General features: G+C 69.5%; 217 protein-coding genes, 1 pseudogene and 1 riboswitch (2 of these 219 cut by a window edge). Of the genes and pseudogenes, 69 read left to right on the plus strand and 149 right to left on the minus strand.

Annotated features, from left to right (window positions below):
• Positions 1-455 carry the 5' portion of an SDR family NAD(P)-dependent oxidoreductase gene (locus ABTW65_RS04540; protein ID WP_350658750.1) on the minus strand. The gene continues 337 nt to the left of window position 1, outside the view, so 455 of the gene's 792 nt are visible here — the first part of the coding sequence; its start codon is at positions 453-455; the stop codon falls past the left edge of the window.
• 125 nt (positions 456-580) lie between these two features.
• On the opposite strand from ABTW65_RS04540, the gene ABTW65_RS04545 reads away from it, so the two are divergent.
• Positions 581-949, plus strand: a complete 369-nt coding sequence (locus tag ABTW65_RS04545; protein ID WP_350658751.1) for a nuclear transport factor 2 family protein — start codon at positions 581-583, stop codon at positions 947-949.
• 27 nt (positions 950-976) lie between these two features.
• The gene (locus ABTW65_RS04550) at positions 977-1,366 is read left to right on the plus strand and encodes a hypothetical protein (RefSeq protein ID WP_350658753.1); all 390 of its coding nucleotides are present in this window, start codon (positions 977-979) and stop codon (positions 1,364-1,366) included.
• Here the strand turns inward: ABTW65_RS04550 and ABTW65_RS04555 are convergent.
• From ABTW65_RS04555 to ABTW65_RS04615, 13 genes are all read right to left on the minus strand, one after another.
• The gene (locus ABTW65_RS04555; RefSeq protein ID WP_350658754.1) at positions 1,356-2,381 is read right to left on the minus strand and encodes an MBL fold metallo-hydrolase; all 1,026 of its coding nucleotides are present in this window, start codon (positions 2,379-2,381) and stop codon (positions 1,356-1,358) included. The genes ABTW65_RS04550 and ABTW65_RS04555 overlap by 11 nt on opposite strands.
• Positions 2,381-2,698 (minus strand): EthD domain-containing protein, encoded by a 318-nt coding sequence (locus tag ABTW65_RS04560; protein WP_350658755.1) that lies wholly within the window; start codon positions 2,696-2,698, stop codon positions 2,381-2,383. Before ABTW65_RS04560 ends, ABTW65_RS04555 begins: the two co-directional genes overlap by 1 nt.
• A 69-nt stretch (positions 2,699-2,767) precedes the next feature.
• The gene (locus ABTW65_RS04565; RefSeq protein ID WP_350658756.1) at positions 2,768-3,388 is read right to left on the minus strand and encodes a TetR/AcrR family transcriptional regulator; all 621 of its coding nucleotides are present in this window, start codon (positions 3,386-3,388) and stop codon (positions 2,768-2,770) included.
• A 54-nt stretch (positions 3,389-3,442) separates the two neighbouring features.
• Positions 3,443-4,942 carry a class I adenylate-forming enzyme family protein gene (locus tag ABTW65_RS04570; protein WP_350658757.1) on the minus strand — a complete coding sequence of 500 codons (1,500 nt, stop codon included), beginning with the start codon at positions 4,940-4,942 and terminating at the stop codon, positions 3,443-3,445.
• A 54-nt stretch (positions 4,943-4,996) separates the two neighbouring features.
• The gene (locus tag ABTW65_RS04575; protein ID WP_350658758.1) at positions 4,997-6,052 is read right to left on the minus strand and encodes an NAD(P)-dependent alcohol dehydrogenase; all 1,056 of its coding nucleotides are present in this window, start codon (positions 6,050-6,052) and stop codon (positions 4,997-4,999) included.
• Positions 6,049-6,807, minus strand: a complete 759-nt coding sequence (locus ABTW65_RS04580) for an SDR family NAD(P)-dependent oxidoreductase (RefSeq protein ID WP_350658759.1) — start codon at positions 6,805-6,807, stop codon at positions 6,049-6,051. Before ABTW65_RS04580 ends, ABTW65_RS04575 begins: the two co-directional genes overlap by 4 nt.
• A 37-nt stretch (positions 6,808-6,844) precedes the next feature.
• Positions 6,845-7,600: an SDR family NAD(P)-dependent oxidoreductase gene (locus ABTW65_RS04585; RefSeq protein ID WP_350658760.1), complete on the minus strand. Its 756-nt coding sequence runs from the start codon at positions 7,598-7,600 to the stop codon at positions 6,845-6,847.
• Positions 7,597-8,808, minus strand: a complete 1,212-nt coding sequence (locus tag ABTW65_RS04590; RefSeq protein WP_350658761.1) for an acyl-CoA dehydrogenase family protein — start codon at positions 8,806-8,808, stop codon at positions 7,597-7,599. Before ABTW65_RS04590 ends, ABTW65_RS04585 begins: the two co-directional genes overlap by 4 nt.
• A gap of 20 nt (positions 8,809-8,828) precedes the next feature.
• A complete protein-coding gene (locus tag ABTW65_RS04595) occupies positions 8,829-9,812 on the minus strand; it encodes a phosphotransferase family protein (RefSeq protein WP_350658762.1) in 984 nt (327 codons plus the stop codon).
• Positions 9,809-11,002, minus strand: a complete 1,194-nt coding sequence (locus tag ABTW65_RS04600) for an acyl-CoA dehydrogenase family protein (RefSeq protein WP_350658763.1) — start codon at positions 11,000-11,002, stop codon at positions 9,809-9,811. Before ABTW65_RS04600 ends, ABTW65_RS04595 begins: the two co-directional genes overlap by 4 nt.
• 2 nt (positions 11,003-11,004) lie before the next feature.
• Positions 11,005-12,153 (minus strand): thiolase family protein, encoded by a 1,149-nt coding sequence (locus ABTW65_RS04605; protein WP_350658764.1) that lies wholly within the window; start codon positions 12,151-12,153, stop codon positions 11,005-11,007.
• On the minus strand, positions 12,153-12,533 hold the full coding sequence (locus tag ABTW65_RS04610) for a Zn-ribbon domain-containing OB-fold protein (protein WP_350658765.1): 381 nt from the start codon (positions 12,531-12,533) through the stop codon (positions 12,153-12,155). Before ABTW65_RS04610 ends, ABTW65_RS04605 begins: the two co-directional genes overlap by 1 nt.
• 47 nt (positions 12,534-12,580) lie before the next feature.
• Positions 12,581-13,372 (minus strand): enoyl-CoA hydratase/isomerase family protein, encoded by a 792-nt coding sequence (locus ABTW65_RS04615; RefSeq protein ID WP_350658766.1) that lies wholly within the window; start codon positions 13,370-13,372, stop codon positions 12,581-12,583.
• Positions 13,373-13,533: 161 nt separating this feature from the next.
• On the opposite strand from ABTW65_RS04615, the gene ABTW65_RS04620 reads away from it, so the two are divergent.
• Positions 13,534-14,856, plus strand: a complete 1,323-nt coding sequence (locus tag ABTW65_RS04620; protein ID WP_350658767.1) for an FAD-dependent oxidoreductase — start codon at positions 13,534-13,536, stop codon at positions 14,854-14,856.
• A gap of 53 nt (positions 14,857-14,909) precedes the next feature.
• Here the strand turns inward: ABTW65_RS04620 and ABTW65_RS04625 are convergent, their stop codons facing one another.
• On the minus strand, positions 14,910-16,007 hold the full coding sequence (locus ABTW65_RS04625; protein ID WP_350658768.1) for an acyl-CoA dehydrogenase family protein: 1,098 nt from the start codon (positions 16,005-16,007) through the stop codon (positions 14,910-14,912).
• A gap of 99 nt (positions 16,008-16,106) precedes the next feature.
• On the opposite strand from ABTW65_RS04625, the gene ABTW65_RS04630 reads away from it, so the two are divergent.
• Complete coding sequence (locus ABTW65_RS04630; protein ID WP_350658769.1) at positions 16,107-17,144, plus strand: phosphotransferase family protein; 1,038 nt, start codon at positions 16,107-16,109, stop codon at positions 17,142-17,144.
• 17 nt (positions 17,145-17,161) lie between these two features.
• Positions 17,162-18,367, plus strand: a complete 1,206-nt coding sequence (locus ABTW65_RS04635) for an acyl-CoA dehydrogenase family protein (protein WP_350658770.1) — start codon at positions 17,162-17,164, stop codon at positions 18,365-18,367.
• Between the two features lie 61 nt (positions 18,368-18,428).
• On the opposite strand, the gene ABTW65_RS04640 is transcribed toward ABTW65_RS04635, so the two are convergent.
• A complete protein-coding gene (locus ABTW65_RS04640) occupies positions 18,429-19,184 on the minus strand; it encodes an SDR family NAD(P)-dependent oxidoreductase (RefSeq protein WP_350658771.1) in 756 nt (251 codons plus the stop codon).
• Between the two features lie 89 nt (positions 19,185-19,273).
• Here ABTW65_RS04640 and ABTW65_RS04645 point away from each other — a divergent pair, with 89 nt between their 5' ends.
• Complete coding sequence (locus ABTW65_RS04645) at positions 19,274-19,549, plus strand: MaoC/PaaZ C-terminal domain-containing protein (protein ID WP_350658772.1); 276 nt, start codon at positions 19,274-19,276, stop codon at positions 19,547-19,549.
• A gap of 94 nt (positions 19,550-19,643) precedes the next feature.
• Here ABTW65_RS04645 and arc read toward each other — a convergent pair whose 3' ends face one another.
• From arc to ABTW65_RS04660, 3 genes are all read right to left on the minus strand, one after another.
• Complete coding sequence (gene arc, locus ABTW65_RS04650; RefSeq protein ID WP_141804875.1) at positions 19,644-21,407, minus strand: proteasome ATPase; 1,764 nt, start codon at positions 21,405-21,407, stop codon at positions 19,644-19,646.
• A gap of 136 nt (positions 21,408-21,543) precedes the next feature.
• On the minus strand, positions 21,544-22,533 hold the full coding sequence (locus ABTW65_RS04655) for a tRNA (adenine-N1)-methyltransferase (RefSeq protein ID WP_350658773.1): 990 nt from the start codon (positions 22,531-22,533) through the stop codon (positions 21,544-21,546).
• 55 nt (positions 22,534-22,588) lie between these two features.
• A complete protein-coding gene (locus tag ABTW65_RS04660) occupies positions 22,589-23,761 on the minus strand; it encodes a site-2 protease family protein (RefSeq protein WP_350658774.1) in 1,173 nt (390 codons plus the stop codon).
• A gap of 76 nt (positions 23,762-23,837) precedes the next feature.
• On the opposite strand from ABTW65_RS04660, the gene ABTW65_RS04665 reads away from it, so the two are divergent.
• Both ABTW65_RS04665 and ABTW65_RS04670 read left to right on the plus strand, forming a co-directional pair.
• Complete coding sequence (locus ABTW65_RS04665) at positions 23,838-24,719, plus strand: RecB family exonuclease (RefSeq protein WP_350658775.1); 882 nt, start codon at positions 23,838-23,840, stop codon at positions 24,717-24,719.
• Between the two features lie 64 nt (positions 24,720-24,783).
• Positions 24,784-27,057 carry an acyltransferase family protein gene (locus tag ABTW65_RS04670; protein ID WP_350658776.1) on the plus strand — a complete coding sequence of 758 codons (2,274 nt, stop codon included), beginning with the start codon at positions 24,784-24,786 and terminating at the stop codon, positions 27,055-27,057.
• Positions 27,058-27,060: 3 nt separating this feature from the next.
• Here the strand turns inward: ABTW65_RS04670 and ligD are convergent, their stop codons facing one another.
• Positions 27,061-28,029: a non-homologous end-joining DNA ligase gene (ligD, locus tag ABTW65_RS04675; protein WP_350658777.1), complete on the minus strand. Its 969-nt coding sequence runs from the start codon at positions 28,027-28,029 to the stop codon at positions 27,061-27,063.
• Positions 28,030-28,132: 103 nt separating this feature from the next.
• Here ligD and ABTW65_RS04680 point away from each other — a divergent pair, with 103 nt between their 5' ends.
• Positions 28,133-28,648, plus strand: coding sequence for a SigE family RNA polymerase sigma factor (locus tag ABTW65_RS04680; protein WP_350658779.1), 516 nt, complete (start codon positions 28,133-28,135; stop codon positions 28,646-28,648).
• Complete coding sequence (locus tag ABTW65_RS04685) at positions 28,645-29,451, plus strand: hypothetical protein (protein WP_350658780.1); 807 nt, start codon at positions 28,645-28,647, stop codon at positions 29,449-29,451. The genes ABTW65_RS04680 and ABTW65_RS04685 overlap by 4 nt, the downstream gene beginning before the upstream one ends.
• Before the next feature lie 4 nt (positions 29,452-29,455).
• Here ABTW65_RS04685 and ABTW65_RS04690 read toward each other — a convergent pair whose 3' ends face one another.
• The 15 genes from ABTW65_RS04690 to ABTW65_RS04760 form a co-directional block, all read right to left on the minus strand.
• The gene (locus ABTW65_RS04690) at positions 29,456-30,766 is read right to left on the minus strand and encodes an RsmB/NOP family class I SAM-dependent RNA methyltransferase (RefSeq protein WP_502890545.1); all 1,311 of its coding nucleotides are present in this window, start codon (positions 30,764-30,766) and stop codon (positions 29,456-29,458) included.
• 124 nt (positions 30,767-30,890) lie between these two features.
• The gene (gene fmt, locus ABTW65_RS04695; protein WP_350658782.1) at positions 30,891-31,811 is read right to left on the minus strand and encodes a methionyl-tRNA formyltransferase; all 921 of its coding nucleotides are present in this window, start codon (positions 31,809-31,811) and stop codon (positions 30,891-30,893) included.
• Positions 31,811-32,356 carry a peptide deformylase gene (gene def / locus ABTW65_RS04700; protein ID WP_350658783.1) on the minus strand — a complete coding sequence of 182 codons (546 nt, stop codon included), beginning with the start codon at positions 32,354-32,356 and terminating at the stop codon, positions 31,811-31,813. Before def (ABTW65_RS04700) ends, fmt begins: the two co-directional genes overlap by 1 nt.
• 55 nt (positions 32,357-32,411) lie before the next feature.
• Positions 32,412-34,481, minus strand: coding sequence for a primosomal protein N' (locus ABTW65_RS04705; protein WP_350658784.1), 2,070 nt, complete (start codon positions 34,479-34,481; stop codon positions 32,412-32,414).
• Positions 34,482-34,657: 176 nt separating this feature from the next.
• Positions 34,658-35,857 (minus strand): methionine adenosyltransferase, encoded by a 1,200-nt coding sequence (gene metK, locus ABTW65_RS04710; protein ID WP_350658785.1) that lies wholly within the window; start codon positions 35,855-35,857, stop codon positions 34,658-34,660.
• Positions 35,858-35,986: 129 nt separating this feature from the next.
• A complete protein-coding gene (coaBC, locus tag ABTW65_RS04715) occupies positions 35,987-37,252 on the minus strand; it encodes a bifunctional phosphopantothenoylcysteine decarboxylase/phosphopantothenate--cysteine ligase CoaBC (RefSeq protein WP_502890550.1) in 1,266 nt (421 codons plus the stop codon).
• A 16-nt stretch (positions 37,253-37,268) separates the two neighbouring features.
• Positions 37,269-37,595: a DNA-directed RNA polymerase subunit omega gene (gene rpoZ / locus ABTW65_RS04720; RefSeq protein ID WP_091041322.1), complete on the minus strand. Its 327-nt coding sequence runs from the start codon at positions 37,593-37,595 to the stop codon at positions 37,269-37,271.
• A gap of 7 nt (positions 37,596-37,602) precedes the next feature.
• Entirely contained in the window at positions 37,603-38,238 is a 636-nt protein-coding gene (gene gmk, locus ABTW65_RS04725; protein WP_350658787.1) for a guanylate kinase, read from the minus strand.
• A complete protein-coding gene (gene mihF / locus ABTW65_RS04730; protein WP_168381123.1) occupies positions 38,235-38,555 on the minus strand; it encodes an integration host factor, actinobacterial type in 321 nt (106 codons plus the stop codon). The genes gmk and mihF overlap by 4 nt, the downstream gene beginning before the upstream one ends.
• 322 nt (positions 38,556-38,877) lie before the next feature.
• The gene (locus ABTW65_RS04735; RefSeq protein ID WP_350658788.1) at positions 38,878-39,327 is read right to left on the minus strand and encodes a hypothetical protein; all 450 of its coding nucleotides are present in this window, start codon (positions 39,325-39,327) and stop codon (positions 38,878-38,880) included.
• Positions 39,328-39,339: 12 nt separating this feature from the next.
• A complete protein-coding gene (gene pyrF / locus ABTW65_RS04740) occupies positions 39,340-40,167 on the minus strand; it encodes an orotidine-5'-phosphate decarboxylase (protein ID WP_350658789.1) in 828 nt (275 codons plus the stop codon).
• Positions 40,164-41,204 (minus strand): quinone-dependent dihydroorotate dehydrogenase, encoded by a 1,041-nt coding sequence (locus ABTW65_RS04745; RefSeq protein WP_350658790.1) that lies wholly within the window; start codon positions 41,202-41,204, stop codon positions 40,164-40,166. The genes pyrF and ABTW65_RS04745 overlap by 4 nt, the downstream gene beginning before the upstream one ends.
• Complete coding sequence (gene carB / locus ABTW65_RS04750) at positions 41,201-44,536, minus strand: carbamoyl-phosphate synthase large subunit (RefSeq protein ID WP_350658792.1); 3,336 nt, start codon at positions 44,534-44,536, stop codon at positions 41,201-41,203. Before carB ends, ABTW65_RS04745 begins: the two co-directional genes overlap by 4 nt.
• A 3-nt stretch (positions 44,537-44,539) precedes the next feature.
• Positions 44,540-45,676, minus strand: a complete 1,137-nt coding sequence (gene carA, locus ABTW65_RS04755; RefSeq protein ID WP_350658793.1) for a glutamine-hydrolyzing carbamoyl-phosphate synthase small subunit — start codon at positions 45,674-45,676, stop codon at positions 44,540-44,542.
• Positions 45,677-45,832: 156 nt separating this feature from the next.
• Positions 45,833-46,810 (minus strand): AIM24 family protein, encoded by a 978-nt coding sequence (locus ABTW65_RS04760; protein ID WP_350658794.1) that lies wholly within the window; start codon positions 46,808-46,810, stop codon positions 45,833-45,835.
• A 109-nt stretch (positions 46,811-46,919) separates the two neighbouring features.
• Here ABTW65_RS04760 and ABTW65_RS04765 point away from each other — a divergent pair, with 109 nt between their 5' ends.
• Both ABTW65_RS04765 and ABTW65_RS04770 read left to right on the plus strand, forming a co-directional pair.
• On the plus strand, positions 46,920-47,453 hold the full coding sequence (locus ABTW65_RS04765) for an endonuclease V (RefSeq protein WP_350658795.1): 534 nt from the start codon (positions 46,920-46,922) through the stop codon (positions 47,451-47,453).
• A gap of 167 nt (positions 47,454-47,620) precedes the next feature.
• Positions 47,621-48,646 (plus strand): PDDEXK nuclease domain-containing protein, encoded by a 1,026-nt coding sequence (locus ABTW65_RS04770; protein ID WP_350658796.1) that lies wholly within the window; start codon positions 47,621-47,623, stop codon positions 48,644-48,646.
• Between the two features lie 3 nt (positions 48,647-48,649).
• Here ABTW65_RS04770 and ABTW65_RS04775 read toward each other — a convergent pair whose 3' ends face one another.
• Positions 48,650-49,237, minus strand: coding sequence for an NUDIX hydrolase (locus ABTW65_RS04775; protein WP_350658797.1), 588 nt, complete (start codon positions 49,235-49,237; stop codon positions 48,650-48,652).
• 156 nt (positions 49,238-49,393) lie between these two features.
• On the opposite strand from ABTW65_RS04775, the gene ABTW65_RS04780 reads away from it, so the two are divergent.
• Positions 49,394-49,585 (plus strand): type II toxin-antitoxin system VapB family antitoxin, encoded by a 192-nt coding sequence (locus ABTW65_RS04780; RefSeq protein ID WP_350658798.1) that lies wholly within the window; start codon positions 49,394-49,396, stop codon positions 49,583-49,585.
• Here ABTW65_RS04780 and ABTW65_RS04785 read toward each other — a convergent pair.
• The 13 genes from ABTW65_RS04785 to ABTW65_RS04845 all read right to left on the minus strand — a co-directional run bounded on the left by ABTW65_RS04785 (position 49,569) and on the right by ABTW65_RS04845 (position 60,489).
• Entirely contained in the window at positions 49,569-50,003 is a 435-nt protein-coding gene (locus ABTW65_RS04785; RefSeq protein WP_350658799.1) for a hypothetical protein, read from the minus strand. The two genes, ABTW65_RS04780 and ABTW65_RS04785, sit on opposite strands and share 17 nt — an antisense overlap.
• Before the next feature lie 109 nt (positions 50,004-50,112).
• Positions 50,113-51,735 carry an ABC-F family ATP-binding cassette domain-containing protein gene (locus ABTW65_RS04790; RefSeq protein WP_350658800.1) on the minus strand — a complete coding sequence of 541 codons (1,623 nt, stop codon included), beginning with the start codon at positions 51,733-51,735 and terminating at the stop codon, positions 50,113-50,115.
• Positions 51,736-51,861: 126 nt separating this feature from the next.
• On the minus strand, positions 51,862-52,212 hold the full coding sequence (locus tag ABTW65_RS04795) for a DUF2200 domain-containing protein (protein ID WP_256328404.1): 351 nt from the start codon (positions 52,210-52,212) through the stop codon (positions 51,862-51,864).
• Positions 52,213-52,222: 10 nt separating this feature from the next.
• Positions 52,223-52,984, minus strand: a complete 762-nt coding sequence (locus ABTW65_RS04800; RefSeq protein ID WP_350658802.1) for a class I SAM-dependent methyltransferase — start codon at positions 52,982-52,984, stop codon at positions 52,223-52,225.
• An 11-nt stretch (positions 52,985-52,995) separates the two neighbouring features.
• Positions 52,996-54,285, minus strand: coding sequence for a dihydroorotase (locus tag ABTW65_RS04805; protein WP_350658803.1), 1,290 nt, complete (start codon positions 54,283-54,285; stop codon positions 52,996-52,998).
• Entirely contained in the window at positions 54,282-55,223 is a 942-nt protein-coding gene (locus tag ABTW65_RS04810) for an aspartate carbamoyltransferase catalytic subunit (RefSeq protein ID WP_350658804.1), read from the minus strand. The genes ABTW65_RS04805 and ABTW65_RS04810 overlap by 4 nt, the downstream gene beginning before the upstream one ends.
• On the minus strand, positions 55,220-55,795 hold the full coding sequence (gene pyrR / locus ABTW65_RS04815; RefSeq protein WP_350658805.1) for a bifunctional pyr operon transcriptional regulator/uracil phosphoribosyltransferase PyrR: 576 nt from the start codon (positions 55,793-55,795) through the stop codon (positions 55,220-55,222). The genes ABTW65_RS04810 and pyrR overlap by 4 nt, the downstream gene beginning before the upstream one ends.
• Before the next feature lie 62 nt (positions 55,796-55,857).
• Positions 55,858-56,868 carry an NADPH:quinone reductase gene (locus tag ABTW65_RS04820; protein WP_350658806.1) on the minus strand — a complete coding sequence of 337 codons (1,011 nt, stop codon included), beginning with the start codon at positions 56,866-56,868 and terminating at the stop codon, positions 55,858-55,860.
• A gap of 24 nt (positions 56,869-56,892) precedes the next feature.
• A complete protein-coding gene (locus ABTW65_RS04825) occupies positions 56,893-58,074 on the minus strand; it encodes a MinD/ParA family ATP-binding protein (protein WP_350658807.1) in 1,182 nt (393 codons plus the stop codon).
• A gap of 174 nt (positions 58,075-58,248) precedes the next feature.
• Positions 58,249-58,662: a transcription antitermination factor NusB gene (nusB, locus tag ABTW65_RS04830; protein ID WP_350658808.1), complete on the minus strand. Its 414-nt coding sequence runs from the start codon at positions 58,660-58,662 to the stop codon at positions 58,249-58,251.
• A gap of 3 nt (positions 58,663-58,665) precedes the next feature.
• The gene (efp, locus tag ABTW65_RS04835; protein ID WP_141804907.1) at positions 58,666-59,232 is read right to left on the minus strand and encodes an elongation factor P; all 567 of its coding nucleotides are present in this window, start codon (positions 59,230-59,232) and stop codon (positions 58,666-58,668) included.
• A gap of 127 nt (positions 59,233-59,359) precedes the next feature.
• Positions 59,360-59,947, minus strand: coding sequence for a hypothetical protein (locus ABTW65_RS04840; protein WP_350658809.1), 588 nt, complete (start codon positions 59,945-59,947; stop codon positions 59,360-59,362).
• 86 nt (positions 59,948-60,033) lie between these two features.
• Positions 60,034-60,489 carry a type II 3-dehydroquinate dehydratase gene (locus ABTW65_RS04845; RefSeq protein ID WP_350658810.1) on the minus strand — a complete coding sequence of 152 codons (456 nt, stop codon included), beginning with the start codon at positions 60,487-60,489 and terminating at the stop codon, positions 60,034-60,036.
• A 135-nt stretch (positions 60,490-60,624) separates the two neighbouring features.
• Here ABTW65_RS04845 and ABTW65_RS04850 point away from each other — a divergent pair, with 135 nt between their 5' ends.
• The 4 genes from ABTW65_RS04850 (at position 60,625) to ABTW65_RS04865 (ending at position 63,384) form a co-directional block, all read left to right on the plus strand.
• Positions 60,625-61,230, plus strand: coding sequence for a TetR/AcrR family transcriptional regulator (locus ABTW65_RS04850; RefSeq protein WP_350658811.1), 606 nt, complete (start codon positions 60,625-60,627; stop codon positions 61,228-61,230).
• 35 nt (positions 61,231-61,265) lie between these two features.
• Positions 61,266-62,423, plus strand: coding sequence for an acyl-CoA dehydrogenase family protein (locus ABTW65_RS04855; protein WP_350658812.1), 1,158 nt, complete (start codon positions 61,266-61,268; stop codon positions 62,421-62,423).
• Positions 62,424-62,485: 62 nt separating this feature from the next.
• Positions 62,486-62,875, plus strand: a complete 390-nt coding sequence (locus ABTW65_RS04860) for a helix-turn-helix domain-containing protein (protein ID WP_350658813.1) — start codon at positions 62,486-62,488, stop codon at positions 62,873-62,875.
• Between the two features lie 47 nt (positions 62,876-62,922).
• Complete coding sequence (locus ABTW65_RS04865; RefSeq protein WP_350658814.1) at positions 62,923-63,384, plus strand: VOC family protein; 462 nt, start codon at positions 62,923-62,925, stop codon at positions 63,382-63,384.
• Between the two features lie 44 nt (positions 63,385-63,428).
• Here the strand turns inward: ABTW65_RS04865 and ABTW65_RS04870 are convergent, their stop codons facing one another.
• From ABTW65_RS04870 to ABTW65_RS04980, 23 genes are all read right to left on the minus strand, one after another.
• Positions 63,429-63,953, minus strand: a complete 525-nt coding sequence (locus ABTW65_RS04870) for a hypothetical protein (RefSeq protein WP_350658815.1) — start codon at positions 63,951-63,953, stop codon at positions 63,429-63,431.
• 90 nt (positions 63,954-64,043) lie between these two features.
• Entirely contained in the window at positions 64,044-65,150 is a 1,107-nt protein-coding gene (gene aroB / locus ABTW65_RS04875; RefSeq protein ID WP_350658816.1) for a 3-dehydroquinate synthase, read from the minus strand.
• Between the two features lie 2 nt (positions 65,151-65,152).
• Positions 65,153-65,668 (minus strand): shikimate kinase, encoded by a 516-nt coding sequence (locus ABTW65_RS04880; RefSeq protein WP_350658817.1) that lies wholly within the window; start codon positions 65,666-65,668, stop codon positions 65,153-65,155.
• Entirely contained in the window at positions 65,668-66,846 is a 1,179-nt protein-coding gene (gene aroC, locus ABTW65_RS04885) for a chorismate synthase (RefSeq protein WP_350658818.1), read from the minus strand. Before aroC ends, ABTW65_RS04880 begins: the two co-directional genes overlap by 1 nt.
• A gap of 45 nt (positions 66,847-66,891) precedes the next feature.
• Complete coding sequence (locus tag ABTW65_RS04890) at positions 66,892-67,569, minus strand: prepilin peptidase (protein WP_350658819.1); 678 nt, start codon at positions 67,567-67,569, stop codon at positions 66,892-66,894.
• Positions 67,566-68,414, minus strand: coding sequence for a shikimate dehydrogenase (locus tag ABTW65_RS04895; protein ID WP_350658821.1), 849 nt, complete (start codon positions 68,412-68,414; stop codon positions 67,566-67,568). The genes ABTW65_RS04890 and ABTW65_RS04895 overlap by 4 nt, the downstream gene beginning before the upstream one ends.
• A gap of 16 nt (positions 68,415-68,430) precedes the next feature.
• Entirely contained in the window at positions 68,431-69,729 is a 1,299-nt protein-coding gene (gene mltG, locus ABTW65_RS04900; RefSeq protein ID WP_350658822.1) for an endolytic transglycosylase MltG, read from the minus strand.
• Positions 69,730-69,893: 164 nt separating this feature from the next.
• The gene (ruvX, locus tag ABTW65_RS04905) at positions 69,894-70,364 is read right to left on the minus strand and encodes a Holliday junction resolvase RuvX (RefSeq protein ID WP_350658823.1); all 471 of its coding nucleotides are present in this window, start codon (positions 70,362-70,364) and stop codon (positions 69,894-69,896) included.
• Positions 70,364-73,039, minus strand: coding sequence for an alanine--tRNA ligase (gene alaS / locus ABTW65_RS04910; RefSeq protein WP_502890551.1), 2,676 nt, complete (start codon positions 73,037-73,039; stop codon positions 70,364-70,366). Before alaS ends, ruvX begins: the two co-directional genes overlap by 1 nt.
• Positions 73,040-73,047: 8 nt before the next feature.
• Complete coding sequence (locus tag ABTW65_RS04915; RefSeq protein ID WP_350658825.1) at positions 73,048-73,377, minus strand: DUF6167 family protein; 330 nt, start codon at positions 73,375-73,377, stop codon at positions 73,048-73,050.
• Positions 73,374-73,931 (minus strand): hypothetical protein, encoded by a 558-nt coding sequence (locus ABTW65_RS04920; RefSeq protein WP_350658826.1) that lies wholly within the window; start codon positions 73,929-73,931, stop codon positions 73,374-73,376. Before ABTW65_RS04920 ends, ABTW65_RS04915 begins: the two co-directional genes overlap by 4 nt.
• 12 nt (positions 73,932-73,943) lie before the next feature.
• The gene (locus ABTW65_RS04925) at positions 73,944-75,275 is read right to left on the minus strand and encodes a replication-associated recombination protein A (RefSeq protein WP_350659263.1); all 1,332 of its coding nucleotides are present in this window, start codon (positions 75,273-75,275) and stop codon (positions 73,944-73,946) included.
• A 69-nt stretch (positions 75,276-75,344) separates the two neighbouring features.
• The gene (locus ABTW65_RS04930; protein WP_350658827.1) at positions 75,345-76,337 is read right to left on the minus strand and encodes an ABC transporter permease; all 993 of its coding nucleotides are present in this window, start codon (positions 76,335-76,337) and stop codon (positions 75,345-75,347) included.
• A 111-nt stretch (positions 76,338-76,448) separates the two neighbouring features.
• Positions 76,449-78,260, minus strand: coding sequence for an ABC transporter substrate-binding protein (locus ABTW65_RS04935; protein WP_350658828.1), 1,812 nt, complete (start codon positions 78,258-78,260; stop codon positions 76,449-76,451).
• 47 nt (positions 78,261-78,307) lie between these two features.
• Complete coding sequence (locus tag ABTW65_RS04940; protein ID WP_350658829.1) at positions 78,308-79,306, minus strand: ABC transporter permease; 999 nt, start codon at positions 79,304-79,306, stop codon at positions 78,308-78,310.
• Between the two features lie 231 nt (positions 79,307-79,537).
• Positions 79,538-80,725, minus strand: coding sequence for an ABC transporter ATP-binding protein (locus ABTW65_RS04945; protein ID WP_350658831.1), 1,188 nt, complete (start codon positions 80,723-80,725; stop codon positions 79,538-79,540).
• Positions 80,725-81,810, minus strand: a complete 1,086-nt coding sequence (locus ABTW65_RS04950) for an ABC transporter ATP-binding protein (RefSeq protein WP_350658832.1) — start codon at positions 81,808-81,810, stop codon at positions 80,725-80,727. Before ABTW65_RS04950 ends, ABTW65_RS04945 begins: the two co-directional genes overlap by 1 nt.
• Positions 81,811-81,825: 15 nt before the next feature.
• Complete coding sequence (locus ABTW65_RS04955) at positions 81,826-82,842, minus strand: ABC transporter permease (RefSeq protein ID WP_350658833.1); 1,017 nt, start codon at positions 82,840-82,842, stop codon at positions 81,826-81,828.
• A 165-nt stretch (positions 82,843-83,007) separates the two neighbouring features.
• Positions 83,008-84,714, minus strand: coding sequence for an ABC transporter substrate-binding protein (locus ABTW65_RS04960; protein ID WP_350658834.1), 1,707 nt, complete (start codon positions 84,712-84,714; stop codon positions 83,008-83,010).
• 96 nt (positions 84,715-84,810) lie between these two features.
• On the minus strand, positions 84,811-85,824 hold the full coding sequence (locus ABTW65_RS04965; protein WP_350658835.1) for an ABC transporter permease: 1,014 nt from the start codon (positions 85,822-85,824) through the stop codon (positions 84,811-84,813).
• Positions 85,825-86,068: 244 nt separating this feature from the next.
• Positions 86,069-87,853 carry an aspartate--tRNA ligase gene (gene aspS / locus ABTW65_RS04970; RefSeq protein WP_350658836.1) on the minus strand — a complete coding sequence of 595 codons (1,785 nt, stop codon included), beginning with the start codon at positions 87,851-87,853 and terminating at the stop codon, positions 86,069-86,071.
• A complete protein-coding gene (gene hisS, locus ABTW65_RS04975) occupies positions 87,850-89,199 on the minus strand; it encodes a histidine--tRNA ligase (RefSeq protein WP_350658837.1) in 1,350 nt (449 codons plus the stop codon). The genes aspS and hisS overlap by 4 nt, the downstream gene beginning before the upstream one ends.
• Positions 89,196-89,891: an MBL fold metallo-hydrolase gene (locus ABTW65_RS04980; RefSeq protein WP_350658838.1), complete on the minus strand. Its 696-nt coding sequence runs from the start codon at positions 89,889-89,891 to the stop codon at positions 89,196-89,198. The genes hisS and ABTW65_RS04980 overlap by 4 nt, the downstream gene beginning before the upstream one ends.
• Positions 89,892-90,079: 188 nt before the next feature.
• Here ABTW65_RS04980 and ABTW65_RS04985 point away from each other — a divergent pair, with 188 nt between their 5' ends.
• Positions 90,080-91,318 (plus strand): DUF349 domain-containing protein, encoded by a 1,239-nt coding sequence (locus ABTW65_RS04985; RefSeq protein ID WP_350658839.1) that lies wholly within the window; start codon positions 90,080-90,082, stop codon positions 91,316-91,318.
• 147 nt (positions 91,319-91,465) lie between these two features.
• Here the strand turns inward: ABTW65_RS04985 and ABTW65_RS04990 are convergent, their stop codons facing one another.
• From ABTW65_RS04990 to xylA, 18 genes are all read right to left on the minus strand, one after another.
• The gene (locus tag ABTW65_RS04990) at positions 91,466-91,627 is read right to left on the minus strand and encodes a hypothetical protein (protein WP_350658840.1); all 162 of its coding nucleotides are present in this window, start codon (positions 91,625-91,627) and stop codon (positions 91,466-91,468) included.
• A 47-nt stretch (positions 91,628-91,674) separates the two neighbouring features.
• Positions 91,675-91,953, minus strand: a complete 279-nt coding sequence (locus ABTW65_RS04995) for a hypothetical protein (RefSeq protein ID WP_350658841.1) — start codon at positions 91,951-91,953, stop codon at positions 91,675-91,677.
• 15 nt (positions 91,954-91,968) lie between these two features.
• Positions 91,969-94,284 carry a RelA/SpoT family protein gene (locus tag ABTW65_RS05000; RefSeq protein ID WP_350658842.1) on the minus strand — a complete coding sequence of 772 codons (2,316 nt, stop codon included), beginning with the start codon at positions 94,282-94,284 and terminating at the stop codon, positions 91,969-91,971.
• 75 nt (positions 94,285-94,359) lie between these two features.
• Positions 94,360-94,926 carry an adenine phosphoribosyltransferase gene (locus tag ABTW65_RS05005; protein ID WP_350658843.1) on the minus strand — a complete coding sequence of 189 codons (567 nt, stop codon included), beginning with the start codon at positions 94,924-94,926 and terminating at the stop codon, positions 94,360-94,362.
• Positions 94,923-96,164, minus strand: coding sequence for a protein translocase subunit SecF (gene secF, locus ABTW65_RS05010; RefSeq protein ID WP_350658844.1), 1,242 nt, complete (start codon positions 96,162-96,164; stop codon positions 94,923-94,925). Before secF ends, ABTW65_RS05005 begins: the two co-directional genes overlap by 4 nt.
• Positions 96,164-97,882 carry a protein translocase subunit SecD gene (secD, locus tag ABTW65_RS05015; protein ID WP_350658845.1) on the minus strand — a complete coding sequence of 573 codons (1,719 nt, stop codon included), beginning with the start codon at positions 97,880-97,882 and terminating at the stop codon, positions 96,164-96,166. Before secD ends, secF begins: the two co-directional genes overlap by 1 nt.
• Before the next feature lie 7 nt (positions 97,883-97,889).
• Entirely contained in the window at positions 97,890-98,270 is a 381-nt protein-coding gene (yajC, locus tag ABTW65_RS05020) for a preprotein translocase subunit YajC (RefSeq protein WP_350658846.1), read from the minus strand.
• A gap of 87 nt (positions 98,271-98,357) precedes the next feature.
• On the minus strand, positions 98,358-99,440 hold the full coding sequence (gene ruvB, locus ABTW65_RS05025; protein WP_350658847.1) for a Holliday junction branch migration DNA helicase RuvB: 1,083 nt from the start codon (positions 99,438-99,440) through the stop codon (positions 98,358-98,360).
• 6 nt (positions 99,441-99,446) lie between these two features.
• On the minus strand, positions 99,447-100,046 hold the full coding sequence (gene ruvA / locus ABTW65_RS05030; RefSeq protein WP_350658849.1) for a Holliday junction branch migration protein RuvA: 600 nt from the start codon (positions 100,044-100,046) through the stop codon (positions 99,447-99,449).
• Positions 100,043-100,567 carry a crossover junction endodeoxyribonuclease RuvC gene (gene ruvC, locus ABTW65_RS05035; protein WP_350658850.1) on the minus strand — a complete coding sequence of 175 codons (525 nt, stop codon included), beginning with the start codon at positions 100,565-100,567 and terminating at the stop codon, positions 100,043-100,045. The genes ruvA and ruvC overlap by 4 nt, the downstream gene beginning before the upstream one ends.
• 155 nt (positions 100,568-100,722) lie before the next feature.
• Positions 100,723-100,965 (minus strand): DUF6458 family protein, encoded by a 243-nt coding sequence (locus ABTW65_RS05040; RefSeq protein ID WP_350658851.1) that lies wholly within the window; start codon positions 100,963-100,965, stop codon positions 100,723-100,725.
• Positions 100,966-101,089: 124 nt separating this feature from the next.
• Positions 101,090-101,857, minus strand: coding sequence for a YebC/PmpR family DNA-binding transcriptional regulator (locus ABTW65_RS05045; RefSeq protein ID WP_350658852.1), 768 nt, complete (start codon positions 101,855-101,857; stop codon positions 101,090-101,092).
• Positions 101,858-101,964: 107 nt separating this feature from the next.
• Entirely contained in the window at positions 101,965-102,537 is a 573-nt protein-coding gene (gene pdxT, locus ABTW65_RS05050; RefSeq protein ID WP_350658853.1) for a pyridoxal 5'-phosphate synthase glutaminase subunit PdxT, read from the minus strand.
• Complete coding sequence (pdxS, locus tag ABTW65_RS05055) at positions 102,534-103,430, minus strand: pyridoxal 5'-phosphate synthase lyase subunit PdxS (RefSeq protein WP_350658854.1); 897 nt, start codon at positions 103,428-103,430, stop codon at positions 102,534-102,536. Before pdxS ends, pdxT begins: the two co-directional genes overlap by 4 nt.
• Positions 103,431-103,522: 92 nt before the next feature.
• On the minus strand, positions 103,523-104,296 hold the full coding sequence (locus ABTW65_RS05060; protein ID WP_350658855.1) for an inositol monophosphatase family protein: 774 nt from the start codon (positions 104,294-104,296) through the stop codon (positions 103,523-103,525).
• The gene (pgsA, locus tag ABTW65_RS05065) at positions 104,293-104,913 is read right to left on the minus strand and encodes a phosphatidylinositol phosphate synthase (RefSeq protein WP_350658856.1); all 621 of its coding nucleotides are present in this window, start codon (positions 104,911-104,913) and stop codon (positions 104,293-104,295) included. Before pgsA ends, ABTW65_RS05060 begins: the two co-directional genes overlap by 4 nt.
• Positions 104,914-105,134: 221 nt before the next feature.
• Positions 105,135-106,529, minus strand: a complete 1,395-nt coding sequence (gene xylB, locus ABTW65_RS05070) for a xylulokinase (RefSeq protein ID WP_350658857.1) — start codon at positions 106,527-106,529, stop codon at positions 105,135-105,137.
• Positions 106,530-106,539: 10 nt separating this feature from the next.
• A complete protein-coding gene (gene xylA, locus ABTW65_RS05075; protein ID WP_350658858.1) occupies positions 106,540-107,694 on the minus strand; it encodes a xylose isomerase in 1,155 nt (384 codons plus the stop codon).
• 139 nt (positions 107,695-107,833) lie between these two features.
• Between xylA and ABTW65_RS05080 the strand changes: the two genes are divergently transcribed.
• Positions 107,834-109,030: an ROK family transcriptional regulator gene (locus ABTW65_RS05080; RefSeq protein ID WP_350658859.1), complete on the plus strand. Its 1,197-nt coding sequence runs from the start codon at positions 107,834-107,836 to the stop codon at positions 109,028-109,030.
• On the opposite strand, the gene ABTW65_RS05085 is transcribed toward ABTW65_RS05080, so the two are convergent.
• Genes ABTW65_RS05085 through ABTW65_RS05100 form a run of 4 tightly spaced genes read right to left on the minus strand, consistent with a single transcriptional unit; the run spans position 109,027 to position 114,709 of the window.
• Positions 109,027-111,432 carry a beta-xylosidase/alpha-l-arabinosidase gene (locus ABTW65_RS05085; RefSeq protein WP_350658860.1) on the minus strand — a complete coding sequence of 802 codons (2,406 nt, stop codon included), beginning with the start codon at positions 111,430-111,432 and terminating at the stop codon, positions 109,027-109,029. The genes ABTW65_RS05080 and ABTW65_RS05085 overlap by 4 nt on opposite strands.
• 11 nt (positions 111,433-111,443) lie before the next feature.
• On the minus strand, positions 111,444-112,340 hold the full coding sequence (locus ABTW65_RS05090; RefSeq protein ID WP_350658861.1) for a carbohydrate ABC transporter permease: 897 nt from the start codon (positions 112,338-112,340) through the stop codon (positions 111,444-111,446).
• Positions 112,340-113,407 (minus strand): carbohydrate ABC transporter permease, encoded by a 1,068-nt coding sequence (locus ABTW65_RS05095; RefSeq protein ID WP_350658862.1) that lies wholly within the window; start codon positions 113,405-113,407, stop codon positions 112,340-112,342. Before ABTW65_RS05095 ends, ABTW65_RS05090 begins: the two co-directional genes overlap by 1 nt.
• A 9-nt stretch (positions 113,408-113,416) precedes the next feature.
• On the minus strand, positions 113,417-114,709 hold the full coding sequence (locus ABTW65_RS05100; RefSeq protein ID WP_350658863.1) for an ABC transporter substrate-binding protein: 1,293 nt from the start codon (positions 114,707-114,709) through the stop codon (positions 113,417-113,419).
• Positions 114,710-114,869: 160 nt separating this feature from the next.
• Here ABTW65_RS05100 and ABTW65_RS05105 point away from each other — a divergent pair, with 160 nt between their 5' ends.
• Positions 114,870-115,898: a LacI family DNA-binding transcriptional regulator gene (locus ABTW65_RS05105; protein WP_350658864.1), complete on the plus strand. Its 1,029-nt coding sequence runs from the start codon at positions 114,870-114,872 to the stop codon at positions 115,896-115,898.
• Positions 115,899-116,021: 123 nt separating this feature from the next.
• Here the strand turns inward: ABTW65_RS05105 and ABTW65_RS05110 are convergent, their stop codons facing one another.
• The 3 genes from ABTW65_RS05110 to ABTW65_RS05120 are packed head-to-tail and all read right to left on the minus strand — an operon-like array spanning position 116,022 to position 119,151.
• On the minus strand, positions 116,022-117,290 hold the full coding sequence (locus ABTW65_RS05110; protein WP_350658865.1) for a sugar ABC transporter permease: 1,269 nt from the start codon (positions 117,288-117,290) through the stop codon (positions 116,022-116,024).
• Positions 117,287-118,036 carry an ATP-binding cassette domain-containing protein gene (locus ABTW65_RS05115; protein ID WP_350658866.1) on the minus strand — a complete coding sequence of 250 codons (750 nt, stop codon included), beginning with the start codon at positions 118,034-118,036 and terminating at the stop codon, positions 117,287-117,289. The genes ABTW65_RS05110 and ABTW65_RS05115 overlap by 4 nt, the downstream gene beginning before the upstream one ends.
• The gene (locus tag ABTW65_RS05120) at positions 118,033-119,151 is read right to left on the minus strand and encodes a sugar ABC transporter substrate-binding protein (RefSeq protein WP_350658868.1); all 1,119 of its coding nucleotides are present in this window, start codon (positions 119,149-119,151) and stop codon (positions 118,033-118,035) included. Before ABTW65_RS05120 ends, ABTW65_RS05115 begins: the two co-directional genes overlap by 4 nt.
• Positions 119,152-119,342: 191 nt before the next feature.
• Between ABTW65_RS05120 and ABTW65_RS05125 the strand changes: the two genes are divergently transcribed.
• A complete protein-coding gene (locus ABTW65_RS05125) occupies positions 119,343-121,532 on the plus strand; it encodes an acyltransferase family protein (RefSeq protein WP_350658869.1) in 2,190 nt (729 codons plus the stop codon).
• A gap of 1 nt (position 121,533) precedes the next feature.
• Here ABTW65_RS05125 and ABTW65_RS05130 read toward each other — a convergent pair whose 3' ends face one another.
• Genes ABTW65_RS05130 through ABTW65_RS05140 form a run of 3 tightly spaced genes read right to left on the minus strand, consistent with a single transcriptional unit; the run spans position 121,534 to position 123,730 of the window.
• Positions 121,534-121,938 (minus strand): RidA family protein, encoded by a 405-nt coding sequence (locus ABTW65_RS05130; protein WP_350658870.1) that lies wholly within the window; start codon positions 121,936-121,938, stop codon positions 121,534-121,536.
• 26 nt (positions 121,939-121,964) lie between these two features.
• A complete protein-coding gene (locus tag ABTW65_RS05135; protein WP_350658871.1) occupies positions 121,965-122,714 on the minus strand; it encodes an IclR family transcriptional regulator in 750 nt (249 codons plus the stop codon).
• Complete coding sequence (locus tag ABTW65_RS05140) at positions 122,711-123,730, minus strand: sugar kinase (RefSeq protein WP_350658872.1); 1,020 nt, start codon at positions 123,728-123,730, stop codon at positions 122,711-122,713. The genes ABTW65_RS05135 and ABTW65_RS05140 overlap by 4 nt, the downstream gene beginning before the upstream one ends.
• A 126-nt stretch (positions 123,731-123,856) precedes the next feature.
• On the opposite strand from ABTW65_RS05140, the gene ABTW65_RS05145 reads away from it, so the two are divergent.
• Genes ABTW65_RS05145 through ABTW65_RS05160 form a run of 4 tightly spaced genes read left to right on the plus strand, consistent with a single transcriptional unit; the run spans position 123,857 to position 128,876 of the window.
• The gene (locus ABTW65_RS05145) at positions 123,857-125,188 is read left to right on the plus strand and encodes a type III PLP-dependent enzyme domain-containing protein (protein ID WP_350658873.1); all 1,332 of its coding nucleotides are present in this window, start codon (positions 123,857-123,859) and stop codon (positions 125,186-125,188) included.
• An 11-nt stretch (positions 125,189-125,199) separates the two neighbouring features.
• Entirely contained in the window at positions 125,200-126,804 is a 1,605-nt protein-coding gene (locus tag ABTW65_RS05150) for an N-acyl-D-amino-acid deacylase family protein (protein ID WP_350658874.1), read from the plus strand.
• Positions 126,801-127,439 carry a bifunctional 4-hydroxy-2-oxoglutarate aldolase/2-dehydro-3-deoxy-phosphogluconate aldolase gene (locus ABTW65_RS05155; RefSeq protein WP_350658875.1) on the plus strand — a complete coding sequence of 213 codons (639 nt, stop codon included), beginning with the start codon at positions 126,801-126,803 and terminating at the stop codon, positions 127,437-127,439. Before ABTW65_RS05150 ends, ABTW65_RS05155 begins: the two co-directional genes overlap by 4 nt.
• Before the next feature lie 48 nt (positions 127,440-127,487).
• The gene (locus tag ABTW65_RS05160; RefSeq protein WP_350658876.1) at positions 127,488-128,876 is read left to right on the plus strand and encodes a GntP family permease; all 1,389 of its coding nucleotides are present in this window, start codon (positions 127,488-127,490) and stop codon (positions 128,874-128,876) included.
• 16 nt (positions 128,877-128,892) lie between these two features.
• Here the strand turns inward: ABTW65_RS05160 and ABTW65_RS05165 are convergent, their stop codons facing one another.
• From ABTW65_RS05165 to ABTW65_RS05175, 3 genes are read right to left on the minus strand one after another with little or no spacing between them, the layout of a single operon-like run.
• Positions 128,893-129,435, minus strand: a complete 543-nt coding sequence (locus tag ABTW65_RS05165) for an HIT family protein (protein WP_350659264.1) — start codon at positions 129,433-129,435, stop codon at positions 128,893-128,895.
• A gap of 54 nt (positions 129,436-129,489) precedes the next feature.
• Positions 129,490-131,373, minus strand: coding sequence for an FtsX-like permease family protein (locus ABTW65_RS05170; protein ID WP_350658877.1), 1,884 nt, complete (start codon positions 131,371-131,373; stop codon positions 129,490-129,492).
• A complete protein-coding gene (locus ABTW65_RS05175; protein WP_350658878.1) occupies positions 131,370-132,161 on the minus strand; it encodes an ABC transporter ATP-binding protein in 792 nt (263 codons plus the stop codon). Before ABTW65_RS05175 ends, ABTW65_RS05170 begins: the two co-directional genes overlap by 4 nt.
• A 110-nt stretch (positions 132,162-132,271) precedes the next feature.
• Between ABTW65_RS05175 and ABTW65_RS05180 the strand changes: the two genes are divergently transcribed.
• From ABTW65_RS05180 to ABTW65_RS05190, 3 genes are all read left to right on the plus strand, one after another.
• Positions 132,272-133,546 (plus strand): sensor histidine kinase, encoded by a 1,275-nt coding sequence (locus ABTW65_RS05180; RefSeq protein WP_350658879.1) that lies wholly within the window; start codon positions 132,272-132,274, stop codon positions 133,544-133,546.
• Entirely contained in the window at positions 133,525-134,187 is a 663-nt protein-coding gene (locus tag ABTW65_RS05185) for a response regulator transcription factor (RefSeq protein WP_045552031.1), read from the plus strand. Before ABTW65_RS05180 ends, ABTW65_RS05185 begins: the two co-directional genes overlap by 22 nt.
• A 111-nt stretch (positions 134,188-134,298) precedes the next feature.
• On the plus strand, positions 134,299-135,816 hold the full coding sequence (locus ABTW65_RS05190) for a hypothetical protein (protein ID WP_350658880.1): 1,518 nt from the start codon (positions 134,299-134,301) through the stop codon (positions 135,814-135,816).
• 3 nt (positions 135,817-135,819) lie between these two features.
• Here the strand turns inward: ABTW65_RS05190 and ABTW65_RS05195 are convergent, their stop codons facing one another.
• The 5 genes from ABTW65_RS05195 to thrS form a co-directional block, all read right to left on the minus strand.
• A complete protein-coding gene (locus tag ABTW65_RS05195) occupies positions 135,820-136,872 on the minus strand; it encodes a M36 family metallopeptidase (protein ID WP_350658881.1) in 1,053 nt (350 codons plus the stop codon).
• Between the two features lie 57 nt (positions 136,873-136,929).
• Positions 136,930-137,637: a TetR/AcrR family transcriptional regulator gene (locus tag ABTW65_RS05200; RefSeq protein ID WP_350658882.1), complete on the minus strand. Its 708-nt coding sequence runs from the start codon at positions 137,635-137,637 to the stop codon at positions 136,930-136,932.
• A gap of 55 nt (positions 137,638-137,692) precedes the next feature.
• Positions 137,693-139,375: an FAD-dependent oxidoreductase gene (locus tag ABTW65_RS05205; protein ID WP_350658883.1), complete on the minus strand. Its 1,683-nt coding sequence runs from the start codon at positions 139,373-139,375 to the stop codon at positions 137,693-137,695.
• 38 nt (positions 139,376-139,413) lie between these two features.
• A complete protein-coding gene (locus tag ABTW65_RS05210) occupies positions 139,414-140,406 on the minus strand; it encodes an AurF N-oxygenase family protein (RefSeq protein ID WP_350658884.1) in 993 nt (330 codons plus the stop codon).
• A gap of 194 nt (positions 140,407-140,600) precedes the next feature.
• The gene (gene thrS, locus ABTW65_RS05215; protein WP_350658885.1) at positions 140,601-142,589 is read right to left on the minus strand and encodes a threonine--tRNA ligase; all 1,989 of its coding nucleotides are present in this window, start codon (positions 142,587-142,589) and stop codon (positions 140,601-140,603) included.
• A gap of 237 nt (positions 142,590-142,826) precedes the next feature.
• Between thrS and ABTW65_RS05220 the strand changes: the two genes are divergently transcribed.
• The 9 genes from ABTW65_RS05220 to ABTW65_RS05260 all read left to right on the plus strand — a co-directional run bounded on the left by ABTW65_RS05220 (position 142,827) and on the right by ABTW65_RS05260 (position 153,513).
• A complete protein-coding gene (locus ABTW65_RS05220; RefSeq protein WP_350658886.1) occupies positions 142,827-143,822 on the plus strand; it encodes a hypothetical protein in 996 nt (331 codons plus the stop codon).
• 27 nt (positions 143,823-143,849) lie between these two features.
• Positions 143,850-145,004 (plus strand): zinc-binding dehydrogenase, encoded by a 1,155-nt coding sequence (locus tag ABTW65_RS05225; protein ID WP_350658887.1) that lies wholly within the window; start codon positions 143,850-143,852, stop codon positions 145,002-145,004.
• Between the two features lie 157 nt (positions 145,005-145,161).
• On the plus strand, positions 145,162-146,460 hold the full coding sequence (locus ABTW65_RS05230) for a DEAD/DEAH box helicase (RefSeq protein ID WP_350658888.1): 1,299 nt from the start codon (positions 145,162-145,164) through the stop codon (positions 146,458-146,460).
• 129 nt (positions 146,461-146,589) lie between these two features.
• Positions 146,590-148,209, plus strand: a complete 1,620-nt coding sequence (locus ABTW65_RS05235) for a penicillin-binding transpeptidase domain-containing protein (RefSeq protein WP_350658890.1) — start codon at positions 146,590-146,592, stop codon at positions 148,207-148,209.
• Positions 148,210-148,282: 73 nt separating this feature from the next.
• A complete protein-coding gene (locus ABTW65_RS05240; RefSeq protein ID WP_350658891.1) occupies positions 148,283-149,653 on the plus strand; it encodes a sensor histidine kinase in 1,371 nt (456 codons plus the stop codon).
• The gene (locus ABTW65_RS05245; RefSeq protein WP_350658892.1) at positions 149,650-150,321 is read left to right on the plus strand and encodes a response regulator; all 672 of its coding nucleotides are present in this window, start codon (positions 149,650-149,652) and stop codon (positions 150,319-150,321) included. Before ABTW65_RS05240 ends, ABTW65_RS05245 begins: the two co-directional genes overlap by 4 nt.
• A gap of 86 nt (positions 150,322-150,407) precedes the next feature.
• Positions 150,408-151,289, plus strand: coding sequence for an ABC transporter ATP-binding protein (locus ABTW65_RS05250; protein ID WP_350658893.1), 882 nt, complete (start codon positions 150,408-150,410; stop codon positions 151,287-151,289).
• Positions 151,286-152,473, plus strand: coding sequence for an ABC transporter permease (locus ABTW65_RS05255; protein WP_350658894.1), 1,188 nt, complete (start codon positions 151,286-151,288; stop codon positions 152,471-152,473). Before ABTW65_RS05250 ends, ABTW65_RS05255 begins: the two co-directional genes overlap by 4 nt.
• 146 nt (positions 152,474-152,619) lie before the next feature.
• The gene (locus ABTW65_RS05260) at positions 152,620-153,513 is read left to right on the plus strand and encodes an SMP-30/gluconolactonase/LRE family protein (protein ID WP_350658895.1); all 894 of its coding nucleotides are present in this window, start codon (positions 152,620-152,622) and stop codon (positions 153,511-153,513) included.
• Here ABTW65_RS05260 and ABTW65_RS05265 read toward each other — a convergent pair.
• The 3 genes from ABTW65_RS05265 to ABTW65_RS05275 all read right to left on the minus strand — a co-directional run bounded on the left by ABTW65_RS05265 (position 153,510) and on the right by ABTW65_RS05275 (position 156,105).
• On the minus strand, positions 153,510-154,469 hold the full coding sequence (locus ABTW65_RS05265) for a lipid kinase (RefSeq protein ID WP_350659265.1): 960 nt from the start codon (positions 154,467-154,469) through the stop codon (positions 153,510-153,512). The genes ABTW65_RS05260 and ABTW65_RS05265 overlap by 4 nt on opposite strands.
• Before the next feature lie 74 nt (positions 154,470-154,543).
• Positions 154,544-155,305 carry an MOSC domain-containing protein gene (locus ABTW65_RS05270; RefSeq protein WP_350658896.1) on the minus strand — a complete coding sequence of 254 codons (762 nt, stop codon included), beginning with the start codon at positions 155,303-155,305 and terminating at the stop codon, positions 154,544-154,546.
• 8 nt (positions 155,306-155,313) lie between these two features.
• A complete protein-coding gene (locus tag ABTW65_RS05275) occupies positions 155,314-156,105 on the minus strand; it encodes an isocitrate lyase/PEP mutase family protein (protein WP_350658897.1) in 792 nt (263 codons plus the stop codon).
• A gap of 144 nt (positions 156,106-156,249) precedes the next feature.
• On the opposite strand from ABTW65_RS05275, the gene ABTW65_RS05280 reads away from it, so the two are divergent.
• The gene (locus tag ABTW65_RS05280; RefSeq protein WP_350659267.1) at positions 156,250-157,074 is read left to right on the plus strand and encodes a cation diffusion facilitator family transporter; all 825 of its coding nucleotides are present in this window, start codon (positions 156,250-156,252) and stop codon (positions 157,072-157,074) included.
• Positions 157,075-157,089: 15 nt separating this feature from the next.
• Here ABTW65_RS05280 and ABTW65_RS05285 read toward each other — a convergent pair whose 3' ends face one another.
• Both ABTW65_RS05285 and ABTW65_RS05290 read right to left on the minus strand, forming a co-directional pair.
• A complete protein-coding gene (locus ABTW65_RS05285) occupies positions 157,090-157,773 on the minus strand; it encodes a TetR/AcrR family transcriptional regulator (protein ID WP_350658899.1) in 684 nt (227 codons plus the stop codon).
• A gap of 108 nt (positions 157,774-157,881) precedes the next feature.
• Positions 157,882-158,196 carry a DMT family transporter gene (locus ABTW65_RS05290; RefSeq protein ID WP_350658900.1) on the minus strand — a complete coding sequence of 105 codons (315 nt, stop codon included), beginning with the start codon at positions 158,194-158,196 and terminating at the stop codon, positions 157,882-157,884.
• A gap of 10 nt (positions 158,197-158,206) precedes the next feature.
• A riboswitch (guanidine-III (ykkC-III) riboswitch) is annotated at positions 158,207-158,270 on the minus strand.
• A gap of 104 nt (positions 158,271-158,374) precedes the next feature.
• Between ABTW65_RS05290 and ABTW65_RS05295 the strand changes: the two genes are divergently transcribed.
• From ABTW65_RS05295 to galK, 4 genes are all read left to right on the plus strand, one after another.
• On the plus strand, positions 158,375-158,950 hold the full coding sequence (locus tag ABTW65_RS05295) for a LysR family substrate-binding domain-containing protein (RefSeq protein ID WP_350658901.1): 576 nt from the start codon (positions 158,375-158,377) through the stop codon (positions 158,948-158,950).
• 125 nt (positions 158,951-159,075) lie between these two features.
• Positions 159,076-160,758 (plus strand): VWA domain-containing protein, encoded by a 1,683-nt coding sequence (locus ABTW65_RS05300; protein WP_350658902.1) that lies wholly within the window; start codon positions 159,076-159,078, stop codon positions 160,756-160,758.
• Complete coding sequence (locus tag ABTW65_RS05305) at positions 160,745-161,581, plus strand: hypothetical protein (RefSeq protein ID WP_350658903.1); 837 nt, start codon at positions 160,745-160,747, stop codon at positions 161,579-161,581. Before ABTW65_RS05300 ends, ABTW65_RS05305 begins: the two co-directional genes overlap by 14 nt.
• 47 nt (positions 161,582-161,628) lie before the next feature.
• Entirely contained in the window at positions 161,629-162,789 is a 1,161-nt protein-coding gene (galK, locus tag ABTW65_RS05310; RefSeq protein WP_350658904.1) for a galactokinase, read from the plus strand.
• 108 nt (positions 162,790-162,897) lie between these two features.
• Here galK and ABTW65_RS05315 read toward each other — a convergent pair whose 3' ends face one another.
• From ABTW65_RS05315 to ABTW65_RS05330, 4 genes are all read right to left on the minus strand, one after another.
• Positions 162,898-163,818 (minus strand): patatin-like phospholipase family protein, encoded by a 921-nt coding sequence (locus tag ABTW65_RS05315; RefSeq protein ID WP_350658905.1) that lies wholly within the window; start codon positions 163,816-163,818, stop codon positions 162,898-162,900.
• A gap of 74 nt (positions 163,819-163,892) precedes the next feature.
• Positions 163,893-164,429, minus strand: a complete 537-nt coding sequence (locus tag ABTW65_RS05320; RefSeq protein WP_350658906.1) for a nucleosidase — start codon at positions 164,427-164,429, stop codon at positions 163,893-163,895.
• A 19-nt stretch (positions 164,430-164,448) separates the two neighbouring features.
• Positions 164,449-165,663, minus strand: a complete 1,215-nt coding sequence (locus ABTW65_RS05325; RefSeq protein ID WP_350658907.1) for an acyl-CoA dehydrogenase family protein — start codon at positions 165,661-165,663, stop codon at positions 164,449-164,451.
• On the minus strand, positions 165,663-167,027 hold the full coding sequence (locus tag ABTW65_RS05330; protein WP_350658908.1) for an acyl-CoA dehydrogenase family protein: 1,365 nt from the start codon (positions 167,025-167,027) through the stop codon (positions 165,663-165,665). Before ABTW65_RS05330 ends, ABTW65_RS05325 begins: the two co-directional genes overlap by 1 nt.
• 95 nt (positions 167,028-167,122) lie before the next feature.
• Here ABTW65_RS05330 and def (ABTW65_RS05335) point away from each other — a divergent pair, with 95 nt between their 5' ends.
• A complete protein-coding gene (def, locus tag ABTW65_RS05335) occupies positions 167,123-167,740 on the plus strand; it encodes a peptide deformylase (RefSeq protein ID WP_350658909.1) in 618 nt (205 codons plus the stop codon).
• Here the strand turns inward: def (ABTW65_RS05335) and lhgD are convergent.
• The 3 genes from lhgD to ABTW65_RS05350 all read right to left on the minus strand — a co-directional run bounded on the left by lhgD (position 167,737) and on the right by ABTW65_RS05350 (position 170,268).
• Positions 167,737-168,921 carry an L-2-hydroxyglutarate dehydrogenase gene (lhgD, locus tag ABTW65_RS05340; protein ID WP_350658910.1) on the minus strand — a complete coding sequence of 395 codons (1,185 nt, stop codon included), beginning with the start codon at positions 168,919-168,921 and terminating at the stop codon, positions 167,737-167,739. The two genes, def (ABTW65_RS05335) and lhgD, sit on opposite strands and share 4 nt — an antisense overlap.
• Entirely contained in the window at positions 168,918-169,265 is a 348-nt protein-coding gene (locus tag ABTW65_RS05345) for a YciI family protein (protein ID WP_350658911.1), read from the minus strand. Before ABTW65_RS05345 ends, lhgD begins: the two co-directional genes overlap by 4 nt.
• Before the next feature lie 109 nt (positions 169,266-169,374).
• Positions 169,375-170,268, minus strand: a complete 894-nt coding sequence (locus ABTW65_RS05350) for a patatin-like phospholipase family protein (protein WP_350658912.1) — start codon at positions 170,266-170,268, stop codon at positions 169,375-169,377.
• Between the two features lie 228 nt (positions 170,269-170,496).
• Between ABTW65_RS05350 and ABTW65_RS05355 the strand changes: the two genes are divergently transcribed.
• On the plus strand, positions 170,497-171,195 hold the full coding sequence (locus ABTW65_RS05355; protein ID WP_350659268.1) for a Pr6Pr family membrane protein: 699 nt from the start codon (positions 170,497-170,499) through the stop codon (positions 171,193-171,195).
• Here the strand turns inward: ABTW65_RS05355 and ABTW65_RS05360 are convergent.
• Complete coding sequence (locus tag ABTW65_RS05360; protein WP_350658913.1) at positions 171,182-172,153, minus strand: GNAT family N-acetyltransferase; 972 nt, start codon at positions 172,151-172,153, stop codon at positions 171,182-171,184. The two genes, ABTW65_RS05355 and ABTW65_RS05360, sit on opposite strands and share 14 nt — an antisense overlap.
• 239 nt (positions 172,154-172,392) lie before the next feature.
• Between ABTW65_RS05360 and ABTW65_RS05365 the strand changes: the two genes are divergently transcribed.
• The gene (locus tag ABTW65_RS05365) at positions 172,393-173,313 is read left to right on the plus strand and encodes a DUF559 domain-containing protein (protein WP_350658915.1); all 921 of its coding nucleotides are present in this window, start codon (positions 172,393-172,395) and stop codon (positions 173,311-173,313) included.
• A 99-nt stretch (positions 173,314-173,412) separates the two neighbouring features.
• Here ABTW65_RS05365 and ABTW65_RS05370 read toward each other — a convergent pair whose 3' ends face one another.
• Positions 173,413-174,402, minus strand: a complete 990-nt coding sequence (locus tag ABTW65_RS05370; protein WP_502890546.1) for a LacI family DNA-binding transcriptional regulator — start codon at positions 174,400-174,402, stop codon at positions 173,413-173,415.
• Positions 174,403-174,610: 208 nt separating this feature from the next.
• Here ABTW65_RS05370 and ABTW65_RS05375 point away from each other — a divergent pair, with 208 nt between their 5' ends.
• Genes ABTW65_RS05375 through ABTW65_RS05390 form a run of 4 tightly spaced genes read left to right on the plus strand, consistent with a single transcriptional unit; the run spans position 174,611 to position 179,396 of the window.
• The gene (locus ABTW65_RS05375) at positions 174,611-175,879 is read left to right on the plus strand and encodes an extracellular solute-binding protein (protein WP_350658917.1); all 1,269 of its coding nucleotides are present in this window, start codon (positions 174,611-174,613) and stop codon (positions 175,877-175,879) included.
• A gap of 28 nt (positions 175,880-175,907) precedes the next feature.
• Positions 175,908-176,906 carry a carbohydrate ABC transporter permease gene (locus ABTW65_RS05380; RefSeq protein WP_350658918.1) on the plus strand — a complete coding sequence of 333 codons (999 nt, stop codon included), beginning with the start codon at positions 175,908-175,910 and terminating at the stop codon, positions 176,904-176,906.
• Complete coding sequence (locus ABTW65_RS05385; protein WP_350658919.1) at positions 176,890-177,768, plus strand: sugar ABC transporter permease; 879 nt, start codon at positions 176,890-176,892, stop codon at positions 177,766-177,768. Before ABTW65_RS05380 ends, ABTW65_RS05385 begins: the two co-directional genes overlap by 17 nt.
• A 14-nt stretch (positions 177,769-177,782) precedes the next feature.
• A complete protein-coding gene (locus ABTW65_RS05390) occupies positions 177,783-179,396 on the plus strand; it encodes a glycoside hydrolase family 13 protein (protein WP_350658920.1) in 1,614 nt (537 codons plus the stop codon).
• Positions 179,397-179,567: 171 nt separating this feature from the next.
• Here ABTW65_RS05390 and ABTW65_RS05395 read toward each other — a convergent pair whose 3' ends face one another.
• From ABTW65_RS05395 to cobA, 4 genes are all read right to left on the minus strand, one after another.
• Positions 179,568-180,371: a TrmH family RNA methyltransferase gene (locus ABTW65_RS05395; RefSeq protein WP_350658921.1), complete on the minus strand. Its 804-nt coding sequence runs from the start codon at positions 180,369-180,371 to the stop codon at positions 179,568-179,570.
• A gap of 2 nt (positions 180,372-180,373) precedes the next feature.
• Entirely contained in the window at positions 180,374-180,694 is a 321-nt protein-coding gene (locus ABTW65_RS05400) for a helix-turn-helix domain-containing protein (protein WP_350658922.1), read from the minus strand.
• A gap of 10 nt (positions 180,695-180,704) precedes the next feature.
• Complete coding sequence (locus tag ABTW65_RS05405; RefSeq protein ID WP_350658924.1) at positions 180,705-181,031, minus strand: type II toxin-antitoxin system RelE/ParE family toxin; 327 nt, start codon at positions 181,029-181,031, stop codon at positions 180,705-180,707.
• Between the two features lie 137 nt (positions 181,032-181,168).
• On the minus strand, positions 181,169-182,395 hold the full coding sequence (gene cobA, locus ABTW65_RS05410) for a uroporphyrinogen-III C-methyltransferase (RefSeq protein WP_350658925.1): 1,227 nt from the start codon (positions 182,393-182,395) through the stop codon (positions 181,169-181,171).
• A 69-nt stretch (positions 182,396-182,464) separates the two neighbouring features.
• Between cobA and ABTW65_RS05415 the strand changes: the two genes are divergently transcribed.
• Complete coding sequence (locus tag ABTW65_RS05415) at positions 182,465-182,992, plus strand: YbhB/YbcL family Raf kinase inhibitor-like protein (protein ID WP_350658926.1); 528 nt, start codon at positions 182,465-182,467, stop codon at positions 182,990-182,992.
• Positions 182,993-183,026: 34 nt separating this feature from the next.
• Here ABTW65_RS05415 and ABTW65_RS05420 read toward each other — a convergent pair whose 3' ends face one another.
• The 3 genes from ABTW65_RS05420 to ABTW65_RS05430 form a co-directional block, all read right to left on the minus strand.
• Positions 183,027-183,689, minus strand: coding sequence for a response regulator (locus ABTW65_RS05420; protein ID WP_350658927.1), 663 nt, complete (start codon positions 183,687-183,689; stop codon positions 183,027-183,029).
• A gap of 117 nt (positions 183,690-183,806) precedes the next feature.
• Positions 183,807-184,451, minus strand: coding sequence for an FMN reductase (locus tag ABTW65_RS05425; protein ID WP_350658928.1), 645 nt, complete (start codon positions 184,449-184,451; stop codon positions 183,807-183,809).
• The gene (locus ABTW65_RS05430) at positions 184,448-185,623 is read right to left on the minus strand and encodes an LLM class flavin-dependent oxidoreductase (RefSeq protein ID WP_350659269.1); all 1,176 of its coding nucleotides are present in this window, start codon (positions 185,621-185,623) and stop codon (positions 184,448-184,450) included. The genes ABTW65_RS05425 and ABTW65_RS05430 overlap by 4 nt, the downstream gene beginning before the upstream one ends.
• A 162-nt stretch (positions 185,624-185,785) precedes the next feature.
• On the opposite strand from ABTW65_RS05430, the gene ABTW65_RS05435 reads away from it, so the two are divergent.
• From ABTW65_RS05435 to ABTW65_RS05445, 3 genes are read left to right on the plus strand one after another with little or no spacing between them, the layout of a single operon-like run.
• Positions 185,786-186,583 (plus strand): ABC transporter permease, encoded by a 798-nt coding sequence (locus ABTW65_RS05435; RefSeq protein ID WP_350658929.1) that lies wholly within the window; start codon positions 185,786-185,788, stop codon positions 186,581-186,583.
• Entirely contained in the window at positions 186,576-187,385 is an 810-nt protein-coding gene (locus tag ABTW65_RS05440) for an ABC transporter permease (RefSeq protein WP_350658930.1), read from the plus strand. The genes ABTW65_RS05435 and ABTW65_RS05440 overlap by 8 nt, the downstream gene beginning before the upstream one ends.
• A 1-nt stretch (position 187,386) precedes the next feature.
• On the plus strand, positions 187,387-188,334 hold the full coding sequence (locus ABTW65_RS05445; RefSeq protein WP_350658931.1) for an ABC transporter ATP-binding protein: 948 nt from the start codon (positions 187,387-187,389) through the stop codon (positions 188,332-188,334).
• 12 nt (positions 188,335-188,346) lie between these two features.
• Here the strand turns inward: ABTW65_RS05445 and ABTW65_RS05450 are convergent, their stop codons facing one another.
• Genes ABTW65_RS05450 through ABTW65_RS05460 form a run of 3 tightly spaced genes read right to left on the minus strand, consistent with a single transcriptional unit; the run spans position 188,347 to position 192,543 of the window.
• Positions 188,347-189,720 carry a condensation domain-containing protein gene (locus tag ABTW65_RS05450; protein ID WP_350658933.1) on the minus strand — a complete coding sequence of 458 codons (1,374 nt, stop codon included), beginning with the start codon at positions 189,718-189,720 and terminating at the stop codon, positions 188,347-188,349.
• Positions 189,701-191,161, minus strand: a complete 1,461-nt coding sequence (locus ABTW65_RS05455; protein WP_350658934.1) for a condensation domain-containing protein — start codon at positions 191,159-191,161, stop codon at positions 189,701-189,703. Before ABTW65_RS05455 ends, ABTW65_RS05450 begins: the two co-directional genes overlap by 20 nt.
• Positions 191,158-192,543, minus strand: coding sequence for a condensation domain-containing protein (locus ABTW65_RS05460; protein WP_350658935.1), 1,386 nt, complete (start codon positions 192,541-192,543; stop codon positions 191,158-191,160). The genes ABTW65_RS05455 and ABTW65_RS05460 overlap by 4 nt, the downstream gene beginning before the upstream one ends.
• Positions 192,544-192,870: 327 nt before the next feature.
• Here ABTW65_RS05460 and ABTW65_RS05465 point away from each other — a divergent pair, with 327 nt between their 5' ends.
• On the plus strand, positions 192,871-194,220 hold the full coding sequence (locus ABTW65_RS05465) for a hypothetical protein (RefSeq protein ID WP_350658936.1): 1,350 nt from the start codon (positions 192,871-192,873) through the stop codon (positions 194,218-194,220).
• A 2-nt stretch (positions 194,221-194,222) separates the two neighbouring features.
• Here the strand turns inward: ABTW65_RS05465 and ABTW65_RS05470 are convergent, their stop codons facing one another.
• On the minus strand, positions 194,223-195,035 hold the full coding sequence (locus ABTW65_RS05470) for a glycosyltransferase (RefSeq protein ID WP_350658937.1): 813 nt from the start codon (positions 195,033-195,035) through the stop codon (positions 194,223-194,225).
• 166 nt (positions 195,036-195,201) lie between these two features.
• Positions 195,202-195,477, minus strand: a pseudogene (locus tag ABTW65_RS05475) (glycosyltransferase); the annotation flags it as partial.
• Between the two features lie 37 nt (positions 195,478-195,514).
• On the opposite strand from ABTW65_RS05475, the gene ABTW65_RS05480 reads away from it, so the two are divergent.
• Both ABTW65_RS05480 and ABTW65_RS05485 read left to right on the plus strand, forming a co-directional pair.
• Positions 195,515-196,933 (plus strand): hypothetical protein, encoded by a 1,419-nt coding sequence (locus ABTW65_RS05480; RefSeq protein ID WP_350658938.1) that lies wholly within the window; start codon positions 195,515-195,517, stop codon positions 196,931-196,933.
• Positions 196,934-196,963: 30 nt separating this feature from the next.
• Complete coding sequence (locus ABTW65_RS05485) at positions 196,964-197,905, plus strand: alpha/beta hydrolase (protein WP_350658939.1); 942 nt, start codon at positions 196,964-196,966, stop codon at positions 197,903-197,905.
• Positions 197,906-197,911: 6 nt separating this feature from the next.
• On the opposite strand, the gene ABTW65_RS05490 is transcribed toward ABTW65_RS05485, so the two are convergent.
• Genes ABTW65_RS05490 through ABTW65_RS05500 form a run of 3 tightly spaced genes read right to left on the minus strand, consistent with a single transcriptional unit; the run spans position 197,912 to position 201,637 of the window.
• Positions 197,912-199,441, minus strand: a complete 1,530-nt coding sequence (locus ABTW65_RS05490; protein ID WP_350658940.1) for an amino acid permease — start codon at positions 199,439-199,441, stop codon at positions 197,912-197,914.
• A gap of 40 nt (positions 199,442-199,481) precedes the next feature.
• On the minus strand, positions 199,482-200,240 hold the full coding sequence (gene eutC / locus ABTW65_RS05495) for an ethanolamine ammonia-lyase subunit EutC (RefSeq protein ID WP_350658941.1): 759 nt from the start codon (positions 200,238-200,240) through the stop codon (positions 199,482-199,484).
• Positions 200,237-201,637 (minus strand): ethanolamine ammonia-lyase subunit EutB, encoded by a 1,401-nt coding sequence (locus tag ABTW65_RS05500; protein WP_350658942.1) that lies wholly within the window; start codon positions 201,635-201,637, stop codon positions 200,237-200,239. Before ABTW65_RS05500 ends, eutC begins: the two co-directional genes overlap by 4 nt.
• A 216-nt stretch (positions 201,638-201,853) precedes the next feature.
• On the opposite strand from ABTW65_RS05500, the gene ABTW65_RS05505 reads away from it, so the two are divergent.
• Entirely contained in the window at positions 201,854-203,656 is a 1,803-nt protein-coding gene (locus ABTW65_RS05505; protein ID WP_350658943.1) for a BCCT family transporter, read from the plus strand.
• A 46-nt stretch (positions 203,657-203,702) separates the two neighbouring features.
• Here ABTW65_RS05505 and ABTW65_RS05510 read toward each other — a convergent pair whose 3' ends face one another.
• The 5 genes from ABTW65_RS05510 to ABTW65_RS05530 form a co-directional block, all read right to left on the minus strand.
• The gene (locus ABTW65_RS05510) at positions 203,703-204,371 is read right to left on the minus strand and encodes a nitroreductase family protein (RefSeq protein WP_350658944.1); all 669 of its coding nucleotides are present in this window, start codon (positions 204,369-204,371) and stop codon (positions 203,703-203,705) included.
• Between the two features lie 32 nt (positions 204,372-204,403).
• Positions 204,404-205,165, minus strand: coding sequence for a sulfite exporter TauE/SafE family protein (locus tag ABTW65_RS05515; protein WP_350658945.1), 762 nt, complete (start codon positions 205,163-205,165; stop codon positions 204,404-204,406).
• Entirely contained in the window at positions 205,166-206,254 is a 1,089-nt protein-coding gene (locus tag ABTW65_RS05520; protein ID WP_350658946.1) for an SPFH domain-containing protein, read from the minus strand.
• Positions 206,255-206,302: 48 nt separating this feature from the next.
• Complete coding sequence (locus tag ABTW65_RS05525; protein ID WP_350658947.1) at positions 206,303-206,764, minus strand: NfeD family protein; 462 nt, start codon at positions 206,762-206,764, stop codon at positions 206,303-206,305.
• Positions 206,765-206,833: 69 nt separating this feature from the next.
• Positions 206,834-207,631, minus strand: a complete 798-nt coding sequence (locus tag ABTW65_RS05530; protein ID WP_350658948.1) for an ABC transporter ATP-binding protein — start codon at positions 207,629-207,631, stop codon at positions 206,834-206,836.
• Positions 207,632-207,684: 53 nt separating this feature from the next.
• Between ABTW65_RS05530 and ABTW65_RS05535 the strand changes: the two genes are divergently transcribed.
• Together ABTW65_RS05535 and serB are read left to right on the plus strand one after the other, a co-directional pair.
• Positions 207,685-208,467 (plus strand): Rv1486c family protein, encoded by a 783-nt coding sequence (locus tag ABTW65_RS05535; protein ID WP_350658949.1) that lies wholly within the window; start codon positions 207,685-207,687, stop codon positions 208,465-208,467.
• Between the two features lie 34 nt (positions 208,468-208,501).
• Entirely contained in the window at positions 208,502-209,746 is a 1,245-nt protein-coding gene (gene serB / locus ABTW65_RS05540; protein ID WP_141805032.1) for a phosphoserine phosphatase SerB, read from the plus strand.
• A 108-nt stretch (positions 209,747-209,854) separates the two neighbouring features.
• On the opposite strand, the gene ABTW65_RS05545 is transcribed toward serB, so the two are convergent.
• From ABTW65_RS05545 to fabG, 3 genes are read right to left on the minus strand one after another with little or no spacing between them, the layout of a single operon-like run.
• On the minus strand, positions 209,855-210,361 hold the full coding sequence (locus ABTW65_RS05545; RefSeq protein ID WP_350658950.1) for a SixA phosphatase family protein: 507 nt from the start codon (positions 210,359-210,361) through the stop codon (positions 209,855-209,857).
• A 17-nt stretch (positions 210,362-210,378) separates the two neighbouring features.
• Positions 210,379-211,152: an enoyl-ACP reductase FabI gene (gene fabI / locus ABTW65_RS05550; RefSeq protein WP_350658951.1), complete on the minus strand. Its 774-nt coding sequence runs from the start codon at positions 211,150-211,152 to the stop codon at positions 210,379-210,381.
• A 2-nt stretch (positions 211,153-211,154) separates the two neighbouring features.
• The gene (fabG, locus tag ABTW65_RS05555) at positions 211,155-211,895 is read right to left on the minus strand and encodes a 3-oxoacyl-ACP reductase FabG (RefSeq protein WP_350658952.1); all 741 of its coding nucleotides are present in this window, start codon (positions 211,893-211,895) and stop codon (positions 211,155-211,157) included.
• A 140-nt stretch (positions 211,896-212,035) separates the two neighbouring features.
• On the opposite strand from fabG, the gene ABTW65_RS05560 reads away from it, so the two are divergent.
• From ABTW65_RS05560 to ABTW65_RS05570, 3 genes are read left to right on the plus strand one after another with little or no spacing between them, the layout of a single operon-like run.
• The gene (locus ABTW65_RS05560; RefSeq protein WP_350658953.1) at positions 212,036-212,359 is read left to right on the plus strand and encodes a DUF3099 domain-containing protein; all 324 of its coding nucleotides are present in this window, start codon (positions 212,036-212,038) and stop codon (positions 212,357-212,359) included.
• Positions 212,359-212,553, plus strand: a complete 195-nt coding sequence (locus ABTW65_RS05565; RefSeq protein WP_141805036.1) for an acetone carboxylase — start codon at positions 212,359-212,361, stop codon at positions 212,551-212,553. The genes ABTW65_RS05560 and ABTW65_RS05565 overlap by 1 nt, the downstream gene beginning before the upstream one ends.
• A 24-nt stretch (positions 212,554-212,577) precedes the next feature.
• A complete protein-coding gene (locus ABTW65_RS05570) occupies positions 212,578-213,516 on the plus strand; it encodes a nucleoside hydrolase (RefSeq protein ID WP_350658954.1) in 939 nt (312 codons plus the stop codon).
• Between the two features lie 100 nt (positions 213,517-213,616).
• On the opposite strand, the gene moaA is transcribed toward ABTW65_RS05570, so the two are convergent.
• Positions 213,617-214,636 (minus strand): GTP 3',8-cyclase MoaA, encoded by a 1,020-nt coding sequence (gene moaA, locus ABTW65_RS05575; protein ID WP_350658955.1) that lies wholly within the window; start codon positions 214,634-214,636, stop codon positions 213,617-213,619.
• A 66-nt stretch (positions 214,637-214,702) separates the two neighbouring features.
• On the opposite strand from moaA, the gene ABTW65_RS05580 reads away from it, so the two are divergent.
• A complete protein-coding gene (locus ABTW65_RS05580) occupies positions 214,703-215,590 on the plus strand; it encodes an SURF1 family cytochrome oxidase biogenesis protein (protein WP_350658956.1) in 888 nt (295 codons plus the stop codon).
• Between the two features lie 4 nt (positions 215,591-215,594).
• Here the strand turns inward: ABTW65_RS05580 and ABTW65_RS05585 are convergent, their stop codons facing one another.
• Positions 215,595-217,478 (minus strand): ABC transporter ATP-binding protein, encoded by a 1,884-nt coding sequence (locus tag ABTW65_RS05585; protein ID WP_350659270.1) that lies wholly within the window; start codon positions 217,476-217,478, stop codon positions 215,595-215,597.
• A gap of 229 nt (positions 217,479-217,707) precedes the next feature.
• On the opposite strand from ABTW65_RS05585, the gene ABTW65_RS05590 reads away from it, so the two are divergent.
• From ABTW65_RS05590 to ABTW65_RS05610, 5 genes are read left to right on the plus strand one after another with little or no spacing between them, the layout of a single operon-like run.
• A complete protein-coding gene (locus ABTW65_RS05590) occupies positions 217,708-219,243 on the plus strand; it encodes an ATP-binding protein (protein ID WP_350658957.1) in 1,536 nt (511 codons plus the stop codon).
• Positions 219,233-219,619 carry a roadblock/LC7 domain-containing protein gene (locus tag ABTW65_RS05595; protein ID WP_160022665.1) on the plus strand — a complete coding sequence of 129 codons (387 nt, stop codon included), beginning with the start codon at positions 219,233-219,235 and terminating at the stop codon, positions 219,617-219,619. Before ABTW65_RS05590 ends, ABTW65_RS05595 begins: the two co-directional genes overlap by 11 nt.
• Before the next feature lie 14 nt (positions 219,620-219,633).
• Positions 219,634-219,993, plus strand: coding sequence for a DUF742 domain-containing protein (locus tag ABTW65_RS05600; protein ID WP_350658958.1), 360 nt, complete (start codon positions 219,634-219,636; stop codon positions 219,991-219,993).
• Positions 219,974-220,591: a GTP-binding protein gene (locus ABTW65_RS05605; RefSeq protein ID WP_350658959.1), complete on the plus strand. Its 618-nt coding sequence runs from the start codon at positions 219,974-219,976 to the stop codon at positions 220,589-220,591. The genes ABTW65_RS05600 and ABTW65_RS05605 overlap by 20 nt, the downstream gene beginning before the upstream one ends.
• 32 nt (positions 220,592-220,623) lie before the next feature.
• On the plus strand, positions 220,624-221,856 hold the full coding sequence (locus ABTW65_RS05610; protein WP_350658960.1) for a cytochrome P450 family protein: 1,233 nt from the start codon (positions 220,624-220,626) through the stop codon (positions 221,854-221,856).
• A gap of 7 nt (positions 221,857-221,863) precedes the next feature.
• Here ABTW65_RS05610 and ABTW65_RS05615 read toward each other — a convergent pair whose 3' ends face one another.
• The gene (locus ABTW65_RS05615; protein ID WP_350658962.1) at positions 221,864-223,462 is read right to left on the minus strand and encodes an ABC-F family ATP-binding cassette domain-containing protein; all 1,599 of its coding nucleotides are present in this window, start codon (positions 223,460-223,462) and stop codon (positions 221,864-221,866) included.
• A 63-nt stretch (positions 223,463-223,525) separates the two neighbouring features.
• Between ABTW65_RS05615 and ypfJ the strand changes: the two genes are divergently transcribed.
• The gene (gene ypfJ, locus ABTW65_RS05620) at positions 223,526-224,482 is read left to right on the plus strand and encodes a KPN_02809 family neutral zinc metallopeptidase (protein ID WP_350658963.1); all 957 of its coding nucleotides are present in this window, start codon (positions 223,526-223,528) and stop codon (positions 224,480-224,482) included.
• A 121-nt stretch (positions 224,483-224,603) separates the two neighbouring features.
• On the opposite strand, the gene ABTW65_RS05625 is transcribed toward ypfJ, so the two are convergent.
• A protein-coding gene (locus ABTW65_RS05625) for a phosphotransferase (protein ID WP_350658964.1) crosses the window boundary here: on the minus strand, positions 224,604-225,151 show its 3' portion. 370 nt of this gene lie beyond the right edge of the window; only the last 548 of its 918 coding nucleotides appear in the window; its start codon lies beyond the right edge, outside the window; its stop codon occupies positions 224,604-224,606.

The raw sequence follows: 225,151 nt of genomic DNA on the forward strand, positions 1-225,151 counted from the left end.
GCTCCCCCACCGCGCGGACGCATCGCCCGTACGGCCGCGCGGAGCACGTGGAACGTACCGTCGAGGTTGATCGACATGACCCGGTACCAGCCGTCGTCGAGCTCGCACAGCACGTCGACGGGCTCACCCGACTCCTGGGCCGCGAGGATCCGCGCCTTGGCCGCCGGGTCGTCCACGCCGGCGGCGTGGACGACGACATCCAGCCGGTCCTCCGCCCCTGTGACCGTGGCGACGAGGTCATCGACCGCCTGCGGGTCCGCGACATCGACCACATGAACGCTGCCGCCCACCGAATCCGCGACCGCGGTCGCATTGTCTGCGTCGATGTCCGCGACATGCACCCGCGCACAGCCTTCCGCGGCGAGCCGCCTCGCCACCGCGGCACCGATGCCGGAACCACCTCCGGTCACGAGGGCCACCTGCCCGTCGAATCGCGCGGCCAGTTGCCCGCTCATGCGCTGCTCCTTCGTCTCGTCCGGTCCGGTGAACCGACCACGAAGTCAAACTGAAGTCGGTTAGATAGTAACTCCTATCACACGAATCCCTGGACAACCCCAAGTTACTGAACTAAGTTCAACTCATGTCGATCGAGACCCCTCCCTCGCTGGTCCGTTACTACGCCGCAGTCGACGCGAGCGACTTCGACACCGGCATGGCACTCGTGACACCCGACGTGGAGTTCGCGATCCTGCTGCCCAACCGCGCTGTCCGCGGGATCGGCCGCGAGGACCTCGTGGCCTACCTGTCGGGCCGTGGCGATGTCGTACGCCGCCATGTGCCGCAGCGCTCGTCGGTCGCGGGCAACCTCGAGTTCGTCTACGGCGCCGTCCTCGAGGACGAGACGACCGTGACTGGCCACTTCCTCGCCGCCGCCCGGCTCGGCGACGACGGCCTCATCTCCGCGTACCAGGTGGCCTTCGACCCCAAGCTCGGCCTGCTGCCCGACTGATACCGATCCACGAAGGAGACATCCCGCATGTCACAGACGACGAGTTCCAGCTCGACCCCGCTGCTGCACGACTGGTTCGAGATCATGGACTCGACCACCCCTGAGCGGGTCCTCGACATGATCACCGACGACTTCCAGCTCTCGATCCTCTTCTCCAAGGGCAACAGTCAGGCCGCCGAGTTCCAGGGCGACCGGGCCGGGCTGGTCGCCTACCTGGAGCAGCGTGAGGTCAGCGTGCTCACCCACCATCTGCTGGCGGGCTCGCGGGTGGACGACTCCGAGCTGGCCCTCGGCGAGACCCGTCGCGACGGCGCCTTTGAGGCGTCCTTCAACGCGAGCGCCCAGCTCGACCCAGCCAGCGGCCGCGTGCGGCGGTTGCTGATCTGCCGTACGCCTCAGGTGCAGTTCACCGACTGAAGCGGTCGACCCCGTCCTCCTGGTCGACCTCGACATCGACGCGATCGACCAGGACGTCGAGGTGGGCGGCCGTCTCGCAGATCGCGATCATCCGGTTGAAGTCGTTGAGATCGGCATACGGCACGTCGCGACGGGTCCACGGAAGCTGCTCGGCGACCTCGGCGGCCGTCATCGACCGCGCACGGGCATCGAGGACGGCGACCACCTGACCGAACCGGTGCTCGTGGTGCGCGAGCAGAGCGCGCACCCGATCGTGGACACTGTCGGTCGGATGCCCATGGGCGGGGATCAGCCGGGCGTCGACTCGGTCCAGCAGCAGCGCGAGCGACTCCAGGTAGTGCTTGAGCGGCAGATCCCACTCGCCGAGCTCGAAGCCGATCGACGGTGTGATCGTCGGGAGCACGTGGTCGCCCGAGAAGAGCAGCCCACGCTCCTCGTCGTGGAAGACCAGATGACCCTTCGTGTGGCCCGGCGTGTGCACGACCTCCACCTGCCAACCGGCGATCCCGAGCGGGCCGGCGTCGAGCCAGCCGTCGGGGTCTGCCCAGTCGGCGACGTCGTACGGCTCGAGCTCGGACTCCTTCTCGATCATCCGGCCGAGATCATCCGCGCCCGATCGGCGGAGCTCGCGCAGCGAGCTGACCGGGACGTTGCTACCCAGCTCCTGGATCGCGGCGAGACCAGGGCCTTCGAGCCGGCCGAGGTGGACGCGGGGGCCGTACCTCTCCCTCAGCCGTACGGCGAAGGTGTAGTGGTCGCGATGGATGTGGGTGACCAGCACGTCACTGATCTCCTGCGGCAAGCGCCCGATCGCCCCCAGCGCCGCCTCGAGCTCGTCCAAAGCGGACGGCACCGCCCAGCCGCCGTCGACGAGGAGCAGCCCCTCGTCGGTCTCGACTGCGTACACGTTGACGGCGCGCAGCCCGTCGTTCGGCATGCTCAACGGGATCCGATGGATACCGTCGACGACCTGGTAGCAGCCGGGCACGCCCCACCAGGCGTCCGAGGCGGGCATCAGCCCACCATCGCCCGCTCCTCGCCCATGACGGCGATCCGATGGCCACGCATGCGGCCCACGTGCTTGATCGCGGCGGCCCACTCCTCGCTCGCGAGCGCCTGGTCGAGGGCTTCCTTGCTGTCGAAGCTCAGGATCGACACACCGTCCCAGCCCTCCGACCGCTCCTCGAGAGCGACCTGGACATCGGTGTGCAGCCACCGGCGCAGGCCGGGAAGCGGGTACGTCACCTCGGCATGCTCGCCACGCCACCACTCGATGAACTGCTCATGAGACCAGTCCTCGGGACGAGAGGCCATCAATATGAGGTTGTACATGTCTCTCCTGATCTGAATTCTGTTTGGGTTCTGCGGACAGAGGTCCGCGCGGACCTGGAACGGGATGGGTCAGGGGCCGACGAGCCGCAGGACGGCGTCGGATACGAAGTCGCGGGTCTCCTCGAGCGTCGTCGGTCCGCCGGTGCGGTACCAACGCCAGACGCTCACGACGAGGGCAAGCACCGCACGACTGGTCTGCTGGGGGTCGCGGTCGGCGAAGTCGCCCGACTCGATGCCACGCTTGACCAGGCCGGTCCAGTTCTCCTCGACCTTGCGGACGAGCTCGCGAGCATGCTGCCGCTCGGCCTCCTCGCGCTCGGACTGTCGCGGGGTCGCCAGCAGGTCCATGTGGCTCTGCAGGATGCGCATCTGCAGCACCTCCTGCGGCGTCACGTCGTACGCCGCGCGGACCGCCGCACGCAGCTGGTCGATCGGCGCGTCCTCGAGGGAGACGACTCGCTCGAAGCGGCTGGCGCTGCGCTCGAGCTCGGTGCTCATGATCGTCAGCAGGCAGTGCACCTTCGACTCGAAGTAGTGGTAGAGCGCTGTCTGCCCGATGCCGACCTTGTCGGCCACGGAGGCCCACTTGGTGAGCTCGAACCCGTCGTCACCGAAGCTTTCGACTGCAGCGCTGAGGATCAGCCCCCGCTTCGAACGGGGGCTCTCTGTTACGGTCGCCTGACGCACCATGGCGAACCTTTCTCTCCTGGGATTCTCTTCGAGAATACCCGACTTGAGGTCAATTCAGTGGGCCATTGACCGTACCAGGTCGGCGGCCAATCGAGTCGCATCCTTGCGGGCGAGCTTCCCCACGCGGTTCTGCGGAAGGTCATCGACGACGAAGACGTACTCCGGCCACTGATGCTTCGGTGTGCCTTGTGGCTCCAGGTGCGCGCGTACGGCCCCGAGGTCCAGGGACGGGTTCGGCGTGACGACCAGCGCGGCCGCACGCTCCCCCAGCACCGGGTCCGGGACCGGGACGACGCAGACCTGGATCACATCGGGTACGGAGGCCACGGCTGCCTCGACCTCGTTGATGTCGATGTTGCGGCCGCCGCGGATGATGATCTGCTTCTCGCGACCGACGATGTTGATCGTGCCGTCATCGTTGATGCGAGCGAGATCCCCGGTGAACAAGAACCCGTCCTCGGTCAGCTCCGGCGGCACCGGAGCACCTTCGCGGGCGTAGCCGGTGAAGAGGGAGGGCCCCTTGACCTGGGCACGGCCGACCTCACCACGGGGAAGCGGCGCACCTCGATCGTCGACGACGCGCACCTCGATGCCGGGGAACGGGCGACCGTCGCGGCTGAGGCGTACCTCTGCGGGGTCGGACGGAAGCGGGGTGGTGTGACCGAGGCATTCCGACATCCCGAACACACGAAGGAACTTGGTGCCGAGCAGGTCCTCGGCACGACCGAGCGCGCCGGCGTCCATCGGACCACCGCCGACGGTCATCGCCGCCAGGGAGGACAGGCCGCCGGCGGCACCGTCGACCATGGCGAACTGGAGCGCCATCGTGGGCACCAGCATCGTCCAGCGCACCTGCTCCTCGCGGATCAGGTCGAGCGCGTCCGCAGGGTTCCACTTCGGCAGGCAGACCATGGTGCCGCCGAGCATGGCAGGCAGGTAGAGGCCGAAGCAGAGGGCCGCGACCGACGAGAGAGGTACGAAGGCACCGACCCGGTCGCCGGCCTTCAGCCCGACGGCGTCGATGGTCGCCTGGCCGGCGAAACGCAGTGCTTCCTCGGACTGGATGACGCACTTCGGCCGGCCGGTCGACCCCGAGGTCATGGCGACCGCGGCGCCACCGTTCCACCGGTCGGTCCCCCGCGTCGCCCCAGGAACAGCGCGAACGGCCCAGCCGTCGAGATCGGAGGCCTCCGCGTCGAAGCCCTTCCGGGCGACGCCCCAGGTCGCCACGCAGCCGTCGGAGGCGACGACCACGTCGGGACGTACGTCCTCGAGCGCCAGGTCGAACTCGTCGGCGGTCGCGTGGCTGCTGAACACGACGACGAAGCCGCCGAGGCGACCGGTGGCCAGCACGGTGGCCAGGGTGCGCCACGAGTTGTCGGCCTGGACGAGGACCGTCGGTGCACCCTCGACCAGGCCCGCGATGGTCGCGCCGAGCGCCTCTGCTGCGTGCCACACCTCGGCGGTGGTGTGCACGCCGTCGGCGTCGATCACTGCCGCCCGGTCCGGTTCCGTCGCCACCCGGCCAGCGAACTCCTCGGCCAACATCCGCATCAGATCATCTCCTGAAGTGCACTTGATTCATGGTTCGCCACCTGTGGTCCTGAGTTACGTACCCGAGGTCATTGTGGCGGGGATCACGACCGCGCGACCGCGGATCTCTCCGGATCGGAGCCGGTCGTACGCCTCGATCGCGTCGGCGAGCGGAAACGTCTCTGTATGGGCGTGCAGCCGTCCGTCACGGGCGAGCGCGACGACATCCGCCAGATCGGGCTTGGGCCCCCAGAAGGGCGCCGAGACCGACCAGCCCTGCGCGAAGCCGAGGTCCTTGCCGACGGGCAGGACACCACCGGCGCCGCCGACGACCCGTACCGAGCCGCCGGCGGCGAGGAGCGAGACGGCGGCAGCCATGGTCGACTCGGCAGCGACGAAGTCGAAGACCGCGTCGAAACGGCTGGTCGGCGTCGTGGCCGTGCGGGCCGCCGCGTCCAGGTCGGGCAGCGTCTCGTGTGCGCCGAGCTCGGAGGCCAGCTCGCGGGCCGCCTGCTTCGGGTCGACCACGACGATCCTGGCCGCCGTCTGCGCCAGCAGCTGGACCGCGAAGTGGCCGAGGCCGCCGGATCCGATGACGAGCACGCGTGACTCCGCGTCGAGCTCGGGCAGGAAAGGCTTGAGAGCGTGGTACGCCGTGAGTGCCGCATCCGTGAGCGGCGCCGCCTGCACGGGGTCGAGGCCGTCCGCCGGCACCAGATATCGGGTCGACGGGACAACCATGAACTCCGCCAGGCCGCCGTCGTACCCGAGACCGTTGCCGATCGCAGGCGGTCGCTCGAGGCAGTAGTTCTCACGCCCGGCGCGGCACCGGCGGCAGCTGCCGCAGCCCCAGACGCCGTGGACGACCACGGCACGGCCGATCCAGCCCGGGTCGGCGTTCTCACCGACGGCGACGACGGTGCCGGCGACCTCGTGCCCGAGCGTGAACGGGAGCGAGAACGGCAGCCGGCCCGGCGGCGATTCCTCGACGTGCAGGTCGGAGTGGCAGATTCCAGCGGCCGTCACCTCGAGGAGCACCCCGTCGGGGCCGGGCTCGGGGATCGGGACCTCGCGCAGGCGGGCGCGTTCGCCCCAGGCCTCGAAACGTACGGCGAGCATCGTGTCGGTCATTTCGCGGTCCATCCGCCGTCGACGACGAGGACCTGTCCGGTCACGTACGAGGCGGCATCCGAGGCCAGGAAGAGGACGGCGCCGTCGACCTCGCCGTCGCGGCCACCACGGTTGAGCATGGTGCCGCGGCGTACCCAGGTCGCAGACTTGTCGTTGGTGAAAAGACCGTCGGTCATCTCCGTATCGAACCAGCCCGGCACCACCGCGTTGACCCGAATCCCGCGACGGCCCCACTGACCGGCAAGCTCGCGGGTCATCCCGATCACCGCGGCCTTGGACGCGGCGTACCCGGCTCCACCGATGGGCGCCGTGGAGCCGAGGCCGACGACGGAAGAGATGTTGATGATCGACGAGGGGTGCTCGGGAGGCAGCGACCTGACGACCTCGGCGGAGAGGGCGAAGCCGGCGACGACGTTGAGCTGCAGCAGGGTCTCGAACTCCGGGACCGTCTCCGCCAACGCGTCGGGGCCACCGGCTCGGCCGGCGTTGTTGACCAGGAGGTCGATCGGCCCGTGGGCGGACGCGGTGGTGACGAGGGCACGGCGGTCCTCGTCATCGGTGACGTCGCAACGGACCGGAACGACGTTCGCCACCTCGGCCGCGAGCCGCTCGAGGCGGTCGACCCGGCGCGCGGCCGCGAACACCGTGGCGCCGGCGGACGCGAGTGCCCGGGCGAAGCCGTCCCCCAGCCCGGACGACGCGCCGCTCACGATGGCGACGCGACCGCTCAGGTCAAAGGCATGTGGCAGGTCCATGGTGTCCTTCCAGGGGAGAGATCGGGTGCGGGCGGGGTCAGTAGACAGCGGTACGGCCGCCGTCGACGGCGATGAGGGCGCCGGTGGTGTATCCCGACCGGTCGCCGGCGAGATGGACGACCATGCTCGCGACCTCGTCGGGCCTGCCGAGCCGACCGGCCGGCAGGTTGCGGGTGACGAGGCCGATGAACTCCTCGTCCCAGCCGGCGGCCATGTCGGTCTCGAACGCACCCGGCAGCACGCAGTTGACCCGCACCTGCGGGGCGTACTCCTGGGCGAAGGCCTGGGTGAGTGCGTTGAGCCCGTTCTTGGCGGCGGCGTACATCGCCTCGGCCGGGCTCGGACGTACGGCACCGATGCTGGAGATGTTGATGATCGAGCCCGCTCCGCGCTCGCGCATATGGGCGCCGGCGACGGCCATCAGCCGGAACGGACCCTTGAGATTGATCTCCATCGTCTTCTCGAGGAGCGCCTCGGTGACCTCGAGCAACGACGGCGCGAGCGGGGCGATCCCGGCGTTGTTGACCAGGATGTCGAGGTGCCCGAAGCGTTCGACGACCGTCGCGACGGCCGGCTCGATCTCGTCCCAGTGGCCGACGTGCAGCGGCAGGGCGAGCGTCTCGACGCCGTGCGTCGCGGCGATCTTCTCGGCGACCTCGCGGCAGGCGTCATCCTTGCGGCTCGACACGACGATCGCGGCACCTTCGGCCGCGAGCGCCTGCGCGATCGCGAGGCCGAGGCCACGGGTGGCCCCGGTGACCAGAGCGACCTTGCCGGCGAGCTCCCCGCTCATGCACCGACCTCGTGCTTCTTCAGTTCCAGGCGGGCCATGGTGCGCAGGTGCACCTCGTTGGGGCCATCAGCGATCTGGAGGGCACGGGTGATGGCGAACAGGCGACCGAGGATGGTGTCGTCGCTGACCCCGGCGGCGCCATGGACCTGTACGGCACGGTCGACGACCCGGTGCGCGGTCTCCATCGCGGCGACCTTGATCGCAGCCACGTCGGAGCGGGCGGACTTGTTGCCCTGGGTGTCCATCAGCCAGGCGGCGCGGAAGGTGAGCAGCCGGATCTGGTCGATCTCCATCCGGCTTCGCGCGATCCACTCGCGTACGACCCCACGCTCGGCGAGCGGCTCCTTGAAGGCGACTCGAGAGACTGCCCGCCGGCACATCAGGTCCAGCGCCCGCTCGGCGAACCCGATGGCCCGCATCGCGTAGTGCATCCGGCCCGGGCCGAGTCGCCCCTGGGCGATCTTGAAGCCGTCGCCCTCCTCGCCGAGCATGTTGGCTGCCGGCACACGTACGTCGGTGAACTGCACCTCGCCGTGGCCGAGCCGGTCGCGGTACCCGAACATCGGCAGGTCGCGCAGCACCTCGATGCCGGGGGCGTCTGCCGGCACCAGGATCATGCTCTGCTGGCGGTACGTCGGGCCGCCCGGATCCGATTTGCCCATGAAGATCACGAGCTTGCAGTCCGGATCGAGGATGCCGGAGGTGTACCACTTGCGGCCATTGAGGACGTACTCGTCCCCGTCACGGGTGATCGTCGAGGTGATGTTGGTGGCGTCCGAGCTGGCCACCTCGGGCTCGGTCATCGCGAAGGCGGACCGGATCTCGCAGGCGAGCAGAGGGTCGAGCCACTGCCGCTGCTGGTCCGGGGTGGCGTACATCGCCAGGATCTCCATGTTGCCGGTGTCCGGGGCGGAGCAATTGATCGCCTCGTTGCCGATGATGGAGCGGCCGACGATCTCGGCGAGCGGGGCGTACTCCAGGTTGGTGAGCCCGGCGCCACGGTCGCCGTGGGTCATGAAGAGGTTCCAGAGCCCGCGGTCGCGAGCGATCTTCTGCAGGTCGCGCATGATCTGAGGCTGCTCGTGGGGGTTGTCGTTCTCGGCGATCTGCGCGTCGTAGACCGCTTCGGCCGGGTAGACGTGCTCGCTCATGAACCGTTCGAGCTCGACCTTGAGCTCCTCGGTCCGCGGCGACAGTGCGAAGTCCATGGTTGTCCTCCTGGCGCGGCTCAGCCGAGCCGCTCGAGTCCGCTGCTGATGAGCCGGACGATGGTGTCGGGCAGGCGCTCCTGGTCCGGGTCGTGATGCCTGCCCTCGCGGTGCCGCCGCAGGTTGTGGCCCATGATCGCGGCCATCTTGAACCGGCCCAGGGCGTTGAACCAGTCCATCGCCTCGGGGACGCGGCCGCCTGCTGCGTACACCTCGAGCAGTGCCTCCTCGCTGGGCAGACCCGGGACCTCGCGACCGACCCCGGGGAAGTTCGAGCCGTCGGCGAAGACGAGAACCCAGCCGAGCTCGACGCGGGGGTCGCCGATGCTCCAGATCTCCCAGTCGATGATCGCGGCGGGCTCGTTGCCGATGCAGATGATGTTGCCGAGCCGGAAGTCGCCGTGCACGAGCGTGAGGTCAACGGCATCCGGTACGCGGCGGGCGAGCCGCTCCTCGAGGTCGACGGCACCCGGGACGAGCTCGGCGGATACCGCTCCCATCGTCTTGGACCAGCGGGCGAGCTCTTCCTGCGGGGTCAGTGGATCCCCGCCGGCCGGCAGGCTCGCAACCGGCACCCGGTGGAGCCGCGGCAGGATCTCTGCAGCACGCAGCATCCGGGCGGCGGCGACCTCGGGGTCGATCGGCGGGTCGTCGAGGGTCGGCTCGATCGACTCGCCGTGGATGAAGTCGACGGCGAACCAGGCCGGCTCGGTCTCGTCGACAGCACGCACCGGCGGCACCGGAACGTCGGTCTCGGCCAGGGCGCTCATGATCCGCGCCTGCTTCAGCATGTCGTGGCGGCCGATGGACCGCTGACCGCGAGGGACGGCCTTGACCACGAGGTCGCGGCCCTCCCCCACCGGAAGCCGGTAGGTGAGGCCGGAGTGGCCACCGGGGAGAACGGCGAGGTCGCCGATCCCGGCCGGCCCGGTCAGGTCGGTCCGGTCCCGCAGGACCTCAGCGATGCGTGGGCCGAGCTCGAGCTCGTACGGCTGCTCGGTCATGGACGCGGCTCCCGGGGTAGGCCGAGCACACGCTCGGCGATGATGTTGTGCTGGATCTCGTCGGTGCCGCCCGCGATCCGGTAGCCGGGAGCGCCCAGGACGTGCTCGGTCCACGCCCACGTGCCCCAGCGCTCGGAGTTCGCGCTGAGCTCGGAACCGAGCAGGGCACGTACGACCTCCGAGGTACGCGCCATGGTGTCGGTGGCGAGGAGCTTGCCGACCGACGCCTCGGGGCCCGGGTCCTGACCCGAGACCACTGCCGCGGCGACGCGCATCCCGGTGACCCGTTGCACGTAGCTGCGGGTGATCAGGTCGGCGACCTGGTCTCGCTCGAGCGCGTCGAGCGGACGGCCGAGGTTGCGGGCGAGCTCGACGGCCTGGTCGGCGTTCTCCAGACCGAGGGACCCGGAATCGAGCCGCTCGGCGGCGAGCACGGTGAGGGCGACCTTCCAGCCCTGGCCCGCGGGACCGAGCCGCAGCGCGTCGTCGAGGACGACCCCGTCGAGATAGACCTCGTTGAACGAGGTCCCGCCCGTCATCTGCCGGATCGGACGTACCGTCACGCCCTCGGCGTCCATCGGCACGAGGAAGACGGTGAGACCGGCGTGCTTGGCAGTCGTGGCATCGGTTCGGGTGACCGCGACCCCGTAGTCGGCGACCCGGGCACCCGACGTCCAGACCTTGTGCCCGTCGAGCAGCCAACGGCCGTCGTCCAGGCGGGTCGCCTTGGCGCGTACCGCCGCGAGATCGGAGCCCGCCTCGGTCTCGGAGAAGAGCTGACAGGCGATCAGATCCGTACGCAGCATGGCGCGCACGTAGGTCGCCCGCTGCTCCTCGGTCCCCCATTGCGCGATGGTCGGCGCGATGAGCTGCTGGGTGACCGGGAACATCTCGGTGCGCCGCGGTACGTCGTACTCACCCTCGAGACGCCGGAAGGCGAGCAGGTACGCGACCGGGAGGTCGCGTCCTCCGTACTCCGGCGACCAGGTGATCGCACCGAACCCGGCGTCGAACTTGGCCTGCTCGTACGCCCGGATGCGATCGGTCTCGGCACGCTCCTGCTCGGCGGTCCAGTTCTCGAAGACCGCGACGGAGTCCGAGCCCTCGCCCCAGGCGCGGGTGGTGCGTACGTCGGCGACTGAGGCCAGCCAGGAGCGGGCCTCGGCCAGGAATTCCTCCAGTCCGATCATGCTCACACCCCCAGGACGGTGCACGCGCTGATGCCGGGTGCGCCATAGACGTGGGTGAAGCCGAGCTTCGGGCTGCCGGGGACCTGCCGGTCGCCGGCCTCGCCGCGCAGCTGAGTGACGATCTCATGCACCTGGCGCAGACCGGAGGCACCGATCGGCTCCCCGTTGGCGATGCAGCCACCATCGGTGTTGATCGGCAGCTGACCTCCGATCTCGGTGGCGCCCGAGGCGATCAGGTCCTCCTGCTCGCCGTCCTTGCAGAAGCCGCACTCGGCCAGGTGCATCACCTCGGCCCCGCTCTCGGTGTCCTGGACCTGCGCGACATCGATCTGGTCGGGGGTGACTCCCGCCATGGCGAACGCTGCCGCGGCCGCATCCGCGCTGACGCTCGAGGGACGACCGTGCCCCTGGACGGCTGGGCTGAAGACCTCGAAGGAGCCGAACTGCCGGGTGCGCGCAGCCACCGACAGCAGTTGTACGGGACGTGCGCCTGCCTTCCTCGCGGCTGACTCACTTGCGACGATGATCGCCGCACCGCCCTCACCCGGCGAGCAGAACATGAGCCGGGTCAGCGGGTCGTTGACCATGTCGGCGGAGCGGATCTCCTCCTCGCTGATCGGGTCGCGACGCCACGCGTTGGGATTGAGCGAGCCGTTGCGGTAGGCCTTGGCTGCGACGCGGCCGAGCGTGGCGTCGGTGATCCCGTACTCCCGCATGTAACGGGCGATCTTGATGCCGAAGAACTGCGTGGTGACCATCAGCCCGGCCTCGCCGTAGCCGAGGTCGAGACCCCAGTCCTCCGGGCGTGGGTCGAAGGCGCCCCGCGGGTGCTTGTCGAAGCCGACCGCGAGAGCCACCTCGGCCTGTCCCGAGCGGATGGCGTTGACGGCGGAGACCAGGGCGCTGCCACCGGTGGCGCAGCCGTTCTTGACGTTGGTGAACGGGATCCCAGTGAGGCCTAGGTCGGCAACGAGGGTGTCGGCGAGGCCGGCACCGTCGCTGCCACCGAAGGCGACCTGGATGTCCGACCACTCGAGCTGGGCGTCGGCGAGCGCGGCATGGATCGCCGTCACAGCCATCTCACGGCCCGTCACCCCGTTCTGGCGACCGAACTTCGAGAGTCCGGCGCCGATGATGGAAACGTTCGACATCAGCTCTCCTCCGTCGCGGCGCCGCCACCGGTAGCGGCGAACCGCGGAACCGGAGTGGTGGCGACCAACTCGACCTGCGCCTGCTCCTCGAGGTCGGCGAAGTCGGAGCAGTCCAGGACCGCCTCCACCTTCACTCCTTCGGGCAGCTCGACGTAGCCGACCGCGAAGGGTCGGAAGCCGTCCGCCGGAGGAACGTACGGCGGCGCCTTCGGGGCGAACCGCTGGATGGTGAAACCCCACACCGTGCCACGCCGTCCGAGGTCCAGCGGCTCCATCGCTACCGCACCACAGCGCTGGCAGCCCCGCGCCACGGGAAAGGCCACGTTGCCGCAGTCGGCACACCGGCTCCCCTCGAGCGCAGGGGTCTGCACGTCCGTCACTTCGCACTCCTCACCAGGGATGACTCGTCGGTCGGGTCAGCTGCGGATCAGCGGCCGACCCACTTGGGCTCACGCTTGCCGAGGAAGGCCTCGACACCCTCCTTGGCGTCCTCCGACTGGAGGGCGTTGCCGACGGCGAGGTGCTCCATGACCATCAGCGAGCGAACGTCCGCGTCGAGGCCCTGGTTGATCGCCATCTTGGTCAGCCGCATCGCGAACGGGCTCTTGTCGATGATCGGTGCGACGAAGTCCTCGACGAGCTGGTCGAGCTGCTCGGCCGGGGCCGAGTCGTTGATCAGGTCGAAGTCCTTGGCCTCCTGGCCGGAGAGGAGCTTGCCGGTGAGCATGAGCTCCTTGGTCTTGCGCAGACCGATCATGCGGGGCAGGCGGTAGATCGGGCCGGCGCCGCCGAAGAGGGCGCGACGGATGTGGAAGTCGCCGATCTTGGCGTCGTCCGAGGAGACCGCGAAGTCACAGGAGATCATCAACTCGAAACCGCCGGCGGTGACGTACCCCTCGAGGACGGCAACGGACGGCGTGTTCATCTGGTAGAGCCGGTCGCAGACCTGGGCAGAGAGCACGGCGACCTCCATGGCCATCGTGTTGCCCACGTAGTTCTCCAGGAGCTCGTCGAGGTCGAAGCCCGAGCAGAAGGTGTTGCCGCGGCCTCGGAGCACCAGCACCTTCAGGTCGGGGTCCTCGTCGACCTCCTTGATGATCTCGTCGAGGCGGTGGAGCAGCTCGACGGTGACCGCGTTCTTCTTGTGCGGACGGTTGAGCCAGACGCGGGCGACGCCGCCGTCCTTCTCGAGAACGACGTGGTCGGTGTTGACAACCATGGCCGGTGCCTTTCGGTTCGTGGCAATATGAAGTGGATTCACTTCAGTATGCGACGTCCGTCACTCGCCGTCAATCGTTGAACTGAAGTTAGTTTGGTTGATACGGTCGCGAGGACACCACCACGAGCCCGGGCGGGTGCCGGGCAGGACGAAAGGCACTCATGGACCTCTCCCCCGACCTCCTGGTCATCGGCGGCGGCATGGCTGGACTCACCGCCGCCGCTCGCGCATCGCGCGACGGACAGCGCGTCACGGTCGTCGAGGTCTCCTCCGACGTCGGTGGCTCCGGCCGGTTCGCCGGCTACATCTGGACCGCTCCGTCGGACGCGGTCATGGACGAGCAGAATCCCGACGGCGACGATGCCCTCAAGCGTGCTCTTGTCGAGCGGTTCGACGCGGCGGTGGACTGGATCCGCAGCACCGGAGTCGAAGCCGGCCCGTCCCAGCGGATCCTCTCCTTCGGTCAGGGGCACGGCTTCGACACCAACCAGTACGTCGACACCTGCCGTCGCATCGTGACCGAATCAGGCGGTCAGGTGCTGCTGTCGACCACGACCGAGGAGCTCCTCGTCGACCACGGCGCTGTTGCCGGGGCGCGCCTGCGGCTGCCCACGGACGAGGTCGTGGAGGTCCGGGCACGCAACACGGTCCTCGCCACCGGTGGCTTCCAGGCCGACCCCACGATGCGCGAGGAACTGGTCGGCGCCGGCGCCGGCGCACTACCCCTGCGGTCCAACCCGAACAGCAAGGGGGACGGACTGCGTCTGGCTACGGCGGTGGGGGCCGCGGCGGGTCTCGAGCGCGCCGGGTTCTACGGCCACCTGGTGCCCAGCGGCGTACCTTTCAAAGACTCCGGCGACTTCGTCGACCTCTCGCTCTACTACAGCGAGCATGCACTGCTCTTCAACCTCGACAACGAGCGGTTCGTCGACGAGACGCTCGGTGACCACCTCACATCGGTCGCGCTGAGCGAGCAACCGGAGGCCCGCGGGCTGCTCATCGCCGATGCGCGTGTCCGTCGCGACTGGATGGTGCCGGCGTACGTCGAGGGGGCGGTGAGCGTCGACAAGTTCGCCATTGCCTCGAAGCGAGGCGGACGTACGGGCCTGGCGGAGTCGCTCGAGGAGCTCGAGTATCTGCCCGAGGAGTGGGGGTACGACGGGGCTGCCATCCGCTCGGCGATCGAGCGCTTCAACACGGAGGTCACCGCGGGGACGACGCCGGGCAGGAAGCTCGATGCCACGCCGCTCGACGAGCCGCCGTACTACGTCGTCGAGACCACTCCCGCGATCACATTCCCGTTCACCGGGCTGCTGATCGACGACCGTTCGCGCGTCATGGCGGTCGACGGCGCGCCGATCCCCGGCCTCCTGGCGGCTGGAGCCGACACGGGCGGCCTGTGGAACCGGGCGTACGCCGGCGGGCTTGCCGCGGCGATCGTGTTCGGGCTGACCGCGGCGCGTACGCATCTAGAGACCAGCTGACCTGCTGAGCCGAGCGGGGCGTGGGGCACCCGCCCCCACGCCCCGCTCCCGACTTAGATCCCGGCGAGATCGGCGATGCGGGTGCGGTGCTCCCTGGCACTGCCGAATAGGCCCTCGTCACCCAGGGCCCGCCGCACGTAGAAGTGGGCCGGATGCTCCCAGGTGAATCCGATCCCGCCGTGCAGCTGCACGGCCTCGTGAACCGTACGGATCACCGCATCGGTGGCCACGGCCCCGGCGACCTCGGCAGCAAGAGCCGCATCCGGGGCCTCGTCGTAGAGCGCCGCCGCGTAGACGACGGCGGAGCGCGCACGCTGCAGATCGGTGAGTACGTCGGCGAGGCGATGCTTGATCGCCTGGAAGGAACCGATCGGCCGGCCGAACTGCTCGCGCTGACCGACGTACTCGACCACGGCATCGAGCTGATGGCGGACGATGCCGACATGCTCGGCCGCGACAGCAACGGTGGCGGCCCGACGTACCTGTGCCAGGACCTGCTCGGCCCGCTCGGGGCCGACGACGCCGATGACCTCTGCCCCGCTGAGCACGACGTCGGCCTGGCGCCGGGTCGTGTCGAGGACCTCGAGCCGGCGGGTCTCGACGCCGGGGTCGGTTCGGCGTACGACGAAGACCCCGTCCTCACCACCGAACAGGACGAGGTCACTGTCGGCACCGGCGACCACTCGGGCGAGAGTGCCGGTGGCCCTGCCGTCGGTCACCTGGACCGATCCAGAGAGCGCGACTGTGCCGACGAGGTCGCCCACCGCGACGGCGGCCAGCAGCTCACGGACAGCCGCGGTGTCGTCCGCGAGCGAGAGCGTCAGCGCAGTCAGTACAGACGACTCGAGGACGGGCTCGGGAAGCAGAGCCGCGCCCGCCTCCTCCAGCACGACTACGACGTCGCGCAGGCCGAAGCCGGCTCCCCCGCGCTCCTCGGGGACGATCATCGAGCCGATGTCCAGCTCCTTGTTCAGTCTCAGCCACAGGTCGTCGGACCAACCTCGCGGGGAGTCGGCGGCATGACGTACGGCCTGGTGGTCGGCGTCGCGATCGAGCAGATGACGAACCACGTCGCGCAGCTCCTCGTGCTCTGCGAGCGGCGCAACGATGGACGGGGCGGCTTCTGGCCAGACGGCCAAGCTCTGGGTCACGGGCTTCTCCTAGGACCGGGTATCCGCTATCGTCATAACACTACTTGAATTCACTTCAATTACAAGGGCGCACGGCCCACACGAGCGACAGGAGGCGTGATGACCGGGATCGCAACGGCGTCGGCGGCCGAGCTGGCGGGACTGCAACGACTCGCGCCGGCACTGGTCGAGGAGACCGGCAAGACCGGGTGGAGCGAGGTCGGAGCCGAGCTGATCAGCGGCGGCAAGTCGAATCTGACCTTCCTGCTCTCCTCCCCCGCCGGCGAGCTCGTGCTGCGCCGCCCACCGACCGGCGAGCTGCTGCCGAGCGCTCACGACATGCTCCGCGAGGCCCGCGTGCAGTCGGCGCTGGCGGGCTCGCCCGTACCGGTGCCGCGGATCGTCAAGGCCGACGCCGGCGAGCTGATCGGGATCCGCTGCTACGTGATCGAGCGCATCCCCGGTCACATCATCCGCGAGGCCCTCCCCGCCGGGTACGCAGCGACCGCCGACGAGCGGCAGCGGCTCGGCTTCGCCTTCATCGACACCCTCGCCGCTCTCCACTCCGTCGACCCGGACCAGGTCGGCCTGGCCGACTACGGCCGCCCAGCCGGTTACGCCGAGCGACAGGTACGCCGCTGGACCAGGCAGTGGGAGAGCTCGCGCACCCACGACGTACCCGAGGTCGACGAGCTCGCCGACCGTCTCTCCGGCCATATACCCGCGCAGCAGGCCACCTCGATCGTCCACGGCGACTACCGCATCGACAACTGCGTCTTCGACCTCGACGACCCGGGCAAGATCAACGCGGTCCTCGACTGGGAGCTGTCCACGCTCGGCGACCCGCTCACCGACCTGGGCTATGCGTTGATGTTCTGGCGCCACCCGGGCGAACCGCCGATCTCCTCGCTGACTCCGACCGTCACCGACCAGCCCGGTTTCCCGACCCGGTCGGAACTGCTGGAGCGCTACGCCCATGCGACCGGGCTGACGCTGGACGACCTGGACTTCCACATCGCGCTGGCCCACTTCAAGTTCGCAGTCATCGCCCAGGGCGTCGCCAACAGATCCCGCGAGGGAGCGATGGGCGGCCAGGACTTCGGCAACCTCGACGACGAGATCCTCGCGCTCGCCCGCGCCGGCCTCGACCTGATCTGATCCCAAGGAGCACCGAGATGGACTTCGCACCGTCGGCCAGGGCCCAGGAGGCCTGCGAGAACATGTGGGACTTCATGCGTACGCATGTCTTCCCCGCCGAACCGGTCTGGCACGCCCACCTGCGCGAGCACGGCGAGCACACGCATCCGCCGGTCATGGAGGACCTGAAGCACGAGGCGCGCAGACGCGGACTGTGGAACCTTTTCCTTCCCCGGCACTCCGGCCTGACCAACGCCGACTACGCGTCGGTCGCCGAGATCTCCGGCTGGTCGCCCGTGATCGCGCCCGAGGCGATCAACTGCCAGGCGCCGGACACCGGCAACATGGAGACGCTCGAGCTGTTCGCCACCGACGAGCAGCGCAAACAGTGGCTCGAACCGCTCCTGGCCGGCGAGATCCGGTCGGCCTTCGCGATGACCGAGCCGGAGGTCGCCTCCTCCGACGCCACCAACATCACCACCCTCATCACCCGTGACGGCGACGACTACGTCATCAACGGCCGCAAGTGGTTCATCACAGGCGTCGCCGACGAGCGCTGCCAGATCTTCATCGTCATGGGGAAGACGGATCCTGACGCCGAGACCCACCGGCAGCAGTCGATGGTGCTGGTGCCTCGAGATGCCCCAGGCCTCGAGATCGAACGGCACCTGCCGATCTTCGGCTACCAGGACCAGCACGGACACTCGGAGATCGTCTTCCGTGACGTACGCGTCCCGGCCGGCAACCTCCTCGCCGACGAGGGCGACGGGTTCCTCATCTCCCAGGCGCGACTCGGGCCGGGGCGGATCCATCACGCGATGCGAGCCATCGGCATGGCCGAGCGCGCCCTCGCCCTCATGGTCGAACGCGCACGGAGCCGGGTCGCGTTCGGGCAGCCGTTGTCCGAGTACGCCAACGTGCAGGACTACATCGCGCAGTCACGTATCGAGATCGATCAGGCCCGACTCCATGTCCTCGACGCGGCCTGGAAGATCGACACGTACGGCGCCAAGCACGCCCGTAGCGAGGTCAGCGCGATCAAGGTGTCGGCGCCGGCGATGGCGACCGCGGTCATCGACCGCGCGATCGAGGTGTTCGGCGGTGCCGGCGTCTCCGACGACACCCCGCTGGCGTACTTCTACGCGTGGGCGCGTGTCCTGCGCATCGTCGACGGCCCCGACGCCGTCCATCGCCGGACGGTGGCGCGGATGGAGATGCGGAAGACCCCGCCGTACGTCGGCTGATCCTGCCCCCTGCAGTCGGACCTAGCGGCCCGTCCACCGGGAGCAGCGCGTTCGGCCCGGGTCAGAGCTTGCCGCCGCCGTCGACGTACAGCGTCTGACCGGTGATGTAGGAACCCTCGTCGCTCGCCAGGAAGGCCGCGGTGGCAGCGATGTCCTCCGGCATACCGACCCGCCTGACCGGGTTGGCCTCCGCGTTGAGCCGGCGGAACTCATCCGGCGCGAGACCCAGACGCGCCGCGGTCTGGTCGGTCATCTCGGTGGCGATGAACCCAGGAGCGATGGCGTTGACATTGACGCCGTAGGGACCGAGCTCGATCGCCAGCGTGCGTGTGAAGCCCTGGATGCCCATCTTGGCGGCCGAGTAGTTGGCCTGGCCGCGGTTGCCGAGCGCGGAGGTCGAGGAGACGTTGACGATCTTGCCGTAGCGCTGCTTCACGAAGTGTTTCTGCGCTGCCTGCGACATCAGGAACGCACCCTTGAGGTGCACATTGACGACCTGGTCCCAGTCGGCCTCCGACATCTTGAAGAGCAGGTTGTCGCGGGTGATGCCTGCGTTGTTCATCAGCACATGCAGCCCACCGAACTCGGCGACCACGCGTCCGATCGCTTCGTCGACGCTCGCCGACGCAGACACGTCGGCTCCGATGCCCAGGTGGTCGCTGCCCGGAAGCGTTGCGGCCGCCTCCTTGGCAGCCGTGTCATCGAGGTCGAGCACCGCGATCTGACCGCCCTCCTCCGCGAAACGCTGGGCGCAGGCGTACCCGATGCCGCGCGCGGCCCCGGTCACGACGACGACGCGACCCTTGAATCGACCCATCTCTTCACTCCGTTCACTCGGTGGATGTTCATCACGACTGGCTCTTCAAGTCGTACGATACCTGAACCGAATTCAATCCAGGAAGAATCATGACGTTGACCCTGTCGTTGGTCCCCCGCCTGAGCAACGACGTGTTCACGTTCGCCAACATCGGCCGCGCCCTCAACTACGGGCTCGACAAGGTCCGGTTCCTCTCGCCTGTGCGCCCCGGCGATCGCGTACGAGCCCGCGCGACGACGGTCTCAGCCGACGACTCCGGCCCCGGCGTCCTCGCCCGGGTGCGCTACACGATCGAGATCGAGGACCAAGAGCGGCCGGCATGTGTCGTCGAGGCGCTGATGCTGGTTCTTCCTGCGGCGGACTGAGGCCAACCCTCCACGTCGCCTCATGCAACCCAAGACAACAATCGGCCCGCCACCCTTTTCGCAGGTGGCGGGCCGATTATGCGGTCGGCACAGGTTACAGATACTGACCCGTGTTGGAGACCTGCTCGATGGAACGGCCGGGCTCGGTGCCCTGCTTTCCGGTGATGAGCGTGCGGATGAAGACGATCCGCTCGCCCTTCTTGCCGGAGATGCGGGCCCAGTCGTCGGGGTTGGTGGTGTTGGGGAGGTCCTCGTTCTCCTTGAACTCGTCCACGCAGGCCTGGAGCAGGTGCTGCACCCGCAGGCCCTTCTGGCCGGAGTCCTCGCCGGAGTCCAGGAACGACTTGATGGCCATCTTCTTGGCCCGGTCGACGATGTTCTGGATCATCGCGCCGGAGTTGAAGTCCTTGAAGTAGAGGATCTCCTTGTCGCCGTTGGCGTAGGTGACCTCGAGGAAACGGTTCTCCTCGGACTCCGTGTACATCCGCTCGACGACGGTGCGGATCAGCTCGTCGACGGTGGCCTGCTTGTCGCCGTGGAACTCGCCCACGTCGGTCGGGTGCAGCGGCAGGTCGGGGACCAGGTACTTCGAGAAGATGTCACGGGCACCCTCGGCATCGGGACGCTCGATCTTGATCTTCACGTCCAGACGGCCCGGGCGAAGGATCGCCGGGTCGATCATGTCCTCACGGTTGGAGGCACCGATGACCAGCACGTTCTCCAGAGCCTCGACACCGTCGATCTCGGAGAGGAGCTGCGGGACGATGGTGTTCTCCACGTCGGAGGAGACACCGGTGCCACGCGTACGGAACAGCGAGTCCATCTCGTCGAAGAAGACGATCACCGGGGTGCCGGCGGCGGCCTTCTCACGAGCCCGCTGGAAGACCAGGCGGATGTGGCGCTCGGTCTCACCGACGTACTTGTTGAGGAGCTCGGGGCCCTTGATGTTGAGGAAGTAGGACTTGCCGTCCGCCCCCGTCTTCGCGGCGACCTTCTTCGCGAGGCTGTTGGCGACAGCCTTCGCGATTAGGGTCTTGCCGCAGCCCGGAGGACCGTAGAGCAGCACACCCTTGGGCGGCTTGAGCTGGTGCTCGATGAAGAGGTCGGGGTAGAGGTACGGCAGCTCGACCGCGTCCTGGATCTGCTCGATCTGGCCGGCGAGGCCACCGATCGACTCGTAGGAGATGTCGGGCACCTCCTCCAGGACGAGCTCCTCGACCTCGGACTTCGGCACCTTCTCGTAGACATAGCCCGATCGTGGTTCGAGCAGCAACGAGTCACCCGCGCGGATGGCGTCCTGCAGGAGCGGCTCAGCGAGACGTACGACCCGTTCCTCGTCGGCGTTGGCGATCACCAGGGCGCGCTCACCGTCGGCGAGCAGCTCCTTGAACATCACCACTTCGCCGACCTTCTCGAACTCCATCGCGGCCACGACGTTCAGCGCCTCGTTGAGCATGACCTCCTGGCCATAGCGCAGCTCGTCGAGGTCCACGTTGGGCGATGCGGTCACCCGGAGCTTGCGCCCACCGGTGAAGACATCGATCGAGTCGTCCTCGTTGCGCTCGATGAAGGTGCCGAAGCCTGCTGGCGGCTGTGCCAGCCGGTCGACCTCCTCCTTGAGCTTGATGATCTGGTCTCGGGCATCCCGAAGCGTCACGGTGAGTCGCTCGTTCTGCGACGTCACGGCGGCCAGGGAGCGCTGCGCGTCAGCGAGCCGCGCCTCCAGGCCACGCGAAGATCCGGGCATCTCGGTCAGTCTGTGCCGCAGGTCGGTCACCTCAGCTTCGAGGAAACGGACATGACTCTCGAGCTCCTCGGGGCTGCGCCCCTCGGAACGGAATCCATCGGATGTCGACATCAGCACACCTCCTCTACTCCCTCGACCCTACAAGGGTCAGGGGCAGGAGCGGAGAAGGATTTACCGGTGTTGGACACTATTCGTCGACAACGGCCAAGTTCGTGTCAACCCGTGGCACGGGTTCTGCAGAGCGGACTCAGTCCGCCTGGGCGTCATCCTCGGGCAGGACGTCCGCGACGGGCTCGGGAGCCGGCATGTCGGCGGGGCGCGGACCGGTGTAGTCAGATCCGTACGCACCGGGGGCAGGTCGGCGTGTCTTGCGCGGCGCGCGCTCGCCCGGCGCCAGCTTTCGCGCCGTCACCAGGAAGGCGGTGTGGCCGATCATCTTGTGACCCGGCCGGACCGCGAGACCCTCGACGTGCCAGTCGCGAACGAGCGACTCCCACGCCTGCGGCTCGGTGAACCCGCCGTGGGCGCGGACCGTCTCGACGAAGCGGGACAGCTGGGTGGTGGTCGCGACGTACGCGCAGACCATGCCGCCGGGGTAGAGCGCCTCGGCGGCCGCGTCGACGCACTCCCACGGTGCGAGCATGTCGAGGATCAGCCGGTCGCAGCGGATCTGCTGGCGCGGCAGCTCCTCCTGGAGATCGCCCAAGTTGAGCGACCAGCTCGGGTGGGACTCCCCCGCCGGGGTGCCGAAGAACTGGTCGACGTTCTTGCGGGCGACCTCGGCGAACTCCTCGCGGCGCTCGAAGGAGGTGACCTTGCCGAACGGGCCCACGGCGCGCAGGAGCGAGCAGGTGAGGGCGCCGGAGCCGACCCCGGCCTCCACGACGGAGGCACCCGGGAAGATGTCGGCCATCGCGACGATCTGGGCGGCGTCCTTGGGGTAGACCACGGCGGCGCCGCGCGGCATCGAGACCACGAACTCCGACAGGAGCGGGCGGAAGACCAGGTACTCACCGCCCGTCGAGGCGGTGACGGTGAAGCCCTCCTCGCGGCCGATCAGCTCGTCGTGGTCGATGTGGCCCTTGTTGGAGAAGAAGCGCTTGCCGGCCACGAGCTCGAAGTTGTGGCGGCGACCCTTGGTGTCGGTCAGCCGCACCCACTCGCCCTCGCGAAGCGGCCCGCGGTGTACGCCCGCTCGGGCCTCGGCCGGAATGTCTGGAATATCAGCGCTTGACACCCGCCGAGGCTACCCGTTTTCCTGGCCAACCCGGCAAACCGCGGCTCGGTCCGGCTCAGGCTCCCGCGCGGAAGGCGGCGTCGACGTCGGAGGTGACCAGTACGCCGTAGATCGAGCCGTCGGACTCGACCAGGAGGTATTCGGGTGCCGGGGTCTTCGAGATCGCCTGGATCAGGGACTCCCCGTCGATGTCGGCCGGGAGGGTGAGGCCGTCCTCGAGCTGACGGGTGACCGTCGAGGTGGCCATCCAGGGACGACGGTCCTCGGGGGTCGCCAGCAGCGCGCCCTCGTGGACCAGACCGATCGGCTCGCCGCCGCTGCTCACGGTGACGATACTGCCGGCCTCGGCCTCCTGGGCGCGGCGTACGGCCTCGGCGAGCGGGAGGTCGGCGGGCACCGCCAGGGTGCGGCGGGCGAGGTCGCGGGCGACGAGCAGCGGGAGCCGCATGCGCGCCCTCCCCGACATGATCGCCGCGGAGGCACCGCTCCAGAGGAAGACACCGATGATGACAGCGAAGACGTAGTGCCTGAGCTGCGGCTCGTTGCCGATGATCTGCCCCTGGATGAAGGGCCACAGCAGCACGAGCACCGCAAGGACCCGGCCGGCCCAGCCAGCGACGATGCTTCCGCGGTTGATGTTGCCGGTCGCAGCCCACACGCCCGCCTTGAGCAACCTGCCGCCGTCGAGGGGCAGGCCGGGGACGAGGTTGAGCACGCCGACGAAGAGGTTGGTGAACCACAGGCCGGTGACGAACAACCCGACCAGGCCGCCGGAGGTGAGGAAGGAGACGCCGAAGGCAACGGCGGCGACGGCCAGCGAGGCCAGCGGGCCCACGACAGCGATCCAGAACTCGTCGCGGGGCCGTTTCGCCTCCTTCTCCACGGCGGTCGCGCCGCCGAGGAAGTGGAGCATGATCACGCCCACGGGGTAGCCAAGCCGCTTGGCGACAATCGCGTGGGCCGCCTCGTGGAGCAGCACCGCGCCGTAGAGGACGATCGCGAACGCGAAGCCCGCGACGTACGTCAACCAGCCCAGGCCCGGCTCCACGACATCAATCTGGGGCGCCATCACCCAGGCGATCACCGCGGCGATGAGGAACCAGGACGGCGTCACCAGGACGTCGCTGCCGGCGATGGAGCCGACCTTGATCGTGCCGGGAACTCGGGAGGTGGGCGCCGCCTCTTCGACCGGCTTGTCGCCGCCGGGGCGTGGGTCAGGGTCTGCCACATTCCGAGCGTACTTGAGCGGCGGTTGTCAGGTGGTGTCGACCCGGTTGTCGGTGCTGACGAATAGTGTCGGTCACATGAGCACCTCACCTGCCGAATCGCTGTCGACCCAGGTCGACGGCGTCAACGTGCTGGGGTCGCTCTCACCGAGCCGCGCGAGCGACTTCACCTCGTGCCCGCTGCTGTACCGATTCCGCACGATCGACCAGCTGCCCGAGCCGCCTTCGGAGGCGGCCGCGCGCGGGACCGTGGTGCACAAGGTGCTCGAGGATCTCTTCGACCTGCCCGCGCCCGAGCGCACGCCCCGGCAGGCGAGGTCGATGGTGGAGCAGGCGTGGGAGGACGTACGCAGCCTCGACCCGGCGCTGGCGGCGCTGTTCACCTCGGAGGCCGAGGGTGCGGAGGAGGGCTGGCTGGAGTCGTGCCGGCAGGTGCTGCGGCGCTACTTCGACCTGGAGGACCCGCGGCGTCTGGAGCCCGCCGAGCGCGAGCACTACGTCGAGGCGCTACTGGACTCCAAGCTGCTGCTGCGCGGCTTCATCGACCGCGTCGACGTCGCCGCCGACGGCCGGATCCGCGTCGTGGACTACAAGAGTGGACGCGTGCCCAGCGAGGCGTACGAGGCGAAGGCGCTGTTCCAGCTCAAGTTCTACGCCCTGGTGATCTGGCGCACCCGGGGCGTGGTGCCCGCGATGCTGCAGCTGATCTACCTCGGTTCGGGCGACATCCTGCGCTACGTGCCCGACGAGGCCGACCTGCTGGCGACCGAACGGAAGGCCGAGGCGATCTGGCGGGCCATCCGCACCGCTCAGGAGACCGGTGAGTGGCAGCCGAACCCGGGGCGGCTGTGCGGATGGTGCGCCCACAAGTCGCTGTGCCCCGCCTTCGGCGGCACTCCTCCCCCGCTCCCGGCGACCGCAGGCCCCGTCGCCGCTGGTGACGACGTCGATCTCGACTAGGGCCCTAGGCGCGTCTACCAGGATCGGCCGGTTACGAGAGTTATCGTCGCGACGAATGTGACGGATGCGCTTGGCTGAGGAGGTGCGGCTGCTCGTGGGCTCGACGGACTCGACCAGCGGGAGCGCGACCTCGTCTCGGCATCGTCCCGATATCCAGGGGCTCCGCGCGATCGCGGTGCTCGCGGTCGTCGCGCTGCACGTCGGGTTCGGATCGCTGACCGGCGGATTCGTCGGCGTCGACGTCTTCTTCGCGATCTCGGGCTTCCTGATCACCCAGCAGCTCATGCGGCAGGTACGCACCGAAGGCCGGGTCAGCCTGCTCGGCTTCTACGCGCGGCGGGCCCGCAGGATCCTGCCAGCGGCGACCGTGGTGCTGCTCGCGACCGTCGTCTACGCAGCCCTCTTCCTCGGCTTCGTACGCACCCGGGAGATCGCCCTCGACGCGCTGTGGTCGGCGGCGTTCGCCGCCAACTTCCGGTTCGCGTCGCTGGAGACCGACTACTTCTCGGCAGCGCTGCCGCCCTCGCCGCTGCAGCACTTCTGGTCGCTCGCGGTGGAGGAGCAGTTCTACCTGGTCTGGCCGCTGATGATCCTGGGCTGCCTGTGGGCGATCAAGCGGCGTAGCGAGAAGGCCGCGACGGACGGTCCCGCCACGACCGACCCCCGCGGGCGCAGGCGCGTGCTGGTCATCGCTCTAGGCGCCGTCATCGTGGCCTCGCTGCTGGCCTCGGCGGTGCTGACCCGGACCAGCCCCGAGGCGGCGTACTTCTCGCCCTTCACCCGCGCCTGGGAGCTCGGCCTGGGGGCGATCGCGGCGATCGCGTTCCGTGACGACGGGCCGCAGGACGCCACCGCGCGCTGGCGGGCACAGGTGCTCTCGGCGTTCGGGATGTTCTTCATCATCTGCGCCTGCCTGCAGTTCAACGACGCGACCCCATTCCCCGGCACCCCAGCGCTGGTGCCGGTCCTCGGCAGCGTCTTCATCATCGTGGCTGGCACGCTGTGGCACGGCCCAACGGTGGTCGGCCGGCTGCTGTCGGTGCGGCCACTCCAGGTCGTCGGCAACTGGTCCTACTCGCTCTACCTGTGGCACTTCCCGGTGCTTGTCCTCGCCGAGCTGCAGCTGGGCCGCGAGCTGCGCTGGTGGGAGCAGGTGCTCCTCGTCGCGCTCGCGTTCGGTCTGGCGGGACTCTCCTACCACTACGTCGAGGAGCCGTTCCGGCGCGGCATCCTGTGGCGCCGGCCGGTGCTCAGCCGGGCCGGCTCGCTGGGTCCGGTCGCGCTCTACCCGCTGAGCATCACCCTGGTCGCGGTGACCTGCTTCGGCGCCAACACCTACGCCACCGGGACCGCGCGCGACGGCTACCAGCCGGCGATCACGCTGGCCGAGGCCGATGCCTCCGAGTCCTCCGGGTCTTCCGGCCAGTCCAAGCAGCCCGACCGGCCGGCGTCGAGCGCCGCACCGCCCGCCGCCAAGGCGCAGGAGCCCGACCCACTACCCGCGCTGCTGAAGGCCTCGGTGCTCGCGGCCCGCAAGAACCAGGCGATCCCCACCAACCTGAAGCCGGGTCTCACCAACCTCTCCGACGACGTGGAGTCGGTCGGCGAGTGCAACTACTACTCGACCAACGTACGCAAGCTTTGCCCGCGCGGTGACGCCGACGCCGAGAAGACGATCGTCGTCATCGGCGACTCCCACGCCCGCCACTGGACGCCCGCCGTTGAGGAGATCGCCGAGCGCTCCGGCTACCGCGCCTACATGCTGGCGATGCCGCAGTGCACCGTCTCGCTGGTCACGCCCGACAAGATCGACAGCACCGACCCGATGACGTCGTGCGACGACTTCCACGCCTTCATGCTCTCCTCGGTCAAGAAGCTCCGCCCCGACCTGCTGCTGATCTCCTCCCGCCCGATCAGCGCCGCCTACCACGACTCCTCGGGCCGCCACACCGACCGCGCAGACGTACGCCGCGCCGTCTACCGCGGCTACCAGCGCCTCCTGGACCAGGTGAAGCCCGTCGCCAAGCGCACCGTGTGGCTGCGCGACGTACCGGCGCTCGAGTTCGACCCGGCCACGTGCCTGAGCAGCAACAAGACGCTCTCGCCCTGCACCTACAAGCCGCTCGAGAGCCAGCAGGACGGCGCCGACCTGCAGATGCAGGCAGCCAAGTCGGCTCGCGTCGAGACCGTCGACCTCGACGACATGTTCTGCGACAGCGTCGGCATCTGCACCACCGTCGTCGGCGACACCATCACCCATCGCGACGGCCACCACCTCACCGCGACCTACTCCAAGGAGCTCGGTCGCACCCTGGGCGAGCGCCTCAAGGTCTGGTGACGCTCACTCGGCATCGTCGGGCTCGGGTGGCGTCTCGGCGCCGTCGCGCTCGTCGCGGTCGGCCCATTCGAGCAGCGGCTCGATCGAGAACGGATGGTCGTCGATGTCGGCGTGCAGGTCACCGATCTCCGCGAACCGTGCCGGCACCGTACGCATCGTGAACTCACGCGGGTCGACGTCCTTGGTCTCCTCCCAGGTGATCGGGGTGGAGACCCGGCCGTCGGCGACGCCGCGGATCGAGTAGGCGCACGCGATCGTGTGATCCCTCGTGTTTTGATTGAAGTCGACGAACAGCTGCGCCGGGTGGCGGTCCTTGCGCCACCAGGCGGTGGTGACCAGCTTCGGTGCTCGGCGCTCGACCTCGCGGGCGAAGGCGTGCGCGGCGCGGCGTACGTCCTGGAATCCGTGCTCAGCCGGGATCCGGACGTAGACGTGCATCCCGGAGCCACCGCTCGTCTTCGGGTAGCCGACCGCGCCCAGCTCGTCGAGGAGCTCGCGTACGACGCCCGCCACCGTCTGCACGGTGGAGAACGGGCACTCCGGACCGGGATCGAGGTCGATGCGCCATTCGTCGGGCTTCTCGGTGTCCTCGCGGCGGCTGTTCCAGGGGTGGAACTCGACGGTCGACATCTGGACGGCCCAGATCACCGCACCGAGCTCGGTCACGCAGAGCTCGTCGGCGGTGCGGCCCCAGCGCGGGAAGTAGAGGCGTACGGTCTCGACCCAGTCGGGCGCCCCTTGCGGCAGCCGTTTCTGGTGCACCTTCGGCCCCGCCAAACCCTTGGGGAACCGGTGCAGCATGCACGGCCGCTCCCACAGCGCGTTGACGATCCCTGGCCCGACGGCGAGGTAGTACTGCGCCACGTCGAGTTTGGTCGCACCTGTCTCAGGGAAGTAGACCCGATCGGGGTTGGAGATCCTGACGACGCGGTTGTCGACCTCTATCTCCACCGACGGCGATGCCTTGGCCATGCTCGCCAGCGTAGGCGCTGAGATGATGCGGTGAAACGAAACTCGCTCATCTCGATCCTCATGGGGGTGTCACGTGGACCTCATGCCGAGGCGTCGAAGGGATGTGAGCACATCGACCGCGAGGACCTCCGCCGAGGAGTTCGCCGACTTCGTCCATGCGACGGGTGGCGCGCTCTACCGCACCGCGCTGCTGCTGACGGGTGACCATCACCTGGCCGAGGACCTGACCCAGACGACGTACGCCCGGGTCTTCGCTTCCTGGCGGCGGGTCAGCAGGGCGGACAACCCGACGGCCTACGCGCGACGTGTGCTCCTCAACGGATTCATCTCCCACCGACGGCTCCGGCGCAATGCCGAGACGCCGACCTCGACGCTGCCGGACGATCCGGGCAGCGATGCCGACCCCAGCGCCCGGATCGACCTGCTTGCCGCCCTCCAGCGGCTGTCGCCGACCGACCGGGCCGTGCTCGTCGCGCGCTATTGGGAAGACCGATCCGTATCCCAGACAGCTGCCGACCTCGGACTGACCGAGACGGCGGTCCGCACCCGCTCGAAGCGTGCCCTGGAACGGCTGCGCCCGTTGGTTGCGGACATCTTCCCGGAGAGGACCACCCGATGAACGACCCAGAGACCAGCTTCCGTACGGCACTGCAGGAGCGGGTCGCCGACCAGCACCCTGACTATGCCAGGATCTCGGCCGGCGCGATCAGCGCGGGCTCTCGCATCCGGCGCCGCCGGCGTATCACCGTGACCGTGGGCGCCGCTGCGGCTGTTGGGGCGTTCGCCGCGGGCGGGCTCGGGCTCTCCCAACTCCTGAGCACGACCGCGGTCGACCGGGCTCCTCTCGGTGCTGCCGGCGCACCGTCCGCGTCGGCCTCGCCGTCTGTGGCGCCGCTCGTCTCCGGGCAGCGTCTTGACCTCGGCGACGGGGTCACGGGAGTGGTCGTCACCAACGACGAGGCGAAGACGATGGAGATCACGGTGCAGGCAGTCAGCGGTCTTGCGGGCAACGGGACCGGCTTCACGATCGTCCTGTCCGGACCGGCCGGCGCGGTCGAGCAGAAATGGAGCAACGACACGCTCCTCGAGGACTATCCCGGCGTCAGGATCGCCACCGAAGGCGCGCGCAAAGGGCTCGTCGACAAGGTTCCCGTCGAGCAGCCGCCCGGTTGGACGTGTGAGTGGTCGCTGATCGACGACAAGGCCTCCTGCACGTCCGAGGACGGTGGCGTGGCCGGCCTGGTGATCCGCCCGGCGAAGGACTACCAGGCGTGGAGCACGAGCCCCGACAAGGCAGGGCCCGGCTCGGGCGCCTACCTCACCGAGGTCCACGGCGACATCTTCATCAGCGTCCAGAGCGGGGAGGGCACCACCGACGCCGAGCTCGAGACGCTCGCGAGCTCGCTCAGGTGGACCGACTGAGCCGCTACGGAGTACGCCGCAGCAGCGCCAGGAACATCGCGTCGGTGCCGTGGCGGTGTGGCCACAGCTGCATGGTGCCTGCCATCGGCCCGGCGCTGTCGGGCACCGTGGCGCCGATCGGCTCGAGGGTGACATCGGATCGGTCCTCGAGCACGCTCTGCACCACGCCCTTGGTCTCGGCCAGGACCGGCGAGCAGGTGGCGTAGAGCACGACACCGCCCGGTCGGGTCAGGTCGATCGCCCGGTCGAGCAGGGAGCGCTGGAGGTCGACGAGTACGTCGAGGTCGGCCGTCGCCCTTCGCCACCGTGCCTCCGGACGGCGGCGCAGCGCTCCCAGGCCGGTGCACGGGGCGTCGACGAGGACCCGGTCGAACGTCGCGTCCTTGAACGGCGGCCTGGTCCCGTCGCCGGCCACGACGCCGGCCGTGCCCGCCACCTGGGTGCCGGCTGCGCGGTCGGTCAGGTTGGCGAGCACGAGTCCGGCACGGTGCGGCTGGCGCTCGTTGGCGAGCAGCACAGCGCTCTGTTGCGCGGCCAGGGCGGCGAGCAGCGCCGACTTGCCGCCGGGCCCGGCGCACAGGTCCAGCCACGACTCGGTCCCGGAGTCCTGCCGGTCGAGGTCGGCCTCGGCCAGAGCGATGGCCACGAGCTGTGACCCTTCGTCCTGCACCCCGGCGCGCCCCTCCGCGACCGCGGCGATGCCGGCCGGTGAGCCGGAGTCGAGCGTGACGCCGAAGGGCGAGTAGGGCGTCGGCGTGCCGCCGAGCTCGTCGACCGTCGCCCGCCCTGGACGGGCGACCAGCGTGACCGACGGCGGTACGTTGTCGGCCTCGAGCAGGGCGTCGATCTGGTCGCGACCGACGGCCTCGGCGAGCCGCTGAATGACCCAGCGCGGGTGGCTGAAGGCGACCGCGGCCCAGCCGTCGTGGTCCTTCTCGCGCGCGGGCGCCACCTCGGCGACCCACTCCTCGAGGGACTTGCGGGTGACCTTGCGCAGCACGGCGTTGACGAATCCCGCCGGTCCTTGGCCGACCTTCGACCGGGTCAGGTCGACGCTGGTCGAGATCGCGGCGTGGTCGGGCACCCGCATGGACAGCACCTGGTGTGCGCCCAGCCGCAGCACGTCGAGCACCTTCGCCTCGACCTTGGCCAGCGGCCGGTCGATGCAGGCGGCGAGCACTGCGTCGTAGGTGCCCTGCTGCCGAAGCGTTCCCGAGGCGAGCTCGGTGGCGAAGGCCGCGTCCCGGCCCTCCAACCCGAGGCGACCGAGGACGTGGGGCAGCACCAGGTTGGCGTACGCCTCATCGACCCGCACCGCCTTGAGCACCTCGAACGCGGCGAGCCGAGCCGGATCGGCGGGCTTCGTGCTGCCCCGCGGCCCCGATCGAGGCGGTCCCTGCGGCCTCCGGCCGGAGCCCGAGCGCCTGCCCGGCTGTGCTCTATTCGAAGGAGACACCGGACTCCAGACGTACGCCGCGGGCCCAGTCAGCCGCCGGCATCTCCTTCTTGCCGAAGGCCTTCACGCGGCCGAGCCGGACCGCCGTGGTGCCGGTGCCGACGAGGACCTCGTTCTTGCGGACGACCAGCTCCCCGGGAGCCACCGCGTCGTCGGCCATCGTGACCGGTCCGACCTTGAACCGCTCGCCGTCGAGCAGGGTCCAGGCTCCCGGCGCGGGCGTGCAGGCGCGGATCTGCCGGTCGATGGCCACGGCGTTCTGCGTCCAGTCGATCTGGGCATCCTCGACGGTGATCTTGTCGGCGTAGGTGACGCCTTCGGTCGGCTGCTCGCGCGCCTCCAGGGAGCCGTCCTCGATCCCGTCGAGCGTGGACACCAGCAGCTTGGCCCCGCCTTCGGTGAGCTTCTCGAAGAGCGACCCAGAGGTCTCGTCGGGCGCCAGCGACTGCGTCATGGTGCCGAAGACCGGGCCGGCGTCCATCGCCTTCACGATCCGGAACGTGGTGGCACCGGAGATCTCCTCGCCGGCCCAGACCGCACGCTGCACCGGGGCGGCGCCGCGGTAGGCGGGCAGGAGGGAGAAGTGGAGGTTGACCCAGCCGTGGGCCGGGATGTCCAAGGCCGACTGCGGCAGCATCGCGCCGTAGGCGACCACCGGGCAGCAGTCGGGCTCCAGCGCCTTCAGCTCGGCCTGGAACTCGGGCTCGCGGGGATGCTCCGGCTTGAGCACCGGCACCCCCAGCTCCTCGGCCCGCTGGGCCACCGGCGAGGGCACCAGCCGCTTGCTGCGGCCTTGCGCGGCATCGGGGCGGGTGACGACACCGACGAGCTCGTGGCGTGAGGCCGCGATCGCGTCGAGCGAGGGGACGGCCACCTCGGGCGTACCTGCGAAGACGACCCTCATCAGAACCCGAACCCGTTCGTCGCGTGCGGCGAGACCTTCACCGTGGGCTTCTCCAGGCCGAACCACTCCGACTCCCGGATCTCCTTCATCGCCGCCTTCCGCGCGGCCTCGTCGAGCCGGTCGATGAAGAGGATGCCGTCGAGGTGGTCGGTCTCGTGCTGGATGGCCCGGGCGAGCAGCTCGGAGCCCTCGATGGTGACCGGCTCACCGTGCATGTTGAATCCCTTCGCCACGACCGACCGCGCTCGGCGGCAGTCGAAGGTGATGTCGGGAAGCGACAAGCAGCCCTCTCCCCCGTCCTGCGTCTCCTCCGACAGGGTCAGATCCGGGTTGATCAGGTGACCCACCTCGCCGTCGACGTACCAGGTGAAGACCCGCAGGCTCACTCCGATCTGGGGAGCGGCCAGTCCGGCGCCGGGCGCCTCGAGCATGGTGTCGGTCAGGTCGGCAACGAGCTTGCGCAGCTCCTTGTCGAAGTCGACGACCTCGATCGCTGGCTTGCGCAGCACGGGGTCGCCGAAGAGTCGGATGGGCTGGACTGCCACTGTTCTCCTAGATGGTCGAGCGTGTCAGGACCACAATACGTGGGCTGAGCGCCGGTCAGAGCGTCGGCGGATCCACCTGGATCCGCACCGGGTGGAGCTTGCGCGCCGACCGCACCCGCTGCAGCTCTCCGAGCGCCTCGGTCAGCCTCACTCCGAGGGATCGCGGCACCCGTACGACCGCGCGCAGCCGTGGCTCTCCGGTCGACGTGGGCTCGGCGGGGACCGGCCCGAGCACCTCCGCGCCCGGCGGCAGCGCCAGCAGGGTGAGCGCGTCGTCGAGCGCTCCGGGAGTGCCCGTGATGGTGGCCAGCCGCGACGCCGGCGGGAGGTGGGCCTCCTGCCGCGTAGCCGCCTCGCGCTCGGCGAACCCGGGCTGGTCCCAGCGCACGAGGGCCTGGAGCACCGACAGCGCCGGGTCGCCGACGACCAGCACCCGCCCGCCCGGCCGCACCAGTCCTGCGGCGTTGCTCCAGCGGCGCAGCGCCTCCTCGTCCGTACGCAGATCCGGCCGCCCCAGCAGCAGCCAGGTGTCGAGCAGCAGCACCGCGGCATAGCCGCCGTCGGCGACCGGCTCGGCGCCGATGGTCGCGACCACGATCGCCGGTGTGCCCGGCACCGTCTGCTTGACCGCCCCCGCCGAGGAGGTCACCACCCGCACCCCGGCGAAGGAGCGGCCCATCTCCTCGGCCGTACGCGCCTCGCCGATGATCGGCGCCCGCAGCCCGAACCCGCCGCAGGCTCCGCACGCCCACGCGGCCTCGACGTGACCGCACCAGCCACACGTCGGTGGCGCGGCCGGTCCGCCGAGCTGCAGCGGCCCCTGGCAGGCCGTGCACCTGGCCGGCGTACGGCACCGGTCGCAGGCCAGCGAGGCCGCATACCCGCGCCGGGGCGTCTGCAGCAGCACGGGTCCGGTGGCGAGCGCGGCCCGGATGATCTCGTGTGCCTCGCGAGGCACCCGCGAGGCGCGGGTGAGCGGGTCCTTCTCGAGGTCGAAGTCGGTGTCGCCGGTGATCTCGATGCTCGCCCGCTCACGGGCCAGCGCTCGGGTGGGTCGGATCTCCTGCGCCCAGCCGGTCTCGGCCAGGAACCCGGCCTCCACCGTCCGCGCGAAGCCACCCACGAGCGCGGCCGCCTGCTCCTGCTCGGCGCGCAGCAGCAGTACGTCGCGCGCGTGCGGATAGGGCGAGCGCTGCTCGGCGAGGAGGTCGTCACCGTCGTCCCAGACGACCACCAGCCCGAGGTCGTGCACCGGCGCGAAGGCGGCCGCGCGGGTGCCGATCGCCACCTTCACCGCGCCCCGAGCGACCCGCAGGAACTCCCGGTAGCGCGACGCGGGCCCGGCGTCTGCGGCCAGCACGGCATGCTGCCCCTCTCCCAGCACCTTCGTCATCGCCGTGTCGAGACGGGCGAGGTCCTTCCAGTCCGGGACCACGACCAACGCACCGCGACCGGAGGCCAGCGTCGCGGCGGTGGCGTGGGCGATCAGGTCGGCGTGGTCGGTGCCGGCCGCGGCGTGCCAGACCGCACGCGGGCCGCCGCCGGAGGTCAGATGGCGTAGGAACGCGGCTGCCGGCTCATGCCCGGCCCAGGCCGCTGCCGCGGCAGCGGCGTCGAACGGCCTCCCGGCCGGGGCGAGCGCGGAGGGCTCCTTCTCGGTCGATGCGTGCCGTGGCGGAATGGCCAGCCGAAGTACGTCGGCCCGGGCACCCGCGTAGCGCCGGGCGACCGACTCGCTCAGCGCGGCCACCTGCGGCGTGAGCACCGCCTCGGAACTGACGACCCGCTTGAGCGGCTGCAGGTTCGCGTGCTCGGAGGCCTCCGCCCGCGCCACCACGAACCCGTCGACGTCCTTGGGCCCGAACCGCACCTTCACCCGGACGCCGGGCTGCGCCTCCTCGGCCATCGAGGCCGGGACCGCATAGTCGAAGGGCCGGTCCAGGTGGGCCATCGGCAGGTCGACCAGGACCTTGGCGACAGGATCGACCTCGGCGATCGACGCCTCAGCGGCCTTCCGCGCCCGCGTCGCCGCGGCCTTCGCCCGCCCCTCCTTCACCCGGTCACGAACCAGCCCGGGCAGCTCCAGCTCGGCTGCCCCGGCTGCCTCCTGCGGTCCCCGGCTCACAGGGGTCATTTCTACCAGCCGCCGCCGACACCCCAACGGCGCCGACCCCTCAAAAACGCCGCTGGCGCCCGTCCCTGGTGAGACGGGCGCCAGACTTCTCAGGCTTTTCCTGCACTTCTCGGGTGTTGCAACGACAGAGAAGTGCAGGAATACCCGGTTAACCGGGTATTCCTACCTCAGGCTCCGGCAGCAGCCTTGAGGGCATCGGCGCGGTCGGTGCGCTCCCAGGTGAACTCGGGGAGCTCGCGGCCGAAGTGACCGTACGCAGCGGTCTTGGCGTAGATCGGGCGGAGCAGGTCGAGGTCGCGCAGGATCGCGGCCGGGCGGAGGTCGAAGACCTCCAGGACGGCCTTCTGGATGTTGGCTTCGGGCACGGTGTGGGTGCCGAAGGTCTCCACGAAGACGCCGACGGGCTGGGCCTTGCCGATGGCGTAGGCGACCTGAACCTCGGCGCGACGGGCCAGGCCCGCGGCGACGATGTTCTTGGCCACCCAGCGCATGGCGTACGCAGCCGACCGGTCGACCTTCGACGGGTCCTTGCCCGAGAAGGCGCCGCCGCCGTGGCGGGCCATGCCGCCGTAGGTGTCGACGATGATCTTGCGGCCGGTCAGACCGGCGTCACCCATCGGGCCGCCGACGACGAAGCGGCCGGTCGGGTTGATGTGGAGCTTGTAGCCGTCGAAGGGAACCGACGCCTTGAACTGCTCGAGCACCGGCTCGATGACGTACTTCTTGATGTCGGCGTGCAGCTGCTCCTGGGTGGTCTCCTCGGCGTGCTGCGTCGAGAGGACGACGGTGTCCACACGCACGGCGCGGCCCTCGTCGTCGTATTCGATGGTGACCTGGGTCTTGCCGTCGGGACGCAGGTAGTCCAGCGTGCCGTCCTTGCGGACCGCGGTCAGCTTCTCGGCCAGCGTCTGCGCCATCTTGATGGGCAGCGGGAACAGCTCGGGCGTGTCGTCGCAGGCGTAGCCGAACATCAGGCCCTGGTCGCCGGCACCCTGCAGGTCGAGCTCGTCGACCGAGCTGTCCAGGCGGTGCTCCTCGGCGGTGTCGACGCCCTGGGCGATGTCCTGGCTCTGGGCGCCGATGGCGACCTGGACACCGCAGGAGTGGCCGTCGAAGCCCTTGAGGGAGGAGTCGTAGCCGATGTCGAGGATCTTCTGGCGTACGAGCTGGGCGACCGGCGCGTAGGCGTCGGTGGTCACCTCGCCGGCGACGACGACCAGGCCGGTGGTGAGCAGGGTCTCGACAGCCACCCGGCTCTTGGGGTCGTGCTCGAGCAGGTAGTCGAGCACGGTGTCGCTGATCTGGTCGGCGATCTTGTCCGGGTGCCCCTCGGTCACCGACTCCGACGTGAAGAGACGTCCGGTCACGTGTAGCTCCGTTTCAAAGGTTCGTGTGGGTTGTTCAGGTAGGCAAACGTCAATCGTTCTGGTCGACAAACATAGACCCCGAACCCCAGGACCGCAGGGGTGGTCCTCATCGTGGCGCGTGGCGTGTCGTCAGTTTGTACGTTGTTCATCCAGGCGTAAGGCGATCTGGTCCCAGATCACCGCTGCGAGGGCGGATTTCGCCCCTTCCTGCACGTCGACGTGGCCTCCGTCGGCGCCCAGGATGACGGCCTTGTTGACCTCGCTGCCGAAGACCGCACCGCCGCTGACGTCGTTGACGACGAGCAGGTCGCAGCCCTTCCGCTTCAACTTGGCCGCGGCGAGCTCGAGCACCGAGCCCGTCTCATCGCCGGTCTCGGCCGCGAACCCCACGACGACCTGACCGGGCTTGGTCCGGTGGTGGGAGATCTCGGCGAGGATGTCGGGGTTCTGCATCAGCTCGATCGTCGGCGCCGACCCGTCGGCGGCCTTCTTGATCTTGGCCTCGCTCACCCCGGTCGGCCGGAAGTCGGCGGGGGCGGCGGCCATGACGACCGCGTCCGCACCGGTGGCCGCGGAGACCACGGCGTCACGCAGCTCGGCGGTGGTGCCGACACGTACGACCTTCAGGCCGGCCGGGTCGGGCAGGGTCACGTTGGCGGCGACCAGGGTCACCTCGGCACCGCGAGCGGCCGCGGCCCGGGCGATGGCATAGCCCTGGAGTCCGGACGAGCGGTTGCCGAGGAAGCGAACCGGGTCCAGATACTCCCGGGTGCCGCCGGCCGAGACGACGACGCGACGACCGACGAGGTCGGCACGCCCACCATGGGTGAGCACGGCACGGGAGAGCTCGAAGATCTCGGCCGGCTCAGGCAGGCGGCCCTTGCCGGTGTCCTTGCCGGTCAGCCGGCCCTCGGCGGGCTCGATGACGATGTTGCCGCGCTCGCGCAGGGTGGCGACGTTGGCCTGGGTCGCCGGGTGCTCCCACATCTCGGTGTGCATCGCCGGGGCGAACACGACCGGGCAGCGCGCGGTGAGCAGTACGTTGCTGAGCAGATCGTCCGCGAGGCCGTGGGCCGCGCGGGCAAGCGTGTTGGCGGTCGCGGGCGCGACCACGACGAGGTCGGCCTGCTGCCCGATGCGTACGTGCGGGACCTCGGTGATGTTCTCGAAGACGCCGGTGGCGATCTCCTTGCCCGACAGCGCCGCCCACGTGGGGGCGCCGACGAACTCGAGGGCGGCGGCCGTGGGGACCACGGTGACGTCATGGCCGGACTCGGTGAACCGGCGCAGCAGCTCGGCCGCTTTGTAGGCGGCGATGCCGCCGGCGACCCCTAAGACCACGCGCGGCCGCTCCCCCTCGAGGGGAGCGGCCGAAGTGGTGCTGTTGGTGGACAGCGGAAGACCTGGACTATCAGGCGTCGGCGGCCGGCGCCTCGGCGGCGGCAGCCTGAGCCGCAGCCTGGGCGGCCAGCTCGGCCGGGTCGATGTCCTCGCAGGTCAGCAGGTCCTCGTTGATCTCGCGCAGCGCGATCGAGAGGGGCTTCTCCTGAACGTGGGTGTCGACCAGGGGGCCGACGTACTCGAGGAGGCCTTCGCCGAGCTGGGAGTAGTAGGCGTTGATCTGGCGAGCCCGCTGGGCGCTGTAGAGAACCAGCTTGTACTTGCTGTCGGTCTTCGTCAGCAGGTCGTCGATCGAGGGGTTGGTCACGCCCTGGGCGTCGATCTGAGGGGCAGCCACGTGAGCCTCACTTGTCGGCTTGGTCGGATTTCTTGCTCGGAAGCCCGAGCGTCATCAAGGTTACCAACTCATCGGCTGCCTGATGAACTTCGTGGTTCACGATCGTGACGTCGAACTCCTTCTCCGCCGCCAGTTCGACCCGCGCGGTCTGCAGGCGGCGCTCCCGCTCGGCCTCGGTCTCGGTGCCTCGACCGACCAGCCGGCGGACGAGCTCGTCCCAGCTCGGCGGGGCCAGGAAGACGAAGATCGCCTCGGGCATGGTCTCGCGCACGAGCCGGGCGCCCTGCAGGTCGATCTCGAGCATCGCCGGGCGTCCCTCGGCCAGCGCCTTGTCGACGGGACCACGAGGGGTGCCGTAGCGCGCCATGTTGTGGACCGTGGCCCACTCCAGGAGCTCGCCATCGGCGATCATCGCGTCGAACTCCTCGTCGGAGACGAACAGGTAGTGCACACCGTGGACCTCGCCCGCGCGCGGCTTGCGGGTCGTCGCCGAGACGGACAAGAAGACCTCGGGGTGGTCGTCGCGCACCGCCGCGGAGACGGTGCCCTTGCCGACCGCGGTCGGACCGGCCAGGACGACCAGTCGCTTCTCGTGGCCTTCGCCGGGACCGGCCGGGGTCTTCTCGTCCGCCATCAGACTCATCGGCGAGCGAACTCCTCGACCAGCGCGGCCACCTGCTTGGGGCCGAGGCCCTGCACACGGCGGCTCATCGCGATGCCGAGACGCTCCATCATCTGGGTTGCCCGCACCTCACCGAGGCCGGGGTGGGAGGTCAGCAGGTCGATGACCTTCATCTTGCCGACGACCTCGTTCTTCTTCCCTTCCTCGATGACCTCGAGGACGGACATGCCGCCAGTGCGGACCTTGTTCTTGACAGCAGCCCTCTCCTGGCGCGAGGCCGCGGCTTTGACGAGCGCGGCAGCGCGCTGTTCAGGGGTGATGTCCGGAGGCAGAGCCACGAAGACTCCCTTTCACGATCAATGTGTGTCGACAGGGCAACCGGGTCGCGCGGTACAGGGATCGTGCCCCCCGGCTGAGCGCTGAAAGTAAGCGCTCGCGCCAATCTAGCCATTACGTTGCCGGGGCGGCAATCGGGGTCGACTAAGAGATTGCGCGGCGGGGGCGCCGTCGCGAGCGTCGCGAGACGGGTGTGATGGCAAGGCGCCGCCTCGAAAGCGGTCTGGTTGCACCGTTGAGAGGCGGCAACGCCGCCAGCGCGCCCGTATCGCGGCGCGTAGCAGGCGGCCCCGGCCGCGAAATCTCTTTCGATCTCCATTCGGTTCACAGGGTCAGGGACGTGTGACAGACGTCCCGGGCCTGCTGCTGGACGCGTACGGACGCCTCCTGCGTCTTCTTGCTGCTCACCTTCGTAGCCGCGTCGGCGATCTTCTTCGCCTCGGCGTCGCTGACGCCCCCGGGCGGCTCGCCGTTCTCGAAGTCGTCGGCCGAGACGCCGGCGTCCTCCAAGGCCGTGCTGAGCCCCGAGATCGCACCCGTGAGCGTCTTCCAGTCCTTCTCGATGTCGTCGGGCGCGTTGCGCTCGAGGTCCTCGAAGATCGGCAGGGCGGCGATCAGCCCGCTGGTGCCGCCCTCCCCCAGGGTGTTCGTCAGCTCCTCCTGGTGCCCCTCGAGGGACTCGCAGTAGTCGTCGATCGGATCACCGCACGAGCTCAGGCTCGTGGCGAGGATCGGCAGGACGAGGAGCTGGGCGGCCATCCGGAGACTGGTCATGGCGCCAGTGTGTCAGCCGAGCTCGTCTCGCAGCCTCAGGGCCTCGTCGCGCAGCGCGGCCACGTCCGGGCCCTTGCGCAGCAGTCCGCGGCTGGTGCTGGCGACCACGTTGGCGTTGGCGGGACCGAAGATCCGGGCGAGGTCGCCAGGGGTGCCGCCCTGCTCACCGAAGCCCGGCGCCAGGATGGGGCCGTTGAACCCGAAGTCGTACGCCACTCCGGCACCGTCCGCGCCGTCGATCGTCGCACCGACGACCGCGCCGAAGGAGCCCAGCGGCGTCTCGGACTCGTTCAGCCGGCGCAGGTGGTCGAGCATGACCCGGCCGACGCTGCGGCCGTCCTCGACCGTCGCGTGCTGCACCTCGGGTCCCTCCTTGTTGGAGGTCAGGGCGAGCACGAACAGCCCGGCGTCGAACTTCGTGGCCGTCTCGACGAACGGCGTCAGCGAGCCGAAGCCCAGATAGGGGCTCACCGTCACCGCGTCGCTGCCGAGCGGGCTCGCGGGATCGAGGTAGGCGGCGGCGTACGCCTGGCTGGTGGAGCCGATGTCGCCGCGCTTGATGTCGAGGAGCACCAGCGCCCCGGCGGCCTTCGACTCCGCGATGACCCGCTCCAGCACCGCGACACCACGCGAGCCGAACCGCTCGTAGAAGGCGCTCTGCGGCTTGACCACGGGGACATGGGGCGCCAGGCCCTCGACCGCGGTCAGGGCGAACCTCTCCAAGCCGGCGAGGTCGTCGTTCAGGCCCCAGTCGAGGAGCAGCGAGGCGTGCGGGTCGATCCCGGCGCACAGCCTCCCCCGCTCGGCGAGGGCGGCGGCGTAGCGAGCACCAAAGCTCATCGAGCCACCCCGTTCGCGATCCGGCGGGCGTAGCCGGGCCCTTCGTAGATGAACCCGGTGTATCCCTGGAGCAGGTCGGCACCGGCGTCGAGGCGCTCGCGGGCGTCCTCGACGGTGGCGATGCCACCGACCCCGATGAGCGTCATCTCGGGGCTGACCCGGCTGCGGAGCAACTGCAGGACGTCGAGAGCGCGCGACTTGAGCGGGGCGCCGGAGAGACCGCCGGCACCGGCCGCGGTGATCTCGGCGGGCGCCGAGGCGAGGTGCTCGCGGCCGATGGTGGTGTTGGTCGCGATGATCCCGTCCAGGCCGATCGCGCCGGCCAGGTCGGCGACCTCGACGACGTCGGAGTCGGCCAGGTCGGGGGCGATCTTGACCAGCAGCGGGACCCGGTGCTTGGTGACCTGGTCGGCGATGGAGCGGACGTGCTCCAGCAGCGGCTGCAGCTTCTCGACCGACTGCAGGCTGCGCAGGCCGGGCGTGTTGGGCGAGGAGACGTTGACCACCAGGTAGTCGGCGTAGGGAGCCAGCAGCCGCGCCGACTTGGCGTAGTCGGCCTCGACGGCCGCCTGGTCGTCCTCCGAGACGAGCTTGGTCTTGCCGATGTTGATGCCCAGGATCGGCCCGCCGGCAGCCGTGCCACGACGCTCCAGACGGCTCGCCAGCCGGGCGGCGACCGCCTCGGCGCCTTCGTTGTTGAAGCCCATCCGGTTGATCACGGCGCGGTCGGCGGGCAGCCGGAACAGGCGCGGCGCGGGGTTGCCCGGCTGCCCCTCCCCGGTGACCGTGCCGATCTCGACGTGCCCGAAGCCGAGCCCGCCCAGCGCGTCGATTCCGACCGCGTTCTTGTCGAAGCCCGCGGCCAGGCCGATCACGTTCGGGAAGGTGAGCCCCATCGTGTGCACCGGGGATCCCGGCGTACGTGTCCTGGCCAGCGCCGGCCCAGCAGCCCGGATCGCGGCGAAAGCCTGCTGGTGGGCACGCTCCGGATCCGTCTTCGTCAGTACCTTGTCGAACAGGGCCCGGTAAGCCTTCACTTCGACGACACCCCACCGTCGTGGTGGCCGACGACGTCACGCCACTCCTGCAGGCTGCGTACGTCGATCTCACCGCGCCGCAGCGCCTCGATGCCCTGCACGGCGGCGCCGAGACCCTGGACCGTGGTGATGCAGGCGATGTTCGCCATCACCGCGGCGGTGCGGATCTCGTAGCCGTCCATCCGGGCGGACTTGGCGTTGGAGGTGCCGTTGGGCGTGTTGATGACGAGGTCGACCTCGCCGTCGAGGATCCGCTGCACGGTGGTCTTCTCGCCATCGGGACCGGTGCCCTCGGAGTGCTTGCGCATCAGCCGCGAGGGCACGCCGTTGCGGCGCAGCACCTCGGCGGTCCCCTCGGTCGCGAAGATCTCGAAGCCGTGGTCGGCGAGCACCTTGATCGGGAAGATCATGGTGCGCTTGTCGCGGTTGGCCATCGAGACGAAGATCCGGCCCTGGGTCGGCAGCGGGCCGAAAGCGCCGGCCTGGCTCTTGGCGAAGGCGCGGCCGAAGTCGGAGTCGAGCCCCATCACCTCGCCGGTCGACTTCATCTCCGGGCCGAGCACAGTGTCGACCTGCTGACCCTCCGGGGTGCGGAACCGGTTGAACGGCATGACCGCTTCCTTGACCGCGATCGGCTGGTTGGGCGGCAGCGCTCCACCGTCGCCGGTCGCCGGGAGCACGCCGGCCGTGCGCAGCTCCGCGATCGACTCGCCGAGCATCACCCGCGCCGCGGCCTTTGCCAGCGGGGTCGCGGTCGCCTTGGAGACGAATGGGACGGTGCGGGAGGCACGCGGGTTGGCCTCGATAACGTAGAGCACGTCGGAGCCGAGGGCGTACTGGATGTTGAGCAGGCCGCGTACGCCGACGCCTTCTGCGATCGCCAGGGTGGCCACGCGGATGCGCTCGACCTCGGCGGCGCCGAGGGTGATCGGCGGCAGTGCGCAGGAGGAGTCACCGGAGTGGATCCCGGCCTCCTCGATGTGCTCCATGACGCCGCCCAGGAACAGCTCGGTGCCGTCGTAGAGGGCGTCGACGTCGATCTCGACGGCGTCGTCGACGAACTTGTCGACCATCACCGGCTTGTCCGGGGTGACCTCGGTCGCGGCCTCGATGTAGGAGCGCAGCGCGTCGTCGTCGTAGACGATCTGCATGCCGCGTCCGCCGAGGACGTAGGAGGGACGCACCAGGACCGGGTAGCCGATCTCCGCGGCGATCTCGCGGGCCTCGTTGAACGTGGTGGCCATGCCGTGCTTCGGCGCGACCAGGCCGGCCTTGTGGAGCACCCGCCCGAAGGCGCCGCGCTCCTCGGCGAGGTGGATGGCCTCGGGGCTGGTCCCGACGATCGGCACGCCGTTGTCCTTGAGCGCCTGCGCGAGCCCGAGCGGGGTCTGGCCGCCGAGCTGGCAGATGACGCCGACGACCGGTCCGGCCTGCTGCTCGGCGTGAACGATCTCGAGCACGTCCTCCAGGGTGAGCGGCTCGAAGTAGAGCCGGTCGGAGGTGTCGTAGTCGGTGCTCACCGTCTCGGGGTTGCAGTTGACCATGACGGTCTCGTAGCCGGCCTCGCTCAGCGCGAGGGAGGCGTGCACGCAGGAGTAGTCGAACTCGATCCCCTGCCCGATCCGGTTGGGTCCGGAGCCGAGGATGATCACGGCTTCCTTCTCCCGGGGCGCGACCTCGGTCTCCTCGTCGTAGGAGGAGTAGTGGTAGGGCGTACGCGCCTCGAACTCGGCCGCACAGGTGTCGACCGTCTTGTAGACCGGGCGGATGTTCAGCGCGTGGCGTACCCCTCGGACCACGTCCGCGGTCATGCCGCGCATCTTGCCGAGCTGATAGTCGGAGAAGCCGTGGCGCTTGGCGTAGCGGAGCACGTCGGCGGTCAGCTCGGGCGCCGCGATGATCTCCTGGGCGATCTCGTTGATCAGGAAGAGCTGGTCGACGAACCAGGGGTCGATCTTGGTGCTCTCGAAGATCTCCTCCGGCGTCGCACCGGAGCGGATCGCGTCCATGACCCGCTTGAGCCGGCCGTCGGTGGGGACCTTGATCTCCTCCAGCAGCGCGGGCTTGTCGAGCTCGATGACCTCCTGAGTCCAGTCGAAGACCGCCTCGGGCTTCTCCAGGCTTCGCAGCGCCTTCTGGAGGGCCTCCGTGAAGTTGCGGCCGATCGCCATCGCCTCGCCCACGCTCTTCATGTGGGTGGTCAGGGTCGTGTCGGCGCCCGGGAACTTCTCGAAGGCGAAGCGCGGGACCTTGACGACGACGTAGTCGAGGGTCGGCTCGAACGACGCGGCGGTCGAGCCGTTCGGCCCGGCGGTGATGTCGTTCTCGATCTCGTCGAGGGTGTAGCCGATCGCGACCTTCGCGGCGATCTTGGCGATCGGGTAGCCGGTCGCCTTCGAGGCCAGCGCCGAGGAGCGCGAGACGCGGGGGTTCATCTCGATGACGATGATCCGGCCGTCGGCCGGGTTGACGGCGTACTGGATGTTGCAGCCGCCGGTGTCCACGCCGACGGCGCGGATGATGCCGATCGCCAGGTCGCGGAGCTTCTGGTACTCGCGGTCGGTCAGCGTCAACGCCGGAGCGACGGTGATCGAGTCGCCGGTGTGCACGCCCATCGGGTCCAGGTTCTCGATCGAGCAGACGATGACCGAGTTGTCCTTGCGGTCGCGCATGACCTCGAGCTCGTACTCCTTCCAGCCGAGGATGGACTCCTCCAAGAGCACCTCGGTGGTGGGGCTGGCCGCGAGACCGGCGCCGCCCAGGCGGCGCAGCTCGGTCTCGTTGTACGCGAAGCCCGAGCCCGAGCCACCCATGGTGAAGCTGGGCCGGATGACCACCGGGTAGCCGAGCACCTCGGCGCCGGCGAGCAGGTCGTCGATGCTGTGGCAGATGACCGACTTGGCGCTCTCGCCGCCGAGCTCGGCGACGATCTTCTTGAACTCCTCGCGGTTCTCACCGCGCTGGATGGCGTCGATGCTGGCGCCGATCAGCTCGACGTCGTACTTCTCCAGGATCCCGCGCTCGTCCAGGGCCACCGCGCAGTTGAGCGCGGTCTGGCCGCCGAGGGTGGCCAGGAGGGCGTCGGGGCGCTCCTTGGCGATGACCTTCTCGACGAACTCGGGGGTGATCGGCTCGACGTAGGTCGCGTCGGCGAACTCCGGGTCGGTCATGATCGTGGCGGGGTTGGAGTTGACCAGGACGACCCGGATCCCCTCCTCGCGCAGCACGCGACAGGCCTGGGTGCCGGAGTAGTCGAACTCGCAGGCCTGGCCGATGACGATCGGCCCAGAGCCGATCACGAGCACGGACTTGATGTCCTCGCGCTTGGGCATCGCTCAGACCTCCTTCGCCATGAGAGAGATGAACCGGTCGAAGAGGTAGGCGGCATCGTGCGGGCCGGCCGCTGCCTCCGGGTGGTACTGGACCGAGAAGCCCTTGAGCTTCCCCGTCTCGGCGTCCTTGAGCTCGAGGCCCTCGACGCAGTCGTCGTTGAGGTTGACGTGGGAGACGGACGCGATCCCGTATTCGGTCTTCGTCTCCTCCCCGATCGGAGCGTCGACGGCGAAACCGTGGTTGTGGGCGGTCACCTCGACCTTGCGGGTGGTGAGGTCCATGACCGGCTGGTTGATCCCGCGGTGACCGTACTTCAGCTTGTACGTCCCGAAACCGAGCGCGCGGCCGAAGAGCTGGTTGCCGAAGCAGATGCCGAAGTAGGGGATGTTCTCGGCCAGCGCTGCCTTGAGCAGCTCGACCTGGCCGGTGGTCGCGGCCGGGTCGCCGGGGCCGTTGGAGTAGAAGAGCCCGTCGGGCTTCGTGGCGAGGACGTCCTCGAGGGACGCGGTCGCCGGGAGGACGTGGACCTCGATGCCGCGCTCGGCCATCCGCTCCGGGGTCATCTCCTTGATGCCCAGGTCGAGGGCCGCGACGGTGAACCGCTTCTCGCCCTTGGCGGGGACGACGTACGCCTCCTGGGTGCTGACCGCGTCAGAGAGGTTCGCACCGCTCATCTCGGCGCTGGCGAGCACCTTCTTCAGCAGGGCCTCGGGGTCGGTCTCGATCGTGGAGATCCCGACGCGCATCGCGCCGCGCTCACGCAGGTGGCGGGTCAGGGCACGGGTGTCGATCCCGCTGATGCCGACCACGGACTGGTCACGCAGGTCGTCATCGAGGCTGCGCTGGGCGCGCCAGTTGGAGGGGACCCGGGCTGGGTCGCGTACGACGTATCCGGCCACCCAGATCCGGCGGGACTCGGGGTCCTCGTCGTTCACGCCGGTGTTGCCGACGTGCGGGGCGGTCATCACGACCACCTGCTGGTGGTAGCTCGGGTCGGTCAGCGTCTCCTGGTAGCCCGTCATACCGGTGGAGAAGACCGCCTCGCCGAAGGTCTCACCCTCGGCACCGAACGACTCCCCCCGGAACGATCGACCATCCTCGAGTACGAGGAGTGCTTCTTTGTGGGCATGCAGCGGCACGCCGTACCTCCTTCTCCGCCTCACAGGACGGTGCTTAAAGGATGTCGGTCAACTTGCTGGTGACAGTATCAAGCAGATGCCGGTTGACGGCAGTTGGCGTCCGCCGCGTACGCCAGCAATGTGACGTACGCGGCAGTCGGCCGGCTGGGGTCGGGCTCAGCTGTGCGAGTGGGGCGGGACGACCCCGCCCTCGGACGGCTGCACGATGACGAAGCCGGCGCCGTGGAAGGCGACCTGGAACGCCTCGCCGCTGCCACGGCCGATGAGGGCACCGGCGGTGAACGACTTCTGCAGGCTGGTCTGCAGGCCGAGCGACCAGCCGACGACCGCGTTGGTGTCGGTGAAGGTCGGCGACTCGCCGGCGTTGAGCACCACCGGGTCACCCTCGGTGGTGACGGCGATCCAGCCGGTGCCGCGCAGCGTGGTGTTGAAGAGACCGCCGGTGAGCATGCCGGCGCCCTGGACCCGCTCGATGTTCCACTGCAGGCCGCCCGAGAAGGCGAGCACGTGGTCCCCGTTGATCGAGATGCCGGAGTTGTTCAGCTGGAGGATGTGGACCTCCTTGGCCGCGTCGGCCAGGAAGACATCGCCCTGGCCCTCGACGCCCATCAGGCTGAGGCCCTCACCGGTGACGGCCTTCTTGAGGAACTTCCCCACGCCGCCGCCCTGGTACTTGAACTGCACGTTGCCCTGGTAGGCCACCATCGAGCCCTGGCGCGCCTGGAACGGCTCCCCGACGCGTACGCGCAGGAGCCTCTTGTTCTGCAGCACCGCGCCCTCGCCCTGGATCTCGGCGAAACGGCCGTCGATCAGGTCACCCGAGATCCCGGCGAACGGGTCGCCGGTGGGCTGGGCCTGCGCGGGCTGCTGCCCGTACTGGGCGGCCTGCTGACCATACTGGGCGGACGCGGCCTGGGCCGGCTGCGCCTGGGCGCTCTCACCGTACGCAGCCTGCACCGCCTGCGCCGACCCGACCTGGGTCGGCGCCTCCTGCTCCACAGTGGCCTGAGGCGGCGTCAGGGGCGCCGTCGACTGCTGCCCGCCCGTGGACACGTGCTCGGTCCACTGGCTCCCGTCGTAGTAGCGAAGCTCGGCCTGTCCGGTCGGGTCCGGGTACCACGCTGCGTCCGTCATCTCTAACCCTTGCGTTCACGGACCCACATCGGTCCTTCTCGCCTCCATCCTGGCATGTGCCGTATGCGCGACTCGCCGGTGTTCCACTCGGTCGCCCTATTCTGTGATCGTGACGACCAGGTTCGGTGCGACCGACGTCCACTACCCGCCATCCGGTGGGGGGCATGCAGCCTTGGTGGTGAGCACCGAGCGGGAGTTCACCTCGATCAGCGAGGAACGTACGGCCTGGCTCGATACCGTCGCCGACTACGCCCCTGGCAGGTTCTACGAACGAGAGCTGCCCGCCTTGACGGCCCTCCTCGCTGACGCCGATCCGCTCGACGTACTCATGGTCGACGGCTACGTCGACCTCGACCCGACCGGACGGCCCGGGCTGGGGTGGCATGTCTGGGACGCTGGGCTCGCCCCAGCGGTCATCGGCGTCGCCAAGACCAGCTTCCGCGCCGCCACCCACGCCGAGCCCGTCCTACGCGGAACCTCGACAAGGCCGTTGTACGTCACGGCCGCCGGAATGCCGCTGGCAGATGCCGCTCACCTGGTCCGCACCATGGCCGGCTCCGCCCGCCTACCTGATGCGCTGCGAATCGTCGACCGCCTCGCCCGAGCCGCGCCTCCTGTCTCCGGCGACGAACAGATGATCTAATCAAGGCAACTCAGGCGATCACTCCGAAGTACCGGGCCAGCCAGGTCTGCGAGAAGGGGCCGCCAGTCGCGAGGGTAAGTAATAGCGCCACAGGCGCCTCCAGGAGCGGCGAACGTACCGCCTGCAATCGCAGGCGGTGATTCGTACGCCTCCAAGGAGTAACGACCATGACCGACGACCTTTCCCTGCCCGACGGCTACGCCAAGTGGCTCGGGGACCTCAAGGACCGGATCCGCTCTGCGCGACAGCGGGCCGCGCTCGCCGTCAACACCGAACTTCTGCGTCTCTACTGGCAGATCGGCCGAGAGATCGCCGATCGCCAGGAAGCCCAGGGCTGGGGAGCAAAGGTAATCGCCAGGATCTCCCAAGACCTGCGTCTCGCCTTCCCCGATATGACTGGACTGTCCAAGCGCAACCTCGCCTATATGCGCGCGTTCGCACTGGCTTGGCCGGATCCGGAATTTGTGCAGCAGCCTGCTGCACAAATTCCGTGGACTCACCACCAGGTGCTTCTCGACAAGTTCGACGATGCCCAGCCACGGTTGGCCTACGCCGCGGCAGCTGTCGAACACGGCTGGTCGCGCAACGCCATGTCGATTCACATCGACGCCCGCACTCTGGAACGTTCCGGGCGTGGGATCACGAACTTCGAACGTACGCTCCCGCCCGCAACCTCTGACCTTGTTCGAGAGATCGTCAAGGACCCCTACAACTTCGAGTTCCCTTCGACAAGCTCAGGACATCGCCTCGGCGTCGGCGGCGAAGCCATGGAGCGTGAGATCGAGAAGGCCCTGGTCGACCACGTCACCGAGTTCTTGGTGGAGCTCGGGGTCGGGTTCGCGTACGTCGGGCGTCAGGTTTCCCTTGAGGTCGGCGGGGAGGACTTCTTCATCGACCTGCTCTTCTATCACCTCAGGCTGCGCTGCTACGTCGTCATCGAGCTCAAGGCCGGGAAGTTCAGGCCCGAGCACCTGGGGCAGCTCAACTTCTATCTGGCGGCGGTCGACGGGGAGATGGCGCATCCCGACGATGCCCCGACGATCGGGATCCTGCTGTGCCAGAGCCGCAACCAGGTTGTCGCGGAGTACTCGCTGCGCGGTTCAACACAGCCGCTCGGAGTAGCCGAGTATCAGTTGCGGGCCAGCCTGCCGAGTGTCGAGCGACTACAGCAGGAGCTGAGCGGTCCTGAGTGAGCCTCAGGCGCCGAGGGTCTTCATCTTGTCGAGCATCCGACCCATGTGCGGGTCGAACAGCCTCGGGTCGGCGGCGCGGATCTCGGAGGGTGTCCACCAGCGCACGCCGGCGTACTCCCGTTCGTCGGGCACCAAAGGCTCACGGTGGTCGTGGGCGAGGACGAACCAGAGACTGACGTCGGTGTGCGGGTCCGGGCGGTCGCGCCGGGTCGCGGTGACGGTGATGAAGAACGGGCGTGGCCCGAGATCAGGATGGAACCGCGCCTCGACGCCCAGCTCTTCGAGGCACTCGCGACGCACGGTGTCGGCGGGATTCTCACCGGGATCGACGTGACCTCCTGATGGCAGCCACAGCCCCGACTTGCGGTGGTCGCCCAGCAGGATGTGACCACTGACCGGGTCTACGAGCAGGAAGTAGGAGACCAGGTGCTTGGCCGGCTCGGTCGGCGCCGTGGTGCGCCGGAACACGTCGTTCGTCACGCACAACCACGCCGACGCGTCGCCGATGTGGCCGCTCTCCACGTCGTCTAGCGGCTCGATCGAGTCCACCATGATCGTGATGTCGGTCAGCATTCGGTCCTCCGGGCTCATGGTCGTGCACCGTAGCGGCGAGCACCGACATCCCGACCTGGCGCGGCTCCAGGTGAGTGCGACACGATGTGACGGTTGTCGCAGGTCATTGCGTTGCATGGTTGTGCACCGCTAGCGTTTCGATGTTTCATCCAGATTTCCGTGCGGGGGTACGCAATGACCGAGACGTCGATCAGCATCGACAAAGAGCTGTTGGCCGAGGCGAGAAAGATCGCCGGGACGACGACCAACCAGGCTGCGATCGACCACGCACTGCGTGATCTGGTCGAGCGTGAGGCCGCCTCGGCGGAGTTCGACCGCATCGTCTCGCGCGAGCTCGGCGACACGAAGGTCACGCTGGAGTTCTGAGCTCACCGAGCTCGTCCAACGGGACCGGCCAGAAGTCTTGGTCGGTCGCGAGGTGGATGACGTCGACCGGCACCGCCGCCACCGCACACGCCCCGTAGAGATGGGCGGCGTTCTTCCGGTCCGACAGGCTCGGTGGTCCTCCGCCCGGCCGGCACAGCAGGAGCTCGACCCGGTCGAGGCCCAGCTCATCGACCAGGTCGTGCAGCATCGTGGCGACGTTGGCAGCGCCGTCGTCGCCGATCTCGACAGGCACCTTCTCGATCTGGCACAGCTGTGGGAACGGGACGCCGTCTGCGCCGACGAGCATGAACCACAGCCGCGGCTCGGGCCAGCCGAGTGGGTTGATCAGGTGTCGCCAGGCGGCCTCGACGTCGGCCTGGGTGCGGAGGACTGGAGCGTACGGAATCTTGTCGGTCATGGGTCAAAGGCACCACGGCCCGTCGAGGAGGACAACGACGATCTCGTCGCTTGTGGATAACTCTGCTCATCCACAGGGTTTCGCCCGTAAGTGGCCCGTCGGCGACGCCTCAGGGCACGAGTCTGTGCTCGGGTCCCGACCAGCGCCGCCGCAGCCAGCGGTCGTGGGAGGCGACGACGATGGTGCCCGGGGTGATTCCGATCGCTTCCTCCAGCTCGCCTGCCAGGGTGAGCGAGATGTGGTTGGTCGGCTCATCGAGAAGCAGCAGGTCGGGGCCGGTGGCGATGGCGATCGCCAGGTCGAGCCGGCGACGCTGGCCGACGCTCAGCGCGCCGACCGGCCGGTTGAGGTCGCGCGGGTGGACCAGGCCCAGATCACGTAGCGGCACCTGGGTCGCCAGCATCTCCCCCACCGACTCCAGGTAGACGTCGGCGACCTTGCGGCGCAGGTCCCCGAACTGAGGATCCTGGGTGAGCTCCTCGACGTGTCGGGCGCTGACCTGGACCTCCCCCGAGGTCGGTTTCACCCGGCCGGAGATCACTCCGAGCAGCGTGGACTTGCCGCTGCCGTTGGGCCCGGTGATCAGCAGGTGCTCCCCCGCCATGACGTCCAGGACCGGCAGGCTGACCCGCTCCTCGACCACCAGGTCGCGCACGACGACCATCCTCCCGCTCGTGCCTGCAGCCGACAGCGCGGCATTGAGACGCAGGGGCGGCGGTGGCTTGCGTACCTGTGCCTCCTCGGCCTCCTCCAGCCGCCGGTTGGCGTCCTTCTTGCGGCGGGCGACGGTGCGCTCGACGTTGCTGCCCTTGAACTTGTAGATGAACTTGTCGTTGTCGGTCGGGCCGCGGTTGTGGGCGATCGCGTCGTTGCCGATCTTGGTCGCGGTGCGGAGGCGCTTGAGCTCGTCCTGCTGCTCGGCGTACGTCTGCTCCCACCGCTCGCGAGCGGCCTGCCGTGCCTCCTCGTAGGCGCTCCACCCGCCTCCGAAGAGGCGGCCGCCGGCACCGTCGGTGCCGAAGGCGGTCGGGTCCAGGTCGAAGAGGCCGGTGGCGACCTCGTCGAGGAAGACACGGTCATGGGAGGCCATCAGCACGACGCCGGGGAGGTCGCGCAGGAACTCCCCCAGCACCGCGACCGCCTCGTCGTCGAGGTGATTCGTGGGCTCGTCGAGCAGCAGCGCGTCGGGACGGCGGGTGATCGCAGTCGCCAGCGCCAGCCTGGTCCGCTGGCCGCCGGAGAGCGTGCTGATCGGACGCTCCCGATCCAGGCCGCTGAGGCCGAGACGCTCGGCGGCCAGGATGGCCCGCCGGTCGGCGTCCCACGCGTCGTGGGCCACCGCAAAGTCGAGCGCGCTCGCGTACGTCTCGGCGACCTCGGGGTCGTCGAGTCGGTCAGCGAGCGTCTCGACCGTGGCGACGGCCTCGCGGAGCGGGCGCAGGGTGGTGGCGAGTACGTCCTCGATGCTCGCCGCATCGCGGAACGGCGGCTCCTGCGGCAGCCAGACGAGGTCGTCGGGCGCCTCGAGCGTGCCTGTGCGTTGGGCGGTGCGCGGCAGCCGGTGTGCGATAGCGCGGAGCAACGTGGACTTGCCGGCACCGTTCTCCCCCACGAGCGCGATCCGCTCGCCCGGGGAGACGGTGAGGTCTATCCCGGCGAGGACGGAGCCGCTGCGGAAGGAGACGGAGAGGTCGCGGACGACGATCGGTCCGGAAACGATGGAAGATGACATGCAGCGCTGGCCTTCGGGTTCGAGGACGACCCGCCGGGCATATGCCTCGGGCGCGAGTCGGAGGTCAGCGCAAGATCTTCATGATGAGTAAAGAGTACGCGGCCGACGGCCGCGCCGTCCAACCGATTAACCGCGCAGGATCTTCTCCATCGCCTTGCCCTTGGCCAGCTCGTCGACCAGCTTGTCGAGGTAGCGCACCTGGCGCATCACCGGGTCCTCGATCTCCTGGACGCGCACGCCACAGACCACGCCGGTGATCAGTTCCGAGCTCGGATTGAGGTCGGCGGCGGCGAAGAACTCCTCGAAGCTCGTCCCCGCCTCGATGTGCTTGGCGATCGCGTCGTCGTCGAAGCCGGTGAGCCAGGTGATCACCTGGTGCAGCTCGGCCGTGGTGCGGCCCTTCTTCTCGACCTTCGTCACATAGTGCGGGTAGACGGAGCCGAAGGGCATCTTGTAGACGCGCTCGAGGTTATCCACGCTCCCGAGCCTAACCCGGACGCTCCGCGACGAGCTGGTACATCCCGGCGATACGTACGAACGGCTCCTGGTCGCACAGCTCGCGCTCGAGCTCGAGGAGGCGGTCGAAGTAGGCGGGGTCGTTCTTGGCGTCGTTGTCGGTGAGCAGGTCGTTGGCGATCCTGGTGCCGAAGCGGCCGGTGAGCTCCAACCCCGCGGCGGCGAGCTCGGCCTCGAGGTCGGCCATCGAGACCTTGCGTACGTCATGGTCGAAGGTCACGGCGTGCTTGGTGTCCGCGCGCAGCTCGGTGAGCGCGGGCTCGGGACCACCCGTGACCAGCTGGCGCAGCACCATGCTGGCCGGGTTGGGGACCATCACCGAGAGCCGGCCGCCCGGGCGCAGAGCGGCCGCCAGGCGGCGTACGTCTCCGGCGGCGGCCGAACGATAGTGCAGCACGAAGTGGCACAGGACCAGGTCCCACTCGCCCGCCGGCAGGTCGTCGAGGCCGCCGACGAGCGTGGTCAGCGACGTGCCCGCCTCAACTGCCCGGCGCTTCGCCTCGGCCAGCCAGGACTCCGACGGGTCGAGGATCGTGACGTCGTGCCCGGCCAGCGCCAGCGGCAGCGCGTCCATCCCGTCCCCACCACCGACGTCGAGGATCCGCAGCCCCTCACCCAGCTCCGCACACTGGCGCCGGAGGATCTCCTCGACCACGGTGTAGCGGATCCGGCCCCACGGAGTCGCGGTGTAGGCGCGCCACTGCGCGAGCTTGTCGGAGAAGACGTCGGTCATGGCGGTGGAGCCTAACCGGCGTACGTCTGCTTTCCGCGCAGGAAGGTGGCGACGACGCGACCGGTGAGCTTGCGGTCGTGCCAGGGGTTGTTGCGCGAGAGCGAGAGCGAACGGTCGCGATCCACGACGTAGGTCGCGGCCGGGTCGACCAGGGCAAGGTTGGCCGGCTCACCGACCTCGATCGGGCGCCCGTGCTCCTCGAGGCCGGCGATCCGGGCCGGGGTCGTGGACATGACCCGGGCGACGCCGGCCCAGTCCAGCAGCCCCGAGGAGACCATGACGGTCGAGACGACCGAGAGCGCCTCCTCCAGCCCGAGCATCCCGAAGGCGGCGTCGACGAAGGCGTGCTCCTTGTCCTGGCGCGCGTGCGGGGCGTGGTCGGTCGCGACCGCGTCGATGGTGCCGTCGGCCAGCGCCGCGCGCAAGGCCTCGACGTCCTCGGCGGGGCGCAGGGGCGGGTTGACCTTGAAGGTCGGGTCGTAGCCGGCGAGCAGGTCGGTGGTCAGCAGCAGGTGGTGCGGGGTGACCTCCGCGGTGACGGCCCAGCTGCCGTCCTTCTCCGCCTGCGCCTTCGCCCAGCGCAGCACCTCGACGGTGCCGGCGGTGGAGGCGTGGGCGACGTGGACGCGCGAGCCGGTGTGGCGGGCGAGCATCACGTCGCGGGCGACGATGACCTCCTCCGCGACTCCGGGCCAGCCGGGCAGGCCGAGGCGTCCGGAGAGCTCACCCTCGTGGCAGCAGGCCGAGCCGTAGGGCGCCAGCGAGGGGTCCTGGGAGTGCTGGGAGATCACGCCGCCGAACGCCTTGACGTACTCCAGCGCCCGCCGCATGACGCGCGGGTCCGAGACACAGCGGCCGTCGTCGGAGAAGACCTTGACGCCTGCCCGGGAACGGTTCATCAGGGACAGCTCGGCGAGCTCCTCACCGGCCAGGCCCTTGGTCACCGCGCCGACCGGGAAGACGTCGGCGAGTCCGGCGTCGCGGCCGAGGTCCCACACCGAGACCGCGGCTTCGGCCGTGTCGGTGACCGGCGAGGTGTTGGCCATCGCCAGCACGGCGGTGTAGCCGCCGGCGGCGGCCGCCGCAGCACCGGAGGCGACCGTCTCGGCGTCCTCGCGGCCCGGCTGGCGCAGGTGGGTGTGCAGGTCGACAAGACCCGGGAGGAGGACGAGGCCGGAGGCGTCGACCACCTCATCGACGGTCGCGGACAGCGTGCCGATCTCTCGGATCACTCCCCCGTCGACGTGGACATCGGTCGGCTCGGCCCCGAGGACGGAGACTCCCTTGATCAACAGACTCATGCGGACTCCTCGCCGGCAAGCAGGTGGTAGAGGACGGACATGCGGATCGCGACCCCGGCCGAGACCTGGTCGAGGATCCGCGAGGAGGCGGCGTCGGCGGCCTCGGGGGAGATCTCCAGGCCACGGTTCATCGGCCCGGGGTGCAGGATCGGCGCGCCCTCGCGCAGCATTCCGAGGCGCTGGCGGGTGAGCCCGTAGCCGACGGTGTACTCCCGTGAGGTCGGGAAGTAGCCACCGCTCATCCGCTCCCGCTGGACGCGGAGCATCATCACCGCGTCGACCTCCGGCAGCACGTCGTCCAGCGAGTAGGAGGTGGCGAAGCCGTCGGCCTTGGCCCACTCGGTGATGCCCGAGGGCATCAGCGTGGGCGGGGCGACGGCGATCACGGAGGCCCCGAGCTTGCTCAGCGACTTCACGTTGGACCGGAACACCCGCGAGTGGGTCAGATCGCCGACGATCGCGATCCGCTTGCCCTCCAGCGAGCCGGGTCCGCCGAGCTGGCGTTGGAGCGTGTAGCCGTCGAGCAGTGCCTGGGTCGGGTGCTCGTGCATCCCGTCGCCGGCGTTGATCACGGGGATGTCGAGCCAGCCCGCGACCTGATGGGCCGCGCCGGAGGCGGAGTGACGCATCACCAGGCCGTCGACGCCCATCGCGGTCACGGTGAGCACGGTGTCGCGCAGCGACTCGCCCTTGGAGGCCGAGGAGCCCTTGGCCGACAGGTTGATCACGTCTGCCGAGAGCCACTTCCCGGCGATCTCGAAGGAGGACCGGGTGCGGGTCGAGTCCTCGAAGAAGAGGTTGATCACCGTACGCCCGCGCAGCGCCGGGAGCTTCTTGACCTCGCGCTTCTGTACGTCGTGCATCTCGGCGGCGGTCGCGAAGAGCTGTTGGATCTCCTCTGCGCTCACGTCGTCGATGGACAGCAGATGCTTCGTCATGCCGGAACCCCCTCGAGCTCCACGATGCGTACCTCGTCGATGCCGTCGATCTCCTCCAGGCGCAGCCCGACCCGCTCGGAGCGAGCTGTCGGGAGGTTCTTGCCGACGTGGTCGGCCCGGATCGGCAGCTGGCGGTGGCCGCGGTCGACGAGAACGGCCAGACGTACGACGGCGGGGCGGCCGTAGTCGGCCAGGGCGTCGAGCGCGGCTCGGACCGTGCGGCCCGAGAAGAGCACGTCGTCGACCAGCACCACGGTCTTGCCGTCGATGCCGCCGGGCGGGATCTCGGTGTGGTGCGGGGCCCGCGTGGGATGGGTGCGCAGGTCGTCGCGGTACATCGTCACGTCGAGCGCGCCGTGCGCGACCGGATGACCCTCGGCGGCCTCGATCCGCGTGGCGATCCGCTTGGCCAGCGGCACCCCGCGGGTGTGCAGACCCAGCAGCACCAGGTCTTCGGCATCGCGGTTGCGCTCCAGGATCTCGTGGGAGATCCGGGTCAGCGCCCGGGAGATGTCACGGGCATCGAGCACGACGCGGCCTTCGGCCGCAGGCTCTTGGACAACACCAGACAAGGTTGTGGTCTCCTTCTCCGCCTCACGGGACGGCTCGTTAAAGGATCGGCCCAACCCTATCCTCACTCCAGGTCGATGAGCACTTTCCCGACGGCACCCGCCTTGACCGCGTCGTGGGCGGCGGCGGTCTCCTCGAGCGAGTAGTGGTGAAGAGGTACGCCACCCTCGGCTCCCACGCGCAGCGCCCCCGCCGCCACGGCGGCGGCGACGTCCTCGGCCGCGGCCTGGATCTGCGCCGGCTCGATGCGGTAGAGTTGGAGGAACTGGTAGCGCAAATTGAGCGAGAACGTCGCCCGCACGGGCAGGGTGAGCTCGTCGCCGCCGTTGTTGGCGTAGATCGCGATCGTGCCGCGATTGGCGATGACCGCGAGGTCGAGGTCGTTGTTGACCGCCGGGGCCACCTCGACGATCTGGTCGACGCCGTCGGGCGCGATCTCGCGGATCTCGGCGGCCGGATCGCCCTCGCGGTAGTTGACGATGTGGTGCGCCCCGGCGGCCTTCGCCAGTGCCGCCTTCTCTGCGGAGCTGACCGTGGTGATCACCGTCGCGCCCGCCCATACGGCGAGCTGGATCGCGGCGTTGCCGACCGCTCCGGCACCGCCGTGGACGAGGATGGTGAGGCCGCTGAACGACTCCGGGGCCACCCGCTCCACCGCGCCGGAGGTGAGCGCCCGGTGGGCGGTCATCGCCGGGACCCCGAGCGAGGCGCCGAGGTCGTAGGAGGCGTCCGCGGCCAGCTCGACGGCCTTGTGGGCCGGTACGGTGACGTACTCCGCTGCGGTCCCCCAGGCCTGCCCGTGCTGGACCATGTAGAGCCAGACGGGCTGACCCACGATGTGGGTGGTGACGCCCTCGCCGATCTCCTCGACCACGCCCGCGCCGTCCTGGCCCGGGGTCGCCTCGGGAGTCGTGAGCGTCGCGCTCACACCGGCGCGTACCTTCCAGTCGGTCGGGTTGACACCCGCCCGCACCAGCCTGACCAGAACCTCACCGGGGCCGGGCTTCGGCACCGGGCGCTCGGTCAGGCGCATGACGGAGGAGGGACCGTTCTCGGAGTAGACGACTGCTCGCATGACTCCGACGTTAGCGGTCGACGGCTAGAGCGCGTGGGCCATCCCAGCGCAGGCCTTCAGCCACGACATCTTGGTCCCCTCCGAGAGCTGGGAGTACTGCACCGTGGACCCCGCGACGAGCACCGGGTCGAACGGGACCCGGTAGACCCCGCGGGTGCGCTGCGTGTAGACCTCGGTGAGGTCGCGCGCCAGGTTGGTGTCGACCTTCGGGGACGGGTCGGAGAGCACGGTGATCGTCTTCAGCTTGAGGTCGGCATAACCCGACTCCTGGAGCGCGTCGAGCATCCACAGGCCGCTGTAGCCGGTGTCCTCGCGGACCGTAGAGGTGACCACGAGCAGGTCGGCGGTGTCGGCGGCGGCCAGCCAGTTCTCGGCGCGCATGTTGTTGCCGGTGTCGACCAGGATCACCTTGTAGAAGCGTTCCAGCAGCTGGTGCACCTGCCCGAAGTCGTCGGCATGGATCTGGCCGGTGACATCGGGCCGCTCGTCGGAGGCGAGCACGTCGAAGTGGGCGTCGCCCTGGGAGCGTACGAAGGCACCGAGGTCGCCGATGCGGGACTGGTAGACGTTGTTGAACGCGGCCAGGTTGTCGAGCAGCTCGCGGGTGGTGTTGCGGTGGGTGCTCCGCATACCGCGGATGCCGAGGGTGCCGCGGGTCTCGTTGTTGTCCCAGGCCACGATCCCGCCACCGCGCACGGTGCCGAAGGTGTAGCCCGCCGCGAGAACACCGGTGGTCTTGGCGGCACCGCCCTTGGGGTTGATGAAGACGATCGTGCGCGGTCCGTCGAAGTCGCGCTGGATCATCGCCCGGTCCTGCTCGTAGGCGACCTCGTCCTGCCCCATCTTCGGGCTGATCAGCCCGCCGGACATCCTGCGGATCGCGCCTCGCCAGCCCCAGGTCGCGGGGCCGAACCCTGCCGACTCCGCGCGCCGGTCGAGAAAGTCGGTCGCGCTGGGGACCTCCTGGCCATGGACGGCCGGAGGTGGCGGCGTCACCGCCGCCGGAGGGGGCGGGGCGGGTGTCGTGGTGACCTGTGGGTTGGTGATGCGAGTCGCCTCCTGACTCGGGTCCGGATGGGGCTGGGTCGGGGGCGTCGGCGGCCGTCCCGCCGTGTTCGGCGGGGGCGGCGTCACCCAGTGCGAGGGGGTGCCGGCCGGCCGGGTGCGCGAGTCCGGCTCGTCGTAGGGGTTGTTCTCCTGCGTCATGCGCTCTCCGAATACGGGTGCTTGTTTACGGCCTCCATCACAGCCTTGGGTCCAAACATACGGTCCCGACCGAAGCAATCGTCGATAACCGGAAAACACACGCGTCGCGCCGCACCCCGAAATGACGCTACGCCTGCCCGGAACGGTCCCGGGCAGGCGTACGTCTCCTGCTGATCAGGCCTTGGCGAGGTCCTTCGCGACCGCGGCGAGCACGCCGTTGACGAAGGACGGCGAGTCGTCGGTGGACAGCTCGGTCACCAGGGCGGTGGCCTCGCTGATCGCGACCTCGGCGGCGACATCGCCGTCGAGGAGCTCCCAGACGCCGAGACGGAGGACGTTGCGGTCGACCGCGGGCATCCGGGCCAGCGACCAGTCCTTGGCGAAGGCGGCGATCAAAGCGTCGATGCGCTCGGACTCCGCGACCACGCCACGGACGAGCTTGACCGTGAACGGGTTGTTGGGCACCTGACCCTCGCGGATCTGCTGGTCGAGCAGATCACCCGCGGACAGTCCACGGGCTTCGGCGGCGAAGAGCAGGTCGAGCGCGCGCTTACGGGCCTTGGTGCGGGCGGTGGCGACGTGAGCCACAGGTCAGCCCTTGACGCGGGAGAGGTAGGAACCGCCCTCGCGGGTGTCGACCTTGATCTTCTCGCCCTGCTCGATGAAGAGCGGCACCTGGATCTCGGCGCCGGTCTCCAGGGTGGCGGGCTTGGTGCGGCCGGTGGCCGAGTCACCCATCACACCGGGCTCGGTGTAGGAGATCACGAGCTCGACCGACGGCGGGAGCTCGACGAAGAGCACGCGACCCTCGTTGGTGGCCAGGATGACCTCCTGGTTCTCCAGGAGGAATCCGGCGCCGTCGCCGATGATCTCCGGGCCCACCTCGACCTGGTCGAAGTCCGCGACGTCCATGAAGACGAAGTTGTTGCCGTCGTTGTAGAGGTACTGGAACGAGCGTCGGTCGACCGTGGCGGTCTCGACCTTGGTGCCGGCGTTGAAGGTCTTGTCGACGTTCTTGCCCGACTCGACGTTCTTCAGCTTGGTGCGGACGAAGGCCGGACCCTTGCCGGGCTTCACGTGCTGGAACTCGACCACCTGCCAGAGCTGGCCCTCGATCTTCAGCACCATGCCGTTCTTGAGGTCGTTCGTCGTCGCCATAACCGTCCGTCAGCCTTCGTCTCTTTGACCTGCACCGATGCAGGCTTCAATTGTCAATGTTCGTCAGGGTTCGCAGGGCCACCAAGGGCCTCGGAGAATCCTATCCGCGAGTCCGCACAGGGCCGAATCAAGCGAGGATCGCGACCTTCCCGGCGAGATCCACCAGTGACAGTACGCCGACGACCAGCGCCAGCGCGCGCAGGACCCACAGCGTGGCGCTCCCGGCGGTCCCCGTCCGCGGCGGGACCGGCCATGCGGCCAGGATCCACCGCTCGGCGACCACCGTCAGCGCAGCACCGTACGCCGCGGGGACCGCCACGAACGCCAGCACCGAGACGAGGGCCGGCTCGAGCAGCGTGAAGTCGACGCCGTCGGTGTGCACGAGGAGGTTGCCCACCCCCACGCCGGCGGCGAGGGTGACGCTGAGGACCCGGAACCACCAGGGCCCGAACAGCAGCCACCGGATCACCAGGTAGAGCACCGCACCGACGACGCCGAGGATCGTGGCGATGGCGACGAGGTTGAGCGAGCCGCTCAGCGTGAACCGCCCCATCTCGAACCCGTCGTCGCTGGTCACGCCGTCGGCCGCAGGGGTGAGCCGGATGAGCAGATACATCACGATCCGCCCGCCGACGCCGCCGATCAGGGCACCGAGCACCCCGCCGGCGACCAGCACGCCAAGCACCCGCGCGAGACCTGCCGCCAGCCCACCCATGGGCTCACGGTGGCCCTGGGACCGGCGTGCGCCCGGAACCCGGGGCGGCGGTCGCCAATATGGGTCAGGGATGGGCCAGGCGTCGATCAGGCGTCGCCGAGCTTCGCGGCGATGACCGAGAGCGCCTCGTGGTAGCCGTCGATGCCCTTGCCGGCGACGACCGCGACCGCGTGGTCGGTGACGACGCTGGTGTGCCGGAACACCTCGGGACGCTTGGTCGGGTCGGAGATGTGCACCTCGACCAGCGGAGCGGTCAGCTGCGCACAGGCGTCGTAGATCGCGTAGGAGTAGTGGGTCCAGGCGGCGGCGTTGAGCACGACCGGGATCTCCTTGTCGGCCGCGGCGTTGAGCCAGTCGACCATGTCGCCCTCGTGGTTGGTCTGACGTACGTCCACGGCGAAGCCGAGCGCATGACCCCAGTCGACGCACATCGCGGCGAGCTCGTCGTGGGTGGTGTGCCCGTAGATCTCGGGCTGACGCTTCCCGAGACGTCCGAGGTTGGGGCCGTTGAGGACCAGGACCGGCTGCAGCTTCTTGCTCACCCGGCCATCCTGTCACGGGCTCCGGGCGGTCTTCGGGGCCGTCTCGACACGGTGACGGCGATCCCAATCTAAGCGCTCACTTATATTGTGCGACACTGGATCCGACACCAGGTGACACCGACACGAGGATGCCCGATGAACGAGGTCCGCACCAGCACCCAGGCGCGCGGCGACCGCAGCCGCGCCCGTCTGCTCGACGCGGCGGTCCAGGCCTTCTCCGCCAAGGGGTTCCACGGCACCAGCACCCGCGACATCGCCACGGCGGCCGGACTGAGCCCGGCGGCGGTCTATGTGCACCACCGCTCCAAGGAGGAGCTCCTGCACGCGATCGCGGTGCGTGGCCACGAGGTGATCCTCGAGGCGGTCACCGACGCGACCCGCGCCGACGCCACGCCCGCCGAGCGGGTCGCCGCCGCCGTACGCACCTATGTCCTCTTCCACGCGCGCTCCCACACGACGGCCCGGGTCATCAACTACGAGCTCGCCGCGCTGACCGAGGAGCACTTCCGCGAGATCGCCGGTCTGCGCCGCGCCATCGACACCGTCATGCGTGAGGTCGTCGAGGAAGGCGTACGCAGCGGCGACTTCGACACCCCCGACCCCGCCAAGGCCGCCACCGCCCTGCTCTCGCTCGGCATCGACCTGGCCCGGTGGTACCGCGACGACGGCTCCTGGACCCCCGACGCGCTCGCCGACTTCTATGCCGACCTGGCGCTCCGCGCCGTCGGCGCCCGCCCCTGACCCCTACAAGGAAGCACCGAGGAGACAACACCGCCATGCGCCGCACGATCTACACCGAGGACCACCAGTCCTTCCGCGAGACCATCCGCTCGTTCATCGAGAAGGAGGTCTCCCCCGTCTATGACGAGTGGTACGAGGCCGGGATCGTCCCCCACGACTTCTACCTCAAGCTCGGCGAGCTCGGTGTGTGGGGCATTCAGGTGCCCGAGGAGTACGGCGGCGCCGGGATCGAGTCGTTCAAGTACTCGGCCGTGATGACCGAGGAGCTCGCCCGCGCCGGCGTCTCCTTCGGCGGTTCGTCCGTCCATGTCGGGCTGTGCCTGCCCTATCTCCTCAACCTCGGCACCAAGGAGCAGATGGAGCGCTGGATGCCCGGCTTCGTCTCCGGTGAGGAGATGTGGGCGATCGCGATGACCGAGCCCGGCACCGGCTCCGACCTCGCCGGGATGACCACCAACGCCAAGCTCACCGAGGACGGCAAGCACTACGTCCTCAACGGCGCCAAGACCTTCATCACCGGCGGCGTCAACGCCGACCGCGTGATCGTCTGCGCCCGCACCGCGCCGGCCTCCGCCGACGATCGGCGTGGCGGGATCACCCTGCTCGCCGTCGACACCTCGCTCCCGGGCTACGAGGTCGGCCGCAAGCTCGACAAGCTGGGTCTCAAGGTCTCCGACACCGCCGAGCTCTCCTTCACCGACGTGCAGGTCCCGGTCGAGGACGTCCTCGGCGAGGTCGGCAAGGGCTTCTCCTACCTCGGCCAGAATCTCCCCGTCGAGCGTCTCGGCATCGCCGTCGGCGCCTACGCCCAGGCCGCGGCCGCCGTCGAGTTCGCCAAGAAGTACGTCGCCGAGCGCAAGGTCTTCGGCACCACCGTCGCCTCCTTCCAGAACACCAAGTTCGAGCTCGCGGCGTGCAAGGCCGAGGTCGACGCCGCCGAGGCCGTGGTCGACCGCGCCATCGAGGCCGAGGATGCTGGCACCCTCACCGCCGCCGAGGCCGCCTCGGCCAAGCTGTTCTGCACCGAGGTCGCCCACCGCGTCATCGACCGCTGCCTCCAGCTCCACGGCGGCTACGGCTACATGAACGAGTACCCCATCGCCCGCCTCTACGCCGACAACCGCGTCAACCGCATCTACGGCGGCACCTCCGAGGTCATGAAGCTAATTATTGCTAAGGACATGGGTCTGTGACCTGCTAGAAGCCCTGCCGAGTCGGCTCGTCATGACGAGCCGACTCGGCATACGCTCGGGGCATGACGCCGCGCGAGGACGAGAATCGCCGCTTGCTGCGGGCGCGTGACGCGATGGACCGGCACTACGCCGAGCCGCTCGACGTCGCTGCGATCGCCCGCGTCGCCCACGTGTCGCCGGCGCACTTCAGCCGCCGGTTCAAGGCGGTCTTCGGGGAGACCCCGCACCGCTACCTGCAGCGGCGCCGGATCGAGAGGTCGATGGCGCTGCTGCGAGACACCGCGACCCCGGTGACTGATGTCGCGCTCACGGTCGGCTTCACGAGCCTCGGCACGTTCAGTCGTACGTTCCGCGACATCGTCGGCGTCTCGCCGACCGACTACCGCGCCCGGGCCGACAGCCCGGCCGTACCGGGATGTGTCGCCCGCGTCTGGATGCGGCCGGCGAGCTGAGCAGTTTCGGAGAAGCGCCCGGCGTCGAACCGCCGCAGACTGGTCGCATGCTGACCAACATCAACATCACCGGAATCTACGTGCTCGACCAGGACGAGGCGCTCGACTTCTATGTCGGCAAGCTCGGGCTGGAGGTCGGGAGCGACGTCGACATGGGCTTCATGCGCTGGCTCACCATCCACCTTCCCGGTGACCCCGACCGCCAGCTCCTGCTCGAGGTCCCGGGCGGCTCCCCCGCCCACAGCGAGGAGACCGCCGACCAGCTGCGCGACCTGGTCACCAAGGGAGCCATGGGCGCCGTGGTCATCTTCAACACCGACGACTGCGAGAAGCTCTACGAGGAGCTGTCCGCCAAGGGCGTCGAGTTCACCGACAAGCCGACCAAGCAGCCCTACGGCATCGACTGCGCCTTCCGCGACCCCTTCGGCAACCACATCCGCGCCACCCAGCGTGTCGAGGGTCCCGTCGAGGTCACCGACGAGGACATCGCGCGCTGGTCCGGAAAGTGAGCCGAACGTAGGAGGGCTCGGGCCTGTATCCGGCTCCAGACCTCCTAGGTTGTGCGAGCACCTCGGTACGCCACCTGCAGATCTCGAGCCGTCCTGAGCAACCCTTGGAACCAAGCGCGGTCATCGTCATCGGGGCGATTGGGAGGCGTGCCGCCGACCTCTTCGATCGCGGCAGCAACCACTCCCGCTGCACTGTCATCCCCCGGCTCCGCGTCGTTCAAGCACGGCGCCGACTCCAGCATCCTCAACGCTTGCGGACCCAGAAGTGCCACGGCGGCTGCGGCGAGGGTGTGCGCGTTCTTCGACGAGTAAGCATGCGCCAGCGCGACTTCCAGATCGCTCACCACCGATTCGGGAGGAAACCGCAGGCAGTACCAGGCAGCCACCGAACTCTCGCGCCACGTGCCGCGGAGCATCCGCCTGACATCACTCAGTCTGACCCTCCGTCCCGCACGCTCGATGCGGCGACGAAGCGTCCAATCGTGCGCAACCCACTCGGCCTTGAGGTAGAACGGACGGACGTGCTTGTAGAAAACCGCGATCCACCTGAGCTCCTCGTACGACCGCATCCTCGCAACCTATCGCCGTGGACGGCCCAGCACATCAGGTTGCCAAGCTGCGCCCGTGCCTATGCCAGCAAGACCGCCACCGCGGGAGCCCTAGCCGCCAACGACCTCGTACGCCTCCCGCAGCTGCTCCTCGGACGGGCCGGTGAGGATGCGGGGGTCGGCGAGGTCGTGGAGGACGAGGAAGCGGAGCACGGAACCGCGGGTCTTCTTGTCGACCCGCATGGCACCGATGAGGTCGTCGAAGCCGGCCTCGACGCCCAGCTCCTTGACGGTGGTCGGGAGGCCGACCTTCGCGAAGGTCGGGGCGTGCCGCGCGGCGACCTCGTCGGAGAGGACTCCGGAGAGGCGGGCGAGCTCGGCGGCGTACACGCAACCGACCGCGACCGCGTCACCGTGGCGGATCGAGAAGCCGGAGTGCTTCTCGAGCGCGTGGGCGAGCGTGTGGCCATAGTTGAGCGTCTCGCGGCCGGGATGGCCGTCGGCGCCGCCGGTCTCCTTCAGGTCGGCGGCGACGACCTCGGCCTTGACCCGGATCGCGCGCTCGACCAGCTCGGCGAGAACGGGCGATGAAGCGGTGATCTTGTCCGTCTCCTCGACCAGGCGCAGGATCTCGGGGTCGGCGATGAAGCCGCACTTGACGACCTCGCCGAGCCCGGCGATCAGGTCGGCCTCCGGCAGGGTCTCGAGGAGGGCGAGGTCGCACAGTACGCCGGCGGGCTCGTGGAACGCCCCGACGAGGTTCTTGCCGGCGGCGGTGTTGACGCCGGTCTTGCCGCCGACCGCGGCGTCGACCATGGCAAGCACGGTGGTGGGCACATGCACGACGCGTACGCCGCGCAGCCAGCCGGCCGCGACGAACCCGCCGAGGTCCGTGGTCGCGCCACCACCGAAGGTGACGACGGCGTCGGAGCGGGTGAAGCCCTTCTCCCCCAGTGCCTCCCAGCAGTCGTTGGCGACCGCGACCGTCTTCTGGTCCTCGCCGCTGGGCAGCCCGAGGCCGAGCACGTCGTAGTGCTTCAGCAGCTCCTCGAGCACCGGCTCGGCGTACTCGGCCAGGTCGGCGGCGTAGAGGAACGCCACCCGCTGAACGCTCTCGCCCAGCAGCCCCTGGAGCCGGCCGGCGAGGCCGGACCCGATGACGACGTCGTACGCAGCGGCGCTCTCGACCCTGATGACGGTGCTGACTGTCTCGGTCACTTCTACTCCGTGGTGTTCAGCGCGGTCAGGGCGGTGGCGAGCTCGGCGGCGACGTCGTCGGCCGCACGGCCGTCGGTGTCGACGACCAGCGTCGCGACCGACTCATAGATGGGTGCGCGCTCCTCCAGCAGCGTCTTGATGCGGCCGCGTACGTTGCCGAGCAGCATCGGGCGTCCCGAGCCGAGCCCGACCCGCTTGACCGCGTCCGCGACCCCGACCCGCAGGTAGACGACGGTGTGCTCCTTGAGCAGGATCTGGGTCCGATCAGCCAGAACGGAGCCGCCGCCGAGTGAGACGACCCCGTCGTGCTCAGCGAGCGCGGCGGCGACCGCGTCGGCCTCGACCGCACGGAAGTGAGCCTCGCCCTCGTCGACGAAGATGTCCTGCACGCTCTTGCCTGCGGCGGCCGCGATGTCCTCGTCCGTGTCACGTAGCGTGACCCCGAGACGGGACGCGAGCAGCGCACCGACGGTCGACTTGCCCGCGCCCATCGGGCCGACGAGCACGACAGCCGGCATCACACGTACCTCAGGTTCTCGAGGTAGGACTTGGCGTTGCGCGCGGTCTCGCCGACCGAATCGCCACCGAACTTCTCCAGCGCCGCCTCGGCCAGTACGAGCGCGACCATCGCCTCGGCGACGACACCGGCAGCAGGCACCGCACAGACGTCGGAGCGCTGGTGATGCGCGACGGCCTCCTCACCGGTGGCCACGTCGACGGTGCGCAGCGCACGCGGCACGGTCGCGATCGGCTTCATCGCGGCGCGCACACGCAGGATCTCGCCGGTCGACATGCCACCCTCGGTGCCGCCGGAGCGCCCGGAGGCGCGGCGGATGCCGTCGACGGAGGGAACGATCTCGTCGTGGGCCTTGGAGCCCGGTGTCGCGGCGAGCTCGAAGCCGTCGCCGACCTCGACACCCTTGATCGCCTGGATGCCCATCAGCGCACCGGCCAGGCGCGCGTCGAGGCGCCGGTCCCAGTGCACGTGGGAGCCGAGGCCCGGCGGCAGCCCGTGGACGACGACCTCGACGACGCCGCCGAGGGTGTCGCCGTCCTTGTGGGCCTCGTCGATGCGGGCGACCATCTGCTTGGAGCCGTCGGGGTCGAGCACCCGCACCGGGTCCTCGTCCAAGCGCGCCACGTCCTCGGGAGCGGGGACCTCGCGGCCAGGCGTACGGACTCCACCGATCTCCAGAACGTGGGAGACCAGACGGACGCCGAGCGCCTGCTCGAGGAAGGCCGAGGCGACCGCGCCGAGCGCGACGCGGGCCGCGGTCTCGCGGGCCGAGGCACGCTCCAGGATCGGGCGGGCGTCGTCGAAGTCGTACTTCTGCATCCCGACCAGGTCGGCGTGACCGGGCCGCGGCCGGGTCAGCGGCGCGTTGCGGGCCTGGCTGGCCAGCACGTCGGCGTCGACCGGGTCGGAGGCCATCACGGTCTCCCACTTGGGCCACTCGGTGTTGCCGACCTCGATCGCGACCGGACCGCCCTGCGACTCCCCGTGGCGTACGCCGCCGGTGATCCGCACCTGGTCCTTCTCGAACTTCATCCGGGCGCCGCGGCCATAGCCGAGCCGCCGCCGGGCCAGGGCATCAGCGATGTCGTCAGAGGTGATCCGGACGTGGGCGGGCAGACCCTCCATCACGGCCGTCAAGGACGGACCATGGGACTCGCCCGCAGTGAGCCAACGCAACATGGGATCAGTCTTTCATCCCCGCCGCACAAGCCCGCGCACCCGGGCTCAAAGCGAGACGGCGAGCACACCGACGAGCATGCCCAGAATCATGAACGGCCCGTACGCCAGGGGCTCACGCATCGCCGTGCGCGAGCGTTGTGCGACGGCGCGTCCGATGCCCCAAACACCGAAGATCGCCAGCCCGGCCCACAGCCCGAGGGCCAGTTGCTCCCAGCCGAGGCGGCCGAGGACCAGACCGACGAGCGCCGCGAGCCGTACGTCGCCGAAGCCCATCGCGTGCGGCAGCATCCGCCACAGCAGCCAGAACGCCGAGCGCCCGATCACCAGCCCCGTAAGGGCACCGAGAGCCGCCGCGGTGTCACGCGTCCAGAGCCACTCGGCGGCGAGCAGGCCGATCCCGACCGCGGTCGCCACCAGGATCGGCACCTTCGGCAGCCGCTGGACGCGCCAGTCGACGTAGGCCAGCAGAACCCAGACAGGTGTGAGCGGCACCAGCGCCACCATCAGGCGCGAGGGCTCTACCTGCCAGGCGAGCAGTCCGGCGAGCGCCGCGGAGACGACCACCGCGAGAGGCAGTAGCGGGGGCCACCCGGCCACGGTGGCATAGGAGACCGCCGGCGGGTCGTCGACCGGTTCAGGGAGCCGGCGAAGCAGAGGCGGCACCCCGAGAGCGAGCAGACCGGCGACGGCCGCACTCACCAGCACGACCGCCCCGGGACTCATGCCGGTGACGGCTCCATACTGGACTCCCTGATGCCCAGCGCCTTCTCCCCCGCTGCCCGCATCGCCGCGAGAGGTGCAGGACGGCCCGTAAAGAGCTCGAACTGCAGCACCGCCTGGTGTACGAGCAGATCCAGACCGCTCACCGCCACGCCGGGAGCGACGGAGAGCAGCGGCGAGGGCCACGGGTCGTAGACGACGTCGAAGACGACCGGCGTCGATGCCCAGCGATCGATGAGCTCCGGGGTCTGCGCCTTCGCCGGGACGGTGGAGACGACCGCATCCACACCGTCGACCGCCGAGTCCAGCGGCAGCACGGAGACGACGGGCTTGCTCGGGTGACGCGAGATCATCTCGATCGTCTCCCCCGCCGCGCCCGGGTTGCGCGCCAGCAGCGTGATCCGGGAGGCCCCGAGCTCGGCGAGCGCGAGGCCCGTGGAGGCCGCGGTCGCGCCGGCGCCCAGGATCGCACCGGACGTGCAGGAGAATCCCTCGCCCGCGCGCTCCCGGATCGCCGCGACCGCACCGGGCAGGTCGGTGTTGTCCCCCACCCAGCCGTGCGAGGAGCGCACCAGCGTGTTGACCGCCCCCACGAGCCGCGCCCGCGGCGACATCGACCGCGCCAGCTCATACGCCTCCCGCTTGAGCGGCATCGTCACCGACAGCCCACGCCACCGGCTCGGCGGCCAGTCGCCGCCGAGGTCGGCGACGTACTTCGCCAGGCCACCAGCCTGCACGCGCGTGGACGTGTAGGACCAGTCGGACATCTCCAGCTCGGCGTACGCAGCCTGGTGGAGGGTCGGGGAGAGCGAGTGATCGATCGGATCACCCAGAACAGCGCACTTCAATCAACGTCTCCTTGCATCAGCACTTGTTCTTCGCGCAGTACGCGTCCAGGTCGTCGCTCCAGCCCTGGAACTCCTTGTAGTCACGGGTGAACTTGGTCTCGCCTGTCTTCAGGTTCACCGTGATATAGAAGAGCCAGTTGCCCTTGGCCGGGTTGAGAGCCGCCTCGATCGCCGCGTCACCGGGCGAGCCGATCGGGCTCGGCGGCAGGCCAGCGCGACGACGGGTGTCGTACGGCGTGTCCTTGGCCAGCTCGGCAGATGTCAGCTGGGTGGTGCCGGACTTCCCGATGCCGTACGCGTTCGATGCGTCGATCCCGAGAGTCCCGTTCGTGGCTCCGTCATCGATCTTGGGATCGAGCCGGTTGTAGATCACCCGCGCGATCTTGGGCATGTCATCACCGCGACCTTCCGCTTCGACGAGCGAGGCCACGGTCATGATCTGCTCAGCCGTGCACGCCTTGCCATCGCTGCACTTGAGCTGCTTGGCGCGCGCCTCGATGTCGTTGTCGCCGAGCGCCTGCTCCCACCGATCGACCATCATCGCCAGCATCTCGGTCGGCGTCGCGTCGGGCGGGAAGGCGTACGTCGCCGGGAAGAGGTAGCCCTCGACGTTGCCCTTGGCGTAGTCGGGCAGACCGATCGCCTCGGCGTCCTGGGCGGCCTTCTTGAACTCGGCCGGCTTCTTCTTGGTCTTTTCGGCGAGCACCTTGTAGATCGCCTTGGCGCGCGACCCCTCGGTGATGGTGACGTTGACTGTGTCGATGTTCTCCGGGTTGGCGAGGATCTCGACGACGTCGGCGGCCTTCATCTGCTTCTTCAGCGGGTAGAAGCCGACCTGGACGGTCAACCCCTCGGCGTTGGCCGCCTCGATGAAGGCGTCGACCGACTCGACAACGCCGATCTCCTTCAGGTTGCGGCCGACCGCCGAGACCGAGTCGCCCTGGTGCACCTCGAAGGAGACAGGGTCGGTGCCGGGGCCGGGGTAGTCGGCCGGAGGCGCGACCATGTCCTTGACGTAGTCGATCGCCCGGTCGCCCACGACGTAGAACCCACCGAGGACCACCGCCATGGCCACTAGGACGGCGAGGCAGCCACCGAAGCGTCGTTTGCGCTTGGGCGGCTCCTCGTCGAAGTAGGGATCGTGGTCCGAGGGACCGCCCTCGAAGAAGGCAGGCTGCTGCTGGTAGGTCGGGCCGCCGTAGCCGCCCGGCCGCTGCGGCGGCTCCTGTCGGCCGTAGCCCGGAGGGGGCGTGCCGGCACCTGGCACCGGACGAGGCCCCGGGCGTCGACCCGGCTGGCCCTGCTGCGGAGGCATCTGACCCGGCATCTGCCCGGGCATCTGCGGCGGCATCCGGCGCGGGTCTCGGGGATCCTGCGGAGGCTGCTGCCTCGGCGGGTAGCCACCGCGCGGATCGCGACCATGTGACCCCTGGCCAGGGCGACGCGGGTCGCGCGGGTCCGGGGGGTAGTAGCGCTCACTCAATGACCGACCTCAACGATCTCTCCAGGCGCGGTCCCCGAAGCGCGCTCACTGTCCAATGCGTGTTGCAGGATCACAACCGCCGCGGCCATGTCCACCACGGCTCGGCGGTCCTGACCCTTGCGCCCCCGGTCTCGGAGCATAGCCTCCGCGGAAACTGTTGTAAGTCGTTCGTCGACGAGGCGAACCGGGACCGGAGCCACTCGCCGCGCCAAGGACGCGGCGAAGTTCCGGACCTTAGCAGTCGCCGGGTTCTCCCCTCCCTTGAGGGACCGGGGCAGCCCGACGACCACCTCGAGCATCGTCGACTCCTCGGCGATCTCGGCGACGATCGCCTGCAGGCGCGCGAGGTCTCCGCGGCCCTTCTTGACCGTCTCGAGCGGCGTCGCCAGGAACCCCGTGGGGTCACTCCTGGCGACGCCGATCCGGGCGTCGCCAGGATCGAGACCGAGGCGTACGCCGTGCCGCATCAGGCTTGCGCGACCAGCGTCGCGACCATTCCGAGCGCGGTGTCGATCTTGGACACGTCGGTGCCGCCGCCCTGGGCGAAGTCCGGCTTGCCACCGCCGCGACCACCCACGACCGGCGCGAGCTCCTTGATCAGGTCGCCCGCCTTGACGCCCTTGGCGATGCCGGCCGGGTTGACCGCGGCCACGACCGCGACCTTGTCGTCGGCGTCACCGATGAGCACGACAGCCGCCGGCGCGTCACCGAGCCGGGAGCGTACGTCCTGGGCGAGCGTGCGCGCGTCGCCGCCGCCCACACCCGGAACCCGCTGGGCGACGACCTGGACGCCGTTGACGTCGACCGCGGAGGCCGCGATCGAGCCACCGGAGGCGAGCAGCTGTGCCGTACGCGCCCGAGCGATCTCCTTCTCGGCGGCCTTGAGGCGCTCCATCAGGTCGGAGACCCGGCCGACGACGTCATCGGACTGCGTCTTGAGCAGCAGGTTGAGCTCGGAGACCACGTCGCGCTCACGGGCGAGGTAGTTGAAGCCCTCGACGCCCGTGTAGGCCTCGATGCGCCGGTTGCCGGAGCCGACCGAGGCCTCGGAGGTGACCACGATCGTGCCGATCTGGGCAGAGTGGTCCACGTGGGTGCCACCGCACAGCTCACGCGACCAGGGGCCGCCGATCTCGACGACGCGCACCTTGGAGTCGTCGTAGGTCTCACCGAAGAGCGCGATCGCGCCCCACTCCTTGGCCTGCGGCAGGGTCATGTAGTCCCACGCGACCGGCAGGTCGGCCCGCAGCGCGTTGTTGGAGACCTCCTCGACCTCATGCATCTGCTCGGGGGTCAGACCCTTGGTCCAGCCGTAGTCGAGACGCAGGTAGCCGGGGCGGTTGTAGGAGCCCGACTGCAGCGCGGTCGGCCCAAGCACCTCGCGCAGCGCCGCGTGCACCACGTGGGTGCCGGAGTGGGCCTGGCGGGCGCCGAGACGCCACTCGGGGTCGACCTGCGCGTGCACGAGCGACTCACCGCCGTGGAACTCGCCGTCGACGACCCGGACCTGGTGCACCACGAGGCCCTTGACCGGCCGCTGCACGTCGACGACCTCGAGCCGGCCACCGTCGAACTCGATGATGCCCGCGTCGGCGGACTGACCACCGGACTCGGCGTAGAACGGGGTGCGGTCGAGGACGATCTCACCGATCTCCTCGGGACCGAGCACGTCGACCCGCTTGCCCTCCTTGAGGAGAGCGATCGGCTTCGACTCGGTGTCGAGGGTCGTGTAGGCCTGCCAGTCGGTCGGACCGTTGCTGTCGAGGATGCCGCGGTAGACCGACACGTCGGCGTGCTGGCCCTTCTTGGCGCGCGCGTCGGCCTTGGCCCGCTCACGCTGCTCGGTCATCAGACCGCGGAAGCCCGGCTCGTCGACCTCGAGACCCGCCTCGGCGGCCATCTCGAGGGTCAGGTCGATCGGGAAGCCGTACGTGTCGTGGAGCTGGAACGCCTTGGCACCCGTGAACGTGGTGGACCCGCTCGACTTCACCTCGGTCGCGGCCATGTCGAAGATCTGGGTGCCGGCCGCGAGCGTCTTGCGGAAGGCCTCCTCCTCGGCGTCGGCGATCCGCTTGATGCGGTCCCAGCCGGTGTGCAGGTCGGTGTAGGTCTCCCCCATCTTGTCGCGGGAGATCGGCAGCAGCTCGGGCATCGCCGGGTCTTCGTAGCCCAGCAGGCGCATGTTGCGGATCGCGCGGCGCATCAGCCGCCGCAGGACGTAGCCGCGGCCCTCGTTGCCGGGGGTGACGCCGTCGCTGATCAGCATCAGCGAGGAGCGCACGTGGTCGGCGACGACGCGGAAGCGGACGTCGTCCTCGTAGGCGGCGCCGTACTTCTTCCCGGTCAGCTCCATCGCCTTCTCGATGACGGGGAAGACGACGTCGGTCTCGTACATGTTCGCCTTGCCCTGCATCAGGTAGGCGACACGCTCGAGGCCGAGGCCGGTGTCGATGCTCTTCTGCGGCAGGGCGCCGTCGATGTCGACGTCGTACTTGGACCGCGCCGCGACGACGTTGTCCTGCATGAAGACGAGGTTCCAGAACTCCAGGTAGCGGTCGCCGGCGTCCCAGTCACGGTCGGCGCCGAACTCCGGGCCGCGGTCGATCAGGATCTCCGAGCACGGACCACCGGGCCCGGGCACGCCCATCGACCAGTAGTTCTCGCTCGGGGGCAGCCGCACGATGCGGTCGTCGGGGAGGCCGGCGATCGTCTTCCAGAGCGCCACCGCCTCCTCGTCGCCGTTGAGCACGGACGGGTAGAGAACGGACTCGTCGAAGCCGAAGCCACCGTCGGCGACCGACTTGGTGACCAGCTCCCAGGCGAGCGTGATCGCGCCCTCCTTGAAGTAGTCACCGAAGGAGAAGTTGCCGCACATCTCGAAGAAGGTGCCGTGCCGGGTGGTCTTGCCGACCTCCTCGATGTCGGGCGTACGGATGCACTTCTGCACCGACGTCGCCCGGTCGTAGGGCGGGGTGGCCTGGCCGAGGAAGTAGGGCTTGAAGGGCACCATGCCTGCGTTGACGAAGAGCAGGTTGGGGTCGTCGAGCAGGAGCGATGCCGACGGCACCACCGTGTGCTCGCCGATCTCGGTGTTCTCGGCGAAATGCGCCGTGAAACGGCGGCGGATCTCCGCCGTGCTCAACCACTCCATCAGGGGGTACTACCTTCCGTGTTCTGCATCGGGTCCTCGGTCGGCCCGCTTCTGTGCCCGATCTCTGGGGCAAGTCTGTGCTGCTCGGCGCCTGCGGCGCCAATCTGTTTCGGCCCGGCTGTCTTCGCTTCGATCCACTCCCGGAGCTCGAGCTCCTTCTCGGCCTTGCCGGTGGCCAGCTCGTCGCGGAAGATCCGCGCGCCGACGCCGAGCGCCTGGGCCCGGTCGCGCAGGCCGTCGGCGGTGAAGGCCTCCGCGGCCCGCCGCCCCTTGACCATCGCGTACACGCCCGCACCCGCACCGACCACGAACCAGATCGCGCCCCTCATAGGGAGTCCTCCATACGTACGTCCTCGTCAACTGCCGCGCGCTGGCGCGCACGGTATTCGCGCAGCGCCTCGCGCATCTCGCTCTTCCGGTCCTTGCGTGACCGCTTGACCTCGCGGTGCATCTCGTAGCGGATCTTGAACCGCACCTCGGGCGAGAGCGCCCGGCGTACCCCGTGGACCAGCGCGGCGCCGTGCACCACGGTCTCCCGGAACACCGCGTCCGCGAAGGCCGGTGCGGTCAACGTACGCTGCACCACCTGCTCGACCTCGGCAGGCTCGCCGTCCTCCCCGAGGGAGGTGATCACATACTCTCTCTCGGCGACGTCCCGGCGCCGCCGCCTGCCAGTCGGCTCGGGCGGAGCCAGCCGCTTCTCCAGCGCCTCGAGCCGCTCGCGCAGCTCGGCCTCGCTGGCCACGGCCTCCTCGAGCCGGCGCCGCGCTGCGCGGCGTGCCCGGAGCGCGAGCAGCACGGCCACCAGCGAGATGAGGACCAGGACCCCCACTGCCGTCAGCGTCGCCACCAGCGCCCACCCGGGCATGCTCGAGTTCGTCATGGTTCGCCTACCCTATCCATCCTGTCCGCGCACGATTTTCCGGACACGCTCCCAACGTTCCTTCACTCCGGCTTCGGCTCCGTGGGTGGTCGGCTGGTAGTACTCCGCGTCGGTCACCGCGTCGGGCGCGTACTGCTGCGTCGCGATGCCGAACGGCTCGTCGTGGGCGTACTTGTACGCCTCGCCGTGCCCGATCTTCTTCGCGCCCTCGTAGTGGGCGTCGCGCAGGTGTGGCGGGACGTTGCCGATCTTCCCGGCCGCGACGTCGGCGCGCGCGGCGAAGATGGCGTTCGTGACCGCGTTGGACTTCGGCGCGACGGCGAGCGCGATCGTCGCGTGCGCCAAGGTGAGCTGGGCCTCGGGCATCCCGATCAGCTGCACGGTCTGGGCCGCGGCGACCGCGGTCTGCAGCGCCGTCGAGTCGGCCAGGCCGATGTCCTCGGAGGCCAGGATCATCAGCCGGCGGGCGATGAACCGGGGGTCCTCCCCCGCCTCGATCATCCGCGCCAGGTAGTGCAGCGCCGCGTCGGCGTCCGAGCCGCGCACCGACTTGATGAAGGCGCTGACCACGTCGTAGTGCTGGTCACCCTGCCGGTCATAGCGCACCGCCGCCTGGTCGACAGCCCGCTCGGCCGCCTCGAGGGTGATCTCCCCACCAGAGGCCGCCCCGGCCGCGGCCTCGAGATACGTCAGCGACCGCCGTGCGTCGCCGCCGGCGAGGCGTACGAGATGGTCGAGCGCGTCGTCCGTCAGCGTCACCGAGCCGCCGAGGCCACGCTCGTCCTCGACCGCCTTCAGCAGTACGCCACGGATGTCGTCGTCGGTGAGCGACTCGAGCCGTAGGAGCAGCGAGCGCGACAGCAGCGGCGAGATCACCGAGAAGAAGGGGTTCTCCGTGGTGGCGGCGACCAGCGTGACCCAGCGGTTCTCCACGCCCGGCAGCAGCGCGTCCTGCTGCGCCTTGCTGAACCGGTGGACCTCGTCGACGAAGAGTACCGTCTCTTTGCCGGTCGCGACCAGCTCGGCGCGGGCCGAGTCGATCGCCGCACGGACCTCCTTGACACCGGCCGAGACCGCGGAGACCTCGACGAAGCGACGGTCGGTGGAGCGGCTCACGATCGAGGCGATGGTCGTCTTCCCGGTCCCCGGCGGCCCCCACAGCAGCAGCGAGAGCGACTGCCCGCCCTCCACGACCTGGTGCAGCGGCGACCCGGACGCCTTCAGCGAGCTCTGGCCGACGAGCTCCTCGAGCGTACGCGGCCGCATCCGCACCGCCAGCGGCGCAGCCGCATGGTCGCTGTGGCTCAGCGACCCGCCGCGCGAGGCGCCTGCGGCAGCCCCCATCTCAAACAACCCGTCCACACGCCAACCCTAGTGGCCGGCACCGACAGACTCAGCCGACAGGGGTGGGGGTCAGGTGAGGCGTACGCGTGGGTCGAGCACGCTGTAGAAGAGGTCGACCAGGAGGTTGGTGACCACGATGATGAAGGCGGAGATCAGCGTGGTCGCCTCGATGACCGGCAGGTCGCTCTGGCTGACCGCGTTGAGGGCCCGCAGACCGAGGCCGGGGATGCCGAAGATCAGCTCGGTGAAGATGGTGCCGGTCAGCAGAGCGCCGAAGTCGATGCCGAAGATCGTCACGATCGGCACGACCGCCGCGCGCAGCGCGTGCTTGTTGACGATCCGCCGCTCCGCGAGGCCCTTGGCGCGCGCCGTGCGGACGTAGTCCTGATTGAACGCCTCGATCATCGAGCCACGGGTGAACCGGGCGTACTTGGAGGAGTTCACCAGGCCGAGCGCGAGCCAGGGCAGCATCAGGCCCCAGGCCCACTTCAGGGGCGAGTCGGTCAGCGGGTGGTAGCCCTCCTGCGGGAAGATCCCGGCGCTGACCGCGAGATAGAGGAACGCGAGCAGGACGAACAGATAGTAGGGAATCGACTCGATCACCAGCGTCGCGCCGATGACGGCCTTGTCCGCCGAAGTCCCCCGGCGTCTGGCCGCGAACATCCCGATGGGCACGCCGATGAGCAGGATCGTGACACCGGCGCCGACCGCGACCGAGACCGTCGGCCCGATCCGGTCCTTGATGTCGTCCCAGACATTGACCCGGTAGATGAAGCTGACCCCGAAGCACGGGGTCTCACAGTCGTACGCCTCGGAGCCGAAGGCGATCTCGCGACCCGTGAAGATGCCGGCCATGTATTCGGTGTACTGAACATGGAGCGGGGCATCCAGGTTGAGCGCCTCCCGGATCGCATCCTGGCGCTCGGCGGTGCACTTGGGCTCAGGGCACATCGCGTCCGCCGGGTCGCTCGGGCCATAGGTGAAGAGCGCGACGACCGCCACCGAGATCACGAACAGCACGAGAAGTGCCGAGATCAACCGGCGTACGACAAAACCGATCATGGGACGGAGGTCTCGCTTCCTAGAAGATGTCCACGGGCGCTGGCCCAGAGTTGCGGTGTCCTGAGTGAAGGTCCGGCCGGCGTGGGGTGCACCCACGCCGGCCGGATCACCTCACTTGAGGTACATGATGGAGAAGCTCGGCATGCCCTTGACCGGGTCGTTGACGACCCCGCCGACCTGCGAGCCCTTGATGAAGGCGTTCGCGTCGTAGCCGGCGTTGATCTCGACCATGTAGGTCTCCTGCATCCACTTGTCGAACTCGCCCCAGGCCGCGGGGACCTCGTCGGCGTCCATCTTCAGGATCTCGGCCTGCTTCGCGTCAGCGTCGGCCTCCTTGAAGTTGGTCGGGTTCGGCATGCCCGCCTTGTTGGCGTTCGAGCCGATCCACTGCGCCGGGAACCACGAGCCACCCGAGGGCCAGTCGGAGCACCAGCCGCCGTAGCGGAGGTTGACCGGAGCGTCGAGGTTGCTCTCGTCGTCACGGTAGGTCTCGTCGGTCGAGGCCACCGGGGTCGCCTTGAAGCCGGCCGCCTCGAAGCCCTTGACCATCTGGTCCTTCTTGGCCACCGAGTTCTCGTCGTCACGCTGGTAGTGCCACTTGATCTCGAAACCCTCGGCCCCGGCCTCCTTCAGCAGCGCCTTGGCCTTCTCCGGGTCGGTGGTCTGACCGTCCTGACCCTCCGGGTACTGGTACTCGACCCGGCCCGCGGTGCCCGGGGGCAGGAGCGATGTGCCGGGCTGGATGGTGACGCCGACGATCTCGCCGGAGGCCTTCCAGGCTGCCTGGTAGGGGTAGGCCCAGCTGATGGCCTCGCGGATCTTCTTGTCCTTGATCTTGGTCTGGTCCGGACGGTACATGTAGGTGCACGGCGAGGTGCCCTCGATGAGGTTGTCCGGCGCGCTCTCCTTGATCGACTTGTAGGTCGGAGGCGTGACGTCGTCGTACGTCATCATCGCCTGCGCCGCGCCCTTGTCGCCGAGGATCTGGTTCTCGAGCTTCGCGGTGTCCTGGGCGAACTTGAAGTCGAACGCGTCCGCGGCCTGGAAGCGGCCGGGGTCGGTGTCGGGGTCCCAGTGCTCGTTCTTGACCAGCTTCAGCGAGGTGCCGGGCTTGTAGGACTCGAACTTGTAGGGGCCGGTCGACATCGGGTGGCTCTCGTAGGCCAGCGGGTCCTTGTCCTTGGCCTTCGGGATCGGCGAGAAGACCGGGAACGAGGCGTAGTAGTCGAGCTCGGGGAACGGCTGAGCCAGGTGGATGATCACCTTGTTGCCGTCGGCCTCGACGCCGTCGTAGTCCTCACCGCCGTACCAGCCGGCGCTGGCGTCGTAGTCGGGGAGCTTCTTCAGCTCGGCATCGGTGTCCGCGAACGGGCCCTTGTACTTCTGACCGTCCTTGAAGAACGTCGTCTGGTACGTCGGGCCGTCGGTCAGCGTGTCGATGGCGAAGGAGCGCTTGATGCCGTAGACGACGTCCTCGGCGGTGATCTCGGTGCCGTCCTCGTACTTGATCCCGTCCTTCAGCTCGAAGGTCCAGGTCAGGCCGTCCTCAGAGACCTTACCGAGGTCGGTGGCGATGTCGGGGACCAGGACGGAGTCGCCGCTCTCCTCGTCGTACACGTACTGCGTCAGGGAGCGGGTCACCAGGCCGGACATGATCGCACCGGAGTCGGTGTAGTAGGTCCTGGTCGGGTCGAGGGTGTGCGGGGCGGCGTTGGACAGCACGGTGATCGTGCCGCCCTTCTTCGCGTCGGACGGGATCTCCAGCGGCCCCTCGGCCGTTGCGTCCTTACCGGCGCCGGCGCCGCCGCCGGCCTTGAACTCGCCGGCCGGGTCCTCGCCACCGCCACCCCCGCCGCCACAAGCCGCGGTGAGCGTCAGCGCAGCGATCGCACTGGCGGCGATCACTGTTCTCTTCAATCGCATCGTAGGTCTCCACCTTCCATGGTTGATGCCTCTCTCCGACGACGTGCTCACCGGAAAGACTTGGGGTCGAAGGCGTCGCGGATGGCGTCTCCGAGCAGGTTGAGCGCGAAAACCAGGACCACGATCCCGACAATCGGCGCGTAGAGGTACAAGGGGTACTCGTCGAACCAGCTCTGGGCGCGCAGGATCGTCTGTCCCCAGGACGGGCGTCCGGTGACACCGACGCCGAGGTAGGCCAGCGTCGCCTCCGCGGCGATCGTGGCCGGCAGGCTCAGCGAGAACGAGACGACGATCGGCGCCACCAGGTTGGGCAGCAGCTCCTTGAACAGGATGCGATGGGTCGGCATCCCGAGGACGTGCGCGGCCTCGATGAACTCGCGCTCACGCAGCGAGATCACCTCACCGCGGATCAGCCGGGCCAGGCCCATCCACCCGAAGATCGTGAGGATCGCGATGAGCGCGATCAGCGAGGCGTTGTCGAGCATCGCCGGGTTCTCCCGCCAGCGCTCCACGAGCATCGGCGAGATGGCGATCGCGACCAGCAGGAAAGGCAGCGTGAGGAAGATGTCGATCAGGAACGTGATCACCCGGTCACCCCAGCCGCGGCTGTAGCCCGCGATCAGGCCGAGCACCACACCGACCACGGTCGAGACGACCGTGGCGATCGTGGCGACCAGCAGGGACGTACGCGCGCCGTAGAACCACTCGGCGAGCAGGTCGTTGCCGGAGTTGGGCTCCAAGCCGAGAGGCGCCTCCCAGGTGAACCCGTAGTTGGGCGGGCCGATGACGGGGTAGTTGAACGAGTCGGTGTCGGTGACCGGGTCGCCGGCACGCACCTCGACGCCGAACAGCTTGCACAACAGGGGCGCGAAGATCGCGATCAGAACGAAGAGCAGCACGATCACGGCACAGATCATCGCGACCTTGTCCGAGAGGAGGCGGTCCATGGCGATCCGCATCGGCGAACGGCCGGCGACATCGCCCGTCCTCGGTTCCGGATTGATCTCGGGATCAGGACCCTGGATCAACACTTCGGACACAGTCATACGCTCGGATCTCCGTTCGATGCCAAGGCTCGGTACGCCCAAGACCAGACCACTTCGCGCGGTCCCGAGCCGGCGCGATGCATCAAGTTATGCCAAGTTCCGACACTTCGGGCGGGACTACAGATAACGGTTCGATACCGACAGTGACGTGTGACACATATGTAACAAAGACGGCCCGCAGCCAAAGGCTGCGGACCGTCTTTCGTAATCTCGCGGAGATACGGGAGATTCTCAGGCGCGACCCCGCGTGTTGTTCGCCAGGTCGTACCAGGTGTCGGCGTACCCCGGACCGTCGCCTGGGACCTCGGCCGGGCTGGCGCCCGGGTCCGGTGCACCGAACTCGTCTACGCCCAGGAGCGGCGCAGTGATCGGCTTCTCCGGGTGCTGGTGGATCTCACCCGGGAAGTGGCAGGCGACCTTGTGCTTCTTGCCGATCTGCAGCAGCGGCGGCTCGACCACGGAGCAGATGTCCTTGGCGAGGGAGCAGCGGGTGCGGAAGTGGCAGCCCGAGGGCGGGTTGATCGGCGAAGGTACGTCGCCCTCCAACCGGATCCGCTCACGACGGCCGCCGATCGCAGCCTGCTTCACGTCGGGCACGGCGGAGAGCAGCGCCTGGGTGTAGGGGTGGTGAGCGTGCTCGTAGATCGACTCCCGGTCACCGATCTCCACGATCTTGCCGAGGTACATCACCGCGACCTCGGGGCAGAAGTGACGAACGATGGCGAGGTCGTGCGCGATGAACAGGTAGGAGATGTCGAACTCCTTCTGCAGGTCCTGCAGAAGGTTGATCACCTGGGCCTGGATCGACACGTCCAGCGCGGAGACGGGCTCGTCGGCGACGAGCAGCTTCGGCTGCAGGGTCATGGCCCGGGCGATGCCGATGCGCTGACGCTGGCCGCCGGAGAACTCGTGCGGGTAGCGGTTGTAGTGCTCGGGGTTGAGCCCGACCAGCTCGAGCAGCTCCTGGACCCGGCTGAGCACCTTGTCCTTGGGCACCATGTTGTGGATCCGCAGCGGCGCGCCGATGATCGAACCGACCGTGTGCCGCGGGTTCAGCGAGGTCGACGGGTCCTGGAAGATCATCTGGATCTCCCGGCGCATCGGGTGCAGCTTCCTACCCGAGTAGTTGGCGATGTCGGTGCCCTCGAAGTGGATCTTCCCCTCGGTGGGCTGGTACAGCCGCGTCACCATCCGCCCGGTGGTGGACTTGCCACAGCCGGACTCACCGACGAGGCCCAGGGCGCTGCCCTTGGCCACCTCGAAGGAGACCCCGTCGACGGCCTTGACGTGTCCGACCGTACGCCGGATCACGCCGCTGCCCTTGACCGGGAAGTGCATCTTCAGGTTCTCGACCGAGAGCACGGTCTCCGTGCTCGCCGGCGCGACCGAGGCCGCGGTGGCAATAGTGGTGTCGCTCATCAGTCCTCCACCAGGTCAGGGGCGATCTCGGGCAGGATCTCTGCCTCGTAGACCTCGTCGGCGTTCTTGATGTGGCAGCGCTTGGTGTGGTTGCCACCACTGCTGGCCGGGGTGAGGTCGGGAAGGGTCGTCCGACACAGGTCGCCACCCACCTTAGCCACGTGGTCACAGCGCGGTTCGAAGGCGCATCCCGGCGGCGGGGTCAGCAGCGAGGGCGGGTTGCCCCGGATCGGGATCAGCTTCGCCTCGGTCGAGGCGGTCAGGTCCGGCACGCTGGAGAGCAGTCCCCAGGTGTAGGGCATCTGCGGGTGGGTGAGGATCTCCTTGCACGGGCCGTACTCGACCGCGCGGCCCGCGTACATCACGAGTACGTCGTCGGCCATCTCCGCCACGACACCGAGGTCGTGGGTGATGATGATGACCGCTGCGTCGAAGTCGCGCTGCAGGTCCTGGAGCAGGTCGAGGATCTGCGCCTGGACGGTCACGTCGAGAGCCGTGGTCGGCTCGTCGGCGATGAGCAGGCTCGGGTTGTTGATCAGCCCCATCGCGATCATCGCGCGCTGGCGCATACCGCCGGAGAACTGGTGCGGGTAGTCGTCCACGCGACGGTCGGGCTGCGGGATGCCGACGCGGTCGAGCATCTCGATGGCGCGCTTGCGCGCCTCCCTCTTGGTCACGTTGTTGTGGACCTGGTAGGCCTCCATGATCTGGTTGCCCACCGTGTAGTAGGGGTGCATCGCGGAGAGCGGGTCCTGGAAGATCATCGCCACGTCGCGGCCGCGACGCCTGCGCATCTCCTCGTTGCTCACCTTGAGCAGGTCGACCCCGTCGAGCATGATCTCGCCGCTGAGGATGGCGTTGGTGCCGCGGTGCAGCCCCATGATCGCCGAGCTCGAGACCGACTTGCCGGAGCCGGACTCGCCCACGATGCCGAGCGTCTTGCCGCGCTCGAGCTCGAAGGAGAGACCGTCGGTCGCCTTGACGATGCCGTCGGAGGTGGAGAAGTGAACCTTCAGGTCTCGCACCGAGAGGAACGAGCCATCGTTGGCCGGCCGCGTCTCGGGCGTGGTGGAGAGGTCAGTCATTGATCAGCTCCCGGGTCAGGCGACGCGCACGCGCGGGTCGATGAAGGCGTAGAGGACGTCGACGATGATGTTGGCGATGATCACCAGAGCCCCGAGGAGCAGCACCAGGCCCACGATGGTGGGAAGGTCGAAGGTCTCGTTCGCGGTCACCGCGAGCTTTCCGAGACCGTAGTAGTTGAAGACGTCCTCGGTGATGATCGCGCCGCCGAGGACGGCAGCGAAGTCGAGACCGAACATGGTCACCAGCGGGGTCAGCGCGGCACGCAGCGCGTGCTTGAACAGCACCTTGCCGCCCTTGACGCCCTTCGCCTTCGCGGTGCGAATGTAGTCCTCGCTCATCGACTCGAGCACGAACGCCCGGGTCATGCGCACGTAGCCCGCCATGTAGACGAACGCAAGCGTGAATCCGGGCAGCATGAGCTGGATCAGCCATTGCCCGACCCCACCGTCGGCGATCGACACGTATCCCGGCGCAGGGAAGATCCCCCACTTGATGGCTACGAAGTTGATCAGCAACGCTCCCACGAAGAACGTCGGGAACGCGTAGAGCGCCAGCGTTGCTCCGACGACGCCGCGGTCGAGAAGGGAGCCCTTGGCGATCGCGGCCAGCACCCCGAACAGAACACCGAAGACGACCCAGATGGTGACCGCGACCAGGGCGATCGAGATCGAGATCGGCGCTGCCTCCGCGATCTCCGCGTTGACCGTCATCTGCAACTGCTGGGAGTAGCCCAGGCAGGGCGCCGCGCACTCGGTGACCAGCTCGGGGTTGGCCTCGCGCATCGCCTCGTCGGCGGGGTACTCGCGGCCGACGACGACGCCCTTCGCGAAGTTGCCCCACTGGACCAACAGCGGCTGGTCGTAGCCGAGGGCCTGACGGGTCTCCTCGATGCGCTCAGGGGGGCAGTTCTTGCCGCAGGAGAACTGTGCCGGGTCGACCGGGTTCTTCATGAACAGTGCGAAGACGATGAAGCTCATCGCCACCAGCATGAGCAAACCGACGATCACACGCCGGATGATGTAGGCGACCATCGGTGGGTCTCACCTTCATTGGAATCGGCCGGACCACCGTCGTGGGGTGTCGTCCGGGGGGAATCGTGTCCAGGTACAAGTGGGGAGGCGGGGCTCTGGCGAGCCCCGCCTCCAGGGTCGGGACGGCTCAGAGAGCCGTCCCGACGGTGTTGCGGAGCTGAAGGATCAGTCCTCGACGTCGATGGTCGCCAGGTCCGGGTAGGACGAGGAGGCATCGGTCGTGATGAAGCCCTTCACCTTGGAGCCGTGGACCCAGTTGAAGGTCGCGATCTCCAGCGGGATGTAGGCGACGTCCTCACCCATGACCGCGTCTGCCTCCTGGAGGAACTTGTTCTGCTCCTCGATGGTGGCGGAGTTGGCGGCCTGGTCGAACAGCTTGTCGACCGCAGGGTTCTTGTAGTTGCCGTAGTTCTGACCGTTGGTGGTCTTCTCGATCTGACGGCTGTCGAACAGCGCGGCAGTAACGGTCATCGCGGAGCCCCAGTCGGCACCCCAACCGCCCCACATCACGTCGGCCTTGTTGGAAGGCTTCTGGATGTTGGAGTAGTAGACGTCGCCCAGCGGGTCCAGGGTGACCTTGAAGCCAGCGGCCTCCCAGCCCTCGACCAGCGCAGCAGCCTGCTTGTCGAGCGTGTCGCTCTGCGGGTAGGTGAAGGTGATCGGGTACGGCGTCTTGACACCGGCGTCAGCCAGGGTCTTCTTCGCCGCGGCCGGGTCACCCTTGAGGTTGCGGTCCTTGTACGCCGGGTTGGCGACGTAGCCCGGAACGGCCGGGTTCACGACCGAGTCGGCCGGGGTGTAGGCCTTCTCGCCACCGCCGGCGGCGATCCAGGACTCGACGTCGGTCGCCTGGGCCAGCGCCTTGCGGACGTTCGGGTCCTTCATCTGGTTCTGGTTCGGCACCAGGTAGTCGACGTAGGGCGACTGGACCTGAACGTAGCGGTCCTTGACACCGGCCTCGGTGAGGCGCGGGAAGAACTCCGGCGGGACGCGCGAGCCGCTGACGATGGTCGCCTGCGAGTCGGGGCTGTCGGAGAAGAGCTTCTCGTAGATGGTCGACGCCTTCTCACCGAACTTGAAGACGATCTTGTCCGGCTTCGCCTCACGGAGCGACTTGTCGTCGGTCTCCGGGTCGTACTCGTCGTTGCGCACCAGGGTGCCGCCCTTCTGGGCGTTCCAGGTGTCGACCTTGTACGGGCCGTTGGAGAAGATGACGTCGTCGTTCTTGGCGCCCTTGTCCTCGGACTCCTTGTACGGGTCCATCATGTGCAGCGACGAGATCGCCAGCGGGAAGTCCGGCCACGGGGTCTTGAACTTGTAGGTGATGGTCTTGCCATCGCAAGTCACGGCCTGGTCGAAGTCAGCCTGCTGCTCCGGGGTCGCGGCGTAGGGACCGGGGTACTCGCCCTTGAGCGCGAGCTTCGCGGTCAGGTAGAAGCCCGGACCACCGGTGAGCTCGTCGGCAGCGAAGTTGCGCGAGGCGCCGTAGGCGAAGTCCTCACACGTGATGTCGGAGCCGTCCTGCCACTTCACGCCGTCCTTGACGGTGAACGACCAGGTCTTGGCGCCGTCGGTCGAGGTGCCCTCGTCGGTCGCCAGGTCGGGGATCGGCTTGCTCGAGACCTTCGGGTCGGTCGACGCCGGGTTCGAGAGCAGCTTGCGGTAGACCAGACGCGTGGTGTGCGAGATGGTCTCACCGACGTAGATACGCTGCGGGTCCAGGTGGTCGATCGGGTCCTCAGCGACGATGGTCAACGTGTTTGCCGAGCTCGAGCCACCGCCGTCCCCGCCGCCACAGGCAGCCAGGCCCAGCGAAAGACCGAGCACGCCAGCGGCACTGACCGCTACGTACTTAGCTCGCTTCTTGAGCATTCGTTTCTCCTTGGTGTGGTCGCCGTCAGCCTCTGACAACTGACGCCGTATCGGTGTCCCGGGCGGGTCACCTGTGTGTGTTCGGAGCCCCGAGGCTCACCTGTCACCCTTGGGGTCAAGGGCGTCTCGCAACCCATCCCCGAGAAGGTTGAACGAGATCACGATGGTCGCGATCAGGATCGCGGGCATGAAGAAGTAGAACGGGTCCACCTGCGCGTACTTCAAAGAGTCCGCGAGTACGTTGCCGAGCGTGGGTGTCGGCGGCTTGACGCTGACCTGCAGGTAGCTCAACGCTGCCTCGGCCGAGATGTAGGCCGGCATCATCAAGGTGACCAGGACCAGCAGGGGAGCCCACAGGTTCGGCAGGATCTCCTTGAAGTAGATCCGCGGCTTGGAGGCACCGAGAACGATCGCGGCCTCCACGAACTCCCGTTGCTTGATCGAGAGCACCTGCCCTCTCACGACCCGAGCCGTGCTGGTCCAGCCGAAGATGGCCAGCACCACCGTGCAGTAGATCCCCTGCGCGAGTGGCCCGTTGGGTAGCCCGGTCAGCTGTTGCACGAGCTCGAGGCCGAGGGCCGAGAGCGCCAGCAGCATCAGCGTCGCGGGGAAGGAGAGGGTCAGGTCGGTGAAGCGGCTCAGGCCGGCGTCCACCCAGCCACCGCTGAAGCCGGCGATGATCCCGACGATCGCGCCGATGACCACCGAGAGGATCGCGGCGGTGAGGGCGATGATCAGCGAGAACGTGATGCCGTACCAGAACCGGGACATCGCATCGCGGCCGGTGCCGGGCTCCACCCCGAGCGGGTGTGCGGCGCTCGCGCCGCTGAACCTGCCCTCCGGGATGGTGTTGGCGTCGAGCAGCTCCTGGTTGTAGCTGAACGGGTCCAGCACGCCCATCTTGACGAGAAGGGGGGCCAGGACGGCGGCCAGCACCACCAGGACGACCACGGTCAGCGACACCATCGTCAGCTTGTCCTTGCGAAGCCGCATCATCGCCAGCTTCATCGGGGACTTGCCGGCGAACTTCTTCGCCTCCTCAGGCGAAGACGAAGGTGTCGATCCACCCGAGAGTTCTTCACCTTCGAACACGGTGGCCGATTCGCTCATGGTTCCTCTGTCTAGTCGTAATTGTGGGTGCCGCCGTCGCACGGCAGCGTCCGACCCACGAGGTCGACGGATGGAACTCTATGTGATCCCTTTGCCCGGATGCGCCCCGTACCGGTAACGATCCGATTTCAACCAGTGATACGGCAGATCGGGAGGGATTCTTGCCATTCACCGCTGAACGACGAGAGTCTCCGGGACCGGCGGACCGGTCCCGGAGACTCTGTTGGCTTTGCTAGAAGCGCGCTCAGTTCGCCGATTCGCCCTCGGCGGCCGCCTTGGAAGCCGGCCGTGCGTCGACGCCCGCCTCCTTGCGCTGCTCGGGGGTGATCGGCGCCGGGGCGGCGGTGAGCGGGTCGTAGCCGGCACCCGTCTTCGGGAAAGCGATGACGTCGCGGATCGAGTCGGTGCCGGCCAGGAGGGCGACCACGCGGTCCCAGCCGAAGGCGATGCCGCCGTGCGGCGGGGCACCGAACTTGAACGCGTCGAGCAGGAAGCCGAACTTCTCCTCGGCCGCCTCCTCGCCGATCCCCATCAGGTCGAAGACCCGCTTCTGGATGTCCTCGCGGTGGATACGGATCGACCCGCCGCCGATCTCGTTGCCGTTGCAGACGATGTCGTAGGCCCAGGCGAGCGCGTTGCCGGGGTCCTTGTCGAAGCCCTCGACGTCCTGCGGGCTGGTGAAGGCGTGGTGGACCGCGGTCCACTCCCCCGCACCGACCGCGACGTCGCCGGACTCGACGGCCTCGGAGGCCGGCTCGAGCAGCGGCGCGTCGACGACCCACAGGAAGCTCCAGTCGCCGTCCTTGCGGAGGTCGAGACGGTTGCCGATCTCCAGCCGGGCGGCACCCAGCAGGGAGCGGCTCGACTTGGGTGCGCCGGCGGCGAAGAAGATGCAGTCGCCGGGGTTGGCGCCGACATGCGCGGCCAGTCCGGCCGCCTCGGTCTCGGAGAGGTTCTTGGCGACCGGACCGGTCAGCGAGCCGTCTTCCTGGACCAGGACGTACGCCAGGCCCTTGGCGCCACGCTGCTTGGCCCAGTCCTGCCAGCCGTCGAGCTGACGCCGCGGCTGGCTCGCGCCGCCCGGCATGACCACGGCGCCGACGTAGGGCGCCTGGAAGACGCGGAACGTCGTCTCGGAGAAGTAGTCGGTGCACTCGGTGATCTCGATGCCGAAGCGCAGGTCGGGCTTGTCCGAGCCGTACTTGGCCATCGCGTCGGCGTAGGTCATCCGCGGCAGCGGGAGCGGCACGTCGTAGCCGATCAGCTTCCACAGCGCCGCGATGATCTCCTCGCCGAGGGCGATCACGTCGTCCTGCTCGACGAAGCTCATCTCGATGTCGAGCTGAGTGAACTCCGGCTGCCGGTCGGCACGGAAGTCCTCGTCGCGGTAGGCGCGGGCGAGCTGGTAGTAACGCTCCATGCCGCCGACCATGAGCAGCTGCTTGAACAGCTGCGGGGACTGCGGCAGCGCGTACCACGAACCTGGCTGCAGGCGGGCCGGGACCAGGAAGTCACGGGCGCCCTCAGGGGTGCTCCGGGTCAGCGTCGGGGTCTCGATCTCGACGAAGTCGTGACCGGCGAGCACGTCGCGGGCGGCCTTGTTGGCCTTCGAGCGCAGCCGGATGGCGTTGCCGGGCGCGGTGCGGCGCAGGTCGAGGTAGCGGTGCTTGAAACGTACGTCCTCGCCGACTTCGACGTGGTCGTCGATCGGGAACGGGAGGGCCGCGGCCGCGCTGAGGACCTCGAGGTCCTTGGCGACGATCTCGATCTCGCCGGTGGCGAGGTTGGGGTTGCGGTTCTCGTCGGTGCGCGCGACGACCTCGCCGGTGACCTTGATGCAGTACTCGTTGCGGAGGGCGTGAGCGATCTCCTCGTCGCGGACGACGACCTGGACCACACCGCTGGCCTCACGCAGATCGAGGAACGCGACCCCGCCGTGATCGCGTCGGCGGCCTACCCAGCCGGCGAGGGTCACGGTCTGGCCGACGTGCTCGGCACGCAGGGTGCCGGCGTCGTGGGTGCGGATCACTTCTTCTCCTCGTTGTTCGCGACGACCTGGGGCTTCAGGTCGCTCTCGTTCTGCGGCGTCCAGGTGGCCGGGTCGGCCGGGACCTGGTCGCCGGTGCGGATGTCCTTGATCTCGTAGCCGCCTTCGGTGGCGAAGAGGACGTACGGGATGCCGCGGCGCTCCGCGAAGCGGATCTGCTTGCCGAACTTGGCGGCGTTGGGCGAGACCTCGCAGGCAACATTGTGGCCGCGCAGCGCCTGGGCGGCCGCATCGGCGTCGGCACGGCTCTCCTCGTCGTTGACCGCGACCAGGACGGTGCTCGGGACCTTGCGGTCGCCGTCGAGTACGCCCTTCTGCACGAGGGGCACCAGGACGCGGCTCACGCCGAGCGAGATGCCGACGCCTGGGTAGGTGGTCTTCCCGTCGCTCGCGAGCGCGTCGTAGCGGCCACCGGAGCAGATGCTGCCCAGGGACTCATAGCCGTCGAGGCGGGTCTCGAAGACGGTGCCGGTGTAGTAGTCCAGGCCCCTGGCGATGCTCAGGTCGGCCACGACGCGTACGGAATCGGTGTTGAGGGGCGCGGTGGCGGTGATCAGCGTGGCCAGCTCGGTCAGGCCCTCCTCGAGCAGCTCGCTCTCGACGCCCATGGCGCGGACCTTCTCGACGAACGAGTCGTCGGTGGCGGTGATCGTGGCGAGCTCGAGGCACTTGGCGGCCTGCTCGTCGGTCAGTCCCGCCTCGGAGACCAGCAGCTTGCCGACCTCCTCCGCGGGCATCTTGTCGAGCTTGTCGATGAGCCGCATGGTCTCCTCGACGTCCGGGGCCCCGAGACCGGCGTAGAAGCCCTGGATCAGCTTGCGGTTGTTGACCTGGAGCGTGAAGCCGGGCAGGAAGGTCAGCTTGCCGAGCGCCTCGAGCATGACCCGGGCGACCTCGACGTCGTGGTGGAACGGCAGCGTGTCGCGCCCGACGATGTCGATGTCGGCCTGCGCGAACTCGCGGAAGCGGCCCTCCTGCGGGCGCTCACCGCGCCAGACCTTCTGGATCTGGTAGCGACGGAAGGGGAACTCCAGCTTGCCGGCGTTCTCGAGCACGTAGCGGGCGAAGGGGACGGTGAGGTCGAAGTGGAGCCCCATCCCCTTGTCTCTGCCGTTGTCCTCCTCCTGGAGGCGGCGCAGGACGTAGACCTCCTTGGAGGTGTCGCCCTTGCGCAGCAGCTGGTCCATCGGCTCGACGGCGCGGGTCTCGATGTTGCCGAAGCCGTGCAGCTCGAAGGTGTGGCTCAGGGTCGCGATGACCTCGCGCTCGACGGTGCGCTGACTCGGCAGGAACTCCGGGAAACCGGAGAGCGGTGTTGGCTTGTTCATGATGTGGTGATCAGGTCCTGAAGAAATGGGTTCGTCGCGCGCTCGCGACCGATGGAGGTCTGTTCGCCGTGTCCGGGGAGCACCACGATGTCGTCGGCGAGGGGCAGCACCTTGGTCGTCAGGGACTGCAGCATCGTGGCGTGGTCACCGCCGGGGAGGTCCGTACGCCCGATGCTGCCCGCGAAGAGCAGGTCGCCGGAGAACATCACGTCACTGACCTCGGCGTGGTCGGGGTAGGGGGTCCGGAAGGTGACCGACCCCTCGGTATGCCCAGGCGTATGGTCGATCAGGAAGCTCATCCCGGCCAGGTCGATGGCCTGCCCGTCGGTGAGCTCCTTGACGTCGTCGGGCTCCACGAAGTCGTAGGTGCCTTCCGGCATGCCGAGCAGCATCTGCGCCGACTCCGGCGAGATGCCTTGGAGCGGATCGGCCAGGAGGTGACGGTCGTTGGGGTGGATCCAGGCCGTCGAGTCGTACGTCTTGCTCACCGGCGTCACGGACCACATGTGGTCGACGTGGCCGTGGGTGAGGAGCACGGCGACCGGCTTGAGGCGCTGCTCCCGGACGATCTCCTCGATGCCCTTGGCGGCGTCCTTCCCGGGGTCGATCACGACACACTCGGTGCCCGGACCGGTGGCGGCGACGTAGCAGTTGGTGCCCCACGGACCGGCGGGAAAGCCTGCGATCAACACGAGAAACACCCTATCCAGCGGTACAGTGCAGCGCCGCATCGTGGCGTCTGACTACGATGGGCATCCCGAGGTGTGCCGGGACACCACGGGGACCTGCAAGTTGAGCCGACCGGGACTGTGACGAGCACGGTGTCCGGCGGGGGAGATTTCATAAGAGGTTAGCGCCTCATGCGAAGAGTAGGGACATTGTGACCAGCGAGCAGTGGGGTCGGGTCGAGGAAGACGGAACGGTCTACGTGAAGACCGCTGAGGGTGAACGTTCCGTGGGGCAATACCCGGAAGGCACGCCGGAGGAGGCGCTTGCCTTCTTCACCAACCGGTTCGACCAGCTCGCCTTCGAGGTCGAGCAGCTCGAGCGGCGCGTGCATGCGGGTAAGACGTCGCCCGACGAGGCGACGGCGGCGGTCAAGACCGTCGTCGAGAAGGTGACCGATGCCAACGCGGTCGGTGACCTGGCCTCGCTGGTGGCGCGGCTGGACGCTCTGGCGCCGGTCATCGCCACCCAGCGCGAGGCCCGTAAGGCCGAGCGGGCCGCCAAGGCGGCCGAGGCGAAGGTCGCCAAGGAGGCTCTCGTCGACGAGGCCGAGAAGCTGGCCCAGAGCAACGACTGGCGCAACGGTGCCAACCGGCTGCGTGAGCTGCTCGACCAGTGGAAGGCGCTCCCCCGCATCGACCGCGGGTCCGACGACGCGCTGTGGCGCCGCTTCTCGACCGCACGCACCGCCTACACGCGGCGCCGCAAGGCCCACTTCGCCGAGCTCAACGCCCGGCGCGAGGACGCCAAGGTGGTCAAGGAGCGGATCATCGTGGAGGCCGAGCAGCTCTCGACCTCCACCGACTGGGGCCCCACCGCCGGGCGCTACCGCGACCTGATGCGCGACTGGAAGGCCGCTGGGCCGGCGCCCAAGGACGTCGACGACAAGCTCTGGAAGCAGTTCCGGGCCGCCCAGGACGTCTTCTTCGGTGCCCGTGACGCCGCCAACGCGGCGCTCGACGCCGAGTTCGCGCAGAACGCCGTGGTCAAGGAAGGCCTGCTCGCCGAGGCGCAGGAGCTTCTTCCGCTGCTGGAGAAGGGCGACGACCTCGACGCCGTCAAGCGTTCCTTCCGCGACATCGCCGACCGCTGGGATGAGGCCGGCAAGGTCCCGCGCGACCGCATCAAGGACCTCGAGGGCGCGATGCGCAAGGTCGAGCAGGCCATCAAGTCCGCCGAGGACGACCAGTGGCGCAAGTCCGACCCGGAGAAGTCCGCTCGAGCCGACGACATGATCGCCAAGCTCGAGGAGGCCATCGCCCAGGTAGAGAGCGATCTCGTGAAGGCCCAGGCCTCGGGTGACGCCCGCAAGATCAAGAGCCTCGAGGAGAACCTCGAGTCGCGTCGTCAGTTCCTGGAGATGGCCAAGCGGGCCTCTGCAGACTTCTCCTGACCCGCACCCGCACCCCGACTCGGCGCATCTGTCTCAGGCAAAGGCGCCGAGTCGGCGCGTCCTGACCCGAAATCTGGCCGAGTCGGCTCGTCATGACGAGCCGACTCGGCGTGCTATTTCGTCAGTTTGCGCCGACTCGGCGTGTGGTCACATGCCGGCGCCGCCGTAGTAGTCGCCCCTGGCCGCGTTGTCGCGCTTGATGTTGCGTACGTCCTCGGGGTCGACACCCTTGGGCGCCATGCCGATGGTGGTCCAGGCCAGGCCCAGCAGGAGAAGTACGCCGCCGATGATGAGGATCCAGGTGAACATGCCGTGCTCCCTCTCTCAGGCGCCCGAGTCGGCGCGTTCGCTTTACTTTATAACGAACGAAGCGGCGCAAATGTCCCGATGACTGGGTCATCAGCCCCGACCCGCAGGGTCAGCGAGGGGCTCAGAAGCCGCCGGCGGGGAGGCCCGGCGTCAGAGCCACCGTGGGGCGGGCCAGCGTAGTACTCGCCCTTCCCCAAGGCCTGACCCCTGTTCCGGTTCGCCACAGCCTCGTCGACGCCTCCCGACGACTTTCTCACCGCCAGCCACAGGATGGCGCCGACGATCACGACGCCTGCAGCGATCAGAAACCAGGTGAACGGGTCCATCGGTTGCTCACTCTCTCATTGGGTGACGCGGTAGGCGTCGAAGACGCCGGGGACGGTGCGTACCTGCTTCAAGACGGTGTCCAGGTGCTTGGAGTCGGCCATCTCGAAGGAGAAGCGGGACTTCGCGACGCGGTCGCGAGTGGTGGTCAGCTGGGCCGAGAGGATGTTCACGTGGGCGTCGGAGAGCGCCATCGTGATGTCCGAGAGGAGACGGGCGCGGTCGAGCGCCTCGACCTGGATGTTGACCAGGAAGACCGAGTTGGACGTCGAGCCCCACTCGACCTCGAGCAGGCGCTCGGGGTGGGAGCGGAGCTCGGACGCGTTGGTGCAGTCGGTGCGGTGGACGGAGACTCCCCCGCCCTTGGTGACGAAGCCGAGGATGTCGTCGCCGGGCACCGGCGTGCAGCACTTGGCGAGCTTGACCCAGACGTCCGGGGAACCCTTGACGACCACGCCTGCGTCGGAGTTGGCGGTGGAGACCTTGCCGTGGCGCCTGCGGCCGACGTTGATGGCCTCGGCGAGGTCCTCGGCAGCACCGTCGTCGCCGCCGTGGTCCTCGATGACGCGGCGTACGACCGCCTGGGCGGAGAGGTGGCTCTCGCCGACCGCGGCGTAGAGCGCGTCGACGTCGGCGAGGTCGAAGTGGTCGGCGGCGAGCATGAGCGACTCGCGCGACATCAGCCGCTTGAGGGGCAGGCCCTCCTTGCGCATGAGCCGGGCGATCGCGTCCTGGCCCTTCTCGATGGCCTCGTCGCGGCGCTCGCGGGTGTGCCACTGCCGGATCTTCGCCTTGGCCCGGTTCGACTTGACGAAGGAGGTCCAGTCGCGCGACGGACCGGCGTTGGGCGACTTGGAGGTGAAGACCTCGACGACGTCGCCGCTCTCCAGGGTCGACTCCAACGGCACCAGACGGCCGTTGACCCGGGCGCCGATGGTCTTGTTGCCGACCTCGGTGTGGACGGCGTAGGCGAAGTCGACCGGGGTCGCGTCGGCCGGCAGCGCGATCACGTCGCCCTTGGGCGTGAAGACGTAGACCTCGGTGCGCTTCATCTCGAAGCGCAAGGACTCCAGGAACTCGCCGGGGTCGTTGACCTCCGACTGCCAGTCCATGAGCTGCTTGACCCAGCTCATGTCGTTGTCCATCGGCCGGTCGGTGTCGACACCGGCGCGGCCGTCCTCCTTGTATTTCCAGTGCGCGGCCACACCGAACTCGGCACGGCGGTGCATCGCGAAAGTGCGGATCTGCAGCTCGACCGGCTTGCCCTGCGGGCCGATGACGGTGGTGTGCAGCGACTGGTACATGTTGAACTTCGGCATCGCGATGTAGTCCTTGAAGCGCCCCAGGACGGGGTTCCATCGCGAGTGCAGGATGCCGAGGACGGAGTAGCAGTCGCGCTCGTCCTCGACCAGGATCCGGATGCCGACCAGGTCGTTGATGTCGGAGAAGTCCTTACCGCCGACGATCATCTTCTGGTAGATCGAGTAGTAGTGCTTCGGTCGACCGGTGACCGTCGCCTTGATCCGGGCCTCGTGCAGGTCGCGCTCGACCTGGTCGATGACCTGGGCCAGGAACTTCTCCCGCGACGGGTTGCGGTCGGCGACAAGGCGGACGAGCTCGTCGTACATCTTCGGATAGAGGGTCGCGAAGGCGAGGTCCTCGAGCTCGAACTTGATGGTGTTCATGCCGAGCCGGTGGGCCAGCGGCGCGTAGATGTCGAGAGTCTCGCGAGCGCTGCGCTCCTGGCTCTTCTGCGGGACGTAGCGGAGCGTACGCATGTTGTGCAGGCGGTCGGCGAGCTTGATCACCAGCACCCGGATGTCGCGGGACATCGCCACGACCATCTTGCGGATCGTCTCGGCCTGCGCCGAGTCGCCGTAGGTGACCTTGTCGAGCTTGGTGACGCCGTCGACGAGGTGGGCGACCTCCTCACCGAAGTCGCGGGTGAGCTCCTTGAGCGTGTAGGGCGTGTCCTCGACGGTGTCGTGCAGCAGGGCTGCCACCAGGGTCGGCTCGGTCATGCCGAGCTCGGCGAGGATCGTGGTCACCGCGAGCGGGTGGGTGATGTAGGGATCGCCGCTCTTGCGCATCTGCGTGCCGTGGAGGCGCTCAGCGGTGACGTACGCCCGCTCCAGCAGCGTCAGATCGGCCTTCGGGTGGTTGGACCTCACCGCCCGGAACAGCGGCTCCAGCACAGGATTGCCCGGCGTGCCGCGTCCGCCGATCCGGGCCAGGCGCGCACGGACACTGCGGCCCGACGGGGCCGGGCCACTGCTCTCCCGCGCCTCGATGTTGTGCGCACGAGGCTGCGCGACGATGCGATCCTCTGCCATAGCCAGAGTCTACCGGCCCGACCCGGAGCGTTGGCTAGGACGACACTTGCGGGCTGGACACTTGCGGCTCACCAGCTAGCTGGTGAGCAGTGCGTGCACCGGCGTGTCCGGCAGCTTGCTGCGCGGGTCGAGGAAGCCGAGCTCGAGCAGCACCGAGACGCCCGCGACGACACCGCCGCAGCGCTCGACGAGCTCGATCGTGGCCGCCGCGGTGCCACCGGTCGCGAGGACGTCGTCGATGACCAGCACCCGCTCCCCCGGCGCGACCGCGTCGGTGTGGATCTCCAGGGTGGCCTCGCCGTACTCCAGCGAGTAGGAGACCGCGTGGGTCTCGCGGGGCAGCTTGCCGGCCTTACGTACGGGCACGAAGCCGACGCCGAGGTGCAGGGCCGCGGGGGCGCCGAGGATGAAGCCTCGCGACTCCATGCCGAGCACCTTGGTGACGGTCACATTGCCGTCAGCGTCGCGCGCCGGAGCCGCGAGCGCCTCGACCACCTGCATGAAGCCCGCGTGGTCGGCCAGCAGCGGGGTGATGTCCTTGAACCCGACACCCGGCTCCGGGAAGTCGGGAACGTCGGCGACCAGTCGCTCGAGGGTTTCCTCGAGCGACCGGCCACCAGCGGCCGTCTCGGAGACAGTCACTTGCGCTTCGACCTCGACTCGCGCTTCGGCTGCGGACGCCCGGCGGCGCCGCTGTCGGAGACCTCACGGTGCTGGTCGGGTACGTTGCGGCCCCGGCCGGTCGCGGAGCGGTTGGGGCTGGTGCCCCGGCTCACGCCGGCCTCGTGAAGGTCCTCGGAGGGGCCGTCGCGGAGCTCGTCCGGCTCGTCGTCCTCGGCGACCGGCATGCCCTCGTCGAAGACGGGCACGGCGGCGTACTTGTCGGCTTCCTTCATCCGCGCGGCGGCGCGCTTGTCGGCGTCGACGACGTCCTTCTCCTTCGACTTCAGGTGCACCAGCAGCGGGGTGGCGATGAAGATCGAGGAGTAGGTGCCGACGGCCATACCGACGAAGAGGACCAGCGAGATGTCCTTCAGCGAGGAGGTGCCGAGCTGGACGGTGCTGACGTAGAGGATCGCGACGACCGGCAGCAGACCGATGATCGAGGTGTTCACCGAACGGACCAGGGTCTGGTTGATCGCCAGGTTGGCCGCCGAGGCGTAGGTCTGCTTCTTCTGCGACAGGTTTCGGGTGTTCTCCTTGACCTTGTCGAAGACCACCACCGTGTCGTAGAGCGAGTAGCCGAGAATCGTCAGGAAGCCGGTGACCGTTGCCGGGGTCACCTCGAACCCGACGATCGCGTAGACGCCGACCGTGATCACCACGTCGTGGGCCAGGGCGACGACGGCCGCCACCGACATCTTCCACTCACGGAAGTAGATCCAGATGAACAGGACCACGCCGACGAGGAAGATGCCCAGCGCGAGGGCCGCCTTCGAGGCGACCCGCTGGCCCCAGCTGGGGCCGATGCCGGTGCGGCTGACGTCGTCCTCGGCCACGTCGGCGGTCTTGGTGATCGCCTCCATGATCGAGTCGTCGGCCTCGGAGTTGTCGGGGATCGCCTTGGTCTCGATGACGATCGACTTGCCACCGGCCGTGCGGACCGTGGCGCCGTCGGCGGCCTCGACGGCCGTGTCACCGACCGCCGAACGCAGGTCGTCGGCGAGCTCCTGGTCGGCCTGCGCGACGGTCACGGTGTAACGCGTGCCGCCGGTGAAGTCGATGCCGAGGTTGATGCCCTGGAGCCAGACACCGAGGACGACCGCGACGAGCACGACCACGGAGGCGGCGTACCAGACCATCCGGCGACCGACGAAGTCGAAGGACTTCTCGCCGGTGTAGAGCTCCTTGCCTAGCCGCGAGATGGAGAACTTGCTCATCAGGCCTTGCCTCCGACCAGAGTGGTGCCCGTGGGGGCGTCGACGGTGCCGATAGCGCGCTTGTCCATACCGGAGAGCACGTGGCCCTTGTTGAAGAAGCCCCAGCCGGCCATGAGCTTGGTCATCGGGTGGGTGAACCAGAAGAACACCAGCACGTCGATGATCGTGGTCAGGCCGAGCATGAACGCGAAGCCCTTGACCTCGTTGGTCGCGAAGACGTAGAGCACGAACGCGGCCAGGAACGAGACGCCGTCGGAGGCCAGACACGTGTTGCGGGCCCGGACCCAGGCGGTGTCGACGGCCACCCGCATCGAGCGGCCATCACGCATGTCGTCACGCATCCTCTCGTAGAGGATGATGAAGGAATCGGCGGTGATGCCGATACCGACGATCAGACCGGCCACGCCCGGAAGGTCCAGGGTGACGCCGGCGGTCTCGCTGAGCAGCAGGATCATCCCGTACGTCAGAGCACCCGCAACGAGCAGCGAGCCGATCACCACGATGCTCATCGCGCGGTAGTAGAGGATCGAGAAGATCACCACGAGAATCATGCCGACCAGGCCGGCCCAGAGTCCGGCGGTGAGCTGGTTGCCGGCCAAGCTCGGGCCGATGACCCGGGTCTGGATGCCGTCCTCGGGGAAGTCGAGCGGCAGCGAGCCGTACTTCAGGTTGTTGGCCAGCGCGGCGGCGGACTCCTGCGTGAAGTCGCCGCTGATCTGGGCGCCTCCGCTGATCCGCGAGTCGGCGGTCGGGGCCGAGATCACCTTGCCGTCCAGGACGATCGCGAACTGCTCGTTGGTGCCGGCGATGGCGCCGGTGGTGTCGGCGAAGACCTTGTTGCCCTCGGACTTGAAGTCCAGGGTCACCACGTAGTTGGCCTGCTGCTGCGGGATGCCGTAGGAGGCCTCGCTGATCTCGGTGCCCTCGATGACCGCGGGGGTCAGCAGGTAGGGGACGCCGTCGTCGTCGCAGGTCAGCAGCGGCTTGCCGGGGATGTCCTCGGCCGGCTCGGCGCCCGGGGCGGGGCAGGTGAAGGAGCTGTAGGCGGTGGCCCACTCCTGCGGCGGGTTGCGCATGAACTCGACCGCGTCATCGACCTTGACGACCGCGTTCTCGTTCTGCTTCTCCGGCTTGGCACCGGCCGAGGGGCTGGCGCTCGGGTCAGCGCTCTCGGAGGCCTTCTCCGATGCCTTGTCCGATGCCTTGTCCGACGCGCTCGCGGTCTCGGAGGCGCTGGCGGTCTCGCCACCGAACGCCGCACGCGGCGAGGTGCCGGGCACGGTGCCGGTCGAGGGGTCCTGGACCATCGAGCCGCTGGGGTCGGCGGCGCCACACGTCTTCTGCGGGCTGCAGGCGACCAGGCGGAAGCGGAGCTTCGCGGTCTGGCGTACGCGCTCGGCGGTCTCCTGCTGCACCTTGCCGGTGCCGGGGATGGAGACCTTGATGACGTCGTTGCCCTCGGTGGTCACCCGGCCGCCGGTGATGCCGGAGCCGTTGACGCGCTGGTCGATGATCGACTTGGCCTCGTCGAGGCTCTCCTGGGGGACCGAGCCGCCCTCGGAGTTCTCCGCGGTCATCGAGATCTCGGTGCCGCCGCGCAGGTCGAGGCCCAGCTCGGGCTTCCACGTGCCGGCGAACGCGATGCCGCCGAACATGATCGCAATGGCCAAGAAGAGCAGTGCGAGTGTCCGGCCGGGGCGCGCTGTCTTGCGTGCCATGTGTTGGTCAGTCCTTCTTGTCGAGGTCCACGATGACGTTCTCGGCGTCGGCGGAGGTCTTGTCGGCCGCAGCCTCGACCTCGCGCTCGTCGCCGGTCTCGTCGCCGGACTCCTCCTCGATCTCCTCAGCAGGCGCCTCGGTGACCTTCTGGGCCACGGCCTGGCGCACGACCTGGATGACGACGCCGTCCGCGATCTCGACCTTGATGTTCGTCGTGGTCTCCTCGACCTCGGACACGGTGCCGTAGAGCCCGGCGGTCAGCATCACCCGGTCACCAGGCTGGAGGTTGAGCTGGAGCTCACGAGCCTGCTTCGCACGCTTCTGCTGCGGCCTGATCAACAGGAAGTAGAACAGGACGATGATGACGATAAAAGGAAGGAATTCCACGGGGGTTCGGCTCCGACAGTCTGAGTGGTCACCGGCAGGCGCACGGCGACGTGCAAGTCTAACCAGGCACCTGGTTGAGACTGTGAATCAGGCCTCATCCCAGAGCGTGTCCTTGGCCCAGGCCGCAGCCTCGGTGTTGGCCGGCACCTGCAGCCCGAGGTGCTTCCATGCAGCCGGCGTCGCGACCCGGCCACGCGGCGTACGGGCGAGGAAGCCCGAGCGCACCAGGAACGGCTCCGCCACCTCCTCGACCGTCTCTCGCTCCTCCCCCACCGCGACGGCGAGGGTGGAGATGCCCACCGGGCCGCCGCCGAACCTGCGGCACAGGGCGTCGAGGACGGCCAGGTCGAGCCGGTCCAGGCCGAGAGGGTCGACCTCATAGAGGTCGAGCGCCTTCTCGGCGATCTGCTGGGTGACCGTGCCGTCGGCCTTGACCTGGGCATAGTCGCGTACGCGGCGCAGCAGCCGGTTGGCGATCCGTGGGGTGCCACGGGAGCGGCCGGCGATCTCGGCGGCGCCGTCGTCCTTGAGGGTGACTTCGAGCAGGCCCGCGGAGCGGCGCACGATCAGCTCGAGGTCGGCCGGGTCGTAGAGCTCGAGGTGGCCGGTGAAGCCGAACCTGTCCCGGAGCGGACCCGGGAGGAGCCCGGCGCGCGTGGTCGCGCCGACCAGCGTGAACGGCGGCAGGTCGATCGGGATCGCGGTCGCGCCCGGGCCCTTGCCGATGACGACGTCGACGCGGAAGTCCTCCATCGCCAGGTAGAGCATCTCCTCGGCGGGTCGGCTCATCCGGTGGATCTCGTCGACGAAGAGCACCTCGCCCTCGTTGAGCCCGCTCAGGATCGCGGCCAGGTCGCCGGCGTGCGTGATCGCCGGACCGCTCGTGATCCGAAGCGGCGCAGACATCTCGGCGGCGATGATCATCGCGAGTGTGGTCTTGCCGAGCCCCGGCGGCCCGGAGAGGAGTACGTGGTCCGGGGCCCGCTCACGCTGTCGCGCCGCCTCCAGAACGAGGCCGAGCTGCTCGCGGACGCGTTGCTGACCGATCAGCTCGTCGAGGGTCTTCGGGCGCAGCGCGGCCTCGACGGCGCGGTCGTCGCCGTCGGCCTCGGCGATGGTGAGCGAGGAGAAGTAATCTTCCTCGGCCCGGTCCAGATCGTCCTCGTGCATGAGTCCTTATGCCTTCGAAAGGGTGCGCAGGGCCGCCCGGAGCAGCAACGAGATGTTGGCCTGGTCGCCGGCCTCTGGCTCGATCGCGGTGACCGCCTTGTCGGCGTCCCGGGCGTTGTACCCCAGGCCGACGAGGGCCTCGGTGACCTGGTCGCGCCATGGCGCTGCTGTGGTGGCGCGCGCCGGGGCGGAGGCCGTGCCGGTGGGTGCGCCGATCCTGTCCTTGAGCTCCAAGATGATCCGCTGGGCGCCCTTCTGGCCGATGCCGGGGACCTTGGTGAGGGTCTTGGCGTCCTCGCCCGCGATGGCCAGGCGGATGCCGTCGGGCGAGAGCACGGCGAGCATGGCCTGGGCGAGCTTCGGGCCGACGCCGGAGGCGGTCTGGAGGAGCTCGAAGAGGGTGCGCTCGTCGGAGTCGGTGAAGCCGAAGAGGGTCAACGAGTCCTCGCGCACGACCAGGCTGGTCGGCAGATGCGCCTCCTCCCCGGTGCGGAGCGTGGCCAGCGTGTTGGGAGTGCAGAGCAGCTCGATGCCGATGCCGCCCACCTCGACGACGGCGGTGGAGAGACTGACGGCGGCGACCTTGCCGCGCACGGACGCGATCATCTACGAGCCTTTCCGGCCGCGGCGACCGCGGCTTCGATGCGGTTCTGGGCGCCTCCGCGCCACTGGTGGGTGATGGCCAGCGCGAGCGCGTCGGCGGCATCGGCCGGCTTCGGCGGGGTCGGGAGCCGCAGGATGCGCGTCACCATGGCGGTCACCTGCTGCTTGTCGGCTCGGCCGTTGCCGGAGACGGCGGCCTTGACCTCGGAGGGCGTGTGCAGGGCGACCGGCAGACCGCGCCGGGCGGCGCAGACCATGGCGAGGCCGCTGGCCTGGGCCGTACCCATGATCGTGGAGACGTTCGAGCGCGCGAAGATCCGCTCGATCGCGACCGCATCGGGCTGGTGCTCCTCGATCCAGGCGTCGATCCCCTTCTCGATGCTCACCAGCCGCTCCCAGACGGGGAGATCTGAGGACGTACGGATCACTCCGACGTCCACCATCGACAGCGGCCGGCCGAGCGACCCGTCGACCACACCCATCCCGCACCGGGTCAGGCCGGGGTCGATCCCAAGCACGCGCACTGGAGCACCTCTTCCACAACGACCGAGCCGGCCGGGTGTCGAACGTCTGTTCGTAGACTACCTGCCAGCAGCTGCCTCCGGCGCCGCGACACCCCCTCATTCAGGAGGACGCAACATCCTCGGAGGTCCCGAGTCGCTGTTGAGGTCTCCTGCGCTCACAGGGTGTCGGTTCGCCGCTCCTCGACGGTCTCCGTACCGTCCGCGTGCCTCCGCCTCGCAACCGTGCGTGAGCGACCGCCGGTGTTCAGCGTCACCGCGGTCAGGACCAGCACCAGCGCTCCGACAGCGGCCAGGATCCAGCCGATCATGGTCAGATCGATCCCGCTGACCGAGACATGTACAGCCAGCGCCAGGACAAGCCCGACCACGAGCAGAATCGCTCCTACGCCATAACCCATCGTGTCCTCCTTCCAGCGCGAACCCGCCCTGGGTGGCGGTTAGCGACCTTCCGGGTACCCAGCACCCGCCCCGGGCATGAGCCGGTTCGCACGGGGACGTGGACAGCGCGGTCGGCGCCGCTGGTCAGGCGTCGACGGTCTCCATGACCTCGTCGGGGACGTCGGCGTTGGAGAAGACGTTCTGTACGTCGTCGAGGTCGTCGACGGCGTCGATGAGCTTGAAGACCTTCTCGGCGGCCGAGGCGTCGGCGACCGGGATGTCCATGCTCGCGACGAACTGGACCTCGGCGGAGTCGTAGTCGATGCCGGCGTCCTGCAGCGCGGTGCGGACCGCGACGACGTCGGAGGGGTCGGAGACGATCTCGAAGGACTCACCGAGGTCGTTGACGTCCTCGGCACCCGCGTCGAGGGTGGCCTCGAGGAGGTCGTCCTCGGAGATCTCCTTGCCCTCCTGGGCCTTGGCCACGACGACGACGCCCTTGCGGTCGAAGAGCCGCGAGACCGAGCCCGGGTCGGCCATGGTGCCACCGTTGCGGGTGACCGCGGTGCGCACCTCCATGGCCGCCCGGTTGCGGTTGTCGGTCAGACACTCGATGAGGAGCGCGACGCCCTGGGGGCCGTAGACCTCGTACATGATCGTGTCGTAGCTGACCCCGCCGCCGTCGAGGCCACCACCACGCTTGACCGCGCGGTCGATGTTGTCGTTGGGGACCGACTGCTTCTTGGCCTTCTGGATCGCGTCGAAGAGGGTCGGGTTGCCCGTCGGATCGGGACCGCCGGTCTTGGCCGCGATCTCGATCGTCTTGATGAGCTTGGCGAAGAGCTTGCCGCGCTTGGCGTCGATCGCCGCCTTCTTGTGCTTCGTCGTTGCCCACTTGGAGTGGCCGCTCATCTGGAAACCGTCCTTTGCCCCGCGTCGTCGCTGATGCTTGTCGAGCCGCCTCCGGAGTGGTCACAGGGCAGCAGGTGCCCATTGTAACTACGTGCGGTGCCTCACCGTCAGCAGCAGGTGTCGACGAAGAGCTGATGCAACCGGTCGTCGGCGTTGACCTCGGGATGGAACGAGGTCGCCATGAGCTGGTTCTGGCGTACGGCGACAGGGTGCTCTCCCACGCTCGCCAGCACCTCCACGCCCGGGCCGATCTGCTCGACCCAGGGCGCCCGGATGAAGACGGCGTGGACCGTGCCGTCCAGCCCGGTGACCTCGAGATCCGTCTCGAACGACTCCGTCTGCCGCCCGAACGCGTTGCGCCGTACGGTGATGTCGAGCCCGCCGATGGTCTCCTGGCCCGGGGCCGCGTCGAGCAGCCGGTCGGCCAGGAGCACCATGCCGGCGCAGGTGCCGAGCGCGGGCATCCCGCCGCGGACCCGCTCGCGGAGCGGGTCGAGCAGCTCGAACGTACGCGCCAGGCGCCACATCGCCGTCGACTCCCCGCCGGGGATGACGAGGGCGTCGCACGCGTCAAGCTCCTCCCGACGGCGTACGGACGTCCCCTTCACCCCCAGGCGGTCGAGAGCGGCGAGGTGCTCGCGGACGTCACCCTGGAGGGCGAGTACGCCGACCGTGGTCACCAGCCGCGCTCCGCGAACTGGATCGACCGGGCCGGCTCGTCGACGTTGATGCCGACCATCGCCTCGCCGAGGCCGCGGGAGACCTTGGCGATGACGTCGGGGTCGTCGTGAAAGGTGGTCGCCTTGACGATCGCCTCGGCGCGCTGGGCCGGGTTGCCGGACTTGAAGATGCCGGAGCCGACGAAGACACCCTCGGCGCCGAGCTGCATCATCATCGCCGCGTCGGCCGGGGTCGCGATGCCGCCGGCGGTGAACAGGACGACCGGGAGCTTGCCGTTCTCGGCGACCTCCTTGACCAGCTCGTAGGGAGCCTGGAGCTCCTTGGCGGCCACGTAGAGCTCGTCCTCGGCGAGCGCGCCGAGACGGCGGATCTCGCGGCGGATCGTACGCATGTGGGTGACCGCGTTGGACACGTCGCCGGTGCCGGCCTCGCCCTTGGAGCGGATCATCGCCGCACCCTCGGTGATGCGGCGCAGGGCCTCGCCGAGGTTGGTCGCACCGCACACGAACGGCACCGTGTAGGCCCACTTGTCGATGTGGTTCTCGTAGTCAGCCGGGGTCAGCACCTCGGACTCGTCGATGTAGTCGACGCCCAGGGACTGCAGCACCTGGGCCTCGGCGAAGTGGCCGATCCGGGCCTTGGCCATGACCGGGATGGAGACGGCCTCGATGATGCCGTCGATCATGTCGGGGTCGGACATGCGGCTCACGCCGCCCTGGGCGCGGATGTCGGCGGGGACGCGCTCGAGCGCCATCACCGCCACCGCCCCGGCATCCTCGGCGATCTTCGCCTGCTCGGCGGTGACCACGTCCATGATCACGCCGCCCTTGAGCATCTCCGCCATTCCTCGCTTGACTCGCGAGGTTCCCGTCTCATTCATGCTTGTAGCCATGAGGTGATCGTAGGTCGGGACGAGGCGTACGCCATCCTCGGAAAGCCCTGGTCAAGCCACTGTTCCCAAAGTGGACTGCTCCAAGTGGACTGCTACCCGGTCAACGCCTCGGCGGCCTCGGCCACCGCGGTCGGCGCGCCGGCCAGGGACCAGGTGACACCACCGGCCTCCACCTGGGTCGTCGCTCCGCCGGCCCCCAGGACGAGGGCGGCGCCGGGGAGGCGGTCCCAGTCGGGGACGGAGTGCTGAAAGAAGAGGTGGAGCTTGCCCTGCGCGATGGCGGTGAGATCCATCGAGCCGGAGCCGAGGATCCTGATGGAGGCGGCGTCGCTGGCGACGCGTACGTAGGCCTCGCCCACCGGATGCTTCAGCTTCGACGGGTGGAGGTAGGTGGTGAGGCAGGCGAGGGCGAGCGGCGTGTCGGGCATCGCGTCGAGCCGGACGCCGTTGCGGGTGGTGGGCAGCTCGGGGCCGCCGACGTAGACCGCGTCCTCCGCCGGTGAGTAGATCGCACCCAGGACGATGCCGTCTCCGTCGGTCAGCGCCAGCGCGGAGCACCACCAGTCGAGGCCGCGTACGAAGTTGTAAGTGCCGTCGACCGGGTCGATGGTCCACACCCGGCCGGTGGTCGACGCGCGGGCCGAGCCCTCTTCGCCGAGGATGCCGTCGCCGGGGTGCTCGGCCGTCAGGCGTTCGACGATCGCCTTCTCGGCGGCCTTGTCGGCGGCGGTGACCAGGTCGGAGACCGAGGTCTTCGTCTCGATCGAGTCGCCGATGCCCTCGGTGCGCATCTTCGCGGCGAGCGAGCCGGCGCCGCGGACGAGCTCCGCGGCCAGGCGTACGTCTGCCTCCGTCGGCACTGTCACGAGGCCGCCTCCTCGGCGAGGGCCTGCTTGCGGACGGTCCAGATGCGCTGGCCGACGGTGACGGTCGAGGCGACGGCGAGGATCCACAGCGCGATGTAGATGAGCAGGTCGAGGGAGAAGATGCCGGCGAAGCCGGTCATCACCAGGACCAGGACCAGTCGGTCGGCGCGCTCGGCGATGCCGACGTTGGCGGTGAAACCCAGCGACTCGGCGCGGGCTCGGGCGTAGGAGGTGACCGCACCTATGACGAGGCACCACAGGGACAGTGCGAGATAGAGGTCGGAGTCACCCGGGCCGGCGAAGTAGAGCGCCAGGCCACCGAAGACCGCGCCGTCGCCGAACCGGTCGAGGGTGGAGTCCCAGAAGGCGCCGAACTTCGACGTACGCCCGACGGCACGCGCCATCGCCCCGTCGATCAGGTCGCTGAAGACGAAGCAGGTGATGAAGATCGTGCCGGCCAGCAGCTCGCCGCGCGGGTAGAACGCCAGCGCTCCGACCGCTACTCCGATGGTGCCGACGAGCGTCACGACATCGGGGCTGATCTTCAGCGCCACGAACAGCCGGACGATGGGCGCGAGGACGACTCCCTGAACGAAGCCTTTGATGTGATCCAACATGGCGCGGCCACGCTATCGGATCCCGCCGAGGCGTCACTCCCGCGCGCCGAAACGTCACTCACATTCTGCCGAGGCGTCACTCACGTCGGCCGAGGCGTCGCTCCCGTCAACCGAGAGGTCAGCGGGTGACATCTCGACCGACCTAAGTGACGTCTCGGCCGACGTAACTGACGTCTCGGCCGACGCAAATGACGTCTCGGGCGACGGGGGTGACGTCTCGGCTAGGTTCCTTCGGTCAGATCGCGGACCTCGGCGTAGCGGGAGCGGACGGCGGGGTCGGGGTCGGCCTCGTACGTCTCTGTGCCGGCGAGCTCCCAGGTCGGGGGCCCTGCGCCGCCGGTGAGGAGCCAGGCGGCCTGGCGGGCGGCGCCGTCGGCGACGTACTCCCCCGGTTCGGGGACGAGTACGGGGTGGCCGAGGACGACCGGGGCGAGGCGGCGTACGGCCTCGGAGCGGGCGCCGCCGCCGACGAGGAGTACGCGGTTGACCGCGACGCCCTGGGACTTCAGCGCGTCGATGCCGTCGGCGAGGCCGCAGAGCAGTCCCTCGACGGCCGCGCGCGCCAGGTAGGCGGGCTCGGCGGTGGCGAGGGTCAGGCCGTGGATCACGCCACGAGCCGACGGCCGGTCGGGGGTGCGCTCGCCCTCGAGGTAGGGGACGAGGACCAGGCCGCCGGAGCCCGAGGGCGCCTCGAGCGCGAGCCGGGAGAGCTCCTCGTGGCTCACCCCGAGCAGCCGGGTGGTGGCGTCGAGTACCCGCGCGGCGTTGAGGGTCGCGACCAGCGGTAGGTAGCGGCCGGTGGCGTCGGCGAAGCCCGCCACGGTGCCGGACGCGTCCGATGTAGGCGTCTCCGAGACTGCGCAGGCGACACCGGAGGTGCCGATGGAGACGACCACGTCACCGGGCCGGGCGCCCACGCCCAGGGCCGCGCCGGCGTTGTCGCCGCAGCCGGGGCCGAGCAGCGCCCCGGCCGGCGTACGCCCGGCCGAGGAAGACGGCCCGAGCACCTCCGGCAGCACGACATCGTCACGCCCCAGAGCGCGTTTGAGCAGGTCGCGACGGTATTCGCCGGTCACCGCCGAGTAGTAGCCGGTGCCGCTGGCGTCGCTCCGGTCGGTACGCAGCGCCTCCAGCCCCGGGGCTCCCGCGAGCTTCCAGGTCAGCCAGTCGTGGGGCAGGCACACCGCCGCGACCCGGGCCGCGGCGTCGGGCTCGCGCTCGGCGAGCCAGCGCAGCTTGGTGGCCGTGAAGCTGGCCACCTGCACCGAGCCGACAGCCTCGGCCCAGGCCGTGGAACCGAGCTCGGTGTTGAGCGCGGCGGCGGCGTCGGCCGAGCGGGTGTCGTTCCAGAGCAGCGCGGGACGTACGACCTCTCCGGCCTCGTCCAGGCACACCATCCCGTGCTGCTGTCCACCGACGGAGACGGCGGCGACGTCATCGAGCCCGCCGGCCGCCTCGGCGGCCGACTCGAGCGCGGTCCACCACGCCGCCGGGTCCACCTCCGTCCCCTCGGGGTGCGGCGCGGAGCCGGAGCGCACCAGCGCCCCGGTCTCCGCGTCACGGACGACGACCTTGCAGGACTGGGTCGAGGAGTCGACCCCGGCGACGAGCGGCATGCCCTGCAACCTAACGAAGCCCGAGGAGATGGTCCATGGCCAGCTGGTCGAGGTGCTCGAACGCGTAGCCGTGGTCCAGCTTCTCGATGTCGTAGGTCGCCTTGCGGATGTCCTCGAGCGTCTCCCCCTCGGCCAGGGTCGGCACGGAGAGCTCCTCGACCTGCGAGGCCTCGAGCGCAGCCTTGACCTCCGGGTCCGCCCGGAACGCCTTCGCCCGCTCACGCAGCACGAGATAGTTGCGCATGCAGCCCGCGGCCGAGGCCCACACCCCGTCCTCGTCCTCTGTGCGCGGCGGCTTGAAGTCGAAGTGGCGCGGGCCCTCGTAGCCCTTGGTCTCCAGCAGGTCGACCAGGTTGAACGCGCCGCGCAGGTTGCCGGCGCCGAAGCGGAGGTCCTGGTCGAAGCGCGGGCCGTGCTGGCCGTTGAGGTCGATGTGGAAGAGCTTGCCGTGCCACAGCGCCTGGGCGACACCGGAGGCGAAGTTGAGCCCGGCCATCTCCTCGTGACCGACCTCCGGGTTGAGGCCGACCATCTCGGGACGGTCGAGAGAGTTGATGAAGGCGAGCGCGTGGCCGATCGTCGGCAGCAGGATGTCGCCGCGGGGCTCGTTGGGCTTCGGCTCGATGGCGAACCGGATGTCATAGCCCCGCTCGGTCACGTAGTCGCCGAGCAGGTTGACCGCCTCGCGATAGCGGTCGAGCGCGGACGCGATGTCCTTGGCCGCGTGGGACTCCCCACCCTCACGGCCACCCCACATGACGTACGTCGTCGCACCGAGCTCCGCGGCGAGGTCGATGTTGCGCGCGACCTTGGCGATCGAGTAGCGGCGCACCTCGCGGTCGTTCGAGGTGAAGCCACCGTCACGGAAGACCGGGTGACCGAAGAGGTTGGTGGTGGCCATCGGCACCTTGAGGCCGGTCTCGTCCAGTGCGGCCTTGAGCTTGTCGATCTCCGCCTGGCGCTCGGCGTCGCTCGCGTCGATCGCGAAGACGTCGTTGTCGTGGAAGGTGATGCCGTAGGCGCCGAGCTCGGCCAGCTTGTGCACCGAGTGGGCGACGTCGAGGTGAGGCCGGCTCGCCGATCCGAACACGTCCTGTCCGTTCCAGCCCACGGTCCACAGCCCGAAGGTGAACTTGTCCTCGGCGGTGGGGGTGTAATCCGTCATAGCCTTGCTTCCTCACATTAGTTCATGACTCGGACTATATGATGATCATGAAACGCGACGCCCGTCACATTGTCAACCCTCTACCCACCTGTCAGCGGGTCGCTTGACCCAAAGTTCATAACTTGGTCTAATCCCGTGCATGACCGTCAGAACCGAGCCTGCCCAGCATGCCGGGATGCGGGCGAGCAACCTCGCGCTCGTGCTCGGCGAGGTAGCGCGCACCAGCCCGGTCTCCCGGGCCCAGGTCGCTGCGCGCACCGGCCTGACGAAGTCGTCGGTATCCGGGCTGGTGTCCGATCTGATCTCCGCCGGCCTGATCCAGGAGAGCGCCCCGGCCGCGACCGAGCGTGGTCGGCCCGCCACGGCGCTCAGCCTCGCTCCCGGAGGCATCGCCGGCCTCGGCCTGGAGGTCAACGTCGACTATCTGGCCGCCACGGTGACCGACCTGACCGGCAAGCCGCGCTACCACCACGTCGTACGCCGCGACAACCGCGGCCGCGACGTCGACGAGGTGGTCGCCGACCTCATCGAGGTGGCCCGTACCGCCGCCCGCAGCGCCGCCTCCCAGGGTCTGCCGCTGTCAGGTGCCTGTGTGGCGGTGCCCGGCCTGACGGTCGACGGGGCCGTCGTACGCACCCCCAACCTGGGCTGGGACCGCGTCGACCTCGCCGACGCCGTCGGCGAGGGCACCGGGCTCGAGGTCGACCTGGAGAACGAGGCCAACCTGGCGGCTCTCGGCGAGATGTGGTTCGGCGGCCACGAGCTCGACGGCGCTCCCCTGCGCGACTTCGTGCACGTCTCCGGCGAGATCGGCATCGGCGGCGGCATCGTGATCGGAGGCGAGGTCTTCCGCGGCGCCCACGCGGGCGCCGGCGAGCTCGGCCACGTCGTGGTGGCCCCCGACGGCCCGCGGTGCGGCTGCGGCGGCCACGGCTGCCTGGAGCGGATGGCCGGGCAGCAGGAGATCCTCGCCCGCGCGCAGGTGGCGACGATGGCCGACCTCACCCGAGCCTGCGAGGCCGGCGATCAGGCCGCGCTGGATGCCGTCGCCGGCGCCGGGCGACACCTCGGCGTCGCGCTCGCCTCGGTCATCACCCTCCTCGACCCCACCGCGATCGTGCTCGGTGGCGCCTTCGCCACCCTCGCGCCATGGCTCTCCGCGGCGACCGCGGCCTCGATCAGCCACCACACCGGTGCCGTCGAGCCGCCCCGGCTGTTGGTCTCCGGGCTCGGCAGCGACGCCGCCGTGCGGGGAGCGGCCGGGACCGTCGTACGTCGTGTCATCGCCGATCCCGCCGCGCACCTCGCCCGCCAGGCGGCCCGCGCCACCGGCTAGATGCGCGAGACCGCCGCCGTCGTCATCCGCTGGTCGGAGGGGCCGACCCGGTGCACGTCACCGGTGATCGTGACCAGAGCCTTGTCGGTGCCCGACTCGCCGGCGGCCGAAGCGGCCTCGACGTCGGAGAGCTCCGCGATGCCCTCGGCCACGGCGGTGGCGACCTTCTCCCCTGCCGAGGCGGCGACCCAGACCTCGACCTCACCGGGCTCGACGACGCGGTTGTAGCTGCGGTCGGCGAAGGCCAACCGAGTCGTCGGCACGTCGAAGCGTACGGTCGCCGACTCGCCCGGCTGCAGTGCCACCCGCTGGTAGCCGAGCAGCTGCGTGACCGGGCGGACCACCGAAGCGAGCAGATCGCGTCCGTAGAGCTGGACCACGTCCACCCCGGCGACATCACCGAGGTTGGTGACGGTCGCCTCGACACCAAAGGTGCCACCCGCCTCGACCGAGCGGTCGGCCGAGAGCCCGCTGTAGCCGAAGGTGGTGTAGGAGAGTCCGAAGCCGAACGGGCGGGCCGGCGTCGGGTCGGTGCTGGTGACCTCGGACGGACCGCCCAACAGCGGCTGGAGGTAGCTGTAGGGCTGAGTCCCGGAGACCCGCGGCAGCGAGACCGGGAGCCGGCCCGACGGGTTGACCGCGCCGGAGATGACGCGCGCCAGTGCCGCGCCGCCCTCCTCGCCGGGGAAGAACGCCTGCAGCACCGCGGCGGGGCGGGTCTCGTCGTCGAGCGCCCACCCGATGGCGTACGGGCGGCCGGTGACGACCACGAGCACGACGGGCGTGCCGGTCGCGAGGACCGCGGACACCAGCTCGCGCTGGACGCCGGGGAGCTCGAGCGACTCGGAGTCGTTGCCCTCCCCCACCGTGCCGCGGCCGAAGAGGCCGGTCTGGTCGCCGACGACGACCACGGCCACGTCGGCGCCCTCGGCGGCGGAGACCGCGGCGGGGAAGCCGGAGCGGTCCGTGCCTTCGACGTCACACCCGGGGACGACCTCGCAGGAGGAGGCGCCGAGCTCGGCCCGGACCGCCTCGGCGATCGTCGGCAGCTCGATACCCAGAGGCTTCTCGGGGTAGCTCACCATCACGTGGTTGACGAAGGAGTAGCAACCCATCAGCGCCTCGGAGCGGTCGGCGTTCGGTCCGATGATCGCCACCTTGCCGAGGTCGCCCCTGAGCGGGAGGACCCCGTCGTTGCTGAGCAGCACGACCGACTCCTCGGCGAGCCGACGGGCCAGCGAGCGGTGGGCCGGGGAGTCCAGGTCGATCGACTCCGGAGCCCCCTCCTCCAGACCGGCCGCGAAGGACTCGTCGAGAAGACCGAGCTCCTCCTTCTGCTTGAGCGCGCGCAGCACGGCCCGGTCGACGATCGCCTCGGAGACCTCGCCGGAACGGATCAGCGCCGCGAGCGGCTCGAGGTAGGCATCCCCGCTCGGCAGCTCGATGTCGACACCTGCCTCGAGGGCGTACGCAGCTGCCCTCCCGCGATCGGCAGCGATCGCATGCATCACCGCCAGGAACGCGACACCGAAGTAGTCGGCGACCACGACCCCGTCGAAGCCCCAGGTCTCGCGCAGCAGCGTGGTGAGGTGCTCGATCGAGGCATGCTGCGGCACACCGTCGATGTCGTTGTAGGACGCCATCACCGACCGCACGCCACCGTCGAGGACTGCCATCTCGAACGGCGGCAGGAAGATGTCGGCGATCTCGCGCGGACCCGCCGAGAGCGGCGCGTGGTTGCGCCCGGCCCGCGAGCCCGAGTAGCCCACGAAGTGCTTCAACGTGGCATGCACACCGGCCGACTGCAGCCCGCGGACGTACGCAGTGCCGACCGTCCCGACGAGGTAGGGGTCCTCGCCGATGGCCTCCTCGCACCGGCCCCAGCGCGCGTCCCGGATCACGTCCAGCACGGGCGCCAGGCCCTGGTGGATGCCGAGGTCGCGCATGTCGGACCCGATCATCGCCGCCATCTCCTCGACCGCCTCGGGGTCGAAGGTGGCTCCCCAGGCCAGCGGCGTGGGAAACGTCGCCGCCTCCCAGGTCGCGAGCCCGGTCAGGCACTCCTCGTGGACCAGCGCGGGGATCCCCAGTCGGGTCTCGTCGACCAGGCGCTTCTGCTCGGCCCACAGCCAGGCGGCCCGCTCGGCGGGCTCGACCGGCCGGGTGCCGTAGACCCGGGTGTAGTGGCCCAGGCCGTGGGCGGTGATCTCCGAGAGTCGGCGGTCACCTCCTGAGATGTTGCTGCTCATCTCGTTGGCCATCGGCGCGACGACGTCGCCGCCGCGATCGAGCCAGTAGCCCACGATCTGGGCGAGCTTCTCCTCCAAGGTCATCTGGGCATGCAGGTCACGCACGCGGTCGGAGACGTGCGGCCAGGCGGGGAGGGGGGCGTTTTCAGTCACAGTTGTCCCTACTAGCCCTTCACCGCGCCCTGCAGGCCGCTGACGAGCCGGCGCTGGAAGGCGAGGAAGAGCACGAGAGCCGGGATCATCGCGAGCGTGGTGAACGCGAGGACACCGGCAGTGTCGGCGGAGTGTTCGGTGGAGAAGTCGGCGACGCCGAGCGGAAGCGTGCGCATCTTGTCCTGCAGCAGCAGGAGCGGCAGCAGGTAGGCGTTCCAGGAGGTCACGAAGGCCAGCACCCCGACGGTGATCATCCCGGGTGCGGACAGCGGCATCAGGACCCGCCAGAAGATGCCGATCCGGCTGGCACCGTCGATCAGGGCGGCCTCCTCCAGCTCCTTGGGCAGCGCCATCAGGAACGGCCGGAGGATGACCACCGTCATCGGCAGCGCGAACGCCGCCTGCGGCAGGGCCACGCCCCACCACGTGTTCGCCATCTGCAGGTTGCGGGTGATGATGATGAACAGCGGGATGATCGCCACCGCGGCCGGGAAGAGCAGGCCGAGCACGAAGACCATGAACAGCGCCTCGCGCCCGCGGAACTGGTAGCGGGCCAGCGGGTACGCCGCCATCAGCCCGAAGACGACGGTCACCACGGTGGTGATGATCGCGATCATCGTCGAGTTGAGTGCGTACTGCCAGAACGAGGGATTGTTCAGCACGCCCGCGTAGTTCGTCCAGACCCAGGGGTCGGGCAGCCCGGCCGGCTTGTCGGCAAGCTGGGCGTTGCTGCGGAAGCCGCCCAGCGCGCCGTAGAGGACGGGCCCGAGCGTGATCGCGACCACGACGAGCGCGATCAGGTAGACCCACAGGTTGCCGCCCCCGAAGTTGCGGCGACGCTGCTTGCGGGGTGATCGGCCCGAGCCGTTTCCGGTCTCGGCGAGAGGTTCGAGGGTCACGCTGGCCATCACGCCGCCTTTCGCTTGCGGAAGAGAGCACCGACCAGAGCTCGCTCCGCCCGGGTGTATCGCTGGGTGTCGTCTTGGGTGTCACGACGCAGGATGAGGATCTGGTAGGCCAGCGCCATCGCGAAGGCGATGACGAACAAGATCACCGAGGCAGCGCCCGCGATGCCGTAGTTGTGGCGCTTGGTGCCCTCGTCGATCAGGTACGTCGCCATGGTGGTCGTCGCGTTCGCAGGACCGCCCTGGGTGAGCACCCAGATCATGTCGAAGCACTGGATCGACCCGATCATCGACAAGAAGGCCCAGGTGCGCATGGTCGGGCCCAGCAGGGGGATGGTGATCTGCCGCTGCGTCTGCCACCAGGAGGCGCCGTCGAGCTGGGCGGCCTCGTAGAGCTCCTCGGAGATACCCTGCATGGCTGCCAGGAAGAGCAGTACGGCCAGGCCGAGATACTTCCAGGTGAGCACCAGGAGCACGACCCACAGGGCGTACTCCGGAGTGCCCAGCCAGCCCTGATCGGGCGGGGTCAGCCCGACCTTCGCGGTCATCGCGTCGAAGAAGCCGTACTGCGGCTGCAGCAGCTGCAGCCAGACCACCGCGGCGATGACCTCGGCGAGGACGTACGGCACGAAGATGATGGTCCGGAGCAGGCCCTGGCCCCTCATCCTCCGATTGAGCAGCAGCGCGATCGCCACTCCGAGCGGCAGCTGGAGCAGGATCGAGCCCACCACGATCACCGCGTTGTGGGCGACCGCGCTGCGGAAGACCTCGTCGCCGAGGACCTCGGCGTAGTTCTCCAGGCCGACGAAGTCGGTCAGGTCACCGAAGCCCTTCCAGTCATAGACCGAGAAGCGCACCGCGGTGATGATCGGCCAGGCGACGAAGAGCGCGATGAGCACCAGTGCGGGAGTGACGAAGACAAGGATCTCGAATCGCTTGCGCCAGGTGTCACCACTGAGTCCGGCACTCCTCGTACCGCCGGGCCCCCGGCGTACAGGAGCTGTACGCCGGGTGTCCGATGTGGCGTGTCCTGGCACCGCCCGAGCGGGGTCGGTCACGTCGTGTGTCACAGGTTCGACTCACTTTTCCTTGTCCGCGGCGGCCTGGGTGGCCTCGACGATGTCGGCTGCCGAGCCCTTCCCCGCGAAGACGTTGATGATGGCGTCGTTCATCGCGCCGCCGATGGACTGGCCGAAAGCGGTGTCGAAGTAGAGCTGGACGTACGGAGCGCTGTCACGGACCTTGATCAGGTCGGCCAGAGCGGGGTCCGTCAGCGAGCCGACCGCGTCGGGGTTGGTCGGCAGACCCATCCCGTTCTCGGCGAAGCCCTTCTGCACATCGGTGGAGAGCAGGTACTTGGCGAAGTCGACCGATGCCTCGGGAGCGCCCTCGGAGACAGCCCAGGCGTCTCCGCCGCCCATCTGCGCGGCCGGGTCGCCCTGGCCACCGTCGATGGTCGGGAAGGAGAACCAGCCGGTCTTCTCGCCCAGACCCTTCTTGTCCTCGGTGATGCCCTGCATCACGCCGGGCTCCCAGTGGCCGGCGAGCTCCATGGCGACCTTCTCGGTCGCGAGGAGGCCGGAGGCCGAGGTCGGGCCCTCCTGGGCGCCGGTGGAGAGGAAGCCCTTGTTGAACGGCTCCTTCGCGACGATGTCGACGACGTCCTCACCGGCCTTCTCGAAGCAGGGGTCGGAGAAGTCGAGACTCTTGACCGCCGAGGTCAGCACGTCCTGCGAGCACTCCCGGACCGCGGTCCAGTAGTAGTAGTGCGCGGCCGGCCAGGCGTCCTTGCCACCGACCGAGACCGGCTGGATGTTCGCGGCCTTGAGCTTGTCGACGGCAGCGTAGAACTCATCCATCGTCTTCGGCGCGGCGCTGATGCCGGCCTTGGCGAAGAGGTCCTTGTTGTACCAGAAACCGACGACTCCGATGGAGAACGGCAGGGCGTACGTCTGGTCCTCGACCTGCCAGCCTGCGACCGAGCCGCCGATCATCTCGATCTCGTCGGCCGCGTCCTCGCTCAGGTCCTTGGTCAGCCCCGCCTCGACGTGGTCGGCGAGCTCGCCGCCGCCACGCTCCATGTAGACGTCGGGGATCTGCTCGGGGTCACCGCTCTGGAACGCAGCGTCCAGCTTGGTGAGCATGTCCTCGTGGGCGAACGCCTGCACCTTGACGTCGACGCCGGGGTTCGCCTTCTCGAAGTCCTTGGCGACCTGCTCGTAGTAGCCCTTCCCGGGATCGTTGTTGGAGTTGTGCCACCAGATGATGGTGTTGTCGTCGCCGCCACCGGAGTCGCCCGAGCCACCACAACCGGTGGCGGCAATCATCAATCCGGCGCACAACGCGGCGAGCGCTTGTGTCTTCCTCGACATCTTGGGACCTCTTCGTCACTGCTCGGGGTATGGGTGATCATGTGACTGCCGCCACATCGTGTGGTCGAGCATGGCGCGTGAAGGCGAGCATGTCAATCGTTGTCGATAACGTTTTCGTAGCCTGTTATCGACAATCCCCGAAGTGGGCTACTGTCAGGCCATGAGCACGCTCGATCAGCCACGCCCCCGCCGGGTGACCATCACCGACGTGGCCCGCGAGGCCGGCGTCTCCGTGGCCACCGTCTCCAAGGTGATCAACGAGCGCTACGGCGTCAGCGAGGCGACCGCCGAGAAGGTGCTCGCGGTCATCGACGAGCTCGGCTACCAGTCCTCGCTGATCGCCTCGAGCCTGCGCCGCAAGTCCACCGGCGTGATCGGTGTGCTCGTGGCCGAGTTCGAGCCCTACTCCGCCGAGCTCCTCAAGGGCATCTCGGCGGCCCTGGACGGCACCGGCTACGAGCTGTTGGCCCACGCCGGACGCACCGGCGCCCACAACCACACCGGCTGGGAGCGCCGCTCGCTCTCCCGGCTCGGCCACACCCTGATCGACGGCGCGATCGTGGTGACGCCGTCGATGATCATCACCGACGAGACCACCATCCCCGTCGTCGCGATCGACCCCCACACCGGGCCGGACGGCCCGATGACCGTCGACGCCGACAACATCACCGGCGCGCGGCTCGCCGTCGACCACCTGGTCGGGCTCGGCCACCGGCGCATCGGGTTCCTCGGTGGGCGCCCTGACCTCCGCTCCGCCGGCCTGCGCGAGCAGGGCTACCGCGAGGCCCTCTACGACGCCGGCCTGAGCGTCTCCCCCGACCTGATCCGGGTGGGCGGCTACCACCCCGAGCTCGCCGAAGCACCGGCCCGCGAGCTGCTCTCGCTCCCGGCCGGCGCGCGGCCCACCGCCATCTTCGCCGCCAACGACATCTCCGCGATCAAGGTCATCGAGGTCGCCGGCTCACTCGGCCTGCGCGTGCCCGAGGACCTCTCGGTGATCGGCTTCGACAACGTACCCGAGGCCCGCGACGCCACTCCCCCGCTCACCACCGTCGCCCAGCCGCTCCACGAGATGGGCCGGGCCGCCCTCGAGCTCCTGCTCGAGCTGCTCGAGGGCAAGCAGACCGAGCGTCACCTGCGGCTGCCCGCCGAGCTGGTCGAACGCAGCAGCACCGCTCCGCCTGCCTGAGCCTTCATCACGGTATGCAGCGAAAGGCGCACATCCCGTGCGGAGTTCCGCTGGGGATGTGCGCCTTCGTCTGCATACCCTTCGACAAGCTCAGGACATCGCCTTGACGGAGGAACGAGCCCGCTACACGTGCCCTGTCGCCGATGCTCTTCGCCGGGAGAGCGCGTCGACGCTGGCCGCGACCAGGAGGACCAGGCCGGTGACCATCCACACGGTGCCCTGGGGCTGGTCGAGCAGGCCCATCCCGTTGTCGATGACGGCCACGACGGTGCCACCGATGACGGCGTCGATGACCCGGCCCTTGCCGCCGAAGAGCGAGGTGCCGCCGATGACGGCGGCGCCCACGGCGTACAGCAGGGTCGTCTCGCCGCCGGTGTTCGGGTTCACCGAGTTGGTCCGGCTGGCGATCATGATGCCGGCCACCGCCGCCATGGTGGAGCAGAGGACGAAGCACGACAGGCGCACCCGGAACACGTTGATCCCGGCCCTGCGTGCCGCCTCGGCGTTGCCGCCGACCGCGTAGACGTGCCGGCCCCAGGCGGTGCGGGTCAGCGTGAAGGTGAGCAGGATCAGCAGGCCGACGATCACCACCAGCGAGACCGGCACCCCCTTGAGCGAGGTCAGCGCCGGGTTGCGGCTGCGCTCGACCGAGAGGTAGCCGACCACGGCGAGCACCACGACCGTCAACAGCCCGGTCTTCAGCGCCCACAGCAGGATGGGCTGCACGGTGAGGTTCTTGGCGCGGCGGCGCGCATCGGTGATGTACGTCAAGGCCGCATAGCCCACGATGCAGACGATGCCGAGCACCCAGCCGAGCCAGACCGGCAGGTTGGCGTTGTTGAGGCCGTTGATGAAGTCGTTGCGGATGGGAATCGTCCCACCCTCACCGATCATCGTCAGGAGTACGCCCTGCAGCCCGAGGAACGCGGCCAGCGTGACCACGAACGACGGGATCCCGAGCCTGGCCACCAGCAGACCGATGGTCAGACCGATCAGCGCTCCGGTGAGCAGTGCCGCCAGCAGAGCCGGGATCAGCGGCCACTCCTGCCGGGTCAGGAACACGCCGAGCACCCCGGCACACGTGCCGCCCGCGAACCCCGCCGACAGGTCGATCTCGCCCAGCAACAGCACGAAGACCAGGCCCATCGCGAGCACGGTCACCCCCGCCGACTGGCCGATCAGGTTGGCGAAGTTGAACGAGTTGGTGAACTGCTCCGGACGCAGCGCCGAGAAGACCACGACCAGCGCGATCAGACCCAGCACCGCCGGCAGCGAGCCGACCTCACCGCCCCTGAGCTTGGCCAGGTAGGCCCGGAAGATTCCGCCCAGCGAATTGTCGGGCTCCGGATCCGGTGCCGCAGCGACCGTCGGGTCATCGGTGTCGATACTCATGCCGCACCTCCCTCAGGAACGACGCCGGTGGTGATCGCCTGCACGACCCGCTCACGCGTCGTGGAGGCAGCCTCGATCTGACCGACCATGCCGCCCAGATACAGGACCGCGATGTCGTCGGCGACCTCGAAGACGTCGTTGAGGTTGTGGCTGATCAGCAGGACGCCGAGCCCCCGGTCGGCCAGGCGACGCACCAGCCGGAGCACCTGCTCGGTCTGCGCCACGCCGAGAGCGGCGGTCGGCTCGTCGAGGATGACCAGCTTGGAGTTCCACAGCACGGCGCGGGCGATCGCCACGGTCTGGCGCTGGCCACCGGAGAGGGAGGCCACCGGCGTACGCACCGATTTCAGCGTACGCACCGAGAGTCCGTCGAGCGTCTCGCGAGCGCGCTGCTCCATGGTGTCCTCGTCGACCAGCCGCAGCCGCTTCATCTCCCGGCCGAGGAACATGTTGTGGACGACGTCGAGGTTGTCGCACAGCGCGAGGTCCTGGTAGACGACCTCGATGCCGAGCGCGGCGGCGTCCTTGGGATTGGTCACCTTCACCGGCTCACCCTCGAAGAGGTAGTCACCGGCGTCGAAGAGATGGATCCCGGCCATCCCCTTGACCAGGGTGCTCTTGCCGGCACCGTTGTCGCCGACGAGCGCGGTGACCCGGCCCGCCTGAACCGAGAGGTCCACTCCGCGCAGGACCTGCACGGCGCCGAAGGACTTCTCGACGCCGTGCAGCTCCAGCAGCGGACTCACTGAGGCACGCCGTTCTCGGTGCACAGGTCGGCGATCGCCCCGGCGCACACGTCGGCGGCGTCGGCCTGACCGTCCTCGATGACTGTCCCGACGGTCTCCTTGGTGACCCAGACGGGCTCGGCGAGCACCGACGGCACGTCCTTGCCCGCCTCGGTGTCCTCGACGCTTCCGGTGGCCAGCGCCTCGGCAGCGTCCTCGTCACCCTCGATCAGAGCGATCGCCAGGTCCGCGGCGGCCTTGGCCTCGAGCGCGGTGTTCTTGTAGACGGTGCCGCACTGGAAGCCCTGCAGGATGTTCTGCAGACCCTCGACCGAGGCGTCCTGGCCGGTCACCGGGATCTTGCCCTGCGCGTTGTTGGCCTTCAGCCGGGCGATGATGCCGCCGGCCATAGTGTCGTTGGCCGAGACCACGCCGTCGATCTTTCCGTTGTTGGCGGTGTACATCTGGTCGAAGACCTTTCCGGCCTTGGTGGCGTCCCACTCCCCCGACTGGTCACCGACGAGCTTGTAGGTGCCGTCGGCGATCTTCGCCTCGAGCGCCTTCTCGTAGCCCGACTTGAACAGGGCCGCGTTGTTGTCGGTGGCCGCGCCGTTGACGTAGACGATGTTGCCGCCCTTCTTGCCCGCGGCGGTGATGCACTCGTCGAGGCCGGCGCCCATCAGCTCGCCCACCTTCACGTTGTCGAAGGAGACGTAGTAGGAGGCGCCGCCGTTGAGCGTCAGCCGGTCGTAGTCGATGCTCGTCACGCCCGCGTCGGCGGCCTTCTTCAGGCAGGACGCGCCCGACTCGGAGTCGAGGTTGGTGATGATGATGACCTTGACGTTCTCGTTGATCATGCTGTCGCACAGCTGACCGAACTTGGCGGTGTCGCCCTGCGCGTTCTGGATCGTGGCCTCGAGGCCGGCGTCGGCGAACGCCTTCTCGAGGTTGGGCCGGTCCTGGGACTCCCATCGGGGAGACGTGGTCGCGTCGGGGAGGATCACTCCGACGTCCGTGCCGCCCGAGTCTCCCGAGTCGCCACCGTCATCCGAGCCTCCACATGCCACGAGCGATGCGGTCGACAGGGTCGCCACCGCTGCGACCGCCATCAGGCGGCCGATCTTGTGCGTGTTCATCGTCGAACTCCTCAGTCCTGGGTGTGATCTAAGTCACGTCGGGGTGCAACCTATCTCCTTCAGCGGCGATATGAAGCGGTTCTGAGGAGATCTCGACAGCGGATTGATAACGGCCGTATGCCTTCAGGTCACCACTGCTCGTTACGGTGCGACGGCTTCCACCCGTCCACGTCCACTAGAACAGCGATCACGTGACCGCCATCTCGGATTTCCGCACGCCCACGACCAGCCGGGCCGACAGCGATCCCAACAGCCCCAAATCTGGGCAAAGCCCCGCCCGACCGAATTCAGGACACATCAGCGAGATCCACGGCCTGCGCGGCATCGCCCTGGCGCTCGTGGTCGCCTTCCATCTCTTCGGCAACGGCCGGGTCTCGGGCGGGATCGACGTCTTCCTGGTGATCTCCGGCTTCCTCGCCACCCGGTCACTGGTGGGCAGGGCCGAGCGCGGCCGGGTGAAGCTGGGCGAGCACTACGGACGTACGTTCGCGCGGCTCGCCGCGCCGGCCCTGATCGTGCTGGCCGCGACGGCCGCGCTGATGGTGGTCTTCATCCCGCAGACGCTGTGGACGCAGACGACCCGCGAGCTCATCGCGGCCGCGACCTACACGCTCAACTGGGAGCTCATCGCCAGCCAGCTCTCCTACGGCGCCGCAGGGCCGTCCTCGACGCCGGTGCAGCACTTCTGGTCGCTCGCGGTGCAGGGGCAGTTCTTCCTACTGTGGCCGCTGGTGGTCGTCGGGCTCGCCCTGGTTCTCCGGGTGGTGGCCCGCGGCCGGCTGCGGGGGCGGCTCGGCCTCGCGCGGGTGCTGTTCGTGCTGACCGCGGCCGCGTTCGCGGTCTCCTTCGTCTATGCGATCAATGTCTCCGGGTCCGACCAGGCGGCTGCGTACTTCAACTCCATCACCCGCTTCTGGGAGATCGCCGCCGGCGCCCTCGCCGCGCTCGCGCTGCGCCGCCTGAGCCTGCCCGAGAAGATCAAGCCGTACGCCGCGTGGACCGGCCTCGCCCTGGTCGTGACCTGCGGTTTCGTGATGGACGGCGCGGACCACTTCCCCGGCCCGCTGGCCCTGTGGCCGGTCTCCGGGGCGCTGCTGGTGATGGTCGGCTCAACCCCGTCGCCACGCGGGCCGCGCCGCCTCCTGGAGACCCGTCCGCTGCGGTTCGTCGCCGACATCTCCTACGAGCTCTACCTGTGGCACTGGCCGCTGCTGATCGCGTGGCTCTACTACACCGGCGATGAGCGACTCACCGTCGCCTCGGCCGCGGGCGTGCTGGTCGTCTCGACGCTGCTCGCCTGGGCGACCAACCGGCTGGTGACCCGCCAGGTCCAGACGTACGTCATCAGGCCCGGCGGCCCACGAGCCCTGGTCGCCACCCTGGCTGCTCTCGTGGTCGCGGTCGGCGCCGGCTGGAGCGGCCTGGCCGCGATCGACTACTCCGCGGACAGGGCGATCGCGGCGGCGGCCCGGCTCGCCACCGCCGACCCCTTCACGACCGAGTGCCTCGGCGCCTCCGCGATGGCGGTGCGCGCCACGGGAGGATCGTGCCGCAACCCCGACCTGCGGGACGAGCTGATCCCGGCGGTGGCCGCGATCGGCGCGGACGACGACAACCGGGGAGAGTGCTGGTCCTTCGAGGAGCGTCCGGTGCGCTTCAACGCATGCCCCAACGGAACGGTCGAGGGCTACCAGAAGCGGCTGCTGATGGTCGGCGACTCCCATGCCGTCGCCCCGGTCGGCGCCCTCGACCTGATCGGCGACCAGCGCAACTGGCGCATCGACGTCGCCGCCCGCGCCGCCTGCCACTGGAACACCCGGCCGCTCGGCCAGAACATCGCCGACAACCGCCCCGCCTGCGCGGAGTGGAACCGGCAGCTCGAGGCCCACCTGCGCGCTCCCGAGCAGCAGGATCTCGACGCGATCATCGTCACCCACTCGGCCCGCAAGACGACCCAGCCGCTGGGCGGCGAGACGCCGTACGAGTCCACGGTCAACGGTCTGGTCGAGGCCTGGAGCCACCGGCCCTCGAAGGAGGTCCCGGTGATCGCACTCGTCGACAACCCGATGTTCGAGCCCGACAACGCCGACTATCTCCGCACCACGCTGGGCTGCATCCAGCGGCACTCCCCCGAGACCGCCGGTCAGGCGTGCGCACGTCCGCGCACCGACGTACTCGTCAAGGACCCGCACCGCGACGCGGTCGCCCGCGACCCCAACGCGCACCTGGTCGACCTGACCCACCTGTTCTGCGGGGACGAGGTCTGCCCGGCGGTGATCGGCAACGTCATCGTCTACCGCGACGGCAACCACATCACCTCGCGCTACGCGCGCACCCTGGCGCCGTACCTCAGCCGGGAGCTCGCCCGGGTCGTCGACTAGCTCAGCGGGCGACCGCGAGCGCGTCGATCTCGACAAGCATCTCCTCGCGCGGCAGGCCGGTCATCACGGTGGTGCGGCACGGGAGGATGCCGCCGTCGGCGACCCGCGAGCCGATGAACTCGCCGTAGGCCTCGTTCATCGCGGCGAAGTCGTCCCGGGTGGTCAGGTAGACCCGGAGCATCAGCACGTCCTCGAAGCCCGCACCTGCGGCGGCGAGGATCGCCTCCACGTTCTGCAGGGTGCGTACGGTCTGGGCCTTCACGTCGCCGGGGAACAGGTATTCGTTCGTGGCGGGATCGACCGGACCCTGGCCGGAGACCTGGATCAGGCCGCCGCGGACCACGCCCTGGGAGAAGGTGTGCGCGGGGGCCGGGGCCTGGTCGGTGGAGATGCGGATGTCGGACATGGGATGGGTTTCCTCTCGGGGTGTTCTCATGAGCTCCGGCCGGCCCAGTCGGCGGAGATCGCTTCGGTGGCCGCGAGGAGCTGCGGCACCAGGGCACGCACCCCCTCGCGGGGCAGGATGACGTCGGGCACGGAGACGGAGACCGCGGCGACGACGCGCCCGGCCTCGTCGCGTACGGGCGCCCCGACGCAGTTGATGAAGTCCTCGTGCTCGGCGGCGTCCTCGGCCCAGCCCTGCTCGCGCGTCCGGGCGAGCACCTCGTGGTAGCTGGCCGCGTCGGGGATGGTGCGGCTGGTGAACGGGCGGAAGTCGATGCCCGCGACCACGGCCCGCTGCTCGCCCGGGGGCAGGCCCGCGACCAGCACCTTGCCGACGGCGGTCGCGTGCAGCGCGGCGGGCAGACCCACCCGGGAGTACATCCGCACCGAGTGGGTGCTCTCCACCTTGGCGAGGTAGACGGCCGTGCCGTTCTCGTAGGCAGCGAGGTGGACGGCCTGGCCGCCCGTCTCGGCCGCGAGGCGGGTCAGGTGGGGTTGGGCCACGTCACGGATCGCATGCTGGGCGAGGGCTGCCGTTCCGAGGGCGAAGAGCCGCGAGCCGAGGTGGTAGCGCTGGCGGTCGTCGCGGCGTACGAAGCGGTCCGCCTCCAAGGTGTGCAGCAGCCGCATCGCGGTGGTCTTGTGGACCTCGAGGCTGGCCGCCACCTGGTCGAGCGATCGCTCACCCTCACCGAGCTCGATGAGGATCTGCAGTGCGCGGGAAAGACTCTGGCTCATCGGGCCGCCTCACGGATCGCCGGGGAGTCGATGCCGGAGGCGCTCACCCGGGTCGCGGCCCAGTCGTCCTCGGAGCACTCGAGCAGCCGGGTGCGTACGTCTGCGGCCGGCGGTCGCGCGTGGTCGCCGGTCGCGGCCAGCACGCCCGCCGCGACCAGATGGCCCTGGCGCAGCCGGCCGACCGGGCCGATCCCGTCGACGAGCGCGGCGAGGTAGCCCGCCGCGAAGCCGTCGCCCGCGCCCACCGGTTCCACGACGTCGACCCGGAGCGCCGGGACCTGCGTGGCGTTTCCGTCCGCGTCGTACTCACCGGCCGCGTGGGAGTCGGCCTTGATCACCAGTCGCGGGCGCTCGCCCAGGAGCTCGCGGAGCTCCTGCGGAGTGTTGGCGCCGAGCGCCGCGCGTGCCTCGTCGGCGCCGAGCAGAACGATGTCGGCCGCACGAAGCAGGTCGAGCAGCGGCGCGATGCTGCGCCCGGCCCACAGGGCAGGTCGCCAGTTGAGGTCGACGCTGAGCCGGAAGCCGAGCTCGTCGCGCAGCGCCAGCAGGCGGGTGACCAGCGTCGATCCCTCCTCGAGGATGCCGGCGGTGATGCCGGAGGTGTGCACGACCTCGGCCGAGGCCAGCGCCTGCGCGACCCCGGGCAGGTCCAGCAGGCCGGCGTCCATCGCGGCGGCCGCGGAGCCGGCGCGGTAGTAGTGCATGCGGCTGCCGTCGGGGGCGGGCTCCTTCAGGTAGAGCCCCGTCGGCCGCTCGGGATCGCGCTCGGCCTCGACGTGCGCGCCGCGGGCGACCAGGTCCTCGGTCACGACGTCACCGAACGGGTCCTGGCCGAGCCGGGACACCCAGGCGGTCCGCACCCCGAGGGCGGCCAGAGCTCCGGCGACGTTCGCCTCCGCGCCGCCGACCGAACGCCGCAGGGTCGTCGCCCCGGCGAGCGACTGGTCGCCCTCCGGACGCAGGACGACCATCGCCTCCCCGAGACAGACCGCTCGCACGTCTCCGCTACTGCCCACGAATGGAGCTCCTCCCCTGTTGGTTCTCCGCCGGGCCGTTGACGCCCGGCGTGGCCGATGTTACAACTAACGAATCGAATTACGCAATCACCGTTGCATATTGTGCAACGCAAGGAAGGACGGGCCATGGATCACCCGGCAGCCCACATCGACACAGCGGCCGTCGCCGCGCTGCGCGAGGAGCGCGTCGACTGGCGCCACAAGGCGATCCCGCCGGCGCTGTGGGGACGTACGGTCGCCGAGGTGCTCGACGCGGCGCCCCGACTCTCGCAGCTGCCCACGCCCGTGCTCTCCCTCTCCCGCGTCGCGATGACCCACAACCGCGACGTGCTGGCCGCCTGGTGCGCGGAGCGCGGCATCGCGCTGGCTCCGCACGGCAAGACCACGATGGCTCCGCAGCTGTGGGCCGAGCAGCTCACCGCCGGCGCCTGGGCGATCACGGTGGCGAACCTCCCCCAGCTCGCGGTCGCCCGGGCCTTCGGCGTCTCCCGGGTGATCGTGGCCAACGCGATCGTCTCCCCGCTCGCCCTGCGCTGGATCTCCGACCAGATCACCGAGGACCCGGAGCTGGAGGTGCTGGTGTGGGCCGACTCGCCACGGACGGTGGCCCTGATGCACGACGCGCTCGCGGCCCACGCCGCCGAGGCCGGACCACGACGCCCGCTCGGCGTCCTCGTCGAGCGCGGTGCCACGGGCGGTCGCACCGGCGCCCGGGACGAGGCGACCGCGGTCGCCGTCGCCGAAGCCGTTGCGGCCTCACCCCACCTGGAGCTCGCCGGGGTCACCGGCTACGAGGGCGCCCTGGCCCACACCACCGATGAGACCGCGCTCGGCGTCGTCCATGCGTACGTCGACAGCCTGGTCTCCCTGCACCGGCGCGTCTCCGACCTGCTGCCCGCCGGAGGGACGCCCGTGGTGAGTGCCGGGGGCAGCGCCTACTTCGAGCAGGTGGCCGATGCGCTCGCACCGCTCGTGGCCGCCGACGAGGCCCGCGTGGTGCTGCGCAGCGGCGCCTACATCACCCATGACGACGGCTTCTACCGCGGCATCTCGCCTCTCGGCAGCGCTCCGCGCACGACCGGCCCCGGCCTTCGCAGCGCCCTCCACGGCTGGGTGCGGGTCTCCTCCCAGCCGGAGCCGGGGCTTGCGCTCTTCGACGCGGGCAAGCGCGACCTGCCCTTCGACGAGGGCCTGCCCGAGGCTCAGCTGCTGCGGGCACGGACGACCGGCTCCCCGGCGACCCCGATCACCGGCGTCGCCGTGACCGCGCTCAACGACCAGCACGGCTTCCTCCGCTGGGACCCCGCCACCGAGGCGCCCGTCGTGATCGGCGACGAGCTCCGTCTCGGGCTCTCGCATCCGTGCACCGCCTTCGACAAGTGGGGCCTCATCCCGGTCCTCGACGACGCCGACGCCGACGACCCGGTCGTCGTCGACCTCGTGCGCACCTGGTTCTGAGAGGAGCCACCATGACCGACCTGCTCATCCGCGACGCGACCGTCATCGACGGCAGCGGCGCCCCGGCATTCCACGCCCACGTCAGCATCGACGCTGGGCGCATCACGGGCATCCACACCGATGCCCCGGCACCGGCCGCGCGGCGCACCATCGACGCCGCCGGGCGGGCGCTGACCCCGGGTTTCATCGACATGCACGCCCACTCGGACCTGCAGATCCTGGTCAACCCCGACCACACCGCCAAGGTGAGCCAGGGCGTCACGCTCGAGGTCGTCGGGCAGGACGGCCTCTCGTTCGCGCCAGCCGACCCGGCGGCGCGCGGCCATCTGCGCCGACAGATCGCGGGCTGGAACGGCGAGCCCGACGACTTCGACTTCGACTGGGACACCGTCGCCGGCTATCTGGACCGGCTCGACCGTGGGATCGCGTGCAACGCGGCGTACCTCGTCCCGCAGGGGACCCTGCGGCTGATGGTCGTCGGCCCCGACAACCGGACCGCGACCGCCGCCGAGATCGCCGAGATGGCCCGGCTGCTTCGGGTCGGCCTCGAGGAGGGCGCGGTGGGGATGAGCAGCGGTCTGACCTATCCGCCGAGCATGTTCGCCGACGACGACGAGCTGGCCACGCTGTGCCGGGTCGTCGCCGAGTCGGGCGGCTACTACAGCCCGCACCACCGCTCCTACGGGGCCGGTGCGCTGGAGGCGTACGCCGAGATGATCGCCGTCGGCCGGACCTCCGGGTGCGCCCTCCACCTCACCCACGCGACCATGAACTTCGAGCCCAACCGTGGGCGGGCCGGCGAGCTCGTCGACCTCATCGAGGCCGGCCTGGACGACGGCGTCGACATCACGCTCGACACCTACCCCTACCTCCCTGGCGCCACCACGCTCAGCGCCGTGCTGCCCAGCTGGTCGACGTCCGGCGGCCCGGACGCCCTGCTCGCGCGGATCGCCGACCCGGGCGACCGTGCCCGGATCGCGCACGAGCTCGACCACGTCGGCACCGACGGCTGCCACGGCTGCGTGACCGACTGGCGCACGATCCAGATCAGCGGCGTACGCAACCCCGAGCTGTCGCGTCGCGTCGGCCGCACCGTCGCCGAGATCGCCGAGGAGACCGGCCAGGTGGCCACCGACGTCTTCTTCGACCTGCTCGTCCGCGACCGGCTGGCAACGACGATCCTCCAGCACGTCGGCCACGAGGAGAACGTGCAGACGATCATGCGGCACCGCACCCACTGCGGCGGCAGCGACGCGATCCTCGTCGGCGAGCGCCCGCACCCGCGCGCGTGGGGCACCTTCCCCCGCTACCTCGCCCGCTACGTACGCGAGCTCGGCGTGCTCGACCTGGTCGACTGCATCCACCACCTCACCGGCCGCCCCGCGGCGAGGCTCCGGCTCCATGAGCGTGGCCTCGTCCGGGAGGGGTACGCCGCCGACCTGGTGCTCCTCGACCCCGACACCGTTCAGGACACCGCCACGTTCGAGCAGCCGCGGCAGCAGGCGCGCGGCATCGACTGGGTGCTGGTCAACGGCACCGCCGTCATCGAGGACGGCCACCGCACCGACGCACTGCCCGGACGGGCGCTGCGCCGCACCGACGAAGGAACCCGATGACGAACCCCGTGATCGACACTCTCCGCGCCGACCAGGCGCTGGTCGTCGTACGCGCCTCCCGGCTCGACGATCCCGTCGCCCTCTGCCACGCACTGGCCGCCGGGGGCATCCGGACCGTCGAGCTGACCTACACGACGCCAGGCCTCACCGACCTGATCTCGCAGGTCAGCGCCCGGGCAGAAGACGACATCGCCATCGGCGCCGGGACAGTCGTGACCGCCGACCAGGCGCGCGCCGCGCTCGCGGCCGGCGCCCGGTTCCTGGTGACGCCCGGCCTGCCGCCGGAGGCGGCGGAGATCGTCGCCGAGGGTCACGCCGCGGATGCGGCCGTCGTCCTCGGCGCCCTCACCCCGACCGAGGTCCTCACCGCGACCGCGCTCGGCGCCGACGCGGTCAAGATCTTCCCAGCGCGGGCCGTCGGCCCGCGCTACTTCTCCGACCTGCGGGGACCATTCCCCGAGGTCGCCCTGATCCCTTCCGGCGGGGTCGACGAAGACAACGCCGCGGAGTTCCTGCGGGCCGGCGCCATCGCCGTGACCGCCGGGACGTCGGTGGTCCAGCCCGCCGACGTCGACGAGGCCCGGTGGGAGCAGATCACCACCAACGCCGCCCGGTTCCGCGCAACTCTGCGCTGAGTCCATCCCCCATCCATCCCCCACCCCGACCCAACGGGAGAACCAACCATGCATTGGCTCCAGACAAGCACCACCGGCCTGCTGCTGCTCTGCGCCGCAGCGATCGCCGTGCTCCTCCTCTTGATCATCAAGGTGAAGCTCGAACCCTTCATCGCCCTCTTCATCAGCGGCATCGGCCTCGCCGTCGCGGCCGGCCTCTCCGTCGAGCAGATGGTCGGCACCGCACTCTCCGCGAAGGAGTCGCTCATCGAGACCGGCTTCGGCGGCGTACTGGGCCACATCGCGCTCATCATCGGTCTCGGCACCGTCCTCGGGTCGCTGCTCGAGCGGTCCGGCGGCGCCGACGTCCTCGCCGCGAGGCTGATCGGCATCTTCGGCGAGCGCGGCACCCCGGTCGCGATGGGCCTGGTCGGCCTGATCTTCGGCATCCCGGTCTTCTTCGACATCGGCATCTTCGTGCTCGCGCCGCTGGTCTACGTCGCCGCTCACCGCGGCGGCAAGTCGCTCGTCCTCTACGCCCTCCCGGTCCTCGCCGGCCTGTCGATGACGCACGCGTTCCTGCCGCCGCACCCGGGACCCACGGCCCTGGGCGGTCTCCTCGGGGTCGACCTCGGCTGGCTGATCATCATGGGCCTGCTGTGCGGCCTCCCCGCGTTCGCCGCGGCCGGGATCCTCTTCCCGATGTGGATCGCCCCGCGCGTCCAGGTCTCGGTGCCCGAGGAGTTCTTGGTCGCGGAGACCGAGGCCGAGCAGGACAAGACGCCCACCACCCCGGTCGCGCTGCCCCTCGTCCTCGGCGTCATCGCGGTGCCGCTCGTCCTGATCCTCGGCGCGACCTTCGGCACGATGCTGCTCGACCCGGGCCGGCTGCTCAGCCTGCTCACCTTCTTCGGCAACCCGGCGATCGCGCTCACCATCGCCGTGCTCCTCGCCTTCTGGCTGCTCGGCATCCGGCGCGGGATGAGCCTCGAGGAGATCTCCGAGTTCACCGGCGCCTCGCTGCGGCCGGTCGGCATGATCCTGCTCGTCGTCGGCGCCGGCGCCTTCTTCGGCGCGGTGATCACCGCGACCGGTGTGGGCACCGCGCTCGCCGAGGTGCTCTCCGACGCCGGCCTGCCGATCCTGCTGCTGGCCTACGTCATCTCCTGCGCGCTCCGGATCGCCCAGGGCTCCGCGACCGTGGCGATCGTGACCACCGGCGGCATCATCGCGCCGACCCTCGGCACCGGCTACTCACAGCCCGAGCTTGCCGTGATCGCCGTCGCGATCGCCGCCGGCTCGATCGTCCTCAGCCACGTCAACGACGGCGGCTTCTGGATCGTCTCGCGCTACTTCAACCTCACCGTGAAGCAGACCCTGGCGACCTGGACGGTGCTGGAGACGGTGCTCTCGATCGTCGGGTTCGCGGCCGCCGCCGTGGCCTGGGCGATCGTCTGAGGCCTGGCCCGAAGCTCTAGGCCGACGCCCACGCCTGCGCGAGCAGGTCGCGGGTGTCGGTCAGGAGCTGCGGCAGGGTCTTGGTGCGTCCGATGATCGGCATGAAGTTCTGGTCGCCGACCCAGCGAGGCACGATGTGCTGGTGCAGGTGGGCGGCGATGCCGGCCCCGCCCGCGGTGCCCTGGTTCATCCCGATGTTGAAGCCCTCGGCGCGCGAGACGCCGGCGAGCGTGCTTACGGCCTGCTTGGTCAGCACCGCCATCTCGGCGGCCTCCTCGTCGGTGGTCTCGACGTAGCCGGCGACGTGGCGGTAGGGGCAGACCATCATGTGGCCCGGGGCGTACGGATAGAGGTTGAGCACCACGAAGCAGGTCTCGCCACGGTGGACGACCAGGCCCTCGGCGTCATCGAGCGTCGGCACCCGGCAGAACGGGCACTTCGTCTCCGAGGGGTCGGTGGGCTTGTTCTCCCCGCGGATGTAGGCCATCCGGTAGGGCGTCCACAGCCGCTCCAGACCGTCGCCCTCGCCGATGCCGTCCTGGGTGAGTACGCCGTCCATCTCTGTCACGCGGCAAACACTACTTAACCCCTCACAGGCCCATTCAAGACAGGCTCAGCCGGGCGCTTCCCCACCCCGCAGCGCGTACGCCCCGGCGACAGCGGCGGCGAGCAGAACGACCAGGCAGGCGGCCGTGATCCCGGACAAGGCCTGCCAGGGGAAGGTCAGCGGAGCGCCGGGCACGTCGCGTACGACCGCCTGCCGCATCAGCCAGCCGGTGAAGCCGGTGACCGCGCCTCCGACCAGCAGAGCGCCGGCCCCGGTGAAGACCGTCTCCCAGAGCGCGGTCCGGCGCACCTGTGCCGGGGTGGCGCCGACGAGCCGGGCGGTGGCGGTCTGGCGGCGGCGCTGACTCACCCCGATCAGGACCGCGTTGACGGCCGCGATCGCGGCGTAGACCCCGGCCGGGCCGAGCATCACCCACAGCACGACGGTGTTCATCTCGCGCGCCTCGGCCGAGACCGCGCCGACCCACTCCTCGCCGGTGCTCACCTCGGCGCCGGTGTCCCGGATCGACCGTGCGGTCCCGGCGACGTCCGCGCCGGCGTCGGTGCGTACGAAGACCGTGCCGGTGTCGCGGGCGACCCGGTCGATGCGTGGCAGGTCGGCGGGCACGATGATGTCGCTCCACAGGTTCGGGGCGTCGGGGACGACCGCGACCAGGCGCACCTTGACGAGCCGGCCGTCGATGCGCATCCGGCGGGTCTGGCCGACCCGACCGCCGAGGTCGGTGACGTAGGAGGCGGTGACCGCCATCGCCCGGCCATGCAGGTCATCGAGACTCCCCTGTGTCGCCTGCAGGCTCCGCGTGGCGGCCGCACTGGGGACATCGACGACCTCGACGTCCTCGGGACCGCCCCCGAACCCGACCTGCGCCGTGCGGCGTACGTCGCTCACGCCCACCCCGGGGACGTCCTGGATCCGCTCCGGGCGCTCTGCCTGCTCGACGACCAGCTCCGACCTGAGCGCGGCCCGGTCGGCGCCCTCGCTCCAGTCGGCGGTCGCACCGACCGCGAGCACCATCGAGCCTGCCACCGCCATGATGGCCACCACCGGCGCCGCCACCGCGGCGGTCATCCGGCTGCTGGTGCGGGCGAGGTCGCGGGCGAGGTGCGCCGACGGATCCCGTCCTGCGACCGTGGCACCAGCGAGAGCCGCGAGCTCGGTGTAGAGCAGGCCGCCCACCGCGTTGGCCCCGATCACCGCGACGATCGGCAGGAACATGCCCACGAGCAGGGCGAACAGCAGCGGCATGCCGGAGGCGAACACGGCGGTCGCGACCAGCGCTCCGGCCGCAGTGAGCGCGACCAGCGCCTGGATCACCGTCGGCCGTCGGCGCTCGAGGACGGCGTCGCGGAGCGCCTCGACCGGCTGCGTACGTCCCGCGCGGGCGCCCGCGCGCCAGGCCCCGACCAGGGCGACGCCGACACCGCAGGAGGCGGCGATCGCCCACCCGGTGCCCTGGCTCGGCATCGCGAGCAGGACCGGAGTGACCCCGGCCTGGTGCAGGACATGCAGCACCGGCACCGTGACGGCGGTACCGAGCAGGCAGCCGGCGACCGTGCCGACGGCCGCGACGGAGAGCGCCTCTCCGAGCAGCAGGGTCCGCACCTGGCGCGGGGTGGCGCCGAGCAGACGGAGCAGGCCGAGCTCGCGGCGCCGGGTGGCCACCACGAAACCGAAGGTCGAGGAGACCACGAAGAGCGCCAGGAAGAGCGAGATGCCGGCCATGATCCCGAACAGCGACCCGAGGTCGTCGATCTGCGTCCGCGTCTGCGGGTCCAGCCCCTCGGTGGCGGTGCCGAGCGCTCCCAGCATGTTGGTCGCGAGGGTGATCAGGGCGATGCCGCCGGCAAGGGCGACGGCGGCACCGGCGTACGGAGGCCAGGACTGGCGCAGGGTCTTCAGGCTGTGCGCGGCCAGCGAGACGATGCTCATCGCACGGGCTCCAGCTCGGCCATGCGGGCGGCGATCCGGGCGGCGTCGCTGCGCTCCATCTGCCCCACGACCTGGCCGTCGGCGAGGAACAGCACGCTGTCGGCGTACGAGGCGGCGAGCGGGTCGTGGGTGACCATCACGACCGTCTGCGCCGGCCCGTGGGTGACTGGGGCGTCGACGAGGTTCCGCAGCAGCTCGAGCACGTCGCGTCCGGCGTGGCGGTCCAGCGCACCGGTGGGCTCGTCGGCGAAGAGCACCGCGGGCCGGGCGTGCAGCGCACGCGCGATGGCGACGCGCTGCTGCTGGCCGCCGGAGAGCTCCGGCGGCCGCCGCCGGGCGAGCCCGTGCAGACCGACCTGCTCGAGTGCCCCGATCACCTCGGCCCGGTTCGGGCGTCGTCCGGCGAGGCGGGCGGGAAGGGCGACGTTGTCGTACGCGGTGAGGGCGTCGAGCAGGTTGTACTGCTGGAAGACGAAGCCCATCGTCTCTCGGCGCAGCTTCGTCAGGGTCGTCCGGTTCAGACCGGCCAGGCCGGTGCCGGCGACCCGGACGCTGCCCCGGGTGGGCCGGTCGAGGCCGGCGGCGATCTGCATCAGGGTGGACTTGCCCGATCCCGACGGCCCCATGATCGCGGTGAACGTCCCGGAGGCGAAGGCATGGCTCACGCCCCGCAGGGCGTGGACCGTGCCGGAGCGGGAGCGATAGGTGCGGGTGACGTCGTCGAGCACGACGGCGGGCGGGCCGGGCGGCCGGGGCGGGTGGACGGCGGCCGGGAAGGTGGCGGTCATGGTTTCCAGCAAACGCCTCGTACGCGGCGCGCACACGGGCGCAGACGCCACGGCGAGGTAGCGCGTGCGCTACCCCATCGTGGGGTGCTGAGTGCCTAGGCTCGAGAGTCATGAGACCACCACCCGACGTCTGGGCCGCGCTGCGCTCCTCCCCGTGGCGCCTGCTCGCCTCCAGCTGGCCCTGGCGCGCGCTGGCCTATCTGGCCTCCGGTGCTCTGATCGGTCTCGTCGTCGCCTTCCTGCTGTTCGTGCTGGTCGGCGTCGGACTGCTCACCGTGGTGCTCCTGGTCGGGCTGCTCGTCCTCGCCGGGATCCCGCTGCTGGCGGCGCTGGTCGCCGATGTGGAGCGGGTACGCCTCCGGCTGGTCCTCCCCGAAGTCCGCCCGGGGCCGGCCGAGCCGCCGGCGCCGATCGCCTGGAGCGACCGGCTCCGGGCGTTGCGCCGACTGCGGATCTCCGGGCCCGAGGTCGGCTACACCGTGCTGATCGCCACGGTGCTGTGGGTGGTCGACGCCGTCGCGCTCAACCTGATCATCACCATCCCGGGTGTGCTCGTGCTCGCCCCGGTCCTGGTCAGGATCGACGCTCCCATCGCCTTCGGACCCTGGCAGATCACCACGCCCACCGAGGCCTGGATCGCCATGATCCCGGGGCTGGTGCTGCTGATCGCCGGCCTGTACGCCTCGACCCTCCTCGCCGCCGCCCAGGCCAGCCTGGCCCGGCTCCTGCTCGAACCGGCCCAGACCCGGCTGGCCGCGGCCGTCGACGAACTGCGCCGGTCGCGCGTGGACCTCGTGGATGCCTTCGAGACCGAACGCAGCAGGATCGAGCGCGACCTCCACGACGGCGCGCAGCAGCGGCTGGTCGCGCTGACCATGACCCTCGGCCTGGCCGAGCTGGAGGTGCCCGAGGGCGCCGGGCTCGACCTGGTCCGGCAGGCGCACACCCAGGCCGAGACGGCGCTGGCCGAGCTTCGCGCCACCGTCCGCGGGATCCACCCGCGGGTGCTGGTCGACCACGGGCTCACCGCTGCCGTCCGCGAGCTGGCCGGCACCGCCGGGCTGCCGGTCTCGGTCGACCTGCAGGTGCGCGGCCGGCTGCCGGCGCCGGTCGAGGCAGCGGCGTACTTCGTCGTGGCCGAGGCGCTCACCAACGCGGTCCGCCATGCCGGTGCCCACTCGGCCCGCGTCCAGGGGCAGATCACCCGTGATCGGCTCGTGGTCGTCGTACGCGATGATGGGGCCGGCGGCGCCGCCGTGCGTCCCGGCGGCGGGCTCGCCGGTCTGGCCACCCGGCTGGCCGCCCTGGACGGCACCCTGGAGGTCACCAGCCCACCGGGCGGACCGACGGAAGTGAGGATGACGTGCCCGACCGCGCTCCCCTGAGGATCGTCCTGGCCGAGGACGCCGCGCTGCTGCGCGAGGGCCTCCTCGCCATCCTCGAGCGGGCCGGCCACGAGGTCATCGCCGCGGTCGGCGACGCGGACGCCCTGCTCGCCTTCACCGACCACACTCGCCCCGACGTGGTCATCACCGACATCCGGATGCCGCCGACCCACACCGACGAGGGGCTGCGGGCCGCCGCCGAGCTCCGCCGGCGGCACCGTGACCTGGCCGTCCTGGTGCTCTCGGCCTACGTCGCCGACGCCTACCTTGCCGAGCTCCTCGACACCACCGGTGGCGGCGGTATCGGCTACCTACTCAAGGACCGGGTCGGCCACGTCCGGGACTTCCTCGACAGCCTGGACCGGGTGGCCGGCGGCGAGACCGTCGTCGACCCGCAGGTCGTACGCGGCCTCCTCAACCGGCACCAGCCCGACGGTCCGCTCGACGTGCTCTCCGAGCGCGAGCGAGAGGTCCTGGCCCTGATGGCCGAGGGCCGCACCAACGGCAGCATCGCCACCGCGCTCTTCGTCTCCGAGGCCGCCGTGCGCAAGCACGTCGGCAACATCTTCGCGAAGCTCCGGCTCGACCCCACCACCGACCGCCGCGTCTCCGCCGTGCTGGCCTACCTGCGCGAGGCCTAGACGGCCGCCCTCGGCACTCGCTTGGGTGACGGTCATAGAGTGGAAACACCCCACGACGTAGCGCGCAAGCGGCTCAATCGCAGTTGATCCAGGCTCACCCAGCGTGCCGAAGTGACCACTCCCGTCAGCGACCGCACCTCTGCGTCGGCGCCCGCGAGGCCCGGCGGCGGTAGCGCACGCACCACCGGCAGAAGCTGGGCCGACACCGCGATCGTGCTGATCGCCGCTCTGGTGGCGACGGCCGCGTGGCTGCCCTTCCTCTACCGACCGCTGACGGCGGACGAAAGTGGCTTCCTGATGCTCGCCGAGCAGTGGAAGCCGGGCGATTCGCTGTACGGAGACTACTGGGTCGACAGACCACCACTGCTGCTCTGGCTGTTCACCATCGTCGGGCCTGCGGACGCGACGACCTCAGGGCTCGTCGCTCCCGGGCTCAAGCTGCTCGGCGCCGTGGCCAGCGGGATGTCGGTGGTCCTGGCCGGCGTCCTGGCGAGCCAGGTGTCCCCGGGCACTCGCTCAGCGCGGCTCACGACCGTCGTGCTGGCGGCCGCACTGCTGTCGAGCCCGCTGCTCGGGATGACAGCGGTCACCGGCGAGCTGCTCGCGGTGCCGTTCGTCCTGCTCGGTCTGGTGTGCGCGGTGACGGGGATGCGCAGATCATGGGGATGGCGTACGGCCGTGCTCGCCGCCGGGGCGGGGGCATCCGGTATGGCTGCCGCGCTGGTGAAGCAGAACTTCATCGACGTCTTCGTGTTCACAGCCGTCCTCGTCGCGGTCTCGCACGGGCGGGTTCCCCGGTTGTGGGAACGGGCCGCCACGTTCACAGGCGGCGCCGCGATCATGCTCGGCGCGGCCCTCCTCGGAGCCTGGGCGCGGGGCACCTCCGTGCCGGAGCTGTGGAGCGCGGTCGTGATCTTCCGCATCGAGGCCGCGCAGATGATCGACGGCTCGGCATCCTCCGCGACCGTCGCACGGGGCGTGACGCTCGCGGCGGCGTCGCTGGGCAGCGGTGTCGCCCTGGTGCTCGTCGTCGCGGTCGCCGCGGTCCTCATGCGCGGGGCGCCGCTGGCCGCGCCCGTGCTCGCCATGACCGCCTGGGAGCTGTTCGCGATCGCTGCCGGCGGCAGCTACTGGTTGCACTACCTGACCGGCGTCGTCCCCGGCCTCGTGCTGTTGGTCGCCATCGCCCGACCCGGTCCGCGGTCGGGTCTGGCACTGAGGTGCGCCGTGGCCTACTCGGCTGCGGCCGCCATCGCGGTCTGGGCGTCATATGCTCTCGCTCCGCCCCAGGTCACACCGGAGGGCCGGGTCTCGTCCTACCTGCGCGAGCACGCGCGCCCCACCGACGGTGTCGTCGTCGGCTTCGGGCACCCCGAGATCATCGCCGCGAGCGGACTGGACAGCCCGTACGAGAATCTGTGGAGCCTCCCGGCGCGTGTCCGCGACCCGCACCTGGCCCACCTACACGGCGTGATGGCCGGGGCCTCGGCACCGCAGTGGGTCGTCGTCCACGGCGACACTCTCGACACGTGGGGGCTCGACGGTGACGACGCGCAGCAGTATCTCCTGCGGCACTACGTCAAGCAGGTGAGCTACGACGACTGGCACGTCTGGCAGCGCCGCCGGTGATGATCAGAAGGTGATCCCCCGGGCGGCGAACCGGTCGCGGACCAGGTCGGCGGCCGCCTGACCGTCGCGAGCAGCAGCCGCGTCGTACGTCTGGGCGGCCGCGGCCTGGAAGCTGGTGTCGGGGGCGTAGGAGAACTGGGAGTAGATCAGCGTGGTGTCCCAGTCGCGGGTGGAGAGACCGAGTGCTTCGTAGCCCTCGCGGATCTCCCACAGCGCCTGGCTCCAGATCTGGCCGTCGTAGTGCACCTGGTTGCGGCGGTCCTCGAGGGTCAGGTCGAGGTGGAAGCTGCGGATGCAGTGCGGGGCGTCGGTGTAGGAGGTCGCGTCCCAGTCCATCGGGCAGGACGGGTCGGCGGCGACCGGCCAGCCGAACTCCGAGGCGGCGTCGAGCCCGACGGTCACAGCGAGGTAGTCGCCGAACGACTCCCCGATCGCGCCGGCGTCCAGGCTGCTGCCGTAGCCGGGCACCTGGCTGGCGTGGACGGCGTGGCCGTACTCGTGGACGATCACCTCGGCGTCCTCGGCGTCGTCGACACCGCCCTTGCCCAGCCGGATCCGGTAGGGCTTGTCGGTCTGGTAGGAGTTGTCGCCGCCGTACTGGTTGATCTTGACCGAGAACGGCTGGTTCAAGACGCCCGGGAGCGTCTCGCCGAAGCCGAGGGTGTGCAGGTAGGTCTGCGCACGGGTCACCCAGAAGTAGCCCATGACCTGCTCGAACTGGTCCTGCTGGCGGTTGTAGGAGTAGCTGTTGGTCGTGGAGTACGCCGGCGTGCCGGTGCTCGACTCGACGACGGCGTAGTCGCCGCGGAGGTAGCCCGAGCCGTCCAGGTGGGTGAGCGGGACCTGGGCATAGGCGCTGTCCGGCACGGCGCTCGCCGCGTCCTTCTGGTCGGTCAGGTTCTGGTCGTTGCTGGACTGGACCGGGTTGACCATGAAGACGCGGGCAGTGCCCTCGGAGGAGCCACTGCCCGGGGCCGAGGTGGCCGGGCTCAGCGGCACGGCGAACCCTGCGGTGGCCGCCAGACCGGCGGTGACGGCGATCGAGAGTCTGCGCATGTGGGGCATGGTCTTCTCCTGGAATGAACGGCCGAGCGGCCGGGCGATACCGGGAGGCTATACCGCGAGGATGTCCTTGGACAGGAGTTCTTCCAGAGGAAGCTCGGGGTCGAGCTCGATCCCGAAACCGCGGGCATGGCCGTCGATGACGAACCAGATGGACTGGGCGGTGAGCCGCTCCAGCGTCTCGGCGGGCAGGCGCTCGCCGGTGCGGGTCAGCCAGCGGCGTACGGCCCCGAAGACGGCGCCGACCAGGCCGTAGATCAGCGGGTCGAGGGCCTCGGCCTCCTCCTCGGTGGGGTTGCCGCCGAGGGCGAGGACGGCGGTGCCGACGATGGCCGAGATCCGGCCGGCGAGCTGCTCCATCCCCTGCTGGAAGGGACCGTCGTCGCCGCCGTCGATGTCGTGGTCGGCGGCGAGGTGGAGCGCCGGATGGGCCCGGGCCCAGCGGACGTAGGTGCCGATGATCCGCTCGATGATCTCCGGCACGGTGCCGTCGAGCGTGATCCCGGGCATCAGGTCGGACCAGAGCCCGTCGAGGATCGCCTGCTGCACGGCACGGTCGAGGTCGGCACGGTCCTCGAAGTGGCGGTAGATGACCGTGCGGGACAGCCCGGCGCGCACCGCGATCTGCTGCACCTGCACGTCGGCGCCGGGCTCACCGGCCTCGATCACCGCGATGGCGGCGTCGATGATCTGCTGGCGGCGCTGCTGGTTGTGCTTGCTCCACCGGTCCTGCCGACCATCCCGCTTCTCCCCGGCCACCCGCGTCTCCCCCTGCTCCCGTGCTCCCCGATTCAACCCCGGTGTCGAGAGCGTCTCAGCGCTCCTTGCGACGACCAAGAGAGTATCGGGGTTTCTGCGACTTCGCGGCGATGCCCCTCATCTCCTCGACATCGGTGATCTTCACCCGCGGACGGCCGGACTCGGCGCCGCGTCGCTTCTCCTCGCGGTCGATCGCCTGCCAGCCGGCCAGGTCGACCATGCCGGGCTGGCGGCTGCGTACGACCGCGGTGATCTCGCGGGCGTCGCCGACCGGGGCCGGGATCCGGTCCGTGTCGAGGTCGTCGAGCACCTGCTCGATCGTCTCCTCGGCGTCGGACTTGTTGGTGCCGATGAAGCCGTTGGGGCCACGCTTGACCCAGCCCGCGACGTAGACGCCCGGGAGCACCCGGCCGCGCTCGTTGGGGACGGTGCCGGTCGCAGCGTCGTAGGGAAGGTCGGCCACGGGCAGGCCCTTGTAGCCGACCGCGCGCAGCAGCATCCCGGTCTCGAGGACCTCGGTCTCGCCGGTGGGGACAGCCCGAACGACGCCGTTCTCGTCGCGCTCGAGGCGGTTGCGGCCGACCTCGACCCCGGTGACCCGGTCCTCGCCCAGCACACGCACCGGCGAGCTGAGGAAGCGAAGGACGATCGTACGCAGCTCCGGACGCACCTCGCGGCCGGAGAGCTCACGCAGCAGCCGGGTGGTGGTGTCGCCGCCGGCGAGCGCCTCCTCGAGCGGGAGGTCGCCGGTGTCGACGACGACGTTGACGCCGGTGTGGCCCATCAGCCCGACCAGCTCGGGGACGGTGAAGGCCGCCTCCCCGGGCCCCCTGCGCCCGAGGACGACGACCTCCTTCACCGCGCTGTCGCGCAGGACCGCCAGCGGCCCCTCGGCGATGTCGGTGCCCGCCAGCCGCTCCGGGTCCTCGGCGAGGATCCGGGCGCAGTCGAGCGCCACGTTGCCGTTGCCGACCAGGACGACCCGCCCCGACGGGATGGACTCCGGGTCGAGGTGGACGGGCAGGTCCTGCTTGTCCGGGTGGCCGTTGTACCAGCCGACGAAGTCGGTCGCGCTCAGCGAGCCGGGCAGGTCGTCGCCCTCGATCCCGAGAGCACGGTCGCTCGCCGCGCCGACGGTGTAGACCACCGCGTGGTAGCGGGCGGTCAGCTCGGCGTGGGAGACGTCCTTGCCGACCTCTACACCCAGGAAATAGCGGAACCCCGGCTGCGACTCGATCTGCGCGAAGAGCTTCTCGACCTGCTTGGTGTTCTGGTGGTCGGGCGCGACGCCGGCCCGGACCAGGCCGTACGGCGTCGGCAGCCGGTCGAAGACGTCGACGGAGATCTCGGGGTGCTTGAGCAGCTCGTCGGCTGCGTACATCCCCGCCGGCCCGGCGCCGACGACCGCGACCCGGAACGGTCCGGTGCGGGTCAGCCGGCGCTGAGGGTGGACCAGGGCGAGCGGGGTGCGGTCCTTGTGCGGGAAGACCTCGAAGTACTCCGCGTTGATCGCCAGGAACGGCGTCTGCGCGGCGGTCAGGGTCGTGTGCGGGACGATCGCGTCGGCCGGGCAGGCCGTGACGCAGGCGCCGCAGTCGACGCAGCTCTTGGCGTCGACGTAGAGCATCTCGGCCTCCCCGAAGCCGGGCTCGCCCGGGGCGGGGTGGATGCAGTTGACCGGGCAGGCGACCACGCACGAGGCGTCCGCACAGCACGACTGGGTGACGACGTGAGGCACTTTGTGACTACCGTTCTAGGGCGTCGGGCTCAAAGGGATCAGTAGGACGCCGCGCGCGGCTCGGCACGGTAGCGCGAGGCGCGACCGTCGATGCCGGTCATCCTCCACAGCAGCTTGGCCGGACCCTTGCGGATGCCGAGGTTGTCGGCCAGAAGACGTACGTCACCGAAGAGGTCACGCAGCAGCTTCTCGGACTCCTCGGACTTCCACCAGATCTCGCGTGCGACCTCGTCCGGGATGCCCATGTCGTAGCGGGCCTGCTTGCTCGGGACCATGATCACGTCACAGAGCAGGCGCATGATGATCGGGAAGATGTAGGCCAGCAGGGTCTTCTTCACGCGGCCGAGCTCGGGCACGTGCTGCTCGAGGTACTGGTGGGCGAAGCCGATGTGGCGGGCCTCCTCGGCGATGTGGATCTGCATGATCCGGTTGGCCGCGGGGTGGCTGCCGCCGGAGCGCATCGCGCCCTTCTGCAAGTGGTCGATCGGCTCCTCTCCGGCGAGGATGCCGGTGAAGAACGCCTCCGGGAAGAACGCGCCCGCCGAGGCCATGAAGGGCACCAGGACCTTGAAGTAGGTCGGCGCGCCCGCCACGTCGGGGTTCACCCGGTTGACGAACTCCTGGAACATCTGGGTGTGGTGGGTCTCCTCGGTCACCTCGTGAGTCGCGTAGCGGAACTCCGGGTTGTTGTTCTTCGACCAGACCAGGTGGTTCATGACGCCGCCGATGAGCAGCTGCTCGAACTGAAGGCCGACCTTGGCGACCTGGGCCCAGCGGTACATCCCGATCTCGATCTGGCGCTCCTTGGACAGCGCCTTGTACCAGGAGTGGGCACCGATCTCGTCGGCGTCGTTGAGGATCCAGCGCTCATCGTTGGGCAGCACCGCGAGCTCGTCGGAGTCCCAGTCGATGTCCTTGAACGGGTCGAAGTGCACCTCCACCGAGGCCTCGGACAGCGTACGAAGCGTGTCGAGGTAGGCCTGCTTGCCCTGGCGGACGTATGTGGACTTCTCATCCTGAACGGCGGTCATGACGATCGCTCCTTCACCGTTGAGTTCTACGTTGAGCTGCTAACGACGTGACCCACGTTACCTGGACACGCGTCCCGATAACAAGAGTACGCGCGACTTCGTGTCACGTTTATCTTTCCGCCGCTCAGAGACCGCCCGGAAATGCCGCGAGGGCGGTGCGTGACATTCACGCACCGCCCTCGAGAGGTTTCGGGTCAGACTTGCTCGTGCGACTCCACGGCAGCGACGATCCGCTCGATGGCCTCGTCGACCGGGATGCCGTTCTCCTGGTGGCCGTCGCGGTAGCGGAAGCTGACCGCGCCCTTCTCGACGTCCTCGCCACCGGCGATCAGCATGAACGGGATCTTCTGGAGCTGGGCGTTGCGGATCTTCTTCTGGAAGCGGTCGTCGGACTCGTCGACCTCGACCCGGATGCCCTTGGCCTTCAGCTTGGCGGCGACCTCGTAGAGGTAGTCGTCGAACGCGTCGGCGACCGGGATCCCGACGACCTGGACCGGGGCGAGCCACGGCGGCATGGCGCCGGCGTAGTGCTCTACCAGCACGCCCAGGAACCGCTCGATCGAACCGAACTTGGCCGAGTGGATCATGACCGGCTGCTGGCGGGTGCCGTCGGCGGCCTGGTACTCCAGGTTGAACCGGTCGGCGGCCGGCTGGTTGAAGTCGTACTGCACCGTGCCCATCTGCCAGGTCCGGCCGATCGCGTCCTTGGCCTGAACGGAGATCTTCGGTCCGTAGAACGCCGCACCGCCCGGGTCGGGCACGAGGTCGAGACCGGTCTCGGACGCGACGTCCTCGAGAATCTTGGTCGCCTCGGCCCAGTCCTCGTCGCTGCCGACGAACTTGTCCTTGTTGGAGTCGTCGCGGGTCGACATCTCCAGGTAGAAGTCGTCGAGACCGAAGTCCTTGAGGACGGTCAGCATGAAGTCGAGCAGGTGCTTGACCTCGGCCGGCGCCTGCTCCTTGGTGCAGTAGGAGTGGGAGTCGTCCTGGGCGAAACCACGCACGCGGGTGAGCCCGTGGATGACGCCCGACTTCTCGTTGCGGTAGACCGAACCGAACTCGAACAGGCGCAGCGGCAGCTCGCGGTAGGAGCGCCCGCGCGAACGGAAGATCAGGTTGTGCATCGGGCAGTTCATCGCCTTGAGGCGGTAGTCCTGGCCGTCCACGTCGAGCGCCGGGAACATGCCGTCGCCGTAGTAGGGCAGGTGGCCCGAGGTGTGGAAGAGCTGCTCACGCGCGATGTGCGGGGTGCCGACGTACTCGAAGCCGTGCTCGATGTGCTTGGCGCGTACGTAGTCCTCCATCTCCCGCTTGATGATCCCGCCCTTGGGGTGGAAGACCGGGAGGCCGGAGCCGATCTCGTCCGGGAAGGAGAACAGGTCGAGCTCGCGGCCGAGCTTGCGGTGGTCGCGGCGCTCGGCCTCCTCGATCCGGGCCAGGTGGGCGTCGAGCGCCTCCTTGGACTCCCAGGCGGTGCCGTAGATGCGCTGGAGCTGCTTGTTCTTCTCGTCACCGCGCCAGTACGCCGCGGCGCTGCGCATCAGCTTGAAGGCCGGGATCCGCTTGGTGGTCGGCAGGTGCGGGCCTCGGCACAGGTCCTTCCACGCGATCTCGCCGTTGCGGTCGAGGTTGTCGTAGATGGTCAGCTCGCCGCCGCCGACCTCGGCACTGGCGCCTTCGGCAGCGTCGGCAGCCGAGCCCTTGAGGCCGATCAGCTCGAGCTTGTAGGGCTCGTCGGCCAGCTCGACGCGGGCGTCGTCGTCGGTGGTGACCCGGCGGGAGAATTTCTGGTTGGCCTTGATGATCTTCTTCATCCGGGACTCGATCTTGACCAGGTCCTCGGGCACGAACGGGGTCTCGACGTCGAAGTCGTAGTAGAAGCCGTCGGTGACCGGCGGGCCGATGCCGAGCTTGGCCTCCGGGAAGAGCTCCTGCACCGCCTGCGCCATCACGTGCGCGGTCGAGTGACGCAGGATGTCGTGGCCGTCCTTGGAGTCGATCAGGACGCCCTCGACGGCGTCGCCGTCGACCAGCTCGTAGGCGAGGTCCTTGAGGTCCTCGCCGACCCTGGCCGCGATCACGTCGGGGTTGTCCGCGAAGAGCTCCCACGCCTTCGTGCCCGTAGTGACCGCCCGTTCCTCGCGCCCGTCGGGGGTGAGTACGGCGATCTTGATCTCGGACACGGATGCTCCTGTGGGTTCCAGTGATGTGTGGACCGCGATGCTCGCGCGGCGTACCGATCGTATCCGCCGCCGGCGGCGTACTGCGAATGGGTGAACCCGTGTCAGATACGGTCGAAGAGCAGCCACTTTCGTACGCCTCTGGGGCCCTGGCACGGTCGGCGGGAACCCACGGGGGCATGCGGCTAGAATTCCGAGCCACGATCGACGTCCGTCCCAGTCTCTGATGTGAAAGGCCTCGTGCTCCCCACCACCGGCCCCAAGTCCCGTCTCATCGACCCGTCTCGCCGGGTCCTCCAACTGCAGCGACGTACGTCGATGGCGACCGTCCTGATAACCCTCGGCCTCGGCGCGCTGGCGATGCTGTTCCCGGTTACCGCCGTCGCACAGCACGCCGCCGACCGGTGGAACAGCGGGCAGTGGGCGGAGGTGAGCGTGGTGGAGCGGTGCGAGTTCGACAGCGGCACCGGCGAGATCACCTCCTGCCAGGGCCAGTGGCGCGTCGACGGCGAGCAGGTCACCGGAAGCATCCACGGCACCCTGCGCGACATCGGCCGCGACCCCGACCCCTCAAAGGCGACCTTCCGGATGTGGGTGGTCGACTCCGATGCCTACGGAGAGCATGCGATCAACCCGTGGCCGGCCCGCATCCTCGGGATGGGCCGCGAACCGGTGCTCTGGGGCGGGATCGCGCTCACCGTGCTCGGACTGGTGGTGCTGCCGAGGCGGCGGACGTGGCTGCGTACGCCGGGCGAGGAGACACTCACCGAGGACCTCGACATCCGGCTGAGCACCCACCCCGCGCACGGACGGGCGTGGCTGGTGCCGGTCGGGCTGGTCCTCGGCCCGGCGCTCATCGCGCTCGGCGCCTGGGTCGCCACTCGGCCGCAGCTGCCGATGGTGCTCGTGCTGGCCGGATGTCTGGTCGCGCTCAGCGGGCTGATCCTGGGGTTCCGGCTGGCCTGGCTCGGGCTGCGGCGCCCGGTCGCGGTGGACCTCGGGCTCTACGAAGGCGGCCTGGTCCTGGAGTACGCCCGGCACACCGACGTCATCCTCTGGGAGGACGTGACCAGCATCGACACCGGTGTCGTCGACGAGCGCAAGGCCAACCCGCGCATCGACGTCACCCTGCACCTGGTCACCGGCGCCGCGCTGCGGCTGCCACGCGTCGACCATCAGCACTCGTTCACCGCTCACCTGCATCGGATCGCGTCCGGATCACTGCCGACGGGGTGACGACGAGGTGAGGTAGCGTCGGCGCCGATGAACCAGATGCGCGCAACCGTGGTCCACAACGGCGAGCTCTCCGTGCGGTCGGTCCCGCGTCCCGAGCCCGGGCCGGGACAGCTGCTGATCAAGGTGCTGCGCACCGGGATCTGCGGCTCGGACCTGCACGTCCGCGAGCACGCCGACGAGCTCAACGAGGTGGTCACCGAGATCGGCTACACCACCGCGATGACGCCCGAGCAGGAGATCGTGCTGGGCCACGAGATCCTGGGCTCGGTCGTGGCCTACGGCCCGGAGACCCGCGGTCGCTGGGAGCCGGGCACGTCGGTGACGGCGCTGCCGGTGCTGCGTACCGACGGGGCGGTCCACATGGTCGGCTTCGACGTCGACTCCCCCGGCGGTTTCGCGGAGTACTGCGTCGTCCAGGAGGCGTTCACCTTCCCTGTGCCCGACGGCGTCTCGCCTGACCAGGCGGTGTTCACCGAGCCGCTGGCCGTCGCCTTCCACGCCGTACGCCGCGGCGCGGTCTCCGCACGACGCCCGGCCGTGGTCATCGGCTGCGGCCCGATCGGGCTGGCCGTCATCCTCATGCTCAAGGCGCAGGGGGTGAAGACGGTGGTCGCCTCCGACCTCTCCCCCGCGCGGCGCGCGCTCGCGGCGAAGTGCGGCGCCGACGTGGTCGTCGACCCGCGCGAGTCCTCGCCGTGGGACGCCTACAAGCAGCGTGGCCCGGTGACCTCGCTGACCGACTACCTGGGCTTCGGCATCGACGCGATGCAGGTCGTACGCCGCATCCCGCTGCTCCCCTGGGAGACGGTGCTGCTCAACGCCGACCGCCTCGGACAGTCGCCGACGGGTCCGGTCGTCTTCGAGTGTGTCGGGGTGCCGGGGATGCTCGAGCAGATCATGACCGCGGCGCCGCTGCACACGCGCGTCGTGGTGGTCGGGGTGTGCATGGAGCCGGACACGATCCGGCCCGCCATCGCGATCCACAAGGAGATCGACCTGCGGTTCGTCTTCGGCTACGACCCTGCCGAGTTCGCGCGCACGCTGGAGCTCATCGCCGGCGGCAAGGTCGACCCGTCGCCACTGCACACCGACACCGTCGGGCTCGACGGTGTCGCCCAGGCGTTCTCGGATCTGGCCGACCCGGAGACGCACGCAAAGATTCTCGTCGACCCCTGGGCGTGACGCGAGCCACAGCATCGAGGATTCTGGTGGACGGATCACCTACCAGTAGTATCTGATCCATCAGCGGCCCGTTCCGGTCTTGCCCCCGGCCGCTCTCGCCGAACTTTTGACTCGGTAACTCATTATGGCGAGACACCTCGCTTGAAAAGTTGACTCCTTGTCTCAGCAGAGCTTCAGCGCGCTCGGCGTGCCCGCAGACCTCACCGCCGTTCTCGATCACCACGGCATCACCACCCCCACCCCGATCCAGGCCGCGACCCTGCCGGACTCCCTCGCCGGGCGCGACGTGCTCGGCCGTGGGCGGACCGGATCGGGCAAGACGTACGCCTTCCTGCTTCCGCTCGTCGCCCGCCTCGCGGGTGGCGCCAAGGCGAAGTCGGGCAAGCCGCGGGCGCTCGTGCTCGCCCCGACCCGTGAACTGGTCCGCCAGATCGAGGAAGCGCTGCGTCCGCTCGCCGCGGAAGCCGGCCTCAGCATGCAGACCGTCTTCGGAGGCGTCGGGCAGAACCCGCAGGTCATCGGCCTGCGCAAGGGTGCCGACGTCGTCCTCGCCTGCCCCGGCCGGCTCGAGGACCTGATCGCCCAGCGTCACGCCGACCTCTCCTCGATCGAGGTCACCGTCCTGGACGAGGCCGACCACATGGCCGACCTCGGCTTCCTGCCCGCCGTACGGCGCCTGCTGGCGATGACGCCGAAGGGCAGCCAGCGCCTCCTGTTCAGCGCCACGCTCGACAAGGGCGTCAACGTGCTGGTCAAGCAGTTCCTCCAGCAGCCGGTCATCCACGAGGCCGACTCCGCGCAGTCGCCTGTGGCCGAGATGGAGCACCACGTGCTCCACCTCTCTGCCCGCGAGCACCGCATCCCCGTGCTCGCCGACCTGGCCGCCGCTCCGGGCCGCACCGTCGTCTTCACCCGCACCAAGCACGGCGCCAAGGGCGTCGCCCGCCAGCTCGGCCGCGCCGGCATCCCGGCCGTCGAGCTCCACGGTGATCTCTCCCAGAACGCCCGCGTGCGCAACCTGGAGGCCTTCCACTCCGGCCGGGCGACCACCCTGGTGGCCACCGACATCGCCGCCCGCGGGATCCACGTCGATGACGTCACCCTCGTCGTCCACGCCGACCCGCCCGCCGAGCACAAGGCCTACCTGCACCGCTCCGGTCGTACGGCCCGCGCCGGCGCCTCCGGCACCGTGGTCACCCTGATGCTGCCCGACCAGGTCAAGGACGTACGCACGCTCACCCGGGCCGCCGGGATCAAGGCGACCACCACCCGTCTCGACGGGCCCTCGCACCCCATCCTGATCGAGCTGGCGCCCGGCGAGCGGAGCCGTCCCGGCCCGTTCGTCCCGGTCGTCGCCCAGCCTCCGCGCCGCCCCGCCGGCGAGGGCACCGGCAACCGGAAGAGCCGCCCCGGCTCGCGCGCCCGCAAGCGCCAGCGCTCCGCCGGCAGCCGCTGATCCACCACTGATCCACCGCTGGTCGAGCCGCAAGAGCACCGAGCGTACCGACCAGCCGGGATGAGAACATCCGCGTAACAGTTCGCCATATCGATCATGCGGGGCCGGGTATCGCTTTACTCTCCGCGCATGACTCGGAGGGCGGACATCGCCATCATCTGCGGAGGCCTGGCGCTGCTCGTCCTCATGGGGGCGGGGTGGTTCTTCGTCTTCCGGGACACCACGAACACCTACGACCCGGAGGAGAAGTCGAGCGTGCCGCCGTCGGCCGCCGCGGCGACGAAGGCAGCGCGGGCGTTCCTCGACCGCTGGTCGCGCGACGAGCCGGCCGAGGTCGGAGCGCTCACGGACGCGCCCGACACCGCGACGGCGGCACTCCAGTCGTACGCAGACGACCTCCGTCTCACGAAGATCGCCTTCAGCGGGCTGGCGGTGCGCGGACCGTCGTCGGTGAGCGGTACGACCGCGGTCGAGTTCGACGTCGTGGCGAACGTGGACGGCGGACGGTGGGCGTACCGGAGCGCGCTCGATGTCGTCCAGGACGAGGACGGCTACACAGCGGTGCGGTGGGACCACACCGTGCTGCACCCTGAGCTCGGGACCGGCCAGTCGCTGGTCGCCGGTGAGCTCACGGACGAGTTCATGACCGCCCGGCCGACCACCGCCGAGGGGCACAAGGACCTCCAGGACTTCCCCTCGCTGGTCGACATCGCCGGGTCCATCCGGGAAAACGCCGACGGCGACGGCGGCAGGCCCGGCCATGGCGTCGCGATCGTCGACTCCGCCGGCGCCCAGGTCAAGACGCTCGCGGTGCTGGCCTCGTCGAAGGCTCCGGCGATTCGTACGACCATCGACGCCCGCCTCCAGGCGGCCGCCGAGAAGGCGGTCAAGAACCCGGTGCTCAACGGGAAGCCGGTCGGGATCGTGGCCCTGGACTGGCGCACCGGGCACATCCTGGCGATCGGCTACTCCGGGGGCAGCGGCAACATCGCGATCAATGCGGTCAAGGCGCCAGGGTCGACGCTGAAGATCGTCTCCGCCGCTGCCCTCTTCGACCTCGCAGGGCTGCACCCCGGCAGCCCCGCGCCGTGCCCCGACTCGGTGCTCGCCAACGGGCAGACCTTCGGCAACGACCCCGGCGTCAGTCCAGACGAGGACGCCACCATCGCGGAGGCGTTCACGGTCTCGTGCAACACCGCGTTCATCAAGGACGGCTTCAACCACCTCGTCAACGACGGCGACGCCTCGGCGCTCCACCAGGAGGCGACCGACGTGTTCGGGATGGGGTCGTGGTCGATCGGCGGCGGTGTCGGCACGCGTGACCCCTCCATCCCGCCGGACGTCGAGCGCGGCGATCAGGCTGCCCAGTTCATCGGCCAAGGCAAGGTCACCGCCACCCCGCTGTTCATCGCATCGATCGCCGCGACAGTGGCCAACGGCGGGTTCGAGCAGCCGATCATCATGAAGAACCAGCCGCAGGCGAAGGCTCCCCGCCCGATCTCCGCGCGCACCGCGGGCTACCTGCGGACCATGATGGAAGCCGCGGCCTCGCACGGCTCGGCTGCTCCGCGTGTCGGCGATCTCCCCGGCGTCGGCGCCAAGACCGGCACCGCGGAGGAGGGCGACCACACCAACGGCTGGTTCGCGGCGTACGACGACCGCATCGCCGTCGCCGCGCTCGTCGAGGGCGGCAGCTCCGGGGTGGACTCCGCAGGCCATGTCGTACGCGACGTGCTGACCGCCGACTGACCGGCTCAACCAGCGGACGACCTCAGTCTCGAGACTGAGGACCTGGTCCGCCCGCGGAACTAGGGTTGGCCGGGTGACTGTGCACGACGACGGCTCCTCCGGCCGGCTGGCGACCTTCTTCGCGACCGACGACGACTGGGAGCGGGAAGGCTCGATCACGCTCGGCGACTGGCTGGTCGGCGCGGTCGTGCTGGTCGCGAGCCTGGTCACCCTGGAGCTGATCCGGGGAGTCGGGACGCTCGACTCCAGCGACGCACCGACCTGGGTCGAGTGGACGGCGGTGGTCGTCGGCGCGGCATTGCTCGTCTTCAGACGGCGTTTCCCGCTCACGATCGCGCTCCTGGCCGGGCTCCACATGTTCGTCACCGGGGTCTGGCTCCCGACGGTGATGGGGCTGCTGCCGATGCAGATCATCTACTTCGTCGCCTTCTTCGCCGGGGCAGCCTGGGCGCGGCGCCGGCGGGACATGGTGGTCGTGATGGGGCTGATCACTCTGTTCATGTTCGCCTGGCTCTCCTGGCAGTTCGCGGTCGGCAGCGGCATCGACGAGATCCGCGAGTCGACCGCAGATGCGGAAGGCTCCTCGCTCATCGGCCCGGTGACCGCCTACGTACTGCTCACCACCTTGATGAACCTGCTCTACTTCGCCGGCGCGATCGTCGGCGGCCAGGTCGCCTGGCGCGGCGCACGGCAGAAGGCCGAGCTGGCCGAGCAGGCCGCGACCATCGCCGCCCAGTCCGGGCAGCTCCAGCGCCGTGCGGTGATCGACGAGCGCCTGCGGATCGCCCGAGAGCTCCATGACGTCGTCGCTCACCACGTCGCGGTCGTCGGCGTACAGGCCGCCGCCGGGCGCAAGCTGCTCGAGCGCGGCCGCCCCGATGACATCGAGGGCGCCGCCGAGGCGCTCGGCAACGTCGAGGCCTCCGCGCGCGAGGGGGTCACCCAGATGCGCTCGCTGCTCGGCACCCTGCGCGACCCGGCGGGCGACGCGGAGACGGACGGCGCCGACGAACGCCGCCGGCCGGAGCCACGTCTCGAGGACCTGCCCGCGCTCCTGGACGAGGTGCGCGAGAGCGGGCTGCGGGTCGACTACGAGGCCGTCGGGCCGGTCGAGGACCTCTCGGTGCCGCTGGCTCACTCGGTCTACCGGATCGTCCAGGAGGCGCTGGCCAACGTACGCCGCCACTCCACCGCCGACCGCGCCCAGGTCGTGCTCCGCGTCGACCGGGCGGCGGCCGCGCCGTACGCCGAGGTCGAGATCACCGACAACGGCCGGCCCCGGCACGGCACCTCCGGCAGCGGTCTGGGTCTGCTCGGCGTACGCGAACGGGCAGCCGTCCGGAAGGCGGAGGTCGACATCGGGCCCAGGGCCGTGCAGGGGTTCCGGGTGCGGGTGCGGTTCCCGCTCGACTCCCCCGTCGCATCGATGGGAGCGGCGCGATGATCCGGGTGCTGCTCGCCGACGACCAGCAGCTGGTGCGCTCGGGGTTCCGTCTCATCCTCTCGATGGAGGACGACATCTCGGTGGTCGGTGAGGCCTCCGACGGCGCCGACGCGATCGCCAAGGCGCGCGAGCTGCGGCCCGACGTGGTGCTGATGGACGTACAGATGCCCGGCACCGACGGTATCGAGGCGACGCGCACCGTGGTCGCCGAGGGGCACGCCAAGGTGATCATCCTGACCACCTTCGACCGCGACGACTACCTCTTCGACGCGCTCGCCGCCGGCGCCAGCGGCTTCCTGCTCAAGAACGCCGACCCCGACTCCCTCGCCGAGGCGGTGCGGGCCGCCGCCGACGGGCACGCGCTGCTCGCCCCGGAGGTCACCATGCGCGTGATCGGCCGGGTGACCCGAGCCGAGGCGCCGGCGACACCGGCGCCGAAGCCGCCCAGGGAGCTGGACCTGCTCACCGCCCGCGAGCGCGAGGTGCTGCTGCTCATCGGCGAGGGACTGAGCAACAACGAGATCGCCCGCCGGCTGTTCCTCACCGAGGCGACCGTGAAGACGCACGTGTCGGCCTGCCTGGCCAAGCTGCAGCTGCGCGACCGGGTGCAGACCGTGGTCTTCATCCACCGTCACGGCCTCCTCCCCGCCGGCCCGCCCAACGGGTGAGGGCGAGTTCATCCTCGCGACGGATCCGCCGGGCGCCGCACTGAAATAGCGTGAGTCCCGTTCGTTTCCAACGCAGAGGAGATTCGATGCTCGAGGTCAGCGGGTTGACCCGCCGCTTCGGCGAGATGGTCGCCGTCGACGACGTGTCCTTCCCGGTCCCGTCCGGCGGGCTCACCGGGTTCGTGGGCGGCAACGGTGCCGGGAAGACCACCACCATGCGGATGATCATGGGGGTGCTGGCCGCACATGCCGGGAGCGTGTCCTGGCAGGGCCACGAGGTCACCCGCGAGGACCGGCGCCGGTTCGGCTACATGCCCGAGGAGCGCGGTCTCTACCCGAAGCAGCCGATCCTGGATCAGCTGGTCTACCTGGCGCGGTTGCGCGGCATGTCCACCGCCGACGCGCGCCGGGAGATCACCGCGCTGCTGGAGCGGTTCGGGCTGGGCGGGCGCACCAAGGATCCGCTGGAGAAGCTGTCCCTGGGCAACCAGCAGCGGGTCCAGATCATCGCCGCGCTGGTCCCCGCGCCGATGGCGCTGATCCTCGACGAGCCCTTCTCCGGGCTCGATCCCGACGCCATCGACGCGATGGCGGATCTGCTGCGCGAGCATGCTCGCGACGGCGTACCCGTCGTCTTCTCCTCCCACCAGCTCGACCTCGTTGACCGGCTGTGCGACCGGCTGGTGGTGATGGCCCGCGGTCGGGTGGTCACCCAGGGGACGGGCGAGGAGCTGCGCGCCGAGGCCGCTCTCCGTTACCGGGTCGTGCTCGACGGCGACGCCGGCTGGGTACGCGACCTGCCGGGGCTCCACGTACGCGACGTCTCCGGCCCCGAGGCCGAGATCGAGGTCGTCTCCGCCGGTGCCGAGCAGAAGCTGCTCGTCGAGGCCACCAGCCGCGGCAACGTGCTCGACTTCCACCGCGTCGTGCCCCGCCTGTCCGAGATCTACCGGGAGGTCACCGCATGACCACTGCGAAGACCAGGAACCAGCCCGTGTGGCAGATCGTCGCCCGCCGCGAGATCGCGGTCCGCGCCACCGACAAGTCGACGCTGATCGGCACCGCGGTGATGCTCGCGGTGATCGTGGGCGTGCTCGGCTTCACCGCATGGAGCGAGAGCCGGGAGAAGACCTACGACGTCGCCTACTCCGCCACGGCCTCGCAGGCGATGGTCGAGGGCATCGCCGAGCGCGCCACCGACATCGATGAGAAGGTACGCATCGAGCCGGTCTCCGTCGACGACGCGGACGCCGCCCGGCACGCGCTCGAGGAGGAGCAGGCCGACGCGTACCTGCGCCCGGACACCGACGGCTGGACGCTGGTCACGCTCGAGGATGCCGACTCCGAGCTGCGCGACGTGGTCAGCCAGGCGGTCGAGGCGATCGTCCTGGCCGGCAACGCCGACGCGGCCGGCACCACCGCGGCCGAGCTGACCAAGGGCTCGGCGGTCGGGGTCGAGCAGCTCGAGGGCGACAGCGAGCTGTCCGCGATCCGCTACATCGTCGGCTACGCGCTCGCGATCGTCTTCTACTTCGCCTCGATCATGTTCGGGATGACGCTGGCCAACAGCGTCGTGGAGGAGAAGCAGTCGCGGATCGTGGAGATGATCGCCGCCGCCGTACCGCTGCGGCAGCTCCTCGCCGGGAAGATCATCGGTAACGCCGTCATCGCGGTCGGGCAGATGCTCATCTATGTGGCCGTCGGACTGGTCGGCCTGAGCCTGACCGACTTCAGCTTCGCCCTACCGGCGCTGTCCGGGGCGATCGGCTGGTTCGTGGTCTTCTTCCTGATCGGCTTCGTGGTGCTCTCGACCCTGTGGGCGGTGGCGGGCGCGCTCGCCTCTCGCACCGAGGATCTGCAGTCCTCCTCCACCCCGATCACGATGCTGCTCATGGTGATGTTCTTCGGCGCCCTCTACCTCGACGGCGTCGGCGAGCAGATCGGTTCGTACGTCCCGCCGCTCTCCGCCGTACTCATGCCGATGCGCCTCGTCGACGGCACCGCGGCCTGGTGGGAGCCGATCATCGCCGTGGTCCTGCTCCTCGCCTTCGGCGTCGCCCTCGTACGCCTCGCCGAACGCCTCTACAGCCGCGCCCTGCTCCAGACCGGCGGCCAACTCTCCCTCAAGGCGGCCTGGCGCCTGGAGGAGTAGTCGAGACGTCACCCCCGTCGGCCGAGACGTCAACCGCGTCGGCCGAGATGTCACCTCGGTGCCAACTCGGCCGACGTAAGTGACTTCTCGCCCGACGTACCTGACTTCTCGGCATGATTGAGACAGTCGACCTGAGGAGCACGGACATGGCCCGAGAGATCACCACCGTTGTGGAGGACCTGCACTATCTGGAGTGCCCGCGGTGGCACCAGGACCGGATCTGGTTCTTGGACTTCTACTCCCACAAGGTGTACTCGGCTCGGGAGGACGGGTCCGATCTGCGGGTCGAGGCGGAGGTGCCGGGGCAGCCGTCGGGGCTGGGCTGGCTCCCCGACGGCCACCTGCTGGTCGTCTCGATGCGCGACCGCCGGATCCTGCGCCGTGAGTCGGACGGTTCGCTGGTGACCCACGCCGACCTCAGCGGCCATGTCAGCCACCACCTCAACGACATGGTGGTGGACGAGCAGGGCAGGGCGTACGTCGGGAACTTCGGCTTCGACATCATGGGCGGCGCCGACGTGGCGCCGACGGTGCTGCTGCGGGTCGACCCGGACGGGACGGTGACCGAGGTCGCCGACGACATGTGGTTCCCCAACGGCAGCGTGATCACCGACGACGGCACGCTGATCGTCGACGAGACCTGCGGCAACCGGATCAGCGCCTTCGACATCGCCGAGGACGGGTCGCTGAGCAACCGGCGTACGTGGGCGAAGTTCGGTGAGCTCAGCACGCACACCGCGTTCGCGGAGGCGATGGGCGATGCCGTGCTGGCGCCCGACGGCTGCTGCCTGGACGCCGAGGGCGCCGTGTGGACCGCCGACGCGGTCTTCGGACGGCTGGTCAGGGTCGCCGAGGGCGGCGAGATCCTCGAGCAGATCGAGCCGGGCGGCGGCGTCTTCGCGTGCATGCTGGGCGGGAGCGACGGGAAGACGCTGTACGTCTGTGCCGCGCCCGACTTCTTCGAGGAGCCGCGCAAGGCCAACACCGAGGCACGGCTGCTGGCCATCCGGGTCGACGTGCCCCGGGCGGGACGCCCTTAGCTCTGGACGTCCGGCGGCGGGCCGTCGAGGCGCCCGGCGCGGCTGCGGATCGGCACGGCGACGTGGAGCGCGTTGCTCTCGAGCGTGAAGTCGGTCGGCGTCTCGGTGAGGATCTCGCCGTCGAGGTTGACCGGCATCGCCTCGTCGGTGGTGATCCGCACCGCCGAGGTGGTCACGTGGTGCACCTGATCGTGCTCGATGAAGTGGCCGCTCCTGAGCAGCCGCGCGATGGAGACATGGTCCCGCATCCGGCCTCGGACGATGGCGTAGACGTCAAGGAGGTCATCGTCCACCGAGGCCGTGGGCGAGACGGTGTTTCCGCCGCCGTAGTGGCGGCCGTTGCCGACCGCGACCTGGAGCAGGTCGTCGAGCTCCATCGTGTCGTGGTCACCCTCGGGGAACTCCAGCCGCGCGGTGAACGGCCTGTGGTGCCGGTAGGCCTGCAGCGTCGCCACGGGGTAGGCGCCCGGCCCGATCAGCTTCTTCAGGCGCGGGTTCAGGGCCTCCGTCACCGCGACAGAGAGACCGAAGGAGGCGACGTTGAGGTAGGCGTGGCCGTTGGCCCGGCCGATGTCGACGTTGATGACCTTCCCCTCGAGCATCTGCCGGACCGCGGTCTCCGGGTCCTGATCCAGCTCGAGCGTGCGGGCGAAGTCGTTGGCGGTGCCGAGCGGCAGCACCCCGAGCACCACGTCGCTGCCGGCGATCCGGGCCGCGGCGGCACCCACCGAGCCGTCGCCGCCGCCGATGACGAGCAGGTCGGGCTGGTCGGCGGCGACCTTGTCGAGCGTGGCCTCCAGCTCCTCCCCCGAGTGGACTGCGTAGGCGTGCACGTCCTCGATCCCTGCCGACCGCAGCATCTCCTCCGACGACGCCAGCGCGTCCTGTCCCCGGCGCGAGCCGGCGTTGACGACGAGGGCGACCTTCACGGAGTCGCGCGACAACAGCGATTGCATATCCACCTTCAGGAGCGTACGCACTCCACCTGAGTGCGCGCTGGCGCGTTCCTGCGCGTGGTCTGTGGCGCCGGCTATCGGCCGACGGCCCCCGACGTGACGACCTCGGCGAAGACCCCGAACGCCGGCTCGCCGGCCCGGTTGAGCGGGCGGTGCGAGGCGAGCGTCTTGAGCAGTCGTACGTCCCGCTCCCCCGTCTCCGGATCGCTGTCGATCACGGCACAGCGCGGGATGGGTACGCCGATCCGGAGCGTCGCCCCGCCGACCCGGATCTCCCGGCCGAGCCAGGTGTCCTCGGCGTAGGGCTCGTCGGTCTCGACCACCAGGTTCGGCCGGAACCGCGCCGCGTCCAAGGCGTCCCGACCGACCTGCCGGGCGAGGTCGCGCAGCGATGCCGTGGTCACCACCGACACCGAACCTGCGAAGACGACGTCACCGCGACGGGCACGGGCCAGCCGCACCGGCCGGTCGAGGAACCTCGAGAAAAGCGCCGTATGCGGGCCGCCGAGCAGCTCCAGCTCGACCTCGCGGCCCCAGTAGTCGCAGGTGAGCCGCTCGCCCGTCGCGACCGGCTCCGCCGAGGCGGTCTCCCCGTCGGGCAGCTCGACCTCGAGCCGGTCGACGGCCAGCTCGGCCCGCACAGCGATCAGCGAGGGGTGCTGCACGGTCCGCACCACCCGCCCGTGTGCGGGGTCGGTCTCGTCGACCGACACCAGCGCGAACCCACGGTCTCCCACGACCCCCTGGGCGTCGAGCACCACCTCGTCGTGGGCCAGGTGTCTGGTCCCCTTGATCGGCGCGAACCCCGCGCGTACGACCCTCAGCTCATCGATCACGGGCCCAGTCAACCAGCGTTGCGAAACGCCTTGGCGCCCTCGGCCGCCAGCTCGGAGTATCCGGTCGTGCCGGCGCCGAGCAGCTCCTCCGCGGCGTGCTTGACCGCACCGAGGGCAGCGAAGGCGAACGCGCCGCCGACCGAGATGCGCGCCGCGCCCGCCTCGGCGAGCTCCGGGACCGACGGACCGCCCGGGAGCAGCAGGACGTTGACCGGGCGGTCGACGGCGTCGACCAGGCGGCGTACGTCCTCGACGGTGATGACGCCGGGCGCGAAGAGCACGTCGGCGCCGGCCTCCTGATAGGCCTGGAGGCGGGCGATCGTGTCGTCCAGGTCGTCGCGGCCGCGGATGTGGTTCTCGGCCCGGGCGGTGAGGACGAACTCGTCACCGGCGGCGCCGGCCGCTGCGGCGACCCGCTCAGCGGCCTCCTCGATGGAGTAGATCGTGTCCTTCTCGATCCCGGTGTAGTCCTCGATGGACCCGCCCGCCAGACCGGTGGCCACGGCGAGCCGGAACGTCTCCTCGACCTCGGTCGTGGTGGCCGCGAAGCCCGCCTCCAGGTCGGCCGAGACAGGCACCTCGACCGCCTCGACCAGCGCGGTGGCGTGCGCGATCACCTCGTCGCGGGTGACCTGGCCGTCAAGGCGGCCGAGGGTCGCGGCGTACCCGCTGCTGGTCGTAGCCAGCGCCGAGAAGCCCAGCGATGCCAGGACCTTCGCCGAGCCCGCGTCCCACGCGTTGGGCATGAGCAGCGGGCGTCCGGGCAGGTGCAGCGACAGGAAGTTCTCGGCGAGCGACATGCCGGTCACCCTGCCACGGGACGGCGCAGCCGAGAACCGATTTCCGGCTTAGGATCGATGAACATGGGGCACGATCACGAACACATCTCACCCGCGGCGGACCGGCGCTATCTGATCGCCGCGATGTCGCTCCTGGGTGTGTTCCTGATCGGCGAGGTGACGGTCGCGATCCTCGCCGACTCGCTCGCGCTGCTGGCCGACGCCGGCCACATGCTCACCGATGTCGGCGCGATCGCGGCGGCACTGTGGGCGATGCGGCTGGCGGCGCGGCCGGCGCACGGCCAGTGGACCTACGGCTGGAAGCGCGCCGAGATCCTCTCCGCGGCGCTCAACGGCATCACCCTGCTCGTCTTCGCCGCGGTCGTGGCTGTGGAGGCGATCCGGCGCCTGATCGACCCGCCCGACGCCGAGGGCTGGCCGATGTTCGTGGTCGCGCTCGTCGGCTGCGGCGTCAACATCCTCGCGGCGGCTCTGATGGCACGCGCCAACCGCACCTCGCTCAACGTCGAGGGCGCCTATCAGCACGTCCTCTCCGACCTCTATGGCTTCATCGGCACCCTCGTCGCCGCGGTCGTCATCCTGCTCACCGGCTGGACCCGCGCGGACCCGGTGGCCTCGCTCGTGGTGGTCGCCCTGATGACGTACGCCGGTGTCTGTCTGCTCCGCGACAGCGGCCGGATCCTGCTCGAGGGTGCGCCGGCCGAGGTCGATGTCGAGGACCTGCGCCGGCACCTGCTCGGGGTCGACCATGTGGTCGAGGTGCACGACCTGCACGCCTGGACGGTCACCTCGGGCCTGCCCGCGGTCTCCGCCCACCTGACCCTGCTCCCCGAGTGCTTCCTCGACGGCAGCGCACCGAAGGTCCTCGACCGGGTCCAGGCCTGTCTGGCCGGTCACTTCGACGTCGAGCACTCCACCTTCCAGCTCGAGCCCGAGACTCACCTCGCCCACGAGCCGGGGATGCACTGAGTCCAGCCGACTGAGTCAGGCCCGCGCGAGCGCGGCGAGCGCGGCTTCGCGGGCCTGCTCGATCGCGTCCTCGGCGATGCCGCACAGTCGCAGGCAGGCCGAGGCGATCGTGGCGACGGTCGTGCTGCCGACCCGGTCCTCGCGGCGGAGGCTGACCACGCTCTCGACCATCTGCACGAGGAGCTCGCCGAGCCCGGGCTCGCCGCTGCTCGCCGAGACCCGCTCCCCCGCGGCGCGCTGCGCGACCCGGCTGTAACCGGCGACGAGGTCACCGCGGAGATGGCCGTAGCGGTCGTAGACGGGTGAGGCGATGACGTCGGGCAGGCGGTAGAGCATGCCGATGTTGTAGGGCATGGCGACCAGCGCGCTCATGTCGCTGACAGCGAGGGCGTAGAGGCCGACGTCGGGCGTGACCGACCCCATCCCGGCCTCGATCTTCCCGGCCTGCTCGACCCGGTCCTGGACCGAGCGCTCGAGCAGCACCGCGAGGATCTCCTCCTTGCTGCCGAAGTGGTAGTAGATGGAGGCCTGCCTCAGCCCGGCACCATCCGCGATCTCGCGGGTGGTGGTGCCGGCATAGCCGCGGCTCACGAAGAGCTCGGCGGCGGCAGCGAGGATCTGATCTCGGGGGTTCGCCGCGATCTTTCCGGGGAGCAGCCGTGGACGGCCGCGACCCGGGCGCGGCGAGATCTGTGACACCGTGGCATCGCCTTTTTCTGTCGTGCGATAGATAACATTGGAGAGGGTAAGTTTCGCACTCATATCGAAAGAGTCAAGCGCCAGAGGACGTGTCCGCTCTCAAACCCGTCAGTGCGTGAGCTTGAGGCCCACGACACAGCCGACGAGCGCGACGATCAGCAGGACACGTACAGGGCTGATCGCCTCGTCCCCCGCCATCATCGAGTAGCCGACGGTGAGCGCGGCGCCGATCCCGACCCACACCGCATAGGCGGTGCCGATCGGCAGGGTGCGCATCGCCATCGCGAGGCCGACCAGACTGCCGATCAGGGCGACGCCGAAGACGATCGACGGGACCAGTCGCGAGAACCCCTCGGTCCGGCCCAGGGCGAGCGCCCACACGGCCTCGAGGACGCCGGATACCACAAGAAAAAGCCAGGACATGACCACTCCAGACGGCCGTCTTGTCGCGCTTCCGGGTACGGCTCCCTCGTCCGGCAGCCGGTCTCGGCTGACGTCTTCGACCTTAGCAAACCTGTCACACGATAGAAACTTTGCAGCAACGAGGAACGCTGCGTTCTTCAGCACGGGATTCAGCGCTGATCGATGAGAGGATGCTCCGGTGACCTTCACCGTCGGCTTCGTCACCGGAGCCACCCCTGACAAGTGGGCCCGGACCTGGCGAGACCGCAGCCGTGAGCGGCTCGAGCTCGTCCCGGTCACCGAGGAGGACCAGGAGCGGCTGCTGCGCGAGGGCGAGCTCGACATGTGCCTCGTACGCCTCCCCATCGACCGCGACGGTCTCCACTGCATCCCGCTCTACGAGGAGCAGCCCGTCGCGGTGATGGGCCACGAGCACCTGCTCTCCCTGCTCGAGGAGGTCACCCTCGACGACCTCGCCGAGGAGCAGCTGGTCATCCCCGAGCGCGGGGGCTGGAAGCCGTCCGCGGAGCAGATGAAGTGGCCCGCGATGAGCGAGAAGGATGCCGTCGAGACGGTCGCGGCCGGCACCGGGATCGCGATCCTGCCGATGTCGATCGCCCGCCTCTACCACCGCAAGGACGCCGTCTCCCGGCCGGTGACCGGCGTCGAGCCCACCACCGTCGGCCTGGCCTGGCTGATCGACAACGACGACGAGCGGGTGCAGACCTTCATCGGCATCGTCCGCGGCCGCTCGCGGAACTCCTCCCGCCACTGAGGCCCCCGGCAAATGCCGGGTGAACGCCTGGCGACATCTGCCTCGGCTGGGTCCCATTCCAGCCAGCGGTGTCGCAGCTCGTCCCTAGACTCTGCCCGATCCAGACAGAAGGCAGGCGTTTTCAGGTGAACCGCACGGGGTGGACGACCGTCGTCGCAGGAAGTCTGGGGCTGGTCCTGCTCGCCTGGTTCCTGGTCGCCAACGCGCTCCCGGGCCGTTCCGAGCCGGACAGGCTGTCCGACCCGGTGACCCTGAAGGTCGCGGCCGGCTCGGAGCTCGACGACGTCCTGTGCGCCGGCGGCACCAGCAAGGCCGAGGAGTCGACCGGCACGCCGGTGCGCTGCAAGCCGAGCGCACTCGTGAAGCGGCTCCGGGAGGAGACCAACGTCAAGCTCGAGCCCGAGTTCATCGGCACCCTCGAGGCCGCCGACGCGATCGTCGCCGACCCGGACACTTACGACGCCGCCTGGTTCGCCTCCGACGACTACCTGCGGCTGGCACTGGTGGCCAAGGGCACCGACGACCTGACCTCCTCCGACCCGATCATGCGCTCGCCGGTGGTGCTCGGCGTGCACCACGACGTCGCCACCCGGCTCGGGTGGACCGGCGACGCCGAGGTCTCCTGGGAGGAGATCGCCCGCCGCGCCGCCGACGGCGAGCTCGGCTTCCTGATGACCAGCCCCGCCTCCTCCAACTCCGGCCTGTCCACGCTCGCCGGTGTGGCCACCGCCTTCGACGCCGAGCCGCCGCTGCAGAGCGAGGACGTCGGTCTGGTCCAGGACGACGTACGCCAGCTCTTCAGCGGCCAGCTCGGCCGCGCGGCAAGCTCCGGGTGGCTCTCGGACACCTTCCGCGAGAACCCGACGGCCTACGACGCGATCTTCAACTACGAGTCCGAGCTGCTTTCCCTCTCGGAGCAGGTCGAGGATCTCGACATCGTCTATCCCAGCGACGGCACCACCGAGGCCACCTACCCGCTCACCCTCGTCGACGCCGAGAAGCAGAAGGCGTACGAGGCGGCGGTCGCGTGGCTGCGTACGGCCGAGGTCCAGGAGGAGCTGAGCGAGAAGAGCGGGCGGCGGCCGGGGCTCTCGAGCGTGACGCCCTCCCCCGGCGTACCCGACAACGACGTCAAGACGCTCCCGCTGCCTGACGATCTCGGCACCATCGACGAGCTGATCTTCACCTACTTCGACGAGTTCGCACCCAAGACGCGGACGACCTATCTGCTCGATACCTCCGCCTCGATGGACGAGATCAAGATGAACCAGCTGCGGCGGGCCTTCGAGGGACTGGCCGGCGACGACACCTCGATCAGCGGACAGTTCAAGCGCTTCCGCAAGGGTGAGCGGCTCTCGGTCTACACCTACGCCGACAAGACGGACTCCCTCGGGTCCCTCGTCGTCAAGGACCAGCCGGAGCGGGACGAGGAGCTCAACGGCCTCATCGACCGCGTCGGCGAGCTGACCGGCCACGGCGGCACCGCCTACTACGACGCCATCGACACCGCGTACGCCGCCATCAAGGCCTCGCCGGCGGAGGGTGCCACCACCTCGATCGTGCTGATGACCGACGGCGAGCAGAACGGCGGGCAGTCCTATGCCCAGCTCAGCAAGAAGTACGAGGCGGCCTACCGCGATCTCGGCGTGCCGCTCTACGTGGTCCTGGTCGGCGATGCCGCCACCTCGGCCGACGCGAGCATCGAGCAGCTGGTCGGCTTCGCCGAGCACACCGGCGGCCGCGACGTCGTCGCCAAGGACGCCGCCGACCTCCGCAAGATCTTCCAGGAGATCCGTGACTACCAGTGACGACGAACCGGCGCTTGTCCGCGTTCTCAACAACATCTTCACGCTCATCGGCTTCGTGGTCGCACTGCCTCTAGCGGCGCTCGCCGTGGCCACGGCCTCATGGGGGTACGCCGCGGCGTCTGTGGCCGCATCCGCCATCGGAGCAACTGCCGGCGTCACCGCGGTCGTCGGCCGCTCGCCCCGGACACCGGTGAGCCGCAGGCCCACCAAACATCCTCGGCATCGCCAGAAGTGGTTCCACACCTACTTCTACATATCTCCCACCCGAATCTCCGTTCTGCACGCACAGATCTACGGAGGAGAAGAGGGCGAGCGTCTCATCAAGACAACCCAGGCGAGCGAAGCCGGAGGTGAACTGAAGCTCGACGTGCCGCCGGTCTCCGTGATGGGGAAGGGCGTCAGGCAAGAGGCCACGGAGTACCAGCGGGTGCTGAACAACAACTTGACCACGATGGCCGCTGATGTGCTGAGCCAGCTCGAGGCAGAGGGCCTGATCCACGAGGCCTACGGCGATCTCCAGCACGCAGCCAACCTTGTCGCACAGCCGCAGGCTGACGACCAGTTCCTCATGTTCACCGTGCCCGGCCCGGAGCTCCGCGCAAAGTTCGTGAGCACGCCCCAATCGAGCGACCAGCCTCGCGACCTCGAGGCTTTCGAGATCACCGCGCACAACTTGACGATCACCCTCCACGTCAGCACCCACGGCAACCAAGAGGATTTCCACGATCTCGAGAGACGGGACAACGCCGCCGTTGTCGGCGTACTGCGCAACCTCAACCTCACCGACCGCACGGCAACCGTCCGGGTGATAGCGGTCTACTGAGCGACCCGGGTCCGCGCGGGCCGCGCGCACGCGGCAGACTTTGCACCATGCTCGAACCGACCGACCTCACCGCGCGCGCGATCGCGGCGCTGCGTACCACCTTCGGCGCCGAGGCCACGGTGGTCGGGAGGGCGCCAGGACGGGTCAACCTGATCGGTGAGCACACCGACTACAACGCCGGTCTGGTGCTGCCGGTCGCACTCCCCCACGCCACCTATGCCGCGGCTGCGCCGCGCACCGACGGCGTCATCCGGATCGCCTCGGGCCAGGAGCCGGAGCCGTTCACCGGCCACATCGACGAGCTCGGTCTGGAGATCGAGGGCTGGGCCGCGTACGTCGCGGGCGTGCTCTGGACGCTGCGCGAGGCCGGCCTGCTGACCGGTGGCCTGGACATGCACCTGGAGTCGTCGGTCCCGCTCGGCGCGGGCCTGTCATCGTCGGCGTCGGTCGAGTGCGCCACCGCGGTGGCGGCCCTCGGCATCGCCGGCCGGGCCCTCGACGAGGACCTGCAGCGGGCTGTCGTCGCTGCCGGGATCCGGGCCGAGACCGAGGTAGCCAAGGCGCCGACCGGCGGGATGGACCAGTCGGTCGCGGTCTTCGCCGAGGCCGGCGGGGCCCTGCTGATCGACTTCGACTCCGGTGCTCACCGCAACGTCCCGCTCGCCCTCGGCGAGCGCACGATCCTCGTCACCGACACCCGGGTCAAGCACCAGCTGACCGATGGCGGCTACGCCTCCCGGCGCGCCCAGTGCGAGAAGGCCGCCGCCGACCTCGGGCTGCGCTCGCTGCGCGAGGCCACCCTGGACCAGGTCGAGTCGCTCGACGACGAGGTCGTACGCCGCCGCGCCCGCCACATCGTCACCGAGATCGCCCGTGTCGAGCCGACCGTGACCGCGCTCGGTGGCGGCGATTGGGCCGCGATCGGTGAGCTCTTCGCCGCCTCGCACGCATCGATGCGCGACGACTTCGAGATCTCCGTCCCCGAGCTCGACCTGGCCGTTGCGACCGCGGTCGACGCCGGCGCCGACGGGGCCCGGATGACCGGTGGCGGCTTCGGCGGCTCGATCGTCTCGATCCTTCCGGCTGACGCCGTCGAGGCGGTCAGCTCGGCCATCGACAAGGCCTTCGCCGCGGCCGGCTACGGCGCCCCGGGGCACCTGATCGCCAGCCCGTCGGCGGGCGCGATGTTCACCGAGGCGATGTCCTGAGCCTGTCGAAGGGTAACTCGGTGAGCTCGCACTGACTTCGTGGAGTTCGACGAAGTCAGTGGCCGCTGACCGAGTTACCTCGGTCAGCATCCGGTGCGCCGCACTGACTCAGACCAGACCTGCCTCGGCGAGCATTCGAGTCGCGGTGCCGGTCGCGGCCTGACGGGCCGCGCGGAGCAGATCGACATCGGTCTCGGTACGACCCGGGATCGGGTCGGCCGCATCGGGCGCGAACGTGAGCGTGTGCACGCCCGCGTAGCTCCCGGCCCTCATCTCCGCGACCGTGGCCCGGTAGCGGTCCGGCCGGCTGTGGTAGAGGTCGCCGAGCTCGGGGTTGACCCGGCGCAGGTAGCGCTCGATGACCCGGTCCGCCGGGCCGTAGGCAGGCGCCGTCCCGAACGGCCGGGTCGCCAGCACGATCGCGTGCGTCGCCCCGAGCGCCGCCGCCGCGGCCACCGGCACCGGTTCGACCAGCCCGCCGTCGAGCCAGCGGCGGCCGCGTACGGTCACGGGGAGTCCTCCGGCCAGGGGCAGCTGGCTCGAGGCGATCACCGAGTCAGCGAGGTCGGTGGCGTCGGTGAAGTCGGTGAGCGGGACGGCCTTCGCGGTGACCACGTCGGTGGCCACCGCCGCCAGCCGGGGCGCCCCTTCGCGCAGGGCGAGCGACCACTCGAACAGCTCCGCCGAGCGCGAGGTGATCCCGCGGGTGTCGACCATCGACTTGCGCCGCAGCATCCGCCCGGCGCCGATGTACTCGGGCGAGGCGAAGACCGAGGCGTACGACTCGCTGAAGGCGCCGATGGTCCCGGCCGCCACCGCGGTCGCGTTGGCGGCGCCGGCCGAGGTGCCGACCACCAGGTCGACCGCATCCACCAGGCCCTGGTCGGCGAGCACCGCGGCCATCGTCGCCGACAGCATCCCCCGCATCCCGCCGCCCTCGATCACGAGCGCCAGCGTCGCCTCATCATCACTGTTCCCGCTCAGACGGGACCGGAGCAGCTCGACCACTCCCGATTGCAATGCGTCCACATCTGGATTGTGAACCTACCGACGAGTAGGACGTGGCAGCGGGTCACTCCGACACGCACGGACAGGGGCGCAGGTCACACGTTCGCGGCGAGCCAGGACCCCAGGTCGCGGGCGGAGCGGTCGACGACGTTGGCCCAGTCGAGCGCGGTCTCGTCGGCGTTGTCCGAGACGTGCTTGACGACGCGAGCCGGAACTCCGGCCTCCCGGGAGGCCCAGGCGACGGCGAAGGCCTCCATGTCGACCAGGTGAGCGCGCTGGGCGAGCTCGGCGCGTACGACCGTGTCGGTGACGAAGAGGTCGCCGGTCGCGCAGACGATGTCCGACTCCCCGACCTCCAGCGCGTCCTCGACCGGGTGACCCAGCGCCCGGATCGCGGCGGACGAGAAGTCGTGGTTGAGCACGGTGCCGACCTCGTAGGTGCCGGTGTGGTTGTCGCGCAGCGCACCGCAGGAGCCGATGTTGACGACCTGTCGGATGGACTTGTCGGACGCCAGCACACGCGAGACGGCCGAGGCGGCCGCCACCTTCCCCATCCCGGTGATCACCACCTTGAGTCCGGAAGGAACATGGGCCGCCTCGGCCTTCGTCGCTGACACCACGAGTACGCTCATGGCGCCGAACCTTACTGACCTACTTGAGCTCCGCGGACGAGAGCCCGAGGACCCGTCGCGCCACGATCAGCTGCTGGATCTGCTGGGTGCCCTCGAAGATGTCGAGGATCTTCGAGTCGCGGGCCCACTTCTCGAGCAGCTCACCCTCGGAGTAGCCGATGGTGCCGGCCAGCTCGACGCAGGACAGCGTCACGTCGGAGCCCATCCGACCGGCCTTGGCCTTGGCCATCGAGGCTTCCTTGGAGTTGGGCTGGCGGTTGTCGGCCATCCAGGCGGCCTGGAGCATGAGGAGATAGGCACCCTCGTAGTCCGACTCGAGCTGGATGAACTTCGCCGCGGCCGCCGACTGCAGGTGAGCAGGCCGGTCGTAGTCGATCTCCACGCCGGCCTTCTCGAGCAGGTCGCGGGTGTAGTCGAGCGCAGCGCGGGCACAGCCGACTGCCATCGAGGCGACCAGAGGCCGGGTGTTGTCGAAGGTGGCCATCGCACCGGCGAAGCCCTCCTTGACGTTGATCTCCGGGTTGCCGAGGAGGTTCTCGGCAGGCACCCGGCAGTCGGTGAAGGTGATCGTGGCCGTGTCGGAGGCCTTGATCCCGAGCTTGTGCTCGAGACGCTCGACCTTCATCCCCGGCGTGCCCTTCTCGACCACGAACGACTTGATCGCGGCCTTGCCGAGCTCCTTGTCGAGCGTCGCCCACACCACGACCGCATTGGAGCGGTCACCGGAGGTGACGAAGATCTTCTCGCCGTTGAGCACGTAGTGGTCGCCGTCGAGGGTGGCGGTGGTCTTGATGTTGGCCGAGTCGGAGCCGGTGCCGGGCTCGGTGATCGCCATCGAGGCCCAGATGCCGTCGAAGCGCTCGTGCTGCTCGTCGTTGGCGACCGACGCGATGGCCGAGTTGCCCAGGCCCTGGCGCGGCATCGCGAGCGTGAGACCGACGTCGCCCCAGCACATCTCCGAGACGGAGAGGACCGAGGACATGTTGGCGCCGTTCTTGACCTTGCCGTCGTCGGGCTTGGAGTCGCGGCGTACGCCGGTGGCGCCCGCGCCCTCGCCCTGACCGGACTCGGACAGGCCGTCGGCCATGGCAGCGAGCATGTCGAGCTCGGTGGGGTACTCGTGCTCGGCCTTGTCGTACTTACGCGAGATCGGTCGCAGCATGTTCATCGCGACCTGGTGGACCTGCTCGCGCAGCGGCTTGAGCTTCTTGGGGTCTTCCAGATTGATGGCCATCAGACCAGCACCGTGCCTTCCATGATCCCGATCGCACGCAGGTCGCGGTACCACCGCTCCACCGGGTGCTCCTTGACGAAGCCGTGACCACCGAGCAGCTGGACGCCGTCGAGGCCGATCTGCATGCCCTTGTCGGCACACAGCTTGCGAGCCAGCGCGATCTCGCGGGTCGCGTCGATGCCCTGGGCCACCCGGCTGGCGGCCTTATAGGTCACCAGCCGCATCGCCTGCAGCTCGATCGCGATGTTGGCGACCATGAACGCCACCGACTGGCGGTGGGCGATCGGCTCACCGAAGGCCTCGCGCTCCTTGACGTAGGGCGTCACGTAGTCGAGGACGGCCTGGCCGACGCCGATGGACAGCGCGCACCAGGCGAGGCGGGAGAGCCGCACGGCCTCGGTGTAGGTCGAGCCGTCGGTCTCACCGAGGACCGCCGCGGCGGGGACCTTCACGTCGGTCAGGGTCAGCTTGGTCAGCGAGGCGGCGCGTACGCCCATCGCGGGCTCGGACTCGATGGTGATCCCGGGGGTCGAGGACTCGACCAGGAAGAGGGTCGGCTTGCCGTCGAGGCTGGCGCCGACGACGAACAGCTCGGCCTCGGCGCCACGAGCGACCAGCGACTTGGTGCCGTTGAGAGTGAACCCGTCGGCGGTCTTCGTCGCGGTGGTGGCCGGCGACAGTACGTCGAAGAGGACCTTGTTCTCGTTGAGCGCGAACGCTGCGGCCGGAACCGATCCCTCCGTGAAGGCCGGCAGGTAGGTCTGCTGCTGCTCGTCGGTGCCCCACAGGCCGAGCGCGGTCGCGACCGAGCCGGGCGCGAGGGCGGCGACGGCCAGACCGAGGTCGCCCTTGGCGAGCGCCTCGGCGACCAGGGTGCCGGCGACCGCGGAGCGGGTCTCGGAGATGCCGCCGAGCTCCTCGGGGACACCCAGGATCGGCAGGCCGATCTCCAGGCTCGACTTGAGGAGCTCATCCGGCGCAGCGCAGGCCTCGTCGGCCTCGGCCGCTGCGGGACGTACGACCTCCGCGGCGAACTCGGTGACCACGTCGACGAGCATCTGCTCGTCCTCGGTCGGGGTCAGGTCGAAGACGCCCTTGGGGATGGCGTTGGGCACGCGTACGCCCGGGGCGCCCTGCTTGCCCTTCTTCTTGAACGCACGGCTGGTCGCCGCCATCGTCTTGAACCCGCTGCGGGTCACCGTGAAGACGACCTGCTCGGTCTGCTTGCGGACACCGAGCCGGTCGAGCGCAGGGCTCTGCGAGAGCTTGCGCAGACCGGCCACGGCGAACCCGATCGGGTCACGCGACTCGCCGGACGGGACGCCGTTCGCGATCCCGCCACGTAGGCCTTGGAGGATACTCATGGGTAGAACTGTAACTGGGAGTTACAACGCGGTCTACACTTCTGGGTGGTGATGGCGGTAACAAACGACGCACGTCTTATTTATAGGCTTGGCACATGGCCGACTCCTCGCTTGAATCCCGTGCTCCGCTCGCGCCCCACGGCGCCCTGCCCGAGGGCGGGAAGGTGCGGCCGATGACACGCTGGGGCACCCCGGTCATGCACCGGCCCAAGAAGAAGGTCGAGGTCTTCGACGCCGCGCTGGCCGAGCTGGCCGCCGACATGGTCGCGACGATGTACGCCGCCGAGGGCGTCGGCCTGGCCGCCGACCAGATCGGCGAGGACGTCGCCATCTTCGTCTTCGACTGCCCCGACGCCACCGGGCAGCGCACCGTCGGCGTCGTCTGCAATCCGGTCCTGACCCTGCCCGAGGGTGACGACCGCCAGCTCGACGTCGACCTGGAGGGCTGCCTCTCATTCCCCGGCGCCTTCGTGGACTGCGCGCGCCCCGACTGGGCCGCCGTCGACGGCCTCGGCCTCGACGGGGAGCCGGTCCACTTCGAGGGCAACGGCCTGCTGGCCCGGTGTCTCCAGCACGAGACCGACCACACCAACGGCACCGTCTTCGGCGACCGCATCTCCGCCAAGGCGCGCAAGAAGCTCACCAAGGAGCACGACCGCCTGGCCAAGGACTTCCCCGCCGACTGGCCTGCCGGGGACTCGACCGCCGACTAGGACATTCGGTCGACGACGTACTCGGCGATGGCGAGGCTGGATGTCGCGGCCGGGCTGGGCGCGTTGCGCACCGAGGTGATGCCGTCGGCCTGGTGGATGACGAAGTCGTCGACCAGCGAGCCGTCGCGCTCGACTGCCTGGGCCCTCAACCCCAGGCCCGCACGGGTGACGTCTGGCGCGCCGATCTCCGGCACATAGCGCTGGGCCTCACGCATGTAGGCCTGCTTGGACAGTACGCCGCGAAGCTCGGTGATTCCGGTGCGCCAGTGCTCGGCCGCGAACCGCCAGAACCCCGGCCACGCCAGCGTGTCGACGACATCGCGCGGAGTGAGCGACGTCCGCCCGTAGCGCTGGCGACTGAGCGCCAAGAAGGCGTTCGGGCCGACCTCGAGACCACCGTTCACCCGACGGGTGAAGTGCACACCGAGGAACGGGTAGCGCGGATCGGGCACCGGATAGACCATGCCCCGGATGAGATCCTGCTTCGCCGCGCTGACCTGCATGTACTCACCGCGGAACGGGATGATCCGGGGCGCCTTCGGACCGCCGGTCAGCTCACCGAGCCGATCGGACTCCAGGCCACCGCAGACGACCAGGTGGTCGACCCGGGTCCGGCCCACCGGCGTCTCGACCTCGATCCCGCCCGTGACACGGTGGATGCCGGTGACCTCCTCGCCGAGGCGTACCTCTCCCCCGGCTTCCTTGACGCTCCGGCCGAGGGCCTCAGCGACGGCGACGTAGTCGATGATCGCCGTCCGCGGCGAGTGGAGGGCGGCCAGCCCCGCCGCGTACGGCTCGATCTCCGTGATCTCCTCCGGGCCGACGCGCCGCAGACCCGGCACGCCGTTCTCGGTGGCCGTCTTCTCCAGCGCGTCGAAGCGCCCCATCTCGGACTCGTCGACCGCGACGACCAGCTTGCCGCACTCCTCGAACGGGACCTGGTGCTCGGCAGCGAACTCCTTGAGCAGATCACGGCCCCGCGTGCAGAGCTGCGCCTTGAGACTGCCGGGGCGGTAGTAGATCCCGGCGTGGACCACTCCCGAGTTGTGGCCGGTCTGATGGGCCCCGAGCCTGGTCTCCTTCTCGAAGACGATCACCGTCTCGGCCGGGCGGCGGCGCAGGATCTCCCGCGCCACCGCCAGCCCGACGATCCCGCCGCCGACGACTCCGATCGTGGTCAACGCGCCTCAGCCCCGGAGAGCAGCTCGCGGACCTGCATGGTGGCTCGGCATGCCGCGGCACACTTCCCCGCCCACATCAGCGCATCTTCGAGGGTGTCGACGTCGACGATGATGAAGCCGCCGAGGTGCTCCTTGCTCTCCGGGTAGGGACCGTCGGTGACCACGCCGGCCTCGTCGACGGTCCAGGCGTCCTCGAGACCGCCCTTGATCCCGCCGCCGAAGACGAACACGCCCGCCGCCATGGCCTCGCGCGTCATCGCCGAGGATGCTTCGGCGATGTCGGCCACGTCCTCGTCGCGGTAGTCCACCGCCTCGTCGCGGAACGAGATCAGATACTTGGTCATCTACAACCTCCTGTTTCGGGCAGCGCTCGTCGCCACCCCTCACTCGCTCCACGAACGGGCCCAGCCACTTTCGACCGATCCTCGGGAAGAACGTACGCCGCAGCTGCCCTCATCGCGCCCAGAACGCGGCGAACTTCTCGGCAAGGCGAAGGCCCTGGTGATGGCCGGCCCGAGCCGCGGGCGGTCGCGTGGCCGGGTTCATCATGTTGTCACCGAAGGCCTCTCGCGAGCCGGCGTCAGGGAGGATCGTCTCCACCCTGCTGCCGCCCGCTCGCAGCTCGTCGACCTGTGCGGAGAGATCGCTGCGCCAACCGGCCGGGTGCCGGGTCCTGCCGCCGAGCGGCGAGAGCACGAGCACCCGCTCGCAGCCCGCGGCCAGGTCGGCGTTCTCGCTCGACCGCCGGTAGCCACCGTCGACGTAGTGACGTGCACCGATCGTGTACGCCGGGCCTCCCGCGCAGCTTGCGGCGACCGCGTCGACCAGGTCGACGCCGCTGTGCCGGTCGAGCTCGACGGGTTCACCGCTGTCGGCGTCGACCGCGGTGAGGAGGATCGTGCTCGGTGGCCATTCTTGGCTGGGCAGCCGGGCGGAGACCGTCTGCCGCCAACCCTCCTGTCCGGCCGCTCCGACGGCCGCGGCGAGCTCGATCGCGTCCGCGCCGATCCGGCGCCGCATGTCGGCCAGGTCCGCCGACGCCTCGATGATGGCGTTGGTCCGCTCGAGATGGGTTGACGAGATCGGACGGAATCCGCGAGACCCGGTCGGAGGCTGGAGCGGGGCTGCCGAGAGGATGGCGGCGAGAAGATCGGCTGGGCTCGACCCGCAGATCTGCGCCGCGGCCGTCGCGCCGGCGGAGGTGCCGATGATGAGATCGGCATCGGTCACATCGAGCCCGCCGTCGTGGAGGCCGGCGATGACACCGATCAGCCAGGCATTGCCGGCCGATCCGCCACCGCCGAGGACGAGTGCGCGCTCGCTGATGGGCTGGGTTCTCGTGTTCATGGGAGTCGCCTTTCGAAAAGGTTCCGCAGGCGCTCCCGCGGCTCAGCCCGGAGTCGGGCTCAGCCGCACGATCGTGGCTGGCGGGGAGCACCCGCTGTGGACGTTGCGTACACGGGTCTCACCTCCTGCCGTCGGATCACGATCGCGACGACGCTAGCACGGGACACGGCGCGGCTCACTCCGATTACCGTCACGATCGGGGGTCTGTGCCTTTACGGTGAGCGAGTGATGAAGACCTGGTCGATCCTGCGCCTCACCATGGCCGTGCTGATCCTCGCCGCGATGGTGGCGGAGTTCCGGGGAGCGATGGGCACCACGCCCGCCGAAGGCTCCAGCATGGCGACGGTGGTGGTGAACTACTTCAGCTACTTCACGATCGAGTCGAACCTCTTCGCGGCGGCGGCGCTCATCGCCGCGGGGGTCTGGGCGCTGACCCGCAACACCCAGGAGCCCACCTGGCTCGCGGTGCTGATGGCGGCGGCGACGACGTTCATGGCGATCACCGGCCTGGTCTACAACCTGCTGCTGCGCGGTCTCGTTCCGGCCGCGTTCCCGTGGGCCAACGAGATCCTGCACCTCATCGGCCCGCTGTTCCTGGTCGTCGACCTCTTCGTCGCTCCCCCGCGACGCCGACTGCTGTGGCGCGCGGTCGGCGTGATCATCGCGTTCCCGGTCGTATGGGCGGCCTACACCCTGATCCGCGGCGATCTCGTCGTGAGTCCCCTCACCGGCGACCCGTGGTGGTATCCCTACCCGTTCCTCAACCACCACCTGCAGGGTGGCTATCCCGTCGTCATCGCGTACGTCATCGGCATCGCCGCGGCGTTCACCCTGGTCGCCTGGGGCGTCGTCGCCGTCGGGCGCCGGCGGTCCCCCGAGACGGCCTCCGCCGATGACGAGGACGGTGCCGGGCTCAGGCCTGTCTGATCATCCAGCGCTCAGGCGCGGGCAGCGGCTCCCAGCCGTACTTCGCGTAGAGCTCGTGCGCGTCCTCGGTGGCGAGCAGGGTCCGGCGGATGCGGTAGGGCTCGAGGTCGGCGAGGATGCCCTCGAGCAGCAGCGTGCCGATCCCCTGGCCGCGTATGCCCGGGTCGACGATCACGTCGCACAGCCAGGCGAAAGCGGCGAAGTCACTGACCACGCGGGCGAAGGCGACCTGGTTCCCGGCCGCGTCGTAGACGCCGTAGCACCGCGAGCCCTTGTTGGCCGCGTCCTGCACCTCCCGCGTGCGGTCGCTGGCCCAGTAGGACTGCGCGATCATCCGGTGCACCCAGTCGGGGTCGATCCGGCTCTGGTCTGCGGAGAAGGAGTACGCCGCGGGCCTCTCGCTCGTCGCCGGCTCCGAGCTCAGCAGGCCGAGCAGGTCGTCCGGCTCGGGCTCGGGCCGCGCGACCTGCGGCGCGACGGCAGGTGCCTCGACGGCTCCGGCGAAGCCCGGACCGGGGTCCGGCGTACGACCCGCCTGGTAGGCCAGGGCGGCGCCGTTCGCGAGCTTGTCGGCAGCCTCGTTGAGCACGTGTCCGGAGTGGCCCTTGATCCACTCGAACCGGACGTTGCGGCCCTGCATCGCCGCGTCGAGATCCTTCATGATCTCGACGTTGAGGACGGGCTTCCCGTCGGCCTTCTTCCAGCCCTTGCGCTTCCAGCCGGCCATCCACTTGGTGACCGAGTTGATGACGTACTTGGAGTCGCAGTAGATCAACAGCGGCTCGCCGGTGTGCGCCGTCTGCCGCAGCAGGTCGAGGACCGCGGTCAGCTCGCCCTGGTTGTTGGTCCCGTGCGGCCAGCCGCCACAGGCCCAGGTGAACTCGTCCACATACCAACCCCACCCCGCGGGCCCCGGGTTCCCGAGCGCCGACCCATCAGCAGCAGCCACAATCGTCACGCGCCCATCCTGCCAGCCTCGCGCCGCCAGACTCCGAGCGGTCACTTCCTGACCGCGAAGAGTCAGTTTCTGACGCCGAAGAGTCAGTCTTTGACCGCGGGAGGTCGATTCTTGGAGTCGAATGGCTCGCGGGGCGTTCCCTGGCCGCTTACTGTCCACAAGCTGTGCTCGGGACGCAGTTATCCCCAGGGACCTGTAGCGAGCTCCAGACTGTCGGAGCCCACGCTCAGGCTGACGTCATGACCACCCTCACGGTTCCCGACAGCCCTTTCAGCCTCGCCGACGCCGCCGAGATCGGCCTCAGCGCAGACGACGTCTACCGCATGATCGACGACGGAGTCGTACGCCGCGTGGTGCAGGGTGCGTTCGTCCGCGCGAGCGCCCCCGACACGACCCCAACTCGCGCCGCGGCGGTCGCTCGCGTCGTCGCGCCCCATCACGTCGTGATCGACCGCACCGCGGCGCTCATCCACGGAGTCGACGCCCTCACCTACGCCGAACTCGACCTTGATGTGGACCTCGAGACTTGTGCCCTGCGCGGGCACACCCGGTCACGGCGTACGGGAGTCGACGGCCACACCCGGGACCTGGTCCCAGCCGACATCATGGAGATCGGGGGCGTCACGGTCACCGTCCCGATTCGAACAGCCTGCGACCTCGGATGCAACCTCCATCGGCGCGAGGCGTTCGCGGCGATGTGCGCGCTAGCCCGAGAGCACGGGCTGGTGACGGCTGACTTCCTGCGCATGCTGCCGCGCTACCGCGGGCGCCGGGGCGTACGACAGCTCAAGGCGCTCGCCCCGTTGGTCGAACCTCGGGTCGAGTCAGCGCGGGAGGCTTGGACTCTCCTCGCAATTCACGATGCGGGGCTGCCGTCGCCCAAACCACAGTTCTGGATCGAGATCGACGCGGTACCGACGTACCGCCTCGACTTCGCCTATGAACATGCCCGCGTATGCGTCGAGTACGACGGTGTCAACGCACACGACCTGACCGCCGACCAAAGGAGGTACGACGCCGAGAGACGCCGATGGTTGCGGGACCATGACTGGACCGTGATCGTCGTACGTCGAGGCGACTTCACTGCTGACAACCTCGATCGCTGGCTGCGCGAACTCCGCAGCGCCCTCCGACCAGCGATGTCGAACCGTCGCTGGTGACCCACCGTTGGTCAGATGCCGCCGGGCTCAACCGCAGGATCGACTCTTCGCTCTCAGATATCGACCTCTCGGCGTCAGATTTCGACTTCTCGGCGGAGGTTAGGGGTTGACGCGCGGGCCGGAGGCCGTTGAGCCCCTCACCACCAGCTCGGGGTGGAAGACGAACTCCGAATGCGGCGTTCCGGTGCCGGCGATCTCGTCGAGAATGGCGCGGACGGCGGCCTGGCCCATCGCGTGGACGGGCTTGCGGACGGTGGTCAGCGGCGGGTCGGTGAAGGCGATGAGCTGGGAGTCGTCGTAGCCGACCACGGAGACGTCCTCGGGGACCCGCAGGCCGCGCGAACGGGCGGCACGGATGGCGCCCAGCGCCATCATGTCGCTCGCGCAGACGATCGCGGTGAAACCCTCGTCCAGGAGCTCGGAGGCCGCGGCCTGGCCGCCTTCGAGGGTGAAGAGGGAGTGGCGGATGTGGCCCTTCTCGATCTCCTCGGCGCTCAGGCCGAAGCGGTCGGCCATGGTCGCCACGAAGCCCTCGATCTTGCGCTGGACCGGGACGAAGCGGCGGGGACCGACGGCCAGGCCGATCTTGGAGTGACCGAGCGTGGCGAGGTGGGTGACCGCCAGCTGCATCGCCTCGCGGTCGTCGGGCGAGATGAACGGCGCCTTGACCTCGGGGGTGTAACCGTCGAGAAGGACGTACGGAACGCCCTGGGCGCGCAACTTGTCGTAGCGCGTCATGTCGGCGGTGGTGTCCGCGTGCAGACCGGAGACGAAGATGATCCCGGTGACGCCGCGGTCGACGAGCATCTCGGTGAGCTCGTCCTCGGTCGAGCCGCCGGGGGTCTGCGTGGCGAGCACCGGGGTGTAGCCCTGCCGGGTCAGCCCCTGCGCGATGACCTGCGCGAGCGCGGGGAAGATCGGGTTGTCGAGCTCGGGCGTGATCAGTCCGACCAGCCCCTCGCTGCGCTGGCGCAGCTTCACCGGGCGCTCGTAGCCGTGGACGTCAATCGCCGCCAGCACCGCCTCCCGCGTGGCCGCGGCGACCCCGGGCTTGCCGTTGAGGACGCGACTGACCGTCGCCTCACTCACGCCCGCATGGGCCGCGATGTCAGCAAGACGGGCAGAGGCTGGTGTTATGGGCACGGTCACATCATGCCCCCTCCCTACACGGCCTGCAAGAACTTTCAGCAAGTTTGCAACTTTTGCTGAAAGACTCTTACATTCTCCTCGACGCGGGGTTACCTTCGTCACACCACCGGGCGGATTCCTCGCCCGGCCCCATATCGAAGGAGAACTCATGCGACGTGGCATCGTGGCCACCGCAGTGGCGGCATCGCTCGCCCTCGCGGCAACGGCATGTGGCGGTAGCAGCGGCGACAGCAGCGACGGCCCGGTCACCATCACCTGGTGGGACACCTCGAACGCAACCAACGAGGCGCCGACGTACCAGGCCCTCGTCAAGGACTTCGAGAAGGCCAACCCGGACATCAAGGTCAAGTACGTCAATGTGCCGTTCGACCAGGCACAGAACAAGTTCGACACCGCGGCCGGCGCCAGCGGCGCTCCCGACGTGCTGCGCGCCGAGGTCGGCTGGACCCCTGCGTTCGCGCAGAAGGGCTTCCTCGCTCCCCTCGACGACACCGCGGCACTCGAGGAGAAGGACGCCTTCCAGCCCAACCTGATCAAGCAGGCCGAGTTCGACGGCAAGACGTACGGCGTCCCGTTCGTCACCGACACCCTCGCGCTGGTCTACAACAAGGCGCTCTTCGAGAAGGCCGGCATCACCGAGGCCCCCACGACCTGGGACGAGCTCAAGGCTGACGCCGCGACGATCAAGTCCAAGACCGGTGTCGACGGCTACTGGGGCTCCACCTCCGCCTACTACGCGCAGCCGTTCCTCTACGGCGAGGGCACCGACACCGTCGACGCCGAGGCCAAGAAGATCACCATCTCCTCCCCGGAGGCCAAGAAGGGCCTGACCACCTGGCAGGGTCTCTTCAGTGGCGAGGGCCTGCACAAGGCGGACACCACCGCCGACGCGTACGCCCATATCCAGGACGCGTTCGTCAACGGCAAGGTCGCCGCGATCATCCAGGGTCCCTGGGAGATCACGAACTTCTACAAGGGCTCGGCGTTCCAGGACAAGAACAACCTCGGCATCGCCACCGTCCCGGCCGGCTCGACCGGCGAGGCCGGCGCTCCGACCGGCGGTCACAACCTGTCGATCTACGCCGGCTCGGACGAGGCGCACCAGGAGGCCTCGGCGACCTTCGTGAAGTTCATGACCTCGGCCGACACCCAGGCCCAGATCGCGCTGAAGAACTCCACGCTCCCCACCCGCGACGACGCCTACACCGACGAGGTCAAGGCCGACCCGGGCATCGCCGGCTTCCAGACGGTGCTCCCCGCCGCCCAGCCGCGACCCGAGCTGCCCGAGTACTCCTCGCTGTGGGGTCCGATGGACCAGGAGCTGCCGAAGATCGCCTCCGGCGCCGAGACCCTCGACAAGGGTCTGGCCACGCTGGACACGGCGTTCGCCGACCTGCTGCCCGAATTCTCGAAGTGAACCTGAGCCAGGAAGACCACGTCATCCGATGACTCTGACAGCACCAGCGCCCGCCGCCGAGACCCCGCGGTCTCGGCGGCGGGCGCCCCGCCCCCTCCAGCGCGCGCGAGACTCCTACCGCCGCTACTGGTACGCCTACGCGATGGTCGCGCCCGTCGTGATCGTGCTCGGCGTGCTCGTCGGCTACCCGCTCCTGCGCGGCTTCTACCTGACCCTGACCGACGCCAACAGCCTCAACTCGGCACGCACCATCGGCGTCAACACGATCGACGCGACGTACAAGTTCATCGGTCTGGACAACTACGCCGAGATCCTGTGGGGCCCGGCGGCCTATGACCGCTTCTGGTCCCACTTCGTGTGGACCATCGTCTGGACCGTCACCTGCGTCGTCCTGCACTACGTGATCGGCCTCGGCCTGGCGATGATGCTCAACCAGCGGCTGCGCGGGCGCGTGGCGTACCGGCTGCTGCTGATCCTGCCCTGGGCGGTGCCGACGTTCGTCACCGTCTTCGCCTGGCGGATCATGCTGGCCGACGCGGGCGTCATCAACTCGATGCTCGACACGATCGGTCTCGCCCAGCCGAGCTGGCTCGAGGACCCGACCTGGCAGCGTACGGCCGCGATCATGGTCAACACCTGGTGCGGCGTGCCGTTCATGATGCTCTCCCTGCTCGGCGGGCTGCAGTCGATCGACGAGAACCTCTACGAGGCCGCCGAGATCGACGGCGCCAACGCCTGGCAGCGGTTCCGCCACGTCACCCTGCCGGGGCTGTCGTCGGTGAGCTCGACCGTCGTGCTGCTCGGCGTGATCTGGACCTTCAACCAGTTCGCGATCATCTTCCTGCTCTTCGGCAACACCGCGCCGGACGCGCAGATCCTGGTCACCTGGGCCTATCGACTCGGTTTCGGGCAGCAGCCTCGCGACTTCGCCATGTCGGCGGCGTACGGCGTGCTCCTGCTCGCGATCCTGATCGTCTTCACGTCCTTCTACTACCGGTGGTTGAAACGCAATGACCAGCTCGCCTAGCCTCAACGCGCCCGTTACGAAGCACCGCCGCCGCGGAGAACTCGGCCCGGTCGCGCGGGTGGGCACGCACGTGACGCTCACGGTGGCGTCGCTGATCGCGCTGTTCCCCATCGTCTGGCTCGTCTACCTGTCCCTGGGACCGGACAAGGACGACTATCTCCACCCCGGCGGGATCTTCGCGAAGGCGACGCTGGACAACTACTCGTTCGTGCTGACCAACACCGCCTTCTTCAACTGGCTGTGGTCGACGCTGGTGGTCGCGGGTGGCACGACCCTGTTCGGCGTGATGTCGGCGGCGACGACCGGCTACGCGGTCTCCCGGATGCGGTTCCCGGGTCACCGGCCGCTGATGTGGGTCCTGCTGCTGACGCAGGCGTTCCCGATCGCGGTGCTGATCGTGCCGATGTACGAGATCTTCTCCCAGCTCCGCCTGGTCGACTCGCACATGGGCCTGATCCTGGTCAACTGCACCACGATCGTCCCCTACTGCTCCTGGCTGCTGAAGGGCTACTTCGACACCATCCCGGTCGAGCTCGATGAGGCCGGCATGATCGACGGACTCACCCCGTTCGGCACCTTCTGGCGGCTGATCCTGCCGCTGGCTCGGCCGGGTCTCGCGGTGGCCGCGTTCTACGCCTTCATCACCGCCTTCGCGGAGGTCGCGTTCGCCTCGACGTTCCTGCTCGACGACTCGAAGTACACCTTCGCGGTCGGGCTGCAGAGCTTCGTCAGCGAGCACGACGCGCAGTGGAACCTGATGGCTGCCACCGCGGTCCTCATCGCCATCCCCGTCACCGTCTTCTTCTATCTCGTCCAACGACACGTCGTCACCGGTCTGACCGCCGGCGGCGTCAAGGGCTGAAAGGTTTTCTGTTGATGTCCTCCGAGTGGTGGCGTGATGCCGTCATCTACCAGGTCTACCCCCGCAGCTTCGCCGACAGCGACGGCGACGGCACCGGTGACCTTCCCGGGATCCGGTACCGGCTCCCCTACCTCCGTGACCTGGGGGTGGATGCGGTCTGGCTGAGCCCGTTCTACGCCTCGCCGCAGGCGGACGGGGGCTATGACGTGTCCGACTACCGGGCGGTCGACCCGCGGTATGGGACCTTGGACGACGCTCGCGCGCTGATCGCCTCGGCGCACGAGCTCGGGCTGAAGCTCATCGCCGACATCGTCCCCAACCACTCCTCCTCGGAGCACGTGTGGTTCCAGCAGGCCCTCGCCGAGGGGCCGGGCTCGCCGATGCGGTCGCGCTACCACTTCCTGCCCGGACGCGGCGAGAACGGCGAGGAGCCGCCCAACGACTGGGACTCGATCTTCGGCGGTCCCGCTTGGACCCGGGTGCCCGACGGCGAGTGGTACCTCCACCTCTTCGCCCCTGAGCAGCCCGACTTCAACTGGAACTCCCCCGAGGTGCACGCCGAGTTCCTGGACATCCTGCGCTTCTGGCTCGACCTCGGCATCGACGGCTTCCGCATCGATGTCGCCCACGGTCTCGTCAAGGCCGAGGGCCTGCCGTCCATCGGCCACGCCGATCAGCTCCACCTGCTCGGCAACGACGTGATGCCCTTCTTCGACCAGGATGGCGTCCACGAGATCTACCGCTCGTGGCGGCGGGTCCTGGCGGACTACCCGGACCGGATCTTCGTCGCCGAGGCCTGGACGCCTACGGTGGCGCGGTCGGCCAACTACGTACGCCCTGACGAGCTGCACCAGGCCTTCAACTTCGAGTACCTCGACACCACCTGGGACGCCGCCGCGCTGCGCAAGGTCATCGACAGCTCGCTGGACGCGATGCGTCCGGTCGGCGCCCCGGCGACCTGGGTGCTGTCCAACCACGACGTCACCCGGCACGCCACCCGGTTCGCGAACCCGCCGGGGTCGGGGACTCAGATCCGGACCGCCGGGGACCGATCGCTCGGACTCCGCCGGGCTCGCGCGGCGACCTTGCTGATGCTCGCGCTTCCGGGGTCGGCGTACGTCTACCAGGGCGAGGAGCTCGGCCTACCCGACGTCACCGACCTGCCCGACGAGGTCCGCCAGGACCCCTCGTTCCACCGCGCCAACGGCCAGGACGGCTTCCGCGACGGCTGCCGGGTGCCGCTGCCGTGGACCCGGTCGGGTTCGTCCTACGGCTTCGGCGACGGCGGCTCGTGGCTGCCGCAGCCCTCGGAGTGGGGCGAGCTGAGCGTCGAGGCCCAGGCGGGCGTCGAGGGTTCGACCCTCGAGCTCTACCGCTCTGCCATCCGCACCCGTCGCGAGGTCCCCGGCCTCGGCGCCGGCGACGCGGTGACCTGGCACGACGAGGCCCCCGCCGGGGTCCTCTGGTTCGAGCGTGACGGCTTCGCCTGCACGGTCAACACCACCAAGGAGCCCGTACGCATCGCCGCCCCCGGCCGCCGCGTACTCCTCTCCTCCTCGGGCCCCGTGCCCATCACCGACGGCTCCGCCGACCTCCCCGCCGACACCACCGTCTGGTGGCAGATCTAGCCGAGACGACCGGAGCGAGGTCGAGCGGCGAGCTTGCTGCCCCGCGCGCGCCCCCGGTGGCATACCCCGCCCCACCCGCGGACAACCCCCCCCCGCCGCCCCTGTTGGCACATCAGTGCCGACTCGGCCGACGTACGTGACGGCTCGGGCGGCGCGGCTGACGGCTCGGCGTTAGCGGCGGGCGGTGACGTAACAGGCGACGGCGGTGGCGGCGGCTACGTTGAGGGAGTCGATGCCGGCGGACATCGGGATGATGGCGCGGCGGTCGGCGGCCTCCTGCCAGCGCGGGGAGATGCCGTGGCCCTCCGAGCCGAGGACGAGGGCAACCTTGTCGACGCCCTCGACGGCCTTCTCGATGTCGACGGCGTCGTCGGCCAGGGTCAGGGCGACGGTGGTGAAGCCGGCAGTAGAGAGGGACGGGAGCGCTTCGTACCAGTCCGGCAGGCGGGTCCACGGCAGCGCGAAGACCGCGCCCATCGCGACCTTGATCGAGCGTCGGTAGAGCGGGTCGGCGCAGCGGGGCGCGAGCAGTACGGCGTCGAACCCGAGCGCTGCGCCCGACCGGAAGATCGCGCCGACGTTGGTGTGATCGACGATGTCCTCGAGCACCAGGACCGAGCGGGCGCCCTCGAGCACCGAGTCGACCGACGGCAGCGGCCGCCGTTTCAGCGACGCCAACGCACCGCGGTGCACATGGAACCCGGTCACCTCCTCGGCGGCCTTCTCGCTCATCACGTAGCACGGAGCATCGGTCGTAGCGAGCGTGTCGGCGAGCCCGTCGAGCCACTTCGGCGCCATCAGGAAGGAGCGCGGCTCGAAGCCACCGGCCACGGCCCGACGTACGACCTTCTCGCCCTCGGCCAGGAACAGCCCCTCCGCAGTCTCGAGGGACTTGCGCAGCTCGACGTCGCGCAGGTCGCGGTAGTCCGCGAGCCGGGGGTCTCCAGGATCGGAGATCTCGATGAGTTCAGCCATGGTCAGGCGACCTGCACCGAGTCCTTCATGTCCCCCGACACTTCCTCAGGGAAAGAGAGGACGAGGTGCCGGCCGAGCGCGGTCGCGACGCGAGCCAGGGTGTCGATCCGGTTGCGCGTCCCTCCGCCTTCCTCGAGGCGGGAGATGACCGATTGCGTCGTGCCCATCCGAGTGGCCAGCTCACGCTGACTCAGCCCGGCCGCCGTACGCAGGTCGTAGATCAGCTGACCGAGAGCAAGATCCTGTTCGACACTCGCCCTCGTCTCGTCGGACGGCGCGGGACGCTCGGCCCGGACCTCGGACCAGCGGGAGTAGTTCGCCATGATTGCTCTCCTAGGGATAGCGCCGGGCACACTCGGCCGCTGCCTTGCGGGCCCTGGCCACCTCGCCGCGCTCGTTGTCTCGTTGCTTGTGGAACGTCGTCAGAAGGATGATCCGAGCATCGTTCGTGAACCTGTAGGTGATCCTGCGGGCAGTCGACCCCAGAGTGAAGCGGAGCTCGAACAGGCCCTCCCCCAGGCTCCGCGAGAGAGGCATCCGAGCGCGGAACCCCAGATCGGCCAACCGATCCACGATCACCACGACTCGACCCCACTCCTCATCGCTCAGAGCATCCAGCCACTTCACGACCTCGTCATGAAGCTCGACCTCCATACTCATGATCGCATCCACGCGATCATCGCACAAGTGCGATCATGACACGAGAGTCCACCGCACTTGCACAGCACAAGATCCATGAGCCGACCGTAGGCGGCTACTCATGGCAACGAGTCGACGGCGCGCCGACCAGACCAGGCCTAGAAGAAGTCCGGGTGGGCGACTCGGACGACGTCGCCGATGACGATGATCGCCGGGGGCTGGACGTTCTCGTCGGCCAGGGTCTTCTCGAGGGTCTCGAGGGTGGCCAGGACCGTACGCTCGGTGGGCATCGTGCCGTCGCAGATGACCGCGACAGGGGTGCCGGGCTCGCGGCCGCCATCGAGAAGAGCGGTCGCGATCGCGGGGGCGTTCTGGACGGCCATGAGGAGGACCAGGGTGCCGCCCAAGCCGGCGACGGCGGACCAGTTGGTCAGCGAGGTGGGGTCGCCCGGCGGGACGTGGCCGGAGATGACGGTGAACTCGTGTGCGACACCGCGGTGGGTCACGGGAATCCCCGCTACGCCGGGCACGGTCACCGGCGAGGTCAGGCCGGGGATGACGTGGACCGGGACGCCGGCCTCACGGCAGGCGAGCACCTCCTCGAAGCCGCGACCGAAGATGAAGTTGTCGCCGCCCTTGAAGCGCGCGACCGCCTTCCCCTGCTGGGCCGCCTCGACGATGATCCGGTTGATCTCCTCCTGCTGGGCCGAGCGGCCACGGGGAAGCTTGGCGACGTCGACGAGCTCGACGTCGGCGGGCAGCTCGGAGAGCAGCTCTCGCGGTGCCAGCCGGTCGGCGACGACGATGTCGGCCTCCATCAGGGCCTTGCGGCCGGCGACCGAGATCAGCCCGGGGTCACCCGGGCCGCCACCGATCAGGGTCACTCCGGGCACGCGCTGACGCTCGTGCGGAGCGATCAGGTCACCGGAGCGGAGCCCGTCGAGGATCCGGTCGCGTACGCCCGCGGAGCGCCGCGGGTCACGGTTGGCCAGCACAGCGACGGTCAGGTCGCCGTCGTGCCCGGTCGCCGGGGTCCAGGCGGTGGCCTGCGTGCCGTCGTCGGAGCGTACGCAGAAGATCCGTCGCTCCTCTGCGGCGGCCGAGATCTCCTCGTTGACGTCGGCGTTCTGGGTCGCGGCGATGACGTACCAGGCGCCGTCGAGCACATCGGCGGAGAAACGGGCCTGGTGCCAGGTGATCTCGCCCGAGCCGAGCAGCCCCTCCAGGGCCGGGGTCAGCGACGGCGAGACGACCTCGACCCGCGCCCCCGCGGCGATCAGCGCCGGCACGCGCCGCTGCGCCACCCGGCCACCACCCACGACGACCACCCTCCGCCCCTCCAGGATGAGGCCGGCGGGATAGGGAACGACATGCTCTGAACTCATGGGTACATCCTCGCCCAACACCGAGGTGCGGCCTGACAACGGGTCGATTCGCGGACTACGTTGGTGGGCATGGCACTCGATCGTCCGGTGAAGCCGGATCCCTACTCGCTCATGCCCGCCCTCCCCTCCTTCACGCTGACCAGCGACGACGTGACCGACGGTCAGCCGCTGAAGCAGGACCAGGTCTACGACGACGGCAACACCTCCCCGCAGCTCAGCTGGAGCGGCGCGCCGGAGGGAACGAAGTCGTACGTCATCACCTGCTTCGACCCCGACGCGCCCACCCCCAGCGGCTTCTGGCACTGGGCCCTGGTCGACGTCCCCGCAGATGTGACCGAGCTGCCCGCCGGCGCGGGGGCCGGCTCTGCCGAGCTCCCGGGCAAGGCGTTCCATGTCGCGACCGACTTCGGCACCAAGGAGTTCGGCGGCGCCGCTCCGCCGGCCGGTGACCAGGTCCACCGCTACTACTTCGTGGTCCACGCGGTCGGCGAGGAGACGCTGGGCGTGGACGACGAGGTCACCCCGGCCGTCGTCTCCTTCAACCTGGCCTTCAAGGCGCTGGCCCGCGCCGTCGTGGTCGGCACCTACCAGCACTGAGGCGGTGGGAGTCCTGGGGCGACCCAGGGCTCCCTCAGCCGGATGCGAGGTGGGTCAGCAGCGTCGGCGTACGTCGATGCTCGACGTCGCGCGACAGCCCGAACGCGAGGAACATCTCGCTCAGACACCGCTCGAACTGCCGCCTGCCGCTGAAGAGCCTGCTGATGATCGCGCGGTCGGGGAACCCGGCCTGGATCAGGCCCAGCACCTCGCTCTGGCGCATCGACAGCCTCGCCATCGCATCGGGATCGGCGTCGGGCGACGCCTCGACCATCCGGGAGATGACCTCCGGGTCGACGACGACCTCACCCGACGCCACCCGCCCGACGACGTCGAGGAAGTGCGGGACGGTGCGTACGCGGGACTTGCGCAGGTAGCCGAGACCGCCGGTGCCGGTGCTGGCGAAGACGGCAGCCGCGTAGGCCGTGTCGACCGAGTCGGCGAGCACGACGATGCCCATCTCCGGCACCTTCTCGTGCAGCCGGAGGGTGGCGCTGATGCCCTCGTCGTCCGGGCCCAGCCGGGCGTCGGTCACGACCAGCGTGGGCAGCGTGTCGGTCGCGGCCTGGACGAGCGCCTCGGCGTCACCGGCGTCGGCGACAACCTGGTAGCCACCACGCGCGAGCAGGGCCGTGAGTCCAGCACGAAGGAGAGGCGACTCGTCGGCAACGACGACGCTCGGCTCATAGCTGGACACAACGGCTCCGCTCGGTGCTGGGGGTAGCGGTCGACACGCATTCTGTCGCACTTCCTCGCAAACCCTCGGTATCTCGCGCCGTGTTCACATCGGCAGCCGAAGGAAACCCCGCCCGGGTCAGAACTCCGGCGGCCCTTCGGAGGCCCGCTTGAGCAGTGTCTCGAAGGACGTCGGGTTGGCGAACTCGTCCTCCACCAGCGGCCGGTGCTGCGCCGGGAAGGGCGTGCCGCCACCCACGGCCAGCAGGGCAGCCAGCTCGGTCGCGGCACGGTCTACCCGCTTGGGGAGCTCCGGGCCACCGGCGAAGTCTTCGGTGGCGGCGAAGACCCCGGTCGGTACGACCACGGCGTGCAGGTAGGCGAAGAGCGGCCGCAGCGCGTGCTCGAGCACCAGCGAGTGCCGGGCGGTGCCAGCGGTGGCGGCGATCAGGACCGGCTTCGCGTCCAGGACGCCCTGCTCGAGGACGTCGAAGAACGTCTTGAACAGACCCGAGTAGGAGGCCGAGAAGACCGGTGTGACCGCGATGACGGCGTCGGCACGGCGCACCTGGTCGATGGCCGACTGGAGCGCCGGCTTGGCGAACCCGGTGAGCAGGTTGTCGGTCAGCTCGTGTGCCAGGCCGCGCAGCTCGACGTGCTCGACCTCGACCTCCGCGCCCCGGGCCTGTACGGCCCGGGTCGTGGCGTCGCCGAGCATGTCGGCGAGCAGCTTGGTCGAGGACGGGACCGACAGCCCCGCGGAGACGACGACGATTCGGGTCACAGCTCCCCCTCGAGAACCTTGGCGACCTCCGGGTCGGTCAGGTCGCGGTCGGACGAGCCGGTGGCGGAGTCGCCCTCGGCGTAGACGGTCGAGTCCTTCGCGCCGCCGGCCTTCTCCACCAGGGAGGCGTGGGTCGGGGCGTCCGTGACGCCGGGCTTGCGCAGCTTCGCGAACTCAGCGCGCAGGGTCGGGAGGATCTCGCCGTAGAGGTCGAGCTGCTCCAGCACCGTCTTCAGCGGCAGCCCGGCGTGGTCGAGCAGGAAGAGCTGGCGCTGGTAGTCGCCGACGTACTCGCGGAACGAGAGCGTCCGCTCGATGACCTGCTGCGGTGAGCCGACGGTCAGCGGGGTGGCCTCGCTGAAGTCCTCCAGCGAGGGGCCGTGGCCGTAGACCGGGGCGTTGTCGAAGTAGGGCCGGAACTCGTTGATCGCGTCCTGTGAGTTGTGGCGCATGAAGAACTGTCCGCCCAGCCCGACGATGGCCTGGTCGGCGGTGCCGTGGCCGTAGTGCTCGAAGCGCTGCCGGTAGAGCTGCACCATCTGCTTGGTGTGCGAGGCCGGCCAGAAGATGTGGTTGTGGAAGAAGCCGTCGCCATAGTACGCAGCCTGCTCGGCGATCTCAGGCGAGCGGATCGAGCCGTGCCAGACGAACGGCGCGACGCCGTCCAGCGGCCGCGGGGTCGAGGTGTAGCCCTGCAGCGGCGTACGGAACCGGCCGGACCAGTCGACGACGTCCTCGCTCCACAGCCGGCGCAGCAGGGCGTAGTTCTCGATCGCCAGGTTGATGCCCTGGCGGATGTCCTTGCCGAACCAGGGGTAGACCGGGCCGGTGTTGCCGCGGCCCATCATCAGGTCGACGCGGCCGTCGGTGAGGTGCTGGATCTTGGCGTAGTCCTCCGCGATCAGCACCGGGTCGGTGGTGGTGATCAGCGTGGTCGCGGTGCTCAGGATGATGTTCTCGGTCTTGGCACCGATGTAGGCCAGGGTGGCGGTCGGGTTGGATGCGATGAACGGCGGGTTGTGGTGCTCACCGGTCGCGAAGACGTCCAGGCCCACCTCCTCGGCGTGCTTGGCGATCTCGACGGTGGCCTTGATGCGCTCGTGCTCCGTCGGGGTCCTGCCGGTCGTCGGGTCCATCGTGACGTCACCGACGGTGAAGATGCCGAACTGCATACCCATGGTTCCCTGCCCCTTTCGTGGACTCTTCCACGATAGTTGAAATCCGAACTACTCGGCAAACAGTTGCTGCATCAACGTTATTCCAGGAAACCCCTTGGCGTACGCAGGCCCCGTTGTGCCAACGTACGTCAGGTGTCCGGGGCGCTGCATTCACAGTTGAGTCTGTATGCGGCGATCGCGACCAGCTCCTTCCGGCGCTACTCCACCTACACCGCGGCCACGCTCGCCGGGATCTTCACCAACTCGGTCTTCGGGATCATCCTCAGCTTCGCCTACCTGGCGCTGTGGGAGCAGAACCCGTCGGCCGGCGGCTACCAGGCCGACGAGGCGGTCACCTTCGTCTGGATCGGGCAGGCACTGCTGATGACGATCGCGCTGTGGAGCGGCGGCTCGACCGACGACCTCGCCGAGCGGATCCGCAACGGCGACATCGCCGTCGACCTCTACCGTCCCGTCAGCGTCCTCGGCTGGTATCTCGCCGCCGACCTCGGCCGCGGGCTCTACCACTTCGCGACCCGGGGCGTGGCCCCGGCGATCATCGGCGCGCTCCTCTTCGGGCTGGTCCTGCCCTCCCCCGCCGGCGCGGTCGGGTTCCTGGTCAGCATCACGCTCGCGGTGGTGGTCAGCTTCGCCGTCCGGTTCCTCTTCGCCGCCAGCGCGTTCTGGCTCCTGGACGCGACCGGTCCGCGGGTGCTGCTGAGCGTGCTGGCCACCTTCTTCAGCGGGCTCACGTTGCCACTCACCCTCTTCCCCGACGGGCTGCGCCAGGTCGCGCTGGCGCTGCCGTTCGCCTCCTACATCCAGACCCCTGCCGACATCTGGCTGGGCCGCCACACCGGTCTCGACATGCTCGCCGCGATCGGGCTGCAGGTCCTGTGGGCGGTCGTCCTCCTGGGGGCCTGCGCGCTCGTGCTGCGCGCCGCGACCCGCAAGGTGGTGGTCCAGGGTGGTTGAGCACGTTGCTCACGCGGTGCGCGCCTACTGGCTCATCGCGTTGCTGTGGATCCGGGCGGCGATGGCCTATCCGCTCTCGTTCTGGACGATGACAGTCGGTGGCGTACTCATCACCTTCCTCGACTTCGTGGCGATCTGGCTGATGTTCAGCCACGTCGACACCTACGGCGGCTTCACGCTGCGCGAGGTCGCCCTGCTCTACGGAGTCACCTCGATCGCGTTCCGGGTCGCCGACATGCTGGTCGGGAGCGTGGAGAAGATCGGTCAGAAGGTACGCAGCGGCGATCTCGACGCGATGATGACCAAGCCGGTCCCGGTGCTGGTGCAGCTGTGCGCCGACCGGTTCGAGCTGCGCCGGCTCGGCCAGATCGCTCAGGGCATCGCGGTCTTCGCGTGGGCGTCGCCGATCGTGGACTGGAACCCACAGCGTCTGCTGGTGCTCGTGGTGGCGATCGTCTCGGGTGTGGTCATCTACTTCTGCGTGTTCGTGACCTTCTCGACGATCCAGTTCTGGACCACGGACGCCTCCGAGTTCGCCAACGCCTTCACCTACGGCGGCAACACGATCATGCAGTATCCGATGACGATCTTCCCGCGCGAGGTCGTCCGGTCGCTGACCTACCTGCTGCCGCTGGCGTTCGTGAACTGGTACCCCTGCCTCTTCCTGGTCGGACGCACCGACCCGTTCGGCGCTCCGGACTGGTTCCGCTTCGCCTCGCCCCTGGCCGCGCTGGTGCTGGTCGGTCTGACCACGCTCGTGTGGCGTCAGGGGCTTCGTCGTTATCGATCCACCGGGAGCTGATGTGGCACTGATCGAGGTGCGGGACCTGTCCCGAGACTTCACGATCCGCAAGCGTGCGGGTCTGTTGAGACGTACGTCGGTGGTGAAGCACGCCGTCCACGACCTCTCCTTCGAGATCGATGCCGGTGAGATGGTCGGCTACATCGGCCCCAACGGCGCCGGGAAGTCGACCACGATCAAGATGCTCACCGGGATCCTGGTGCCGTCCGGCGGGTCAGCGCGGGTGGCGGGCCTGGAGCCCTCCCGCCAGCGCCGGGAGCTGGCCCGGCGGATCGGGGTCGTGTTCGGGCAGCGTACGTCGCTGTGGTGGGACCTGCCGCTGCGCGACTCGTTCGAGCTGCTGCGCCGGATCTACCGGATCCCTGACAAGACCTTCCGCCGCAACCTCGAGGACCACGTCGCGCTGCTCGACCTCGGCGAGCTGATGGACACCCCCGTGCGGCAGCTGAGCCTGGGGCAGCGGATGCGCGGCGACATCGCCGCGGCACTGCTCCACGACCCCGAGATCCTCTATCTCGACGAGCCCACGATCGGTCTCGACGTCATCTCCAAGGGGCGCCTGCGGGAGTTCCTGCGAGCCCTCAACCACGAGCGTGGGACGACCCTGATGCTCACCACGCACGACCTGCAGGACATCGAGGCGCTCTGCGACCGGGTCATCGTCATCGACCACGGCACCGCCGTCTTCGACGGCCCGCTGCCCTCCCTGCGCGCGAACGGCGACGCCTCCCGCACCCTCGTCGTCGACCTCGTCGACGAGGCCTCCCCGATCACCATCCAGGGCGCCCGGGTCGTGAAGGTCGAGGGCCCCCGCCAATGGCTCGCCTTCCCCGCCGGCGCATCCGCCGCCCCGCTGGTGGCGCAGGTCGCCGCTGCGTACGACGTCGCCGACCTGTCCATCCACGAGCCCGACATCGAGGACGTCATCCGGCAGCTCTACTCGCGCTGACCCGGGCAGGGCTCAGGACTCGGCGCGGAGGACGGCTAGGTCGTCGGGCTGGCGGGAGAGCTCGGTGAGGGTGTGGCGGAGGCGGCCCAGGAGGGCGTCGACGGAGGCGGCGGCCACCACGGTGTCGGGGTAGCGGACGCGGACGGCGAGGCCGCCGTGGGTGCGGGAGAACCAGATCTGGACGTCGTCGGCCAGGGTCGAGGCGGAGATGTGCTGGGCGTCGCGGTCGAGGTGGGCGGAGCCACCGGGGACGTGGCGGTAGTCGACCCAGGAGACGACGAAGACGTCGCTGCGGGTCTGCACCAGCGGCTCGGTGAGCGAGCCGAGGACCTGGTCGAGCGGCACCGACCCGAGACGTACGCCATGACGGACCGCGTCGCCGGCCTCGGCCAGGCCGAGATCGGTGAGCGAGGCGGGCACGGTGAGCGGGACGGTGGTGGTGTACCAGCCGATTGACCGGGTCAAGGGTTCGGCGGAGCGCGTGGAGACCGGCGCCATCGTGTCCAGCCGGTCACCGCCACCGAGGTCGGAGAGCGCGGTGGCGAGGGCGGCCAGGACGGCAGCGTACGTCGAGGCGCCGCTGTTGCGGGCGCGGGCGCCGATGCGGTCCATCAGGTCGGCGTGGGCGAGCGGAGCCACGGCGGTGGCCTGGGTGGCCCGCTCCCCCGGCTCAAGACCGAGCGGCAACGGGAAGGTCGGCAGCCGATGGCCGCGGCCGCCGAGGAACTCGCCCCAGCCACGCAGCAGCGGGTCGTCGGCGCCGACCCAGGCGGGGCCGTCGGCTCCCTGCTCGACGGCGTCGAGGAACGACCTCACCGGCGGCAGCGACGGTTCGTCGCCGCCCTCGGTGAAGGTGGCGTAGAGGTGAGCGAGCTCTTCGACCGCGACGGCGACCGAGTGGGCGTCGCAGTGCAGGTGGTCCATGCCGAGGACGATCGTGGAGCGGTCGGGGCGGGAGATCGCGGCAGGCAGGAAAGCCGGGTAGGCGAACGGCCCGCACCGCTCATCGAGGGCGGCGTGCAGCGCGGCGCGGGTCTCCTCGACGGAGCTGGTGTGGCCGACGGAGGTCATCGACCAGGTCAGGGTGCCGGGGTGGTGCCGGCGGGCCTGGAGCCCCTCGGACCCGGCGACGACCTCGAGCTGCAGGCTGCCGTGGCGGGCGAGGAAGGCGCGCCAGGTGCGGGAGAGCGCGACCGGCTCGATCGGTCCGTCGACGTCGAAGGCGGCGGCCAGCCAGACGGTCGGCGCTCCGGCCATCGCGCCGGCGAGGTGGTTGCGCTGGTTGAGCGAGAGCTCGGCGGGCGCACCGTGGGCGGGGGCGGAGAGGTCCCAGCGCAGCAGCGTGCCCGGCCGGGGCTCCCACAGATCAGCGGTCGTGACCAGCATGTCCGGTCCCGATGATCTGGTCGCCGGTCTGCTCGATCGACACAGTGACAGGACGCACCGGCAGACCGAGGTCGGCGAGCACATCGTGGAGCGCCTCGAAGAAGGTCGCCACGGCCCGTCCGCCCTGCTCGGTGTCGGGGCTCTGGGTGGCCAGCTCGAAGCGGTCGGCGAAGCGGTTGACCCACAGGCTCGCGTTGGCGGTGCGACCCTCGCCGGTGAAGTGCAGCCCGGTGTCGAACGGGGTGGTTCCGGCGCCGGGGAACTTGCGTACGTCGAGGTAGGAGACCATCTGCGGGCTGGCCAGCTCGGTCGGCGCGAGCACGCCGCCGGCGACCATCGCGCCCAGGGCGACGTGGACCGGGGTGCGGGCCAGCTTGCGGGCGGTGCCGAATGCCTTCTCCGCCGCGAGCACGGTCTCGGGGAAGGTCTCCCCCAGCGGCATCGAGACGGGCGCGAAGTTGCAGAACCAGCCGTGCGACATCGCGGTCTGTTGCGACCGGGTGCCCAGCACGGTGATCCCGAGGTAGTCCGAGGTGCCGGTCAGGCGCTGCTCGACGTGGGCCAGGAGCGCGAAGACGCCACTGGTGAACCGGCCGCCGGCGCCCCGGCAGAGCTCCTCGAGCGCTTCCACCGCCTCGCCCTCGAGTGCGGTCCAGGTCCGGATCCGGACCGGCGCGGTCTCACCCGGAGCCAGCCCGAGGTCGACCGGGAACCGCGGCAGCCGCCCGTCGTGGCGCGAGACGATGTCGGCCCACTCGCGCACCGCCGGTGTCTCCGCATCGCACTCGGCGGCCAGCTGGTGCTCCTCGGCTGCGTACGTCACGAAGCTGCCGGCAGCCGGTAGCTCTGGCGACGAAGCGCCCAGGGCGGCGGTATAGGCGGCGCCGAGCTCGGCCGGGACCATCAGCTGCGAGGCGCCGTCGGTGAAGGCGTGGTCGCAGCCCCAGAAGTACGTGAAGCCCTCCTCGCGCACGATCGCGCCGAGAAGGAACGGCGTCCAGGAGTCGGGGCGGCACTGCTCGTCCCACAGGCTGACGAGCAGCTCCTGCCAGCCACCGGACCAGTCGGCCGGCACCTCGACCTCGACGGCCTCGAAGGCGATCGCGTCAGCAGGCACGAGGTGTCGCACCGGAGTGGAGCCGGAGAGGTCGAACCAGGTGCGCAGCCCCTCGTGCCGACCGACGAACGAGGTCAGCGCCTCGATGTAGGCCGTCTCGTCGAAGGCCACATCGAACTCGCCGCAGGTCCCGGTCCAGGCGCGGTGCACGCCGCCGGAGGCGACCTTGGCGCGGTAGGCGTTGAGGTGGTCGGCCTGCAGGAACGAGGGGGCTCCGGGAGAGATCGGCGCCGCGTCGGCCGCGGCTCGGCACTCGGCAGTCGGGCGCAGCACGACCACCCGGCCGGGCGCCGGAGCCAGCTCCGCGAGCGCCCCGATCCTCATGCGGTGCCCTCCAGCGCCGCAGTCTCGGGCTGCGCGATCTCCTCCAGCAGCCCACTCATCCCGCCGATCAGGTCGCGCACGACCCGTTCTGCCGCGACCGTCTCGGGGTAGCGCGTCGAGACGTTGAGACCGTCCCGGTCACGCACGAGCCACAGGTAGACCTCGTCGTCGGCGCGGACAGGGGCCCGCAGCGTACGGGCGTCCCACTCGTTCCAGCGCTCGGCGCCGGAGATGAAGCGGGTGTCGACGAAGGTGACCACGAAGTGCGGCGCGTCGTCGACACCGAGCAGGTCGGCGACCCGGGCGAACGGCTGCGGGACCAGCGGCTTGGCCGCGGCGAGCGCGGTCTGGACGCGGACGGCGACCTCGGGCAGCGTCTGGGCGCCGGTGATGTCGAGGGTGATCGGGACGAGGCCGACGTACCAGCCGACCGCGGCGGCGTGCTCGGCGGTGTAGCGGGTGTGCATGGGCGCCACGAAACGCATCCGCTCCACGCCGTGCTGGGCTCGCAGGACGTACGCCATCGCGCCCATCATCCCGGCTTGGAAGGAGACGCCGGCGCTCTTGCACAGCTCGCCCAGGATCCGGGCCTGGCGTGGGTCGCCGAGCCACTGCGACAGGCTGGCCTGCGGCAACGGCTCCGCCGAGGCGGGTACGTCGGTGATGCCCGTGACCGGGAAGTCGGCGAACCGAAGGTTCCCGTCGGGACCGGTCAGCCAATCGCGCCAGACCTGCACCGACTCGCTCTCCAGCGACATCGCCTCGCCGGTGACCCGCTCCTCGGCGGCGTGGTCGATGTGGCTGCCGGTGGTGGCCGCGGCCAGCTCCGCGAACGGCTCGCCGGCCAGCGCCCGCTCGTAGAGCGAGGCGATCTCCTCGAACCAGAGCAGCTGGGAGTAGGCGTCCATGACGCCGTGGTCGGCACCGAAGACCAGGGTGAAGCCATCGGCGTCGGCCACCGTCGCGAAGACGACGTAGGGCCAGGCCGACGGGTCGATGTGATCGGCGAGGAAGTCCGAGACGCAGCCACGGGCGTCCTCGCCGTCGAACCGGCCGAGGACGGTGGTGGTCACCGACACGTCTGCCGCGGCGACGGCACGACGCCGACGACCGGCCGCGGTCTCCTCGACGGTCCCGCGCAGCGCCTCGTGCCGTCCGATCCAGGCCCGGAGCGCGAGGCCAAGCGCCTCGGTGTCGAGCTGCCCGCGCAACCGCATGATCGAGCCGATCCAGGAGCCCGCCTCGGCGGTGTCCAGGTGAAGCTCATGGTTGTGGGACAGCCGGCGTTCGTCGTCGACCCAGGCGCTCGGCTCCGCGGTGGGGATCCACGCGGTCACCTCGCCCGGGGGTACGTCGTACGCGGACAGCTCGGTGTACTCCATCGGAGGTGGAGTTCCTCTCTGAGGTGGGGGGCTCATTGCGGCAAAACGTCATCTCGGGGACCCGAACGAACCTCAAGAACGCCGTAGCCCGAGAAGGCGACCCGCCTGGGACGACAGCGATGTCGTCCACGTCGCGGCCTATTGTGCACACAGGTCCGCACCCGAATTCGACCGCCCCCGGACGTGGGAATTGCCACACTTCTTTATTGCCCCCGGGGGTTTACATGACGTATCGAGTCCGATTGACTCCTCCCCCTGCGCGCGCTATCGCTGTGTGATCTCGTCGGGCCTTCACCCGGCTGCCCGCTCTATCTCGAGGACTCCCCCATGCCCGCTGCCACCCGTGCATCGATCGACAACTCCGGCCGCCTGCAGTTCGCCGACGACCTCTTCGCCAGGCGCCATCGCGGCCTCGGAAGTCCGATCGCCAACCAGTGGATCTGGCGGCTCAACAGCCCGTACGACGCCGATCGGCTGCGCTACATCGCGGCCGGCCTGGCCGAGGGCGGGCTCTCGCGAAAGCTGCACCGGGCGAGGTTCCCCGGAGCCCGCGACCTGTGGACCAACGCCGACCGTGAGTCGATCGAGCTCTACGAGGAGATCCTCCCCGTCGGCGAGATCACCGACTGGCTCCAGCAGCGGCACAGCGACCACCTCGACCCGCACGAGGGCCTGACCTACCGGCTCACCGCGATCAACCTCGACGACGGCACCTCGGTCGTCTCGATGCTGCTCGCCCACGCGGTCGGTGACGGCGGCTCGGTCCTCGACGCCGTGTCCCGGGCTGCCCGCGGCGAGCCGCTGCGCCTGCCTCCCGCGCCGGCCAAGGGCTGGCACCGCCTCCGCGCCGAGGCCGCCGACAGTCGCGCACAGTGGCGCGCCGTCCGCGACTGGACCAAGGCCCGACGCCAGGCCAAGAAGGACGGCACCGCCGCCCTGGCCACCAAGGCGCCGCGTGTCTACCCGGAGGCCACCCCGAACCCGGCGCCGGAGACTTGGCGGATGCCGCGGATGATCGCCGAGTTCGACACCGAGACGATGACGAAGATCGCCGCCGAGCACGGCGGCTCGACCAACGCCTGGTTCATCAACGTGGTCGCCGACCTGCTCGTCCGCATCGACCACGTACCGGTCGACCGGGGCGACGTCCCGGTCTCGCTGCCGATGAGCGACTTCCAGCCCGGGGACGTACGCTCCAACTCGACGCGCGTGGCCATGGTCGAGGTGCCACGCGAGGTGCTCGACAAGCGCGATCTCGCCGCGATCAAGAAGCTCTCCAAGGCGGCCTACATCCGCCTCGGTCAGGCCGGCCCGGGGCTGGTCCCGGTGCCGCTGGCGATGATGCAGATGCTGCCCGACGCCGTGCTCGACAAGCTCCCGCAGCCGCCGGCCGCCGCGTGCATGGCCTCCAACCTGCCTCAGCTTCCCGACGACTACCGCTACGCGATGGGCGATGACGTACGCCTCGTGGCCGGGCTCGCCGGCTACCAGAACGCGACCGCCCAGGACGCCTACGACGTCGGCGGCGGGATCATCTCCTGGCTGATCCAGTCCGGGCCGCGTACGACGCTCAACCTCGTCGCCGCCGAGCCCGACCGCGTGCCTGACCTGGACTTCCTGAAGAACCTGGTCGTCGAGGAGCTCGGCTCGTGGGGTCTGACCGTCGAGGTGTGGTGACTTCAGCGCGCTCGCTCGAGCGCGTCGGCGGCACGCGCCACGGCGGTCTCCGGGTTGATCAGCAGCGGCGCGACCTCGGCGGCGCGGTCACGCACGGCAGGCATGAGCACCTCGCCGAGCGCTGCCCGGAGCCGGTCGCGGTCCAGACGGGCCGCCTTGACCGAGGTGCCGACGCCGAGCTCACTGAGCAGGCGACCCCAGACGGGCTGGTCGGCGGAGTACCAGCCGACCACGCTCGGGATCCCCGCGCGCAGCACCGCCGCGGTGGTTCCGGCCCCACCGTGGTGGACCGCGGCGACGCACCGCGGCAGCACCGCTGCGTGGTCGACGGCGCCTACGAGACGTACGTGGTCGGGGACGTCGACCGCGAAGGAGTTCCAGCCGCTGCTGATCAGCGCGCGCAGGCCGAGGTCCTCGGTCGCGGCCGCGACGTCGGCGACCAGGCGGGCCGGGTCGGCCACCGGCATCGAGCCGAACCCGACGTAGACCGGCGGATAACCCGCGGCGAGCCAGTCGCCCAGGTCGTCCGCGACGGCGGTCTCGCCCAGCCGAAGCCGATCGGCCTCGGCCAGCGCCAGGAAGCCGGCGAACGGACTCTGGATGCCCCACTCCCGCGGCAGACCTGGGACGAGCAGCGGGTCGTACGCCTGCACCTCCACCGCACCGCGGTCGCGGAGCCGGGTCTGCAGCCGGGTACGGGCCGGGGACAGCCCGAGAGCGACGCGCTGGGCATTCTCGGCCTCGCGGGTCAGCTCCCAGCGCATCCGGATGCCGACGTCCCAGGCCCGCTCCTGGACGGCCTCGGGTCCGGGCACAACCTTTCACCGACCGGTTCGAGCGGACCGGGAAGTAGTGCAGCGCCGCGAACCCGGCACCGATCCGCTCCGCGAGCGCCGATCCGACCTCCTGACCGAGAAGACCCGCGACGACGACGTCCGCGCTGCCTCGCTCCCCCGCCAGCCCGACCAGGTCGCGGCGGAAGCCGTCCCAGCCGTGGGCGGAGACCTCCCGCACCGCCCGGACCCGGGTGCGAGGATTGGCCGAGCGCATCTCCTCGCGCACCAGGCTCGAGGAGAGCAGCGCACCGCTGTCAGGGCCGACAGCGTGCGGGTCCAGCCCCAGCCTCGCGGCCAGCGCGACCAGGTTGGGCGCGACCCCGACAGTGACCTCGTGGCCGCGACGGCGCAGCTCGAGGGCCACGGCGAGCGCCGGCTGGACGTCGCCGCGACTGCCCATCAACCCGAAGACGAACCGCATCACTTCTAGAATCCCCCACCGTTAGGACCCAGACCGCATGCCCGAGCCTGTGATGCTGCCCTCACTGCCACCCGCGAGCCCTGGCGCCCGCCCGGCACCGTTCGCTCCCGAGCGCACCAACCGGCTGACGTACGACGACGAGGTCTTCCTCCGCGCAGCGACCGTGATCGGCGTCCCGGTCGTCGGCCAGACCGCCTGGCGGTTCCCCACCGAGATCCCGGTCCAGGCGGTCCAGGACGTGGTCGACGAGCTGGCCAAGGGCCCGCTCAACCGCCTCGTCGTACGCCCCAAGGTGACCGGCGCCCGCTCCCGCTGGGTGCCGGCGACGACCGCCGAGCCGGTCCGCCTGCACCCCGACCGGATCAAGCCGGACCAGGTGATGGCCTGGCTCGACACCACCACCGACGAGGTGCCGTTCGACCCGGTGAAGGGCCCGCTGTGGGCGTTCTTCATGGCCTACACCACCGACGGTGGCACGGTCGTGACGTACAACGCCTCCCACATCGTCTGCGACGGCGGGATGAAGCTCGGTGCCCTGATCGCAGCCGTACGCCGCCAGCCCCTGCCCCGGCTCCCCTTCGACGACCCCACGGCGGCCGAGGTCACCCGCAAGGACGACTGGCGCGACGCCCGCACGATGGCGCGCGCCGCCGCCCGCGGTCTCCGGGCGGCCCGGAAGGCCGGAAAGCTCCCGGTGCTGGAGGCCCAGTCCTCCGAGAAGCGGCCGCTGCCCGCCCCGCAGCCCGACGACGACGTCGTCCACGAGGTCGCCTTCGCCGGCGCCGACTGTCCCGTCGAGGAGTGGAACGCAGCCGTCGAGCGGGCCGGCGGCACCTCCAACACGCTGCAGGTCGCGATCTCCGTCGAGGTGCTGCTCGAGGCCGGGATCGTACGCCCCGGCGAGCCGGTCAAGATGTCGCTGCCCGTCTCGATGCGCGGCGAGGGCGACCTTCGCTCCAACGCCACCTCGGGCGTCTCGATCGCGGTCGACACCGAGCTGCGCGACGGCGTCGGCCGGGTCACCGACCTCGCCCACATCCGGGAGCGGTCGAAGAAGGAGTTCTCCGCGCTCTTCAAGGGCACCCGCCCCGACCCGATCGCCCACATCGCGCCGCTGGCCCAGATGATCCCGGACAAGGTCGCCAAGCCGCTGCTCAAGGGCGTCGTCACGCCGCTCGGTCTCGCCTCCAACCTGGGCCGGCCGGACCCAGACTTCGTGGCGCCGTTCGGTGTGGCCGCCGAGTCGATCGTCTTCCGCGGCCTGGCGCTCGGCGCGACCCGCGGCGAGCTGCGTCGGATGCGGGGCGGGGTGACGTCGTGGTGGTGCGAGGTCGGCGACATCTGCAACTTCGGCATCCGCGCGCTCGATCCCGACGCGGTCCCCGACTCCGAGCGGCTGAAGGAGATCGTCACCACCGTCTACGCACGCTGGGGCCTGGTGCCGACCTTCTGGTGATCCGGCACAGCCTGGTGAGAGGATGCGGTCATGACGATCGACGTACTCGGTGAGCCCTACACCGTGGAGACCATCGAGCTCGCGGACGACTTCGAGGGCACGGTCGTGGCCACGCTGGTCAAGCGGCCCGCCGACGGCGACGCCAAGGGCGCCGTCCTCTACGTCCACGGTTTCTCCGACTACTTCTTCCAGAAGGAGTACGCCGAGTGGTGGACCGCCCGCGGCTACGACTTCTACGGCCTCGACCTGCGCAAGTACGGTCGCTCGCTGCGTGAGCACCAGTCGGGGACGTACGTCGGTGACCTGGTCGAGTACTTCGACGAGATCGACGCCGCCTGGGAGCGGATCACCGAGCGCGACGGCCACTCGCACATCATGCTCAGCGCCCACTCCACCGGTGGGCTGACGGTCTCGCTGTGGGCCGACGACCGCCAGCCGGACGCGCTGGCCGGGATGGTGCTCAACTCGCCGTGGCTCGACCTGCAGGGATCGTTCCTGCTGCGCGAGGTCGCCTCGCCCGTGGTGCGCCGGGTCGGTCACCGGGCCCCGATGCGCGAGCTCGGCCGGGACGTGAACGGCTTCTACACCATGTCGCTCCACGTCGAGCACGACGGCGAGTGGGAGTTCGACCTCGGCCTCAAGCCGGTCGGCTCTTACCCGATCCGGCTCGGCTGGCTCAAGGCGATCCGCGACGGCCACTCCAAGCTCCACCGTGGCCTGAACGTGAAGGCTCCGGTGCTGGTGCTCTCCTCCGACCGCTCCAGCAAGCCGAGGGCGATGGGCGAGCTCGTCCACTCGACCGACATCGTCCTCGACGTGCGCCAGATCCGCCGCTGGTCGACCGCCATCGGCAGCCACGTCACTTACATCGCGGTCCCCGGGGCGAAGCACGACGTGATCCTGTCTCGCCCCGAGGTCCGCAAGCAGGCCTACGCCGAGATCGAGCGGTGGCTGGCGGCGTACGGCGTCTGATCCCGATCAGTCGAGGGTCGTCTTCGGGCCCTTGAACCACCTGCGGGCGGAGAGCCTCCACCACAGGCCGAGGACGACCAGCGAGCCGACCGTGAGGATCGGCGCGTAGTTGACCGACGCCCAGGAGAAGTCGTCGCTGGTGATCCAGCCGGACGGGACGAACGGCAGGACGAAGTAGACCGAGATGATCGCGATCTCGGCGACGGCGACCAGGTTGAGCCACTTGTAGTGCCGGCCGAGGGTCCACTGCCCGGTCTCGAAGGAGTCCCCGGCCCGCCAGCGCAGGAAGATCGGGATCGCGAAGGCGAGGTAGAGGCCGATCACCGCGACCGAGGTGATCGCGTAGAAGGCCAGCGGGATGCCGCCGACGCCCCACAGCGCGGGGAGCGTGATGACGGCGCCGACGACCGCCACCAGGAGCACCGCGTTCACCGGCACCTTCCTGGTCGGGCTGACCTTCGCCCACAGCGAGGAGCCGGGCACCGCGCCGTCGCGGGCGAAGGCGTACGTCATCCGGGAGGCGCTGGTGAGACAGGCGGTCGCGCAGAAGAGCTGGCCGGCGGTGGAGATCAGCAGCACCACGAAGTGCCAGGAGTCGGGCAGCGCCTGACTGAAGATCACATCGACCGCGCCACCGCCCGCGCTCACGCCCTCGGGGTCCTGCACCGCGAAGAGGAAGGCCAGCAGCAGGACGTAGCCGCCGACCGCGGAGTAGAAGATCGAGCGCCAGATGCCCTTCGCGGCGCCGTCGGCGGCGCCCTGGGTCTCCTCGGAGAGGTGGGCGGAGGCGTCGAAGCCGGTGATCGTGTACTGCGTCAGCAGGAACCCGAGCGGGAGCACCAGGAACCAGTACTTCGCGTCGGCGTAGCCGGAGTTGTTGATCCGCTCGGTGAAGACGAAGGCGAAGCTCTGGTGGTCGTCCGGGACGATGACCAGCACCAGGACCACGATCGCGGCGCCGGCGACGTGCCACCACACCGAGATGTTGTTGATGACGGCCAGCAGGTGGCTGGAGTAGATGTTGGCGAGCGCGGCCAGCGCCAGGATGACCAGGAAGATCAGATAGACACGTCCCAAGGAGTAGTCCGCGGCCCAGTTCTCGCTCAGCTTGGAGAGGGTGAGGTCGAGGAAGGTGGCGGCGCCGTACGCGACGCTCGCGGTCACCGCGAGCAGCCCGATCAGGTTGAGCCAGCCGGTGAAGAAGCCGGCCGCCGGGCCGCCGAGCTTGGCCGCCCACCAGTAGATGCCACCCGAGGTCGGGTACGCCGAGACCAGCTCGGACATGGTGAAACCGATGATCAGGATGAGGCCTGCGATGATCGGCCAGCCCCACGAGATGGCCACCGGTCCGCCGTTGTTCCAGGCCTGGCCGAACGTGGTGAAGCACCCGGCCAGGATCGAGATGATCGAGAACGAGATAGCGAAGTTCGAGAACCCCGACCAGGTGCGCGACAGCTCCTGCTTGTAGCCGAGACGGGCGAGATGTGCTTCGTCGTCGAGCTGGGTCGGCTCGACGGTTTCAGGTGCCTCGGACATGGCACGCCTCCGGATTTCGTGGGGGTGGGTGTGCCTGAGGCTAGAAACGGTCCGTGGCGGTCGTGGTCGCGCCAGGTAACGGCGCTGTGAAAGATCCGTCCTTGAGTGCCACCCCGGTCGCGCCGAGCGCCCGGGCCCCGGCGACCAGGCTCGCGATGGTGCGCGCAGCGGTCGCATGGTCCAAGCCGTGGGGTGGGCGGATGTTGGAGACGCAGTTGCGGGCCGAGTCGAGGACGCCCGGCCGCGGGTCCCAGGTGAGGTAGGCGCCCAGCGAGTCGCTGGAGGAGAGCCCCGGCCGCTCCCCGATCAGCACCAGGACCAGCCGCGCGCCCAGCGCTTGGCCGATGTGGTCGCCCAGCGCCACCCGGGCCTGGGTCGCGACCACCGGCGCGGCGAGAGTCGTGGCGCTGTCGAGGAGCGGGACCAGGTGCTCCAGGAGCGGCACCGCATGCTTCGCCACCGCCTCGGCGGAGAGACCGTCTGCGACGACGACCGCGAGCTCCGCCTCGCCCGGCCCGAGCTCCAGGTCGGCGCCGGGCACCCGGCCGAGGTCTGGCCGGGTCAGGTAGGTGGACCGGTCCGGTGCTGCGGAGGCGACCACCTGAGGCGTACCCAGTCCGAGGCCGTCGAGTGCCTCGACGAGGGCGTCGACGTCGAGCGGGAGATGGACCGCGTCCCGAGCGGCGGCGTGGGCGGCTCCGAAGGAGAGGACCTCGGCGGTCGGGATGGCGTTGCCGGCCCGGCCGAGACCGATCCGCGCCGGCGTGGCCCTTCGCAGCGGCTCCCAGAACTCGCTCATCGGGCCAGCTCCTTCAGGACCGTGGCGGCAGGGTCGATGTCGCGTACGGAACCGTCCGGATCGAGCAGGCCTGCCGCGGCCAGCCATTCCTCGAGCTCCGGCGCGGGGCGTTTGCCGAGGACCTGACGGGCGTACAGGGCGTCGTGGAAGGAGGTCGACTGATAGCCGAGCATGACGTCGTCGGCGCCCGGGACGGCCATGACGTACGTGCACCCGGCGACGCCGAGCAGGGTGAGCAGGTTGTCCATGTCGTCGGAGTCGGCCTCGGCATGGTTGGTGTAGCAGACGTCGACGCCCATCGGCACGCCCAGCAGCTTGCCGCAGAAGTGGTCCTCGAGCCCGGCGCGGATGATCTGCTTGCCGTCGTAGAGGTACTCGGGGCCGATGAAGCCGACCACCGTGTTGACCAGGAACGGCTTGAACGCCCGCGCCACCCCGTACGCCCTGGCCTCCAGCGTCTGCTGGTCGACCGGCCTGCCGCCGCTGCCGACGTGGGCACCGGTGGAGAGCGCCGAGCCCTGGCCGGTCTCGAAGTACATCACCTCGTTCCCCACGGTGCCGCGCTCCAACGACCGGGCCGCCTCGTCGGCCTCCGCCAGCATCGCCAGGGTCACCCCGAAGCCCTCATTGGCACCCTGGGTGCCGCCGATCGACTGGAACGGCAGGTCGACCGGCAGCCCCGCCTCGATGAGGTCGATCGTGGTGGTGACGTGGGTCAGGACGCAGCTCTGCGTCGGGATCTCGTAGCGAAGGCGTACGTCATCGATGAGCCGGAGCAGGTCGGCGACCGTACGCGGATTGTCGGAGGCCGGGTTGATGCCGATCAGCGCGTCCCCGGAGCCCAGGAGCAGGCCGTCCAGGATCGAGGTCGCGATGGCGGCCGGGTCGTCGGTGGGATGGTTGGGCTGCAGCCGGGTCGCCAGCCGTCCCCGCAGGCCCATCGTCGTACGGAAGCCGGTCACCACCTCGGTGGCCGCGGCCACCGCGATCAGGTCCTGGTTGCGCATGATCTTGGAGACCGCCGCCACCATCTCTGGGGTCAGACCCGGCGCGACGGCGGTCAGTGCGGCGGTGTCGCGACGCGCGGCGGCGTCGAGCAGCCACTCCCGGAGGGCCCCCACCGTCAAGCCGCTGACCTGCGCGAACGCGTCGTTGTCGTGGGTCTCCAGGATCAGCCGGGTGACGTCGTCGAACTCGGCCGGAACCACCTGCTCCTCGAGGAAGACGCTCAGCGGCAGGTCGGCGAGCACCATCCGCGCCGCGACCCGCTCGGTGTCGGACCGCGCGGCGCATCCGGCCAGGACATCGCCGGAGCGCAGCGGCGTCGCCCGCGCCAGCACCTCCACCAGACCGTCGAACTCGAAGCCGTGCCCGTGGAGACTCTGCCGGTATCGCATGAGATCAACGGTAGAGCCGCATTATTTCCACGGCGTGAGGCTCAGCCGCCAGTGCAGCACGGCGGACCACAGCGACAGAACAACACACGAACCAGCCAGACACAGTCGATCCAGAACTCGTTTTCAATCGGCTGGCGCGCCACCCCGGTGAACATAAGGCAAAGACAGTGCGCGTTAGGGTGCTGTGGTCCCGAACCCAACCGGAAGGACAACAGTGTGACTTCTGAAAAGAAGACAGACAGTCCAAAATCCGAACATCACAACCCCTCTGGCCTCATCAAGTCCCCGACCGGAGAGGTCGTTCCCCACCCCGCGCTGGACCTGCCGATCTCGAGCGAACAGGACCAACGCAAGGGAATCGACTGGGTCGTCTTCGGCGTCGCGGCGGCCATCGCCATCGCGTTCATGGCCTGGGGCTTCATCAACACCGACGGCATGAGCAAGGTCGCCGGCGACGCCCTCGCGTGGGTGCTGGACAAGGCCGGCTGGTTCTTCGTCCTGACCGCCAGCGGCTTCGTCATCTACATCATCTGGCTCGCCGTCAGTAAGTACGGCAACATCCCCTTGGGCCGTGACGACGAGAAGCCGGAGTTCAAGACGGCTTCCTGGGTCGCGATGATGTTCAGCGCCGGTATGGGCATCGGTCTGATGTTCTACGGCGTCAGCGAGCCGATCTCGCACTTCGTCACCCCGCCGCCGGGCACCGGCGAGGCGGGCAACCCCGAAGCCATCCAGCACGCGATGGCGACCACGATGTTCCACTGGACGCTGCACCCGTGGGCGATCTACGCGGTCGTGGGTCTGGCGATCGGCTACGGCGCCTACCGCAAGGGCCGCGTCAGCCTGATCTCCTCGGCCTTCACGCCACTGCTCGGCAAGAAGACCGTCGAGGGCCCAACGGGCAAGGCGATCGACATCTTCGCGATCTTCGCGACGCTGTTCGGCTCTGCCACCTCGCTCGGCACGGGCGCGATCCAGATCGAGAGCGGCCTCCAGATCGTGGCCGGGCTCGGCGAGGTCGGCAACAACGTCCTCATCGGGATCATCGCGATCCTGACGGTCTGCTTCGTGATCTCCGCGGTCTCGGGCGTCGCCAAGGGCATCCAGTGGCTCTCGAACATCAACATGGTGCTGGCGTTCATGCTGGCGCTGTTCCTGTTCGTGGTCGGTCCGACGGTCTTCATCCTCGACCTGATCCCGACCTCGCTCGGCACCTACATCGGCGACCTCGCCCAGATGTCGGCCCGCACCGGCGTCGGCGGCGAGGAGACCTCGGCATGGCTGGGTTCCTGGACCGTCTTCTACTGGGCCTGGTGGATCTCGTGGACGCCGTTCGTCGGCATGTTCATCGCGCGGATCTCGCGCGGGCGCACCATCCGGCAGTTCGTCGCCGGCGTGCTCCTCGTCCCGAGCGCCGTCAGCGTGATCTGGTTCTGCATCATGGGTGGCACCGCCATCGACCTGCAGCGTGACGGGACCGTCGACATCGCCGGTCTCGGCGGCGTCGAGTCGCAGCTGTTCACCACGCTCGACCAGTTCCCGCTGGCCACCGTGATGAGCATCCTGGTCATGGTCCTGGTGGCGATCTTCTTCGTCTCCGGTGCCGACGCGGCCTCGATCGTGATGGGCACCCTCTCCGAGCGTGGCTCGGAGGAGCCGAGCCGGCCGACGGTGGTCTTCTGGGGTGTCGCGACCGGTGTCGTGGCCATCCTGGGGCTGATCGCCGGCGGTGCGGATGCGTTGTCAGGTCTGCAGACGATCACGATCGTGGCGGCACTGCCGTTCGCGGTGATCATGGTCGGGCTGGCGGTCTCGCTGCAGCGCGACCTGGCCCGTGACCCGCTGATCGTGCGTGGTCAGTACGCCGCTGAGGCGGTCGAGCAGGCCGTCATCACCGGTGTCACCGAGCACGGCGACGACTTCGCGCTCGCGGTCGTCGAGGACGACCACAGCAACGGCAACGAGCCGGCTTCGGCCGACGGCACTGGCGCCGCCTCGGTTCCTGCCGACAAGGCCTGATCCTCGAAGTCTGAAGCTGATGGCGGGGTCCTCCGGGACCCCGCCATCAGTCGTCTGTCAGCGGGGTCCCGGAGTAGGTCTCCAGGGTGACGAACTCCTCGACCGCCTGCCTCCGCAGCTTGGTGAGCTGCTTGACCGGCTTGCCCAGCGGAACGACCGCGGCGACGGCGTAGCCCTCAGGCGCCCCGAGCAGCTCGAGGAGCGCCGGCTCCTCGGCGACCACCATCGTGGTGATCACCCCACCGAAGCCCTCGTTGCGAGCGGCGAGGAGCGTGTTCCACACCAGCGGATAGACGGACGCGCCGGAGACGACACCCACCCGGTCCAGCTCGGAGTCGATGGAGGCGACCGCGCCGAGATCGACGAGGAAGACGAGCACCACCGGGGCCGTACGCAGCGGCTCGGTCATCCCGCGCGGCACCCGGGTCCCGGCGATCTGCTCGTCGGTGACCGCCGTCGGGTGCACCGTGTTCCACGGCATCTCCCCCGCCTTCTGCTGCGCCATGTATCTCCGGGCACCCGTGGCGGTCAGCTCGACCAGACGCTCGCGGGTCTCCTGGCTGCGTACGACCACGACGTGGCCGCCCTGCCGGTTGCCCCCGGAGGGCGCGAACCGGGCGTTGTCGAGGATCCTGGCGAGGATCTCGTCGGGCAGCGGGTCGTCGGTGAAGTCGCGTACGGCATGGGTGGTCCGCATCGCCTCGTAGAGCTCCATGGCTCTATCCCAGCAGACTCAGCTCACGAGGCTCAGCCCATGAGAAACATGACCAGCGCGGTGATGCCGACCACGACGATCACACCGCGGAGCACGTTGGGCGGCAGCCGGCGGCCGATCTTCGCGCCCAGCAGGCCACCGATCGTCGCACCGACGGCGATCAGGGCGGCGATCTGCCAGTCGACGTCGGCCACGAGGGCGAAGATGAGCCCGGAGATGCCGTTGGTGATGGCGACCAGGATGTTCTTGAGCGCGTTGAGACGCTGCAGCGACTCGGCGACCCCGATGCCGATGATCGCGATCATCAGCACGCCCTGAGCGGCACCGAAGTAGCCGCCGTAGACGCCGAGCATCGCGATCGCCGGCCAGACCCACCAGCGCTGGCTGCCGTCGTCGGGCAGGTCGCCATGCCGTTTCGCGACCCACCGGGAGATGCGCGGACCGGTGATCACCAGGACCACGCCGAGCCCGATCAGCACCGGCACGATCGCCTCGAAGGCGCCCGGCGGCAGCACCAGCAGCAGGATCCCGCCGACCGCGCCACCGATGAGCGCCGCGACCCCGAGCCGCAGGATCCTCCCGCGCTGCCCGGCGAGCTCGCGACGGTAGCCCCAGGCGCCGGCCAGCGAGCCCGGCACCAGGCCGATCGTGTTGGACACGTTGGCGACGACCGGCGGCACCCCGAAGGCCAGCAGCGTCGGGAAGGTGATCAGCGTCCCGGAACCGACGGCGGCATTGATGGTGCCCGCCCCCACCCCGGCGATCAGGATGAGGGCGGACTGGAGTGGATCCACTTAGGCGTTCGGCTCGGCAGGCGGCTGCGGAGCCTGAGGCCGGTTGGGGGCCTCTGCCTGCTTGGCCTCGGCGAGCGCCTCCTCGACGGCCGCGGCCGCGGAGGACTGCTCGAGGTCGAGCTTCGGCTCGGCCGAACCCATGTCGACGCGCTTGACCGGGCCCTCGACCTCGTCCGGGATGCCCTGGAGGCTGTTCATCGTCGAGCCGAGGCCCTCGAGGGCCTTGCCGATCTCGCTCGGGACGATCCACACCTTGTTGGCGTCGCCCTCGGCGATCTTCGGCATCATCTGGAGGTACTGGTAGGCCAGCAGCGACTGGTCGGGGCGGCCGTCGTGGATCGCCTGGAAGACGGTCTGGATGGCCTGGCCCTCACCCTGGGCACGCAGGATCGCGGCCTCACGGTCGGCCTGCGCCGCGAGGATCTGCGACTCGCGCTGGCCCTCGGCGTTGAGGATGGCGGACTGCTTGTTTCCCTCTGCGGAGAGGATCGCGGACTGGCGCTGACCCTCGGCGGTGAGGATCGCGGCGCGCTTGTCGCGGTCGGCGCGCATCTGCTTCTCCATCGCGTCCTTGATGGACATGGGCGGGTCGATCGACTTGATCTCGACGCGCTTGACCTTGATGCCCCAGCGACCGGTGGCCTCGTCGAGGACGATCGAGAGACCGGAGTTGATCTGCTCGCGGCTGGTCAGCGTCTCCTCCAGGGTCATGCCACCGACGATGTTGCGCAGGGTGGTCATGGTGAGCTGCTCGACGGCCTGGATGTAGTTGGCGATCTCGTACGTCGCCGCCACCGGGTCGTTGACCTGGAAGTAGATGACCGTGTCGATCGAGACGGTCAGGTTGTCCTCCGTGATCACCGGCTGCGGCGCGAACGCGACGACCTGCTCACGCATGTCGATCATGTAGCGCACCTTGTCGACGAACGGGATCACCGCGTTCAGGCCGGGGTCACGCTTCGACTGGAACTTGCCGAAGCGCTCCACGATGCCGACCCGCGCCTGCGGGATGATCTTGATCGTCTTGGCCAGCGTGGTGATCACCAGCACCGCCAAGATGACCAGTAGGGCCAGGATGATGCCACCCATTGCCAATCAGTCCTTGTCTATTCGTTGTACGTCAGGTTGCCCGGAAAGCTACGGAGTCCCGAGCTCCGGAAGAGGATGGACGTACGCCGTCGCTCCTCTGATCTCGAGCACCTCGACCGGCGTGCCGGCCGCGATCACGAGCGTCTCGTCATAGGGCTGAGCGGTCCAGAGCTCGCCGTCGAGCTTCAGCTGCCCAGGCTTGTGGGCGCTGATCTCGACGGGCGAGATGGCCTGGACGCCGATCAGCTTCTGCGCGCCGATCTGGATCTCCGGGCCGTTGTGGAGCCGCCTGGCCAGCCCCGGGCGTACGACCGCGAGCATGGAGACCGAGACCGCCAGCGCGACGATCGCCTGGATCACGAAGCTGTCGGTGAACGCGCCGGTCAATGCACCCGCGAAGGCGCCGGTGGCGAGCATCAGCAGGATCAGGTCGAGGCTGAAGAGCTCTCCGACGACGAGCAGCGCTCCGAGTGCCGTCCAGATCGCCCAGTCCCAGTCCTGCCAGTCCATGGGCGTCACCCTATCCAGGTGGACCACGCGTTGTGGGGAGGTTTGGGTACCGACTTCTTAACGTTCGGCCTACCGGGTGTGGCGGGCGCGGCGCTTGGCCCAGTAGCGGCCATCGCTCGCCTCGAGCTCGAGCGGCATGCCGAAGGTCTTGGAGAGGTTGGCCGAGGTCAGCGTGTCGTCGATCAGCCCCTGGGCGGTGATCCGGCCAGAGCGCATCATCAGCACATGGCTGAAGCCGGGCGGGATCTCCTCGACGTGGTGGGAGACGAGCACGGTGGCCGGGCTGTCGGGGTCGTAGGCGAGCGTCGAGAGCGTCGAGACGAGGTCTTCGCGGCCGCCGAGGTCGAGACCGGCGGCGGGCTCGTCGAGGAGCAGCATCTCGGGGTCGACCATCAGCGCACGGGCCAGCTGGACGCGCTTGCGCTCGCCCTCGGACAGGGTGCCGAACTTGCGCTCGCCGAGGTGCTTGATGCCGACCTCGATCAACAGCGCCTGCGCACGGTCGTGGTCGAGGTCGTCGTAGCGTTCACGCCAGCGCCCCACCACGCCGTAGGAGGCGCTCACCACGACGTCGCGGACGAGCTCGTGGCGCGGGATCCGATCGGCGAGCGCGGCGGAGGTGAGGCCGATGCGCGGGCGCAGCTCGAAGACGTCGATGCGGCCGATCTGCTCGCCGAGGATCTTCACGACACCCGAGGTCGGGTGGAGCTGGGCCGCGGCGGCCTGGAGCAGCGTGGTCTTGCCGGCGCCGTTGTGGCCGAGGATGACCCACCGTTCATCCTCTTCGACCACCCAGCTCACAGAGTCGAGAAGGGCGTTGCCCCCACGGCGTACGGTGACGTCGGTGAACTCCAGCACGGCTGCCATGGCGGCAAATCTATCGGCAGGGGTTGGCTCGCTCGGGGTTAGGGTAGGCCGCTGTGAGTGTCGAGGATGCGGAGCTGGATTCAGGGTCGGTGGAGACCACTCCCGAGGCGCTGCGCCTGGCCTGGTGGGTGACGGCGTGGCTGCGCGGCGAGGCGGTCACCGACCTGGTGCTCGATGCGGTGATCGGGTCCGACGCGACCCACACCGTCAGCGGGCTGGCCGATCTCGGGCTCGGTGGCGACGAGGGGGTCGCGGACACCTTCGTCAGCGGGATGGGACGGCTGCGTACGGAAGGGGCGACCTGTGTCGGCGTGGCGTTCCCGGCCGAGGGCGACCCGGTCGGGCTGGGTGGGCCCAGGGCCTTCAACTCGGCCGCGATGGAGGCTGGTGAGGCGGTGGTGTGCGACGCCGGCATCGGCCTCGTACCCGTCCGTGTCGGCGCGGTCATCGAGTGGCAGGCGTACCCGGCCCAGCGCCGTCAGCTCCCCGACGTCGGCGAGGCCGACCGGGCCCTGCGGCTCGCCCTGACCGAGTCCGCGACGGCGCTCGCCGAGCTCGATGTCGCCCGATGGCGGCCCGAGGTCGCCGACAGGCTGATGAACCTCCGCCACCGGCCCTCGCTGGCCGGCGCACCTGGGGTGCCGGCGCGGTGCGTGGAGCTCGCTGCTCGTGGCGTACAGGCCCGGGAGATCGTCGCGGTGGCGCTCGAGGACGAGGGCGGCGCCGTGTCCGCATCGGAGATGTTGCGGCGGCGAGAGGCGCTGGTCGGGCTCGACCGCGCGGCGCGCAGAGCGCTCACCGCGGCGGGATCGCCCGAGGTGTGGCCGCCGAACTGAGACGCGGGCCCCGGCTCCACTATCGTTTGCAGAGATGACCGAGGAATTCGACGCGCTCGAGCGCCGTCCCGACACCCTGCTGATCACCCTCGCCGGAAATGACCGTCCCGGGTTGACCTCGGCCACCTTGGCGACGCTCGCGTTGGCGGGGGTCGACGTGGTCGACCTGGAGCAGATCGTGCTGCGCGCGCGGCTCGTGCTCGGTCTCCTGGTGACCGCCCCTGCCGACGCGGCGAGCACCGACGCGCTCAAGCACGCGATCGAGGAGACCGCCCACGCCCTCGACATGACCGTCGAGATCGAGGAGGGCGTCGGCGACACCCCGCGCGAGCCGTCCGACCGCGCCCGGGTGACCGTGCTGGGGCTGCCGTTGAAGGCGGCCGCGCTCGCGTCCGTGACACGTACGATCGCCTCGGCCGGCGGCAACATCGACCGCATCATCCGGCTGGCCCGCTACCCGGTCACCGCCTTCGACCTGCACGTCTCCGGCGCCTCCCCAGACGAGCTGCGGGTGACGCTGGCGGCCGAGGCCGCCGCCCAGGGCGTCGACATCGCCGTGCAGCCCGCAAACCTGGTCCGCCGCGGCATGCGCCTGATCGTCATGGATGTCGACTCGACGCTGATCGACGGCGAGGTGATCGAGATGATCGCCGCCCACGCTGGCTACGAGAAGGAGGTCGCCTCGGTCACCGAGGCGGCCATGCGCGGCGAGCTCGACTTCGAGGAGTCGCTCCGGGGCCGGGTGAAGTATCTCAAGGGTGTCCCCGCGACCGCTTTGGACGAGGTGTACGCCGGGCTGCAGCTCAACCCGGGGGCGCGGACGATGGTCCGCACCCTGCGCCGCCTCGGCTACCGCTTTGCCATCGTCTCGGGCGGGTTCTCCCAGATCACCGACCGGTTGGCGGCCGACCTCGGCATCCACTACGCCCGCGCCAACGAGCTCGAGATCGTCGACGGCGTGCTCACCGGCGAGGTCGTCGGGGAGGTCGTCGACCGGGCCGGCAAGGCACGTGCGCTCCGTGAGTTCGCCGCCGAGATCGGCATCCCCGAGGCCGCCACCGTCGCCATCGGCGACGGCGCCAACGACCTCGACATGCTCGCCGCCGCCGGCCTCGGCATCGCCTACAACGCCAAGCCCGCCGTACGTTCGGCCGCCGGGACCGCCATCAACGTCCCCTACCTCGACACGATCATGTATCTCCTCGGGATCTCCCGCGAGGAGATCGAGGCCGCTGACGCCGAAGCCGGCATCGTCACCCCCGCCCCGCCCCTCATCTGAGCGCCTGCCGAGTCGGCTCGTTCTGACCGAAAACCCCGCCGAGTCGGCTCGTCTTGACGAGCCGACTCGGCGGGATTTCTCGTCAGTCTGCGCCGACTCGGCGTGAAGTCAGGCGCGGGCGACGTGGAAGGCGGTGACGGAGGCCTCGGCCTCGTCGAGCTCGGACCAGTCGCCGTCGTAGGTGAGCACCGCGACGGCAGCGGTCGGGAAGCCGAGGGCGAGCTCGTTGCCGGCCTCGTCGTCACCCTCGCCGTCGTCCAGGAGCTGCACGAGCGAGAACACGGTCGGGTTGTGACCGATCACCACGACCGTCGAGATGCCGTCATCGACCCCGCGGACGAGGTCGAGGGCGGTGGAGGTGCCGGCGGCGTACAGACCCTGGTCGTACTCGGCCAGCGTCAGGTCCCACGACGCCCCGAGCGCGACGTCTTCCCAGGTCTGGGTGGCGCGGTCGGCCGCCGAGACCAGCACGTAGTCCGGGACCACGCCCTGCTCGGCCAGCCACGCCCCCGCTGCGACCGCGTCGGCATGGCCGCGCTCGGTCAGCTGCCGCTCGTAGTCGGTGGGTGCCGACGTCTCGGCCTTGGCGTGCCGCATGATGACAAGGGTCCGCATGCGGCAACCCTATGGCCTCACGCACCCAGCGAGTGATAGCCCCCGTCGACATGAATGATCTCGCCGGTGGTCGCCGGGAAGAAGTCCGAGATCAGCGCGCAGACGGCCTTCGCGGTCGGGCCCTGGTCGGTGTTGTCCCAGCCCAGCGGCGCCCGGCTGCCCCAGCCCTCGTCGAGCTCCTCGAAGCCCGGGATCGCCTTGGCGGCGAGGGTCTTGAGCGGCCCCGCGGAGACGAGGTTGCAGCGGATCCCGTCGGGACCGAGATCACGGGCTAGGTAGCGCGAGGTCGACTCGAGCGCGGCCTTGGCGACACCCATCCAGTCGTACGCCGGCCAGGCGATAGTCGCGTCGAAGGTCAGCCCCACGATCGACGAGCCCGGAGACAGGAGCGGGCGGGTCGCCATCGCGAGCGACTTCAACGAGTAGGCGCTGACCTGGACCGCCTGGGAGACGTCCTCCCAGGGGCCGTCGAGGAACTTGCCGCCGAGGAGCGTCTCGGGGTTGCCGTACGCGATCGAGTGCACGACCCCGTCGAGCCGCTCGACACCCTCGGCACGGAGCGCGTCGGCGAGGCCGTCGAGGTGCTCCTGGTTGGTCACGTCGAGGTCGAGCACCGGCGGCTCCTCCGGGAGCCGCTTGGCGATCCGCTTGGTGATCGACAGTGCGCGTCCGAAGTTGGAGATCAGGACGCGGGCGCCCTGCTCCTGGGCGACCTTGGCCACCGCGAAACCGATCGAGGAGTCCATCGTGACCCCAGCGACGAGAACAGTCTTGCCGTCCAACAAACCCATGATCAGTGCCCCATTCCAAGTCCGCCGTCGACCGGGATCACGGCCCCGGTCACATAACCCGCATCAGCCAACCACGTCACGGCCGAGGCCACCTCGTCCGGTGACGCGTAGCGCCCCAGCGGCACCCGGTCCGTGATCGCCTTCTGCTGCTCATCGGTGAGCACCGCGGTCATCTCGGTCTCCACGAAACCAGGCGCGACCACGTTGGCGGTGATCCCCCGCGAGCCGAGCTCACGCGCGAGCGAGCGGGCCATCCCGACCAGCCCGGCCTTCGACGCCGCGTAGTTGACCTGGCCCGGGTTGCCCATCAGCCCGACGACCGAGGAGATGAAGATGATCCGCCCGCGGCGCAGCCGCAGCATGCCCTTCGAGGCACGCTTGGCGAGCCGGAAGGACGCGGTCAGGTTGGTGTCGATCACGGACGTGAAGTCCTCCTCCGACATCCGGAGCACGAGAGTGTCCTTCGTGATCCCGGCATTGGCGACGAGGACCTCGACCGGTCCGTGGGCGGCCTCGGCCGCGGCGTACGCCTCATCGACCGCGGCCGGGTCGGTGATGTCACACACCAGGTCCAGAGCCCCTTCCGGAGCCCCGCCCTTGCGGGAGGTCACGGCCACCTTGTCGCCGTTGGCCACGAAGGCCTCGGCGATCGCCCGGCCGATGCCGCGGCTTCCGCCGGTGACGAGCACCGAGCGAGGCGCCGGCGATGGACTCTGCCTTGTGGGGTTTTCACTGTCAGTCACAGGCGCGACGGTAGCGATTACTTCGGCGTACGACCAATGCCTTGGATTTGCTTGTGAGAACCCTCCAAGGTCCTTCGGAGCGCCCCTGTTGGGACCACACCATTGACCGGGTGCGATCAGCCACGACCTAGACTGGCGATATGTCCAAGGCGCAACCCATCAGGATCACCACCGCCGGCCGTAGCCGCGCCGAGGACATCGCAATGCGCCAGAAGCGCTACGCCATCTCGATGTCGATCCGTTCGCTGTGCTTCATCGGTGCCGTCATCGCTGGTCTGGCCGGCATCGGCTGGCTGTGGCCGATCCTGATCGCGGGGGCGCTGATCCTGCCCTACGTCGCGGTCGTCATGGCCAACGCGACCAACACCAAGAGCGACGAGATGAACCTGATGGACTCGCCCTACGGCCCGCGCCAGCTCTCCAGCGGACGCGAGCAGCAGCTGCGTGAGAAGGACGAGGACTGATGGGCGCGCTCGACTCCGACCTGTGCTCGGCCAAGGGCTGCCAGGACGCCGGTTCGTGGGAGCTGCAGTGGAACAATCCCAAGATCCACACGGCCGATCGGCGTAAGATCTGGCTCGCGTGCGAGACGCACAAGGAGTCGCTCAGCGACTTCCTGGGAGCGCGTGGATTCCTCAAGGACGTCGTCCCTCACTAGCCGTTCTCTCGGAGAGGTCGTGCGATGAACCCGATCCCTGTGCTCCTCGACTGCGACCCCGGCCACGACGATGCCATCGCGATCCTGCTGGCCCTGGGCAGCCCCCACATCGACCTGCTCGGCATCACCACCACTTTCGGCAACTGCCGCGTGGAGAAGGCGACCTACAACGCCCAGCGGATCCTGGCGCTGGCGAACCGACCTGATGTCCCGGTCGCCACCGGAGCCGCCGGGCCGCTGGCCGGAGAGATCCACATCGGCGACTTCATCCACGGTGCGACCGGGATCGACGGGCCCGACCTTCCCGAGCCGCTCGCTGCGCCGGTTTCGCTCGGAGCGGTCGAGTTCCTGCGTACGTCCCTCCTGGCCGCCCCGGACCCCGTCAGCGTCGTCGCCACCGGACCGATCACCAACGTCGCGGTCCTGCTGCGCGACCATCCCGAGGTCGGCCCGAAGATCGCCGAGATCGTCTTCATGGGCGGCTCGACCGAGCGCGGCAACACCACGCCGGCCGCCGAGTTCAACGCGCACGCCGACCCCGAGGCGCTCGACCTCGTCCTCACCAGCGGCCACCCGATCCGGATGGTCGGGCTCAACCTGTCCCACCAGGCACTGGCCACTCCCGAGGTCGTCGCGCGGATGCGGGCGATGGATCATCCGGTCGGCCGGGCGTGCGCCGACCTGATGGGCTTCTTCGGCGGCACCTACTCCGACGTCTTCGACTTCGCCGCTCCCCCGGTCCACGACCCCTGCACCATCGCCGCCCTCGTCGACCCCGGCCTGATCACCTGGCACAAGTCCTTCGTGGCCGCCGAGACCGATGGCCGTTGGACCCGCGGCGCCACCGTCGTCGACCTGCACGGCCGCCTCGACGAGCCACCCAACGCCCAGGTCGCGATCACCCTCGACGTCGAGGGCTACTGGGACCTCGTCCTCGACGCCCTCGACCGCGTCGGCTCCTGAAGCCGAGGCGTCACCCAGGTCGGCCGAGGCGTCACCCCCGTCGGCCGAGCCGTTACCGCGCTGCCAACTCGGCCGACGCGGGTGACGTCTCGGCTGGGGGTCAGCCGCCGATGGCGGACATCGGGCGGTCGGGCTGCAGGAAGCCGAGGTCGTCGATGCCGTGACCGGCGCGCTTGCCGGCCATGGCGGTGACCCACCGGGCGGCGAGGTCGGCGTCGGAGGCGCCGGCGCGAAGAGGCGTACGCAGGTCCGACTCGGAGCGCGCGAACAGACAGTCGCGCACCTGGCCGTCGGCGGTGAGGCGGACCCGGTCGCAGTCGCCGCAGAAGGGGCGGGTGACGGAGGCGATGATGCCGACCTTGGCCGGGCCGCCGTCGACGTGGAAGAGCTCGGCGGGGGCGCTGCCGCGGGGCTCCTCCGCCGGAGTCAGCTCGAAGGCCGCAGACAGCGCCGCGAGGGTCTCGTCGGCGGTCACCATCTTGTCGCGCGACCAGCCGTGCTGGGCGTCGAGAGGCATCTGCTCGATGAACCGCAGCTCGTAGCCACGCTCGACCGACCAGCCGAGCAGCTCGGCGGCCTGGTCGTCGTTGACTCCCCGCAGCAGGACCGCGTTGATCTTGACCGGGCCCAGGCCGGCGTCTGCCGCCGCCTCCAGCCCGGCGACCACGTCGGCCAGCCGGTCGCGGCGGGTGATCTCCGCGAAGGTCTCGGCCCGGATCGAGTCCAGCGAAACGTTGACCCGGTCGAGCCCGGCCTCGGCCAGGGCCCCGGCCATCTTGGCCAGCCCCAGCGCGTTGGTCGTGATCGAGAGCTCCGCCTCGGGAGCGACCTCGCGAGTGCGCGCAATGATCGAGACCAGCCCACGCCGCACCAGCGGCTCCCCACCGGTGAACCGCACCTCGCGGACCCCGAGCCGACCGGTGGCCACACCGATCAGCCGCACCACCTCGTCGTCGGTGAGCACCTCGTCGCCGGGCAGCCAGTCGAGCCCTTCCGCAGGCATGCAATAGGTGCACCGCAGGTTGCAGCGGTCGGTCAGAGAGACCCGCAGATCTGTCGCGACCCGGTCGAACCGGTCGACGAGCCTCTGCTGGGTCAGATCTGTCGGGGAGGTCCTCATCACACCAGTCTAGGCAGCCGCGACCCAGAACGTGAGCAACGACCGCATGCCAGTTAGTCTCATACGGTGAGTTCGTTCCGTTTCCTGCTCAGCCGTCGCTGGGCCGGTTTCACGGTGTTCGTCCTGATCCTGGCCTACGGGACCTGGTGGCTGGGCCAGTGGCAGTTCGACCGTCTCGAGGACCGCAAGGCCAGCAACCAGATCGTCCGCGCCAATGAGGACGCCGAGCCCGCGCCCGTCTCCGACGTACTCGCCCCGGGCGAGAAGGTCGCTGAGAAGGACGAGTGGCGGCGGGTGTCCGCGACCGGGATGTACGCGGTCGACGACACGATCATCTGGCGCTACCGCACCCCCGACGACGCGAAGGGTGTCGACATCGTCGTCCCGCTGGTGCTCGCCGACGGCAACGCGGTGCTCGTCGATCGCGGCTGGCTCCAGACCGAGTCGCAGGACCAGTTCGAGGACCTCCCGGCGCCGCCCTCGGGTGAGGTCACGATCACCGGCTGGGTACGCGCCGACGGCACCGGCGACTCCACCGACGTCGCCCGGGTCGACGGCTACCACGCCACCCGCGCGCTCTCCTCGGCCCAGGTCGCCAAGGTGGTCGACGAGCCGCTCCTGACCGGCTGGCTCCACCTCGACACCGAGTCCCCGGAGCCGGCCACCCAGCTGCGCCAGGCCGACCTTCCCGAGCTCGACAACGGCCCCCACTTCTTCTACGGGCTGCAGTGGTGGTTCTTCGGGGTCCTGGCCATCGCCGGGTTCTTCTACCTGATGTACGACGAGCGGCGCACCCAGCACCAGGACGCCCCTGCACCAGCCGATGACACCGCCGACGGCGATGAGCCGGCCGATGAGCGCAGCCGCAAGAAGGCCGCCAAGCTCGCCCAGAAGCAGGCCGTGAAGGCGGCCTACCAGGCTGCGTACGAGAAGGACCGCAGCGGGAAGAGCTGACCGCCTACCGGCGGAACTGCGTCTCGTAGAGCTCCGCGTAGAGCCCGCCGGCGGCGAGCAGCGACTCGTGGGTGCCCGACTCCACGACCCGTCCGTCCTCGACGACGAGGATGCGGTCGGCGGCGCGGATGGTGGAGAGCCGGTGGGCGATGACGATGGAGGTACGTCCCTCCAGCGCGGCGTCCAGAGCGGTCTGCACGGCGGCCTCGGACTCGGAGTCGAGGTGGGCGGTGGCCTCGTCGAGCACGACGATGTGGGGCGCCTTCAGCAGCAGGCGGGCGATCGCGAGCCGCTGGCGCTCGCCACCGGAGAGCCGGTAGCCGCGGTCGCCGACGACGGTGTCGAGACCGTCCGGGAGGGCCTTGATGACGCCCGCGACCTGAGCCGCCTCGAGGGCGGCCCAGATGTCGTCGTCGGAGGCGCCGGGGCGGGCGTAGAGCAGGTTTCCGCGCACCGTGTCGTGGAACATGTGGGCGTCCTGGGTCACGTAGCCGACCGCGGCCTCGAGCGACTCCAGGGTCACGTCGCGTACGTCGAGGCCGCCGACCTCGACCGACCCGGTGCGTACGTCGTAGAGCCGTGCGATCAGGTGGGTGATCGTCGACTTCCCGGCACCGGAGGGTCCGACCAGAGCGACCATCTCCCCCGGCTCGGCCACGAAGTCGATGTCGGTCAGCACCTCTCGCACCTCTCGGCTCTCCGGGCGCGCGATGGTCTCGAGGGAGGCGAGAGAGACCTCGTCGGCACGCGGGTAGGTGAAGGCGACATGGCGGAACCGCACAGACGCGGCGTCGGCCGGCACCTCGACCGCGTCCGGCTTCTCCTTGATCAGCGAAGGCAGGTCGAGGACCTCGAAGACGCGGTCGAAGCTGACCAGCGCGGTCATCACGTCGATGCGTACGTTGGAGAGCGCCTGTAGCGGCCCCAGCAGCCTCACTAGCAACAGACCGAGCGCGGTCAGGGTGCCGAGCGTGACGTCGCCGTTGATCACCATCCAGCCGCCGACGCCGTAGACCAGCGCGGTCGCCAGCGCCGGGACGACCTGCATGGTCGCCCCGAACAGGCGAGTCAGCAGCGCGATGCGGATCCCCAGGCGGCGTACGACATCCGCGCGCTGGGCGAAGGCGACGTCCTCCTCCTCGCGGCGGCCGAAGAGCTTGAGCAGCAGGGCCCCGCCGACGTTGAACCGCTCGGTCATCGTGGTCGCCAGCGCCGCGTTGCCGTCCATCTGCTCTCGGGTCAGGCCGGCCAGCCGGCGCCCGACCCAGCGCGAGGTCAGGAACAGGATCGGGAACAGCGCGACGCACATCAGCGTCACCTGCCACGACAGCACCAGCATCGCCGCGCCGACCACGACCAGCGAGATCAGGTTGGAGACGCTGTTGGAGAGTGTCGAGGTGAAGGCCCGCTGCGCGCCGAGCACGTCGGTGTTCAGGCGGCTCACCAGTGCGCCTGTCTGCGCCCGGGTGAAGAAGGCCAGCGACTGGCGTTGGACATGGCCGAAGACCTGGGTGCGCAGGTCGAAGATGAGTCCCTCGCCGATGCGGGTCGAGAGCCATCCCGAGACGATCCCGAATCCCATGTCGACCACGGCGACCACCGCCATCGCCGCGGCCAGCCAGACCACCAGCGAGACGTTCTGCTCGAGCACACCGTCGTCGATGAGGCGCTGGGTCAGCAGCGGGGTCACCACCACGAGCGCGGCGTCGAAGACCGTGAACACCAGGAACGCGCTGATCAGGGCCCGGTGAGGCCCGGCGTACGAGATGACGCGCTTCAGCGTGCCCTTCGGCAACCCGCGCTGGAGAACCGTCCGGTCGGCGCGCAGGTTGCGCATGATTCCGCCGCCGCCCATCGCCCCGCCGCTAGCACCGAAGCCTGGACCCATTTGTGACACCCCGTCACTTTAGTCGCCCGGCCCCATTCGGCCGCTTTGGGATGCTTCGTCGAAATATGGTCAAAATCACCTCGGGTAGGTGACCAAGCGCTCTGTTGGTGGTATGAAGTGGAGCGCGTGTGTGCGCCGGTCTCCGGGGGCTGGATCAGGATTCATCCAGACTGCCCTGAACCCGCGGGTTCATGCCCTGACTGTTCACCCCCACACCAGGTGCCCTGACATGACCCGACCACTCCTGGCCCGACTCCACCGAGCCGGTCCATGGTTCTGCAGTACCGCGATCCTCCTCTTCGTCGCGCTCTCCCCCGTCATCTTCGTCACCGCCTCCGGTGACCAGTGGTTCTGGCGCTGGATCGTCGCCGGCGTACCCGTCGTCGCCCTCACCCTGTGGCTCACCGCGATGGCCTACGACCCCGCCCCCGCGCAGGCCCCTGCCGAAGCGTCACCCCCGTCGGTCGAGGCGTCAGGCGCGCAGGCCGAAGCGTCAGGTACGTCGGCCGACGCGTCACCGGATGACACCTCGACCGACGCGAGTGACGCTTCGACCGACGTACCTGACGTCTCGGCCGACGTACCTGACGTCTCGGCCGACGTACCTGACGTCTCGGCAGGGAGGGGTGGGGATGCCGGGATGCGGGTGGCGGTGTTGTCGCTGTCTCGCAAGGTGCAGGCGTCGGCGCACCGGATCCAGGAGGAGTCGACGCGGATGGTGGCCAAGTTCCCGGCCGAGCCGGACGTGCTCGAGGCGGGGATGCGGGTCGACCACGCGGCGGCGCAGCAGGCGCGGCTGGCACAGAGCATCGCCACGCTGTGCGGGGAGCAGCCGGGGCAGCACTGGCGTGACCCGCTCGCGATCGCCGATGTCGTACGCGGCGCGGCCGGGCGGATCACCGCCTACCGCCGCGTCCGGGTGGAGGGCGACCCGCCGATCGCGGTCCAGGGTGCCTACGTCGAGCCGCTGATCCACCTCGTCGCCGAACTCCTCGCCAACGCGACCCAGTCCTCGCCGCCGGCGACGGAGGTGCTGGTCACGATCCGTTCCGTACGCCGCGGGGCGGCCCTCGAGATCGACGACGCGGGCGTCGGCATGGACGAGACCAACCTGGCCTGGATGCGTGAGATCGCCTCGGGCACCCGGCAGGTTCGCCTGCACGACCTCGGCGAGATCCCGCAGACCGGCCTGGCGGTGGTCGGCACCTACGTACGCCGCCACGGGTTCCGCGTCGACCTGACCGAGTCCGTCCACGGTGGCCTGCGGGTCGCCGTGCTGGTCCCCGAGGCGATGACCACGCCGTTGAGCCCGGCCGCGCTCGAGCCGGTCGCGCCGCGTACGCCGACCTCGACCCCCGTCCCCGCCGCACTTCTGACGAAGGCGCCGAAGGCACCAGCCCCGACGACCACGCCGCCGACGACGCCCGCCTGGCCCGTCTACAGCAACGCGAAAGCGCCCGATCCCGTGCCGGACCACGAGCAGCGCGAGCCGTCGCTGTTCACCTCCGACGGCCTGCCGCAGCGCCGCTCGAAGCGCGGCCAGCGCTTCGCGACCGGACAGCAGCTCGCGGCGAGCCAGCCCATCCCAGCGCGACCCGAGCCGACCGCCGAGCAGGCGGGCGCCTGGATGAGCAGCTTCCTCAGCACCCCGGCCACACCCGCGGCCGGCACGACCATCCCGCACCAGGCCGTCGACAAGGACGGCAGCACCGCCGCGGAGACCGATTCCGCACCCGAGAACCACTGGAGGAACCATGACCGATGAGAACAGCTGGATGCTGGAGCTGGTCGCGGGAGTACGCGGCGTACGTCATGTCGTGGTCCTCTCCGCCGACGGGCTCGTCCGGGTCCGCACGAGCCACACCCCGCGCGAGGAGGCCGACAAGCTGGCCGCGGCGTGCGCCGGCCTGACCTCGCTCGGCCACGGGATCAGCCGCCAGTTCGGCGCCGACGCCCACCCCCGTCAGGTGATGGTCGAGTTCAACGGCGGCTTCCTGTTCATCCGTGGCGCCGGTGACGGCTCCCGCCTCGCGGTGGTCACCGAGATGAGCATCGACCCGGCGCTGGTCGCCCAGCAGATGCAGGCGACCGTCCTGATGCTCGGCGAACGCGCGATGAGCACCCCGAGACGCTCGATCTGAGCCGATCCGAGCCGATGCCCGACGCTTCTGACGACTACGTCGACCACCCGATCCGGTCCTACGTCCGGACAGGCGGTCGCGCCCGCCCGACCCATCGGCTGACGCCGGCGACGCTCCTGATCGGCCACACCAGCCCCGCCGCCACGGACTCGTCGGTGGGCCGTCAGGAGCGCGAGGTCCTCTCCCAGTGCCTCGGCGTGATCTCCATGGCCGAGATGGCCGTCCACCTCGGCCAGCCGGTCAGTGTCCTGGCCGTGATCGCCTCGGACATGATCGACGCCGGCCTGATCGGCGTACGCCCCGACAGCGACACCGCCGCCGGCCCCTCCCGCGAAACCCTCCAGAAGGTCCTGCATGCTCTCAACCACCTCTGACGGTAACCACGGCCGAAGCGGAGCCCGAAGCGATCAGCACTATCTGGCGCCGACGGTCGTCGAGTCGGTCAAGATCTTGGTGGTCGGCTCCTTCGGAGTCGGCAAGACCACGCTGATCGGCTCGGTCAGCGAGATCGAGCCGCTGCGCACGGAGGAGACGATCACCCAGGCCAGCGAGGGGATCGACGAGGTCGCCGCGACCCCGGAGAAGACGACGACCACGGTCGCGATGGACTTCGGCCGGATCACCCTGACCGACGAGATCGCGCTCTACCTGTTCGGCACCCCCGGGCAGCGCCGCTTCTGGGACCTGTGGTCCGGCCTCGCCGAGGGCGCCGCCGGTGCCCTGGTCCTGGTCGACACCCGCCGGCTGGCCGACTCCTTCGAGGTGCTGGACCAGCTCGAGACGCGTACGTCCCTGCCGTTCGTGGTCGCGATCAACCAGTTCCCCGGCGCGCCGAACTACGAGCCCGACCAGATCCGCACGGCGCTCGACCTCGATGACGAGACGCCGATCGTGGTGTGCAACGCCAAGAACCGCAACGCCTGCGTCCGAGCGCTCGCCGCGCTCGTGCGCCACGCCCTGAAGACGCACTGATCCCGACCCACGACCGAACAGGCACCATCGCCATGACTCCCACCCGCACCGTACGTCTCGCCGACCTCACCGACCTCGTCCAAGCCCCCGACACCGTCGGCCCGCAGGCGAGAGAGGTGCACCAACGGCTCCGGGCCGAGTGGGGTCCGGTCGCCCCGGGCGAGCTCTCCCCGGGCGTACGCCTCTGGTTCGCGATGGGCTACGCCGAGTTCAGCGAGGTCATCCGCAACGAGGAGGTCTTCTCCCGCAACGGCGACAACTGGAGCGCGGTGCAGGAGGGCAAGATCCTGCCGGACATGCCGATCTACCCCTTCGTGACCACCCGGCAGAACTCCTTCCACAACGACGGAGAGCTGCGCCGGCGGCTGCGCTCGCCGGTCGACCGGGCCCTCTCGCGGGTCGACGAGCACGGCTACGCCGCGCAGGTACGCGGTATCTGCAACGACCTCGTCGACGACATGCTCGAGCGCGGCGAGGCCGATCTGGTTCAGGAGTACGCCGTCCTGATCCCGCTGCTCTCGGTCGCCGCGATGTTCGGCATGGGCCACGAGGTCGGTGACTCGATGCGGAAGGCCGCCCACAAGGTCCTCGGTGGCGGCCAGCTCGCCCAGGAGGGGGTCATCGAGCTCGCCGTGGAGATCGTCGACCACATCGCCAAGCGCCGCCGGGACCCCCAGGACGACCTCACCTCGCACCTGATCGACGACCCCGGCCTGTGGGACGACAACGAGGTCATGGAGGCGATGATCGTGATGATCATCGCCGGCAACGAGCTGACCATCGCGACCATCACCCAGACCCTGCTGCTCATGCTCTCCGACGAGCGTTTCGCCGGCCGGCTGCGCGGCGGCCGCCTCGACGTCGACCAGGCGATCGAGGAGGTCATGTGGCGCGACCCACCGTGCTACAACATCACCCCGCGGTTCGCGCTGCGCGACGTCGAGCTCGGCGGTCAGCTGATCCGCAAGGGCGACGCCGTGGTGCCGTGCATCGCGGCGGCCAACGCCGACCCGCTGATGACCGGCGGCGACCCGTGGCTGGAGATCGGCAACCGCGCCCACATGTCGTGGAGCGCCGGCCCGCACTCCTGCCCCGCCCAGCGGCCGGGCACGATCATCGTGCAGGCGGCCGTACGCACCGTCCTGGAGCGCCTCCCCGAGGTCTCCCTCGCGGTGCCGGCCGACCAGGTCGAGCGCAACACCGACTCGCTCTCCTACCGCTACCCGACGTCGATGCCGGTGACGTTCGTCCGCACGCTGACCTGATCGATCGCTACGCGAGCGAGACCAGGTCGGCGTACTCCTCGTTCCACAGGTCCTCGACACCGTCGGGGAGGATGAGCACCTTGTCGGGCTCCAGCGCGTGCACGGCGCCCTCGTCGTGGGTGACCAGCACGATCGCGCCCTCGTAGCGGCGGATCGCGTTGAGCACCTCCTCCCGGGAGGCCGGGTCGAGGTTGTTGGTGGGCTCGTCGAGCAGGAGCACGTTGGCCGCGGAGACGACCAGGGAGGCCAGGGCCAGCCGGGTCTTCTCGCCGCCGGAGAGCACCCCGGCCGGCTTGTGCACGTCGTCGCCGCTGAAGAGGAACGCACCCAGCACGGTTCGCGCCTCGGTGTCGGTGAGCTGCGGCGCCGCGGACTGCATGTTCTGCAGCACCGACCGCTTGGTGTCGAGGGTTTCGTGCTCCTGGGCGTAGTAGCCGACCTTGAGCCCGTGACCCGGTACGACCTGCCCGGTGTCGGGCTGGTCGACGCCGGCCAGGATGCGCAGCATCGTCGTCTTGCCGGCGCCGTTGAGCCCGAGGATGACCACGCGGGTGCCGCGGTCGATGGCGAGGTCGACGGCGGTGAAGACCTCGAGCGCACCGTAGGACTTCGACAGGTCGTTGGCGGTGAGCGGGGTCTTGCCGGACGGCGCGGGTGAGGGGAACTTGATCGCGGCGACCTTCTCCTGCTGCCGCTCCCCTTCGACGCCGGCCATGATCTTCTCGGCGCGCTTGAGCATGCTCTGCGCGGCGGTCGCCTTGGTGGCCTTGGCGCGCATCTTGTTGGCCTGGTCGGTGAGCGTCTTGGCCTTGTTCTGCGCGTTCATCAGCTCGCGCTTGCGCCGGGCCTCGTCGGTCTCGCGCTGGGTCAGGTACTGCTTCCACGGCATGTTGTAGATGTCGATCACCTCGCGGTTGCCGTCGAGGTGGAAGACCTTGTTGACCGTCTGGGCGAGCAGGTCGTTGTCGTGGGAGATCACGATGAAGCCGCCCTTGTAGGACTTCATCCAGTCGCGCAGCCAGATGATCGAATCGGCATCGAGGTGGTTGGTCGGCTCGTCGAGGATCAGCACCTCGGCGGACGAGAACAGGATGCGCGCCAGCTCCACCCGGCGTCGTTGACCACCGGAGAGCGTCTTGAGCGGCTGGGTCATGATCCGGTCGGGGATGCCGAGCGACTGGGCGATCTGCAGGGCCTCGGTCTCGGCGGCGTAGCCACCGCCCGCGTCGAGCTCGTCGTGGGCGCGCTGGTAGCGCTTCATCGCCTTCTCGCGCACCTTCGGATCCTCGGAGCCCATCTCCTCCTCGGCGATCCGCATGCGGCGTACGGCATCGTCGATCCCGCGCGCGGACAGGATCCGGTCCTTGGCGATCACCTCGGGATCGCCGACCCGCGGGTCCTGGGGCAGATAGCCGATCTCACCGGTGTTGGACACCGTTCCGGAGGCAGGCAGGTGGTCGCCGGCGAGCACCTTCGTCAGGGTCGTCTTCCCAGCGCCGTTGCGGCCTACGAGCCCGACCTTGTCGCCGGGTCCGACTCGGAATGTGACGTTATCCATCAAAAGTCTGGCGCCGACGCGGACTTCTAGGTCATGGGCAGTGATCATCTCCGTCACTAGTGTATGGGCGAGGCACTCGGCCTCACACATCACCACCTCCAGGGGGACAAGATGCGGTTCAACCCGAAGGCCAGACTCGACACCAGCCGGACCTCCGGCGGCGGTGGCGGTGGCGGGTTCGGCGGCGGAGGTGGCGGCCGGATCCCGATCCCCGGCGGCAAGGCCAGCGGTGGCATCGGCACGGTCATCGTGCTGCTGCTCTTCTTCCTCATCACCCAGTGCACCGGCGTCGGACCGCAGGTCCTCGGCGACAGCGGAGGCTCCACATCCGTCGGCACCGGCACCTTCGGCGGCATGCAGGCGGCCGACGGCGGCGAGACCGGCGACTTCGGCTCGTGCCGGACCGGCGAAGACGCCAACAACGACGAGAACTGCGCGTTCGTAGCGCTGGAGAACTCGATGACCGGCTACTGGGACTCTCAGCGCGACCTCGCCGGCCGGTTCCAGCCCGAGCAGTCGGTCCACATCTTCACCGACCAGGTCCAGACCGGCGGCTGCGGCTCCGCGTCGAGCTCCGTCGGGCCGTTCTACTGCCCGGCCGACCAGACCATCTACCTCGATCCGACCTTCTTCGACTCCATCTTCGAGCAGCTCGGCGGGCAGGACACCACCTTCGTACGCGCCTACGTACTCGCCCACGAGTACGGCCACCACATCCAGAACCTGCTCGGCACCATGGGCCAGGTGCGCACCCAGCAGGGCCCCGACTCCGACGCGGTACGCCTCGAGCTGCAGGCCGACTGCTACGCCGGCATGTGGACCGCCGCCGCGGAAGGTGACGGGTTCATCGTCGACATCTCCGACCAGGACATCACCGAGGGCATCGACGCCGCCAAGACCGTCGGCGACGACCACATCCAGTCCCGCACGACCGGCCGCGTGGACACCTCCTCGTTCACCCACGGCTCCTCCGAGCAGCGGATCGCCTGGTTCCGGAAGGGCATGACCACCCCCGACTCGATCGCCGGCTGCGACACCTTCAAGGCTCGGGATCTGGACAACCCGTAGGCCCGGGCAGGGATACCCGGTTAACCGGGTATCCCTGCACTTCTCGGGCATTGCAACACCTGAGAAGTGCAGGCATTGCCTGAGCGGTGTTGCGGATGTGACACCTGAGACTGCGGCGAGCTCACATCTCGAGCAGCGCCTCCACCAGCGGAGCCTGCTTCTGCAGGGTCCGCAGGTGGGGCGCGACCGCGGGGTGGCGGAACTTCGCGAGCAGCGGTCCCTCCCCCGGCTTGATCCGACTCAGTGCCCACTCGGCGCGGCTCAGCGCGGTGTAGACGGCGCTGATCTGCGCCCCGAGGGTCACCTCGTCGCGCGTCGCGATGCCGGCGGGCAGCCCCAGGACGTACGCCTCCAGCAGCGGCTCGAACGACTCCCGGGCATGCAGCAGGTAGAGCCCGAGGTCGCCACCGACGGGGCCGTGCCCGAGGCTCGACCAGTCGATCGCGATCAGCCGCTCGCCATCGTCGGTGCGGCCGAGGAGGTTCTGCGGCGCCGGGTCGCCGTGCTGGGCGACCTGGGGCAGCTCGTCGAGGAGGTTGGTGAAGCGCCCGCGCCGCTCCCAGAGGGTGTGGGCGATGTCCGCGGCGGTCGTACGCATCATGGTCGGCCAGCCGCCGTTGTACTCCACCCGCGCGATCCGGTCGCGGAACTGGTCGCGCGCCAGCCAGC

It is taken from the genome of Nocardioides sp. NPDC127503, assembly GCF_040302165.1.
Taxonomy (GTDB): domain Bacteria; phylum Actinomycetota; class Actinomycetes; order Propionibacteriales; family Nocardioidaceae; genus Nocardioides.

Coding starts and splice junctions, on each gene's coding strand:
- ABTW65_RS04545 (WP_350658751.1), top strand. CDS start 581: ATGTCGATCGAGACCCCTCCCTCGCTGGTCCGTTACTACGCCGCAGTC.
- ABTW65_RS04550 (WP_350658753.1), top strand. CDS start 977: ATGTCACAGACGACGAGTTCCAGCTCGACCCCGCTGCTGCACGACTGG.
- ABTW65_RS04555 (WP_350658754.1), bottom strand. CDS start 2,381: ATGCCCGCCTCGGACGCCTGGTGGGGCGTGCCCGGCTGCTACCAGGTC.
- ABTW65_RS04560 (WP_350658755.1), bottom strand. CDS start 2,698: ATGTACAACCTCATATTGATGGCCTCTCGTCCCGAGGACTGGTCTCAT.
- ABTW65_RS04565 (WP_350658756.1), bottom strand. CDS start 3,388: ATGGTGCGTCAGGCGACCGTAACAGAGAGCCCCCGTTCGAAGCGGGGG.
- ABTW65_RS04570 (WP_350658757.1), bottom strand. CDS start 4,942: ATGCGGATGTTGGCCGAGGAGTTCGCTGGCCGGGTGGCGACGGAACCG.
- ABTW65_RS04575 (WP_350658758.1), bottom strand. CDS start 6,052: ATGACCGACACGATGCTCGCCGTACGTTTCGAGGCCTGGGGCGAACGC.
- ABTW65_RS04580 (WP_350658759.1), bottom strand. CDS start 6,807: ATGGACCTGCCACATGCCTTTGACCTGAGCGGTCGCGTCGCCATCGTG.
- ABTW65_RS04585 (WP_350658760.1), bottom strand. CDS start 7,600: ATGAGCGGGGAGCTCGCCGGCAAGGTCGCTCTGGTCACCGGGGCCACC.
- ABTW65_RS04590 (WP_350658761.1), bottom strand. CDS start 8,808: ATGGACTTCGCACTGTCGCCGCGGACCGAGGAGCTCAAGGTCGAGCTC.
- ABTW65_RS04595 (WP_350658762.1), bottom strand. CDS start 9,812: ATGACCGAGCAGCCGTACGAGCTCGAGCTCGGCCCACGCATCGCTGAG.
- ABTW65_RS04600 (WP_350658763.1), bottom strand. CDS start 11,002: ATGATCGGACTGGAGGAATTCCTGGCCGAGGCCCGCTCCTGGCTGGCC.
- ABTW65_RS04605 (WP_350658764.1), bottom strand. CDS start 12,153: ATGTCGAACGTTTCCATCATCGGCGCCGGACTCTCGAAGTTCGGTCGC.
- ABTW65_RS04615 (WP_350658766.1), bottom strand. CDS start 13,372: ATGGTTGTCAACACCGACCACGTCGTTCTCGAGAAGGACGGCGGCGTC.
- ABTW65_RS04620 (WP_350658767.1), top strand. CDS start 13,534: ATGGACCTCTCCCCCGACCTCCTGGTCATCGGCGGCGGCATGGCTGGA.
- ABTW65_RS04630 (WP_350658769.1), top strand. CDS start 16,107: ATGACCGGGATCGCAACGGCGTCGGCGGCCGAGCTGGCGGGACTGCAA.
- ABTW65_RS04635 (WP_350658770.1), top strand. CDS start 17,162: ATGGACTTCGCACCGTCGGCCAGGGCCCAGGAGGCCTGCGAGAACATG.
- ABTW65_RS04640 (WP_350658771.1), bottom strand. CDS start 19,184: ATGGGTCGATTCAAGGGTCGCGTCGTCGTCGTGACCGGGGCCGCGCGC.
- ABTW65_RS04645 (WP_350658772.1), top strand. CDS start 19,274: ATGACGTTGACCCTGTCGTTGGTCCCCCGCCTGAGCAACGACGTGTTC.
- arc (WP_141804875.1), bottom strand. CDS start 21,407: ATGTCGACATCCGATGGATTCCGTTCCGAGGGGCGCAGCCCCGAGGAG.
- ABTW65_RS04665 (WP_350658775.1), top strand. CDS start 23,838: ATGAGCACCTCACCTGCCGAATCGCTGTCGACCCAGGTCGACGGCGTC.
- ABTW65_RS04670 (WP_350658776.1), top strand. CDS start 24,784: ATGCGCTTGGCTGAGGAGGTGCGGCTGCTCGTGGGCTCGACGGACTCG.
- ligD (WP_350658777.1), bottom strand. CDS start 28,029: ATGGCCAAGGCATCGCCGTCGGTGGAGATAGAGGTCGACAACCGCGTC.
- ABTW65_RS04685 (WP_350658780.1), top strand. CDS start 28,645: ATGAACGACCCAGAGACCAGCTTCCGTACGGCACTGCAGGAGCGGGTC.
- fmt (WP_350658782.1), bottom strand. CDS start 31,811: ATGAGGGTCGTCTTCGCAGGTACGCCCGAGGTGGCCGTCCCCTCGCTC.
- gmk (WP_350658787.1), bottom strand. CDS start 38,238: ATGAGTCTGATGGCGGACGAGAAGACCCCGGCCGGTCCCGGCGAAGGC.
- ABTW65_RS04735 (WP_350658788.1), bottom strand. CDS start 39,327: ATGACCAGTCTCCGGATGGCCGCCCAGCTCCTCGTCCTGCCGATCCTC.
- pyrF (WP_350658789.1), bottom strand. CDS start 40,167: ATGAGCTTTGGTGCTCGCTACGCCGCCGCCCTCGCCGAGCGGGGGAGG.
- carB (WP_350658792.1), bottom strand. CDS start 44,536: ATGCCCAAGCGCGAGGACATCAAGTCCGTGCTCGTGATCGGCTCTGGG.
- ABTW65_RS04760 (WP_350658794.1), bottom strand. CDS start 46,810: ATGACGGACGCAGCGTGGTACCCGGACCCGACCGGACAGGCCGAGCTT.
- ABTW65_RS04770 (WP_350658796.1), top strand. CDS start 47,621: ATGACCGACGACCTTTCCCTGCCCGACGGCTACGCCAAGTGGCTCGGG.
- ABTW65_RS04775 (WP_350658797.1), bottom strand. CDS start 49,237: ATGAGCCCGGAGGACCGAATGCTGACCGACATCACGATCATGGTGGAC.
- ABTW65_RS04780 (WP_350658798.1), top strand. CDS start 49,394: ATGACCGAGACGTCGATCAGCATCGACAAAGAGCTGTTGGCCGAGGCG.
- ABTW65_RS04785 (WP_350658799.1), bottom strand. CDS start 50,003: ATGACCGACAAGATTCCGTACGCTCCAGTCCTCCGCACCCAGGCCGAC.
- ABTW65_RS04790 (WP_350658800.1), bottom strand. CDS start 51,735: ATGTCATCTTCCATCGTTTCCGGACCGATCGTCGTCCGCGACCTCTCC.
- ABTW65_RS04800 (WP_350658802.1), bottom strand. CDS start 52,984: ATGACCGACGTCTTCTCCGACAAGCTCGCGCAGTGGCGCGCCTACACC.
- ABTW65_RS04805 (WP_350658803.1), bottom strand. CDS start 54,285: ATGAGTCTGTTGATCAAGGGAGTCTCCGTCCTCGGGGCCGAGCCGACC.
- ABTW65_RS04810 (WP_350658804.1), bottom strand. CDS start 55,223: ATGACGAAGCATCTGCTGTCCATCGACGACGTGAGCGCAGAGGAGATC.
- ABTW65_RS04820 (WP_350658806.1), bottom strand. CDS start 56,868: ATGCGAGCAGTCGTCTACTCCGAGAACGGTCCCTCCTCCGTCATGCGC.
- ABTW65_RS04825 (WP_350658807.1), bottom strand. CDS start 58,074: ATGACGCAGGAGAACAACCCCTACGACGAGCCGGACTCGCGCACCCGG.
- efp (WP_141804907.1), bottom strand. CDS start 59,232: ATGGCGACGACGAACGACCTCAAGAACGGCATGGTGCTGAAGATCGAG.
- ABTW65_RS04840 (WP_350658809.1), bottom strand. CDS start 59,947: ATGGGTGGGCTGGCGGCAGGTCTCGCGCGGGTGCTTGGCGTGCTGGTC.
- ABTW65_RS04850 (WP_350658811.1), top strand. CDS start 60,625: ATGAACGAGGTCCGCACCAGCACCCAGGCGCGCGGCGACCGCAGCCGC.
- ABTW65_RS04855 (WP_350658812.1), top strand. CDS start 61,266: ATGCGCCGCACGATCTACACCGAGGACCACCAGTCCTTCCGCGAGACC.
- ABTW65_RS04860 (WP_350658813.1), top strand. CDS start 62,486: ATGACGCCGCGCGAGGACGAGAATCGCCGCTTGCTGCGGGCGCGTGAC.
- ABTW65_RS04865 (WP_350658814.1), top strand. CDS start 62,923: ATGCTGACCAACATCAACATCACCGGAATCTACGTGCTCGACCAGGAC.
- ABTW65_RS04870 (WP_350658815.1), bottom strand. CDS start 63,953: ATGCGGTCGTACGAGGAGCTCAGGTGGATCGCGGTTTTCTACAAGCAC.
- ABTW65_RS04880 (WP_350658817.1), bottom strand. CDS start 65,668: ATGCCGGCTGTCGTGCTCGTCGGCCCGATGGGCGCGGGCAAGTCGACC.
- aroC (WP_350658818.1), bottom strand. CDS start 66,846: ATGTTGCGTTGGCTCACTGCGGGCGAGTCCCATGGTCCGTCCTTGACG.
- ABTW65_RS04890 (WP_350658819.1), bottom strand. CDS start 67,569: ATGAGTCCCGGGGCGGTCGTGCTGGTGAGTGCGGCCGTCGCCGGTCTG.
- mltG (WP_350658822.1), bottom strand. CDS start 69,729: ATGCCTCCGCAGCAGGGCCAGCCGGGTCGACGCCCGGGGCCTCGTCCG.
- ruvX (WP_350658823.1), bottom strand. CDS start 70,364: ATGCGGCACGGCGTACGCCTCGGTCTCGATCCTGGCGACGCCCGGATC.
- ABTW65_RS04915 (WP_350658825.1), bottom strand. CDS start 73,377: ATGAGGGGCGCGATCTGGTTCGTGGTCGGTGCGGGTGCGGGCGTGTAC.
- ABTW65_RS04920 (WP_350658826.1), bottom strand. CDS start 73,931: ATGACGAACTCGAGCATGCCCGGGTGGGCGCTGGTGGCGACGCTGACG.
- ABTW65_RS04925 (WP_350659263.1), bottom strand. CDS start 75,275: ATGGGGGCTGCCGCAGGCGCCTCGCGCGGCGGGTCGCTGAGCCACAGC.
- ABTW65_RS04930 (WP_350658827.1), bottom strand. CDS start 76,337: ATGATCGGTTTTGTCGTACGCCGGTTGATCTCGGCACTTCTCGTGCTG.
- ABTW65_RS04935 (WP_350658828.1), bottom strand. CDS start 78,260: ATGCGATTGAAGAGAACAGTGATCGCCGCCAGTGCGATCGCTGCGCTG.
- ABTW65_RS04940 (WP_350658829.1), bottom strand. CDS start 79,306: ATGACTGTGTCCGAAGTGTTGATCCAGGGTCCTGATCCCGAGATCAAT.
- ABTW65_RS04945 (WP_350658831.1), bottom strand. CDS start 80,725: ATGAGCGACACCACTATTGCCACCGCGGCCTCGGTCGCGCCGGCGAGC.
- ABTW65_RS04950 (WP_350658832.1), bottom strand. CDS start 81,810: ATGACTGACCTCTCCACCACGCCCGAGACGCGGCCGGCCAACGATGGC.
- ABTW65_RS04955 (WP_350658833.1), bottom strand. CDS start 82,842: ATGGTCGCCTACATCATCCGGCGTGTGATCGTCGGTTTGCTCATGCTG.
- ABTW65_RS04960 (WP_350658834.1), bottom strand. CDS start 84,714: ATGCTCAAGAAGCGAGCTAAGTACGTAGCGGTCAGTGCCGCTGGCGTG.
- ABTW65_RS04965 (WP_350658835.1), bottom strand. CDS start 85,824: ATGAGCGAATCGGCCACCGTGTTCGAAGGTGAAGAACTCTCGGGTGGA.
- hisS (WP_350658837.1), bottom strand. CDS start 89,199: ATGAACAAGCCAACACCGCTCTCCGGTTTCCCGGAGTTCCTGCCGAGT.
- ABTW65_RS04990 (WP_350658840.1), bottom strand. CDS start 91,627: ATGTTCACCTGGATCCTCATCATCGGCGGCGTACTTCTCCTGCTGGGC.
- ABTW65_RS04995 (WP_350658841.1), bottom strand. CDS start 91,953: ATGGACCCGTTCACCTGGTTTCTGATCGCTGCAGGCGTCGTGATCGTC.
- ABTW65_RS05000 (WP_350658842.1), bottom strand. CDS start 94,284: ATGGCAGAGGATCGCATCGTCGCGCAGCCTCGTGCGCACAACATCGAG.
- secF (WP_350658844.1), bottom strand. CDS start 96,164: ATGAGCAAGTTCTCCATCTCGCGGCTAGGCAAGGAGCTCTACACCGGC.
- secD (WP_350658845.1), bottom strand. CDS start 97,882: ATGGCACGCAAGACAGCGCGCCCCGGCCGGACACTCGCACTGCTCTTC.
- ruvB (WP_350658847.1), bottom strand. CDS start 99,440: ATGCACGAGGACGATCTGGACCGGGCCGAGGAAGATTACTTCTCCTCG.
- ruvA (WP_350658849.1), bottom strand. CDS start 100,046: ATGATCGCGTCCGTGCGCGGCAAGGTCGCCGCCGTCAGTCTCTCCACC.
- ABTW65_RS05040 (WP_350658851.1), bottom strand. CDS start 100,965: ATGGGTTATGGCGTAGGAGCGATTCTGCTCGTGGTCGGGCTTGTCCTG.
- ABTW65_RS05045 (WP_350658852.1), bottom strand. CDS start 101,857: ATGAGCGGCCACTCCAAGTGGGCAACGACGAAGCACAAGAAGGCGGCG.
- pdxS (WP_350658854.1), bottom strand. CDS start 103,430: ATGGCTACAAGCATGAATGAGACGGGAACCTCGCGAGTCAAGCGAGGA.
- pgsA (WP_350658856.1), bottom strand. CDS start 104,913: ATGTTGGATCACATCAAAGGCTTCGTTCAGGGAGTCGTCCTCGCGCCC.
- xylB (WP_350658857.1), bottom strand. CDS start 106,529: ATGCCGCTCGTCGCCGGGGTCGACTCCTCGACCCAGTCCTGCAAGGTC.
- xylA (WP_350658858.1), bottom strand. CDS start 107,694: ATGACGGATTACACCCCCACCGCCGAGGACAAGTTCACCTTCGGGCTG.
- ABTW65_RS05080 (WP_350658859.1), top strand. CDS start 107,834: ATGACCGTCAGAACCGAGCCTGCCCAGCATGCCGGGATGCGGGCGAGC.
- ABTW65_RS05090 (WP_350658861.1), bottom strand. CDS start 112,340: ATGGCCAGCGTGACCCTCGAACCTCTCGCCGAGACCGGAAACGGCTCG.
- ABTW65_RS05100 (WP_350658863.1), bottom strand. CDS start 114,709: ATGTCGAGGAAGACACAAGCGCTCGCCGCGTTGTGCGCCGGATTGATG.
- ABTW65_RS05105 (WP_350658864.1), top strand. CDS start 114,870: ATGAGCACGCTCGATCAGCCACGCCCCCGCCGGGTGACCATCACCGAC.
- ABTW65_RS05110 (WP_350658865.1), bottom strand. CDS start 117,290: ATGAGTATCGACACCGATGACCCGACGGTCGCTGCGGCACCGGATCCG.
- ABTW65_RS05120 (WP_350658868.1), bottom strand. CDS start 119,151: ATGAACACGCACAAGATCGGCCGCCTGATGGCGGTCGCAGCGGTGGCG.
- ABTW65_RS05130 (WP_350658870.1), bottom strand. CDS start 121,938: ATGTCCGACATCCGCATCTCCACCGACCAGGCCCCGGCCCCCGCGCAC.
- ABTW65_RS05135 (WP_350658871.1), bottom strand. CDS start 122,714: ATGAGCCAGAGTCTTTCCCGCGCACTGCAGATCCTCATCGAGCTCGGT.
- ABTW65_RS05145 (WP_350658873.1), top strand. CDS start 123,857: ATGGATCACCCGGCAGCCCACATCGACACAGCGGCCGTCGCCGCGCTG.
- ABTW65_RS05150 (WP_350658874.1), top strand. CDS start 125,200: ATGACCGACCTGCTCATCCGCGACGCGACCGTCATCGACGGCAGCGGC.
- ABTW65_RS05155 (WP_350658875.1), top strand. CDS start 126,801: ATGACGAACCCCGTGATCGACACTCTCCGCGCCGACCAGGCGCTGGTC.
- ABTW65_RS05160 (WP_350658876.1), top strand. CDS start 127,488: ATGCATTGGCTCCAGACAAGCACCACCGGCCTGCTGCTGCTCTGCGCC.
- ABTW65_RS05165 (WP_350659264.1), bottom strand. CDS start 129,435: ATGGACGGCGTACTCACCCAGGACGGCATCGGCGAGGGCGACGGTCTG.
- ABTW65_RS05170 (WP_350658877.1), bottom strand. CDS start 131,373: ATGAGCATCGTCTCGCTGGCCGCGCACAGCCTGAAGACCCTGCGCCAG.
- ABTW65_RS05175 (WP_350658878.1), bottom strand. CDS start 132,161: ATGACCGCCACCTTCCCGGCCGCCGTCCACCCGCCCCGGCCGCCCGGC.
- ABTW65_RS05180 (WP_350658879.1), top strand. CDS start 132,272: ATGAGACCACCACCCGACGTCTGGGCCGCGCTGCGCTCCTCCCCGTGG.
- ABTW65_RS05195 (WP_350658881.1), bottom strand. CDS start 136,872: ATGCGCAGACTCTCGATCGCCGTCACCGCCGGTCTGGCGGCCACCGCA.
- ABTW65_RS05210 (WP_350658884.1), bottom strand. CDS start 140,406: ATGACCGCCGTTCAGGATGAGAAGTCCACATACGTCCGCCAGGGCAAG.
- ABTW65_RS05225 (WP_350658887.1), top strand. CDS start 143,850: ATGAACCAGATGCGCGCAACCGTGGTCCACAACGGCGAGCTCTCCGTG.
- ABTW65_RS05235 (WP_350658890.1), top strand. CDS start 146,590: ATGACTCGGAGGGCGGACATCGCCATCATCTGCGGAGGCCTGGCGCTG.
- ABTW65_RS05245 (WP_350658892.1), top strand. CDS start 149,650: ATGATCCGGGTGCTGCTCGCCGACGACCAGCAGCTGGTGCGCTCGGGG.
- ABTW65_RS05250 (WP_350658893.1), top strand. CDS start 150,408: ATGCTCGAGGTCAGCGGGTTGACCCGCCGCTTCGGCGAGATGGTCGCC.
- ABTW65_RS05255 (WP_350658894.1), top strand. CDS start 151,286: ATGACCACTGCGAAGACCAGGAACCAGCCCGTGTGGCAGATCGTCGCC.
- ABTW65_RS05260 (WP_350658895.1), top strand. CDS start 152,620: ATGGCCCGAGAGATCACCACCGTTGTGGAGGACCTGCACTATCTGGAG.
- ABTW65_RS05265 (WP_350659265.1), bottom strand. CDS start 154,469: ATGCAATCGCTGTTGTCGCGCGACTCCGTGAAGGTCGCCCTCGTCGTC.
- ABTW65_RS05275 (WP_350658897.1), bottom strand. CDS start 156,105: ATGTCGCTCGCCGAGAACTTCCTGTCGCTGCACCTGCCCGGACGCCCG.
- ABTW65_RS05290 (WP_350658900.1), bottom strand. CDS start 158,196: ATGTCCTGGCTTTTTCTTGTGGTATCCGGCGTCCTCGAGGCCGTGTGG.
- galK (WP_350658904.1), top strand. CDS start 161,629: ATGCTCGAACCGACCGACCTCACCGCGCGCGCGATCGCGGCGCTGCGT.
- ABTW65_RS05320 (WP_350658906.1), bottom strand. CDS start 164,429: ATGAGCGTACTCGTGGTGTCAGCGACGAAGGCCGAGGCGGCCCATGTT.
- ABTW65_RS05325 (WP_350658907.1), bottom strand. CDS start 165,663: ATGGCCATCAATCTGGAAGACCCCAAGAAGCTCAAGCCGCTGCGCGAG.
- ABTW65_RS05330 (WP_350658908.1), bottom strand. CDS start 167,027: ATGAGTATCCTCCAAGGCCTACGTGGCGGGATCGCGAACGGCGTCCCG.
- def (WP_350658909.1), top strand. CDS start 167,123: ATGGCCGACTCCTCGCTTGAATCCCGTGCTCCGCTCGCGCCCCACGGC.
- ABTW65_RS05345 (WP_350658911.1), bottom strand. CDS start 169,265: ATGACCAAGTATCTGATCTCGTTCCGCGACGAGGCGGTGGACTACCGC.
- ABTW65_RS05350 (WP_350658912.1), bottom strand. CDS start 170,268: ATGAACACGAGAACCCAGCCCATCAGCGAGCGCGCACTCGTCCTCGGC.
- ABTW65_RS05355 (WP_350659268.1), top strand. CDS start 170,497: ATGAAGACCTGGTCGATCCTGCGCCTCACCATGGCCGTGCTGATCCTC.
- ABTW65_RS05365 (WP_350658915.1), top strand. CDS start 172,393: ATGACCACCCTCACGGTTCCCGACAGCCCTTTCAGCCTCGCCGACGCC.
- ABTW65_RS05375 (WP_350658917.1), top strand. CDS start 174,611: ATGCGACGTGGCATCGTGGCCACCGCAGTGGCGGCATCGCTCGCCCTC.
- ABTW65_RS05380 (WP_350658918.1), top strand. CDS start 175,908: ATGACTCTGACAGCACCAGCGCCCGCCGCCGAGACCCCGCGGTCTCGG.
- ABTW65_RS05385 (WP_350658919.1), top strand. CDS start 176,890: ATGACCAGCTCGCCTAGCCTCAACGCGCCCGTTACGAAGCACCGCCGC.
- ABTW65_RS05390 (WP_350658920.1), top strand. CDS start 177,783: ATGTCCTCCGAGTGGTGGCGTGATGCCGTCATCTACCAGGTCTACCCC.
- ABTW65_RS05395 (WP_350658921.1), bottom strand. CDS start 180,371: ATGGCTGAACTCATCGAGATCTCCGATCCTGGAGACCCCCGGCTCGCG.
- ABTW65_RS05400 (WP_350658922.1), bottom strand. CDS start 180,694: ATGGCGAACTACTCCCGCTGGTCCGAGGTCCGGGCCGAGCGTCCCGCG.
- ABTW65_RS05405 (WP_350658924.1), bottom strand. CDS start 181,031: ATGAGTATGGAGGTCGAGCTTCATGACGAGGTCGTGAAGTGGCTGGAT.
- cobA (WP_350658925.1), bottom strand. CDS start 182,395: ATGAGTTCAGAGCATGTCGTTCCCTATCCCGCCGGCCTCATCCTGGAG.
- ABTW65_RS05415 (WP_350658926.1), top strand. CDS start 182,465: ATGGCACTCGATCGTCCGGTGAAGCCGGATCCCTACTCGCTCATGCCC.
- ABTW65_RS05430 (WP_350659269.1), bottom strand. CDS start 185,623: ATGCAGTTCGGCATCTTCACCGTCGGTGACGTCACGATGGACCCGACG.
- ABTW65_RS05450 (WP_350658933.1), bottom strand. CDS start 189,720: ATGCTGGTCACGACCGCTGATCTGTGGGAGCCCCGGCCGGGCACGCTG.
- ABTW65_RS05455 (WP_350658934.1), bottom strand. CDS start 191,161: ATGAGGATCGGGGCGCTCGCGGAGCTGGCTCCGGCGCCCGGCCGGGTG.
- ABTW65_RS05460 (WP_350658935.1), bottom strand. CDS start 192,543: ATGGAGTACACCGAGCTGTCCGCGTACGACGTACCCCCGGGCGAGGTG.
- ABTW65_RS05465 (WP_350658936.1), top strand. CDS start 192,871: ATGCCCGCTGCCACCCGTGCATCGATCGACAACTCCGGCCGCCTGCAG.
- ABTW65_RS05480 (WP_350658938.1), top strand. CDS start 195,515: ATGCCCGAGCCTGTGATGCTGCCCTCACTGCCACCCGCGAGCCCTGGC.
- ABTW65_RS05485 (WP_350658939.1), top strand. CDS start 196,964: ATGACGATCGACGTACTCGGTGAGCCCTACACCGTGGAGACCATCGAG.
- ABTW65_RS05490 (WP_350658940.1), bottom strand. CDS start 199,441: ATGTCCGAGGCACCTGAAACCGTCGAGCCGACCCAGCTCGACGACGAA.
- eutC (WP_350658941.1), bottom strand. CDS start 200,240: ATGAGCGAGTTCTGGGAGCCGCTGCGAAGGGCCACGCCGGCGCGGATC.
- ABTW65_RS05500 (WP_350658942.1), bottom strand. CDS start 201,637: ATGCGATACCGGCAGAGTCTCCACGGGCACGGCTTCGAGTTCGACGGT.
- ABTW65_RS05510 (WP_350658944.1), bottom strand. CDS start 204,371: ATGGAGCTCTACGAGGCGATGCGGACCACCCATGCCGTACGCGACTTC.
- ABTW65_RS05520 (WP_350658946.1), bottom strand. CDS start 206,254: ATGGGTGGCATCATCCTGGCCCTACTGGTCATCTTGGCGGTGCTGGTG.
- ABTW65_RS05525 (WP_350658947.1), bottom strand. CDS start 206,764: ATGGACTGGCAGGACTGGGACTGGGCGATCTGGACGGCACTCGGAGCG.
- ABTW65_RS05530 (WP_350658948.1), bottom strand. CDS start 207,631: ATGGCAGCCGTGCTGGAGTTCACCGACGTCACCGTACGCCGTGGGGGC.
- serB (WP_141805032.1), top strand. CDS start 208,502: ATGACCGAGGAATTCGACGCGCTCGAGCGCCGTCCCGACACCCTGCTG.
- ABTW65_RS05545 (WP_350658950.1), bottom strand. CDS start 210,361: ATGCGGACCCTTGTCATCATGCGGCACGCCAAGGCCGAGACGTCGGCA.
- fabI (WP_350658951.1), bottom strand. CDS start 211,152: ATGGGTTTGTTGGACGGCAAGACTGTTCTCGTCGCTGGGGTCACGATG.
- ABTW65_RS05560 (WP_350658953.1), top strand. CDS start 212,036: ATGTCCAAGGCGCAACCCATCAGGATCACCACCGCCGGCCGTAGCCGC.
- ABTW65_RS05565 (WP_141805036.1), top strand. CDS start 212,359: ATGGGCGCGCTCGACTCCGACCTGTGCTCGGCCAAGGGCTGCCAGGAC.
- ABTW65_RS05570 (WP_350658954.1), top strand. CDS start 212,578: ATGAACCCGATCCCTGTGCTCCTCGACTGCGACCCCGGCCACGACGAT.
- moaA (WP_350658955.1), bottom strand. CDS start 214,636: ATGAGGACCTCCCCGACAGATCTGACCCAGCAGAGGCTCGTCGACCGG.
- ABTW65_RS05585 (WP_350659270.1), bottom strand. CDS start 217,478: ATGGGTCCAGGCTTCGGTGCTAGCGGCGGGGCGATGGGCGGCGGCGGA.
- ABTW65_RS05590 (WP_350658957.1), top strand. CDS start 217,708: ATGACCCGACCACTCCTGGCCCGACTCCACCGAGCCGGTCCATGGTTC.
- ABTW65_RS05595 (WP_160022665.1), top strand. CDS start 219,233: ATGACCGATGAGAACAGCTGGATGCTGGAGCTGGTCGCGGGAGTACGC.
- ABTW65_RS05600 (WP_350658958.1), top strand. CDS start 219,634: ATGCCCGACGCTTCTGACGACTACGTCGACCACCCGATCCGGTCCTAC.
- ABTW65_RS05605 (WP_350658959.1), top strand. CDS start 219,974: ATGCTCTCAACCACCTCTGACGGTAACCACGGCCGAAGCGGAGCCCGA.
- ABTW65_RS05610 (WP_350658960.1), top strand. CDS start 220,624: ATGACTCCCACCCGCACCGTACGTCTCGCCGACCTCACCGACCTCGTC.
- ABTW65_RS05615 (WP_350658962.1), bottom strand. CDS start 223,462: ATGATCACTGCCCATGACCTAGAAGTCCGCGTCGGCGCCAGACTTTTG.
- ypfJ (WP_350658963.1), top strand. CDS start 223,526: ATGCGGTTCAACCCGAAGGCCAGACTCGACACCAGCCGGACCTCCGGC.